Origin of the sequence: Bifidobacterium bifidum ATCC 29521 = JCM 1255 = DSM 20456 (assembly GCF_001025135.1) — a bacterium.
In the GTDB taxonomy this organism is placed as follows: domain Bacteria; phylum Actinomycetota; class Actinomycetes; order Actinomycetales; family Bifidobacteriaceae; genus Bifidobacterium; species Bifidobacterium bifidum.
On sequence record NZ_AP012323.1, the window covers coordinates 346,029 to 576,714 of the forward strand.

Annotated in this window: 166 protein-coding genes, 9 tRNA genes, 5 pseudogenes and 1 riboswitch (2 of these 181 only partly in view); of the genes and pseudogenes, 120 read left to right on the forward strand and 60 right to left on the reverse strand. The window is 63.5% G+C overall.

Annotated features, from left to right (window positions below):
* Nucleotides 1-2,494, reverse strand: the 5' portion of a protein-coding gene (locus tag BBBF_RS01360; protein ID WP_033510137.1) for a zinc ribbon domain-containing protein. The gene continues 677 nt to the left of window position 1, outside the view; the window shows 2,494 of its 3,171 coding nt (coding positions 1-2,494); its start codon is at nucleotides 2,492-2,494; its stop codon lies beyond the left edge, outside the window.
* 180 nt (nucleotides 2,495-2,674) lie between these two features.
* Entirely contained in the window at nucleotides 2,675-3,904 is a 1,230-nt protein-coding gene (locus tag BBBF_RS10205; protein WP_231855231.1) for a hypothetical protein, read from the reverse strand.
* A gap of 198 nt (nucleotides 3,905-4,102) precedes the next feature.
* On the opposite strand from BBBF_RS10205, the gene BBBF_RS09290 reads away from it, so the two are divergent.
* The 5 genes from BBBF_RS09290 (at nucleotide 4,103) to rplI (ending at nucleotide 7,369) form a co-directional block, all read left to right on the forward strand.
* Nucleotides 4,103-5,386, forward strand: coding sequence for a zinc-ribbon domain-containing protein (locus tag BBBF_RS09290; protein ID WP_065434235.1), 1,284 nt, complete (start codon nucleotides 4,103-4,105; stop codon nucleotides 5,384-5,386).
* A gap of 147 nt (nucleotides 5,387-5,533) precedes the next feature.
* The gene (gene rpsF / locus BBBF_RS01375; RefSeq protein ID WP_003811753.1) at nucleotides 5,534-5,830 is read left to right on the forward strand and encodes a 30S ribosomal protein S6; all 297 of its coding nucleotides are present in this window, start codon (nucleotides 5,534-5,536) and stop codon (nucleotides 5,828-5,830) included.
* Between the two features lie 57 nt (nucleotides 5,831-5,887).
* On the forward strand, nucleotides 5,888-6,571 hold the full coding sequence (locus tag BBBF_RS01380) for a single-stranded DNA-binding protein (RefSeq protein WP_003811755.1): 684 nt from the start codon (nucleotides 5,888-5,890) through the stop codon (nucleotides 6,569-6,571).
* Between the two features lie 85 nt (nucleotides 6,572-6,656).
* A complete protein-coding gene (gene rpsR / locus BBBF_RS01385) occupies nucleotides 6,657-6,905 on the forward strand; it encodes a 30S ribosomal protein S18 (RefSeq protein ID WP_003811758.1) in 249 nt (82 codons plus the stop codon).
* Nucleotides 6,906-6,922: 17 nt separating this feature from the next.
* Nucleotides 6,923-7,369, forward strand: a complete 447-nt coding sequence (rplI, locus tag BBBF_RS01390; protein ID WP_003820137.1) for a 50S ribosomal protein L9 — start codon at nucleotides 6,923-6,925, stop codon at nucleotides 7,367-7,369.
* A 586-nt stretch (nucleotides 7,370-7,955) separates the two neighbouring features.
* On the opposite strand, the gene BBBF_RS01395 is transcribed toward rplI, so the two are convergent.
* Nucleotides 7,956-8,270, reverse strand: a complete 315-nt coding sequence (locus tag BBBF_RS01395) for a hypothetical protein (protein WP_138267689.1) — start codon at nucleotides 8,268-8,270, stop codon at nucleotides 7,956-7,958.
* Between the two features lie 29 nt (nucleotides 8,271-8,299).
* On the opposite strand from BBBF_RS01395, the pseudogene BBBF_RS01400 reads away from it, so the two are divergent.
* Both BBBF_RS01400 and BBBF_RS01405 read left to right on the forward strand, forming a co-directional pair.
* Nucleotides 8,300-8,932, forward strand: a pseudogene (locus BBBF_RS01400) (bacterial Ig-like domain-containing protein); the annotation flags it as partial.
* 113 nt (nucleotides 8,933-9,045) lie between these two features.
* The gene (locus BBBF_RS01405) at nucleotides 9,046-9,570 is read left to right on the forward strand and encodes an immunoglobulin-like domain-containing protein (RefSeq protein ID WP_003811767.1); all 525 of its coding nucleotides are present in this window, start codon (nucleotides 9,046-9,048) and stop codon (nucleotides 9,568-9,570) included.
* A 478-nt stretch (nucleotides 9,571-10,048) separates the two neighbouring features.
* Here BBBF_RS01405 and BBBF_RS01410 read toward each other — a convergent pair.
* Nucleotides 10,049-10,122 (reverse strand) — tRNA-Lys (locus tag BBBF_RS01410).
* Nucleotides 10,123-10,452: 330 nt separating this feature from the next.
* Between BBBF_RS01410 and BBBF_RS01415 the strand changes: the two genes are divergently transcribed.
* The 11 genes from BBBF_RS01415 (at nucleotide 10,453) to clpB (ending at nucleotide 28,187) form a co-directional block, all read left to right on the forward strand.
* Nucleotides 10,453-11,184: an MIP/aquaporin family protein gene (locus BBBF_RS01415; protein WP_003811771.1), complete on the forward strand. Its 732-nt coding sequence runs from the start codon at nucleotides 10,453-10,455 to the stop codon at nucleotides 11,182-11,184.
* Nucleotides 11,185-11,384: 200 nt separating this feature from the next.
* Nucleotides 11,385-12,203, forward strand: coding sequence for a DUF3152 domain-containing protein (locus tag BBBF_RS01420; RefSeq protein ID WP_013363051.1), 819 nt, complete (start codon nucleotides 11,385-11,387; stop codon nucleotides 12,201-12,203).
* Nucleotides 12,167-13,381 carry a glutamate--tRNA ligase family protein gene (locus BBBF_RS01425; protein ID WP_230958129.1) on the forward strand — a complete coding sequence of 405 codons (1,215 nt, stop codon included), beginning with the start codon at nucleotides 12,167-12,169 and terminating at the stop codon, nucleotides 13,379-13,381. Before BBBF_RS01420 ends, BBBF_RS01425 begins: the two co-directional genes overlap by 37 nt.
* Nucleotides 13,382-13,560: 179 nt before the next feature.
* Nucleotides 13,561-14,385, forward strand: coding sequence for a YggS family pyridoxal phosphate-dependent enzyme (locus tag BBBF_RS01430; protein WP_033510141.1), 825 nt, complete (start codon nucleotides 13,561-13,563; stop codon nucleotides 14,383-14,385).
* A 140-nt stretch (nucleotides 14,386-14,525) separates the two neighbouring features.
* On the forward strand, nucleotides 14,526-14,906 hold the full coding sequence (locus BBBF_RS01435) for an acylphosphatase (protein ID WP_013363053.1): 381 nt from the start codon (nucleotides 14,526-14,528) through the stop codon (nucleotides 14,904-14,906).
* Nucleotides 14,907-15,624: 718 nt separating this feature from the next.
* Nucleotides 15,625-19,095: a DUF7604 domain-containing protein gene (locus tag BBBF_RS01440; protein ID WP_033510132.1), complete on the forward strand. Its 3,471-nt coding sequence runs from the start codon at nucleotides 15,625-15,627 to the stop codon at nucleotides 19,093-19,095.
* A gap of 161 nt (nucleotides 19,096-19,256) precedes the next feature.
* Nucleotides 19,257-20,861, forward strand: a complete 1,605-nt coding sequence (locus tag BBBF_RS01445) for a SpaA isopeptide-forming pilin-related protein (RefSeq protein WP_021648270.1) — start codon at nucleotides 19,257-19,259, stop codon at nucleotides 20,859-20,861.
* A 180-nt stretch (nucleotides 20,862-21,041) separates the two neighbouring features.
* Nucleotides 21,042-22,220: a class C sortase gene (locus BBBF_RS01450; RefSeq protein ID WP_033510131.1), complete on the forward strand. Its 1,179-nt coding sequence runs from the start codon at nucleotides 21,042-21,044 to the stop codon at nucleotides 22,218-22,220.
* A gap of 271 nt (nucleotides 22,221-22,491) precedes the next feature.
* Nucleotides 22,492-23,763, forward strand: coding sequence for a DUF4854 domain-containing protein (locus BBBF_RS01455; protein WP_021648267.1), 1,272 nt, complete (start codon nucleotides 22,492-22,494; stop codon nucleotides 23,761-23,763).
* A 114-nt stretch (nucleotides 23,764-23,877) separates the two neighbouring features.
* A complete protein-coding gene (locus BBBF_RS01460) occupies nucleotides 23,878-24,693 on the forward strand; it encodes a fumarylacetoacetate hydrolase family protein (protein WP_021648266.1) in 816 nt (271 codons plus the stop codon).
* Nucleotides 24,694-25,523: 830 nt separating this feature from the next.
* Nucleotides 25,524-28,187, forward strand: a complete 2,664-nt coding sequence (gene clpB, locus BBBF_RS01475; RefSeq protein ID WP_033510127.1) for an ATP-dependent chaperone ClpB — start codon at nucleotides 25,524-25,526, stop codon at nucleotides 28,185-28,187.
* 294 nt (nucleotides 28,188-28,481) lie between these two features.
* Here clpB and BBBF_RS01480 read toward each other — a convergent pair whose 3' ends face one another.
* From BBBF_RS01480 to BBBF_RS01490, 3 genes are all read right to left on the reverse strand, one after another.
* Nucleotides 28,482-29,255 (reverse strand): mechanosensitive ion channel family protein, encoded by a 774-nt coding sequence (locus BBBF_RS01480; protein WP_003811792.1) that lies wholly within the window; start codon nucleotides 29,253-29,255, stop codon nucleotides 28,482-28,484.
* 62 nt (nucleotides 29,256-29,317) lie between these two features.
* Nucleotides 29,318-29,968, reverse strand: a complete 651-nt coding sequence (locus BBBF_RS01485; protein WP_021648262.1) for a TetR/AcrR family transcriptional regulator — start codon at nucleotides 29,966-29,968, stop codon at nucleotides 29,318-29,320.
* Between the two features lie 162 nt (nucleotides 29,969-30,130).
* Nucleotides 30,131-31,405, reverse strand: coding sequence for a DUF2974 domain-containing protein (locus BBBF_RS01490; protein ID WP_021648261.1), 1,275 nt, complete (start codon nucleotides 31,403-31,405; stop codon nucleotides 30,131-30,133).
* Nucleotides 31,406-31,512: 107 nt separating this feature from the next.
* Between BBBF_RS01490 and BBBF_RS01495 the strand changes: the two genes are divergently transcribed.
* The 4 genes from BBBF_RS01495 to BBBF_RS01510 all read left to right on the forward strand — a co-directional run bounded on the left by BBBF_RS01495 (nucleotide 31,513) and on the right by BBBF_RS01510 (nucleotide 36,034).
* Nucleotides 31,513-32,703, forward strand: a complete 1,191-nt coding sequence (locus BBBF_RS01495; RefSeq protein WP_003819738.1) for a pyridoxal phosphate-dependent aminotransferase — start codon at nucleotides 31,513-31,515, stop codon at nucleotides 32,701-32,703.
* Nucleotides 32,704-33,007: 304 nt separating this feature from the next.
* Nucleotides 33,008-34,159 carry an autotransporter outer membrane beta-barrel domain-containing protein gene (locus BBBF_RS09780; RefSeq protein WP_021647717.1) on the forward strand — a complete coding sequence of 384 codons (1,152 nt, stop codon included), beginning with the start codon at nucleotides 33,008-33,010 and terminating at the stop codon, nucleotides 34,157-34,159.
* 66 nt (nucleotides 34,160-34,225) lie between these two features.
* Nucleotides 34,226-34,981 carry a hypothetical protein gene (locus BBBF_RS01505; RefSeq protein ID WP_021647718.1) on the forward strand — a complete coding sequence of 252 codons (756 nt, stop codon included), beginning with the start codon at nucleotides 34,226-34,228 and terminating at the stop codon, nucleotides 34,979-34,981.
* Nucleotides 34,982-35,953: 972 nt separating this feature from the next.
* Nucleotides 35,954-36,034 (forward strand) — tRNA-Trp (locus tag BBBF_RS01510).
* Nucleotide 36,035: 1 nt separating this feature from the next.
* On the opposite strand, the gene BBBF_RS01515 is transcribed toward BBBF_RS01510, so the two are convergent.
* Both BBBF_RS01515 and BBBF_RS01520 read right to left on the reverse strand, forming a co-directional pair.
* Nucleotides 36,036-36,242, reverse strand: a complete 207-nt coding sequence (locus tag BBBF_RS01515) for a hypothetical protein (RefSeq protein WP_021647722.1) — start codon at nucleotides 36,240-36,242, stop codon at nucleotides 36,036-36,038.
* 260 nt (nucleotides 36,243-36,502) lie between these two features.
* Nucleotides 36,503-38,335 (reverse strand): AMP-dependent synthetase/ligase, encoded by a 1,833-nt coding sequence (locus BBBF_RS01520; protein ID WP_033510125.1) that lies wholly within the window; start codon nucleotides 38,333-38,335, stop codon nucleotides 36,503-36,505.
* Nucleotides 38,336-38,617: 282 nt separating this feature from the next.
* Here BBBF_RS01520 and BBBF_RS01525 point away from each other — a divergent pair, with 282 nt between their 5' ends.
* The 7 genes from BBBF_RS01525 (at nucleotide 38,618) to BBBF_RS01560 (ending at nucleotide 42,102) form a co-directional block, all read left to right on the forward strand.
* The gene (locus BBBF_RS01525; protein WP_003815803.1) at nucleotides 38,618-38,767 is read left to right on the forward strand and encodes a DUF2510 domain-containing protein; all 150 of its coding nucleotides are present in this window, start codon (nucleotides 38,618-38,620) and stop codon (nucleotides 38,765-38,767) included.
* A 327-nt stretch (nucleotides 38,768-39,094) separates the two neighbouring features.
* Nucleotides 39,095-39,167: transfer RNA gene (locus BBBF_RS01535), tRNA-Gly, on the forward strand.
* Between the two features lie 48 nt (nucleotides 39,168-39,215).
* Nucleotides 39,216-39,287, forward strand: a tRNA-Val gene (locus BBBF_RS01540).
* Nucleotides 39,288-39,317: 30 nt separating this feature from the next.
* Nucleotides 39,318-39,390, forward strand: a tRNA-Val gene (locus BBBF_RS01545).
* Nucleotides 39,391-39,414: 24 nt separating this feature from the next.
* Nucleotides 39,415-39,487, forward strand: a tRNA-Ala gene (locus BBBF_RS01550).
* A complete protein-coding gene (locus BBBF_RS09225; RefSeq protein ID WP_231855255.1) occupies nucleotides 39,446-40,303 on the forward strand; it encodes a methyltransferase domain-containing protein in 858 nt (285 codons plus the stop codon). Before BBBF_RS01550 ends, BBBF_RS09225 begins: the two co-directional genes overlap by 42 nt.
* A gap of 551 nt (nucleotides 40,304-40,854) precedes the next feature.
* The gene (locus tag BBBF_RS01560) at nucleotides 40,855-42,102 is read left to right on the forward strand and encodes a helix-turn-helix transcriptional regulator (protein ID WP_021647574.1); all 1,248 of its coding nucleotides are present in this window, start codon (nucleotides 40,855-40,857) and stop codon (nucleotides 42,100-42,102) included.
* A gap of 222 nt (nucleotides 42,103-42,324) precedes the next feature.
* Here the strand turns inward: BBBF_RS01560 and BBBF_RS10055 are convergent, their stop codons facing one another.
* A complete protein-coding gene (locus BBBF_RS10055; protein ID WP_172674991.1) occupies nucleotides 42,325-42,567 on the reverse strand; it encodes a hypothetical protein in 243 nt (80 codons plus the stop codon).
* A 380-nt stretch (nucleotides 42,568-42,947) separates the two neighbouring features.
* Here BBBF_RS10055 and BBBF_RS01570 point away from each other — a divergent pair, with 380 nt between their 5' ends.
* The 3 genes and pseudogenes from BBBF_RS01570 to BBBF_RS01580 all read left to right on the forward strand — a co-directional run bounded on the left by BBBF_RS01570 (nucleotide 42,948) and on the right by BBBF_RS01580 (nucleotide 44,571).
* On the forward strand, nucleotides 42,948-43,271 hold the full coding sequence (locus BBBF_RS01570) for a type II toxin-antitoxin system RelB/DinJ family antitoxin (protein ID WP_003811820.1): 324 nt from the start codon (nucleotides 42,948-42,950) through the stop codon (nucleotides 43,269-43,271).
* Nucleotides 43,261-43,649, forward strand: a pseudogene (locus BBBF_RS10565) (hypothetical protein). The gene BBBF_RS01570 and the pseudogene BBBF_RS10565 overlap by 11 nt, the downstream one beginning before the upstream one ends.
* A 178-nt stretch (nucleotides 43,650-43,827) precedes the next feature.
* Nucleotides 43,828-44,571 carry a MerR family transcriptional regulator gene (locus tag BBBF_RS01580; protein ID WP_003815788.1) on the forward strand — a complete coding sequence of 248 codons (744 nt, stop codon included), beginning with the start codon at nucleotides 43,828-43,830 and terminating at the stop codon, nucleotides 44,569-44,571.
* A 180-nt stretch (nucleotides 44,572-44,751) separates the two neighbouring features.
* On the opposite strand, the gene BBBF_RS01585 is transcribed toward BBBF_RS01580, so the two are convergent.
* Both BBBF_RS01585 and BBBF_RS01595 read right to left on the reverse strand, forming a co-directional pair.
* A complete protein-coding gene (locus tag BBBF_RS01585; protein WP_021647579.1) occupies nucleotides 44,752-46,074 on the reverse strand; it encodes an MFS transporter in 1,323 nt (440 codons plus the stop codon).
* 971 nt (nucleotides 46,075-47,045) lie between these two features.
* Entirely contained in the window at nucleotides 47,046-48,104 is a 1,059-nt protein-coding gene (locus tag BBBF_RS01595; protein WP_003811834.1) for a PfkB family carbohydrate kinase, read from the reverse strand.
* A 259-nt stretch (nucleotides 48,105-48,363) separates the two neighbouring features.
* On the opposite strand from BBBF_RS01595, the gene rpmB reads away from it, so the two are divergent.
* The 8 genes from rpmB (at nucleotide 48,364) to BBBF_RS01635 (ending at nucleotide 59,819) form a co-directional block, all read left to right on the forward strand.
* Nucleotides 48,364-48,558 carry a 50S ribosomal protein L28 gene (rpmB, locus tag BBBF_RS01600; RefSeq protein WP_003811837.1) on the forward strand — a complete coding sequence of 65 codons (195 nt, stop codon included), beginning with the start codon at nucleotides 48,364-48,366 and terminating at the stop codon, nucleotides 48,556-48,558.
* Nucleotides 48,559-48,677: 119 nt separating this feature from the next.
* On the forward strand, nucleotides 48,678-51,374 hold the full coding sequence (locus BBBF_RS01605) for an ATP-dependent DNA helicase RecG (protein ID WP_021647582.1): 2,697 nt from the start codon (nucleotides 48,678-48,680) through the stop codon (nucleotides 51,372-51,374).
* Nucleotides 51,375-51,554: 180 nt separating this feature from the next.
* On the forward strand, nucleotides 51,555-52,862 hold the full coding sequence (locus tag BBBF_RS01610; protein ID WP_033510102.1) for an APC family permease: 1,308 nt from the start codon (nucleotides 51,555-51,557) through the stop codon (nucleotides 52,860-52,862).
* 460 nt (nucleotides 52,863-53,322) lie between these two features.
* Complete coding sequence (locus BBBF_RS01615) at nucleotides 53,323-54,411, forward strand: hypothetical protein (protein WP_014759855.1); 1,089 nt, start codon at nucleotides 53,323-53,325, stop codon at nucleotides 54,409-54,411.
* A 63-nt stretch (nucleotides 54,412-54,474) separates the two neighbouring features.
* Entirely contained in the window at nucleotides 54,475-56,385 is a 1,911-nt protein-coding gene (locus BBBF_RS01620) for a hypothetical protein (protein ID WP_021647586.1), read from the forward strand.
* A gap of 8 nt (nucleotides 56,386-56,393) precedes the next feature.
* On the forward strand, nucleotides 56,394-58,031 hold the full coding sequence (locus tag BBBF_RS01625; protein WP_021647587.1) for a dicarboxylate/amino acid:cation symporter: 1,638 nt from the start codon (nucleotides 56,394-56,396) through the stop codon (nucleotides 58,029-58,031).
* A 308-nt stretch (nucleotides 58,032-58,339) separates the two neighbouring features.
* A complete protein-coding gene (locus BBBF_RS01630; protein ID WP_003811847.1) occupies nucleotides 58,340-59,002 on the forward strand; it encodes an RsmD family RNA methyltransferase in 663 nt (220 codons plus the stop codon).
* Nucleotides 59,003-59,216: 214 nt separating this feature from the next.
* A complete protein-coding gene (locus BBBF_RS01635; RefSeq protein ID WP_033510100.1) occupies nucleotides 59,217-59,819 on the forward strand; it encodes a nitroreductase family protein in 603 nt (200 codons plus the stop codon).
* A gap of 149 nt (nucleotides 59,820-59,968) precedes the next feature.
* Here BBBF_RS01635 and BBBF_RS01640 read toward each other — a convergent pair whose 3' ends face one another.
* The 6 genes from BBBF_RS01640 to BBBF_RS01665 form a co-directional block, all read right to left on the reverse strand.
* Complete coding sequence (locus tag BBBF_RS01640) at nucleotides 59,969-60,421, reverse strand: Hsp20/alpha crystallin family protein (protein ID WP_013363085.1); 453 nt, start codon at nucleotides 60,419-60,421, stop codon at nucleotides 59,969-59,971.
* A 246-nt stretch (nucleotides 60,422-60,667) separates the two neighbouring features.
* Nucleotides 60,668-61,666, reverse strand: a complete 999-nt coding sequence (gene trmD, locus BBBF_RS01645) for a tRNA (guanosine(37)-N1)-methyltransferase TrmD (RefSeq protein WP_003811854.1) — start codon at nucleotides 61,664-61,666, stop codon at nucleotides 60,668-60,670.
* Nucleotides 61,667-61,927: 261 nt separating this feature from the next.
* The gene (gene rimM, locus BBBF_RS01650; RefSeq protein ID WP_003811857.1) at nucleotides 61,928-62,530 is read right to left on the reverse strand and encodes a ribosome maturation factor RimM; all 603 of its coding nucleotides are present in this window, start codon (nucleotides 62,528-62,530) and stop codon (nucleotides 61,928-61,930) included.
* 8 nt (nucleotides 62,531-62,538) lie between these two features.
* Nucleotides 62,539-62,772, reverse strand: coding sequence for an RNA-binding protein (locus BBBF_RS01655; RefSeq protein ID WP_033510107.1), 234 nt, complete (start codon nucleotides 62,770-62,772; stop codon nucleotides 62,539-62,541).
* 2 nt (nucleotides 62,773-62,774) lie between these two features.
* On the reverse strand, nucleotides 62,775-63,218 hold the full coding sequence (gene rpsP / locus BBBF_RS01660) for a 30S ribosomal protein S16 (protein ID WP_003819603.1): 444 nt from the start codon (nucleotides 63,216-63,218) through the stop codon (nucleotides 62,775-62,777).
* A 576-nt stretch (nucleotides 63,219-63,794) separates the two neighbouring features.
* Complete coding sequence (locus tag BBBF_RS01665; protein WP_021647592.1) at nucleotides 63,795-65,324, reverse strand: aminotransferase-like domain-containing protein; 1,530 nt, start codon at nucleotides 65,322-65,324, stop codon at nucleotides 63,795-63,797.
* Nucleotides 65,325-65,526: 202 nt separating this feature from the next.
* Between BBBF_RS01665 and BBBF_RS01670 the strand changes: the two genes are divergently transcribed.
* Entirely contained in the window at nucleotides 65,527-66,219 is a 693-nt protein-coding gene (locus tag BBBF_RS01670) for a LysE/ArgO family amino acid transporter (protein ID WP_003811866.1), read from the forward strand.
* A gap of 269 nt (nucleotides 66,220-66,488) precedes the next feature.
* On the opposite strand, the gene BBBF_RS01675 is transcribed toward BBBF_RS01670, so the two are convergent.
* Nucleotides 66,489-67,661: an endonuclease/exonuclease/phosphatase family protein gene (locus BBBF_RS01675; RefSeq protein WP_033510098.1), complete on the reverse strand. Its 1,173-nt coding sequence runs from the start codon at nucleotides 67,659-67,661 to the stop codon at nucleotides 66,489-66,491.
* Between the two features lie 175 nt (nucleotides 67,662-67,836).
* Nucleotides 67,837-69,483 (reverse strand): signal recognition particle protein, encoded by a 1,647-nt coding sequence (gene ffh, locus BBBF_RS01680; RefSeq protein ID WP_021647594.1) that lies wholly within the window; start codon nucleotides 69,481-69,483, stop codon nucleotides 67,837-67,839.
* 360 nt (nucleotides 69,484-69,843) lie between these two features.
* Here ffh and BBBF_RS01685 point away from each other — a divergent pair, with 360 nt between their 5' ends.
* A complete protein-coding gene (locus BBBF_RS01685) occupies nucleotides 69,844-70,752 on the forward strand; it encodes a cation transporter (protein WP_003819892.1) in 909 nt (302 codons plus the stop codon).
* Between the two features lie 221 nt (nucleotides 70,753-70,973).
* Here the strand turns inward: BBBF_RS01685 and cysS are convergent, their stop codons facing one another.
* Nucleotides 70,974-72,596 carry a cysteine--tRNA ligase gene (gene cysS / locus BBBF_RS01690; protein ID WP_021647595.1) on the reverse strand — a complete coding sequence of 541 codons (1,623 nt, stop codon included), beginning with the start codon at nucleotides 72,594-72,596 and terminating at the stop codon, nucleotides 70,974-70,976.
* A 146-nt stretch (nucleotides 72,597-72,742) separates the two neighbouring features.
* On the opposite strand from cysS, the gene BBBF_RS01695 reads away from it, so the two are divergent.
* Together BBBF_RS01695 and BBBF_RS01700 are read left to right on the forward strand one after the other, a co-directional pair.
* On the forward strand, nucleotides 72,743-73,468 hold the full coding sequence (locus tag BBBF_RS01695; protein WP_003811881.1) for a type 1 glutamine amidotransferase: 726 nt from the start codon (nucleotides 72,743-72,745) through the stop codon (nucleotides 73,466-73,468).
* A 110-nt stretch (nucleotides 73,469-73,578) separates the two neighbouring features.
* On the forward strand, nucleotides 73,579-75,699 hold the full coding sequence (locus tag BBBF_RS01700) for an ABC-F family ATP-binding cassette domain-containing protein (protein ID WP_014759867.1): 2,121 nt from the start codon (nucleotides 73,579-73,581) through the stop codon (nucleotides 75,697-75,699).
* Between the two features lie 22 nt (nucleotides 75,700-75,721).
* Here the strand turns inward: BBBF_RS01700 and BBBF_RS01705 are convergent, their stop codons facing one another.
* Complete coding sequence (locus BBBF_RS01705; RefSeq protein WP_003811884.1) at nucleotides 75,722-76,063, reverse strand: DUF3039 domain-containing protein; 342 nt, start codon at nucleotides 76,061-76,063, stop codon at nucleotides 75,722-75,724.
* A gap of 169 nt (nucleotides 76,064-76,232) precedes the next feature.
* Between BBBF_RS01705 and coaD the strand changes: the two genes are divergently transcribed.
* From coaD to ilvN, 7 genes are all read left to right on the forward strand, one after another.
* The gene (coaD, locus tag BBBF_RS01710; protein ID WP_013389543.1) at nucleotides 76,233-76,727 is read left to right on the forward strand and encodes a pantetheine-phosphate adenylyltransferase; all 495 of its coding nucleotides are present in this window, start codon (nucleotides 76,233-76,235) and stop codon (nucleotides 76,725-76,727) included.
* Nucleotides 76,728-76,810: 83 nt separating this feature from the next.
* Nucleotides 76,811-77,716 (forward strand): ATP synthase subunit B family protein, encoded by a 906-nt coding sequence (locus BBBF_RS01715; RefSeq protein WP_003815742.1) that lies wholly within the window; start codon nucleotides 76,811-76,813, stop codon nucleotides 77,714-77,716.
* 64 nt (nucleotides 77,717-77,780) lie between these two features.
* Nucleotides 77,781-78,395 carry a YceD family protein gene (locus BBBF_RS01720; protein WP_033510095.1) on the forward strand — a complete coding sequence of 205 codons (615 nt, stop codon included), beginning with the start codon at nucleotides 77,781-77,783 and terminating at the stop codon, nucleotides 78,393-78,395.
* A gap of 128 nt (nucleotides 78,396-78,523) precedes the next feature.
* Nucleotides 78,524-78,718: a 50S ribosomal protein L32 gene (rpmF, locus tag BBBF_RS01725; RefSeq protein ID WP_003811892.1), complete on the forward strand. Its 195-nt coding sequence runs from the start codon at nucleotides 78,524-78,526 to the stop codon at nucleotides 78,716-78,718.
* A 149-nt stretch (nucleotides 78,719-78,867) separates the two neighbouring features.
* Nucleotides 78,868-79,635 (forward strand): ribonuclease III, encoded by a 768-nt coding sequence (rnc, locus tag BBBF_RS01730; RefSeq protein ID WP_003811893.1) that lies wholly within the window; start codon nucleotides 78,868-78,870, stop codon nucleotides 79,633-79,635.
* A gap of 185 nt (nucleotides 79,636-79,820) precedes the next feature.
* A complete protein-coding gene (locus tag BBBF_RS01735) occupies nucleotides 79,821-81,713 on the forward strand; it encodes an acetolactate synthase large subunit (RefSeq protein WP_013389545.1) in 1,893 nt (630 codons plus the stop codon).
* A 35-nt stretch (nucleotides 81,714-81,748) separates the two neighbouring features.
* Complete coding sequence (gene ilvN, locus BBBF_RS01740; protein ID WP_003811897.1) at nucleotides 81,749-82,303, forward strand: acetolactate synthase small subunit; 555 nt, start codon at nucleotides 81,749-81,751, stop codon at nucleotides 82,301-82,303.
* A gap of 1,051 nt (nucleotides 82,304-83,354) precedes the next feature.
* Here ilvN and BBBF_RS01755 read toward each other — a convergent pair.
* Nucleotides 83,355-84,677, reverse strand: coding sequence for a nicotinate phosphoribosyltransferase (locus tag BBBF_RS01755; protein ID WP_013363100.1), 1,323 nt, complete (start codon nucleotides 84,675-84,677; stop codon nucleotides 83,355-83,357).
* 169 nt (nucleotides 84,678-84,846) lie between these two features.
* On the opposite strand from BBBF_RS01755, the gene rph reads away from it, so the two are divergent.
* Nucleotides 84,847-85,611 (forward strand): ribonuclease PH, encoded by a 765-nt coding sequence (rph, locus tag BBBF_RS01760; protein WP_003811904.1) that lies wholly within the window; start codon nucleotides 84,847-84,849, stop codon nucleotides 85,609-85,611.
* A 79-nt stretch (nucleotides 85,612-85,690) separates the two neighbouring features.
* On the forward strand, nucleotides 85,691-86,359 hold the full coding sequence (locus BBBF_RS01765; protein ID WP_003811906.1) for a non-canonical purine NTP pyrophosphatase: 669 nt from the start codon (nucleotides 85,691-85,693) through the stop codon (nucleotides 86,357-86,359).
* A gap of 121 nt (nucleotides 86,360-86,480) precedes the next feature.
* Here the strand turns inward: BBBF_RS01765 and BBBF_RS01770 are convergent, their stop codons facing one another.
* The 3 genes from BBBF_RS01770 to BBBF_RS01780 all read right to left on the reverse strand — a co-directional run bounded on the left by BBBF_RS01770 (nucleotide 86,481) and on the right by BBBF_RS01780 (nucleotide 87,739).
* A complete protein-coding gene (locus BBBF_RS01770; RefSeq protein ID WP_003811908.1) occupies nucleotides 86,481-87,482 on the reverse strand; it encodes an AEC family transporter in 1,002 nt (333 codons plus the stop codon).
* Between the two features lie 43 nt (nucleotides 87,483-87,525).
* Nucleotides 87,526-87,606: transfer RNA gene (locus BBBF_RS01775), tRNA-Leu, on the reverse strand.
* Nucleotides 87,607-87,663: 57 nt separating this feature from the next.
* Nucleotides 87,664-87,739: transfer RNA gene (locus BBBF_RS01780), tRNA-Thr, on the reverse strand.
* A gap of 246 nt (nucleotides 87,740-87,985) precedes the next feature.
* Here BBBF_RS01780 and pgi point away from each other — a divergent pair.
* From pgi to BBBF_RS01810, 5 genes are all read left to right on the forward strand, one after another.
* The gene (gene pgi, locus BBBF_RS01785; RefSeq protein ID WP_021647602.1) at nucleotides 87,986-89,683 is read left to right on the forward strand and encodes a glucose-6-phosphate isomerase; all 1,698 of its coding nucleotides are present in this window, start codon (nucleotides 87,986-87,988) and stop codon (nucleotides 89,681-89,683) included.
* Nucleotides 89,684-90,175: 492 nt separating this feature from the next.
* Nucleotides 90,176-91,318, forward strand: a complete 1,143-nt coding sequence (locus tag BBBF_RS01790; protein WP_013389550.1) for a hypothetical protein — start codon at nucleotides 90,176-90,178, stop codon at nucleotides 91,316-91,318.
* A gap of 5 nt (nucleotides 91,319-91,323) precedes the next feature.
* On the forward strand, nucleotides 91,324-92,322 hold the full coding sequence (locus BBBF_RS01795) for a hypothetical protein (protein ID WP_003815322.1): 999 nt from the start codon (nucleotides 91,324-91,326) through the stop codon (nucleotides 92,320-92,322).
* Nucleotides 92,323-92,333: 11 nt separating this feature from the next.
* A complete protein-coding gene (locus BBBF_RS01800) occupies nucleotides 92,334-93,452 on the forward strand; it encodes a hypothetical protein (protein WP_003811918.1) in 1,119 nt (372 codons plus the stop codon).
* 383 nt (nucleotides 93,453-93,835) lie between these two features.
* Nucleotides 93,836-94,330 carry a hypothetical protein gene (locus BBBF_RS01810; protein ID WP_003815326.1) on the forward strand — a complete coding sequence of 165 codons (495 nt, stop codon included), beginning with the start codon at nucleotides 93,836-93,838 and terminating at the stop codon, nucleotides 94,328-94,330.
* A gap of 9 nt (nucleotides 94,331-94,339) precedes the next feature.
* On the opposite strand, the gene BBBF_RS10570 is transcribed toward BBBF_RS01810, so the two are convergent.
* The 8 genes and pseudogenes from BBBF_RS10570 to BBBF_RS01840 all read right to left on the reverse strand — a co-directional run bounded on the left by BBBF_RS10570 (nucleotide 94,340) and on the right by BBBF_RS01840 (nucleotide 103,082).
* Nucleotides 94,340-94,723: a hypothetical protein gene (locus BBBF_RS10570; protein ID WP_331709032.1), complete on the reverse strand. Its 384-nt coding sequence runs from the start codon at nucleotides 94,721-94,723 to the stop codon at nucleotides 94,340-94,342.
* A pseudogene (locus tag BBBF_RS10575) lies at nucleotides 94,718-95,076 on the reverse strand (MgtC/SapB family protein); the annotation flags it as partial. The pseudogene BBBF_RS10575 and the gene BBBF_RS10570, both read right to left, overlap by 6 nt.
* Nucleotides 95,077-95,205: 129 nt before the next feature.
* Nucleotides 95,206-97,368: an HAD-IC family P-type ATPase gene (locus BBBF_RS10485; protein ID WP_021647606.1), complete on the reverse strand. Its 2,163-nt coding sequence runs from the start codon at nucleotides 97,366-97,368 to the stop codon at nucleotides 95,206-95,208.
* Entirely contained in the window at nucleotides 97,308-97,643 is a 336-nt protein-coding gene (locus BBBF_RS10490) for a P-type ATPase actuator domain-containing protein (protein WP_021647607.1), read from the reverse strand. Before BBBF_RS10490 ends, BBBF_RS10485 begins: the two co-directional genes overlap by 61 nt.
* Complete coding sequence (locus BBBF_RS10225; protein ID WP_033510092.1) at nucleotides 97,640-97,834, reverse strand: hypothetical protein; 195 nt, start codon at nucleotides 97,832-97,834, stop codon at nucleotides 97,640-97,642. Before BBBF_RS10225 ends, BBBF_RS10490 begins: the two co-directional genes overlap by 4 nt.
* 87 nt (nucleotides 97,835-97,921) lie before the next feature.
* Nucleotides 97,922-99,421 carry an ABC transporter ATP-binding protein gene (locus BBBF_RS01830; RefSeq protein ID WP_021647609.1) on the reverse strand — a complete coding sequence of 500 codons (1,500 nt, stop codon included), beginning with the start codon at nucleotides 99,419-99,421 and terminating at the stop codon, nucleotides 97,922-97,924.
* A gap of 125 nt (nucleotides 99,422-99,546) precedes the next feature.
* Nucleotides 99,547-101,259: an ABC transporter permease gene (locus tag BBBF_RS01835; RefSeq protein ID WP_230308593.1), complete on the reverse strand. Its 1,713-nt coding sequence runs from the start codon at nucleotides 101,257-101,259 to the stop codon at nucleotides 99,547-99,549.
* Between the two features lie 619 nt (nucleotides 101,260-101,878).
* A riboswitch (M-box (ykoK) riboswitch) is annotated at nucleotides 101,879-102,035 on the reverse strand.
* A gap of 99 nt (nucleotides 102,036-102,134) precedes the next feature.
* Nucleotides 102,135-103,082, reverse strand: a complete 948-nt coding sequence (locus tag BBBF_RS01840) for a sugar-binding transcriptional regulator (RefSeq protein WP_014759879.1) — start codon at nucleotides 103,080-103,082, stop codon at nucleotides 102,135-102,137.
* 369 nt (nucleotides 103,083-103,451) lie between these two features.
* Here BBBF_RS01840 and BBBF_RS01845 point away from each other — a divergent pair, with 369 nt between their 5' ends.
* From BBBF_RS01845 to BBBF_RS01880, 8 genes are all read left to right on the forward strand, one after another.
* Nucleotides 103,452-104,714: a PTS galactitol transporter subunit IIC gene (locus BBBF_RS01845; RefSeq protein ID WP_021647613.1), complete on the forward strand. Its 1,263-nt coding sequence runs from the start codon at nucleotides 103,452-103,454 to the stop codon at nucleotides 104,712-104,714.
* Nucleotides 104,715-104,756: 42 nt separating this feature from the next.
* Nucleotides 104,757-106,280, forward strand: a complete 1,524-nt coding sequence (locus BBBF_RS01850) for an FGGY-family carbohydrate kinase (RefSeq protein ID WP_021647614.1) — start codon at nucleotides 104,757-104,759, stop codon at nucleotides 106,278-106,280.
* Between the two features lies 1 nt (nucleotide 106,281).
* On the forward strand, nucleotides 106,282-107,172 hold the full coding sequence (locus tag BBBF_RS01855) for an L-ribulose-5-phosphate 3-epimerase (RefSeq protein WP_003820268.1): 891 nt from the start codon (nucleotides 106,282-106,284) through the stop codon (nucleotides 107,170-107,172).
* Between the two features lie 86 nt (nucleotides 107,173-107,258).
* On the forward strand, nucleotides 107,259-107,951 hold the full coding sequence (locus BBBF_RS01860) for an L-ribulose-5-phosphate 4-epimerase (protein WP_003811940.1): 693 nt from the start codon (nucleotides 107,259-107,261) through the stop codon (nucleotides 107,949-107,951).
* Between the two features lie 474 nt (nucleotides 107,952-108,425).
* Nucleotides 108,426-108,803 carry a 50S ribosomal protein L19 gene (rplS, locus tag BBBF_RS01865; protein WP_003811942.1) on the forward strand — a complete coding sequence of 126 codons (378 nt, stop codon included), beginning with the start codon at nucleotides 108,426-108,428 and terminating at the stop codon, nucleotides 108,801-108,803.
* A gap of 120 nt (nucleotides 108,804-108,923) precedes the next feature.
* A complete protein-coding gene (gene lepB, locus BBBF_RS01870) occupies nucleotides 108,924-109,739 on the forward strand; it encodes a signal peptidase I (protein ID WP_033510090.1) in 816 nt (271 codons plus the stop codon).
* An 18-nt stretch (nucleotides 109,740-109,757) separates the two neighbouring features.
* Nucleotides 109,758-110,459: a ribonuclease HII gene (locus BBBF_RS01875; RefSeq protein ID WP_021647617.1), complete on the forward strand. Its 702-nt coding sequence runs from the start codon at nucleotides 109,758-109,760 to the stop codon at nucleotides 110,457-110,459.
* Nucleotides 110,460-110,772: 313 nt separating this feature from the next.
* A complete protein-coding gene (locus tag BBBF_RS01880) occupies nucleotides 110,773-111,852 on the forward strand; it encodes a LacI family DNA-binding transcriptional regulator (RefSeq protein ID WP_021647618.1) in 1,080 nt (359 codons plus the stop codon).
* A 443-nt stretch (nucleotides 111,853-112,295) separates the two neighbouring features.
* Here the strand turns inward: BBBF_RS01880 and BBBF_RS01885 are convergent, their stop codons facing one another.
* Nucleotides 112,296-114,116 carry an AMP-dependent synthetase/ligase gene (locus BBBF_RS01885; protein WP_035139516.1) on the reverse strand — a complete coding sequence of 607 codons (1,821 nt, stop codon included), beginning with the start codon at nucleotides 114,114-114,116 and terminating at the stop codon, nucleotides 112,296-112,298.
* Nucleotides 114,117-114,675: 559 nt separating this feature from the next.
* On the opposite strand from BBBF_RS01885, the gene pdxS reads away from it, so the two are divergent.
* From pdxS to BBBF_RS01920, 9 genes are all read left to right on the forward strand, one after another.
* A complete protein-coding gene (gene pdxS, locus BBBF_RS01890) occupies nucleotides 114,676-115,551 on the forward strand; it encodes a pyridoxal 5'-phosphate synthase lyase subunit PdxS (protein WP_021647622.1) in 876 nt (291 codons plus the stop codon).
* 198 nt (nucleotides 115,552-115,749) lie between these two features.
* Complete coding sequence (gene pdxT / locus BBBF_RS01895) at nucleotides 115,750-116,370, forward strand: pyridoxal 5'-phosphate synthase glutaminase subunit PdxT (RefSeq protein WP_021647623.1); 621 nt, start codon at nucleotides 115,750-115,752, stop codon at nucleotides 116,368-116,370.
* 567 nt (nucleotides 116,371-116,937) lie between these two features.
* Nucleotides 116,938-117,105, forward strand: a complete 168-nt coding sequence (locus tag BBBF_RS09925) for a hypothetical protein (RefSeq protein ID WP_003823996.1) — start codon at nucleotides 116,938-116,940, stop codon at nucleotides 117,103-117,105.
* Between the two features lie 19 nt (nucleotides 117,106-117,124).
* Nucleotides 117,125-118,141 (forward strand): family 43 glycosylhydrolase, encoded by a 1,017-nt coding sequence (locus BBBF_RS10495; RefSeq protein WP_021647626.1) that lies wholly within the window; start codon nucleotides 117,125-117,127, stop codon nucleotides 118,139-118,141.
* Nucleotides 118,087-118,641 (forward strand): family 43 glycosylhydrolase, encoded by a 555-nt coding sequence (locus tag BBBF_RS10500; RefSeq protein WP_021647627.1) that lies wholly within the window; start codon nucleotides 118,087-118,089, stop codon nucleotides 118,639-118,641. Before BBBF_RS10495 ends, BBBF_RS10500 begins: the two co-directional genes overlap by 55 nt.
* Nucleotides 118,642-118,714: 73 nt before the next feature.
* Nucleotides 118,715-119,827: a LacI family DNA-binding transcriptional regulator gene (locus BBBF_RS01905; RefSeq protein ID WP_080665036.1), complete on the forward strand. Its 1,113-nt coding sequence runs from the start codon at nucleotides 118,715-118,717 to the stop codon at nucleotides 119,825-119,827.
* Nucleotides 119,828-120,495: 668 nt separating this feature from the next.
* Nucleotides 120,496-121,380, forward strand: coding sequence for an aldo/keto reductase (locus tag BBBF_RS01910; RefSeq protein WP_003815359.1), 885 nt, complete (start codon nucleotides 120,496-120,498; stop codon nucleotides 121,378-121,380).
* A 120-nt stretch (nucleotides 121,381-121,500) separates the two neighbouring features.
* Nucleotides 121,501-122,235 carry an HNH endonuclease family protein gene (locus BBBF_RS01915; RefSeq protein ID WP_014759890.1) on the forward strand — a complete coding sequence of 245 codons (735 nt, stop codon included), beginning with the start codon at nucleotides 121,501-121,503 and terminating at the stop codon, nucleotides 122,233-122,235.
* Nucleotides 122,236-122,387: 152 nt separating this feature from the next.
* Entirely contained in the window at nucleotides 122,388-123,692 is a 1,305-nt protein-coding gene (locus BBBF_RS01920) for an Nramp family divalent metal transporter (RefSeq protein ID WP_021647631.1), read from the forward strand.
* A gap of 4 nt (nucleotides 123,693-123,696) precedes the next feature.
* Here BBBF_RS01920 and BBBF_RS01925 read toward each other — a convergent pair whose 3' ends face one another.
* The 3 genes from BBBF_RS01925 to BBBF_RS01940 all read right to left on the reverse strand — a co-directional run bounded on the left by BBBF_RS01925 (nucleotide 123,697) and on the right by BBBF_RS01940 (nucleotide 128,361).
* Nucleotides 123,697-125,280 carry an MDR family MFS transporter gene (locus BBBF_RS01925; protein ID WP_033510001.1) on the reverse strand — a complete coding sequence of 528 codons (1,584 nt, stop codon included), beginning with the start codon at nucleotides 125,278-125,280 and terminating at the stop codon, nucleotides 123,697-123,699.
* Between the two features lie 457 nt (nucleotides 125,281-125,737).
* Nucleotides 125,738-127,009, reverse strand: a complete 1,272-nt coding sequence (locus BBBF_RS01935; RefSeq protein ID WP_033509983.1) for an IS30 family transposase — start codon at nucleotides 127,007-127,009, stop codon at nucleotides 125,738-125,740.
* An 83-nt stretch (nucleotides 127,010-127,092) separates the two neighbouring features.
* Nucleotides 127,093-128,361: an LCP family protein gene (locus tag BBBF_RS01940; RefSeq protein WP_021647636.1), complete on the reverse strand. Its 1,269-nt coding sequence runs from the start codon at nucleotides 128,359-128,361 to the stop codon at nucleotides 127,093-127,095.
* Between the two features lie 465 nt (nucleotides 128,362-128,826).
* On the opposite strand from BBBF_RS01940, the gene BBBF_RS01945 reads away from it, so the two are divergent.
* Nucleotides 128,827-130,380 carry a hypothetical protein gene (locus tag BBBF_RS01945; RefSeq protein ID WP_021647639.1) on the forward strand — a complete coding sequence of 518 codons (1,554 nt, stop codon included), beginning with the start codon at nucleotides 128,827-128,829 and terminating at the stop codon, nucleotides 130,378-130,380.
* Between the two features lie 351 nt (nucleotides 130,381-130,731).
* On the opposite strand, the gene BBBF_RS01950 is transcribed toward BBBF_RS01945, so the two are convergent.
* Together BBBF_RS01950 and trxA are read right to left on the reverse strand one after the other, a co-directional pair.
* Nucleotides 130,732-131,727 carry an aggregation-promoting factor C-terminal-like domain-containing protein gene (locus tag BBBF_RS01950; protein ID WP_003821174.1) on the reverse strand — a complete coding sequence of 332 codons (996 nt, stop codon included), beginning with the start codon at nucleotides 131,725-131,727 and terminating at the stop codon, nucleotides 130,732-130,734.
* 233 nt (nucleotides 131,728-131,960) lie between these two features.
* Nucleotides 131,961-132,323 (reverse strand): thioredoxin, encoded by a 363-nt coding sequence (trxA, locus tag BBBF_RS01955; RefSeq protein WP_003821172.1) that lies wholly within the window; start codon nucleotides 132,321-132,323, stop codon nucleotides 131,961-131,963.
* Between the two features lie 197 nt (nucleotides 132,324-132,520).
* On the opposite strand from trxA, the gene BBBF_RS01960 reads away from it, so the two are divergent.
* The 12 genes and pseudogenes from BBBF_RS01960 (at nucleotide 132,521) to BBBF_RS02015 (ending at nucleotide 149,522) form a co-directional block, all read left to right on the forward strand.
* Nucleotides 132,521-133,147, forward strand: coding sequence for an NUDIX hydrolase family protein (locus tag BBBF_RS01960; RefSeq protein WP_013363143.1), 627 nt, complete (start codon nucleotides 132,521-132,523; stop codon nucleotides 133,145-133,147).
* A 145-nt stretch (nucleotides 133,148-133,292) separates the two neighbouring features.
* Nucleotides 133,293-134,147 carry an alpha/beta fold hydrolase gene (locus tag BBBF_RS01965; RefSeq protein ID WP_021647642.1) on the forward strand — a complete coding sequence of 285 codons (855 nt, stop codon included), beginning with the start codon at nucleotides 133,293-133,295 and terminating at the stop codon, nucleotides 134,145-134,147.
* Between the two features lie 113 nt (nucleotides 134,148-134,260).
* Nucleotides 134,261-135,352, forward strand: a complete 1,092-nt coding sequence (nudC, locus tag BBBF_RS01970; protein ID WP_021647643.1) for an NAD(+) diphosphatase — start codon at nucleotides 134,261-134,263, stop codon at nucleotides 135,350-135,352.
* 77 nt (nucleotides 135,353-135,429) lie between these two features.
* On the forward strand, nucleotides 135,430-137,280 hold the full coding sequence (locus BBBF_RS01975) for a L,D-transpeptidase (protein WP_021647644.1): 1,851 nt from the start codon (nucleotides 135,430-135,432) through the stop codon (nucleotides 137,278-137,280).
* A gap of 147 nt (nucleotides 137,281-137,427) precedes the next feature.
* Nucleotides 137,428-137,835: a glycine cleavage system protein GcvH gene (gene gcvH / locus BBBF_RS01980; RefSeq protein WP_003811987.1), complete on the forward strand. Its 408-nt coding sequence runs from the start codon at nucleotides 137,428-137,430 to the stop codon at nucleotides 137,833-137,835.
* Between the two features lie 127 nt (nucleotides 137,836-137,962).
* A pseudogene (locus tag BBBF_RS01985) lies at nucleotides 137,963-139,312 on the forward strand (App1 family protein).
* 55 nt (nucleotides 139,313-139,367) lie between these two features.
* Nucleotides 139,368-141,830, forward strand: coding sequence for a S9 family peptidase (locus BBBF_RS01990; protein ID WP_021647648.1), 2,463 nt, complete (start codon nucleotides 139,368-139,370; stop codon nucleotides 141,828-141,830).
* A gap of 475 nt (nucleotides 141,831-142,305) precedes the next feature.
* Nucleotides 142,306-143,337, forward strand: a complete 1,032-nt coding sequence (locus BBBF_RS01995) for a 3-isopropylmalate dehydrogenase (RefSeq protein ID WP_014759901.1) — start codon at nucleotides 142,306-142,308, stop codon at nucleotides 143,335-143,337.
* Nucleotides 143,338-143,489: 152 nt separating this feature from the next.
* Nucleotides 143,490-144,734, forward strand: coding sequence for a lipoate--protein ligase family protein (locus BBBF_RS02000; protein WP_013363150.1), 1,245 nt, complete (start codon nucleotides 143,490-143,492; stop codon nucleotides 144,732-144,734).
* A gap of 163 nt (nucleotides 144,735-144,897) precedes the next feature.
* A complete protein-coding gene (locus BBBF_RS02005) occupies nucleotides 144,898-145,617 on the forward strand; it encodes a Crp/Fnr family transcriptional regulator (RefSeq protein WP_003811992.1) in 720 nt (239 codons plus the stop codon).
* A gap of 174 nt (nucleotides 145,618-145,791) precedes the next feature.
* Nucleotides 145,792-148,101 carry a transglycosylase domain-containing protein gene (locus BBBF_RS02010; RefSeq protein WP_051265181.1) on the forward strand — a complete coding sequence of 770 codons (2,310 nt, stop codon included), beginning with the start codon at nucleotides 145,792-145,794 and terminating at the stop codon, nucleotides 148,099-148,101.
* 287 nt (nucleotides 148,102-148,388) lie between these two features.
* Nucleotides 148,389-149,522: an NADH:flavin oxidoreductase/NADH oxidase gene (locus BBBF_RS02015; RefSeq protein WP_033509975.1), complete on the forward strand. Its 1,134-nt coding sequence runs from the start codon at nucleotides 148,389-148,391 to the stop codon at nucleotides 149,520-149,522.
* A 69-nt stretch (nucleotides 149,523-149,591) separates the two neighbouring features.
* Here BBBF_RS02015 and BBBF_RS02020 read toward each other — a convergent pair whose 3' ends face one another.
* Nucleotides 149,592-150,740 carry a quinone-dependent dihydroorotate dehydrogenase gene (locus BBBF_RS02020; RefSeq protein ID WP_003811998.1) on the reverse strand — a complete coding sequence of 383 codons (1,149 nt, stop codon included), beginning with the start codon at nucleotides 150,738-150,740 and terminating at the stop codon, nucleotides 149,592-149,594.
* 202 nt (nucleotides 150,741-150,942) lie between these two features.
* Here BBBF_RS02020 and BBBF_RS02025 point away from each other — a divergent pair, with 202 nt between their 5' ends.
* The 3 genes from BBBF_RS02025 (at nucleotide 150,943) to galK (ending at nucleotide 154,341) form a co-directional block, all read left to right on the forward strand.
* Nucleotides 150,943-151,746, forward strand: coding sequence for a DeoR/GlpR family DNA-binding transcription regulator (locus tag BBBF_RS02025; RefSeq protein WP_003815312.1), 804 nt, complete (start codon nucleotides 150,943-150,945; stop codon nucleotides 151,744-151,746).
* A gap of 4 nt (nucleotides 151,747-151,750) precedes the next feature.
* Entirely contained in the window at nucleotides 151,751-153,001 is a 1,251-nt protein-coding gene (gene galT, locus BBBF_RS02030) for a galactose-1-phosphate uridylyltransferase (protein ID WP_013363154.1), read from the forward strand.
* 89 nt (nucleotides 153,002-153,090) lie between these two features.
* The gene (gene galK / locus BBBF_RS02035; protein WP_003812003.1) at nucleotides 153,091-154,341 is read left to right on the forward strand and encodes a galactokinase; all 1,251 of its coding nucleotides are present in this window, start codon (nucleotides 153,091-153,093) and stop codon (nucleotides 154,339-154,341) included.
* 217 nt (nucleotides 154,342-154,558) lie between these two features.
* Here the strand turns inward: galK and BBBF_RS02040 are convergent, their stop codons facing one another.
* Nucleotides 154,559-155,884: an MFS transporter gene (locus tag BBBF_RS02040; RefSeq protein ID WP_003815310.1), complete on the reverse strand. Its 1,326-nt coding sequence runs from the start codon at nucleotides 155,882-155,884 to the stop codon at nucleotides 154,559-154,561.
* 376 nt (nucleotides 155,885-156,260) lie between these two features.
* Here BBBF_RS02040 and BBBF_RS02045 point away from each other — a divergent pair, with 376 nt between their 5' ends.
* From BBBF_RS02045 to BBBF_RS02055, 3 genes are all read left to right on the forward strand, one after another.
* Nucleotides 156,261-156,533 carry an ACT domain-containing protein gene (locus tag BBBF_RS02045; RefSeq protein ID WP_003812009.1) on the forward strand — a complete coding sequence of 91 codons (273 nt, stop codon included), beginning with the start codon at nucleotides 156,261-156,263 and terminating at the stop codon, nucleotides 156,531-156,533.
* Nucleotides 156,534-156,552: 19 nt separating this feature from the next.
* Nucleotides 156,553-157,917 carry a PFL family protein gene (locus BBBF_RS02050; protein ID WP_021647660.1) on the forward strand — a complete coding sequence of 455 codons (1,365 nt, stop codon included), beginning with the start codon at nucleotides 156,553-156,555 and terminating at the stop codon, nucleotides 157,915-157,917.
* Nucleotides 157,918-158,564: 647 nt separating this feature from the next.
* Entirely contained in the window at nucleotides 158,565-159,029 is a 465-nt protein-coding gene (locus tag BBBF_RS02055; RefSeq protein WP_021647662.1) for a hypothetical protein, read from the forward strand.
* A gap of 1,356 nt (nucleotides 159,030-160,385) precedes the next feature.
* On the opposite strand, the gene BBBF_RS02060 is transcribed toward BBBF_RS02055, so the two are convergent.
* Nucleotides 160,386-161,033: a tRNA (cytidine(34)-2'-O)-methyltransferase gene (locus BBBF_RS02060; protein ID WP_013389580.1), complete on the reverse strand. Its 648-nt coding sequence runs from the start codon at nucleotides 161,031-161,033 to the stop codon at nucleotides 160,386-160,388.
* Nucleotides 161,034-161,117: 84 nt separating this feature from the next.
* Between BBBF_RS02060 and BBBF_RS02065 the strand changes: the two genes are divergently transcribed.
* The 5 genes from BBBF_RS02065 (at nucleotide 161,118) to BBBF_RS02085 (ending at nucleotide 172,231) form a co-directional block, all read left to right on the forward strand.
* Entirely contained in the window at nucleotides 161,118-161,948 is an 831-nt protein-coding gene (locus BBBF_RS02065) for a discoidin domain-containing protein (RefSeq protein ID WP_021647665.1), read from the forward strand.
* Between the two features lie 539 nt (nucleotides 161,949-162,487).
* Nucleotides 162,488-163,504 (forward strand): HhH-GPD family protein, encoded by a 1,017-nt coding sequence (locus BBBF_RS02070; protein ID WP_033509997.1) that lies wholly within the window; start codon nucleotides 162,488-162,490, stop codon nucleotides 163,502-163,504.
* A gap of 94 nt (nucleotides 163,505-163,598) precedes the next feature.
* Nucleotides 163,599-164,255, forward strand: a complete 657-nt coding sequence (locus tag BBBF_RS02075; protein WP_033509972.1) for a hypothetical protein — start codon at nucleotides 163,599-163,601, stop codon at nucleotides 164,253-164,255.
* Nucleotides 164,256-164,523: 268 nt separating this feature from the next.
* Nucleotides 164,524-168,087, forward strand: a complete 3,564-nt coding sequence (gene rpoB / locus BBBF_RS02080; protein ID WP_033509970.1) for a DNA-directed RNA polymerase subunit beta — start codon at nucleotides 164,524-164,526, stop codon at nucleotides 168,085-168,087.
* 112 nt (nucleotides 168,088-168,199) lie between these two features.
* A complete protein-coding gene (locus BBBF_RS02085) occupies nucleotides 168,200-172,231 on the forward strand; it encodes a DNA-directed RNA polymerase subunit beta' (protein ID WP_033509968.1) in 4,032 nt (1,343 codons plus the stop codon).
* 254 nt (nucleotides 172,232-172,485) lie between these two features.
* Here the strand turns inward: BBBF_RS02085 and BBBF_RS02090 are convergent, their stop codons facing one another.
* From BBBF_RS02090 to BBBF_RS02125, 8 genes are all read right to left on the reverse strand, one after another.
* Nucleotides 172,486-173,031 (reverse strand): FHA domain-containing protein, encoded by a 546-nt coding sequence (locus BBBF_RS02090; RefSeq protein ID WP_003816172.1) that lies wholly within the window; start codon nucleotides 173,029-173,031, stop codon nucleotides 172,486-172,488.
* Nucleotides 173,032-173,045: 14 nt separating this feature from the next.
* Nucleotides 173,046-173,642, reverse strand: a complete 597-nt coding sequence (locus BBBF_RS02095) for a variant leucine-rich repeat-containing protein (protein WP_003816173.1) — start codon at nucleotides 173,640-173,642, stop codon at nucleotides 173,046-173,048.
* 21 nt (nucleotides 173,643-173,663) lie between these two features.
* Entirely contained in the window at nucleotides 173,664-174,557 is an 894-nt protein-coding gene (locus tag BBBF_RS02100; protein ID WP_021647671.1) for a PP2C family protein-serine/threonine phosphatase, read from the reverse strand.
* Nucleotides 174,554-177,250, reverse strand: a complete 2,697-nt coding sequence (locus BBBF_RS02105; protein WP_021647672.1) for a transglutaminase TgpA family protein — start codon at nucleotides 177,248-177,250, stop codon at nucleotides 174,554-174,556. The genes BBBF_RS02100 and BBBF_RS02105 overlap by 4 nt, the downstream gene beginning before the upstream one ends.
* A complete protein-coding gene (locus BBBF_RS02110) occupies nucleotides 177,247-178,566 on the reverse strand; it encodes a DUF58 domain-containing protein (protein WP_003820083.1) in 1,320 nt (439 codons plus the stop codon). Before BBBF_RS02110 ends, BBBF_RS02105 begins: the two co-directional genes overlap by 4 nt.
* Nucleotides 178,567-178,576: 10 nt before the next feature.
* Nucleotides 178,577-180,283: an AAA family ATPase gene (locus tag BBBF_RS02115; RefSeq protein WP_021647674.1), complete on the reverse strand. Its 1,707-nt coding sequence runs from the start codon at nucleotides 180,281-180,283 to the stop codon at nucleotides 178,577-178,579.
* Nucleotides 180,284-180,347: 64 nt separating this feature from the next.
* Nucleotides 180,348-186,326, reverse strand: coding sequence for an Ig-like domain-containing protein (locus BBBF_RS02120; protein ID WP_033509965.1), 5,979 nt, complete (start codon nucleotides 186,324-186,326; stop codon nucleotides 180,348-180,350).
* A 78-nt stretch (nucleotides 186,327-186,404) separates the two neighbouring features.
* Nucleotides 186,405-187,823: a serine/threonine-protein kinase gene (locus tag BBBF_RS02125; RefSeq protein WP_021647676.1), complete on the reverse strand. Its 1,419-nt coding sequence runs from the start codon at nucleotides 187,821-187,823 to the stop codon at nucleotides 186,405-186,407.
* 242 nt (nucleotides 187,824-188,065) lie between these two features.
* On the opposite strand from BBBF_RS02125, the gene BBBF_RS02130 reads away from it, so the two are divergent.
* The 4 genes from BBBF_RS02130 to BBBF_RS02145 all read left to right on the forward strand — a co-directional run bounded on the left by BBBF_RS02130 (nucleotide 188,066) and on the right by BBBF_RS02145 (nucleotide 198,930).
* On the forward strand, nucleotides 188,066-192,349 hold the full coding sequence (locus BBBF_RS02130; RefSeq protein WP_021647678.1) for a PD-(D/E)XK nuclease family protein: 4,284 nt from the start codon (nucleotides 188,066-188,068) through the stop codon (nucleotides 192,347-192,349).
* Nucleotides 192,346-196,548: an ATP-dependent DNA helicase gene (locus BBBF_RS02135; protein ID WP_021647679.1), complete on the forward strand. Its 4,203-nt coding sequence runs from the start codon at nucleotides 192,346-192,348 to the stop codon at nucleotides 196,546-196,548. The genes BBBF_RS02130 and BBBF_RS02135 overlap by 4 nt, the downstream gene beginning before the upstream one ends.
* Before the next feature lie 136 nt (nucleotides 196,549-196,684).
* The gene (locus tag BBBF_RS02140; RefSeq protein WP_021647680.1) at nucleotides 196,685-197,551 is read left to right on the forward strand and encodes a GNAT family N-acetyltransferase; all 867 of its coding nucleotides are present in this window, start codon (nucleotides 196,685-196,687) and stop codon (nucleotides 197,549-197,551) included.
* Nucleotides 197,548-198,930: an MFS transporter gene (locus tag BBBF_RS02145; RefSeq protein ID WP_021647681.1), complete on the forward strand. Its 1,383-nt coding sequence runs from the start codon at nucleotides 197,548-197,550 to the stop codon at nucleotides 198,928-198,930. The genes BBBF_RS02140 and BBBF_RS02145 overlap by 4 nt, the downstream gene beginning before the upstream one ends.
* A 388-nt stretch (nucleotides 198,931-199,318) precedes the next feature.
* Here BBBF_RS02145 and BBBF_RS02150 read toward each other — a convergent pair whose 3' ends face one another.
* The 3 genes from BBBF_RS02150 to BBBF_RS02160 all read right to left on the reverse strand — a co-directional run bounded on the left by BBBF_RS02150 (nucleotide 199,319) and on the right by BBBF_RS02160 (nucleotide 200,307).
* Complete coding sequence (locus BBBF_RS02150) at nucleotides 199,319-199,531, reverse strand: hypothetical protein (RefSeq protein WP_013389593.1); 213 nt, start codon at nucleotides 199,529-199,531, stop codon at nucleotides 199,319-199,321.
* A gap of 208 nt (nucleotides 199,532-199,739) precedes the next feature.
* Nucleotides 199,740-199,919 (reverse strand): type II toxin-antitoxin system RelB/DinJ family antitoxin, encoded by a 180-nt coding sequence (locus BBBF_RS02155; RefSeq protein ID WP_003812061.1) that lies wholly within the window; start codon nucleotides 199,917-199,919, stop codon nucleotides 199,740-199,742.
* Nucleotides 199,920-199,971: 52 nt separating this feature from the next.
* Nucleotides 199,972-200,307, reverse strand: coding sequence for a transposase (locus BBBF_RS02160; RefSeq protein WP_229029485.1), 336 nt, complete (start codon nucleotides 200,305-200,307; stop codon nucleotides 199,972-199,974).
* 238 nt (nucleotides 200,308-200,545) lie between these two features.
* On the opposite strand from BBBF_RS02160, the gene dapB reads away from it, so the two are divergent.
* The 7 genes and pseudogenes from dapB to BBBF_RS02195 all read left to right on the forward strand — a co-directional run bounded on the left by dapB (nucleotide 200,546) and on the right by BBBF_RS02195 (nucleotide 211,806).
* Nucleotides 200,546-201,298 (forward strand): 4-hydroxy-tetrahydrodipicolinate reductase, encoded by a 753-nt coding sequence (dapB, locus tag BBBF_RS02165; RefSeq protein ID WP_003812064.1) that lies wholly within the window; start codon nucleotides 200,546-200,548, stop codon nucleotides 201,296-201,298.
* 148 nt (nucleotides 201,299-201,446) lie between these two features.
* Nucleotides 201,447-202,352: pseudogene (gene dapA / locus BBBF_RS02170) on the forward strand (4-hydroxy-tetrahydrodipicolinate synthase).
* Nucleotides 202,353-202,525: 173 nt separating this feature from the next.
* A complete protein-coding gene (locus tag BBBF_RS02175) occupies nucleotides 202,526-204,367 on the forward strand; it encodes a ribonuclease J (protein ID WP_003812067.1) in 1,842 nt (613 codons plus the stop codon).
* A 165-nt stretch (nucleotides 204,368-204,532) separates the two neighbouring features.
* On the forward strand, nucleotides 204,533-207,145 hold the full coding sequence (gene pepN / locus BBBF_RS02180; protein WP_021647685.1) for an aminopeptidase N: 2,613 nt from the start codon (nucleotides 204,533-204,535) through the stop codon (nucleotides 207,143-207,145).
* 539 nt (nucleotides 207,146-207,684) lie between these two features.
* Nucleotides 207,685-209,349, forward strand: a complete 1,665-nt coding sequence (locus tag BBBF_RS02185) for a S8 family serine peptidase (RefSeq protein ID WP_021647687.1) — start codon at nucleotides 207,685-207,687, stop codon at nucleotides 209,347-209,349.
* A gap of 376 nt (nucleotides 209,350-209,725) precedes the next feature.
* On the forward strand, nucleotides 209,726-211,111 hold the full coding sequence (gene glmM, locus BBBF_RS02190; RefSeq protein WP_021647688.1) for a phosphoglucosamine mutase: 1,386 nt from the start codon (nucleotides 209,726-209,728) through the stop codon (nucleotides 211,109-211,111).
* 41 nt (nucleotides 211,112-211,152) lie between these two features.
* A complete protein-coding gene (locus tag BBBF_RS02195; RefSeq protein ID WP_003812076.1) occupies nucleotides 211,153-211,806 on the forward strand; it encodes a peptide deformylase in 654 nt (217 codons plus the stop codon).
* Nucleotides 211,807-212,141: 335 nt separating this feature from the next.
* Here BBBF_RS02195 and BBBF_RS02200 read toward each other — a convergent pair whose 3' ends face one another.
* The gene (locus BBBF_RS02200) at nucleotides 212,142-213,563 is read right to left on the reverse strand and encodes a hypothetical protein (RefSeq protein ID WP_014759931.1); all 1,422 of its coding nucleotides are present in this window, start codon (nucleotides 213,561-213,563) and stop codon (nucleotides 212,142-212,144) included.
* A gap of 288 nt (nucleotides 213,564-213,851) precedes the next feature.
* On the opposite strand from BBBF_RS02200, the gene BBBF_RS02205 reads away from it, so the two are divergent.
* The 3 genes from BBBF_RS02205 (at nucleotide 213,852) to BBBF_RS02215 (ending at nucleotide 216,677) form a co-directional block, all read left to right on the forward strand.
* Nucleotides 213,852-214,307, forward strand: coding sequence for a very short patch repair endonuclease (locus BBBF_RS02205; RefSeq protein ID WP_230094052.1), 456 nt, complete (start codon nucleotides 213,852-213,854; stop codon nucleotides 214,305-214,307).
* 126 nt (nucleotides 214,308-214,433) lie between these two features.
* Nucleotides 214,434-215,630 (forward strand): aminotransferase class I/II-fold pyridoxal phosphate-dependent enzyme, encoded by a 1,197-nt coding sequence (locus BBBF_RS02210; RefSeq protein WP_003812081.1) that lies wholly within the window; start codon nucleotides 214,434-214,436, stop codon nucleotides 215,628-215,630.
* Nucleotides 215,631-215,708: 78 nt separating this feature from the next.
* On the forward strand, nucleotides 215,709-216,677 hold the full coding sequence (locus tag BBBF_RS02215) for a Ppx/GppA phosphatase family protein (RefSeq protein WP_021647689.1): 969 nt from the start codon (nucleotides 215,709-215,711) through the stop codon (nucleotides 216,675-216,677).
* 52 nt (nucleotides 216,678-216,729) lie between these two features.
* On the opposite strand, the gene BBBF_RS02220 is transcribed toward BBBF_RS02215, so the two are convergent.
* Nucleotides 216,730-217,479, reverse strand: a complete 750-nt coding sequence (locus BBBF_RS02220) for a DUF4391 domain-containing protein (RefSeq protein ID WP_003818565.1) — start codon at nucleotides 217,477-217,479, stop codon at nucleotides 216,730-216,732.
* 215 nt (nucleotides 217,480-217,694) lie between these two features.
* Between BBBF_RS02220 and thiF the strand changes: the two genes are divergently transcribed.
* From thiF to BBBF_RS02235, 3 genes are all read left to right on the forward strand, one after another.
* Complete coding sequence (gene thiF, locus BBBF_RS02225; RefSeq protein ID WP_033509958.1) at nucleotides 217,695-218,504, forward strand: thiazole biosynthesis adenylyltransferase ThiF; 810 nt, start codon at nucleotides 217,695-217,697, stop codon at nucleotides 218,502-218,504.
* Nucleotides 218,505-218,682: 178 nt separating this feature from the next.
* Complete coding sequence (locus tag BBBF_RS02230; protein ID WP_033509956.1) at nucleotides 218,683-220,050, forward strand: DsrE/DsrF/DrsH-like family protein; 1,368 nt, start codon at nucleotides 218,683-218,685, stop codon at nucleotides 220,048-220,050.
* A gap of 73 nt (nucleotides 220,051-220,123) precedes the next feature.
* Complete coding sequence (locus BBBF_RS02235; RefSeq protein ID WP_021647693.1) at nucleotides 220,124-221,101, forward strand: nucleoside hydrolase; 978 nt, start codon at nucleotides 220,124-220,126, stop codon at nucleotides 221,099-221,101.
* Between the two features lie 150 nt (nucleotides 221,102-221,251).
* Here the strand turns inward: BBBF_RS02235 and BBBF_RS02240 are convergent, their stop codons facing one another.
* Complete coding sequence (locus BBBF_RS02240) at nucleotides 221,252-221,413, reverse strand: LacI family DNA-binding transcriptional regulator (RefSeq protein ID WP_021647694.1); 162 nt, start codon at nucleotides 221,411-221,413, stop codon at nucleotides 221,252-221,254.
* Nucleotides 221,414-221,883: 470 nt separating this feature from the next.
* Nucleotides 221,884-221,956: transfer RNA gene (locus tag BBBF_RS02245), tRNA-Arg, on the reverse strand.
* Between the two features lie 214 nt (nucleotides 221,957-222,170).
* Here BBBF_RS02245 and BBBF_RS02250 point away from each other — a divergent pair.
* On the forward strand, nucleotides 222,171-223,286 hold the full coding sequence (locus BBBF_RS02250; protein WP_033509954.1) for an endonuclease/exonuclease/phosphatase family protein: 1,116 nt from the start codon (nucleotides 222,171-222,173) through the stop codon (nucleotides 223,284-223,286).
* Between the two features lie 302 nt (nucleotides 223,287-223,588).
* On the opposite strand, the gene BBBF_RS02255 is transcribed toward BBBF_RS02250, so the two are convergent.
* Nucleotides 223,589-223,888 (reverse strand): exodeoxyribonuclease VII small subunit, encoded by a 300-nt coding sequence (locus BBBF_RS02255; RefSeq protein WP_003812098.1) that lies wholly within the window; start codon nucleotides 223,886-223,888, stop codon nucleotides 223,589-223,591.
* Between the two features lie 111 nt (nucleotides 223,889-223,999).
* Nucleotides 224,000-225,265 carry an exodeoxyribonuclease VII large subunit gene (gene xseA, locus BBBF_RS02260; RefSeq protein WP_033509995.1) on the reverse strand — a complete coding sequence of 422 codons (1,266 nt, stop codon included), beginning with the start codon at nucleotides 225,263-225,265 and terminating at the stop codon, nucleotides 224,000-224,002.
* Between the two features lie 356 nt (nucleotides 225,266-225,621).
* Here xseA and nrdD point away from each other — a divergent pair, with 356 nt between their 5' ends.
* From nrdD to BBBF_RS02280, 3 genes are all read left to right on the forward strand, one after another.
* Nucleotides 225,622-228,006, forward strand: a complete 2,385-nt coding sequence (nrdD, locus tag BBBF_RS02265) for an anaerobic ribonucleoside-triphosphate reductase (protein WP_003812105.1) — start codon at nucleotides 225,622-225,624, stop codon at nucleotides 228,004-228,006.
* Between the two features lie 154 nt (nucleotides 228,007-228,160).
* Nucleotides 228,161-228,868 carry an anaerobic ribonucleoside-triphosphate reductase activating protein gene (gene nrdG, locus BBBF_RS02270; protein ID WP_003815707.1) on the forward strand — a complete coding sequence of 236 codons (708 nt, stop codon included), beginning with the start codon at nucleotides 228,161-228,163 and terminating at the stop codon, nucleotides 228,866-228,868.
* Between the two features lie 587 nt (nucleotides 228,869-229,455).
* Nucleotides 229,456-230,686, forward strand: the 5' end (the start) of a protein-coding gene (locus BBBF_RS02280; RefSeq protein ID WP_033509952.1) for an acyl-CoA dehydratase activase-related protein. The gene runs 3,794 nt beyond the window's last position; the window shows 1,231 of its 5,025 coding nt (coding positions 1-1,231); the start codon lies at nucleotides 229,456-229,458; its stop codon lies beyond the right edge, outside the window.

The following is a 230,686-nucleotide window of genomic DNA, read 5'->3' on the forward strand; positions in this document are numbered from 1 at the left end:
TCCGCATCGTGCGGGAGCCGTCCGCGTTGTCGGTGGCGGAGATGATGCGCTGGTTGCTGATCGTGGTCTTGTCGCCCTTGGAAGCCGCATTGGTGAGCAGCGTGCGCTTGCCGTTGGCGACCTGCGGGTCGGAGATGCCGTTGGCCTTGTCATAGTCGCCGGACGCGATGGCCGACAGGTAGCTCTTCACGGTGTTATCGGCGCTGAACACGGTGGAGTTGACCACTGCGTAAGCGATACCGAGCAGGGCAAGCACGCCGACGATGGCGCTGATGATGATGGCCAGCTTCTTCTGCTGCGGGGTCATGGCCTTGGCTGCAGCCGGGGCGGCGGGAGCAGCCACCGGAACGGGGGCGACAGGTGCAGCTGCAGGAGCGCCGGCAGGAACTTGGACAGTCGGGGCACCACCTTGGGCCTGAAAGGCCGCGGCGTCGGTGCCGGCAGCGGGAACCCCCTGAACCGGAGCACCGGGAACGGGAACGCCCTGAACCGGGATGCCAGCTGCGGGCGCGGTCGGCGCTCCGGTGCCGGCGCCAGGCTGTCCGCCGAAGGACGGCTGCGGGCCGGTGTAGCCGGCGGCCGCGGCGACCTGTGACGGGAAGCGACCAAAGTGCGCTCCGCATGCCGCCGCATACGCGGTGACCTCGGCGGGCGTCGGGCGGACCGTGCCGCCGACGAACAGCTTCCATGCGCCGCCCATCGACAGCACCATGGCCGGGCCGAATGTCAGCGCCACCACCTCGATCAGGAACGACCATACGGCCGCGACGAGGAAGTACCATGCCGCGATGTTCAGCGACGCGTCAGAGGTATCGGACTGCATGGTGTAACCCAGCGTCGCGGACGTGAACAGGAACGTGACGATCAGCCAGATCACCAGCGTGGCGACCGGAGACTTCCACGAGTGCTGCCATCCCGCATATGCCGGATCATAGATGTTGCGTGCCGCGGCGCGCAACGCAATGTAGAACGTGGTGATAAGGAACGCCACGAATACCAGCCACAGCTGCCACGGTGCGCTGATGGAGCCGACGTACTGGTTCGAGATGCCGAACAGCGACAGGTTAGCGATATTACCGCTGGCCGTGATGCCGACCGCGCCGAACGAGCCGAGCGCGAACGTCAGGAACGAAAGGTACGGCAGCAGAATCGGGAACAGCATGAACATCTGGCCGTTGTGCAGGCTGCTGGACAGCATGATCAGGCAAATGAAGCCGATCACCGTGAACACGACCGCGTAGATGAACGCCGCGTCAAGCAGCGTGCGCACGAAGCCGCGCGTGCGGTGAGCCCACTTCCAGGCCGCGGTGAACACGTTGTTGGAATCCGAGGCGTACTGGGCGAGCAGATAGCCGAAGAACGCGCCGATCGCGGCGAGCAGCAGCGTCATGAAATACGTACGGGCGGAGACGCCGGTCAGGATGGCCTTGGCCTGAATGCCGCCCATGCTGCCGGCTCCCAGCGTCAGCGGGAAGATCGCGGCGAGAATCAGATAGACGAATCCCATCACGACGCCGACGATGACGCTGCTGACGATGCCGGTCCACTTGAACCGGATGGCGAACTTACGCGCGAACCAGTATGCGCCGAACGCGGTGCCGAGAACCAGCGCCACGCCGGAAAGACCGACAGGCATCCATAGATGGCCGGACACGCCGAAGGACGACATGGAGAGGTTGCCTCCGGTGATGTTGGGCGACAGTTGACCGGATACGCCCAGAACCATCACCAGAATCAGGAACTGGAAGAAGTTCGGCGTCACCGTGCCGGAACCGCTGGCGTCACTCATCATGTGGGACAGGCCGGGGACCATGCTCAGCTTGGACGCCCATGATGAGCCGGCCGACAAGAAGAAGATGGAGCCGATCAGGGCCAGCGCCATCGCGCCGATCAAGCCGAAGGCAAGGCTGATTGCGGCGGTCTGCAGCGAACGCGCGGAGAACAGCTCCTTGAACATCGGGTTGGGGACGAACTGCTGCGGAGCGCCGGGCTGAACCGGGGCGCCGGGTGCGCCGGGGGTAACGGGGACAGGTGCGCCGGGGACGGGAGCACCAGGCGCGGGCGCAGCAAAAGTGCCGGGAGCAGGTGCTGCAGCCGCAACAGGTGCGGCGGCGGGAACTTCTCCGGCCGGAGCGGCGACTGGCACTTCTGCCGCCGGGACGGGAGCTGCAGGAGCTTCTTGTGCGGGGACTGGTTCGGGAACCGCCGGGAAGGCCGGCTCGGCTGCGGGCTGTTCCGCGCCGGGGAATGCGGGTGCCGGCTCGGGCTGCGGTGCCGCGGCCTGCGGGGCCGGTACGGGTTCAGGGAATGCGGCGACGGGAGCGGGTGCTTCCGGCTGAGGCGCGGCTGCGGTGCCGTGTGGAGCGGTGCCGAGCACGGTCGAATCTTCGACGTTGTCGTTGCTGTTTGCTGCGGCGACCGCGAGCGTCTGCCCGCATTGCGTGCAGAATCGTGCGGCGCTGGACAGCGTGGCGCCGCAGTGAGGACATATCATGACAAGCCCCTTTCTTGGTTTGCTTTTCCCTCCTTATTGTATAGTCGCCACGTCATCTTCAGCAGCTTATTCGCGGTATTTGGGCGGGGCATATAAGGTATGTTTTCGCCCCCATCGGGCAGGTAATCCGATATCCGATAGGGGCGAAAACATGCCAATGCATTCTCTGTGCCTGTGGCGTCATCTGTCCATGAATACGTTGCCGTTGGCGGCGAGGCATGCCAGCACTTCCGGTTTCTTCATGTCATACGTCGTGTTGACGGTCTCTCCGGGAGCGGCATGACCCATTGCGTTCGCCTCCTTCTCGTATTGTTCGACGGTGTAGGATTTCGGCACCAGCCCGGCGCGCTTAAGGCAATCGACTGCCCCCTCCTCATGAGACGCATACAGATTGGGATTGCCGACTTGTGCCATATACAACGCGTCCACCGAATCCACGGTGGCGATTCCACACGCGTTCAAGTCCTTGGCCTTTTTCTGGATGTAGTCAAGGTCATCTGCTTTATCTGAAGGAAGTACGTCTCCCTGTGGCTGCTGGATGCCGTTGGAGTAAGTTTTCAGTGTCGGCCTCGGATAGCCCTTGTCTTGGACGCACGTGATGTATCGGCTCCATGCGGCCTTGTAATCGGACAGACTTATTTTGCCGCTTGTCGCGGCCTTGCGCAGTGTCGCTTTCTGCGCGGGGTCCATTCCGGAGTCCTGGCCGAGCAGCTGCGTCGCATAAGCCTGCAAAGATGAGGCGAGACGGTTCCCGCCCGAGCCGGAATCCGTTGCTTGGTTCGTGTTCCGTGCCGTGCCGCATCCGCACAGCATCGCAATGGAAAGCGTAATGACGGCGATGACGGCGATGGCCATCGTCACCGTACGACGGGATGCCGGAATATGCCCCATTCTTACTCCTCTTACTCCGATATGCATTATCTCAACGTATGAGAATGTCTTTTTACCGACGGGTGACACTCTTCCCCGTGACAGCACTATTGTTGCCATGCGTATCCACAAATGCGGTCCTGGTTTCGGCGAACTCATGGTCGCACCTTTGTATTGATAGATCACAAGACCATGCAGGTTCCCGGTGTAGTACGCATTTCTATACGGCCAAGTGCCGGACACAGCTCCATTTCCGGCGAATTGCATATCCCCAAGTGCGCTACCGCTTGTCCAGCATCCAGCGTTCTTGTTTGTGCATCCCCTTGTTACGGTGATGGCGTTGACATTCATGGATGAAGGAGGAATCACGTTTAGAAGTTTGCCGGTCGATGGTTCTATGGCTGCTACAGAGCCGGGCTTGGCCATGATGATTTTGCTGCCGTCTGCATCAGTGACGACTTCATATGTGGAGTCAAAGCCAGAAGCCTGCTTGGGTGACATCGATACGAACGATGCGGCGAGAGTCAGCAAAACAGCCAACAATGTTATCTGGAACCTTTGGTTGCCGACATGATAATCTCCTCTTCGAAATTTCGTCAGTCTTCAAATTACATATCTAAAAAGACATCTCGGTCAAATGGTTGCGGACGTCATTTGGGGTCCGTATCGCAGTATATTTGCAGGGGAATGCTGTCATGCAGTGTAACGTTGAGCGCAGGATAGTCATGAGGAGAGATTATGCGGTGTTCCCGTTGTGGTGCGAATGTCGTTGAGGGCGATAGATTCTGCGAGAACTGCGGGGCGCCCGTAGCCGTGCAGGCGGGTTCCGTGTGCCCGGTGTGCGGTCAGCAGTCGGAACCCGGCATGCGGTTCTGCCAGCAGTGCGGTGCCGAGCTGTCCGCCGGCCCGCAGCCCGCGCAGCCGGTGCCGACCGCCCAGCCGGTGCCTCCTGCACAGCCTTATCAGGCTGTTCAGCAGTACGCGGGACAATACGGTGCCGCCCAGCCCGGTGCCGTCTTCCCGCCGCAGGCCGTGCAGCCGCCAGCCCAACCGTCACGGCCTGGAGAGTCCGCCGGCAAGGGCAAGAAGAAGACCGCGCTGATCGTCGGCATCATCATCGCCGTACTCGTCGTGGCGCTTGCCGCCGGATTCGGCGTCTGGTGGTTCATGCTGCGTGATTCCGGCACCCAATCGGCTCAGACGCAGTCGACATCCCAGCAGAGCGGCAAGACCAAGTTCGGCGACAGCAAGGCCGCGAAAGACGACAAGCCCTGCACCGCTGCGCCCGATGCCGAGCTGAGTTCCGTCGACCACAGCGACGCCAATCTCGTCGCGCAGCTGCAGCTCACCTCCAACTGCGCGTTGACGAAGGACGGCGACACGGCGGAGTTCAAGGAATCCGACGTCAAGGTCAGCATCAAGGACGATGAAGGCAATGTCATCGCCTCGGCCGTCTTCGACTTCTCCAAGCAGCCGGTCAAGTTCAATGGCGAGACGGCCAACGTCGCGCTCGAATTCACCACGAGGCAGTACTGGCGCCCGTACGACCAGATCGAGACCGGCAGCGCCGAGGTCATCCTGCAGACCGGTCAGAGCGGCCCCGGCGAGGCGGGCAGTGCGGACGGCGACGCGTTGGCGGGCTCCGACATCGACAGCGAGGACGCCGAGCGGTACGCGCAGCTTGCGTTGAGCTGGCAGCTCAAGCATGACGAATCCGCCGCATCCCGCTTCTACACCACCTACACCACGCAGCTGTCCAGCAAGAAAAAAGACATGAAGGCCGACGGCAAGACCTGGCATTACGTGGACATCTACGAGCAGTTCCTGCAGCAGCGCATCAAGCACAAGAACGCGATCCTGATCTGGTCCGGCGATTACCCGACGTACACGAAGGCCGACGCTTCGACCGCGTATTACGTGATCCTGTCGGGTGATACGGTCGACTCGGTGAAGGCCGGCGACGCATGGTGCAAGTCGAACGGCTATGGTGCCGCGGATTGCGCGGTCGTGGATTTGCAGTAGGACGGATTACTCCCCAGTCGCTTCGCGACAGCCCCCGCAAGCTGTCGCGGGCATGGCGTAGCTTAGAGAAGTTGCTGTTTTCAGCAGCGCGTATACACACTCCTGCCATGGATAGTCCATGGCCGACTAGTCCGAAGGAGGTGGGTGATGTCTGCGCATAAGTACGAACTGATGTTCATTGCCGATCCTGAGCTGGATGAGCGCGGTCTGAAGAAGTTGACCGAGCAGTATCTGGAGCTCGTCACCAAGGAAGGTGGTTCCGTCGAGAACACCGATATTTGGGGACGTCGCAAGCTCGCTTACGAGATTGACGGCAAGACCGAAGGCAACTACGTGGTGGTCAACTACACGACCACTCCCGAGGTCAGCGCCGAGCTCGATCGTGTGCTCAACCTGAACGAATCCGTCGTCCGCACGAAGATTCTTCGTAAAGACGCCAAGTAAGCCGTATGAGTTTCTGATTGTTCGCGACTCGCTGAACCAAAGGTAAGAAGGTAAGTCATGGCAGGCGAAACCATCATCACCGTGGTGGGCAACCTCACGGCAGATCCCGAACTGAGGACCACGGGAAACGGCGCTTCCGTCGCCAGTTTCACCATCGCCTCTACCGCGCGTACCTACAATCGCAACACCGGGCAGTTCGAGGACGGCAATGCGCTGTTCATGCGCTGCTCCGCCTGGCGCGATCTCGCCGAGCATTGCGCCAGCACGCTGTCCAAAGGCATGCGTGTCATCGCGCAGGGGCGTCTCCAGCAGCGCTCGTATCAGGCGCAGGACGGCTCGAACCGCACCGTCATCGAGATGACGATTGATGAGATCGGCCCGTCGTTGCGTTACGCGACCGCGCAGGTCACGCGCACGTCCAGCGGCAACGGCCAAGGCGGATTCGCCGGCCGTGGCAATGGCGGCAATGGCGGATTCAACGCCAGTCAGGGCAATGGCGGCGGTTTCGGCGGCAACGCCGGCGGCTACCAGGGTGGCCGTGGCAATGGCGGCTTCAGCGGTGGCTATCAGGGTGGCGGCAATGGCGGCTACCAGGGTGGCGCGTCCGCTGCGGGCAACGCCGGCCAGAGCGCCGCGCCCGCGACCGATCCGTGGGGCACGTCCGGCGATGCCGGCTCGTCCTTCGGTTCGTTCGGTGGCTCGTCCGATTTCGGTGGCGATTCGCAGGAACCCGAGTTCTGATGCCCGTCCGCGGCCATATGAAGCCGCGCGACGCACGTAACAATCCAGAAGCAAGCATTCAATCGTAATTTTCAAGGAGAACATCATGTCACGTAAGAGGCCGCAACCGCCGGTCAAGCCGTTCAAGAAGAAGCCGAATCCGCTGAAGGCCGCCAAGGTCACCGAGATCGATTACAAGGACGTCGCGCTGCTGCGCAAGTTCATCTCCGATCGCGGCAAGATTCGTTCCCGCCGTATCACCGGCGTGACCGTGCAGGAACAGCGCGAGCTCTCCAAGGCGATCAAGAACGCCCGCGAGATGGCCCTGCTGCCGTACGCCACCACCGGTCGCTGAGTTAGGGAGGATAGGAAATGGCTGAATCCAAGGTTATTCTCACCCAGACCGTTGCCAACCTGGGCCACTCCGGCGATGTCGTCGCCGTCCGCTCCGGCTACGCTCGCAACTACCTGATCCCGCAGGGCCTCGCCTTCGCGTGGACCAAGGGCGCCGAAGCTCAGATCGTGCAGATGAAGCGCGCTCGCCTGGCCAAGGCCGTCGCCACCCGCGAGGATGCCGTCGCCGCCAAGGCCGCCATCGAGGGCACTACCGTCGAGATCGCTGCCAAGGTTTCCGAGTCCGGCAAGCTGTTCGGTAGCGTCACCGCCGAGCAGATCGCGCTGGCTCTCTCCGACAAGGCCGCGGTCAACCCGAAGGCCATCGAGGTCGAGCCGATCAAGACCACCGGCGACTTCCCGGCTAAGGCCGCCCTGCACCCGGAGATCACCGCCTCCTTCTTCGTGAAGGTCGTCGCCGAGTAACTCCGGCCCATCAGACAGATTATCGTCTGAGCTTAAGCATCAGCCCCTCCGCCGCTCCGTGCGGCGAGGGGCTTTTTGTATTGTTCCAAGTCGCAGCGAATGATTCTCAATAAGGAAGGTGCGAGGATTGCGAACATTTACGCACAAGTGAACAATATGAGAAAACGCTGTTTTCCAAGGATTTGCGGACATTGATGTTCATTTGGAGTTGCGGCGGGCTCGCACCTTTCTTAATGAGAATGATTTGCTGCGAGGATGGGCGTTCTCAAGACGCGGAAGCCCCACTCTGGTCTATCTTTTTGTTAATATTGTGCACCATATCGTGACCGGTTACGCGCCAGAGAGGACACGCCGGCCGAACACGGGCGAATCGCAATGACGAGATTGCGGTGCGCTCCCCGCCTCATAACGGACTCCAGCCCGGCCATGACGGCGACACATACGGGGACGTGAGGAGCAGAAGTACATGCCCACGATCAAACGAACAACGGTCGCGTATGCGGTGGCGGCAGCGACACTGTTGTCGTCCTGCATTGTCGGCATAGGTGCCGCACAGGCGGAGGAAAGCACGCCGGACCCGGCCAAATCATATTATGTCGACTGCGCGGCGACCGCCAACGGAGACGGAAGCCAAGCCAGCCCCGTTCAACTCGTTGACAGCGGCGAACGGCATCACCCTCAAAGCCGGTGAGTCCCTGCTGCTCAAGGCCGGCGCCACCTGCACCAGCGCGACCCAGACCATCGACAGCGCCTCGGTCAAGACCGGCCTGCGCGTCATCAACACCAAAGGCACCAAGGACGCGCCCATCACCATCGGAGCGTACGGCGAAGGCGCCGCGCCCATCATCGCCGGTGCGGGCGTCAGCGAGACCATCCTGCTGAAGAACTCCGAATACATCACAGTGCAGGGCTTCGAAGTCACCAACACTGATGCGAACGCGGCCGATTACGAAAAATACATGCGCCGCGGCATCGCCGTGGACGCTCGGCAACGCCGACAACACGAAGAACAACGACGCCGGTGGTGCCACTCGGCGCCCGAAGTCCGAACTAAACCAGACCGATGCCGTAGTCTCCGGCGAGTACGCGGCGAAACTCGGCGAACAGCTCACCCCGTACAAGGGCGACACCATCAACCAGCACACGCTGTCTGAGACGCCGGGCAAGACGTACCGTCTCGGCCTGTGGGCGACGCTCGGCAAGAGCAACGACGACACCCCGTCCACGCTCAAGGTGCAGGTCAAGTCCAACCTCGCGTCGCTTGGCGCCGTCAGCTCGTTCAGCCAGTACCGCAAGACCGTGCTGAGCGAGACCGTGGACGCCGAAAGCAAGGAAGGCGGCAAAATTCACTACAGCGGGTCGTTCATCGTGCCGCTCGACGTGGACCCGTATGCCGCGCTGTGGGTCGCCATCTCACAGACCGATCTGGCCTCCGGCTCGTTCGCGTACATCGACAACGTCACGCTCGTCGAGGACTCCGCGGCCGTGTCCGACGTCGCGTCGATCGCCGTGACCACTCAGCCGACCAAGACCGAATACGCCATCGGCGACGCGCTCGACCTGAGCGGCATGGCCGTCGCCGCCACGATGTCTGACGGCACGCCGCCGAGCTCGGCGAGGGCGAATACACGGTCTCCGAGTTCGACTCGTCGACCGCCGGCGAAAAGACCATCACGGTGACGTACGCCGCCGATACCTCGCTTACCGCCACGCTCAAGGTGACGGTGAAGGAGGCCGAGCCGGTCGACACCGTGCCGCCGGTGATTTCCGGTGCGGATGACGTGGCCGTGGAGTTCGGTGCGTCGTTTGATCCGATGGCGGGTGTGAAGGCGGTTGATGATGTGGACGGTGATGTGACCGGTGCCGTGAAGGTGTCCGGTGACACGGTGGACACGAGCAAGCCCGGCGCGTACACGTTGGTGTACACGGTGAGCGATGCGGCCGGTAGCGAGGCGTCCGTGACCCGTGTGGCCACCGTCAAGGAGAAGTCCGGCGAGACGCCCGTCGAGCCTGGCGACAAGGAGCCCGACAAGGAGCCGGGCAAGGATACCGACAAGGACGGTGATAAGGACGACCAAGGCAACAAGAAGCCGGGCCTGTCCGCGACTGACGCCTCGGTGTCCGTCGTTGCCATCGCCGCAATCGGCCTGCTTGCGACGGGCGCCGTGTCTGTGGCGGTTCGCCGCCGTCGCGACATCTAAGGCGCGGATTTCCTGAGTCGCGTTGGCCCTGATCGGCTCAGGGCCAACGCATGGCATTGATGCCGGTCGAACGGCTGTCCCATTCGACCGGCATCTTCGTCTATTTTGGCCTTGCCCGGCGTGATTCCACGATGTATGTGCTGCTATCTTCGTTTCGAGGGGTTGATTCCACTGCCTGGGAACATCTATCTGCGTTTCAGGGGGTGGCCAAAACACTATGCACGGAGTATATAGGGCATTTGCTCATTGAAACCATGCGGTTTGCGTGATGTTTATACTTTGCTACCAACCCCCTGAAACGCAGATAGATGTTCGTCGCGGCCTGAATCAACCCCTTGAAACGCAGATAGGGGCGGATTGCGAGGATCACCCGGGCGGGGGCATGCTTCCAGTGGCGAATTAGGGGTGATTTGACTCGGGCGCACCCTCTCGACGAAAACAAAAAAAGGCCAGAATCTTTCGATTCCGACCTTGCTTGTGCCCCCGCAGGGATTCGAACCCTGGACACGCTGATTAAGAGTCAGCTGCTCTAACCAACTGAGCTACAGGGGCGTTGGTCATTTCTTGAGCCGAGTGACAACTATACTCGGAACTCGCTGCGATGCAAATCGGCGTGTCGCGTACGGCGTGTCGCGAGTAATTCCAATGGGTTCCACATGACTGCACCCAAGTGTGCATGGCAGGGCAGGGTGTGAATCACCGGGGATTCTGCCGTCCAATCCGCCCGTATCGCCGTTCGTCAAGGGGTAAAGTGTACAATCACGTCGTTTGCTTTCGCACCCAGCGAAATTGAGTCGCCGGGAGTACGAGAGAAATCCAATCATCCAGAGACCGTGAGCAGTCAGCCATGTCTGCGATGCGGTGGAGAGAAAAGAAGAAGCCGTGGAATATTCCCTCTTTACCAAGCTGGCTGCCGAGTTCTTCGGCACCGCCATCCTGATGATCTTCGGCAATGGCTCGGTCGCCAACGTCGAACTCAAGAACACGAAGGGCCACCACGCCGGATGGCTGAACATCGCCATGGGCTACGGTTTCGGCGTCATGTTCCCGGTGCTCATGTTCGGCGGCGTGTCCGGCGCCCACATCAACCCGGCCATGACCCTCGCCCAGGCGATCAACGGGCTGTTCCCGTGGAGCGACGTGCTGCCGTACATCGTGGCGCAGCTGCTTGGCGCACTGCTGGGACAGTTCATCGTGTACCTGACGTATTACCCGCACTACAAGGAGACCGAGGACGCGGAAGCGATCCTCGGCACGTTCTGCACGACCGACGCCGACAACGACAAGATCAACTACTTCCTCAACGAGATGTTTGGCACGCTGGTGCTGGTGTTCGGTGCGCTGTGCTGCCTGATGCTGCCGTGGGGTTCGAAGGATTTGGCGGCCGCGTCGATCGTGGTTGGCTTCATCGTATGGGGCTTGGTGACCTCGATGGGTGGCCCGACCGGCCCCGGCCTGAATCCGGCCCGCGACCTGATGCCGCGTCTGCTGCACGCGATCCTGCCGATTCCGAACAAGGGCACCTCGCGTTGGGGAGAGGCGTGGATTCCGGTCGTCGCTCCGATTGTGGGCGCCATCGTCGGCGCGTGGCTGTACGTGTTCTTCTTCGCGTGATTTTTGCGCGAACCGCGTGAGCCGCGGCGGGCTCGCGTGACGCCACGCGTGTTGCGCGGCCCCACGGCTGACGGGATACAATGCAGGGAGAGACGCCTGCGAAAAGCGTGCCCTTGTGCTCGCGCTTTCGCGGGGCGGCGCGGCTTGACCTATGACGTTGCTGGGAGTGATTGAAGTTGCAGCGGTTGCGTGGTGACGATATGCGTCGGGTGTTCCGCGCCCGGCGCATTGCCGTATGTGCGGGGTTGATTTTGGCGCTCGTGTTGTTTGTTCTTGCGGTGCGGGCGAGCGTACTTCGCGTGCCGGGCATGGGCGGTGAGCGGTCGTCCATCGCGCAGCCAGGTGCAACAGCGCAGCCGCAGTCTGCGGGGGAGCAGAAGGGCGGCGATTCCGCGAAATCGTCGGCCACCGCGAAATCCACTAATTCCGAGGCACAGTCAAACGGGTATGACCCCTCGAAGCCGTTCTCGCAGGCGCAGCGGCGCGAGATTCTCGAGAAGGCGCAGCAGACCGCGGCGGCCAGCGGCAAACCCCGCCACGAATACCATTACTGCGTGTCCACCAAGGGGAGCGTCGGCGATACCGGCGAGTTCGGGCGCACGGTGTACGCGACGCTGAATGATTCGCGTGGGTGGCCCCGTGCCGGTCTCACGTTCGTGGAGAGCGGTTCCAGCAAGTGCGACATGACGTATATCCTGGCCGCGGCGGAGTATATGAAATCGTTCTCGTCGCTTTGCTCGTCGCAGTACAGCTGCCGCGTCGGCAATCAGGTGATCATCAATTATGACCGCTGGCGCGAGCCGACCGACAGCTGGCTGAAGGGCGGCGGCAATCTGGCGAATTATCGCACGATGGTCATCAACCATGAGACCGGTCACCGGCTCGACCATCGCGACAATGAGACCGTATGCCAGCAGGCAGGCAAGCCGGCGCCGCTGATGCAGCAGCAATCGATATCGTTGCGCGGCTGCACGATCAACGAATGGCCGCTCGACTCGGAGCTCTGGGCGCGGTGGTGATCGGACGATTCGCGCCGACGCCGTCCGGACGAATGCATATCGGTAACGTGTATGCGATGCTGGGTGCGTGGCTGTCGGCTCGTGCGGGTGGCCCAGAGCGTACAAGCCGGACGGGCGGTGGAGCGGGCGATGCGGATTGCCTGAATAACGTGAATCGCGTGGATGGCATGAGTGGCGCAGCCGATCCAGGCGATGCGGACGGCGGGCGAGGGCGCATGCTGCTGCGCATCGAGGACATCGACACCCCGCGCGTGCTGCCGGACGCGGACCGCTGGATCATGGACGATCTGGCATGGTTGGGACTGGACTGGGATGGAGAGCCGGTATACCAGTCGCGGCGGCTCGACATCTACGAGCAGGCGTTGCGCGCGCTTCAGGGCATTGACTTGCGAGACGCTGCCGCGTTCGGTGGCCGTGATGGCGTTGACGGCACCGAGACCACTGCGCTGATATACCCGTGTTTCTGTTCGCGCGCCGACATCCGTGCGGCCTCGGCGCCGCAGGAGGGCGACCGTTTCGTCATGTATCCCGGCACATGCCGGCGCGCGCTCGCCGAGCATCCGCGACAGGTCGAGCAACGCTTGGCGAATGGTGATCGGCATTCGCTGCGCATCGCCATGCCTGTCGCCGGCGACGCGCGTGCCGCGGTCACCGTGCATGATCGCGTGTTCGGGAACTGCCGATTCGATTTGCCGCGCGATTTGGGCGATACGGTGGTGCGACGGGCGGATGGTCTGTTCGCCTATCAGCTGGTTGTCACGGTTGACGACTTGCTGATGGGTGTGGATGACATCGTTCGCGGGCGTGACCTGTTGCGATCCGCCGCGCTGCAGCTGTACATCCGTGAGCGTCTGCTCGACGCCGGCTTCGGGGATAGCTCGGATGGCGGCGTTGCCGCGGCTCATCGCGATATCCGTTTCGCACATCTTCCGCTGATCGACAATGCGGCCGGGCGGCGGCTCGCCAAGCGTGAACGGTCGCTGGATATGGGAACGTTACGCAAACATGGCGTCACGGCGCATCGGGTGATCGGCTATTGCGCGTGGCTGCTCGGATTGCAGCAAGAGCCCGAGCCGTGCGCTGCTGCCGACCTGTTGCATGGATTTTCGTGGGATGCGCTCGCCGCGGATTCGCAGGATCGTTCCATCCCCGACGACCCGTTCAGCATCGGATTGTGAGATTCCTCCTCTATATGCTGCATGCGGAGCCGTTTCGCGCTTCGCCCCCCCCCAGTCTCGCATCGCTCGACACCCCGCCAGCGGGGGCCACACCCGAAGTTCCCGGTTTCTCTAGCCGATTCGCCCTCATCCGTGGGCATACTAATATATGGTGCAGCAAGACGGATAGGGAGCATATGATGACCGCTTACATGGATCACAAGGATCTGACCAATGAAAGCATCGACGAGACGCGGGCGACGCAGATTCGCGATGGCGTGCATCGCGTGCTTGACGCCATCGCCGAAGCCGAGTCGGCGGCCGGTTGCGCTCCCGGTTCGGTGAAGCTGCTGGCGGCGACGAAGACCCGTGACGTCGGCGAGATCATGGCGGCGATCGATGCGGGCATCCGCATGATTGGCGAGAACCGCCCGCAGGAGGTCATGGCCAAGGCCGAGGGACTGCGTCGCCTGTGCGCGGACCGGGGATTTGCGCTCGGCACAGGCGACGGCGACACCACTCGACCGTCTGACGCCGAACACATCCCGTTCCATCTCATCGGCCAGCTGCAGGCCAACAAGATCGGTAAAATCCTCCCCGACGTCAACACCATCGAATCGGTGGACGGCGTTGAACTGGCGCAGCGCATCGCCCGCCGTGCCGTCGCCCGTGGAATCACGGTCGGCGTGCTTCTGGAAGTCAACGAGTCCGGGGAGGCATCGAAATCGGGTTGCGACCCGCAGGCTGCCGTCGACATCGCCGCACAGATCGCACAGCTGGACGGCATCCGGCTCGAAGGCCTGATGACCATCGGCGCGCACGTCGATGACGAGGCCACGATTCGCGCCTGCTTTGCGCATCTGCGCGGCACGCGCGACACGATTCTCGCCTCTCGCGCGCCCGGCACCGAGCACTGCACGGAACTGTCGATGGGCATGACGCACGACATGGCGCTCGCCATCGCGGAGGGTGCGACGATTGTGCGCGTCGGAACGGCGATTTTCGGCGAACGCGCGTTCATCTGACGGATTGCGGCAGGCCTCGGCGGAAAGGGGCCGGGCTGTAGCGCCCGCGCTGCGCTGCCGGCTTCTCGACTGCCGTTTGATGGTGGGCATACGATGGGGGTATTGGTGTCGGCTGACGGCAACGTGAGGTGAGTGCGGTCATGAAACGTGATGATATGCGGGCGAGCCGCGGCGCGCGGACTGACGAGAGTGAAGAGGGTGCCGTGCCGGTGTCATCGAGTGATGATATCCGTGTCCATGCCGTGGTGGCGGGTCTGGTGCAGGGCGTCGGATTCCGGTATTTCACGGTGATGACCGCCGGCAAGCTCGGCCTGGGCGGTTGGGTGCGCAACTGCTACGACGGCTCGGTGGAGGTCGAGGCGCAGGGGGAACGCGGCAAGGTCGCCCGTCTGATTTCGGCACTGAAGCAGGGGCCGCGCTATGCCGATGTCGAACGAGTGGACGTCACCGAGATCCCGCTGCAGGAGCTGAAGCCGGCCCGTCATGGGTTCCCCTCGTTCGGCGTGTTCTACGAGCGATAGTTTCGGGTCTATTGAGACGGAACTGTTCCACCGGCAGATGATGGTAAATGACGTTAGCCGATGGTTCAGCCCACTGTCAGAAGCAATATATAACTCTGCCCCCGCTGGCTGGCTCTTGCGAAGCGGGCAGGAGCGGTTTGCGTTCCTAAGTGCGCGCTGAAACGTTCAGCCTGCGAACATAAGAACGCAAATCGCACGTTTTGCGTTCTTATGTTCGCGTACTCGTCGATACGGCGCGCACTTAGGAACGCAAAAGAGTCTGCGTAATCTCACGACGAGAGCCTCCCTCAGTCTTGTTGTGCTTTGGCGGGAGCAGACACTTCGCTGATACAGCGGTATACCGTTATGTAAGAGGCCTCAGGCCTTGATCTAAGCCGCATCTCGGTATATTTCCCAAGAATTTTCCCCGTAGGGAAGGGGGTATGGCCTGATTCCCGAGGACCTTATGCCGCAAGGGCTGTGAAAGCGGTTTTTCTGCGGGGGGGCATGTATTCGGCGTTATTTCAATGTTTCGGGGGATTGCGTCGATTTTTGGGTGCGGATACGGTCAGGAGTTAACAGGCCGATGGAAGTCGATGATTTGCGCGTGCTGCGACGGTGAGAGTCGCAATCGTGAGTCTTTGTCGAACTGCTGAACGCCGGATGAAGAGTTTTGGAAATGATGGAAGGGATGCTTATCGTGACTAAGCAGGATCGGAAACCATCGCATACGAGGGCGATGCGCTCTCGCCTGATCGCGGCCGCCGTATCCGTCGCGACCGTTCTTGGACTTGCCGTCACCGGCACTGCGATTGCGGCCAATGTGGGGACAGTCGCACCCGAAGCCGCGCAGTCGGCCACGACGCAGGCATCACAGGCCGGCACCGGCCCGATCAGCGGCGTCGCACAGGGCGACAGCGCTCAGCAGGGGGCGTCATCTGCCCTGACCGATCGCGCCGGGACTGGTGCTTCGGGGCAGACCGCCACGGTCAAAGCGTCGGCTGCGCCTCGCGCCACGGCGAACGACGGCAAAGTGAAGATAAACCTATTCGATTATTGGGACAGCAGTGATCCGAAGGGCCCGGCAAAGGCCTCTGGCAAAGAGAACGTGAACTATGCCACGGGCGGTACCAGCAGAAATGAGGCGGCTGCAGCATTCTACTTCAACTACTTCAACGGAAAAGGTAAGGATTGGAACGGCTGGACTGGCAGTGCAGAAACCTCTCCGGGCATCGTCAAGACGAACCTCACCAAGACCGGCGCTGACGCAGTTCCGCAGTTCTCTACGATGGTGACCAATAAAAATAATGCACAGACCGACATGACGTATTTGTTCACAGAAAGCGAGTGGGCCAAGGCATATACCAATGGCGGCAATGGGCTGACGGGGCTGTTCGATCCGACGGAAGAGGCCAAGGGCCACTATGTGTACGACTCCAATACGACGTACGCCGCGCTGAACAGTGCCGGTACCGGATTTGACCGGTCAGCAACATGGACCGAGAGAACTGACGCGTGGATTCCGAAATTCCTGCCGTTCAATGCGGATAAAAGTCAGCTGCGGATCGGCTTTCATTCAGTGCGCGGCGCCCGGTACGCCTTCGGTATGACCGCATACGCGAAGTTCATGCAACCGAAAGAAGGCAAACTCGTTGATGGTTCCCCGATGACGTTCAACTTCACGGGTGACGATGATCTGTGGCTGTTCGTCGACGGCATGCTTGTGTTGGATATCGGTGGCATCCATGATGCCGCCAGCGGCTCCATTGATTTCGCGACCGGTGTGGTGACGATTGTCAGCAATAAAACCACTACGACCACGTTGCAGGCGTTGTTTACTCAGGCGCTCAGGGACCAAGGCAAGTCGGATGCCGAGATCACCGCTTGGATGGAATCCAATATGGTCAAAGCCTCCAATGGCTCCTACACCACGTTCAAGAACTACACCAGTCACGAGATGAACATGTACTACTTCGAGCGTGGCCATAGTGGTTCCAACTGCAAGCTTGACTTCAATTTGGTGACTCTTGACTCCAGCCATATTCAAATCGGCAAGGAGACGGAGAACGTTCCTGAAGCTGACAAGGACAAGAACTATACGTTCAACGCTTATGTCAACTATGAGGGAACCGACAGTGACAAGGATTACACGTTGTACACGGGTAAATACGACGTGTACAACACCGCCACCGGCACCAAGGACGGTGAAACCCGGACCACGGATTCCAATGGCGTGATCACGCTCAAGGCGGGCCAGTATGCCGTGCTTTTGGGCAGCGACGCCAAGAGGATCACCGAGTCCTCGAAGTACAAGGTGACGGAAATCAACGTTGACCAGGACACGTATGCGGTGAGCGCCAATGGCGGTCAGGTCAAGGTGACGCAGGAGAAGGATTCTGCGACCACGGAGCCGGTGTCGGTCGGTGAGGTGCCACGTATCACGGTGACGAACACGGTCGTCACGGCGCCCCGGTACCGCAAGTACATCAAGGCGAACAATGATGGCACCTATGACCTGTCCCTGAACGTGACCGGCACGCAGTCCGGCTCGTCGCAGACGACCGTGTCCCCGGCCGACATCGTCGTGGTGTTCGACACCTCCGGTTCCATGAGTAACCCGATGGGACACAACTCTCGTCTTGAGGTTGCGAAGACTGCCGTCAACAGCATGGCGCAGCATCTGCTGACGTCTGAGAACCAGGGCAAGGATAGCAACATCCGGATGGCGCTGGTCCCCTTCTCGACGACGGTGGGCAATGTGTCGAACTTCACCGACAACGCAATGGACATAGTCAGTGCCGTTAATGGTCTGGGCGCCGATGGTGGCACGAATTGGGAGGCCGCGCTTAAAGCCGCCAATGCCAAGCTGATTTCCGGTCGTAAGGGCGTGAAGAAGTACATCGTGTTCATGTCAGACGGCGACCCGACGTTCCGCACGAGTTCCGTGCGGACCGGCACTGATTGGTGGGGCCGTCCGACCTATGATGACGATGATCGCAGGGGTCTTCCTGCCGGGGTTCATGGTTCTGGCAGCAGTGATCAATATGGGGCGAATCTCAGCTCCGCTGTTGCCGAGGCTAACAGGCGTGGCGATGCGACGTTGTTCTCGGTTGGCGTGTCCTCCGATCCGACCAAGATGCGTGGCTTCGCCGATCAGACGAAGGGCTCGTATTACAGCGCCACCAGCACGGATGAGCTGAACAAGGCATTTGCCGATATCATCGGTCAGATCAACAGGAAGTCTTCGTACAAGAACGTGTCCATCACCGATACGCTGTCGGACTACGCGGAGTTCGTTAATGCTGACTTCGGCTCGAATGATGTGACGGTGACGGCATCTAAAGACGGTAATAGTGTCGATCTCAACGAGAGCGATTACACGGTTACCGTTTCGGGCAAGACGGTGAAGGTCACGTTCGCGGACGGCTATGAGCTTCAGGATGGCGTGACGTATACGGTCACGTTCAAGGTCAAGCCGACGCAGAAGGCCTACAACGAGTACGCCGCCAACAAACAGAATGACGACAAGACCGGATATAAGGATGTTCTTGGTGCCGACAACACTGATGCGGATGGTCACCATACTTCGTCCAATTTGCCCGGCTTCCATTCGAATGCGGATCACGGCGCGAAGCTGGGGTACACCGTCGTCAACACGGTCGGCGACCAGACCACCGAGACACCGGGTTCCGTGGAGTACCCCCACCCCGTCCTGCAGGTAAAGACCGGCAAGATCCAGGTGACCAAGAACTGGTCCGATGGAGCGGAGAAGCATGGGAATGGCTCGGTGACCGTCACGTTGAAGCAGTGCAATGCGCAAGGTGAGGATTGCAAGGACATCAACCGGGCCGTGACCCTCAACAACCAGGGTCAGTGGGCTGGCGCGTTCGAGAACCTCGCCCCTGGCACCTACCGCGTGGAGGAGTCCAGCGTGGACGGCTACACGGCGTCCTACAACCCCGAGAACCAGTTGGTAACCGTCACTGCCGACGACCTGTGGGCGGCTCCGGATAACAACAACATGACGACCTTCGACAACGTCAAGACGTACCCGGTCACGATCACCAACACCTTCGTTGCCGTGTCCGCTCTGCCGATGACCGGCGGCGCCACGACTCGTGACTGGCTTGTGTATGGGGGCGGCTTCGGCCTGCTCGCGGCACTGGTCAGAATCGGATACTTCATCTGGCGCAAGCGTCGGCTCGTCTGACCTGCGGCGGATGCTCCGCCCTCCTCCCTCGTCGGGGAGGGCACACGGGGGCGGCGACCAGTCGCCCCCGACAACTCAAGATTTGCGGACTGCGGAAGCCTCAACGACTGCCGCTTCCGCAGTTGCAATAAACAAGACAACGAAAGGAAGATGAGTTTCTCATGAAGTTCAAGAAGCTTTTCGCGGGTGTCGCAGCTGCGGCCACCCTTCTCGCTGGCATGGCGTTCGGCACCGGTGCCGCCAACGCGGCCGAGACGACAGTGGACACTGCTGCAACAGTCACGTTCAAAGCGTCCAAAGAAAAGCAGCTGACCAGCGCCCAGCTGAGCGCATACAAGATCGCGGACTACGTGAACTATGGCACTGCCAAAACCCCGGTGTATGGTGTGAAGACCGCTGCGGGCGCCAATCGCACGAAGCTGGCTGCGGCTCTGACCACCGCCGGCTTCCAGAACGTGCCGATCGATGGCACCACTGATTTGATGGCTTGGGCTATGAATCAAAAAACGACCACGGATACGGATGGTACCGTCACGCAGGTTCAGTTCGATCAGTCCGAGACCCGTCCGTGGAATGATCCGTCCGTGACGCGTAAGTTCGCGGATGCGCTGCAGGCCGGCAACCCGTTCACCGCCGCCGCGGATCCGTTCGTGCTGAACAAGGCGACTGGCAACGACACGAATGGTTGGATCGCCACGAACAAGACCGTGCTGACTGCTGGCGTGTATCTGTTCCTGGACGGCAACGCATCGACCGATACCCTGACTCAGGCCGTCCCGATGATCGTGAGCACCGGCTCCGTTAACGATAAGGGCGTTCTGTCGCTTGGGGATAGCACCGCAGAAGTGGACATGAAGAGCACGGTGAGCGGCCCCCAGACGAAGTCCACCACCAGCAAGAGCGCGTCCGTGGGCGAAACCGTGCCGTTTGAACTGGGCTACACGATTCCGAATCCGGTCCCGACCGGCTTCACCCTGCAGTTCAGAGATGTGCCAAGCAAGGGCCTGACCGTCGACTTTGCCGGACTGACCGTTAAGGCCGGCGATAAGGTGCTGACCGGCACCGATTACACGGTGGAAAACCACCTGATTGATAACAAGGGCAACGGCACCAATACTTTCGTGGTGAAGATCACCGACCCGGCCAAGTACGCCGGCAAGCAGATCACCATCACCTACAACGCCACCGTCAATGACGAGGCCGAGACAGTCAAGGGCCAGGATTACCACGCGGTGACCAACAAGCTCGTCGACAATGATGGCACCCCCATCCCCGGCACTGAAACCCTCACCAAGATCTTCGGCTTCAAGTTCACGAAGGTCAACGCCCAGGGTGAGGCCGTCAAGGGCGCGAAGTTCACGCTGAGTGTCGCAAAAGACCAGAACGGCGTGCTGCCGAACAGCGATAAGTACCCGCTCGAAGTCACGTCCGGTGCCAACGGCGTCGTCAAGTTCGACGGACTGAAGGCCGGCAGCTACACCGTGACCGAGACCGCGGTCGCCGACGGATACCAGGACTTCAAGGCCTCGTTCACCGTGGCCATCGAGGAAAACGGCAACGTCACCTTCGCCGGCACCGACTCCTGGGGTCTCGCGCCCAAGGACAGCGCCGCCGACTACAAGGTGACCAACGTCAAGTCCGTCTTCGAACTGCCGAAGACCGGTGCTGCGGGCATCGCGCTGTTCGTGGTGATCGCCGCGCTGCTCGGCGGCGCTGCCGCCACCGTGTACGCCAAGTCTCGCCGCACCAGCCGTGCGCTGCGCTGACTGACACGATAACAGGCCAAGCCGCCGCATGACGTGCATCCCGCACGAGCATGGTGGCGGCTTCGGCTTGCTGTAACCATTCGCCCCCGGCAACACCCCTGCCGGGGGCAACACAGTACATACACGAATTCGTTTCACGGCGATTGCAGTGACGGCCGGCACAACAACAGGAGGATGCGCATGGCATCGAGGAGACACGGATCGAAACGGCCGGCCACCTCATCCGGCAACGACCCAGCCGCCAAATCCTCCCATGCGCCCGCACGGTCAACGATGACCCGCAGCCTGCCGGACAATGACGAGCGATCCTCGAATAATTCCCGCAAATCCTACCGAAACAGCCGTCACAAACCCGCCGTGCAGCCGCAGCTCCCGTACTCGATGCTGAGCTTCAATCAGGCGACCGACATCTTCGACCTTGTCGCGCAACGCAAACGACTGCGCATACAGCTCATCATCATGCGCATCGTCACGCTGATACTGGTCATAGCCGCTGTCGCCGTCGCCGGATATCCCCTAGCGCTCCAATACCAGAGCTCGCTCAAACTCGCCCAAACCTCACGCAACAGCGCACAGCAGGTCGCCGGCTGGCCATACCCGCAAGCCGAAGACGCCCTCGCCGCCGCCCGCGCATACAACGCAAAACTCGCCAGATCCGGTCAACCCGTGCTGGGCGAGGCCATCGACCCGTTCAGCGCCGCACAAGGCGGGTCGAGAGCCAAAGGCGAGGACTCCGCCGCCTCCAAAGACAAGGAATACCAGTCCCTGCTCGACTCGGGCGACGAAGTGATGGGAACCATCAAGATCCCGAAAATCTCCGTCAACCTGCCGATCTACCACGGCACGTCACAGACCGCGCTGGCCTCCGGTGCCGGTCACCTGTACGGCTCCTCGCTGCCGGTCGGCGGGGACGGCACGCACTCCGTCATCACCGGGCACCGCGGTCTCGTCAACGCGATGATGTTCACGCGGCTCGACGAGATGAAAACCGGCGACTTCTTCTACATCGAAGTGATGGGGGAGACGCTCGGCTACGAGGTCGACCGCATCACCGTCATCAACCCGGACGACACTTCGCAACTCAAGATCGTGCCCGGCGAGGACCGAGTGACGCTGATGACGTGCACGCCGTACGGCGTCAACACGCAGCGCCTGCTGATATCCGGGCATCGCGAGCCGATCCCGATGCCGGCGCCGGACCCGTCCGACCTGCATGACACGCGCACCATCGTGACGATGGTGGTGGTGTGCGGGCTGCTCGGCGGATGGCTGCTGCTCGGCGTGATCGGGCGGATTCGCCGGCTGCCGTTCAAGCCGATGCGGCACGCGTCGTCGTGGCCGCGGCGCATGCGTGGGTGAGGTGCGCCGGGTTCACGGGGGGCAACAGGGGTGTCGGCGGCGTCGCCGGTGAGGTCCTCGAAGGCGGACTTGCAAGGTTTTCGAGGGATCTCGCCGTGCGAATCGAACTTGCCGTGAGATGAACATGAACTTCCGGTCAATACCGTGCATATCACGGAAAGTGAGTGTACGCTGAGGATTAGCCGATCAGGTGCATACAGCGTTGCATGTGGCCGGTTGCGGTAACAATGATTTGACCCGGTCGACGGGACTCTCTGCAAAAGGGGGACATATGAGCAACACGTATCCAGATGGAGCGCCGCAGACTCCGTATGGTGATCCGAACAATGCTGCGGGCGCGGAAGGCGCGCCCGAACCGCAGCCAACGCAGGCTTTCCCGCCGGTGCCGGTCGTTCCTCTGCCCGGGCAGGGGGCGGGCGCGCCGACGGGAGCCCCAGCCGCCCCGTACGGGCAGGGCGGGGCTCCTTATGGTGGTGCGCCGACTGCCGCGTACGGCGAGTCGCTCGCCGGGCCGCAGGGCGGCGCCGAGCCGTATGGATACCAGGCGGCGCCGTATGGGCAGGAGCCGGGAGCGTACGGACAGTCGGGCGCTGGCTCCGCATACAACCAGGGTGGGGCTCCTTATGGTCAGCAGCCTGAAGCCGGTCCGAACCCCTTCAGCCAGCCCGATGGCGGAACTCCGTATGGTGGCGAGGCGCCTACCGCCGCGTATGGTGAGCCGCTTGCCGGCGGTGCTCCGGGAGGGTACGGTCAGCCGGCCGCACCGTACGGCGGCGAGCAGCCGACCGCCGCGTACGGACAGCCATACGGCGCCAACCAGTACGGTGGCCCGCAATACGGGAACCAGCCGCCCGCAATCGCGCCGCAAGGCTACGGCGATCCGTACCAGCAGGAACCGCCGAAGAAGAAGAGCCGCGGCCCGCTCATCGCCGGCATCACCGCCGGTGTCGTTGCCGTCATCGCCATCATCGTCGTAGTCGTGCTGTTCGCCACCGGTGTCATCGGCGGCAAGAAGGACAGCAGCGCCGACGCGAAACCCAACACGTCCACCAGCCAGACGCAGGGCGACAGCAAATCCAATGGCGACAGCTCCAGCAACGGCAACTCCGACGGATCCGGCAGCAACGATCTGAACAACCTTGACGACGCGTTGCAGAACGGGGCCGACGACACCAACAACGATCTCAACAACGACAGATCCAACGGATCCTCCAGCTCCGGCAAGCCGTCACTGGAAGAGTTCGTCAACTCCAGCGAGATCCAGTCGCAGCTCGACAGCATGACCTCGTCGTACCAGGGCATGGGCATCAGCATCAAGGCGTACGCGGAAGGCAACACGCTCGTGTACGACTACACGCTGTCCGACACGTACAGCAGCATGGGCGACATGATGACGTCGAGCCTTGACGGGATGGACAGCACGTTCAAGTCGGTGGCGCAGACGCTCAACGAAACCTGCGACACCGGCGGCAACGCCAAGGTGCGCGTGTACCTGCATACCGAAAGCGGCAAGACGCTGTTCGACAAGAGCTACACGGAGTAAGCGGGTCCAGCTCGCGAGAATCCGACAAGGCGGGACGGTCATGATTGGCCGCCCCGCTTTTCGTATGCGCGTTCTTCGTAAGGATTGCACTCGCACTGGTTTACACTGGTGAGTATGAGAATCGCACGTTTTTCACTCAACGACAAGCCGCGCTATGCCTTCGTCCAGCAGGACCCGGCCGACGGCAAGGACTACCTGATCGAACTGGACGGATACCCGTTCGGAACCGCGCCCGTCAAGCCCACAGGGGAGCGGTACGCGCTCGACGCCGATGGGCTGAGGCTGCTCGCGCCGGTGATTCCCTCCAAGGTGTACGGTCTCGCCAAGAACTACGAGGCGCACGCGCAGTTCATGCACGAGAGCGGGCACTCCGAGATTGCTCACGCGCCGGAAGACATGGTGATCTTCTCGAAGCCTTCCACGTCGGTGATCGGGCCGGACGATCCGATCGTCATCCCGTCGTATTCGAACGATATGAACTTCGAGCCCGAAGTGGCGGTGATTATGGGGCGTATCGCCAAGAACGTGCCGGTCGAGAAGGCCATGGACTACGTGCTGGGCTTCACGTGCGTCAACGACGTGACGCTGCGTGACCTGCAGGGGCTGGATCCGATGTGGACGCGGGCGAAGGGCTTCGACACGTCCTGCCCTATCGGCCCGTGGATTCAGACCGAGCTGGACTGGAAGGACGCGAAGATCTCCTTCACGCTCAACGGCGAGGACGTGCCGATGGCAAGCGGCACCACTGCGAACCTGATTCACAGCATCCCCGAGCAGATCGCCGCGATTTCCTCGTTCTCGACCCTGCTGCCCGGTGACGTCATCATGACCGGCACCCCGAACGCCTCCGGTCACCTCGATCCCGGCGACGAGCCCATCGTCCACGTAGCCGGCATCGGTTCCCTCCGCAACGTGGTCGTGCGCGGCTAGGCGACAGCACAGTGTGCTGTCGCAGCGCACGAGCCAAGCGACAGCGAGGCCGGATTGGGTCGGCCGCAGGCCGTCCGAAATTGCGGGACCGTGCGCGGCATTGCCCGTCGCCTCGACCGGGACGTTGATGATTGGCTCGGGGAATCCATACCGTTTGAGCAGCAGACGCAAGTGGGTCTCGGCCGGGGAGTCGGTGTTCTCGCGAATCTGGGTGAGTGCCCTGATGCATTGTTTTTGCCCCTGGAACGAGTCGCATGGGTGGATGAATTCTCTGAGTTCGGCCAGAGTGGTCCGTCTGCGTGCGGGGTCGCGGCATACCAGCGAGTCGCCGAATTCTATGAGGTCTTCGAGGGACAGCTCTTTGGCCATTTGGGCGAACAGCGCCTCGGGGGAGGTGCATAGGAGCCCATGCACCTCGATGGTTGCGCCCGAGGCGTTCGTATTGGGCCATACGCGGAGAATGATGTCTTTCGCGCGCGTCCGCCGCGTGGTTTTGAACGTGACAGTCGCGGCGGGGCGGTTCTTCGTTGATCTCAAACATGACCGCTTTCAGAACTCGCAGATACGAGAACTGTTTTGGCGGAAAATGGCGGTTTCGGGTTTCGTATCTGCGAGTTTTGAGAGCGTGTCGCACGGATTCGAGTTATCCACATTGCGTTCTGGCGCTTCAAAATCAGTGCAAAACTTGAGTCGCGTGCGCTCAACTTTCGGGAATAGAATGGGTGCCGAATCGGTTGTGCGTATCAGACACAGACGGAAAGCGCTGTGCGGGGCGGTTCGGATGTCGTGGGCCGCGGCCGCCAAGGCGCATGAGACATACGGAGGTTGATATGGAACAGAAGTTCACCACCATGGCCCAGGAAGTCATCGGTGATGCGATTCAGAGCGCGTCTGCCGCGGGCAACGCGCAGGTCGAGACACTGCACGTGATGGATGCGCTGCTGCGTCAGGAAAACGGCGTGATTCATGGACTGATTCAGGCGGCGGGCGGCAACCCGCAGGCGATTGGCGCCGCGGTGCGCAATGCTCTGGTTAAGATGCCGGCGGCGAGTGGGTCCACCACATCGCAGCCGCAGGCGAGCCGCCAGCTGACGGCGGCGCTGGCACAGGCCGAGAAGGAGATGCAGCAGATGGGCGACGAGTACGTCTCCACCGAGCACCTGCTCATCGGCATCGCCGCATCCGCACCGAACCAGAGCGCGGACATCCTCAAAGCGAACGGCGTGACGGCCGCGGCGCTGCGCAAGGCCGTCCCCGGCGTGCGCGGCGGCGCCAAGGTCACCAGCCCGGACGCTGAGGGCAGCTACAAGGCGTTGGAGAAGTACTCCACCGATCTGACCGCCCGCGCCAAGGAGGGTAAGCTCGACCCGGTGATCGGGCGTGATCAGGAGATCCGCCGTGTGATCCAGATCCTGAGCCGCCGCACCAAGAACAACCCGGTGCTGATCGGCGAGCCCGGCGTCGGCAAGACCGCCGTCGTGGAGGGCCTCGCCCAGCGTATCGTGGCCGGCGATGTGCCGACCACGCTGCAGAACAAGAAGCTCATCAGCCTCGATTTGGGGTCGATGGTTGCCGGCTCGAAGTACCGTGGCGAGTTCGAGGAGCGCCTCAAGAGCGTGCTCAACGAAATCAAGAACGCCGACGGCCAGATCATCACGTTCATCGACGAGATTCATACGATCGTCGGCGCTGGCGCGGCCGAAGGCTCGATGGATGCCGGCAACATGCTCAAGCCCATGCTGGCGCGCGGCGAGCTTCGCCTGATCGGCGCGACCACGCTGGACGAGTACCGCGAGAACATCGAGAAGGACCCGGCGCTTGAGCGTCGTTTCCAGCAGGTGTTCGTGGGCGAGCCGAGCGTGGAGGACACGATCGCGATTCTGCGTGGCCTGAAGCAGCGTTACGAGGCGCACCACAAGGTGACGATCGGCGACGACGCGCTGGTCGCCGCCGCGACGCTTTCGAACCGCTATATTTCCGGCCGTCAGCTGCCCGACAAGGCCATCGATCTGGTCGATGAGGCGGCCGCGCACCTGCGCATGGAGCTCGACTCCTCCCCGGAGGAGATCGACGGGCTGCAGCGCAAGGTCACGCGCTACGAGATGGAGGAGATGCAGCTCAAGAAGGCCGAGGATCCGGCCAGCAAGGAGCGCTTGGAGAAGCTGCAGAACGAGCTCGCGAACACTCGCGAGAAGCTGAGCGGCCTCAAGGCCCGCTGGGATGCGGAGAAGGCCGGCCACAACAAGGTCGGCGACCTGCGCGCCCAGCTGGACGCCAAGCGCGTCGAGGCTGACAAGTTCACCCGTGAGGGCAACCTGGCCGAGGCGTCGAAAATCCTGTACGGCGAGATTCCGGCGATTCAGAAGCAGCTGGACGCGGCCGAGAAGGCCGATGCGGAAGACGGCGCGACGGGCGAGACCAAGCCCGAGCCGATGGTGCCCGACCATGTGGACGCCGATTCGGTGGCCGGCATCGTCTCCGAGTGGACCGGCATCCCCGTCGGTCGCCTGATGCAGGGCGAGAACGAGAAGCTGCTGAGCATGGAGGACTACCTCGGCAAGCGCGTGATCGGCCAGAAGGAAGCGATCGCGGCGGTGAGCGACGCGGTGCGTCGTTCGCGCGCCGGCATCAGCGACCCGAACCGTCCGACCGGCTCGTTCCTGTTCCTCGGCCCCACCGGCGTGGGCAAGACCGAGCTCGCCAAGGCGCTCGCCGACTTCCTGTTCGACGACGAGAAGGCCATGGTCCGCATCGATATGTCGGAGTACATGGAGAAGGCGTCTGTGAGCCGTCTGATCGGCGCCGCGCCCGGCTACATCGGCTATGAGGAAGGCGGCCAGCTGACCGAGGCCGTGCGTCGTCGTCCGTACTCGGTGGTGCTGTTCGACGAAGTCGAGAAAGCTAACCCCGAAGTCTTCGACGTGCTGCTGCAGGTGCTGGACGACGGGCGTCTGACCGACGGCCAAGGCCGGACTGTGGACTTCAAGAACACGATCCTGATCATGACCTCGAACCTCGGCTCGCAGTTCCTGGTGAACCAGGACATGGACGCGGACGCCAAGAAGAAGGCCGTGATGGACGCGGTGCACATGAACTTCAAGCCGGAGTTCCTGAACCGTCTGGACGAGATCGTGATGTTCCATCCGCTGACCCGTGAGGAGCTGGGCGGCATCGTCAACATCCAGGTCGCTCAGGTGGCCTCGCGTCTGACGGATCGCCGCATCAAGCTCGACGTCACCGACGCGGCTCGCGAATGGCTCGCCAACACCGGCTATGACCCGGCGTACGGCGCTCGTCCGCTGCGCCGTCTGGTGCAGACCGAGGTCGGCGACCAGCTGGCGCGCATGCTGCTCGCCGGCAAGGTACACGACGGCGACACCGTGCTCGTCAACCAGACCGGTGGCGAGCATCTGGAACTCGGTACCATGCCCGAGGATCCGGATGCCGGCTCCGATACCGACGTCACGGTCGAAGACGTCACCGAAGACAAATGATGGCCGGGTGATGGCCGCATAATGGCCGAGTCGCGATGAGGGGAGGCCGGGCTCAATACCCGGTCTCCCCTCAATGCGTCATAAGTGCGTCACGCTGTGCGGGTCGCGTCACGCGGCGAGCGCTCGCACAGCGTGACGGTTCGTGAGAAGCCTTATTTTTCAACGTTTTTGGAGTATGCGTCACTCTGTGCGTTCGCTCTGCGTGACGTGACCCGCACAGCGTGACGCTGCATGGTGCGTGTGTAGGCGCTGTGGTGCCCGGATTCGCGCGTAAGTCCGAACGCGCCGCGACCCCTATTCGCCGACCGCGGCGCGCTGCTCCACGAACTCGCATCCAGCTATCGCGCGGGCCATGGCGTCGCGCATGGTGGACAGGAACACGCCGTCGCGCGTGAACGCCAGCGCCTGCACCTCGATGCCGTACGGCGAAAAACCGGTGAGCTTGACGAGTGGTTCGCTGCCGGGTTGCGCGAATTCGGCGGTGGCCGTGGCCACCGCGCGCTTCACTGCCTCCGTCACGTGCGCCGGGTCGCTGCCGGCCTTCGCGGTGAACGTCATCGTCACGCATCCTTCATTGGACGGCGTGAGCTTCTCCAGCGACGCGGTGTTGAGCACGGAATTGGGTATGACCATCTCGTTGCCATTGCGCTCGCGCACCACCGTCTGCCGCCACGTGATGTCCTTGACCACGCCGGCCGTCCCCGCGACCGACACCAGATCGCCCGGCTGTATCACCTTGCCGAGCATCAGCCCGAAGCCCGAGATCACGTTCGCCACGGTGTCTTTCAGACCCAGCGACACGGCGATGCCGCCGACGCCGAGCGCGGTCATCAGTGTTGTCGGGCTGATGCCGAACACCGGCTGCAGCACGATGGACGCGGCCAGTATCCACACCAGCACGCGCATGATGTTGATGAATATCGACGCGCTCGGCATGTCCGTCCGATCCAGCACCTTGCGCATCACCCGTGCCAGTCCCTTGGTGATCAACAGCGCGGCGACGATCGCCACCAGCAGGAAGATGATTTTCCCGGCGTTCGCCTCGAACCATTGCAGTATCTGATCCATGTCGCCTCCAGGGTCGCGTCCGCGTCGCGCACCCCGCGGCGGCGACTGCTCTGCAAGCCACTTTAGTGGGCGGTTTTGAAATCTCCTGGAATGTCGCCTTTGAAAATGCGGCTCCAGTAGGCCAGCATGTTCTCCTTTGACATCGACAGGTACACTCCCATGGCGAGCACGGCGACATCCTCGTTGAGCAGGTCGTCGACCGAGAGTCTCTTGCTCAGCTCCGGCCACCGCCGCAGCACCGCGAGGATACCGCCGACGGTGAAGTCGAGCATCAGGTCGGTTTTCAGATCCAGGTTGCCGGCGTCGAGCTGGAGGTCGTTGATGATCATCAGACGGCCGAAGTCCTTCAGTGACTCGATGAGCTCGGGCGAGCTATGGCTGCCGGCGAGCAGTGCCAGACGGTCGAGCCGCTGCCGCTGAACTGGGTCGTTCATCACCAGGGAGCATTGGCGCCTCCATTCGATGTCGGGATTGAGGTCGGCGCGTGGCGCCTGCACGGTCGAGTGCTCTACGGCGTGCATGATCGCCGAATCGGCCAGCTCCGGCAGGCTGGCGTAATGGTAGTAGAACGAGTTGCGGTTGACATGCGCCTCGCGTACGACTTCGGTGACGGTGATCTTGCGGTATTCGTGGTCTGCGAGCAGCTCCCAGAACGCGTTTTCGAGGCGTTCGGTCGCGGAGAGTATCTCGGAATCCTTGCGTGGGCGCGGCATGATGGTTCCCTTCCTGCGTGGCGTGCGGCTATCGTTTATTGGGCACTATGTCTATATGTGTGATATGGATTATTGTAGGGCGGATCGTGAGGCGGATGATCGGAAAATAGGCGAACTGTCCATTTTTCTCGGTTGGCGAAACAGAGTTCGGGCACGAGACGGCTACCGCGAGGAACGGGACCGGACCGCGGCCATGAGCAGCCCCATCGCCTCGATCAGATGACGGCGATCCGCCTCCGACAGACCCACGAACGTGTTGATCATCGTGGGAACGGCCTTCAGGCCGGCCGCCATGAGATCGGAAATGCTGTCGGCATGGCTCGACCGCAGCACGGAGAACAGGGCGTCCACCGCGCGCTCGCGGTCCTCGGTGCTCAACGATTCCAGCCAGCCGTTCAACGACCGGTTGAACAGCTGGGAACTCGGCGACACCTGCGGCAGATATTCGAAATCATTGCCCGAGACCTGCCAGGAGAACGTCAGATGCTGCATCACGCCCTTCTGGTCGGAGCGTACAACCCGCATCGGCTCGGGCGTCTCCAGAATCATGCCGACAATCGAGGAGTCCGGTACGATCTTCACGATGAGGGGCATGACGCTCCGATACGGATCGCTGCCGACGATCTGCGACGGGAACCCCGGCCCGTCCAGCGAATACACCGCCGTGACACGCCGCTGCACCGGCTCGGGCGCGTTCATCGCCGCATACACGGCCAGATTGCCGCCCTTGGAATGCCCCAGCAGCACCATCGGGCCGCGCCACAGGCGCGCCACGGCGCACACATACTCACACGCCGCACGCTGTGCGGGCACCGGGTAGCGAAACGCCATGTTGAAATCCTCTTTCCAACCCACGAACGAGTCGTCCGTGCCGCGGAACGCCACCGCCAGAGTGCCGCCCGGCAGCAGCATGGTCACGGCGGCGAACTGCATCTGCTGTTCCTCGCTGAAATGCTCATCGGATGCGTCCACGCGAACGCAGGCAAAGCGCGGATTGACTCCGATGGCGGCGTACAGCTCCTGCGTCAGGCGCGGGTCGGCGAGGCCGTTATGGCCGCTCTCCACATGAAAATCATCGGGGGTCAGCGCCTCCGACACCGAAGCCAGCGTTGCGTCGCCGAACTCCGGGGCGGCCAAATGGCGAATCGAGCGCACCGGATGGCGCACGTCGATGCTGCTCAGACGTCTGCGGAATGTGCCGGATCGTGCCTCGACATCGGCCAGAGTCCGCACGCATGCCGGCATGTCCTGATAGACAAGCGACGCCAGCACCAGCGCGTCGACGGCGTTGAACGGTGCGTCGACGCCGAACGGGCGGGTCTCGGAACGTGCATAATCGATGATGTTGGGCGTCGTGCGCCTCCTTTCCGCCGCGGCGGGGCTATGCTTGTCGTCCGGAGCCGCTAAGGGCCGGGCGGGTGACCGGTTACCCGTCAATATACCCGGTTCCCAACCCGCGCGAACCCAGCAACAACCGGCGACATGCCCTGTTGTGCGTGGTCGGTGGTAAAAACGAAACCAGAGTCCAACGGGGAGGTTGTGCCATGATCAACGAAACATACAAAGCCATGCTCGGCGGCAAATCGGTCATTCGAACCCTGAGTGAATACGCGACCGCAAGGGGCACCGAAATCGGATACGACAACGTGTTCGACTATTCGCTGGGCAACCCGAGCGTGCCGTGCCCGTCCAGCTTCACCAAGGCGATGATCGACATGTACGAGACCGCCGATCCGGTCGCGCTCCACGGATACAGCCCGTCGCTGGGCAACCCGGAGGCGTGCCGCACCATCGCCGAAAGCCTCAACCGGCGTTTCGGCATGGATTACACGGCCGGCCATATCTTCCCGACGACGGGTGCCGCCGGTGCGCTCGCCCACGCGCTGCGGGCCGTCACCAAGCCCGGCGACGAAGTGCTCACGTTCGCGCCATACTTCCCCGAATACCATCCGTATGTCGAAGGCGCGGGCGCGCGGCTGACCGTCGTGCCCGCCGACATCGAGAGCTTCCAGATCAACTTCGCGGCGTTCGAGGCGGCGCTGAACCCCGAGGTGACGGTCGTGCTCATCAACACGCCGAACAATCCCTCCGGCGCGGTGTATTCGGCCGAAACGCTCGACCGGCTCGCGGGTATCCTGCGGGCGAAGCAGGCCGAATACGGTCACGACATCTTCCTGATCAGCGACGAGCCCTACCGCGAGATCGTGTTTGACGGCGGCACGCAGCCGTACCCGGCCAAGTTCTACGACAACACGCTGACCTGCTACTCCTGGTCGAAGTCGCTGAGCCTGCCGGGCGAGCGCATCGGCTACGTGGCAGTCAACCCGCGGGCGACCGACGCCGAACTCATCGTGCCGATGTGCGGGCAGATCTCACGCGGCACCGGCCACAACTGCCCGAGCTCCAGCATGCAGCTCGCCGTGGCGAAGATCATCGACGAGACCAGCGACCTGAGCGTGTACGAGACGAACATGAACCTGCTGTACGATGCGCTGACCTCGATCGGCTTCGACGTGGTGCGCCCGGGCGGAACGTTCTACATCTTCCCGAAGGCGCTGGAAGCCGACGCGAACGCCTTCTGCATGAAGGCCAAGGAATACGACCTGATCCTGGTGCCGTCCGACAGCTTCGGCGTGTCCGGGTACTTCCGCATGGCCTACTGCATCGACACCGACAAGGTGAAGCGGTCGATTCCGGTGCTGGAGCGCTTCGTGCGCGAGGAATACGGATTGTAGGCGAAACCGCGCTCTCAAAACTCGCAGATACAGCCCCAAAATGTCGATTCTGGGGCTGTATCTGCGAGTTTTGAGAGCGCGGTTTCGCCTAAGAGCATCCAGAAAGCATCAGAAAACATTCGGAAACCGTTCCGCAAGGTTGCAGGACGGTTCAACGTCAGGCGCAGGGGCCGCTAGGAAAGCCGTCGTTCAATGGAGTCAATCCAAGGAAAGGACGACGACCATGCAACCCCATGACATGCAACCCCATGCGAGCCCCGGCGGCTCGCGGCGGCGTCGACCGCCGGTAATCGCGACGAGGCGGATGGTCGCCCTCACGGGTGGCCTGTGCGCGAGCCCCGGCGGCATGGTGCTGATTCGGCACCTCTCGGCCGGTTCCGCTGGCCCCGCCTCAACCATGCAGCCGCCGAGCGGCAACTTCGGTGGCGGCGCCAACACCATGCAATACGACTATTCCGGCAGCTACTCGGTGTCGCTCACCGTCGGCGAAGACTCCACCGCCGTCATCGACGGTACCGACATCACCGCCTCCAGCTCCGGGTCGAACGGCGTCTTCGCCACCGATTCCGGAACGGCGCTCGTCAACGACACATCGATTGAGACCATGGCCGACAATTCACGCGGGCTGGACGCGACCTACGGCGGCACGATATCGGCGAACAAGATCACCGCGGACACGCAGGGCGGCCACAGCGCCATCGTCGCCACCGATCGAGGCGGCGGATCGATCTCTCTCGCCGATGCGACGCTGAGCACCGCCGGCTCCGGCTCCCCGCTGCTGTATTCCACCGGCGACATTCAGGTGAACAACGTCTCCGGAACCTCATCCGGCAGCCAGATCGCCGGCATGGAAGGCCTCAATACGATCCTGATCAAGGATTCGACGTTGGAAAGCACGGTCACCGGCAAAACCGCATCCGACCCGATCGCCAATGGCACCATCATCTACCAGTCCACCTCGGGCGATGCGGAAGCCAGCACCGGCGAGCACGCCACGTTCCAGTCGGTCGATTCCACACTCAGCTCCGCCATCGGATCAGGGTCGATGTTCTACTTCACCAACACGACCGCCGATGTGGTGCTGCAGAACACTGAGCTTGATTTCGACACCGACGCGGCGACGCTCACGGACAACGCGGCGGCCGGCTCCGGCACGGGCACGGCGAGCGACGCCCCCATCACTGTGAATGTCGACGGCACGTCCACGTGGGTGGTGACGAAGGATACGACCATTTCCGCGCTCAACGTCGCTTCCGGCGGCGACGGCAACACCGTCACCATCGTGGCGAACGGCAAGACCGTGGTCTCCGGCAGCGGCGACGTGACCGTCACGGTGACCGGCTCGTATTCGACCTCGGTCTCGGCCGGGAGCGACACGGAGCTGTCGAGCGACACCATCGACCGCAGCGAGTTCGACAGCCGGTTCGGCACATCGACAGCGTGGACGATGGCATAACCATGGCGGCGTGCCAGACATCAACATCAGCAATCACTTCATCAGTCAGTTTTCAAAGGAGTCATCATGACCAGCAACAACAGCAACAATGTCAACAATGCGAATGGCGGCGAGAGCGGCAACAGCGCGGATGGTGCCATCGAGGGCGTCGCTATCGAGGTTGCGGCGAACGTCACCGGTTCGGAGCAGCATCAAGCGGCTGTAAATGACGCCGCTGTGGCTGATGGTGACCGGGCTGCGGCAGACAACGGCGGTACAGACGAGTATGCGGGGAATCGTGCGGCTGGTCTGGGAGATACCGAATGGGCTGCCGGGACCGGGGCTGCTGGATGCGGAACCGCCGGATACGGCTCGGCTGGGTATAGGCTCGCGGCAGCTCCGGGCAGTTCCGGCTATGCGCCGAACGGTCCGATGCCGGGGAGCTACGGCGAGGGATCGCGTGCGGCGTGGTACGCGCAGAATGCGCCGACGCAGGCAATGAATCCGCAGCCGGGGAATATGCAAGCGGTGAGTGGCCAGAACATGAACGCGCAGGACGCGAATATGCAGGGCGCGAATACACCAGATGCGAACGCGCAGGGCGGCCGGATGCCGTTGTATGCGGATTGGAACGGCCGGGGGCCGGTGCCTGGAGCAATGGGCGGTCAGGTCCCGACACCGAAAGGCTCGAAGGGCGGCGAACACGCGTTGAGCGGTAAGACGTGGGCATTGCTCGCCGTGGTGTCTCTGGTCTGCGGCCTCGTGGGCGGCGTCGGTGGAGCGCTCGCGGTGAACGCGCTGACCGACGACGAAGATGGCACAGGCAGCAGCCAGCAGATGTAGATGCTCGGAGGCATGGGGCAGCCGCCCAGCGGCGGCCAATTCGGCAATAGGCAGTTTCAGCAGTATGGCGGCTCAGGGAAGTCGGACAGCCAGCTCGGCAGTGGTTCCAGTGGCTCCGGCAGCAGCTCCAGCGGTTCCGGTTCCTCGTACAGCTCCGACGGCAGTGATGCGACCACAATGTAAGCCATGAGCCGGGCAAGGCTCAGCGCGAAGTGAAAGCGTCCAACCGCAATCGCTGCCCCCTATCTGCCCCCATCATCCTCGTCAAATTACGGGTTGAAATAGCCGTTCTGGGCAATTCCCCGTGCGAAATCGCCGTTTTGAGCTCGAAAAACGGCGATTTCGCACGGGGAATTGTGGATCTCGGCTATTTCAACCCGTATTTTCGCGTTCTGTTCGCCCTCCACAGCCCGTAAATGGCCCAGCCGGTCGGGCTTTACGGCTCATCCGGCCAGCGCATCGCTGACGAATCGGTCGACCGTCGACCAATGCGGCCCTTGCCTCCTCGGCTGCATCACGGCGCGCGCCCTCCAGCTTGGCGCCGGGAACCTTACCGGCCCTGACCAGTTTCATCATCGAAAGCGGCGCCTGCGTGTCAAGGACGAATCGGAACATGAACGCCGACGTGGCCAGCGTCAACGCGCCTGCGGACGCCGCGGCGATGCCGGTAATTCGGCATCCGCGCCGTACCCGGCCGGCGCGTCGCGAGCGAAATGAGTCATGCCGATGCGTGAAAGCAGCCGGCGCAAACGCAGCGCAGCTTCCCCTGCGGATACCCTGTGCCGACTGGATTCCAAGCCGGCTGCACGGCCCAAGCGCGGCCGGCATGCCCGGGAAGAGCGCGAAAGGCGAAAAATCCTCACGACCTCTAGCGAACCGCGCGAACGGTTGTTAGTGTTGATGCACAGACGATTTCGGTTGCCGCGGCAGGCGTGCCGTCGGCTGATTGACGCGGCGCGCCGAACGCCGCATATACCGCTTGGTGCGCACCAGACGTAGAGCGGCGGTCTCCAAAACCGCAGGTCGTTGGTTCGAAGCCAACCGCGTATGCCAGTCACTTGTTTTTTCGGGGTCTGCCTCCGCCGACGCCCCGACCGGGACGCTTCGTGTTCCATCCGTCTATCGTCTCCGGGAGCCAGCCGCGCGTGCGGCCTATCATGGCGTCGGGTTCGGGGAGCTTGAGGTTGAGCAGGCCGCCGCTGGTTATGCCGAGGCGTTCGGCGACCTGCTTGAAGCCGAGAGATATGCAGTCCGAGAACACGCGACACGCAGTGAATCTTAACGACCGCAGGACTAGGCAAACAACAAATGGCACTACGCAGATGCTCATACACCCACTGCCACCTGCCCGTCACCCGCGGCCAAGCATGGGACCTCGGACATAACGACCGGCGCGACGGATACAACGGACCCGAACGCGCGAGCTGCAACCGCAAAGCGGGAGCGGCCAACGGCAACCGCATGCGCGAACACTGGAACAAGCAAACAGGAAACAACGTGGCGACTGCAGGCCGGGTGAGCCTACTTCTTCTTCGGCACGTAGATCACAGTGTCGATCAGTTCTCGGTAGTGCGCGACGATCTGCGCGCGGCGGGTCTTCAGGCTGGCCGTCAGCATGCCGTTGTCTTGTGTGAACTCGTCGGGCAGAATCTCGAACTTGCGGATCGACTCGGCGCGAGACACGCCCTCATTGGCCTGATTCACCGCACGCTCGACTTCGGTGTGCACGATCGGATTGCGGGCCAGCGACGCCAGGTCGGACTCCTCCTGAGCGCCCTGCGATTTCAGCCACGCGTTCGCATCGGCGAGATCCAACGTGACCAGCGCGGCCACGAACGGCTTCCGGTCGCCGATGACCAGACACTGGTTCACAACCGGCGATGTCATCACGGCGGCCTCCAACAGGCCGGGGGAGACGTTCTTGCCGCCGGCGGTGATGATCAGATCCTTCTTGCGGCCGGTGATCGAAATGAAGCCGTCCTCGTCGATGTCGCCCAGATCGCCGGTGTGCAGCCAGCCGTCGACGATCTGCTCGGCGGTCACATCGGGATGGTTGTGGTATCCGCGGCAGACCAGATGGCCGCGTACGCACAGTTCGCCGTCGTCCGCGATACCCGCGGTGACGCCGCTCATCGGCATGCCGATCGTGCCGATCCGATTGTTCTCCGGCAGGCTCACGCACACCGGCCCGCAGGTCTCCGTCATGCCGTAGCCCTCAAGCAGCGGCATGCCGATGCCGTTGAAGAAGTGCGAAAGGTTGGCGTCCATCGGGGCGCCGCCGGTGATGGCGAAGTCGGCGTTCGGGCCGAAAATCGTGCGGATCTTCTTGTACACCACCAACTCGTAGAACCCGTGGGCGAGGCGCCCCCGCCACGGCAGTTTCTCGCCGGCCTGCTCGGCCTTCGACCAATCCCGCGCCACGTCCGCCGCACGCAGGAACATCTTGCCGGCGATGCCCTTGCCGGCGCGCTGCGACGCTGCGTTATACACCTTCTCGAACACGCGAGGCACCGCCAGCAGCAGCGTCGGGCCGAACGACTCGAAATCCTTGACGATCGTCTTCATGTCGGAACTCAGTCCCAACGTCAGCGTGCCGCAGAAGCTCAGCAGCTCCATGAACCGCGCGAACACGTGGCTCAGCGGCAGGAACAGCAGCAGACGGCGGTCGGGCCACGCGCAGGCGCGGGGCATGTACTGCATGGCCGACAGGCACAGGAACGCCAGATTGCGGTGCGACAGCTCCACGCCCTTGGGGGTGCCGGTGGAGCCGGACGTGTAGACGATCGTCGCGAGGTCGTCGCCGTGGGCGTCGTTCTTGCGCGCCCAGAACTCCTCGTCGCTCACTTCCTTGCCATACGCCTGCAAGGCTTCGAGCGCGCCGGCCTCGATCACGAACACCTTGCGCAGCGACTGCACCTCATCGTGGATGGATTCGATCTTGTCGCGCTGCCCGTCGTCCTCGGCGAACGCGATCGTGGCCTGCGAATCGTTGAAGATCCAGCTCACCTGAGCGTCGGAATTCGTCTCGTAGACCGGGACGGTGAGCGCCCCGACCGCCATGATGGCCATGTCGAGCGCGGTCCATTCCCAGCGCGTACGCGACACGATTGACACGGCGTCGCCCTTCTTCACACCCAAGCCGATCAGACCCTTGCCCAGGGCGATCACCAGGTCGCGGAACTGCGTCGCGGAGAACGACTTCCAGCCGCCGTCCGCCTTGTATTCGACGGTCGAGCCGTCCGGGTCGCGCTGGGCGCGGCGGTCAAGGAAATCAAACAGGTTGATATCGTCGTCGATCGGTTCCTTCAGCGGATTGGTGAACTCTTTGACCATGGTCGAGGAATTTACTGTCATACTCTCTTGAATACTCTCAGCGCGGTACAAAAACCGCGCGACAGGCGGCATTCGGGGGGGGCGGGGGGGGGCGAGCATGCGGCGCGATGATGTCGCATTATGTGCGTCGCGCGTGGCCGGGGCTGTACGATGGAGGCAGGTTTGCCAGTATCGCGCCTTCGGTGGCGCGGCGCGGTGATTCGTGGCCGATGAAGGTGACGGGCGGAATAGGCGAGGCGCGGGCGAGATACAGGCGAGCGGCATGAGCCGGAGCGAAGCGGCCCGAGCCGGACGGGAGCAATCATGAACATGCCGCCGGGCTGGTATCCGGACCCATCGGGCGATCCCTCGCTGATGCGTTGGTGGGATGGCGAGGAATGGACCGGTGACTTCGCGCCGGCGCAGCAGGTGACGCCGGACGGCAACCGTATTCGCCGGGCGCGTACCCGATGACGAATAGCGACCGCAACCTGCGTCTCACTGCATTCATCCTCAACATCATCTCGATGGTCGCGTTGGGATGGACGTTGCTCCCGCTGGCATGGATGATCCCGATGACGGTGATGAGTTGGGGCATCTACAAGGGCACGCGGGCCAACACCGTGGCGTTCGGTGTGTGCAACCTGCTGTTCGTGAATACCATTTTTTTGGGGGGGGGCTGCCCGTCAGCAACAAAGAGCGGTGACCGATTCCGCGGAATTTCAGGCGTGTCGCGATTTTTGTCCCGTTTGTACAGGCGGTCGGGTAATGTATTCCCCTGTTGCCTGTCAAGGTGACATTGCGGACATAGCTTAGTTGGTAAAGCGCAACCTTGCCAAGGTTGAGACCGCGGGTCCGAGTCCCGTTGTCCGCTCGCAGATTCGGCTGGCTGAAGCGATTCGGCCGGTCGGCACGCAGACCCGGGCGGTTGGCGCAGAGGTAGCGCACTTCCCTGACACGGAAGGGGTCACAAGTTCGAATCTTGTATCGCCCACGGATGCCGAAGTTCACTTCGGTGTGCACTGGGTGATTGGCGCAGCGGCTAGCGCACTTCCTTCACACGGAAGGGGTCGTAGGTTCGATTCCTACATCACCCACGGCCGCTACGGTGGTCGGTTTTCGGGGCTATGGCGCAGCTGGTAGCGCATCTCCATGGCATGGAGAGGGTCAGGGGTTCGAATCCCCTTAGCTCCACAGAACAGAACGTCCCTCCTTCCGGGAGGGGCGTTTCTTGTTTTTTCGAGCCTATACCCGCAGGCGAGGATCCTCGGCATCGACAGCTCCCCGGACATGATCACCTCGGCGCGCAAGCTCCGCCCCGACTGCGATTTCGATGTGCTGGACGCCGGGTCGCTCGACGAGCTCGACACCGATTTCGATGTAGTCTTCTCCAACGCCTGCCTGCAATGGGTGCCGAACCATGAACGGGTGCTGCCCTCCATGCTGCGACGGCTTAACGCCGGCGGCATCGCGGCGGCGCAATTCACCGAGAACATCAACCTGCCGCCGCACATCATCATGCGCGAGACCGCGTGCGAGCCGAAATGGCGGCAGTGGATCAGCGAGATACGCCGCTACTGCAATCTCGGCGGCGACAATTTCGACGTAAGCGCATACTATGATCTGCTCGCCCCGCTCTCCGCGCACGTCGACGTGTGGGAGACGAACTACTACCATGCGCTGCCTGGGTATGAGGCGATCCTCGACTGGTATCGCGGTACCGGTCTGCGCCCGTATCTGGCCCAGCTGCCCGATGACGGCCTATATCTGCGAGTTTTGAGAGCGTCGGTTGAGCGAGCCATAGATTTTTCATATGTCCGCGGTCTTGTGTCGCGCCCTGCGACGTGCTTCGATGGTGGGTGCCGGCGGCAAGGGGCTTCGCCGGTGCCATATCAATGGTTCGCACGTCAAGAAGGGGGTTGTGATGGTGTCCACCACATTGGACTTCGCCGAGAAGTACCTGCTGAAAACCGAGGTCAGGACCGTCGCGGTCATGCCCGACGACGATGATTCGGTGCGTGATGATGATTCGTACGACGCATAGTGCGGTGATCGTTCTCGATGATGTTTGTGCGAGGATGACTCATATTCCCGCACAAGTGCGCATGATGCGGATTCCCGGAATCCCGAGACTTGCTTTCGCTTGATGCCCGATTGGCCCGGTACCATACTCGCGCCTGTATCATTGAGGACGATTCGTTGCATATCTTGCCACCGGGAAGGGCCATCATGGGGCGCAGTCGGTGATGCATTTCCACGTGCACTTAATCCCGCGCAGATATGGGGACGGATTGGACACCTGGTCCAAGCTGCCGGGCCGCTCGCTCGACCTCGATACGGCATGGCGGCGGTTGTGGCGGGGAAAATCGACTTCGTGAGGATTGTGATATAGGACATCAAAACGGCGGGATTCCGCCGATGCAACCTGTGGTTGCGCACGGTTGCGGGGCATGGTCGGCGATTGCAACCGTAAGATGGTGGCGGATGGCGCGGACGGCGTGCCATAGTGGGGTCATCGGCCGAACATGACATGATGGAATCACTTGAGAAGGGATTTGACGATGAGCTTCCGCACCAACCTGCAATACCTGCGCGCCCAACGCAACATGACCCAGGAGCGACTGGCCATGCTGCTCGGCGTCTCGCGGCAGGCCATTTCGAAATGGGAATCCGAGAAGGCCTACCCCGAAATGGACAAGCTGCTCATGATCTGCGATCTGTTTGGCTGCACGCTCGACGACCTCGTGCTCGGCGACGTGAGCGTGAGCACCAGCCGGCCGGACTCGCACGGCGCATCGGCAACCGGCTGCGGCACGACTGTCGGAGGCATGACCGGTGAAGATGCCGGGAGCCCTGCACATGCGGGGAACGCGAAGGGAAGTATAGGCGACGCCGACGAGCCCGCGCATCTCGGTGCGGCCGGTGCCATCGAGCCAAGCCTCACGGGCGTGCCGACCGGCGAGACACCGTACGGAACCGGTTCGCCCCGCCCCGCCGTGCACGCCAATACGGCCACCCTGCCGCAGGACCTGACCGGCTACGACGAGCATCGCCGCCGGTTCGCGCTGCTCATCTCCGGCGGCGTTGCGGCGATCATCGCGGCGGTCGGTATCTGCAATCTGTTCGATTCAAGCAACTCCATCCTCGGCGTGACGCGGCTCAATGACTTCCTCACGTTCCTGTGCATCTGCATAGGTGTGATCGCCGGGCTGGCGATGCTGGTCCCGGGCGGCATGTCGCACGCCGAGTTCAAACGCCGCCATCCGTATATCGAGGATTTCTACACCGATGAGGATCGCAGCCGCGAGACGCGTCTGCTGGTGGTCGGCATCGTGGGCGGTATAGCGGCAATCCTGATCGGCATAGCGGTGACTGTGTACGCCGATGACGTGTTGGGCATCAGCGATGGATGGCCGAACGCGATCATGCTGATGCTGTACTCGGTCGCCGTCTTCAGTTTCGTTTACTGCGGAATACGGCACGGCATGCTCGACATCGACGGCTACAACAAGAAGGCCGATACCGATGGCAAGAAAGAGCGTGCAGCCGGGCATGATTTCTACGACAATCTGACCGGTGCGGTATGCGGCATCATCATGTCGCTGGCCACGATAACCGCCCTGTGCCTACTGTTTCTGGGGCCGTGGATGCTGCATGACGACTGGAGCTCCGTGGGCCTGTTCTGGCTGCCGTGGCCGATCGGCGGCGTGCTGTGCGGCATAGCGAGCCTCATCATCCAGCTGGTCAAGGATTATCGCAGGCGCAACGACGACGGACAAGGCGCCGGGCAGCCCGGGCGGACGAAATAGCAAGGAAAGGACGGCCGATGGATGATCTCGCCGCGTCTCGTGAGCGGTATCCGTTGCAAACCATGCGATTGCCGGATGGCGAACCCTTCGCATACCGGTATCATCGCAATCCCTCCGCCCGCGCAACGATTGTGCTCCTGCCGGGCGGAATCGGGCTGTCCGACTGTTCTGCCTGCATTTTGAACGGTTCGCCGAGGACTGCTCGGTCATCACCTTCGATTATCAGGAGCGGTTCGCGACGAACGCCGAACTGGCGCGTGCCATCGCAAGTGGAAGCGGACGCTTCGCCTGATACCGATGCCGCTGCACCGGCGTCTGATGGCGTGGGCCGTGATGCGCAAGACGCAAGACCTGTCGTCTGGCGAACGGCGGCTGATGCAGGGCCTGTGCGATGTCCTCAAGCAGTTGCTGAGCAAGCCGTATCAGCGGCATATGGCCGATTTGCTGATCGATGCTGCGTCGCACGCCGACATGGTGACGGCGGTCATCTCGCGCTGTTGGTGCGCATGGACGAGTACATGGATACCGTACGCGCCTTCAGCGGGTCGCATGCGGCCCGCTCTTAGCAGGCGTCTCTAGTCTCGCGTCGGATCCTTCTGCAGAAGCAGGAACACGAGCGCCACGACCAGCAGCACCGCGATAGACAGCACGCCGAGCGAGGCTCGTGGTCTGCGACGCATGAGTGTGACCGTGAGCTCCCCAGCTGATGAGCGCAAAGGCAGAGATTGGTTTCGCGTGGGATTGTCCCGATGTCAAGGTCATGATGCAAAAGCGTTAAGCATCCTACGGATTATATTGAGAAAAGAAGTCATTAGTAATACAATTGGCTTTAGAAAGGATTCATTATGAGCACTACCACTGTTCGCATGGATGATGATCTCAAAGCCGAAGTGAACGCCATTCTTGATTCCATGGGATTGAATTTCAATACGTTCGTGAATATGGCCAGCGTGCAGTTGGTGTCGCAGCGTCGTATTCCGTTCGAGGTGAGGGCGCCTGAACCCGTGCTGCCTCACGCGGGACATGTTGCCGCCAATGGAGTTACGTACCGTGGGGTCGACGAACAGGGATATCCGGTGGTCGAAGTGCCGAACGCCATGGTGTTGAATCCGAGCCGGGGCTCCGATGGTGTTGCCGTACTGCCCAAGGCGTGGCGCGATGGCGAATAATCATGATATTCCGGAATTGATGCCGGTTCCGGAGCAACTGCATGTCTTCGACGTGTATCGCATGCGGGTGCGGTTCGAGGATGATCCGACGAAATCACGCAACCATACGTGGCCGCCATCGTCATACAAGCCGACGACGACGGTGGAGTGGCTGTGAAACTGACCAGCAATCCAACTTGGCATGGGGCGGGCGATGTGCAACTGCCCGAGTATGAGCATGCCGGGCTTACCCATCTGACGACCGCTCGCTGCGCGCAGCTGGTGCGGTTCCGCCGGTCGGATCTACAGGGATTCGCCGGTAGATTGAGTCGGAATGATGCCATACGTGTGGCCAATGCGGTCGGCGAGGTAAAGCCTGAAGAACAGGTGTGGCTGTAATTCTGTTCTGCCGTCTAACTGGTTCGGGGTGTTCACTGTGAACCAGTGCGCAATTGCGATGGTCGGATGTCTTTCTACAGTCCGCTTATATGTGAAGGTTTTGTGGTCGACGTTGCGTCATATGTTGCTTGTGACGTTGCGTAATGCGGCATATTGCTTGGTGAAAGGAGGTTAGGCCATGTCGATGGACGATGAAACGGACAGCCGATACACCACAGGGGACATCGCCAAACTCACTGGTGTGAGTGTGCGAACCGTGCAGTACTACGACGCCAAAGGTCTGTTGATTCCCAATGAGATCAGCGACGGCGGCCGAAGGCTGTACGGGACTGCAGAGGTCGAGCGGATGCGGGTCATCCTTTTTCTCAAAGGACTCGGCTTCAAGCTGGAGCAGATTCGCTCGATTCTGTCGGACGAGCGGCCGGAACGGGTGCTGGTTGATTTGCTGGATCAGCAGACGGCATCCTTGCAGTCGGGTATCGCCGAGCAGAAGCAACGTCTTGATGACTGCTTGCAGCTGCGCAAAGCACTGACGGTCTCGGCGTCTGACTTCGTATCGTCAACATTAACCGACATGGCAACCGTTATGAACACCACAACCACTCATTCCCTGCGCACCACATATTTGGTCATGCTGGCAATCACATTGCCCGCGACTTTGTTGCAAATTGCATGCCTCGTCATTGGTGTGATGACAGACGTATGGTGGCCGCTGCCGGTCGCCGTTCTGCTGGCGATTGCGCTCACTGTTGCGGCGATGAAGTACTATCGCTCCCGCGTGCAGTACCTATGTCCGGCTTGCCATGAGACCTTCCAGCCGGGTATGCGAGAGTTCGTATTCGCCGCACACACGCCCAAGACACGCAAGCTTACCTGCCCGCATTGCGGTCACAGGGGGTATTGCATGGAACTCAGCATCTGAAAGTTTCTGATTATAGCGTTCGATTTACCAACGGTAGTTGTCGCAGAATTTGCGACAACTACCACCCTGTCAGAATATGTGCGTTGTGCAGGGCTAAATTGTTTCAGGTCGCGGCTCGGGCGGTAGGGTATGCCGTTTCATCGCTGCTTCGGCGTTCCTGTTGCTGATTGATGGGTGACATTACGCTTGCGTTGGGTCCTTCTGCAGGAGCAGGAAGATGAGCGCCAACACCAGCAGGATGGCGATGGAAAGCACGCCGAGGGAGGCGTTGCCGGTGATCGACGTGGTGGTGGCCACGAGGAACGTGCCCAGAATGCTCGCGGTCTTGCCGAAGATGTCGTAGAAGCCGTAGTACTCGTTGGCGTGGTCCTTGGGGATGATCTTGCCGTAATACGAGCGGCTCAGCGCTTGGATGCCGCCCTGGAACATGCCGACGAGGATCGCCAGGATCCAGAACTGCGCGGCCGACACGAGGAAGAACGCGGCGAAGAACACGATGCACATGTAGGCCACGACCGCCGCCACGATCATCGCCTTGCAGCCGAACCGCCCGGCCATCCGCCCGTACAGGATCGCGCATGGGAACGCCACGAACTGCGTGACCAGCAGCGCCACCACCAGCTGAGTCGAGTCGATGCCCAGCTCGGCGCCGTACGAGGTGCTCATCGAGATCACCGTGTTCACCGCATCGATGTAGAAGAAGAACGCGAGCATGAACATCCACAGCGGCTTGTTCCTCACTATCTTGCGGAAGGTGCCGCCAAGCTCGCGGAAGGTGCCGCGCACGGCCGTTCCCAGCTGGTCGCGTGTGGCGCGGTAATGCTCCTGACGGTAGCTGGAGATCAGCGGGATCGTGAACGCGACCCACCAGACGGCGGTGATGATGAACGATGCGCGGGTGCAGCCGGTCGTCGTCCAGCCGAATGGCAGCGCCGGGCCGCCGAAGATCAACGCGATGCACACGATGAACGGCACGGTCGAGCCGATGTAGCCCCAGCCGTAGCCGTGCGAGGAGACCTTGTCCATGCGTTCGTTCGGCGTGGTGTCGATCAGCATCGAATCGTAGAACGTGAGCGAGCCGTTGAGTCCGATCGTCGCGAGGATATACACGACCAGGAACGGCAGCCACGTCAGTGGAAGCGCCATCGCGCAGCACGTGACGACGCCGGTGCCGAAGAAGCCGAGGAAGAACTTGATTTTCATGCCCTGCACGTCGGCAATCGAGCCGAGCAGCGGCATGAGCAGCGCGATGACCAGCGATGCGATGGTCTGCGCGTAGCCCCAGGCCGACACGATGTTGCCGTCCGCGGGCATCAGCGATTTCGCGTAGATCGGAATCACCGCGGTGGACAGCAGCACGAACGCGGAGTTGCCCACGTCGTAGATGATCCATTTCTTCTCGCGCGGGGTGAGTTTCGCGGTGGCGGTGAGGGCCGGATCTGTGCCGGCCGCTGCACTGTCTGCCGGGCCATCGGTGGGTTTGGCTGCGATGCTGTCGTTCATGGGGACTCCTGACGTCGTGTTCATATATATCGTAAAGTGCCGTTTCCGGCATACCAAGTTTCCATATGAATTGCGGGTGAATTGTTGCGGGCCGGCGGGAGTCGGACGGGTTGGGCGGGTCAAGCGCGCAATGGGCCGCGTCGATCGTGGCGATCGTCATCGGGGTCGGCGTTCGTTATCTGGTACACCTATTATGCGTGGCGCAAGCCCGATCCCATCGAAGAGGCGCGGCGGGCGGATATGTTCGCTCGCGGTTGGACGCCGCTGGACGAGGACGTGCACTTCCCTCCGGCGTGGTTCGCCAAGATTTCCAAGCTGAGGACGGTCGGTAGCGAAATGCCGCATACGACATGGGGCAAGGACGGCTGGATCACGTTCAACTATGACGTGATGCAGTTCATATCGGACGCGAACCCCAGCTATGGCACCGATATCGTGTTCCTGGTATGCCCGTGCACGGTGCCACGAGGCCCACTCATGTGGGCGACCATCTATCAGGGTCGCAAGATGTTTCAGCGCACCAGCGAGCAGGGCGGCGTGCCCGCCGACGTGGTCGAACTGCTGAAGATGAGCCCGTACAGACCGAATCTGATCGTGATGGATGGACGAATCTACATATGGTTGCGGGTGAATTACATGCCGTTGCCGCAGCGTTTTTCTGAATTATCCGCTGGAAAGCGATCTGATTCCGTTGACGAAGGAACTGCATCGCAGGCTCGCCCGCGATATGGGGATTGTCGGCCAGACGCCGTGGGGTGGCCGCGCCTGAGCGGTCATCGGTACGGTGATTGGTCCAATAGCGTCCTTAAGTGCGCGCCGAAACGACAAGTGCGCGCACATAGGGACGCAAAACACCCGATTTGCGTCCCTATGTGCGCAGAGTCGTCCGTTCGGCGCGCACTTAAGGACGCAAACGGAACGACAGCGTTGCGCAACAATCCATATCGGCCGGGCGACGCTGCGAGGAATGGCTACTTCGCGGCCTCGGCCGGAGTCTCGTCTTCCTCGAGCTTGGCGATGACCTCGTCATAGCCGGGGCAGTCCGGAACGCCGTTGATGGAACGCTGAATGCCCAGCGAAGCGGCCGCGTTGGCGATCTTCACCGCATCGACAAGCGACCAGCCGCGGGCGATCAGTGCGCACATGGCACCGGTGTGGCACGAGCCCGCCGAACGGGTGTGCGTCGCCTTCGTCGGATACCCCTCCACATGGATGACTTCGCCGCCCGGCGTGCGCACCCACGCGCCGCGCGACCCCGCACGAACCACCAGCGGCGCGCGCAGCGTGGCGCCGAGGCTGTTGCACAGCGCCTTCATCGAGTCGTCGAATCCGCCGCCGACGGTCATCGACAGGGAATCGTCCACGAACACGCCAAGCCGGTCGGCGAGCGTGCGGGCCTCCTGACGGTTGCAGGACCAGATGGGCCGCACCAGCACCAGATCCTCCAGCAGGTGGTCGCTGACCATGTGCAGCGTGTTGGTCGGATTGAGCACGATGCTGTAGTCGCGCGTCGTCGGGTCCGAAGAGGTGCGATGCAGGAAGGCGTCGATGCCTGACGCGCTGTGATCCATCAGCGTGTTGGCGCTGATGTGCACCACATCGCCCTCGCCGGGCTCCACGCAGTCGAACGTGTTCTCGTTGCCTTGTGATTCGGCGCCATACGTGGCGACGAACGTCTTGCGCTCGCTGTCGTTGAGCACCAGACGGAAACCGGAATCGGCGTCGATGCGGTCCTGGCCGATGTGCTCGATGCCGTTGTCGTTGAGAGCCTTGCGGATCAGTGACGCCCACGGCCCGTTGCCGATGACGCCTGCGTGCTTGGTCGCCGCCCCAATCCGGCTGGCCGCCTGCATGACGCGGAAGCTGCCGCCCACCGACGGCATGGTATGGTTCGCGACGGCGAATCCGCCCGGTTGGGGAATCGCGTCGATGTCCATCATGATGTCGACCCACACCTGTCCCAACGAGATCACTGTGGGGGAGGGCACGTCGTTTTTGCGTGAAAGCAGGCCTTTAAGTGAATTGAGCATCATTCCTCCTTGACGATTGCCGCGTTGCATGTATCGTATGCCATACAGTAACCGTTTTACCGTGATTTTATGAAGAGTTGCTGGATGCGGCAATAGTCAAGACGGGTGATATTGTGTGGATGTGTAGGTGAAAGCCGCAATGATACGCGCTTGATTTGCATTTGTTTGTGTTTGGCGCTATTATTGTGAAGTTGTGTGTTCAAGCATCCGTGCTGGAACACGGAAGACTTGAACATCAAGGTTATTAAGGGAGTCCATCATGGCAGCTCGTTGTGCAGTGTGCGGCAAGGGTCCGCAGGTCGGATACACCGTTTCTCACTCGCATATCCGCAACAAGCGCACCTTCCGCCCGAACCTGCAGCCGGTTCGTACCACCGTTGACGGCCAGAACGTTCGCGTCCGCGTGTGCGTCAAGTGCCTCAAGGCCGGCAAGGTTCAGCGTGTGGTTGCGTGACATCGCGCGATAACGTTTCACTGAGGCCCCGGAAGTCGCAAGACTCCGGGGCCTCTTTATATCCGCTGGCGGAGGGGACAATGCGATGCCGTCCCGCCGGCACACCACAATAGGGACGTATGAGCATCACGTTGAACACCACCATGTCGTCGATCATGACGAACAAGCGGCGTGTCGGCGCGCTCAAAAGCCTTGGCGTCGTGACGGTGGGCGATGCGTTGACCTACTATCCGTTCCGCGTCGCCGATCCGGTGCCCCTGCGGGCACTGCGCGAGGCCCGTATCGGCGAGAGAATGGCGTTCTCCGCGTCGGTGCGCAGCATGCGGGTCGTGCCGATGAACGTTCGGCGGGGCTACCGGCTCGAGGCCGTGGTGGATGACGGGGATTTCGCGGTTTCCCGGCATATCGCGGGGGCCGCCGCCCGTTTGGTGTTCTTCTCGTACAAGAAGCAGTATGTCGATTGGCTGAGCATGCGGCTGCGTTCCGGCGCGATTGTGGTGATCGCCGGCGAGCCGAGCGAGTTCAACGGCCAACTGCAGTTCACCCATCCCGAAATAATGACGGTCGCTCCCGGCTCCGGTCCGGCTGATGGCGAATACTCCGGTGTCGTGCAGATGAGCGCTCTGAAATACGACGCCGACACCGTCGAAGCGGGCCTGCGTCGCATCAGCAGACCCCGACCGGTGTATCACGCGTCGTCTCGTATCTCCAGCGAACACATTCATGAGTCGATAGTGCAATGCATCGAGTTGCTGGCCGGAACCGGGCAGGATCTCCCGGGCGATGCGGCAACGGAAGCCCCGCAAACAATGAAACCGATGGAAGACGGCGGCATCAGCGGCGCCGGAACCGCTCCAGCGGATGCCGAGTCTCGGTCAGGAAACGCCGTGGCCGTCGGCCTGGCCCGCGCGATCCCGGACGTCCTGCCCGAATCGGTGCGCGAATCGAATCATCTGCTGCATCGCGCGGAAGCGTTCCTGGCCATCCACGACCCGCTCAGCACCGCGGATTTCAAACGGGCCATCGGCACGATGCGCTACGAGGAGGCGTTCGTCTCGCAGACGGCGCTGCTCCAGTCGCGTAGCAATGTCCGCAAGGATGCGGCCCTGCCTTGTGCGGGCGTGGCGCTGCGTGACCGGTTCATCGAATCACTGCCGTTCCCGCTGACCGGCGGCCAGCGGGAGGTCATCGATGATATCGGCGTGGACATGGCCCGCGAATATCCGATGCAGCGCCTGCTGCAGGGCGAGGTCGGTTCCGGCAAGACCGTGGTCGCGGTCGCGGCCATGCTGCAGGCGGCGGGTTCCGGCCATCAGGCGGTGCTTGTCGCGCCCACTCAGGTGCTCGCCGAGCAGCATCATGCGACCATCAGCGCCATGCTCTGCGCGATTGACGGCGTCGAGACGGGCGATGACCCGTCCCGCGATGCCCTGTCTCCCAATGACCCGGCCGACCTGATCAAGGTCGCCGAATCCGCTGCCGATGACGGAGATGCCAAGGGGCGCACGGCCGTGAAACATCCCGTGAAACACAGTGGGGCGCGCAGTGGGAAACAAGACGGCGCGGCGCACGCGCAGTCGGACGCGAACACGCGGCACGTGCCGGTCATCCTGCTGACCGGCGGCATGAAACTGGCCGCCCGCCGCCGTGCTCTCGCGCTCGCGGCCAGCGGCGACCCGTGCATCATCGTCGCCACGCACGCCGCGTTCTCCAAGACGTTCCAGGCCCCGAACCTCGCGCTCGTCGTCATCGACGAGCAACACCGGTTCGGCGTGGAGCAGCGCGAATCCCTGCGCACCAAAAACGATGTCGTGCCGCACCTGCTGGTCATGACCGCGACGCCGATCCCGCGTACGGCGGCGATGACCTGGTTCGGCGATCTGGACATCTCGTGGCTCACCGAGCTGCCGGGTGGGCGCAAGCCCATCCGCACGTTCATCGTGCCTGAAGACGACGGCCGCATGATGGGCTCCATGTTCGCCCACATCCGCGGCCGCATCGACGCGGGGGAGCGGGCGTATGTCGTCTGCCCGCGTATCGATGCCGACGATGAATCGGACGGCGATGACGATACAAGTGGGGCATCGCAGATCGGCGTGTACGACGATTCCGACGCCTACAGGCGCGAATCCGCCACCGCGGCCGCCAACACAGCCGCCAGCGCGCCATCGCAGGAGGATGGTGACGGTGCTCCGTCACGGCCGCCGCTGCATTCCGTGGCCGAGATCGAGCGCAGGCTGTCATCGCTGCCGCAGTTCCGTGGCGTCCGTTTCGCGACGCTGACCGGCCGCGACGATGACGCGACCAAGCAGCAGGTCATGGCCGATTTCGCGGATGGGGCCACGCCGGTTCTGGTGGCGACAACGGTCATCGAAGTGGGCGTGGACGTGCCGCAGGCCAGCTGCATCGTGATCTTCGACGCTGACCGGTACGGGCTTTCGCAGCTGCACCAGCTGCGCGGGCGCGTGGGGCGCGGCGGCACGGATTCATGGGCGTTCCTGATTTCGCGGGCTGAGGACGGCGGTCCCGCGCAGCAGCGGCTGCAGGTCATCCAGGGCACGCTCGACGGTGCCCAGATCGCGCAGGCCGATCTGGAGTTCCGCGGCGCCGGAGACGTGCTCGGCGACGCGCAGTCGGGCGGCAAGTCCGGTCTGAAACTGCTGCGCGTGGTCAAGGACGTCAAGATCATCGCCGACGCGCGCGAACGTGCTGGGCGGTTGCTCGCCGATGACCCCGATCTGTCGGGCGAGGTCGAGCTTGCCGGCGCGGTGCTTGATTTCACCCGCGGCAACGAGACGTTCCTGACCAGCAGCTGACGCGCGACGGGCGATATGCGCCGCGGATAGGGTCGTCGGACACGAGCCCCGGCCCCGCCATCCGCGATCGAACAATGTGGCGCTTGAACGCAGCATAGATTTTTCATATGGGAACGGCGTTCTCATCGCCGGCATGATGTGGTTCAGTTGTCATGAAGGTTTCGGCCGGGGAGGGGCATCATGGCATCATCACGTTCACTGCACACGGTTCATCTGGCCGCTTTTGGCGCGGGCAATGTCGTCGGTCTGGGGGTCATGTCGATGGCCGGCATCGGCGTCGGCATCACGGGCACCGGATTGTGGCTCGCCGCGCTGGTCGGTGGCCTGGGAGGCGCGTTCGCGCTGGTGCCGCAGCTGCTGGCCAGCTCGTCCGGCGATTACCCGGGTGGCCAGTACCAGCAGGTCGGCACGCTGCTGCCGCCCGTGTTCGGTGGCATCGTCGCCTATATCCTGTGTTTTCTGGTGTTCGACATCTCCGCGTACGCGCTGTCCGCGGCGCAGCTGCTCGGCCTGCCCACGCTGCCGACACGCCTGACCGCGGCGTTGGTCGTCGCGCTGTTCCTCGGCGTGCACATGCTGGGTGCCCGCATCGCCGCCATCGCCCAACTGGTGATGGCCGTGCTGCTCGCGGCGGCGTTGGGCACGTACGTTGCGGTGACAATGCCGCACGTGCGGCTCGCGAATCTCGCGCATTACACGTTTCTCGGCTCGCCTCTGGCGTTCCTGTTCGCATGCGTGTACATGACGTTCATGATGAACGGGGTGGCCGGCGTGGCGAACTATGCCGCGGTCGCGGACCGTCCGCGGGTGACGGTGCCCCGCGCGATGCGCGTCTCGCTGTTGCTGGTCGTCGTGACGTATGCGCTGATCTGCGTGGCCGATGCCGGCGCCTTGCCGATAGCCCAGGTCGCGAACCGGGATCTCGCCGTCAGCCTGTCTGCATTCGTCCCGGCTCCGGTGACGGTCGCGTTCGTGGTGGGCGGCTCCGCGTTCGCCCTGCTCACCACGCTCAATGCCGCAGTCGGCTGCATGGCGTATCCGGTCGCCTCGGCCTGCGCGGACGGATGGTTGCCGCGCGAACTGGGAGAGCGTTCCGCTCGGACCGGCGCTCCCGTGCGCCTGCTTTCGGTGGGCATGATCGCCGCGGAGTGCCCGCTGATCGCCGGGAATTCCGCGAAAACCGTGTCGTCGAGCGTCACGATTCTGATGATCGTGGTGCAGGCGATGGTCGCCGTCGCCGCATTGCGCCTGATACTGCGCGACGGCTCATCGCTCTGCGCATTCCGCTCGCTGCCGTTGCTCGGCCGCGTGCCGCAATCCGGGCTCGCGGCGTTGTGCATCGTCGCGCTGCTCGTCGACCTGCTGCTGATCGCATGGCTGCTGTACACGATGAACCGTCTGCTGATCATCGGCAATGTCGTGATATTCGCCATAACGGTTGTCGCCGCTGTCATCGTGAACAAATATAGGGTTGATACGAGGCCATAACAACTATGTATAACCGCGGGTTTGCCAACGCGGCGACGCGGAGCCTACGATGATGTCAACGTTCACGGGAACCCGCGAACAGGCCCGGCCCCGGATGATGGGGCGGCACCCCGGTCAGGTGTCTTATCCGAGCAAGGAGTACATTATGTGTGTCAATGAAGGCGTGAAGGCATCGGCTGTCGGCTCACTGTCGGGCGGACTGCCGATCATGCGCGAGCGGTGAGAGACCGCTCGATAGTCCGTTTCGGATGTTTGCCGGCGCGATCGCGATGATTGTGATTCGCCGTCCGGCATGATTCCTCACACTCCCGGCAGATTACGCCGACGGTTGCCGGATCATTCGCGGCGATGCGGATTCTGCCGCATCGCAGGTTTTCGTATATCGCGATTCGCCGCCACCAAACTGTACCGCCGCGCCGTATCCAAAAACGGCGCGGAAGACAAGAAGAAGGGAATATCCATGTCCACATCATCAGCTCGTCATGAAGCGCCACGCAACGGGCGGCCCGTGAAACGCCGGCTTATCCGCGTGCTCGCCGGCTCGGCCGTGATAGGCGCTATGGCGGTCGGCGGCCTGCAATTCGCGCTCGGCACGGCCTACGCGGCCGGCGACGTGTGCGACCTGTGCTCGACCAACTACAATCCGGTCGCCTGCTGTTCCAGTGGCGGTTCGGCTTACGATTCCAACCCCGGAGGCGGCATCGACGTCTCAGCGCAGAAGGCCGCGTTCGACAGCTACTGCGCGAACTACAAGAAGGAGCACGCCCAGAAGGAGGAGCCGGCGACGCCCGCCCCCGCCACGAAGCCGAGCAACCCGAAGCAATCAGCCCCGGCCCCGGCGAAGCAGTCCTCGGGCTCGCCGGCCACCCAGACGACGAAGCCCTCCACGGGCAACACCACCGCGCAACAGTCGCAGCCCGCGCAGTCGACCGGCACACAGTCCGGCCAGAGCACGACGGGCAGCACAGCCGGGATCACAGGCGACACGGCCGCGAACGCCGATGCCACCGCCACTCAGACCTCGAAGGACGCGGCCTCCCGGAAGAACAGCGATGACAACACCGCCGACACCGCTGGCGGCGAGACCACCACGACCGAATCCGGCATCACCGACAGCGGCACTGATACGGCGGAAACCACCACGCAGGCCTCTCCGGTCACCGATCGGGCCGAAACCACCAGCCCGGTGGTGCGCATCGTCGCCGGCGTGGTCATCGCGCTCGCCGTCATCGGCACGCTGGGCGCTGCGCTGATTGTGCGCAACAAGCGCCGCGCTCCCGCGCTCGCCGGAGCGAACGGCGGCCGGTCCGACGACGGATTCGACATCGCAGACGGCGCGACGCCGGCCCCCGCGACGACGGCGAACGCCATTGCCGCAACCGAAGCCCGTGCCGACGCGAGTGCGCCGACCGAAGTGCTGCAGCCCATCGCATCGCCGGCGAACGGACCATCCGCCGGGCCATCGGCGAGTCTCAACGTGGCCGACAGCGGCGGCGCTCCTACCGCACGGTATGACTTCAACCTCGTCGACGGACCATCGTCCCGCTGAGCCATCGGCGCAGCAGTACCAACGCAATTCGATACGGAAGAAATACAGAAGGGAACCACAACAATGTCCAACACCAACCACAGCCTCACGAGAGGCTCCATCGCCGCTAAAGCCGCGGCGCTGCTCACCGCGGCGGCGCTCGGTCTCACCGGATTCGCGCTGACGGGCGGGAACGCCGCGTCCGCCGCCGAAACCACGCCCACGGCGGCAACAGCCGCACAATCCCAGGAAGACACGCCATTCGACTACTACGCGGGCATCCCCAACCTGCCTTCGGATCACGTGTTCGAAAACATCACGCTGGAACGTCTCGAAGACATCCTGCGCTACGGCAAAGGCAACTTCGTGATACTCATCGGCGGCACGTGGGACTCCGCGACGACGGCCGCACTGCCCGCCATCAACACCGCCGTCAAGGCGCAGGGCATCGAGAAGATCTACAATTTCGACCCGCACCTCGACAACGCCGGAGCCGACACGCTCGTCAACATCAACGACAAGAACAACGCGGTCGACGCATTCGCCAAGCGGTTCCAGCAGACCATCGACGAATTCGGCCTGACCGACCTGCAAAGCAAGAACACAGCAAACGTCGTCGATCTGCCGACCCTGTTCACCTACAACAAGGACAACACCGGCGACAAGGTGCTCGCATCCACCGCGAACGTTGCCGACAGCGCCGAGCTGACCCGCGTGCTGGGCACCGCGAAGAACGCCGCGACCCGCGCCAACGGCCAGTTCTACACCAACTACTACCTGAACAACGTCTCGGCCGGCGCGGCCAGCGTGTTCAAGCAGGGCGAGGACAAGGACTTCTCGCTCATATCGGTGACGTACGGCGAACTGGAGAAGCTGCTGCAGTCGCCAGGCAACCATTACATCTTCTTCGGCGCGACCTGGTGCGGCAACACATACGCCACGATCCGCTACGTGAACCAGGAAGCCCGCAAATACGGCATCAAGCACGTGTACACGTTCGACACGATCCTCGACAGCACGTCCGGCAAAGGCTCGCCGTTCCACATCCGTGACAACTACAACAACGGCAGCCACCCGCTGTCGGACCTGTACACGCATCTCGTGAACACGTACCTGCCGAACCTCGTGACCGAGGACGGCAGCCACGGCGTCGTCGATTCCAAGGGCGTCGGCGCGACCCGCCTGCAGGTGCCGCTGCTGCTGCACTACAACAAGAACAACGCCGCACAGCTGCCCGGAACCGACCAGCCGGCCGGCCCCGTGACCGATGAGGTCGTGGACTACCATGGCAAGACCGCGAACGTCGACGCCAAGCCGCAGCCCACGGCGAGGGAATACATGCTCAACTGGTACGGCACCACGTACGACGACAAGGCGATCATCCAAGGCGGATTCTCCATCACCGGCGACGACCTGAGCGCGGCGAAGAACTACGGGCGCAAGGTCAACAACGATCGTGACGCATACATCGCCCAGGCCGACCACTTCTACTCCCTGCTCAACCTGCGCGGCGAAATCGCACAAGCCAAGACGGTGAGCCTGGACGGTTACTCCGCCGGCCGGGTCGCCGCATTCAAGAAGACGCTCGCCGCGGCCGAAAAGACCGTGTCCGACAAGAAGGCGACCATCAGCGCGACCGACACCGCCACGAAGAACATCGCCAATGCGGTCGCGGCGCTCGCCGGAGGCAACAACGGCGGCAGCGGCAGCGGTAACGGCAGCGGCAGCGGCGACACGGGTAACAATCCGGTCGCAGGCAACGCCGACAACGCTGGCGGCAACGATAGCACGGCCGGCAACAAGCCGTCCCGCAAAATCGTCGTCGCCGGCAACGAGCCGCTCTCCCGCACCGGTGCCGAAGCCACGGTCATCGCATCCGTCGCGCTCAGCCTCGCGCTGACCGCCGCCGGGGCGCTGGCGCTGAGCCGCAACCGTGGCGACGCCGCGGCGGCACAGGCTCTCTCCGACTCGACCCGCCCAACCTCGGCGAGGTGAGCTGACTGATGGGAGCGCTATCCAACATCGATCCCACCGCAGTGGCGGTCTGGGCGTCGGCCGTGGTGCTGTTCGCCCTGATCGCCGTGCTGCGTGCGGTCTTCAAACTCAACTTCAGCCTGCTGACGGTGCTCGCGCTTGGGCTGGGCATCGCCCTGAGCCTCGTGTTCGACGGGCAGGTCGACTCGCTCAACCTGCTGGGCAACATCTACATCAACCTGATCACCGCGCTGGTCGCGCCGCTGATCTTCGTGTCGATCATCTCCAGCATCACCTACGTCGGCAGTCTGAAAAAGCTGCGCAGCATCGGATTGCGGTCGGTCGGCTGGCTGCTGCTCACCAATCTGATCGCCATCGTGATGACGCTGGGTGTGGCCATCCCGCTGCACATCGGCTCGGGCGTCAAACTCGTCGACGACAAGTCGACCGCCGGTTTCCTCACCTCGCAGACAGCGCCGCTCGACCAGGTCATACTCAACTTCTTCCCGAAGAACATCGTCGGAGACCTGTCCGGCAACCGTGTGGTGCCTATCATCATCACGGCCACCGTGCTGGCCATCGCCATCGTGTCGGTCGGTCGGCAGAAGGACGTGAGCGTCGTCAAACGGTTCTTCGAGCAGACCAAGGACGTGATCTACAAGGCCGTCGGCTACGTGGTCGAGCTCACCCCGTACGCGGTGGTGGTGCTGGGAGCGACTTCGACGGCCGCGACCACATCCAAGGCGGACGCGCTGCTCGCGCTGCTGAGCATTCTCGTGCTGGGCTTCGTGCTCAACATCATCCAGGCGTTCGTCGTCAACGGGCTGCTGCTGAAATTCGTGGCGCACGTGCCGCCCTTGACGTTCTTCAAGGCCGTGCTGCCGGCGCAGACCACGGCGTTCGCCACGCAGTCCAGCGTGGCGACGCTTCCGCTGAGCATACGGCAGCTCGGCACGGTCGGCGTCGGCGCGGACGTGGCGAACTTCACCACCCCGATCGGGACGACCATCGGCATGCCGGGATGCGCCGGTGTGTGGCCGATGCTGTCGGCCGTGTTCACCATCAACGCGCTCGGACTGGGGTATTCGCCGGCGAGCTATGTGGCGCTCGCGGTGATCGGACTGCTGTCGTCGATCGGTACCGCGGGCGTGCCGGGCACTGCGATCGTGACCGCGACGACCGTGTTCACCGCGGTTGGTCTTCCGGTGCAGCTTCTGGTGCCGCTGGTGCCGGTCAGCAACATCGTCGGCATGCCGAGCACGATGGCGAACGTGTCCGCTGCGGTCACATGCGCGGCGATCGTATCGCGGCAGACCGGGGAGTTCGACGAGGGCGTGCTGGATTCGGCTCGTGCCGGGCGGCATCGCCATCGCGCGGGCGTGGTCGTGTCGCCGGCTGGCGGGGCGGTTGCGGCTCCTGTCGTTCCTGTTGCGGCTCCCCTCGGCGCGGTGGGTGTTGCGGCGTCCGTCGTCGCCTCGCCCGTCGCGGCTGGAGTCGGTGCGGCCCATAAGCCGGTGCAGCCGGGATTCGCGGTGACGCCTGGATTGTCATTGACGTTGCATCAGTCGACGCTGCGTGTGCAGACCGACGACGATGCCGACGACGCTCCGGTGCCCGTTGGCGCGTGCGGCATCTCCGCCCACGCCGCCACGGCAAAAGCCGCATAGGCTGGCGAGTGGGCTGGCTGGGGGGTCTCCAGTCTCGCTACGCTCGACAGCCCCCGCTGGCGGGGGGCTGTCGAGCGTAGCGACTGGGGGTGGTCGAAGGTATGTCCAGATGAAAAAAGCGACCCGCAAACGGTCAAATTACGCGGGTCGCCGTGAGTATCCGAGCAAGGGTACCCGCAAAGCATCATAGCATATGAGGCATGTGAGCAAGCTGAGTCGCGTATCGGAGCCGTCTGATATATGGCACGTACGACCCAGGACCGGTGGTGCGGTTGCGGTCGTTTCGCCGGGGCGGCCATAATGGTGTCATGCATGTGATTTCAGGACGATTCAAGGGCGTCGCGTTGACCACGCCGAAAACCGGAACCCGGCCGACCACCGACCGGACCAAAGAGGCGATATTCTCGCATCTGGATTCATGGCAGGTGCTGGACGACGCCCGCGTATTGGATCTGTTCGCCGGGACCGGGGCGCTGGGCATCGAGGCGTTGAGCCGCGGCGCGAGGGAGCTGGTGGCGGTAGAGTCCTCCGCTCCGGCGGCGGCGCTGATCGCCAAGACGTTGACCGCGCTGCAGCGGAACCGTTCGTGGGAGCGCGGCATGACGGCCCGGGTCATCAGGGCCAGAGCCGAGAAGTACGTCGCTTCGGGTGCCGCACGCTCGGCCTCGAACGCCGATGCTGCTGGCGGCTCCGCGAAGTCGGCGGCGTTCGATGTGATCTTCATCGACCCGCCGTACGCGTTCGCCACCGAGGACTGCAACCAGTTGCTCTCGGACATGGTCGCCCATGGAATCGCCGGCGGGAATACGACGATCGTGTTGGAGCGATCCGCGCGTTCCGACGAGCCCGTGCCGCCCGAGGGATGGGTCCTCGCCGAGCATCGCGATTATGGCGAGACCGCGGTGTGGTATATCGAGTCCGCGCTTGAGACATCGGAGGCCTCGGAGACCTCGGGCGCGACGGATGAGTGAGCGGCCGAGGCGAGTGTAGCCCGTTGCTGCGAGCCCGAAGCGGCCTTGGCCCAATCGCCGCCGTGCCGAATGTTACCTAGCTAATATTCTCTGACAGAGAACATCGGCATGTGGATCGCATGGCGCACGTATCGTTAATTATGGAATACCTCGAATCGAGCTATTAAAAGACAGTGAAACAACAAACGCAATGCCATCGCGAAAGGATGCCATCATGTCGAACTTCATCGAGGAACTCAAGGCCCGTCGCTCGCAGTACGCGCTGACCTCCGAATCCCCGGTCAGCGATCAGGAGATCGTCAAGACCGTCGAGGACGTCACCGTGCAGGTGCCGAGCGCGTTCAACTCCCAGCCGCAGCGCGCCGTCGTGCTGTTCGGCGACGCCAACCAGAAGCTGTGGAACATCGTCAAGGAGACGCTGCGCAAGGTCGTGAGCGATGACGAAGCGTTCAAGGGCACCGAGGCCAAGATCAACGCCTTCGCCGCCGGCCACGGCACCGTGCTGTTCTACGACGACACCGACGTGACCAAGCAGCTGCAGAAGAACTTCCCGACCTACGCTGCGAACTTCCCCGGATTCGCCCGTGATGCCGCCGGCATGCTGCAGCTCGCCGTGTGGACCGCGCTCGCCGAGAAGGGGCTTGGCGCATCCTTGCAGCACTACAACCCGCTGATCGACGAGGCGGTCTCCGCCGAATTCGGTCTGCCGCCCAGCTGGGTGTTGCAGGCGCAGATGCCGTTCGGCACCGTCGCCCAGGCCGCGGCTCCGGTTGACAAGCAGCCGGTTGACTCCCGCGTGAAGGTGTTCGGCCTGTAAGCCGAATGGTCGCTCCCGCTGACGGGGTGGGGACGAAATACCAACGAGCCAATAAAAACCGTGACCGGTTGCATGTTCCGCATGCCGGTCACGGGATTTCTGCTTGACTGTTGTTTCCGCCGCCGACCTGTACGGCCGGCCATCAGGCATCAGCCCTCAATGGCGATCTGGTGCTTGCTTTCGACCTGCGGCTGCGCCTCGATCTTCGGAACCTGAATGCACAGCGTGCCGTTCTGATAGTTGGCGTGGATGTCGTTCTCCTTCACCTGATCGCCGACGTAGAAGCTGCGCGAGCAGGTGCCGACGTAACGTTCACGACGAAGCCACTTGCCGGACTCATCCTTGTCGCCGCTGTCCTCGTCCTTATGGGCGGACACGGTCAGATAGCCGTTGTTCAGCGAGACGCTGATGTCGTCCTTCTTGAAGCCGGGCATGTCGATGTCCACGTCATAGCCCTTGTCGTTCTCGCGCACGTCCGTACTCATCATGTTCGTCGGGGTCATCGCCGCGCTGTTGTCGGCGGAGCGCCAACCCTCGAAGAACGGGTCGTCAAACAGGTCAGAGAACATCGTGTCATTCATCAAAGCCGGAAACATTGCCATAATCGGTACTCCTCGCATATCGGAGTGGAACGGGTTGGCTTGCCGCGCCGGCCGGGTGACTGGCCTTGCCGGTGTGGTCTATCGTGGCCGTTCCCGGAACCCCTCTCGGAGCTCCTCCTCTTGCCTTGCACCACTACCTACCGGTATTCCGTCCTGACATTCCCGGCTTTTACCCACAGTGAAAAAGTTGAGTGTGTGAGACTCAACTTTTGCGGGGATGGTGGCTGATGACGTGTGTCAAGCGACTTACTTCAGCTTGCGCGGACGAGCTCCGGAGACCTCCCAGCCAAGGGCGATGAGGGTCTTGCGGTCCTGCTTGTCGAGCTGCCGGCAATCGAGCTGCTCGATGAGATCCGGGCGAATGTCGTTGGTGCGGGTCAACGCTTCGTCGCGGCGGAACCGGTCGACCTTGCCGTGATCGCCGCTGGTAAGGATCGGCGGAACCGCGATGCCTCGCCACGTGGCCGGCTTGGTGTACTGATGGTGTTCCAGCAGTGCGTTGCCGCCCGTGTACGACTCCTCGACGATCGAATCGGGATTGCCCATGAAGCCCGGCAGCAGTCTGGTGATCGCCTCCAGCATCACGGAAACCGCCACCTCGCCGCCGTTCAGCACGTAGTCGCCGATCGAGTATTCGCGTACGTCGACGCCCTGCGCGCGGTAATACTCAGGGATTCGCGCGTCATAGCCCTCGTATCGGCCGCAGCCGAACAGCAGATGGTCGGCGTGCGAGAGCTCGGTCGCGTCGCGCTGCGTGAACAGCGGCGCCGAGGGATTCGGGAAGATGAGAACCGGCGCGGCGTTCCCGCCAGCTTCACTGGTGTCGCTCGTGGTATCGGAAACGATGGAAGTGACGGAAGCGGCTGCGTCGGTCGGATTACCTGCATGGCCCGAGTCGGCCGCATCGGTCGTATCGGCTGCTTCCGCCGAGTTGACTGCGCCGGACGGACTGACGGAGGCCGAATCATCGTCGTGCGCGTCGGAAGATACCGCGTCCGGCGCGATGACTGCGGGTGCCAGACCGAGCAGGTCATCCAGGCATTCCGCCCAAACCTCAGGTTTCATCACCATGCCGGCACCGCCGCCGGCCGGCGTATCGTCAACGGAATGATGCACGTCATGCGTCCAGTCGCGCAGGTTGTGCGCGGTGACGGTGACGAGACCCTTCTCCTGCGCCTTGCCGAACAGGCTCAGGTTCAGCACGTCAAAATACTCCGGAAACACGGACACGATATCGATCTTCATGTTCTCCAGCGTAGCGAATCCCGCAGTCCGACGGCATGAGCGTCGCGACACGCCTGGATGTGTGGCATGGTTCGTCGGCGCCGGCTGACTGGAATCGCATGATTCCGATGTCTTTTATAAATCGCGTCTGTCAGCCTTGCTACGCATCCGGGCGTGCCGCATTGTTGCCGGACTCGGCTCGGCGCCCGGCAACAACGCCGTCATGTATGACAGTGTCCGACAGCCGCAGCTGTCGGACACTGAAGGGTGACCGGGGCCGAATCACAGTCCCGGAATCAGCCCGCCGGGCGGGTCGATCGTCAGATACCCCTCTTCGAGGTCGATGTCGGGCACCAACTCGTCGACGAACGGCACCAGTGCGGTCGATTCCGTCACTTCGCCGGTGACGGTGTCCCGAACCGGCGAGACCAGGCGAATCTTCAACAGCGTCTGCGCGCTGTCGAGTACGTCCACGACCTTGCCTATGACCTGGCCGGCCGGCAGGCCGAGCCCGTTGCCCTCGGCGAGCCGCGCTTCAAGCCCGACCAGATCCTTCGGATACCAGGCGTCCTCTTCCAGCATGTCCTCGGGATCGTCAGCCTCGCCGTACAGCTCGATGCCATTCGCCGCCTCGGAGGCGTCGCGGTCATCAATGCCCTCGAACTTAACGATCCAACGGTTCTTGAATGTGCGCGCGTACTCGACGACGTATTCCTGCGAACCGTCGCGCGTGTACAGCACGGAGTCGGGAGCGAACCGATATTCCGGCTCGTCCGTGAAGATCTGCACGGTGACCTCGCCTTTGAGCCCCTGCGCGCGTCCGATACGACAGACCCTCAGCAACTCGCGCTGCTGAGGGTCGTCAGAGTGTTGTTGACGCTCCACGCTAGGGTTCACCTGCGCACATCCATGATGTCGACGCGCACTTTGTGGTCGGCAGGTGCCTGCACCACGGTGCGGATCGCATTGGCGGTGCGGCCGCTGCGGCCGATCACGCGGCCAATATCCTCCGGGTTCACGCGCACGCGAATGAGTTCGCCGCGCGCGTTCTCGTGGGACTTGACCGAAACGTCATCGGGGAAATCGACGATGTTCTTGATGAGGTGTTCCACAGCCTGCGCGAGCATGATCACTCAGCCTGCGCTTCCTCGGCGGGAGCTTCAGCTTCAGCGGCAGCTTCGGCTTCGGCCTTGGCCTTGGCGTCAGCGGCGGACTTCGCGGCCTTCAGCTTCTGGGCTTCGGCTTCCACGGCTTCGACGCGAGCTGCGGCGTCCGGGCCGGCTTCCACGGTCTTCAGCGTGCCTTCGGCGCCGTCGAGGCCCTTGAACTTCTGCCAGTCGCCGGTGATCTTCAGCAGCTTGAGCACAGGCTCGGACGGCTGAGCACCGACACCGAGCCAGTACTGTGCGCGCTCGGAGTCGATCTGGATGGTCGAAGGCTGGGTGTTCGGGTTGTAGGTGCCGATCTCCTCGATGGACTGACCGTCACGCTTGTTGCGGGAATCGGTGATGACCACGCGGTAGAAGGCGTAGAACTTCTTGCCCATACGCTTCAGACGAATCTTGGTTGCCAAAATGGCTCTCCTTGTAATACTAGGTTTGCGGATTTTCGATTGTGTGTGGGGCACCTCAACCGAGAACCCACGTGTTCCTCATGAAAGGCAGAATGAGAGGGCTCCACCCATCACGAATAACCGCTAAATTATAACGCATAGGGGTGGATACCCGACACGCTGGAGCTGGCGAGCGATCGTCGGGGTCGACGTGGCAAAAACATCGGCGCGCAAGGTGTCTGACGTGATGCTTGAAAGTCTGGTCGGCATTCACTGGCGGAGGATTCGGGGCTATCTGCATTTCGAGGGGTTGATTCGTGTTGTTCCGAATGCCTATCTGCGTTTCGAGGGGTTGGTCACAAAGTATAAGCGGCCCAAGAACCGCATGATTCCGTTGGTATTTCGCCGATCATACTTCGGATATCGCGTTTTGGCGCCCCCTTGAAACGCAGATAGATGTCCGGCGGAGCCGAAATCAACCCCTTGAAAACGAGATACGGCCACATGGGGTACCTTGGCCGGTCGCAGCGGGCGGTTTCGAGACGGATAACGGCGGGTTTGCTTGGACGCTGTCCAGCCCGAAGCTGCCATCGAGGCCTATACCAAAGAGGTCAGGGTTTCGGCGGCAGCCGCGAACTCCTCCGGCGTGGTGTAGGAGTAGCTCAGGCGCAGCGAGTTGTCCCCCTCGAAATCGTAGATGTCGCCGGGGTTGAGCAGTACGCCGTGCTCGATTGCGCGCTGGAACAGGCGCCCTGTGCGCACCGGCTCGTCGAACGTGAGCCAGACGTAAAAACCGCCGCGCGGCACGTTCCAGTGGGCACGGCCGGCGAACAGTCGCTCCAGCGTCTCCAGTGCGGCGTCCCGCCGCCGGCGTAGCTGCATGCGCAGCGAGACCATGTACTCGTCATACAGGCCGCTGGACAGGAACCGCGCGAACACCCACTGGCTCAGCGTGCTCGCCCCGTAGTCCATCTGCATCTTCACGTCGGCCAGCCGTTGCACGATGCGCTCGTCCGCCACGATCCAGCCGATGCGCAGTCCCGGCGCCAGCGCCTTCGACGCACTGCCCAGCGTAATCACCATGCCGGTCTCATCGAACGATTTGAGCGTGTGCGGCGTATCCCCGTCGAAGATGAGGTCCTGGTATGCGCAGTCCTCGATGATCGGCAACCGGTTCGCCACGCATGAGGCGATGAGCGCCCGACGGCGTGGCTCGCTCATCGTGACGCCCGTGGGATTGTGGTTGGTGGGGATTGTATACAGCACCGCGTCGTTCTCGCGCGTGGCCTTGGCCCGCGGCGGCAGTGAGGTCTGCGGGGCGGACGGTACCGCCGCCGTCATCCCCTCGGACTGCGACCCGCCGCCCATCAGCTTCCCCAGCGCATCCACGTCAAGGCCATGCTCGTCCATCGGTACGCCGGCGAGTTTCATGCCGGCCGATTGGAACACCTGCAGCGACTTGATGTAGCTCGGCGCCTCCGCATAGACCGTGGATCCGGCCGACAGCAGACTCACCGAAATCATCTGCAACGCCTGCAATGCGCCGGATGATACAAGGACCTGCCCGGGCGTGCAGCTGATGCCCCACGCCTCCATGTGCGCCGCTATCGCCTCGCGCAGCACGTCAAGGCCCTCCGGCGGCGGATACCCGAGCGAGCTTATCTCGGCCGCGGCTTCGCCGGCCACGCGCCGCCACATGTCACGGGGGAACAGCCGCGGGTCGAGCTCGCCGGTGCCGAGACGGGTTTTCGACCGGTCGAATTCGAGTCGGTTTATCGTCTGAATGGTGTCGTTGTTCGCCTTGAAGAACCCGGACGACACGTAATCCGCCCAGTCCGGCGCGCCCGGCAGCATCAGCGACCACGTGTTGCTGGCGATGCGTGTGCCGGCGCCGTGCCGGCCTTCGACGATGCCGTAGTCGGCGAGCTCTCCGATCGCGGCGATGATGGTGGACCGGTTCACGCCGAAGCGTTCGGCCAGTACCCGCTGGCTGGGCAGTCTTGATCCGATCGGCCAGTCGCCGCTTGAGATGCGGGCGCACATGAAACCGACGATCTGTTCGGTTATGGGCTCGCCGCTGCTGCGGTCCGGCTCCCAGTTGATGTCCAATGGTGTGCTGCGTGTCATGATGCCTGATTTTTGGTTGGGTGCATTGCTCTGTTCTTGGCTGGTTGCCAAGTGTAATCGAATCTGTAGAATATGGCAAAGGTGTTGGAATAAGGCGGATTTTGTATAACTTGCAATCCGCGTGAGGAAATCCAGCTGATGGCATATTGGCTGGTTTTGGTTGGGTGATGATGACCCAACCAAATGATTGTCGGGAGTGATGATGGGTCTGTATTTCCAGGGCTTGACGATGGGATTGGCGTATGTCGCGCCAATCGGCATGCAGAATCTGTTCGTGATCAATTCCGCGTTGACGCGTACGCGTCGCAACGCGTTGATTACTGCGGTGATCGTGATTTTCTTCGATATCGTGCTGTCGCTGGCGTGCTTTTTCGGCATCGGCGCGTTGATGCAGGCGCATCCGTGGCTGCAGACCGTGGTGCTTGGCCTGGGCGGCGCCGTCGTGGTGCGCATCGGTCTGGGACTGCTGCTACCGAAGAAGAAGTCGACTTCCGAGAACGGCGCTGGGGCCGGTGCTGTTGCTGCTGCGACTGCTTCGACGGCGAGTCCGGTCGCTGGTGCTGAAGCCCCTGCCAAGCGTCTCGGTCTGCGTGGACTGCTGAAGACCGTTGGCACCGCGTGCGTGGTCACGTGGTTCAACCCGCAGGCCATCATCGACGGCACATTGATGCTCGGTGCGTTTGCGGCTACGCTGAGCGCGCAGCAGGCCACCCCGTTCATCACGGGCGTTGAGACCGCTTCAGTGATGTGGTTCCTCGGCGTCACGCTCGTCGTCAACGCGCTCGCGCACAAGTTCAATCCGAAGATCATCGGAGTGCTCAACCGCGTGTGCGGCGGCATCATCGTCCTGTACGGCATCAAGCTGCTCGTGGATTTCGCGATGGCGGTGCTGTAGTCGGGCAATCCAAGCCTCGCCGCATGGACTTCTACGGGAGCCCATGCGGCATTGTTGTTTTGACGTGCCGGGGGCGGGCCGTCTCGGTCATTCTGCGTCACTGTGAGCGGGTTGCGTCACGCTGCGTGTGCCCGCACAGCGTGACGCAACCCGGAAACCCAGTGATTGCAAGGGTTTTGTGGGTGCGTCACTGTGAGTGTGCCCGCGCTCAGTGACGGTGGGCGCGCTCAGTGACGCATATCCGCTATGCTGTCCGTGCGGCATGCCGCTCAAATAGTCATTGTGGCGGTCAGCGCGAGGTGGTCGGTGTCTTCCACGACGAATGATTCGACGCCGCTGAACGCGGCGGCTCGTGCCGGCTCGGCGGCGGAGCCTGACGCGGATTCTCGCGTCGCGGCCATGATGTGGTCGAGCTCGATGCGCGGCCACGGCACCTGACTGGGGAAGGTATTGACATGTCCGCGAGCCTGTGCCAGTGCGGCGTCGCGGAATCCGGACCGCAGCAGCTCGCGGAAGCTGGCATGGTCGATATCGGCGTTGAGGTCGCCCATGAGCACCGCGATATCGACGTCGGGATATGCGGAACCACCGCCGCGTCCGGCTTTCGAGCCGGTGGCACGTTCCTCGCGGCCAGTGCCTGCGCTGACCGACTTGCGCGGCATCGGAACCAGCGCGCTCAGGGACCGGATGCCGTCCGACCATTCCCGACAGCCGCGCATCGGCGATTTGGTGTGCGCGGATGCGAATGCCACGGAGGTGCCGTCATCGGTTTGCAGCATGATGCCCGGCACGTCAGCCGCAGATATCGAGACAATGCCATGCGTGCCGCGTTTCGGCTTGGTGCGCGACCAGATGCCGTTGAAGCCGCCGTTGTCGGTCTTTTCGCGGGGCGTACCGAGCTGCCGATAGGGGAGGATCCTGCGCAGGCCGCCGCGCTCAAGACGCTTGATGAGATCCGTACTGAGTTCCTGAAGCGCGAGGACATCGATGTGTCGTTCCCGCACGGCCGCGATGATGGCGTCGGCGCTCGCCTTGCCATAGCGGCAGTTCAACGTCATCAGATGGTAGGTGTCGCCGCTCGCCTGCGGCGGGTTCGCGGTCGGCTCGGCGTCGGCGGATCGCGCGGTCTGGCGATGGTCGTCTGACGCTGTTTCATGGGATGTTCCACGCTGGTGGTGCCATCGTTCCCGCGGCATGTTCGTCCAATACGGAACCTGCATGGCAAGTATCGACACGATGCCGGCGACGGCGACGCCGCACTGCCACCACGAGCCGACCAGACCGGCCCATACCGCGATGACCAGGTACGGTATCCACAAAAAACGAATCAGCGCAATCATGTAAGGCATCGTCGGCATGTGCGCTTCCCGTCCGGCTGGCAGGAACCGCAACGCCGACCATAGCATGCACGCCGCCAGCAGTATCCACGACAACACGCCCACCGCCGAACTCCTTACCTAACATTCCAACGAGTGAATAATGGCTTTCAGTGTACCGGCAGCCGTTGCGAATTCGCGGCGAGTGGAAAGCTGCGAAGATATGGCAAATGATTTGGCGCCGGGCGGGGATGGCCGAAAACGTCCATCCCCGCCCGGCGCCAGAGAAAAACGGGCCGAATCAGCCGAGCAGACCGGAAAGGCCGCCGCCGAAGTTGGGCGGAAGCTCGCCACCGTTCGCGTCGAGCGCATCCTGCAGCCCGGCCGGAAGAGCCGGATTCTGCGGCTTCTTCATGAAGGCGGACCCGCCGGACTTGCCGGAACCGGAGCCCTTGCCGGCGAGCTTGTCGCGCAACGCCTTCTCCTCGGCCTCGCGCTTCATCGGATTGCCGGACTTCGAGCCCTTCTTCTTGCTCTTGCTCTTGCCCTTCTTGCCGCCGCCTACCGCGGGGCCTCCGAAACCGGGGATGCCGCCCATGGCCTTGTTGCTCATGCGCTTCATCATCTTCGCGGCCTGCTCGAACCGTTGCAGCAGCCCGTTGACCGCCGAGACGGTTACGCCGGAACCATAGGCGATGCGGGCGCGGCGAGAGCCGTCGATGATCTTCGGGTTGCGCCGCTCTTCGGGGGTCATCGACCGGATGATCGCTTCGGTGCGGTCGATCTCCTTCTCGTCGAACTGCTCCAGTTCCTTGCGGTGCTGCGCCATGCCGGGGATCATGCCGAGCAGCGACTTCATCGAGCCGAGCTTGCGCACCTGCTGCAGCTGGTCCATGAAGTCGTCGAGTCCGAACTCGCCTTCCGCCATCTTCTGGGCGGCCTTGCGGGCCTCCTCCTCGTCGAACTGCTTCTGCGCCTGTTCGATCAGGGTAAGGATATCGCCCATGTCGAGGATGCGCGAGGCCATGCGATCGGGGTGGAAGACCTCGAAGTCCTTGAGCCCTTCGCCGGTCGAGGCGAACAGGATCGGCTTGCCGGTCACGCTCGCCACCGACAGCGCCGCACCGCCGCGGGCGTCGCCGTCGAGCTTGGACAGCACCACGCCGGTGAAATCCACGCCCTCGTCGAACGCCTTGGCCGTCTGGACGGCGTCCTGGCCGATCATTGCGTCGATGACGAACAGGATCTCGTTGGGGTTCACGGCATCGCGGATGTCGCGGGCCTGCTGCATCAGCGCTTCGTCGACGCCCAGTCGGCCGGCGGTATCGATGATGACCGTGTCGTACAGCTTCTGCTTGGCTAGCGCGATCGAATCGCGGGCCACCTTCACCGGGTCGCCGGAGGTCTCGCCCGGCGCGGACACAGAGTCGCCCCCGTCGGACTGGACGCCCTTCTCGGGCGCGTACACCGGCACGCCGGCGTGTTCACCGACCACCTGCAGCTGGGTCACGGCGTTCGGACGCTGCAAGTCGGCGGCGACCAGCAGCGGCGTGTGGCCGGAATCCTTCAGCCAGTAGCCGAGTTTGCCGGCGAGCGTCGTCTTGCCGGCGCCCTGCAGGCCGGCCAGCATGATGATCGTCGGCGGGTTCTTGGCGAAGTTCAGCGGCCGGTCCACGCCCTGGCCGAGCACATCCGTCAGCTCCTCGTTGACGATCTTGACCACCTGCTGCGCCGGGTTGAGCGCTTCGGACACTTCGGTGCCGAGCGCACGTTCGCGGATGCGCGCGGTGAAGGAACGCACCACGTCGAGCGCCACATCGGCGTCGAGCAGCGCGCGGCGGATCTCACGGATCGTGCCGTCGATATCCGCCTCGGAAAGTTTGCCCTTGCTCTTCAGATGCTTGAACGCATTCGAGAGCCGGTCTGTCAAAGAACTAAAAGCAGCCATAATGCGAATCAGTCTAGCCGTTGCGGCGGAAAACCAGCGGGTTGCCGCCGAGGCGGCCCGCACGGCGACGGAGAGGTGCCGCGGGGCGCCGTTCGGCGGTCGCGGCTGCGCGTGGGACCGACGTGAGAGAGCGGCGGAAATGCGACAGAACCGTTGGCCTTGTGGGCGGCGGGGATTCCCGCACGCTCAGCGCGAACCGACACGCCCGGAATCGTTCGTTTCCGTTACCATGGAAGGGCAATAATTTCCGTGGATTATTGGATCGCTGAGCTGTTTTGATTATCCTTCGGACCCAACCTATACGCAGACTGCCGCGCTGACGCCGACGCAGACATGCCGTGCAATATGGAAGGCCCGCCTATGCCACACCAGAAAACCATCGAACGCAAAGCCCTGATCGTGGGCATCGTCATCAACATCCTGCAGGTGCTCGCAGGCATGGCCGTGTTCTTCATGACCGGTCTGAAGGCCATGTTCCTGGACTTCTCCTTCACCGCCATCTCCGTGCTGTCCGGCCTCGTCGCCGCATACCTGTCGTCGCGCACCGTGCGCACCACCGAGCGCTTCCCCAATGGCATGTTCGCTCTGGAACCGATATACGCCATCTGCAAGGCGATGCTGACGATGTCGCTGCTGCTCTTCTCTCTCGTCGATGTGACGCGCGTCGCCTATGACTATTTCGTGCTTGGGCAGGGCGGGCGCATCGAGACCGGGCCCGTGGTGATTTACGAGATCCTGACCGTGGCCGTCTGCCTAGGACTGTACCTGTATTACCGGCGCGAGAACCGGCGCATCCGCAATTCCAGCACGATGCTGACCGCGGAGTGCAAGAGCACGCTGGTCGACGGTTCGATGTCGTTCGGCATCGGTGTGGTGGCCGTGTTCCTGTGGTTCCTGCCGGCTGGTGGCCCTCTGGATTTCCTGCATTACACCGGTGATTTCTTCATCACCGTCGCACTGGTGCTGCTCACGATCAAGGAGCCGTTCGGCGTGCTCAAGGACGCGTTCGTGGAACTGGTCGGCGGAGTGCATGACGACGATGCGACGAACGCGTTCGTGGAGTCGGCGGCGCAGCGGCATCTGCCGCAGAACACCGATTACGAGCAGGTACTGGTGTTCAAGACCGGCATGAACTATACGGTTGATGTGTATCTGAGCGGTATCGGTCAGAGCATTGACGTGGAGGATCTGGTGGAGTGCAAGCGAGACTTGGAGAAGGAGCTGACCAAGCGGCTGCATATCGTGGATGTCGATTTCGTGTTCGATTAAGGAGCGGAACAGGATAGGATGATCATGACTGTCCCGCGATGATGCCGGGGCGTTCCTGCTCGGTATTTGATTGCATTTGCTGGCATAATGCCAGCGACAATGCTGGGCTGCTATCGGCGCTTTCACCGTCAAAATATGCTCCGATCGCATAACCGTAACCAGTTGAGCCCCGCTTTGGGGGCGGGGCTCAACATAACGGATCACACAGTGTCGGGGGAGGATTACTTCAAACTCCACGTGCTGCCTTGCGGGCCGTCCTCGATGGCGATGCCGGCGGCACCCAGCGCGTCGCGAATCGCGTCCGCCTTGGCGAAGTCGCGGGACTTGCGCGCTTCGGCGCGGGCGTTCAGCTGCTCCGTGATCAGGGCGTCCAGCACGTCATGCTCGTGGCTCTCGCCGTTGCCGTCCGCGCCTGCGGCACCGGCCCACGGCTCGGCCAGCGGATCCAGTCCCAGCGCATCCAGCATCGCCCGCACCGCGACCAGGGCGCTGCGCACCTCGGCGCGGGCCGCATCGCCGTCGGCACGGTCATCCAGCTTGCTCAGCAGCGTGTTGCCGTTGCGAATCGCGGTGAAGATCGCCGCCGTGGCGCCGGAGACGTTCACGTCGTCATTCATCGCGGAGACGAAATCGGCGGGAAGATCATCGGCGCTGACCCCGGCGATCTCGGCGCGCTCGGGCTGCTCGCCCAAAGCCACGCCGGCGCGCTCGATGAAGTTCATGATGCGTTCGTATGCGGCCTGGGCCTCGACCAGCGCTTGGTCGGACCATTCGAGCATCGAACGGTACTGCACGGAGCCGAGCGCATAGCGCACCACCCATGCGGAGTGCTCGGCCAGCACACTCGGCACGGACAGGCCGGTGCCCAGCGACTTCGACATCTTCTCGCCCTTGGCGGTCACCCACGCCGAATGCATCCAGCGTGCGGCCGACTCGTATCCGGCGGCACGCGTCTGCGCCATCTCGTTCTCGTGATGGGGGAAGCGCAGGTCCAGTCCGCCGCCGTGGATGTCGAACATGCCGTCCAGATACCGGTGGCTCATGGCCGAGCATTCGATGTGCCAGCCGGGGCGGCCCACGCCGAACGGCGTCGACCAGCGCGCGTCCTGCGGGTCGGTGGGCTTCGGCGCCTTCCACAGCGCGAAATCGCGCGGATCGTGCTTGTCGGGGGATGCGTCGGCGGGGTCGATCGGATTGTACTTGTCGTCGCCGGCCGCATCCACGGACGGGCCCATGCGGTCAGCCACGGCGGCGGCCTCGTCGGCCTCGGCGGCACCCTGCTTCTGATGGGTCAGCTCGCCGTAATGCGGCCAGCTCGCCACGTCGAAATACACGTTGCCGGTCGGCTTGCCATCCGCGTCATAAACTACGTAGCCGTGACCGTTGTCGATGATGCGGCGGATCAGGTCGATCATGTCGATCATGTGCCCGGTCGCGCGGGGCTCATACGTCGGCGGCAGCACGCCAAGCGTGTCATACGCCTGCGTGAACTCCCGCTCGTAGAAGTACGCGCGCGCCCACCACTGCTGGCCTGCCGCGGCCGCCTTGTCGAGGATTTTGTCGTCGATATCGGTCACGTTGCGCACGAACGTGACCTGATATCCCAGCCGCAGCATCCATCGCCGCACCACATCGAACGCGACGGCCGCTCGGATATGGCCGATGTGCGGGGAGCTCTGCACGGTGGCGCCGCACACGTAGATCCCCACCTGGCCGGGCTTGATCGGGGTGAAACGCGAGACCGTGTGCGAAGCCGTGTCATACAGCTTCAGGCCGGCCGCGGCGCGCGCCACGCCGGCGTTCTCGGAAGTGTTGGAATTCTGCGGTTCTGAGGCTTGTGTCATAATGTCGAGCGTATTCGCGTTATGCGACAAACCGCCAGACAAACCACCCGGCAAATGTGATTGCGCGGCCGCCCGGGCGCGGCTGGAAATACGAAAGATGAAGAAACGGTGTGCAAAGTTTACGTAGGTGATGCAACAATGGAGTTATGACGCAATCGCAAGTGCTTATCGTGCAGCACGTCCCGTGGGAGAAGCCGGGGCGCATCCTGGACAACCTGGACGACCTGAACATGTCGTCCACGGTGGTGAACATCGCCAAGGAAAAGAAGCCCGATCTGCCTGACTTCGCGCAGGTCGCCGGACTGGTGATTATGGGCGGTCCGATGGGTGCGCTGGATTATGACAAGTATCCCGGTCTCAAGGTCGAGGCGAAACTGGTCAAGGCGGCCATCAGCGTCGGCAAGCCGGTGCTGGGCGTGTGCCTCGGCCATCAGATCATCGCCACCGCGCTGGGCGGCAAACTCAGCCGTGGCGAGTCGCCGGAAATCGGGTTCGCGCCGATCAAGCGCGTTGACAAGCACAATTACTTCTCGATGTGGAACAAGCAGATCGACGTGCTGCACTGGCACAACGACGTGGTGGGGCTTCCCGCCGGCGCCCAGCTGCTGGCGCGGTCCGAGCACACCAAGGTGCAGGCGTTCCGCATCGGCTCGGCGCTGGGCATGCAGTTTCATCTCGAAGTGACGCCGACGTTGCTGGAGGAATGGCTGGATGAGTCCTCGATGGTCAAGGACCTCAAGGCGGTGGGCGGATCGAAGTCGCAGCTGCGCGAAGCGTTCGCCGAATATAATCCGCGCCTGCAGCCGTTGGCCGAGCAGGTGTTCGGCGGATTCGCCGCCCGCTGCAACACCTACGCCCAATCCCTGCGCTAGCGAACTGCGAGTTCGCCCCCGCCGCTGGCGGGGGGCGAACATGACGAGCCAGCGGGGGCGTATGGTGGTTCGGACGTTGATGCCCACCGCTGACGCTACATTGGTGAGTCATGCCGACTTATGACCTTGGACTGGAACACGTTTCACTCGCCTTCGCCACCAAAACCATCTTCACCGATGTGACGCAGGGCGTATTCGAGGGCGATCGCATCGGCATCGTCGGCCGCAACGGCGACGGCAAATCCACGCTGCTGCACCTGTTCAAAGGCACTCAGGAGCCGGATTCCGGGCGAGTCACCAAGCGCGGCGGACTGACGTTCGGCATGCTCGACCAGCGCGACCCGCTGGACGACGACGCCACCGTGCGCGCGGCCGCGCTGGAAGGCCGCGAGGATTACGAGTGGGCCGCCGACAACAAGTCGCGCGAGATCGTCGAGGCGCTGCTGGGCGGCATCAACCTCAACGCCCGCGTCGGCTCGCTGTCCGGAGGCCAGCGACGCCGCGCCGACCTGGCCCGGCTGCTGCTCAAGGATTGGGACATCCTCGCGCTCGACGAGCCCACCAACCATCTGGACGTCGTGACGATCCACTGGCTTGCCGAACATCTCAAGAACCGCTGGTCGAAAGGGCAGGGGGCGCTGCTGCTCGTCACCCACGACCGCTGGTTCCTCGACGAGGTGTGCGAGTCGATGTGGGAGGTCCACGACGGCGTGATCGACCCGTTCGAAGGCGGCTACTCCGCATACATGCTGCAGCGCGTGGAGCGCGACCGACAGGCCGATGTGCGAGAGACGAAGCGCCGCAACCTCGCGCGCAAGGAGCTCGCCTGGCTGTCGCGCGGCGCCCGCGCCCGCTCCACCAAGCAGAAGTTCCATGTCAAGGCCGCGCGGGAGCTCATCGCCGACGTGCCGCCCATGCGCAACGCCGTCGAACTCAAGCAGATGGCCACGTCGCGCCTGGGCAAGCAGGTCGTCGACCTGATCGACGTCACGCAGATCTTCGCGAAAAGCCAAGGCGAGCAGCCGGTCACGCCGACCGACGACACGGCGGCGGATCAAGCCCCCGCCTCCTCCTCTCAGATCGATATCGTCCCCTCCCTATACTCGGAGCCGCGCGTGACCGGTTCCGTCGAAGTCGCCGTCGACACGCTCGCCGACCCGCGTCTCGTGGACGCCGGCGTGCCGGAATCCATCCAGGCCGCAGCGGAAGCCAAGGCGAAGGCGGAGGCGCTCGCGGAACGTAAGGGTGTCACGGAGGAGTCGGTCGCGCCGCAGGTCACCTCCGCGGCGCAGAAGATCACCGTCGCCGGTCGCAAGATTCTCGACGACGTGACCTGGCTGATCGGCCCCGGTGACCGTTTCGGCATCGTCGGCGCGAACGGCGCCGGCAAATCCACGTTGCTCAAGCTCATCGACGGCACGCTCACGCCGACAGCCGGGCATGTCAACATCGGCAAGACCGTGAAGTTCGCGGTGCTTTCGCAGCGGCTCGACGAGCTGGAGAAACTCGGCAAATACAAGATCAAGGAAGTACTGTCCCGCTACAAGCCCAGCTATATCGTCGACGGCAAGGAAGTCACGCCCGGTCAGCTGATGGAACGGCTCGGCTTTGAATCCGCGCAGCTGATGACGCCGATCCGCGACCTGTCGGGCGGACAGAAGCGCCGCATGCAGCTGCTGCTGATCCTGCTGGATGAGCCGAACGTGCTCATCATGGACGAGCCCGGCAACGACCTCGACACCGATATGCTCGCCGTCATGGAGGATCTGCTCGACACGTGGCCGGGCACGCTGATCGTCGTCAGCCACGACCGGTACCTGCTGGAGCGCGTCACCGACCAGCAGTTCGCACTGATCGGCGGTAAGGTGCGGCATCTGCCCGGTGGCGTCGACGATTATCTCGACATGATCGAAAAAGCGAAGACCGCAGCGCCGGCAGGCGTATCGGCTTCGCAGAAGGAGCCGGCCGACTCCGGCGTCACTGCCACGGCGGACGACGCCCCCAAGCTCAGCGGCAAGGAATTCCGCGAGACCAGCAAGCGCATCTCCGCCATCGAGCGCAAGCTCGCAAAGCTGGAGGAGCAGAAGACCGCGCTCGAAGCGGATATGGCCGCTCATGATCCGAGCGACTATGAGGGGCTGAACAAGCTCAACGGGCAGCTTCAGGCCGTCTCCGACGAGTCCGGCGCCTTGGAGGCCGAATGGATGGAATTGTCCGAAAAACTGGAGTAATCGCGGCGCGCGGCGCGTGACCTTACTTCATCATCTCTTCATAGATGCGCTTGCAGTCCGGGCAGACGGGGTATTGCGACGGGTCGTGCTTCGGCACCCAGATCTTGCCGCACAGCGCGACCACGGGCCGGCCGGTGAGCTTCGATTCGGCGATGCGATCGCGCGACACATAGTGCGCGAACCGGTCGGCGTCGCCATTGTCGGAACGGTCGGTCTGCTCCTCGGTTTCCGGACGCTCCAGCACCGCCGTCCCTGTGCCCTGGTCCGGGGTGGACAGCGGCGACACCGGATCCGCGAGATCCGCGGCGATCCCTCCTGCGACGGCGGATGTCGGCTTTAGCTGTGTTGACGGTTCAGATGACATTTCGACTCCATTCCTTCATCCATGACGACATCATAGCGGCGAATGGCCGGCCTGTCTTCCACCGGCATGGATTCATGATAATGCTCGCATGCTACCGCTGCATGTCCGGCGTCTGAGCCCCGGCTCGCTCGTATACGGACTGTCCGGCGATTCGCGGTAGGCTATGCATATGACTATCGCAGTATGCCCAGGATCGTATGACCCCGTGACCGCGGGACATTTGGATGTCATTGAGCGGTGCGCCCGTTTTTTTGACGAAGTGCACGTGGTCGTGGCCGTGAACGCCGCGAAGACCCCGATGTTCCCGGCGCATACGCGAGTGGATATCATTCGTCAGGCGCTCGACCACGACGGATTCCCCGATGTCAAGGTCGCGTCCACGACCGGCCTGATCACCGACTACTGCAAGGAGATCGGTGCCACCGTCATCGTCAAGGGCCTGCGGCAGAACGGCGATTACGAGGCGGAGCTGGGCATGGCCCTGGTCAATCGCAAGCTCGCAGAGGTGGAGACGCTGTTCCTGCCGGCCGACCCGGTGCTTGAGCATATTTCCAGCTCCATCGTCAAGGACGTCGCCCGGCATGGCGGCGACGTGACCGGCATGGTGCCTGATGGCGTGGTGCCGATGCTGGACGAGGCGTTGAGCCATGAGCGTGGCGAGTGACGTCGCGACGCGAATCCCATATGATATTGTCTGGGTTTTCCGGTCGCTGATACGTGACCGGAATAAAAGTAAAGAGATGCAGCATGGATGAATCAACGAACGATGGCATCGTCAACGTCGGTGACGGCAACGACGGCGGCGCCGCCATGAATCCCGCGACCGGCACCGAGCCGGCCGCGCAGTCGACCGACGCCTACAGCGTCACGTATGCGGCCGCGGCGCGGCTGAACGATGCGCCGGAAAGCGCGGCACCTGCCAGCGTGTGGGACGAAATGTCGCACAAGCCGCAGCCGGCCGCCGCTGCGACGCACGAGAACAAGCCGGACATATCCGATTACGCGAAGCAGTCCAAGCCGACGTTCCCGATCAGTCAGCTCCCCGATTTGCGCGAGACGCTGGATCCGAAGGCCGACATGAACCCCGAGGAGGTGAAGTCCCGCGAGGAGTTCACCACCGTCTATGACATCATCGACTCGATGGAGGCGACGCTGGAGGCCGCGAAGACCAGCCTGTTCGCGCCCAGCATGGTGCGTGTGGACCGCGAGGAGTTCGCCGGTCAGCTGGACGAGCTCAAGCGGATGCTCCCGGTGCAGCTGGAGCGCGCGTCCGCGCTGATGCGCGAGGCCGAGCGGCGCTTGGAATCCGCGCAGACGCAGGCGAACGCCATCATCGCGTCGGCGCAGAGCCGTGCCGCCGACACGTTGGACGAGGCCAACAAGCAGGCGCAGATCCTCGTCGGCCAGGAGAACATCACCGACAAGGCGCGGCAGCGTGCGCGTGCGATTCTCGACAAGGCGCAGGCGCGTGCCGACCATCTGACCAATGGCGCCGACGAGTACTGCACGACGGTGATGACCGGCCTGCAGGAGCAGCTCGGCAAGCTCAGTCACGACGTGCAGGCAGGACTCAACGTGCTTGAGGAACGGCAGCGTGCGGCGGGCGAGCAGATGCCGCACCTGAACATCAACGATTATCCGGAAGCGCAGTAGGGGCGCGCCGGAGTGTAACGGAACGCGCAACAGCATGCGCGGCAGCAGCAGGGAGGAGATTTGTATGGCACGACCGGAGGATTCCGCATGGGCGGTCAGCGTGGCGCAGGTGACGTCTCGGCCGGGGCAGTCCAAGACGGTGGATGTGGTGTTTCCCGCGCCGAGCGGCATCGGCGATGAGGTCATCGGCGTGAAGGAGGGCGCGGACGTCAGCGTGCACGGCTCGTTCGACTCGATAGTCGACGGCCTGGTGCTGACCGCTCGCATCGAAGCGCCCGTCGCGGCCGAGTGCACACGCTGCCTCAAGCCCATCAAGCGCGATTGGGGTGTGGACGTCGTCGCGTTCTTCCCCTACGAGGAGAGCGCGAAGGCCCGCTCGCACGGCAAGCCCAAGAACGAGGACGTGGAGATCGTCGCGGGGGAGGACGAGTCCGAGGACGTGTATCCGCTGAGCCGAGACGGGGCGTTCGCCGACCTGGAGGCGCTGCTGCGTGACACGCTGGTGGAGGCGCTGCCATTGCAGCCCCTGTGCCGCGAGGACTGCCGGGGACTGTGCTCGCAGTGCGGCGTCGACCTCAACGAGCACCCGGACCATCATCATGACGTGACCGATCTGCGGTTCGCGGCTCTGGCCGGGTTGAAGGCCCAGCTGGAGGCCGAGGAGCACGGCGACAAGTAACGGTGGGCGATCGGCGTGCGGGTCTGGGAACCTGCTCGCGCGATGCCGCGACATGCCGTTGTACGGGCGATGCGTTAAGATACCGTACGCTTAAGCTCAATTGTTCGAACGAAACAGAGGAATAACAAATGGCACTGCCTAAGTACAAGACCTCGCGCGCCAACACGCACTCGCGTCGCGCGAACTGGAAGGCTACCGCCGCCCAGACCATCGCATGCCCGAACTGCGGCGCTCCGGCGCTGCCGCACATGGCTTGCCCGAGCTGCGGCTCCTACCGCGGCCGCGTGTACCGCGCAGCCATTCGCTCCGCTCACACCAAGTGATCGCAGCCGAATGCCGATAGCGAAATGAAGACCCTGCCATCGACGGGTGGCAGGGTCTTCGTATATTGTCGCATATTGCCATCCGGACACTGCGCGTATGCGTTCAGGGCGTGCGCGTGCGGCCGGATACGGTGGACAAGGAGAAAAACATGACTGAACCTGAACCGCGCGAAGAGCTGTTCTCCGCGCTGGGCGTCACCATCAGCCCGGATCTGCTGATACAGGCGCTCACCCATCGTTCGTTCTCGCACGAACACCCCGGCACATCGAACTATGAGCGGCTGGAATTCCTCGGCGACGCCGTGCTGGAACTGGTATCGACCGAGACGCTGTTCACGCTGCATCCCGACATGACCGAAGGCCAGCTGGCGAAGATGCGCGCCAAGGCCGTTTCGGAGGAGGCCCTGTCGGCGATCGCCCGGGACAAGTTGCACGTCGGACCGTTCATCCTGCTCGGGCACGGCGAGGCGGAGTCCGGCGGTGCCGAGAAAAGCTCCATTCTGTGCGACATCGTCGAATCGCTGATCGGCGCCACGTTCCTGGAGCACGGCATCGAAGGCGCGCGCAAGGTCGTGCACCGGCTCATCGACGACACGTTGGCGGAAGTGGCCACCGAAGGACCAGCCCTGGACTGGAAGACCTCGCTGACCGTGAAGGCGCACGAGCTCGGCCTGGATGAGCCGCGGTACCGCATGAGCGTGTCCGGCCCCGAATACGCGCAGGAATTCACCGCCAAGGCCACCATCGGCCCGAAAGACGACATCATCGGCAAGGGTACCGGCACCAGCAAGCGCAAGGCGCAGCTCGCCGCGGCGGAAATGGCCTGGCATGAGCTCGACCGGTACGCGCCCGCGCTCAAGGCGGCCCGCAAGAACGGCTCGTCCAAGCACCGGCGCAGCGGCTCGGCCGGCAACTGACCAACTGGTGAACGGCGATTGCGCGATGCTGTCACCTGTATGCTTAAACTGAGAAAATACGAATCACAGACGCCATAGCCACAAGCGAACGCGCATCGTGACCGTCGGCGCACGCAAGTCATGAACGCTCGCGAGGCGCGACGGGTCCAGGCATATGACCGAACGATTTGAGTTGAGAGGACATGATGGCTCTACCCACACCATTGCAGGCGTTCAGCGGCGTTCCGAAAAACACCGCATCCGCAGACAAGCAGACGATCATCGACGGTGAGAAAATGACCGGCGCGCAGGCGTTGATTCGCGCGCTGGAGGATTTGGGCGTGCAGGACGTGTTCGGCCTGCCCGGCGGCGCCATCCTGCCGGTGTTCCACGCGATCAACGACGATACGAAGTTCCGGTTTACGCTCGTACGCCACGAGCAGGCCGCCGGCCATGCCGCCGAAGGCTATGCGGTGGCGACAGGCCGCGTGGGTGTGTGCATCGTCACGTCCGGCCCGGGCGCGACGAACATGATCACCCCAATCGCCGACGCGAACATGGATTCCGTGCCGCTCGTCGTGATCACCGGTCAGGTGGGCGTGAACGCCATCGGCACCGACGCCTTCCAGGAGGCGGACATCGTTGGGGCGACCTATCCGGTCGTCAAGCACTCGTATCTTGTGACCCGCGCACAGGATATCCCCCGCGTGCTCGCCGAGGCGCACTATATCGCCCGTTCGGGCCGCCCCGGCCCGGTGGTCGTGGACCTGACCAAGACCGCGCAGACCGGCGAGATGTATTATTCGTGGCCGCAGCGCATGATTCTGCCCGGTTACAACCCCACCACGAAGGCGCACGGCCGCGTGATCTCGGATGCGGCGAAGCTGTTCGCGCAGTCGTACCGTCCCGTGCTGTACGTGGGCGGTGGCGCGGTGCGTTCCAACGCGTCCGCCGAAGTGGCCGAACTGGCCGAAGTGACCGGCGCGCCGATCGTCACCACGCTCCCGGCCCGTGGCATCGTGCCGAACTCGAACCCCAAGGCGCTTGGAATGCTCGGCATGCACGGCACCGTCGCCGCCACCGCGGCCGCGCAGCGCTGCGACCTGCTGGTCGCCATCGGCGCGCGCTTTGACGACCGTGTGACCGGCAAGCTTGACGCGTTCGCACCCGGTGCGCGGGTGATCCACATCGACATCGATCCAGCCGAAATCGGCAAGAACCGCGCTCCCGACGTGCCGATCGTCGGCGACGTGTCCACCGTGCTCAACGACCTGATTCCCGAAATCAAGCGTTCTCAGGCCATCGGCGGCAAGCCGAACCTCAAGCCGTGGTGGGACGAGCTCAACCGCCTGCGCGAGGAATATGCCATCGATTACGATCAGCCGTGCGATAAGCCGACCGATGGTTCGCTCGCGCCGCAGTGGGTCATCAAGCAGCTGTCCGACCATGCCGACCCCTCCACGATCTGGGTGTCCGACGTCGGTCAGCACCAGATGTGGTCGGCCCAGCTGATTGATTTCGAGAAGCCGCATTCGTGGATCTCCTCCGGCGGCCTCGGCACGATGGGCTTCGGCCTCCCGGCCGCCATCGGCGCTTCGGTCGGCTCCCAGCGCGACTTCAAGGGGCGCAAGCCGGTGTGGCTGATCGCGGGCGACGGCTCGTTCCAGATGACTTCCGAAGAGCTGACGACCGCGTTCCTGGATCATGCGCCGGTGAAGATCGCCATCATCAACAACTCCGTGTACGGCATGGTGCGCCAGTGGCAGACTCTGTTCTTCGGGCAGCACTACTCCCAGACCAACCTGGCTGACGGCGATTCGAAGGAAGGCGGAGAGTTCTTCGACGTGCCTGATTTCGTCAAGCTCGCCGAGGCGTACGGCTGTGTCGGCCTTCGCGCGTTCACCGAGGACGAGGCGATTGACGCGATCAACAAAGCGAACGAGATCAACGACCGTCCGGTGCTGATCGACTTCCGCGTATGGAAGGACGCCATGGTGTGGCCGATGGTGGCAGCCGGCGCGTCCAACAACGAGGTCGCGTATCGTCCGGGCACGCAGCCGCTGCTGCACAAGGGCGTCGACGATGGTGACCAGGCGTGACGGCACGGTTGCCAAGGAATAAGGAGTAAGTGATTATGGCTATGTATCCCGCTTCCCGCCTCGGTTCCGAGCGTCACACGCTGTCGGTGCTCGTCGAGAACCGTCCCGGCGTGCTGGCCCGCATCGCCGGCCTGTTCGCCCGTCGTGCGTTCAACATCAACTCGCTGTCCGTCTCGCCGACCGAGCGTCCGGACATTTCCCGCGTCACCGTGACCGCCGACGTGGAGGCCGTGCCGCTGGAGCAGATCATCAAGCAGCTCAACAAGCTGCTGCACGTGCTCAAGATTGTCGAACTCGATCCGAACACCACTGTGGAGCGTGAACTGGTGCTCATCAAGGTGGCGGCGAACGAGTCGAACCGTTCTGACGTGCTGGAGATCGTGCGCCTGTTCCGTGTGCGTGTTGTCGATGTGAACCCGGAGTCGCTGACCATCGAGGCCACCGGTGCCGAAGGCAAGATCGACGCGCTGCTGGGTCTGTTGGAGCACTACGGCGTGATCGAGCTGGTGCGTTCCGGCGCGGTCGCCGTGACGCGCGGTCCGAAGGCGCTGAGCGAAAAGGTCATCGGCTCCGAGATTAAGGGCCGCTGATGCGGTATCGGCGTGGCCGAGCATGACATTGCCGGGCGGGTTCTTTCCCGCCCGGTTTTTTTTGCGGTGATGCTCATCGGTGCAGCACATCGCGCGGATTCCCCGGAATCTTGAAGAAACGGCGTCTATCGTGAAAGCGGACATTGTGGAACATGCCGCGTGAAATATGAAATAATGGTGGGAAAGCGTTGCAGGGATCGATGCCATCGCACAGTCTGGTTCCGCACAATCAGGTTCGATACAGACCGGCACATCACCGTTCGCCATGACAGCGCAATCCAATTCATCGCAATATGAGCCACTGGAACCTTACGATACGATGACGGGCACTGCGATTGCCATCAGCGATGCCGACGAGGCCGAAGCCCTATCCGAATACCTGACGTCCCCCGACCGCCAGCATCCCGCGGTAGTGGTGACCCGTCGCTTCGGCAAGCCCCTGTTCGACGCGAAGAGCCTCGCCTCGAATCTGCATGATGTCGCCGCCGTATTCGACCTCGTCACCCCGAAAGCGACGTGGGGGCTGTCGGCAGCCCTGCCGGAAGGTGCCGCCATGACGCGCACGCAATTCGACTCGATGCAGGAGCTCGTCGAATTTATCACCGACGACGACGGCCATATCGACGAGTCCGCCGCCGACGAGGTGTTCCAGTACCTCACCCAGCTGCAGGGCGAGGCGCGGCATCTTCGCGAGGGCCTGAAGGTCTCCAACGACAGGTTGGAGAGCATGAAGCAGAAGATGATGCAGAAGCAGCGCGAGAACTCGTACAGCGACGGACGCCAGTACTACAAGTCGCCGCTGTCGCTGTTCGCCGACAAGGCGGAGGGCAAGCGGTTCGAGCGCGAGCAGATGGACATGCTGGTCCGCCGCGAATGGGCCACGCGGTTCGGTCCGGAAGAGAAGAAAAGCCATGCGCTGCCGAGGACATGGGCGTATTCCGACTGGTTCTTCGACACGCTGGCATCCACACACATCAGCGTCAGCAAGGTGGTGGCCGTGATGGTCGAGGTGCTGACCGGGCTTGACATCGAGCTCGCGGGGCGAGAGGGATTACAGTACGGTGATTTCGGTGGGGATTACCGGCTCGCCTTTCATCAGGCTTTGCGCGGTGATCGGCAGTTCGCGCAGGGCCTTGGCCCGGTATTCGTGCGCGTCGGCGATGGCGGCGTGACCCTGATAACGCGAATCGATGTCACCGTGGTCGACGTAGTCGACCAGCAGGTCTTTCCATCCCTCAGCCGGACGATACTCGGCCAGCTGGGTTTCCGATCCGGAGATCACATGTTCCGTCTCGGCCAGACCATACTCATATGAACGGTAGGCGAGCTTGCGGCCGGGAACACTGGCCTTGTCCTTCGACTTCTTCGCCACGGGCTGCATCACGCCAGCCGAATTCTCGCGCTCGGTGAGCTTGTACACCATCGCGCAGGTCGGGGCACCGGAGCCGGTGACCAGCATCGTGCCCACGCCGTACGAGTCCACCGGCGCGCTCTGCAGGGCGGCCAGCGCGTACTCGTCCAGATCGTTGGTGACGGTGATCTTCGTGTTCGTCGCGCCCAGGGCGTCCAGCTGGTTGCGCACGCGCTGCGCCATGGCGGCCAGATCGCCCGAATCGATGCGCACGCCGCCCAGCTGAGGACCGGCGACCTCCACGGCGGTCTTCACCGCCTCTTCGACGTTGTACGTGTCCACCAGAAGCGTGGTGTTGCGGCCAAGCGCCTCGACCTGCGAGGCGAAGGCGCTGCGCTCGTCATCATGTACGAGCGTGAAGCAGTGCGCGGCGGTGCCGATGGCCTTCAGTCCATACAGCTGCGCCGCAAGCAGGTTCGCTGTGCCCTGGAAACCGCCGATGACCGCGGCTCGTGCGGCTGCCACCGCGGCCCACTCGTTGGTGCGGCGCCCGCCCATGTCCATGCAGGGGCGGTCCTTCGCTGCGCTCACCATGCGCGAGGCGGCGGATGCGACCGCCGAATCATAGTTCAGCACGCTCAGCACCAGCGTCTCCAGCAGCGTGCACTCGCCGAACGTGCCCTCGACCTGCAGAATCGGCGAATTCGGGAAGAACATCTCGCCCTCGCGGTAACCCTTGATCGAACCGGAGAAATGCAGGTTCTCCAGCCACGAAATCGTCTCCTTGCTAACCACCTTGCGGTCGGACAGGAAACGCAGGTCCTCGTCGCTGAGGAGGAACCGACTCAGCTCATCCAGAATGCGGCCGATGCCCGCCACGACGCCGTAACGGCGGCCTTCGGGCAGGTGGCGCGTATACACCTCGAACACGCATTTGCGGTTCGCCGTGCCATCCTTCAGGCTGGCGTCCAGCATCGTGTACTCATACATATCCGTCATCAGTGCCGGTGAATAATCGACCATGACCGCCCTCCCGCAAGACAAGAATCGTGTGTTATTCAAAACCCTAGTGTCGCGCGGCGACTCGCGCAAGAGCCATTCGGCGTGACGGCGGTCACGATGGCTGCCGCAGCGGCGGCGGGAGACGTGCCGCGCTGCGGGCACGTTCGCCGCATGGTGCTACGTTGAAGGCATGGCTGAAATCAAAGACATGTTGGACAAGGCAATGGTGATTCGCGCGGACGGCCGCGTAGTGGACGAACTGCGCCCGGTGCGCATCACGCGGCACTTCACGGACGTGCCCGAAGGATCGGTACTCATCGAATGCGGCAACACGCGCGTGATGTGCACGGCGACGTTCACGCCGTCGGTGCCGCGCTGGCGCAAGGATTCCGGACTCGGCTGGGTGACCGCCGAATATTCGATGCTGCCGCGAGCCACCGCCGAGCGCACCGACCGCGAGTCAGTGCGCGGCAAGGTCGGCGGCCGCACCCATGAGATCAGCCGTCTGATCGGCCGCTGCCTGCGCGGCGTCGTCGACATGAAGGCGCTTGGCGAGAACCAGATCCAGATCGACTGCGATGTGCTGCAGGCTGATGGCGGCACCCGCACCGCCTCGATCACCGGCGCGTATGTGGCGCTGGTCGACGCGATGCGCTGGGCTGAGCAGAAGCGCCACATTCGTTCGGCCGACCGCGTGCTCAAAGACGCCGTTTCCGCGGTGTCGGTCGGCGTTATCAACGGCACGCCGATGCTTGACCTGCCCTACATCGAGGACAGTCAGGCGATGACCGACATGAACGTGGCGATGACCGGATCCGGTGACTTCATCGAGATCCAGGGCACCGCCGAACACCGCCCGTTCAACCGCGCCGAACTCAACACATTGCTCGACCTCGCCGAAAAGGGCAACAAGGAGCTTCAGGCCGCCCAGCGTGCCGCCCTCTCGCTCGATTGAAACGAGTCGGGCACGCCGCCGGCGGGCGATCGGCCTCACCCCGTCATGCACAACCATAGGTAAGGAATAAAGGACCCCCATGAAACTCGTCGTCGCTACGCACAACGAAGGCAAACTCGTTGAAATCCGCCGCATTCTCGAAGAGGATCTGGGCGCGGACGCCGCTCAGGTGGAGCTTGTCTCCGCCGGCAGCCTCGGCCTGCCCGACCCGGTCGAGACGGGCGTCACCTTCCAGGAGAACGCACTGCTCAAAGCGCGGTTTGTGGCCGGTCTCACCGGCCTGCCGGCCATCGCCGACGACTCCGGACTGATTGTGGACGTGATGGGCAACGCGCCTGGCATCCTGTCCGCGCGCTGGGCGGGGGAGCATGGCAATGATCCGGCGAACAACGCGTTGCTACTCGCCCAGCTCTCCGACATCCCGGACGCGGCGCGCACGGCCCGTTTCCGCTGCGCCGCCGCACTGGCCGTGCCGGATTCCGCGGCCCCTGTGGCGGGCGGGAGGCACGCCATCGTCTCCGAAACCGTCGAAATCGGCGAAATGCCGGGGCGCATCCTGCGCGCGGCGCGCGGCGAGCATGGTTTCGGCTACGACCCGCTGTTCGTGCCGGACGACCAGCCGGAGCGGGCCGCTGCGGACCATCCGCTGACCAGCGCGGAGATGGACGCGGCGGAAAAGAACGCGATTTCGCACCGCGGCAAAGCCATCAGGGCTCTCGTGCCGGCGGTCGAGGCGCTGTTGCGGTAGAATCACGCTCTCAAAACTCGCAGATACAAAAACGGGTTTTTGCGGTTTTCCGCTATTTTCCGCCGTTTCCGCGAAATCGGTGAAATCGTATCTGCGAGTTTTGAGAGCGCATGTTCGGCACTCACGCGGGAATCACGAAATTCACGATGGTCATCAGCACGATTGAGATGACCGCGGTGACGGACAGCGTGAACCCGGCGAGCTTCGCGTTACCGAGTACGCGGTCGGTGAACAGTGTCGAGAACACGGCCGTGGGCGCGAGCGACAGCATCACCGCCGTCTTTCGCACGGACGCATCGAACGGCAGAAGGAACCAGCAAGCGGCCGCGAACAGCACGCCGAGCGGCAAGCGCCAACCGAGCACCCGCAGCACGCTGCCGACATCCTTGCCGGTGCGCGGCAAATCCATCAGCATGCCCACCATGAACACCGAGCAGAACGAGTTCGCATCCGCCACCGGCTGCAGCAGCGTCGGCACGAACGCCGGGATGTGAATGCTGAAGAGCATGACCACGATCATCAGCAGATACACGTTGAACGGCACCGAAGTAAGGAATCCCTTGAGGATCTGCTTGGCCTTCGCGCGGCGGGCGAGCCTGCGGGCGTCTTTGTCCCGTGGCTTCGAATAGGGAAGTGTCGGCGCGGCTCCCGCATGCTGTTCGGTGAGCGGCCGGTCCATGTCGATGTGCAGCAGCGACGTCGTCATCACGTTTGAGCCGGCGGTCACGATCACGGAATTGCCGATGTCGAACATCGAGGCGGTGACCAGCGCCGAAGGCCCCATGAACGTCTGGATTACGGGGAAGCAGAAATTGCCGATGTTGAATCCGGAGCAGTTGAGCATCAGGAACGCGCGGTCCGCGACGGGCTTGTGCCGGGTCGCCGCATACACCAGCAGCAGCGGCAGCAGGCCGAAGACGATGGCGAACACCGAGATCAGCAGCATGCTCAGATGATGCGGGTTCGTGGCGAACGAGACGATGATGGAGGCGGGAAGCGTGAAATCGAACACCACCACCTGCATGACGCGATAGTCGCGTGGCTTGAACAGTCCCGCCCGCTTGACCAGATACGCAGCGACGATGATGAGCAGAAACGCTATGGGTTTCAGTATCGCGGTCATGCTTCTCTATTCCCTGTGGCGATTGCGGAGGTATGGTTCCGCGTGCGCGAGAAGGGACTTGAACCCTCACGTCAAAGACACAGGAACCTAAATCCTGCGCGTCTACCGATTTCGCCACTCGCGCGTGCCACCCGTCGAAACGGCTGGATATACAAAACCCTAGGCGCGGAGCCTAGGGGTATGGAGCCACTTGACAGAATCGAACTGTCGACCTGCTCATTACGAGTGAGCCGCTCTACCGACTGAGCTAAAGTGGCATGCTGCCGATTCGTTGATGAACCTGCGCACAAGAATGAGACTTTACTGTATGCCGTGGATTTATGCAAGTTCGGCTGGCATGTCGTGCGCGGGCATGTCGTGTCGGTCACGGTTGTTCATCTTGGGTATTTTTTGTTTGTTTCTGTCCGCTTTTGTGAGTATCTTGGTAAGCGAAGTAACCGGTGTGGCCCGCCAGCATTGGAGAGCCGACTCCGGCGTACAGTGATGATGAAAGGACCAATACCATGGCCATCAATCCGCCAGTTGACGCCACCAAGACCCCCGAGTGGGCCGCGCTGCAGAAGCACTATGACGAGCTGCAGGCCGAGGGCGTCAGCCTCAAGCAGTGGTTCGCCGATGACGCCGAGCGCGTCGACAAGCTGTCGTTCGACGCCGGCGACCTGCACTTCGACCTGTCCAAGAACCTGATCAAGCCGGAGACCCTCCAGCTGTTCGCCGACCTCGCCAAGGCCGTCAAGCTCGACGAGCGCACCAAGGCGATGTACACCGGCGTGCACATCAACAACACCGAGGACCGCGCCGTGCTGCACACCGTGCTGCGCCGCCCGGTCGAGGACGAGGGCAAGTACATCGTCGACGGTCAGGACACCGTCAAGGACGTGCGCGAGGTGCTTGACCGCATCTACGCCTTCGCCGACGAAGTGCGTTCCGGCAAGTGGACCGGCGTGACCGGCAAGAAGATCGAGACCGTCGTCAACATCGGCATCGGCGGCTCCGACCTGGGCCCCGTCATGGTGTACGAGGCGCTCAAGCCCTACGCGGACGCCGGCATCTCCGCCCGTTACATCTCCAACATCGACCCGAACGACCTGGCCGAGAAGACCAAGGGCCTCGACCCGGAGACCACCCTGTTCATCATCGTCTCCAAGACCTTCACCACGCTGGAGACCCTGACCAACGCCCGTGAGGCCCGCACCTGGCTGCTCGAGGAGCTCAAGGCCAAGGGTGCCATCGACGGTTCCGACGAGAAGAACGCCGAAGCCATCAAGAAGCACTTCGTCGCCGTCTCCACCAACCTGGAGAAGGTCGCCGAGTTCGGCATCGACCCGAACAACGCCTTCGGCTTCTGGAACTGGGTCGGCGGCCGTTACTCCGTCGACTCCGCCGTCGGCACCTCCCTGGCCGTGGTCTTCGGACCTGCCCGCTTCGAGGAGTTCCTGCACGGCTTCCACGAGATCGACGAATACTTCGCCAACACCCCGTTCGAGAAGAACGTCGTCGTGCTGCTCGGCATGCTGAACGTGTGGTACCGCAACTTCTTCAAGGTCGCCTCCCACGCCGTGCTGCCGTACGACCAGTACCTGCACCGCTTCCCGGCCTACCTGCAACAGCTGACCATGGAATCCAACGGCAAGTCCGTGCGCTGGGACGGCACCCCCGTCACCTCCGAGACCGGCGAAATCTTCTGGGGCGAGCCCGGCACCAACGGCCAGCACGCCTTCTACCAGCTGATCCACCAGGGCACCCAGCTCATCCCGGCCGACTTCATCGCGTTCGTGAACACCCCGAACCCGACCAAGGACGGCGACCAGGACGTGCATGAGCTGTTCCTCGGCAACTACTTCGCGCAGACCAAGGCGCTGGCATTCGGCAAGACCGCTGACGAGGTCCGCGCCGAAGGCACCCCGGAAGAGATCGTTCCGGCCCGCGTGTTCTCCGGCAACCGCCCGACCACCTCGATCTTCGGTGTGGCTCTGACCCCGTTCGCGCTTGGCGAGCTCATCGCCCTGTACGAGCACATCACCTTCGTTGAGGGTACCGTGTGGGGCCTCGACTCCTACGACCAGTGGGGCGTCGAGCTCGGCAAGCAGCTCGCCAAGCAGATCACCCCGGCCATCTCTCAGGACGACGACGCCCTCGCCGCCCAGGACGCCTCCACCCAGTCCCTGATCAAGTTCTACCGCGCCAACCGCGAGTTCTGATCTCCGCTCCTGCGTCGCTTCAATCAGAACTCGCGGTTGGCGCGCCGCGCTGTGTTGTTTGATGGTCGGTCTGGCGACCGTCCATGTCGCGAGTTCTGATTCGTCGGTTCGGCTCTAGCAGCTGACCACATGAATACATGTGCCCCGGCCTCTTCGGATGCCGGGGCACATTGCTATATATTCCGTGCGACGTTATATCTATGACCTGTGAACTGGGGTGGTGTTCCGGGTCAATGAGATCAGCCGTGGGAAACCGCTTCATTGCAGTGTTCCTTGCATTTTCATGCGCACTCTTTGGGGTAATCGATACATTTTCATGAGGACCTTGTATTTGGGGTGTCGGGATATCTGTGATTGACCCCCCCCAGTCTCGCTTCGCTCGACAGTCCCCGGGCTTAACATCGTGGGATTGGCCTAGCGGGGTTGTGTTGTGGCTGATAAGATGGCGTCGATTATGTCGGATTGGGATTCGGGCAATGGGAGATGGTGGTGATGAAGGCGCAGAAGAGTTGGGATACGCCGGTCGCCGATGAGACCCGCGATGTGAGCGATGCCTCCGAGGACATTCACGGCATCACCGATGACATCACCGACGACGCCGAATCCGCCGAGGTCGATGCCGAGGCCGTCACACTGCTGCGCAAACGGCACCGCCGGATGACGCTGCTGGTCGTCGTGGTCATCGTCGCATCGCTGGTGAGTGGATTCTGCTGGCGGCGCAGCCTCCAGACCGGCTCCCCTGTCAACTGTTCGCACCAGACCGGAGTCGCGGACGAGAAGGACTACTGTTATGGCGGGTTCAAGCCGTTGCAGCCGTCCGGCCCTCAGCTGGGCCGATCCCAGGCCGGCCCGTATTTCGCAAAGGCGGTGAAAGGCACGGCCGCGGCATACGACGCCGTGCGCCTCGCCGCGGTCGGCGGCGACAAGGATGCGGTGAACAAGTCCGCCGCCAAGGCCCGTGACCTCTCGCAACAGGCGGCGGAGACCCTCGCCGCCCGCACCTGGCCGAAATCACTGACCAAGCAGATCCGCATGGTCATCATCGAATATCAGGAGCGCGCGGCGATCTATACCAACCTCGCCGGCAACCGCAACGGCGAGGCGATCGACTGGATGGTGTTCGGCGAATTCAGGCCATCCGGAGCGCAGCAGGTAATCCGCAGCGCGCTGAAACTGCCCGACGAGCCGGAGACGGCCGTCCCGTTCGACATACGGGACATTGCCGACGGCGGAGCCTGCAAGGGACTGGAGACCACCAAGGACGGCGGTCAGCAGGAAGTCGACCGGCACTGTTTCACCGTCACCGTGACCGACCAGGTCCCGGCCGAGATAACGGGGCTGTCCATCAAATTCAATCTTCTGAGCGAAGACGGCACCATCCGCGAGACCGGCGTGAGGGCCAGCTCCGACATCCAGTTCGATGACGATGGCGACATCATCGAGCACGGCGGCATCCATAAGGGGGACACGGTGAAGCTCACCATGGAAATCGACCCGAAACTGCTGCGCGGCGGCGACCGTTTCGTGCCGTCGGCATGGTATGTGGAGGACAAGGCGGGGGAGCAGCACCTCGCATCGTTCACTGCGGTCCAATCAGGCGGCTATGACGTGCTGAACGCGTTCAAGGTCAGGTGACGGCAATGTCAGAACATGATTTCGACGGCGACGATGACATCTTCAGCAAGTCCGGCCGGTTCGGCGGGAACGCCGAGAAACGCAAGGACCCCGCCAAACCAGGCGGCTTCGGGAAATCCGGCAATGCGGGGAAGCCCAAGGACTCCACCGCATCTTCGGCCGGCGAAGGCGACGCGGAGGCGATGCGCCATCTGGAGCACGAGTTCGCCGCGATCGACCGCGAATCGCATCGCACGGTGGCCGTCGTGTTCGCGGCCATCGCGGCCGTGGTGGCGTTGATCTTCTTCGGGCTCCAGATCCGCGACAAAACCACGCTGCTGATATTCCATGACAACCCGCCGATCGGCTACCTGCCGGTCAGTGAATATTCGCTGCGACAGCCGTCCACAGGCAAGCCGATCAGCTCGGCGCGCACATGGCATTACCCCAGCCAGTACACGATTCTCAGCGACGACGCCACCAGCAGCGGCGTCAAGCGCGGCGCACGGTGCCGTATCGACAAGAGGGATTGCGATCATGCGCTGGTCACGTCCCGCGGCGTCCAGCCGGGCGACAGCTGGGGCGACTTCGTGAAGCGATACGGCGACGTGACCGCGTACGAGATAACGGTCGACGACAACGAGAGTGGCCGGGACGATTCGTACATGTCCGATGAGGACCAGGCCGCGGCGTCCGACCTGCGCGAGCAACACGGGATTACCATAGACGATTTCGACCGTGACTATATACAGACCGGCAAGGTCGACCTGTCCCGGAACCGGCTGACCGTCAGGTTCCGGGCGGTGCTCTACGACACGACCGTGCTGTACACCGAGGCCGACCAGTGGGGAGGCTATCTCGACTCCACCCAGGAACGGCATTGGCGTATCGGTGGCCGGTACGGCACGATGTTGGCGCCGAACCGGCAGAGCTTCAACCTGGAATTCGAGTTCGCCAACAGCGCGACATGGGAAGGGCTGGGCGATGGTGACCTGATCAGCATCTCCAGTTCACTGTACAACTAGCGAGGTTATGCATGGCAAGGTTACACGACAGTCGGCACGGTTCCGATGCGGACGGCATCGATGACGACGATATGCCGCTCACCCATGAGCAGGCCGTCGTCGAAGCCGACGCCGAACTCCGGCGTATGACTTACCACCCGGTGCGCAAGGCGGTGGGCATCGTCGTGGCGATGGGCGTCGCCATAGGCGCGTCGCTGGGTGTCGGGTATATGTTCGGCGGCGATCCGGGCGGCATCGTGACCGCGATCACGGGCGTGGTGTGCCCGCAGGACGCCAAATACGCCCTGGACGGCGACGCGCCGTTTGTCAACACGTCCGACACCTCGGAGCATCCCGCCAAGGGGGCCAGGCTCAGCGAGAAGGACGCGGGGCAGTACTATCTGGAAGCCGTCAAGCCGTCGATCCAGCCGTTGCGCGACGCGATGAACACCTTGTACGGCGGTGATCTGAAGGCCACGAGGGCCGCCGCGGGAAAGGCCGCCACCGTGCTGCGCGCCACCGCCAAGGCGCTGCGGTCACGCACCTGGCCCGATGAGGTCGCCAATGCGGCGGCCGTCGTCGCCAACGAATACGACGCCAAGGCCCGGCAGGCCTCGTATGTCGCCGACTCGGTCACGCCGTCCGCCAGCGACGAGCTGATCTCGCTCGATGCCTACGGCGTCAGCGAAGCGGATGTCTACCTGCGCGGCAAGCTCGGGCTGCCCGCCGCCGAGGCGCCGTCCGCGCCGCTGGAGATCACGGGCATCGAGGACCGGGGCATCCAGCAGGGGGCGGATGCCGGCGGGTCGACCGTGGACACCGGAAAGCGCATCATCGCCGTGACCGTGCGCAGCCACGTGCCCGGCACGCTCAGCGGGCTGAACCTGACGTTCGATCTCAAGAAGGGCAAGACGACGCTCGGACGCATCAGCGGAATCATGGACGACATCGCGCTCGCCGAAGGGCAATCCATCGTGGTTCCGGTCCCCGTCGATATCGGCGGGGACGACGGCGGGATTGCCGGCGCCACCATGAGCTGGGACAGCTGGTCGTTGACCGATTGGCGCGGAGAAAGCCATATTGCGGCGGCCAGCGACGACTTCGCCGAATACGCCCCGGACAAGGTGATGGGTACGTTCACATTGCGGTAGACGCCGGGGCCAGAAGCCCGCGAGCGAATTTGTGGTGAAGGATACAGGCTCCACAACATGGCGGACTCGTCCGCTATGACAGGAACACAGGAATCGCCGGTCCATGACTCATTCTCGTCATGCCGGGGATTCAAATAGCCGATGAAGGAGCAGGAAGGTTCCTATGCAATTCAAGAAACTCATCGCCGGCGTCGCGGCGGTTGCGGCTGCCTTGGGCGGCATGGCCTTGGGGACCATGACGGTCAATGCCGATACCGATACGCTCACAGTGCCCGAAACGGCCACGCCGTCAACCATTACCCTGAACAAGGCCGATGATGCCGATACATCGAAAAGCACGTATACGGCATATCGTATCGCCGCGTACATCGACCCGGTCGCGAATGCCGACGGGCAAGCTGACTTCCTTTGGCCTGAAGGCCGTGGACAGCGACAAGTGGGACGGCAACATTCGCGAGGCCATCGCCGTGGCCGGCAAGGATGGGCAGAAGCTCGTCCTGCTGTACAACGCCGTCGTCGCCAAAGCCGCCGTCGACGATCAGGTGACGAACTCCGCGACCGCCAATTACAATGGCGGCGCCGATTCCGAGGCCGCCACCACGGTCGTCAAGCTGGGATTCTTCACCATGAAGAAGATCGACAAGCAGCACAACGGCATCGGCGGCGCCCTGTTCTCTGTCAGCGACAGCGGCGGCAACGCCGTCGTCTTCGAGAAGGGCTCCGCTAACGGCAGCTGGGTCCGTGCCGCCGACCAGAGCGTCAAGGTGGACAACGTGACCTACTTCACGAGTATTCCGACCAACGCAGGCGGGCTTTCCCACTGGCGAGCCACGCGGCTGATCATTCGCGGCGGGCAGATTCATGACGCGGATTCATGACGGTCACGTTTAATCCACGGCGGTGATTTGCTCGGCATCCCATTTGACGCCGAGGACCTCGGGCGTGGTGATGACTGTTTCGATGCTGCTTTCGATGTCGATGTTGCTGCTCATGTGGGTGGCGACGACGGTGGTGATGACCACCAGATCATCGGGAAGATCCGAAGCCGCGATGGACTGGACGATGAAACCGGGCTGATGCAGGGCGTTGAACACCAGCGCGCGGATGGCCTGCTCGTCCTTACGCAGGCATTTGACCTCAAGGGTGTAACGGATGCCCTCGGCCTCATGCGATTGCGCGGTGCGCCGGGCGTCGATGGCCGCGCCGATCGGCCGGAGCATCATGTTGGCGAGCATGATGGCGGTGGCCCCGATTGCGGCGGCCGCTTCCATGCCGGAGCCGCACAACGTGCCGACCGCCGCCGACGCCCATAGCGTGGCCGCGGTGTTGAGCCCGGACACGGACACACCCTGCTTGAGGATTACGCCCGCGCCGAGGAAGCCGATGCCGGACGCCACCTGCGCGGCCACGCGCGTGGGTCTCCGGTGCCGGCCGCGAGCGTATAGACGCCAACAGTGGTGAACAGGCAGGAACCCAACGACACCAGCGCGTTCGTGCGGATGCCCGCGCTGCGTGCGCGCAGCTGCCGTTCCAATCCGATGAGCGCGCCGAGCCCGATGCTGAGCAGGATGCGCAGGGTTATGGCGAACACCTGTGATGTGACGATTGCGGTCCAGACTGTCATGATCAGTTCCTTCGTTTGAATGGATGCGGGAGACGGTGGTGGTACGGGGAGAGGATGATAACGCGGGGGTGCCCGCCCGGCGCTCCTGCGGATTCCATCGGTTCCGCAGGAGCGCCGGGCGGTCAGAAGTCACAGCAGCGGCTGCTGACGGTGCAGATACAGGGTTCTGACGGCAAGTACCGTCACGGCATAACCGGCGATGACGATGGCGAGCAGCGCGAACAGCGACACCGGAGGTACGTGGAAACCCATCCATGCGCCGACCGGCGTGAACGGCAGCGCCGTGGCGATAGTCAGCGCCGCGAGCGACGTGCAGACCAGCGGCACCGACGCGCGGCTCCCGATGAACGGGACGCGTTCGGTGCGCAGCATGTGCAGTGCCGTGATCTGGGTCCACATCGACACGACGAACCATCCCGTCTGGAACGCGGCGACGAACAGCAGACGCGACCCATCCCCGTGCAGCTCCGGGAACCTCCCGCCTGCGACGGCCGGGCAGAGCAGGGTGAGCAACACGGTGAAGGTGACCATATCGAACAGCGAGCTCACCGGCCCGAAGCGACTCATGAACCGGGCGATAGACGCCGTGTCCCACCGGGCGGGGGAGCGCAGGACATCGCCGTCGACGCGGTCCCATGGGATCGCGAGACAGGCCAGGTCGTATATGAGGTTCAGCAGCACCATCTGCACGGGTGCCATGGGCACGAACGGCAGGAACGCGCCGGCGATCATCACCGAGATGATATTGCCGAAATTCGAGCTCAGCGCCAGCTTGATGTACTTCATCATGTTGACGCAGGTGCGCCTGCTTTGCGTGATGCCGCGCAGCAGCACGTCGAGGTTCTTGTGCGTGAGCATGACATCCGCCGACTGTCGGACGGCCTCGGAGCCGGTGCTGGCGCTGATGGCGATTTCGCTGGCGTGCATGGCCGGCAGGTCGTTGACGCCGTCGCCCATGTATCCCACGCAATGCCCCTCGCGGCGCAGCAGTGAGACGATACGCGCCTTATGCTCGGGAGTGAGCTTGGCGAACACGTTCACGCGGCGCAGTTCGGTGCCGAGCGCGGTGTCCGTCATGTCGTCCAGCGTTCGGCCGGTGACCACCCGTCGAGCATTGATGCCGACTTTCCGGGCGACGGTACGGGCCACTTGTGGCTCGTCGCCGGTGAGCATGGTCACGGTGATGCCGGCATTGTGCATGTGGGCGATCGTGTCGGCGGCATCGGGCTTGGGCAGGTCCAGGAAAGTGAGGTAGCCCAGCAGGGTGAGCGCGCGGTCGTCCTGCACTGTGGTCTGGTCTGTCACAGAGCGCTGCGCCACGAGCAGGACGCGGTATCCGTGCGTCGCCTTGTCGGCCATCAGCCGCTCATATGTTCCGCGCAGTCGATCGGTCAGCGGCTCTGCGGTTCCATTGCGCATGACGGTGTCGCAGCGGGGCAGCATTTCGGAGACGGCGCCCTTGACGACCATGATGCGGCTGACGTTCCCGGACGTTCCGGCGCCGGCGCCGCTGGTCTCACTGATATCGCTGCCACCTGTGTGCTCGCGGTCCGCGCGGTGATGGCTCTTCGCGACGATGACGGTCGCCCGGCGTCGTATCGGATCGAAAGGCGTGCCTCCCTCGACCTGTACGTCGCCGGTATCGTTTGCCGAGTCACCTTCGGCTGCGACGATGGCGTCATCCCACGGATTGCTCGTCGTGTGGGGAATCAGTGTGGTCAGCCATGCCGCATGCAGCACGTAGGACGAGTTCAACCCGCTCATGCTCTGCGCCCGGTCGAGCTTGATGACGCCGCTGGTAAGTGTGCCGGTCTTGTCGACGCACAGCACGTCCATGCCGCCCAGCGTCTCGATGGCGTCGAGCCGCCTGACGATGGCCTTGCCGGAGGCCATCGTCCGCGCGCCCCGGGACAGGCAGACGGTGACGATCAGCGGCAGCATCTCCGGCGTGAGCCCCACCGCCACGGATACGCCGAACAGCAGGGCCTGCAGCCAGTCGCCGCCCGCGATGCCGGTGACCAGCATGGACACGGGCACGGTGACCGCCGTGAACGCCATCAGCATCCAGGACGTGGAGTTCATGCCGCGCTCGAAGCGCGTGCGCGGCCGCTGCCATTGGAACGCGCGTGACAGTCCGCCGAACAGTGCGCTGCGGCCTGTGGCGATGACGACTGCCAACGCGGAACCCGAAATCACCGTCGTGCCCATGAACACCAGGCACGCCGCGTCCGTCAACGCGGTGTCCCTGTCGCCGGCGGCGAGCAGGGCGGCAGCATCCTTGCGCACGGGCATGCTTTCGCCAGTGAGCGCCCCCGTGCGATGCGCAGGTCTCGGCTCTCCAGCAGCTTGCAGTCGGCCGGGACGGTGTCTCCGACGGACAACGTCACGATGTCGCCCACGACAAGCTCTTCGGACGGAATCTGCCGCTCGCCGGCACCGACCCGCCGCACCGTCGCCGTGGTACTCACCATGGTGGCCAGCGCCGTCGCAGCATGCGAGCTTCGGGAGTCGTGCACGTATCGGATCAGACCGGACACCACCATGAGCAGGATGATGCCCGCGGTCACCGGCGTGCCGGTATGGTGTTGCCGCCGTAAGCCCGACGCGCCTGGCGAACCTCGTCGGGTTCCAAGCCGGATTCGTGCGCATACACCAAGGCGAGCGTGGCCTCTGGCGTGGCATGGGCGGCGAAATTCAGTCGCTGGGTGATGCTGGCGTGGCGCTCGCCGCGCCAGCGTATCAGCCGTAGCGTGTTCATGATTCCTCCTTGGCGATTCGGGGCGGTCCGTTCCGCTGTCGGGTTGATCGTTGTTTCCATTGTGGCGGTTGGCTGAGGCGGGTCAACTCAGTCCGTTTCGCTGGCTTCCTCGGCCGCTCGGGTGGCGTTTGCCGGGTTGGCGGCGTCGACGGTGATGATGTCGTCATCGGCGTCGTAGTCGAACAGTTCTCCGTATCGACCCCACGTCATGGCGATGTTGAACTGGCGCTCCGCCTCCGCGTCCGTATGACGGGCCCTCAGCAGGTCGACGATGAGCTCGCCGCGCAGGCGGCCGTGTTCGCTGTGACGGACCGCTCGGTCGATGATGCGCACCAGCGGTGCCTTGTCTTGCAGCATGGCGGCGAACATCGTCTTGCTTGTCAGAATGTCCGCCTGCCTCCACTGGCGTCCGAGCTCGGTCAATGTCACGTGTCCGTTCTCGACGGTCAGTAATCCCAGCATGGTTCCGGCGTCGATCAGCGGGAACAGGTCGTCCACCTCGAATGACAGCTCGGCGGCCAGATCGGCCAGGTCGATGCCCTGCGCGTGATCGTATACGATCTCCACCAGTCCGGCCAGGCCTCCCGGCGTAGCGTTGGGCAGCATGTCGGAGGATGCCTGATGGTCGGCGTCGCTCGCCCGGGCCGGGGCCTGATCCGCTGCCGCGGTCTGGTTCGCCGCGCCATCTGACGTGCCATGCGCGACGCCGTCCCCGGCGGCCGTGCGCTCGTCGGCGGTATCCGCCGGCCCGCCATCACGACTCTGCCCGGTCAGGATCGCATACAGGGTGTCGACCATAGCCTCGAACTGGGCGGAATGACGGTCGCGGGGCCTCGGCAGGGTGACGGGCATGTCGGCGATGAGATGACCGGGATGCGAGCCGAGCACCACGACACGATCCGCCATCTGCACGGCCTCCTCGATGTTGTGCGTCACGATGAGCACCGACTTGATGGAACGCTGATTGCCGCTCCACATCTTGAGCACCTCGTTGCGCAGGTTCTCGGCCGTCAGCACATCCAATGCGGAGAACGGCTCGTCCATGAACAGCGCATCGGGCTGCACCACCAGGGCCCGTGCGATGCCCACGCGCTGGCGCATGCCGCCGGAGAGCTCCTTCGGGTACGCGTTCTCGAATCCGTCCAGTCCGATGGCGTCGATGGCCTGCAGTGCAGCGCGACGGCGCTCCTCGCGCGGCACGCCGCGGGCCTCCAGCCCCAGTTCCACATTCGCTTGCACCGTGAGCCACGGCATCAGCGCGAAGGTCTGGAACACGAGTCCCACTCCGGGATTAGGGCCGGTGATGTCGGTGCCGCGGTAGGTGACGGTACCGCTCGACGCGGGTACCAGGCCCGCCAGGATGCGCAGGAACGTGGATTTTCCGGCGCCGGACCGGCCCAGGATCGCCACGATCTCGCCCTCATGCAGGGTGAAGGAGATGTCGCGCAGCACGGTCAGCTCTTTACCGCGCTCGGCACGGTAGGTCTTGCCCACGTGCCGCGCCTCGATGATCGCGGTGCCGGCGGCGTTCGTCGCGGCGGTCTGCGGGAAGGTTGCGGTGTGGTCGGAAAAAGTTGCGATGGTCATGATAAATGGTCCTTGCTGTTACGTTTTTTGCGGATGATCGCGGCGGATTCGAATGACATGCGCTCGCCGCCGATGCTGTTGGATTGTTGCGGGTCGATGGGCCGGGACGGCCGGTGCGGCCTCCGTCAGGCGACGGAGAAACGGCGCTCGGCGTACGCCTGCAATGGACGCCAGAACAGCCGGTTGACGCCCACGACGAACACGCTCATCACGGCAACCCCGATGATGGTCTTGCCGGTGTCTCCCACCGCGGTCGCATTGGCGATATATGTTCCCAGTCCATTTGCCGTAAGCGTGGTGTGCCCGTAGGTCACGATCTCGGAGACGATGGAGGCGTTCCACGCGCCGCCCGCCGCGGTGATGCCGCCAGTGCACCATGAGCCGAACACCGCCGGCAGGATCAGCTTGGTCCACCGCTGCCGCGTGTCCAGATGGAACGCCCGCGTGGCCTCGCGCAGGTCATCGGGAATGGCCGAAGCGCCCGCAATCACGTTGAACAGGATGTACCACTGCGTTCCCAGCGACATGAGCAGAATGCTGCCCCAGCTGATGTCGATATGCCAGGCGATGAACCACAGTGTGACGAACGGGAACGTGAAGTTCGAGGGGAAGCTCGCCAACACCTGCACCAGCGGCTGCGCGAACCGGGAAATCCGCGGATTCATGCCGATCTTCACGCCGATCGGCACCCAGATGATGGAGCACACCACGGTCAGCAGCGTCACGCGCATGAACGTGATCAGTCCCAGGACCATCGCGTGGCCGACCTCGGCGAACCCCTCGCCGTCCGAGATGAAACGCACCAGCATCCACAGGCCGGCCAGGCAGGCCACAGCCATGAGCGCCATGAACGCGATGTCGAGCGTGCGACGCCGGGTGCCGGCGGCCGGCCAGCGTGCGCCGGTACGGCCCAGCGGGCGGGTCAGCCAGAACATCAGATCGGCGATGGGCCGGCCCACGAGAGCCAGCGCATCCGAAATGCCGGAACGCCGCAGAATCGACAGCACCAAACTCGTCTTGTCCTGCACGGACTCGTTCTGCGTGATGCGGAACTTCTCGGCCCACGCCGTCAGCGGCTTCCACAGCAGCACGTCGATGAGCAGCACCACGATGACCATGGTCACGATGGCCCACAGCACCTTGCCCAGCTGTTCGTGCTCGGACGCCACCGCCACGAAGCTGCCGAGGCCGGGCAGTGCGTACGTCCTGTTGTTCACGGAGATCATCTCCGAGGCCGTCAGGAAGAACCAGCCGCCGCCGACGCTCATCATGCAGTTCCATAGCAGCGGAATCATCGAATTCGGCACGTCGAGCTTCCAGAAACGCTGCCAGCGCGTGAGCTGCATGGAACGAGCCGCCTCATCCAACTCCTGCGGTTCGCTGAGCAGCGAATGGTAGAAGGAGAAGGTCATGTTCCATGCCTGGCTGGTGAAGATCGCGAAGATCGACGCCGCCTCCACGCCGAGAATGGAGCCGGGGAACAACACCATCCAAATGGTGACCGTGGCGGACAGGAAGCCGAGGATCGGCACCGACTGCAGGATGTCGAGCAGCGGTATCAGCACCATGCGCAGTCGCCGGCATCGGGCCGCCGCCAAACCATAGATGAAGCTGAACACCAGTGACAAAAACAGCGCGATGAACATGCGGAACACCGAACGCAGCGCGTAATACGGCAGCAGATGCAAATCGTCGCTCACCGTGCTCGGCACACCTGACGGGCCGATCGGTTCGTTGATTTGCGGCAGCAGCCAGGCGACGACGCCGAACAGAGCGAGCACGCCCGCGGCCACCACCACGTCTGCGGCGATGCGGCGCACGGCGCCGCTGCGGGACATGTCGGCGGTGTCGGCGCCGGAACGCGGACGAATGCCGGGGAACGAGGAGTAATTGAAAAAATTGGACATAACGGAACCTGTGCGCTCTCATGTCGTTATCTCGAAGGAGATAAACGGTTCCCGTTCGGTGGGCGTTCGACTCGGTATCCGTGCCGCAAATGCGCGTCATGGGCGTCGGCGGTCGCGTGCAGGCGCGCCGATATGCGGGTATGTCTGCATACAGATAGCCGATCGGCGTCGTCATATGATGATGCCGATATGCCGGGAGTCCGGAGAACGGGATGTGGATTCGCGAGTCAGGCGTTCGGCGCGTACGTCATGCGGGATGTCGCAGTCGTCGTGAGGCGGTGAAGTCGATGCGGGCCGAATCAGTCGGTGATCGGATCGCCCTCGCCGGATGCGGCGGTGTCGTGACGGACGGCCAATGCCATGGTCGCGGTACAAACGTGTGAAGAGAATGGGCCGTATGCTGCGCCCGATGGCATGTGATATTGTCCGCCATCGCGCAGCCGGCTACTATGACCTAAATCGCCGTCCATGACATTCACCTCCTCAATGGATCCAGTACGCCGTCGGACATTGACGACATGAGGAAGTGCGACTTCTCGAGAGTTGCCCCTGGTCGTGTCATCGTTCAAGCTTCAGCATCGCAGGGCGGTGGAGTTGCGTTAGTTCATGCCTTAATCCGACAAGAACTGCTGACCTGCGTGCAGTGTCTCCACTGTTAGCGGCAGCAACCCATATCCCTGCGGTAGCCTCGCCTACCGACGCTCTCAGGGTAAAACCGCCGGCAGACCATGTCAACTCCGTAGTGTCGCGCCCAAACTACGCCGGGCCATATCCTGCCCCGCCGGCGGGGCAGGATCGGATGGATGTCAGGCGAGCAGGCTTTCGGCTGTGGCTTGGTCGGTGGCGAGGGCGGAAATATAGCTGCCGACCAGGCAGGCCTTGATGGCCTTGACTTTTTCCTGCCCCCATGCCACGCCGATGACCAGCGCGATGCGCTTCAGGCGATCGAGCTCCACCGAAATGATACGGTCGGACAGCTCCGAACATACGGGCCTTCCCTGCGCGTCGATGAAGTGCCCGCATACGGTGGCGACCGCGCCCTGCGCCCGGATTTCCTTGACCATGTGTGGTGTGACATAGGCGTCGAACACCGGACTGAGGCGGTCGCCTTCGGTCGCACCGACCCCTTCCAGGGCCACGTCGGCGCCGCCGCCGAGCGCCAGCGCGGTGGCGATTTGTGGCTCCTGGCGCATGGCCGCGGCGATATGGGCGGAGGAGAGGATCATCGGTACGTGGAGTGTGGTGACGGTGCCGCCGAGGCGTTCGGCGAGCATGCGGCAGATGTCGGGCGAATCCGTCATCGGATTGCTGGGGGAGAGGGCGCCCACCATCTGCGCCACATTGGATTTCGGCCAGTCCTGGATGGCGACTTCGCGGACCGTGGCGGCGACGGCCCGTCCGTTGGAGACGGTGATGAGCGAGTCGGGCGACGACTTTTCGGTAAGCAGGGCCGCGGCATATCGGGGGACGATGGTGCTGGGATCCTGCCCGGGATTGACCTGCGCCACTCGTGCGCATTTCAACCCGTACCGTCTTACCAGCGCGTCCTCCAGCTGCATCAGACGTTCGAGTGGATGCCCGATCTCGATGCGTACCATGCCCCGGTCGCGCGATTCGCTGAGCAGCCGCGAGATGGTGGGGCGGGAGTATCCAATCTGCGCGGCAATCTGCGCCTGCGTCAGATTGTCCGTGTAATACATGCGAGCGATTTTCAGCACGAGCTCGATGTGGTTTCGCGACTCAGTTGTCGTCATTGTCAGCTTGTTTGCAACCATGGCATTATTCTATTCCATCCGGTGTGGCCGGTGAACATATGTTAGTTTTTCCAGTGCAGCAACGATGCTGAACAATTGTTCAGAGCGCGAAAGAACTCAATGAATCCTTGATATGTGAGCGCTCTCAATCGATTGCAAAAAAGAAGGTCGATTACATGTGCTCACTCAGCTCTCATGTGTTCGATGAACATGTGTTCATCGCGTGGGTGGTGTGCAAGACCTTTCCGCCGTTAGCTAGAGGCTGTCGACGCGCAGGGCTCATCGAAGACCGACGCCGACGGAAAGTGCGGGGCAACAACGCAGAGCAGCGGGCGAAGCAGCCTGCCTCGTGCACGGGAAAGGAACATTATGGAAATCATCAACACCATCATCGGCCTGGGCGCCTCGGTGATGATGCCGATCATCTTCTTCGTGGTCGGACTCATCTTCCGCATGGGAATCGGCAAATCCTTTAAGGCCGGCATGACCGTCGGCGTCGGCTTCGTCGGCGTCAATATGGTCATCAACCTGCTGCTTGACAACCTCGGCCCCGCCTCGAAGGCGATGGTCAACCGCCTCGGCCTGCACCTGACTACGGTTGACGTGGGCTGGCCCACCGCCTCGACGGTCGGCTGGGGCACGCCGATCATGGTCGCCACGGTCGTCGGCTTCCTCGTCATCAACGCCATCATGGTGTTCTGCAAGCTCACCAAGACCATCGACGTCGACATCTTCAACTACTGGATCTTCCTGCAAGTCGGAGCGCTGGTCTATGCCGTCACCGGCAACTTCTGGTTCGCCGTCATCTTCACCTGGGTCATCTTCGCCATCGTGCTGAAGGTCGCTGACCTCACCGCGCCTTACATCCAGAAGGAATACAACCTCGAAGGCATCTCGTTCCCGCACCTTGCCGGTCTGGCCTGGTCGCCGCTCGCCATCGCCGTCAACTGGATCATCGACAAGATCCCCGGCCTTAAGAACGTCGACTTCAACGCCGACAAGATCCGCAAGCGCTTCGGCGCCATCGGTGAGCCCGTGGTCATCGGTTTCATCCTCGGTCTGCTCATCGGCGTGCTCGCCGGCTACAGCCCTGACAAGTCCGTGACGCTCGCCATCAACATCGCCGCGGCCATGGTGCTGCTGCCCAAGATGATCGACGTGCTGATCGAAGGCCTGATTTCCGTGCGTGACGCCGCCGAGAAGCAGCTCAAGATCTGGTTCCCCAACCGCGAGTTCTACATCGGCATGGATACCGCGCTGCTCATCGGCGACTCCTCGGTGCTCGCCACCGGTCTGCTGCTCATCCCGATCACCATTCTGCTCGCCTTCATCCTGCCCGGCAACGAGATGCTCCCGTTCGCCGACCTCGCGTCGCTCGTGTTCATCCTCGCGCTGGTCACCCCGTTCGTGCGCCGCAACATGTTCAAGATGCTGATCGTCGGCACGTTGAGCGTCATCATCATCCTCTACGTCGGCACCGATATCGCGCCCTGGGTCACTCAATCGTTCACGCAGAGCAACATCAACCTGCCCAAGGACTTCACCGCCGTCACCAACATGACCGGCGCAGTGAGCACATGGATTGGCTGGGTCGCCGTCAAGATCGGCGAACTGTTCAACATGATCGCCTGAGCGGCTGCGATATCATCGGCACATATTCAATAAGGAATCATCATGACAAACGCAACGAAGCATTTCCTCACCATTGACAATGGCGGAACCAACACCAAGGTCATCATCGTCGACCAGGATGGCCGGCAACTGTCCGTCTCGTCGTTCCCGACCGATGCCATCGAGCGGCGTCCCGGCTTCCGCGAAGTCAACCCCGGCCAGATGTGGCGTGACATCGGCAAGGCGGTCAAGGCCGCGCTGGAATCCGCCGGACTGGATGGAAGCCAGATCGACGGCGTCGTACCGGTCGGCCACGGCAAGGGGCTGTACGTGCTCGGCAAGGACGGCAAGCCGTTCATGGACGGCATCCTCTCCTCCGACAGCCGCGCCGCGGACCTGGCCAACGAATTCGAGAGCCGCGTCGCCGAAATCTACCCGATCAGTCACCAGCACGTCATGGTCATGCAGTTCCCGGTACTGCTGCGCTGGCTGAAGGACAACGAGCCGGAACAGTACGCGCGGATCGGGCATGTGCTGTCCAACAAGGACTTCATCCGGTACTTCCTGACCGGCGAGATCCTCGAGGAGCGTGGCGACGCCTCCGGCAACAATCTGGTCAACCTCGAAACCGGTGAATATGACGGCCGGCTGTTCGACTTCTTCGGCATCCCGGAAATGCTGGAATGCATGCCGAAGCTCGTCAGCGCGACCGACCGCTGCGGATCCATCACCGCCGAAGCGGCGGCGAACACCGGCCTCGCCGAAGGCACTCCCGTGTATGCCGGACTGTTCGACATCGACGCCTGCGCGCTCGCCACCGGCGTGCTGAGCGACGATATCTTCAGCATCACCGCTGGAACGTGGAACATCAACGTGTTCCCCAGCAAGACCATGGCGCCGCTCGACGGCGGCTGCATGAACTCCGTGTTCCCCACCGGTGGCACCTTGGTCGAGGCGTCCAGCCCGACCTCCGCCGGCAACCTCGACTACGTGTTGCGCATGATGACGGCAGACGGCTCCAAAGCCGCCAGCTACGACGAACTCGGAGCGATGCTGGAACGTACCGGCGCCAAGTACACCGACGTGCCGTTCTTCCCGTTCCTCTACGGCAGCAACGTGAACCTGGGCGCGGAAGGCGCGTTCATCGGACTGCGCAGCTCCAGCGAGCGCGACCAGCTGTTGCGGGCCGTGTACGAGGGCGTAGTATTCGCCCACCGCCACCATGTCGAGCAGCTGCTGCGCGTGCTCGGGCACAAGCCGAAGGCCATCCGCATCTCCGGTGGCGTATGCAATTCTGATCCTTGGGTGCAGATGTTCGCCGACGTGCTCAACCTGCCGGTCGAGACCGTGGCCGTAACCGAACTGGGCGGTCTTGGCGGTGCCATGTGCGCGGCGGTCGGATCAGGCCTGTACGGGTCGTTCCAGGAGGCGTTCGGCAACATGTCGAAGCTCGCCAAGCGGTTCGAGCCGCACGCGGACCAGACCGCGGTGTACGACCGCAAGTTCGAGGCGTATGAGGCGCTGCTGACCGCACTCGACGGCGGATGGGCCGCGCTGCGTGACATGCAGAACTCGCTGGAGCGCTGACATGGTCACCAACGCGCTGGGAATATATGAAAAGGCGCTGCCGCGCGGCCTGAGCTGGGAGCAGACGTTCGATCTGGTGCATGAGCTGGGATACAACTTCCTTGAATTCTCGGTCGACGAAAGCGACGAGCGACTGGCCCGTCTCGACTGGACCGAGCACGACCGGGCACGGTTCCGCGACGCCATGTGGCGCACCCACAGCCGCATCAACACCATGATGCTCTCCGGTCACAGGCGGTTCCCGCTCGGGTCAAAAGACCCCGAGGTGCGCGAGAAGGCGCTCGACATGATGCGCAAGGCGATCGACCTCGCCGTCGATCTGGGCATCCGCAACATCCAACTCGCCGGATACGACGTGTATTACGAGCCGAAAACCCTGCTGTCTCGCGAATACTTCGTCGAGAACCTGCGCAAATGCGTCGACATGGCCGCGAAGAAACTGGTGATGCTCTCCATCGAGACGATGGACGACCCGTTCATCAACTCGCTGGACAAGGTCACCTATTACAAGTCGCAAGTGCGCAGTCCATGGCTGCAGGCGTACCCGGATGTGGGCAACCTCACGGCTTGGCCCACCAACGATGTGGGGCGCGAGATCGAATCCAACATCGACAACATTGTCGCCGTGCACCTCAAGGACACCAAGCCGGTGGGCGAGACCTCGAAAGGCGTGTTCAAACGGGTGCCCTTCGGTGAGGGGACGGTCGACTTCGAGGCGTGCCTGCGTATCTTCAAACGACTGGGATACCAGGGCAGCTACACGGTCGAGATGTGGACCGATGAGTCGCCGGATCCGGTGGCCGAGGTGACTCGGGCCAAAAAGATGTTCGACGGGCTGTTCGACGTGGTGGGCATCGAACAGGAGCCGATCGCCGGCATCGGAGAATACTGAGCCCGCTCGTGGGTGCCGGCGCGCCGGCACCGCCTTTGATGAACGTCCCGATATATAAGTGCGAATAAGAAAAGTGAGTGGTGATTATGGTTTCGTTGGCTGATTTTGGTCCTGAGGTTCGTGCTGAGGTCAAGCAGGTGCGTGAGGTCGTGGCGGCCTTGCATCAGCAGCTGATCAAGTGGAACCTGGTGGTGTGGACGGCGGGTAATGTGTCGCAGCGTCTGCATTCGGCGGATCTGATGGTGATCAAGCCGTCGGGTCTGCGCTACGAGTACCTGACGCCGTCGAGCATGGTGGTGTGCGATCTGGACGGAAACGTGGTGGATGGGGCGGAGGCGCCTTCGTCGGATACGGCGTCGCACGCGTACATCTACCGCAACATGCCGGACGTGTACGGCGTGGTGCACACGCATTCGACGTACGCGACGGCGTGGGCGGCGACGGGTCAGAACATCCCGTGCGGCCTGACGATGATGGGTGACGAGTTCGGTGGTCCGGTGCCGGTGGGCCCGTTCCGTCTGATCGGCTCGGAGGCGATCGGCAAGGGCGTGGTGGAGACCCTGAAGAAGTATCCGAAGTCGCAGGCGGTGCTGATGCAGAACCACGGTCCGTTCACGATCGGCAAGGATGCGGAGGCCGCGGTGAAGGCCGCGGCGATGACGGAGGAGGTGGCTCATACGATGTGGGCCGCCCGTCAGCTGGGTGACATCATCGAGATTCCGCAGGCGGACATCGACAAGCTGAACGACCGTTACCAGAACGTGTACGGCCAGCACTGACGACGGGGCACATGAGGGGATTGTGATTTGGTTTCGGCTGCGAGCGAGGTATGGGGGTCTGTGCTTGTGACATGCCCGGAGTGCGTAGCACAATCGTCGCGGTTCAATATCGCGATTGGCTTTATCGCGCCATTCGCATGGCGATACCCAACAATTGTGCTGCACACTCCGGGCGTGTCGGCTCGTTCCGTCGGCCGAACGGGAGGCTTCCGTTACGGAGCCCGGCCGAAGTTGATGTCAATTCCGTCTCGTCCATATGAATCAATAAAATGTCGTTTTGCTGTGTCGAGGGTCGGCCGCCGCATAAGCCGCCTCTTCATGAGTCCAGACCGAACGGGCGCAAAGCCGCTGTTTCGGCGGATTGACAGGCTTCCTGAGGGCAGACCCGAGGGAGTTACAGACGTGTTCGTGATGCCAGTCATCACCGAACCCCAAACCAATGCGCTGATATGCGGCAGCGACTAAGGAATAGCAATGGTTAACGCTGTTGAGGCATTTGACGCCAAGCACATGAAGCCCGCCGAGGAGATCCCGGCGTTCCGTCCCGGCGACACCGTCGACGTCAACGTCAAGATCAAGGAAGGCAACAACTCCCGTATCCAGACCTTCACCGGTGTGGTGATCGCTCGTCAGGGCTCCGGCCTGCGCGAGACCTTCCTGGTCCGCAAGATCAGCTTCGGCACCGGCGTGGAGCGTCGCTTCCCGCTGCACTCCCCGTCCATCGACTCCATCAAGCTGGTGCGCAAGGGCCGCGTGCGTCGCGCGAAGCTGTACTACCTGCGCAAGCTGCGCGGCAAGGCGGCTCGCATCGTCGAGCGTCGCGACAACTCCGCCAAGGCGACTCAGGCCTGAGTTTTGCCAAGTGAGGCGACAGTACCGTGAAATTCAGCCCGGAGCCGATTGGTTCCGGGCTGAATTTATAGGAACGCCGCTAGTATAGTTGGGGTTTCATGTATGCGTGATGGAGGAACTATGCGGCCAGACGACCATCGGACGGATCGGGCCATGCCCGGTTCCGGCACCGAATTCAGCCGGGACGAATGGATCGTCGCCATAGCCGATCATGGCGTGGACCCCACCGATATGCCGGGGCGTGTAGTGGGCACCGACGGCCGAGACTCGTTGGTCCGCCGCAGGAAAGGCGCCCATCGCAAGACCTCGCCTAAGCACAACAATGATTCGTTCTCGTTCCGCGACCTGCTGATCTGGTGCGTCGTCCCCTTCGTGGCGGTACTGCTGGTACGCATCTTCCTGATCGGCTTTTACGTGATTCCGTCCGGATCGATGCGCGATACCATCGAGATCGGCGACCGGGTCATCACGTCGAAGCTCACGCCGAAATATTTCGATCTCAAACGCGGCGATATCGTCGTGTTCCACGACCCCGCGAACTGGCTGAACCAGGAGACCACCAGAGGCAAAGGCGATTATCTCATCAAACGCCTGATCGGCTTGCCGGGCGACGTGGTCGAGTGCGGCGGTGCCGGGCAGCCGGTCAAGATCAACGGCGTCGCGATTGACGAGACGTCATACATCAAATCCGGCGTCGACCCGAGCAGTTTCTCGTTCCGCGTCGAGGTGACCGCCGGGCATATTTTCGTCATGGGGGATAACCGCGCCAGCTCAGCCGACTCCCGATACCATCAGGACGACGGTGATCATGGCTTGGTGCCCATCGACAATGTGGTCGGAGTGGGACTGATGCGGTATTGGCCGCTGAACCGGATGAGTTTCCTGAGCTCCCATCATGATGTGTTCAAGGACGTGCCCGCCGGCAAGGCGCAGTGACATCAGACGGATGGTGATATGGCGATGATCGAACATCCGACGCTTGATATGGAGCGGCAGCTTGCCACCCAAGGCTGCGATGTGGTGATCGGCTGCGATGAGGTCGGGCGCGGGGCGCTGGCCGGTCCGGTCATGGTCGGGGCGGCCGCCATGTGGTCACGTGACCTCGCCGCCGCGCAAGTGCCGGCCGGTGTCGCCGATTCCAAATTGCTGACCGAGCACAGGCGCGAAGGAATCGTCGACGAGTTGCGTTCGTGGTGCGCCGCTTACGCGGTAGGTCAGGCGAGTAACGCCGAAATCGACGAGTGGGGCATATCGCATGCGTTGGGCATCGCCGCCTTGCGGGCGCTCAACGATGTGGAGCGGCAGCTCGGCATGGACGGGCCGGCCGGTTCGGGTCGTCGCGTGGACGTCATCCTGGACGGTCCGAACGATTACATCACCAAGACGATGAACACGTTTGACGCGCCGGCGTTGCCGATTCCGGTACAGGTGTCGTGCAAGGTCAAGGGCGACCGTCATTGTGCGACCGTCTCCTGCGCGGCGGTCATCGCGAAGGTGACGAGGGACCACCTGATGGTTGACATCGCGCAGGGCAATCCGCGGTACGCGCCGTACGGCTGGGCGCACAACAAGGGATACGGCTCGGCGGCTCACCGCGACGCCATCGCCCGTCTGGGAGTCACGCCGCTGCATCGGGTCACGTGGCATCTGACCTGATTGCGGCGTTGCGGCTGATTCCGGTCCTGCGCCGCGCGGCTCGGCATGGCGCGGCTTAATTTGGCTCGGCCCGGTTACCTGACTCGGTGCTTTGTCTCAGGTGCGGGCGCTGTAGTGCCACAGTTCTTTGTGAGAAGAAGTCCGGGGCGTGAATCCGAACAGCGCAGTGGTGAATCTGTTACCTGCGCATGATTTGTGAGCGCTCACGTGTGTTATTTAAGCGTTACCGGGTAGACTTGCCCATATTGTGTTGTTATGCAGCGGGAGGTTTGACAGCGTGACGGCCAAGCGAAGCGGGCGGAAACGCCCATCCATGTTCGAAGTCGCGAAGCTCGCCGGAGTCAGTCATCAGACGGTGTCCCGGGTCATCAACGATTCTCCCGATGTCTCCGACGCCACCCGCACCAAAGTGCAGGATGCCATCAAGGCGCTCGATTATCGTCCCAGCAACTCGGCGCGAGCGCTCGCATCGCACCGTTCCCGCACGATCGGCCTGATCGCAGGCGGCATGAAGTTCTACGGCCCTATTTCGGCGATTTCCGCGATCGAGATGATGGCGCGCAAGCACGGCCTGTTCATGTCGGTGATGATGGTGCATGAGGCGCTGTGCACGCGGGCGGAGTTCGAGAATCTGTGCGGCACGTTCAACGAGCAGAACGTCGACGCGTTCATCATGCTCACGCCCACCGATGTCATGTTCGAAGCGGCCTGCTACACGCAGCTGACGCAGCCTCGCGTGATGATCACCTCCACGCACGGCGAACTCAGCGTGAGCGAAGGGCTGCGCCTGATTCACTCGCGCGAGCGCGACCGCGTGTCGATCGTCGGTATCGACCAGTGGGGTGCGATGGACGATGTGGTGCGCATGCTGACCGAATACGGTCACAAGCGGGCGTTGTACTTCGCCGGTCCGTTGGGGTGGCGCGGTGCGATGACGCGACTGGATGCCTGGGTGAAACTGACCCGCGCCCGCTCCATCAGTTCCGTCACGGTGCGTTGCAAGACCTGGGAGTCGACCGAGGCGTACGCCAGGATGAACCATATTCTCGATTCCATCGGCAATCAGGGCGGCAAGTTGCCGACGGTCGTGGTCACGGCGAACGACAATCAGGCGGTGGGCGTCGCGCGTGCCCTGTATGAGCACGGTGTTCGCATTCCACGTGACGTCAGTCTGGTCGGGTTCGATGACATGCCGGCGATGGACAACATGATTCCGCCTCTGACCACGATTCGGCCTGATTTTGAGGCGTTGGGCGTCGCTGCGATGCGGCAGGTGCTGCATCTGCTGGGGGAAGGTGACGAAGTGGCGTTGCCCGCGTCCGCACATGGTGTCGGTCTGCTCCCCGCAGAGGTCGTGAAGCGTTCGTCGCTCGGTCCCGCCGCCAACCGCTGACCGAGGATCGCGCGTTTTTCTTGGGTCTGTTAGACCAACGTGTTGGTTTTGATTTGTAAAGTAGCTACATGGTACGTGCAATGAAGCTATGGGTAGGCGTAGCAAGGCAGTGAAACTGGTCGGCGGAGTCCGGGGCGGACTCGCGCTGCTGGATGATGACGAGCGTCGTCGGGTGATTGAGGCGGGCGAACGAGATATTGACGACGGCGTCGGCTTTTTTCGCGGCACGGCTCGGCCTCGTGGAACGCGGGTTCGAGGCGGGGGCGCCGAACCGGCCACACCGGTCCTCGGGCTGCAGGACACCGGAACGGACCGAAACCGGGTATTACGCGAACCAAGCGGCGCAAGCCGCCTCACTATAAGAGCGGAACAAAAAACAGGCCATATCAATGTGCCAGACGGCACGTTCGCACCACCCCTCGTTCGGTTATGCGGCCCGGTGGTCAGCGCTTGCCGGCGTACAGCTCCTGGTCGATCGCGCCGGAGAACACGCGGTTCACAGCCGGACGCACGACCTTCAGCGACGGCGTCAGGCAGGAGTTCTCCTGGGTGAACTGCGCATCCAGCACCACGAACTTGCGCACCGATTCGGCCCGCGAGACCGTCGCGTTCGCGCGGTCGACGAACGGCTGGATCTCCTCGCGCACCTGCGGGAGCGTGGCCGCGTCGGCTAGCGACAAGTCGGCCGGCTGACCGATGGTCGGCAGCCACGACGCCAGACCTTCCGGGTCAAGCGTCACCAAGGCGCCGATGAACGGACGCCCGTCACCCACGACCACGGCGTGCTCGACGATCGGGCACTTGGCGATCTCCTCCTCCATCGGGATGGGGGAGACGTTCTTGCCGCCGGCGGTGATGATGATGTCCTTCTTGCGGCCGGTTATCATAAGCCGGCCGTCCTCGTCGAGCGAGCCGAGGTCGCCGGTCTTGAGCCAGCCGTCGGCGGTGAACGTTTCGGCGGTCTTCTCGGGGAGATTGTGATAGCCGCGGAACACGTTCGCGCCGCGCACCTGCACCTCGCCGTCGTCCGCGATGCGCACCGACGAGCCGGGGGCGGGCTGGCCGACCGTGCCGATCTTGTTGTCGTTCACGCGTGTCACCGTAAACGGTGCCGCGGTCTCCGTCATACCGTATCCCTGGATCATCGGCAGACCGATGCCGGCGAAGAAGTGCGCCAGATCGGCGCTCAGCGGAGCCCCGCCGCACGCCACATACCGGATGTTCGGGCCGAGTGCGCCGCGAACCGCGCGGTACACCGATGTCTCGAACATCGCGTGCCGGGCGCGCTGGCTGGCGGAATGCTTGCCTCCGTCCTGCTCGGTGCGCGACCATTCGCGGGCGCACTGGGCGGCCTGCGCGAATATGCGCCCCTTGAAACCGGTGCCGGCCTTGCGTGACGCGGCGTTGTACACCTTCTCGAACACGCGCGGCACGCCGAGCAGATAGGTCGGCTTGAATGAGCGCAGGTCGGGAAGCAGCGACTTCGTATCCGGCAGATAGCCGACCACGCCATCGTCGGAGCCAATCGAGCAGTACTGGATGAACCGTGCGAAGCAGTGGGCGAGGGGCAGGAACAGCAGCAGCCGTGGATGGTTGTCGCACAGCACCTCGCCGAGGCACTCGTATCCGGCTCGAACCACCGACAGGAAATTGCGGTGCGTAAGCTCCACGCCTTTCGGGGCGCCGGTCGAGCCGGACGTATACACGATAGTGGCGAGGTCGTCGGCATGGGTGTCGGCGATGCGCGCCTCCAGCTCCTCGTCGGAGACCGACACGCCCAATCCCTCCAAAGCGCCCAGCGCGTTGCCGTCCATCATGAGGATGCGCTGCAGGCCGGGGCATCGGTCGTTGATCGAATCGAGACGGTCATAGCGTTCGCGGTTATCGGTGACGGCGAGCTTCACGCCGGAGTCGTTGATGATGCGCTCCGCCTGTGCCGCGGAATCGGTGTCGTAGACCGGCACGTTCACCGCGCCGATCGCGGCGAGCGCGAAATCCAGCACGCCCCACTCGAAGCGGGTGGCGGAGAACAGCGTCACCGCGTCTCCCTTGCCGACGCCGAACGCGATGAGGCCCTTCGCTGCGGCGAGCACCAGACGGTGGAACTCGCCGGTGGTGATGCTCGACCACGCGCCCGGGCCGGTCTTGCGCGCCGCGATGGTGGTCGCATTGCCGGTGCGGTCGATGCGTTCGGTGAGTAGCGAGTACAGTGTCTCGTCGTCGTTCACGGTGACGTCGCCGGGGGAGGTGTATTCGCTGATGATGGTCGGAATGGCAGCGGTGCCGACCGGCCGCGCGGCCGGTGCCGTCATGCTGGGTGCCGGTTCATCCGCCGGCTTGGCGGCTTGGGCCGCGTTCGACTGATCCTGTGCCTGATTCTGTGGCATCGTGGATTTCCTTTGCAGATGTCCTGATACGTATTCCATCGTCAAGGGTACGTTGCCGTAGGTTCCTGCGGTGTTGTGCATGGGCACGAAAAGCGGCGTCGGGTTTTGTCGTCGCGCACAACCGCGCGGCGTAGACCGGCGGCGGCGCCACGGTGGCGGACGTCGGGCGGACGGTGTTCCCGCGCGGCGGTGCAGCATGGCCGGCTGATAACGGATTATAGGTTTTCCTTATCGCCGGAAATGAGCCGCTGCGCGTGTTCGCGGCGGGAACGCCTCTAGCATGGTGCCTTGTGCGCCGCCGACACATCCCGGGGATGTGCGGGCGGTCGAGGCAACGACAACAATGGCAATATAGACAATACAGTAGCGGCAACAATGACGGCGATGGCAGTCGTCGCGACGGCCATCGCCGCAGCATATGGAAGGAGAACCCTCAATGGCTGAAAACCGATCGGAACTGAACAAGAACCTGGCGCAGATGCTCAAGGGCGGCGTGATCATGGACGTGACGACTCCCGAGCAGGCTCGGGTCGCCGAGGACGCCGGCGCGTGCGCGGTCATGGCGTTGGAGCGCATCCCCGCTGATATCCGTGCCGCCGGCGGCGTCTCGCGTATGAGCGACCCGGCCATGATCAAGGGCATTCAGGAGGCCGTCTCCATTCCGGTCATGGCGAAGGTGCGCATCGGGCACATCGCTGAAGCCCGCATCCTGCAGGCCATCGACATCGACTACATCGACGAGTCCGAAGTGCTTTCGCCGGCCGATGACGTCTATCACATCGACAAGACACAGTTCGACGTACCGTTCGTGTGCGGTGCGAAGAACCTGGGTGAGGCGCTGCGCCGCATCGCCGAGGGGGCCGCGATGATTCGCACCAAGGGCGAGCCCGGCACCGGTGACGTGATCCAGGCCGTGCGTCACATGCGCACGATGAACAAGCAGATTCGCGAGCTCGTCGGCCTGCGTGACGACGAGGTGTTCGAGGCCGCCAAGCAGCTGGCCGTGCCGGTCGAGCTGGCGCGTTACGTGCACGACAACGGCCGACTGCCGGTCGTGAACTTCGCCGCCGGTGGCGTGGCCACTCCGGCCGACGCGGCGCTGATGATGGAGCTCGGTGCCGAAGGCGTGTTCGTCGGTTCCGGCATCTTCAAGTCCGGCGACCCGGCCAAGCGCGCCGCCGCCATCGTCAAGGCCACCGCCAACTGGCAGGATGCCGATCTGCTGGCACGACTCTCCGAGAACCTCGGCGAGGCCATGGTCGGCATCAACGAGGACGAAATCCAGACCATCATGGCCGCCCGCGGCGAGTGATCATAGCCCGCTAGCGGCGGGACGATCGAGCCGCCCCTCCCGCTGGCGAAGGCGGTCAACTTGGCGGGGGTGATTCCGCATGAATCCGCTTCCGCTGGCTGGGCTGCCGCGGAGCGACTGGGGTGGTAGAGGTGCATCCTCAGCCACCCCACCCCACCGCATTCGACGGCTCCCCTCATCGGGAGCCAAGGAGTAATCATGGTTGTAGCTGTTGAATATATTTCGAAGGAAGAGTCGGCCGATGCCGAGACGGCAAAGCACGGCGTGACCGGCATCCTGGCCGTACAGGGCGCGTTCGCAGAGCACGCTGCGATGCTCGACAAGCTCGGCGCCCAGTGGAAGCTGCTGCGTGCCGCCGAGGATTTCGACGATTCCATCGACCGCGTGATTCTGCCCGGCGGCGAGTCGACCACACAGGGCAAGCTGCTGCGCTCCACAGGTCTGTTCGAGCCGATCGCCGCGCACATCGCCGCCGGCAAGCCGGTGTTCGGCACGTGCGCCGGAATGATTCTGCTCGCGAAGCGACTGGAAAACGACGACAACGTGTACTTCGGCGCCCTCGACGCCACGGTTCGCCGCAATGCTTACGGTCGGCAGCTCGGTTCGTTCGCCTCCACGGCCGATTTCGGTGACATCAAGGACTTTCCGCTCGTGTTCATCCGTGGGCCGTTCGTCTCCGATGTCGGGGCGGACGCCACGATCGAGACCGAGGTTGATGGGCGTGTGGTCGGTCTGCGACAGGGCAACATTCTCGCCACGGCCTTCCACCCCGAACTCACCGACGACACCCGCATTCACGAGTTATTTTTGAGCCTGTAGGCTCCCGCTAGCGGATCGGGCTGCTTGTCGGCGGGGAACGGCAGTGAGACCAGCGGGCTGGTCATGCATGGCATGTCCGTAACTGCAGGGTCGAGGGCTGTTCGCGAAGGTGACTGGGGTGGCTGAGCACTTTCGGGGTATCATCCGCAGCTCGGCGTCTCGAATTTTGGCCGAGACAGCAGGTCGCCGCGTCCCTTCGTTTCGTAGTTGTGCCACACCAGCGTGATTTTGCCCGATTTGGCCGTGGTGTGGCCACACCGATGGCCACACCAGCTCGTGCAAACGTTTACATGATCTGGTGTGGTACATGATGTCATTCGTTTTCCTTGAAATATCAAGGAAATGGGATTCGACTCCAAACCGGTATCGGGCGCGTGTGCCACAGAAGGCCGAAAAGAGGCAAAAAAGCCCTGGTGTGGTACAGACTTTGCGATGTCGTGTGCGTCGTATGACCCACAAATCGCCGGATGGCGCCATCTGTCGACACGATAAGCTTATGTCAACGTTGTCATGCCATATCGTTCGTCGCTTCCGAATGGGTCTTTAGCGGGGTGAAAGATGCGGACGGTGGATCGGGGGTTTGACTTCTACTTCAACCGCGCGAAGAACGAGGCTGTCGTGCGCGAGCCGGCAGGCGAGACCCTGCTCGTCTACCGCGGATGCGGCAATGCCGATGATGGCAGAGCCGTCACGCTGAAACGCAACGGTGTGCTCATCACGGTGTCGCAACGTTGACGGATCGCCGGCTCCAGACATGGGGCCGGCGATTCGAGGAGAGTCGGGCCGCGGCGAAGTCCGCGACGACGTCGACGTGGACTTCGTCGCAATGCTGCTGCGCGGGGAGACGTGGGTTCATGACGGTGACCGGGCTTCCGGCGCGGAAGCAACGCCGGCCGCAGGGCCACGGGCCGATTACCGGCTACGGCTGACGCTGGACCAATGGACGCCGGACGGTGCGGTCAGCGGCGAAATCACTGACATCACTCGGCTGCGACTGCGGTTCCGCAGCGATTACGGAACCGTGACGGCCCTCGACGGATCCGCCGTACCGCAGACCCAGGATCTGTTCCGTCCGCTCCTGCTCGCGGTGCACCGCGATGACGGGTCGGGCATTGACGGCTCGACTGCCGGTACCTCGCGCGTGGTCATCTCCGTCGTCGCGGAACGACTCGACACCCCCGTGCGCATCCCCGACACGCCTGACGCGACCGGCAGGCGGGGCATGCGTTTCTTCGCCGACCCTGAACTCGCATACGAACGCGGGACGTTCTACCTGTTCGCCACCACCGACGGACACAGCGAGTGGAGCGGCTGGCAGATCCACTGCCTCGCCTCCGAAGACCTGACGCATTGGCAGGACCGCGGCGTCGTCATCGACCTGCATGACCAGCATCTCGACGGCAGCGGCCGAACCAACATCCTGCCCGGCCGGACCGCCCACGCCTGGGTGCCGGCGCTCACCGTTCGCGACGGCCGCTATTACCTGTATTTCTGCGGCGACGGGCAGACCAACGTGGCGGTATCCGACCATATCGATGGAGGATACGCTCTGCAGGGCGACTTGGCGCGAACCGGCTCGCACGCCGCGCGGCACGGCTTCGGAACCGGCATCGTCGCGCCCGGCATCGATCCCGCGGCGTTCCGCGACCCGCAGACCGGCCGATGGTACCTAGCCTGGGGCAGAACCGGGCGCGCTACTCCCGCCTGTCCGACGACATGCTGCGCATCATCCCCGAAGCCACGCCCGACATCCGGGAGGCCGCATATCTGAACGTGAGAGAGCATGCCGGAACGTGGACGTACTATCTCACGTACTCGATCGGCGACACCAACGACCCCGACTATCGAGTCGCCTATGCGGCCGCGTCGACCATGGAAGGCGACGGTTCGCAGTGGACCTATCGCGGCGAAATCCTGGTCGCCAACGAACGCCTCGGCATACTCGGCACCGGGCATCACTGCATACTTCGGGTCCCCGGCACCGACGAATGGGTCATCGCCTACCACCGCTTTCTGCCGGACGCCATGCGCCCGCGCGGCGTGGACCGGTACACGGGCGAGCGCATCCGCACCGGCAACAAGCGCGAAATCCGGTTCGCCAGACTCGAATTCGACGAACGGGACGGATGGCGTGCCGCTCATCAGACCGGTGATGGTATCGATGAGCAGCCTGGCGTGGTCATGAACAGCGGCGACATGCGTGGTGGCGATCACGTCATCGGATGGCAACGATGTCGCGAAGACGACAAAACCGTAGCAGACATGCGGTAAGGAGGCCCGTATGACAACTTCGGCGAAGACGATTACCATAGGGGGAGTTTCCTCTACGAGTAAGGTTGACGCGATGGGCAAGACCGAAAACGGCAAGACCGGCAAGAGCGAGATCGCGCAGAACCTGCCAGGCTCGCCGACGACGGCCGCACGTCGGCGCGTCACGTTGCGCGACGTCGCCACCGCGGCCGGCGTGTCGCTGAAAACGGCATCCAATGTCATCAACGGCACCGGACGCATGACCGACGCCACCCGCGCCAAAGTCGAAGCCGTCATCGAGCAGACCGGATACCGGGTCAACGTCGCCGCGCGCAACCTCAACCGGGACCGCACCGGCTTCATCACGCTCGCTGTGCCGACGCTGACCGCGCCGTACCTGTCCGAGCTCGCGAACCGCGTGATCGACGCCGCCCGGCAGCGCGGGTATCTCGTGTACGTCACCACATACGCGGAAGGGTCGGCGACGGGCGCCCGCGAGTTGTTGCGCAACTTCAACACCACGGTGTCGGACGGCATGATTCTGTCGATGAGCGAAGTCGAGGACATCAACCCGGAGGACCTGGAGGTCGATTTCCCGCTGGTGGTGGTCGGCGCGCGAACCACGTGGGGCAAGGCCGATCATGCGACGCCCAACGACGTGCAGGCGGCGGCATCGGCCGCCGGATACATGTTCGACTGCGGCGTGAAGTCGCTGGCGGTGGTCGGCGGACGTGGCGCATATGACGAGGCGAAGCTGCTCGGCGCGGTGGAAGGCAACGCGCAGCTGCGTTTGCGCGGCATCATCGAAGAATGCCGGCGACGCGGCATGACGCTGGATGCGCGGCTGGTCGGCAATGTCGAGCAGGAATGGACGATTGGCGCGGGCGCCCATGCCACGCAGGAGCTCATCGACAAGGGCGTGCCGTTCGATGGCGTCATCGGCCTGAACGACCAGCTGGCCATCGGCGCGTTGACCGTGATGCGCGCGAACGGCATCGAGATTCCCCGGCAGGTTCAGGTGATCGGGTTCGACAACATCGAGGAGTCGCAATACCTGCAGATTCCGCTCACCACCATGGATTCGCGTCTGGAGTGGACCGCGCCTACCGCCGTCGAGCGGATTCTAGGGCGCATCCGCGGTGAGATCGCTAAGCCCGAGTTGTTGATGACCGATTGCAATGTGATTGTGCGCGACAGCACGCGGTGAATCTCGGGGATTACGGGAACCACGCTCTCAAAACTCGCAGATACAGGCCATTTTTAGTGAATTTGACCCTGTGAGTTTTGAGAGCGTATAACGCCGCGTTTCCCTATTTGAGGTCGGTGGCGGCATGTGCTCCGTCCCGCGAAAGTCCCGTTTCACTGGCCTTGGATGGGACTTTTGCCGGATGGGGGGCGCTGACAATCGACATAATGGCGGCCTGGTGGGCGTTGGCGGGGGTTGTCGGTCGGAGGCCGGCTGGGGTGGTCGAGGGATGCTTCGGCCATGGGTCTTGCGTAGAACCGTGGTGTGCGTCGGGTCTGATTTGTCGCGACATGCCCGGAGTGGTGGCACAATTGCGAGGCTGGTTATTGCGGATCGGAGGAATTGAGCGGTTCGTCACGACTGCATATGACGGTTGTGCTGCGCACTCCGGGCGTGTCGCAGCTGATGGCGGCGGCGTCGTTGACGGGCTGGTGAACGGATGGCCGCTATGACGGCTGATCGATCGGCGCAGGGGCCGGCGGCGTTGTCTGCCGGCCCTGCACCGATGCCGCCAATCGCGAATCGTATGCCGATCATCCGATATGATGGCATACTGGTGTAGGGAGGCTCGGCATATCGCCATGGCATATGCTCCGAACCGGATGTAGTGTGAAGACAAGGAGACGACCATGCTGGGAACCAGCGATCTCGCCGTTGCGGCGGCTGCTGCGAGCGTGCCGGGAATCAAACTCAATGACGGCAACGTGATTCCGCAAATCGGGTTGGGGCTGCTGCGAATCGAGAACGATGATGTCGCTCCCGTGGTCAAATCGGCGTTGGCGGCGGGGTACCGGCATATCGACGGAGCCGCGGGCTACAACAACGAGGGCGGCGTCGGCCGCGCCCTCGCCGAAACCGGCTTCAACAAGGGGCGCAAGCGCAGTCATCTGTGGGTCACGACCAAGCTGCGCGACTCCGAGCAGGGGTACGACATGGCACTTGCAGCCTTCGACCGACAGCTGGGACTGTTGCAGCTGGAATACGTCGACATGTACATGATTCATTGGCCGACTCCGTTCAATTGGCGTTCCGGAGCGACCTGGAAGGCGTTCACCAAGCTGCGCGACGAAGGCCGTGTGAAGACGCTGGGCGTGTGCAACTTCCTGCCGGAGCATCTGACCCGTCTGTACGAGGAGACCGGCGAATGGCCGGCGGTCAACCAGATCGAGCTGCACCCGACCTGGCAGCAGCGCGAAGTCGTCGCATTCTGCAAGGAGCACGGCATCGCGGTCGAAGCATACTCCCCGATGGCTCGCGGCGCCGACCTGAAGGCCGGCAACGGCACGATCGCGCGAATCGCCGAGGCGCACGAGGTGTCGCCTGCCCAGGTGATCCTGCGCTGGCACATCGAAAACGGCACGATCATCATCCCCAAGTCGGTGCACTCCGAACGTCAGCGGCAGAACCTCGACCTGTTCGGCTTCGCGCTCACGCTCGATGAACATGCCGCCATCGACGCGCTCGACGGTCCGGAACGCGCGGGGCACGACCCTCGCACGTTCTCCTACGCCTGATCCGGCGGGGAGAAAGGTACGCGGCGTGAGTCCGGGCTTATGCCGCGCGCCTGAGCCGACGACGATACCGCCGCGCAGCCCACGAGACTGACCGCAGAACCAACGACAGGCCGATTGACCATGCGCACGCATTTTCGCAAACGCCGATTCCGCGGATCATCCCCGCTGGAACGTCTTATGATACTGGTGGTGATCGCCGCCCTGCTCGGCGTCGTCATCGGTCTGGCGTTGCCCAAAATCAGCCCCTCCATCGGCGAGATCACCGGCGAATACATTGCCTCCGGCCCGGCGGCGGACGCGCTGAACGGGCTGCAGGTCGACGACCGGCCCGACTCCACCGGCTACGACCGCGACTCCTTCGGATTCCGCGCCACCGACGATGATGGCGACGGCTGCGACGTGCGCGACGATGTGCTCGCCCGCGACCTGACTGATGTCATATTCAGCGCAGCCAAGCGCTGCCAAGTCTCCTCGGGTACGCTCGCCGACCCCTACACCGGGAAGACCATCCTGTTCGTGCGCGGCCGAAACACCAGCGCCGCCGTGCAGATCGACCACGTCGTGGCGCTCGCAAACGCCTGGCAATCCGGTGCCAGGGACTGGACCACCGCCCAGCGCTACCGCTTCGGCAATGACCCTTACAATCTGCTCGCCGTGGATGGCCCCGCCAACCAGGACAAGGGATCCGCCTCCGCCGCTTACTGGCTTCCCACCAACGGCGAGTATCGTTGCGAATACGTCGCGCGGCAGATCGGCGTCAAACGGCATTACGGTCTGACCGTCACCACCAGCGAGAAGCGTTCGATGCTCGCCGTGCTGCGCGCATGCCCCGCGCAACAGATCCCCAGTCAGTGAGCGGAATAGAGCCCATCGCTCGACAAATGCCGCAGTCCGCCCAGCGGGGGAGTCGTGTGGCGGGAAATTCGACGGTCTGTTACAAACGCGGTGTATACCATTAGGCGGATCGAGTAGCGCCCAGGGGTCGGGCGCATGAGAGGAATGAGGGAATGAAAGAGCATCGTCAGATGATCGATGACAAAACCGATTCAGAGATCGACATCGAACGCAGTCATGCCGAGGAAGCGTCCGGGCGCCAGCATCACGAGCATGCGCTCGCCAGCATCTTGGGGCCGGCGTTCGTGGCCGCGGTCGCCTATGTCGATCCGGGCAATGTGGCGGCGAACATCACGTCCGGCGCACGATACGGCTACCTGCTGGTATGGGTGCTGGTGCTGGCGAACGCGATGAGCGTGCTGATTCAATACCAGTCGGCGAAGCTCGGCATCGTCACCGGCAAGAGCCTGCCGGAACTGCTGGGGGAGCGTATGGGCAACGCGGGACGGTTCATGTTTTTCATGCAGGCGGAGGTCATCGCCATCGCCACGGATCTGGCCGAGGTGATCGGCGGCGCTATCGCCCTTAATCTGCTGTTTGGCTTGCCTCTGTTCGTTGGCGGCCTGGTGATCGGCGCGGCCTCCACGGTGATGCTGTGGTTCCAGGGCGGCAGGACGCAGACCACGTTCGAACGGATCATCATCGTGTTGCTGCTGGTCATCACCTTCGGGTTCATCGCGGGCCTGTTCGTGGCCCCGCCGGATCCCGCAGCGGTGGTGCGGGGCCTGATCCCACGCTTCCAAGGCACCGATTCGGTGCTGATGGCCGCCTCGATTCTGGGCGCCACCGTGATGCCGCATGCCATCTACCTGCATTCCACGTTGGTCAACGACCATTACTACACGCACAGCGATAAGCCGTCGATTGCCATGCAGCTCAAAGGTTCGAAGATCGATGTGACGTGGGCGCTGCTGCTGGCCGGCACGGTGAATCTGGCGATGCTGGTGCTTGCCGCGAACTCGTTGCACGGCATGTCCGGCACGGATTCCATAGACGGCGCGCAACGGGCGATCACGCAGGTGCTTGGCCCGGTGATCGGCACGATATTCTCCATCGGCCTGCTGGCCTCGTCGTTGAGTTCCACGTCGGTCGGCACGTATGCCGGTTCCGAGATCATGCGTGGTCTTCTGCATGTCAACGTCCCGATGTGGGCGTGCCGTGTGGTCACGCTGGTGCCCGCGCTAATCGTGCTGTGGTTCGCCAAAGACCCCACTCAGGCGCTGGTCATCGGCCAGGTGGTGCTGTCGATTGGTATTCCGTTCGCCGTGATTCCGCTGATGCGTTATACGCACACCAAGGAGCTTATGGGCGAATGGGTCGACGGGACGGTCAAACACGTGATCTTCATGATCGTGGTGGCGTTGATCGTGGCGCTGAACGTGTTGCTGATTGTGCTGACGCTGATGGGCAAGGCGTAAACGGTCAGCGGGCCCTGTCTCGGCGGCGTTCGCGCAGCGTCCGCAGCGAGATGATGTCCCTCGTGCGTCCGGCGCCGTCGCCCTTCACGCCGAAGAGCACCATCAGCACCATCGCCACGCATAGGAGCGTGGAGATGCGCAGCGCCCACTGGATGCCGAAGACCGAGGCGGCGACGGCGGAGGCGCCGTTTCGTTCGTGCAGGGCGGCGAACGTCTCCATCAGGATCACCATCACGGGGGCGCCCACCGCGCCGGCGATCTGCCGGGCGGTGTTCGTCACCGATGAACCGGCGGACACCTCGTCCGGTCCGTCCAGACAATTTAGCGACCATGTGGTGATCGGCATCAGCAGGAAGCCCATGCCGATCTGACGGATGAACTGGCAGATCGACACCCACCAGATCCACGTGTCCATTGACACCAGCGACATGCCCAGGGTGCCGAGGGCCAGCACGATAGAGCCGAACAAGGCCACCGGCCGCGCTCCGAAGCGGTCCATCGCGCGTCCGCCGAAGAATTGGGAGACGCATTGGCCGATGGCCCCCGGCAGCATGATCAGGCCGCTCATCGTGGCCGAATAGCCGCGGTCGGTCTGGATATAGAGCGGCATGATGACCAGGATCGAACTGAAGGCGAAGAACGCCAGCGACGCCGTGATGGTGCCGATGGTGAACGAACGGTTCCTGAGCACGTCCAGATCCAGCAGTGGCGGCTGGGGGCGCGGCGATCCGTCGCCGCCCGCGGCCGCCCGATAGCGTCTGCCGGCACGGAGGTTGCGCAGGACGAACCATGCGATGCCGATCAGACCCACGGTCATGGGCCCCCATGTCACCGGGGCGGCGAATCCGTAGGCCTGCGAGTTGGTGAATCCGAACATGAGCCCGCCGAAGCCGATGACCGACAGGCAGGCCGAGAAGAGGTCCGCGCGGGCCGAGGGGTCGTGGGAGCCGAAATTGTGCAGTCCGAACATGGCCGCCAGCAGCGAGATCACGCCGATGATGGTCATGGTGAGGAAAATCGACCGCCAGCCATTGGCGTCGGTCTGCCAGCCGCCCAGCGTGGGGCCGATCGCCGGGGCCACGCTCATGGCCATGCCCACGGTGCCCATGGCGAACCCGCGGCGGGAGAGCGGGTAGATCGAGAAGACGGTGATCTGCAGCACCGGCCACATCACGCCTGTGCCGGCGGCCTCCAGCACCCGTCCGAGCAGCACGACCGCGAACGTCGGTCCCAGCCAGGACAACAGCGAGCCGATGGTGAACACCGCCATCGAACAGACCACGATCTGACGGGTGGAGAAGCGGCGGGTGAGGAACGCGGTCAACGGCACCATGACGCCCATGACCAGCTGGAACACGGAAGTTAGCCATTGGCCGGTGGTCACGGAGATGTGGAATTCCGAGACGATGACCGGCAGCGCCGAGCTCAATTGCAGCTGCGTGAAGTTGCCGACGAACGTGATGAAGGTCAGGATCGCGATCGAGATGAACGCGGCATGGCTCAGCCTGTTGTCGACGTATGATTCCTTCTGGCTCAGCACCCGTTGCAGTTCGCCGCGACGGTTCCTGACTCCGTTTGCTCCGGCCACGCGCACACCCCACTTCCGTTAGCCCGGCCCGATGGCCCCGACGGCGGCCCTCGCCTCGGGTATTTGGCCGGTCAGACTCCAAAAATCAACTCCAATACGATATACCCGAGGGTGGTCCGAAGGTCGCGAGGATTCGTGCGCGGCGGCCGTCGTGACGCCCGCCATGTGTGTTATGGCGACGGGGGGGGGGTGTTTCTTTGCTATGATGCGTATCAGAGTACAAGCGATTCGGTGTGACGATTCCGGGGATGGGCGCGGGGTCGCGGCCATCGGGCCGGGAGGAGAGAGAGGTGTTCAGTTGGTGTCGCAGGATGACAGCATCGCGGGGAAGGGCGCGTCGTCCGCGCGTATGGACGATCGTGCGGCATCCGCTGATGGCACTGATGAGCGGCTTGGCGGATTCTAGTGGTGGTTGCAACACCTGGTGTTTTTGGTGTTGTTGTCTTGGTTTTCTAGGTTAGCTTGCGGTGTCGAGGAGTTCGAGGATTTTCTCGCTTGGTTTCATGTAGCCGAGGGTCTTGCGTGGCCGGTCGTTGAGTTCCTCGGCGACCGCGTCGAGGTAGTCCTCGGGGTATTTGGATAGGTCGGTGCCCTTGGGGAAGTATTGGCGCAACAGGCCGTTGGTGTTCTCGTTGGTGCCGCGCTGCCACGGGGAGTGCGGGTCGCAGAAATAGACCCGCATGTCCAGGCTCGCGCCGATCTGCTTGTGCAGGGCGAGTTCCGAACCCTGGTCCCAGGTCAGCGAGTTGCGCAGGAGCCTGGGCAGGTTCCGCATCTTGCGGACGATGGCCTGCTGGACCTGGCCTGCGTCGTGCCCGTCGGGCAGGTGCAGCAGGATCGTGAACCTGGTGGCGCGTTCGACCAGGGTGCCGATGGCGCTCCTGTTCGCCGAACCGGTGATCAGATCACCCTCCCAATGGCCGGGGACGGCCCGGTCCTCGACCTCGGCGGGCCGGTCCGAGATCATGACCATGGGATCCCGGAACCGGGGTCTGCGACCCGCGCCGCCACGGGGTTTGCGTTGGGCGCGGCCCTGGCGCATGGCCCGTTTCAGCTCGGCTTTCAGCTCGCCCTTGCCCTGGACGTAGATGGCCTGGTAGATCGTCTCGACGCTTGCGTGCATGTCCTCATTATCGGGGAAGTCATGCCTGAGCCGGTTGCCGATCTGCTCGGGACTCCAATGCCGTCCAAGGCCGGCGAGTATCTCCCGCCACAGGCGCGTGCCCGGCCCGGCTTTCCTGGGCCTGGGGCGTTTGAGCCGGTCGGCGCTCGATTGCTGGGCGTGGTACGGCTCGTAGCATCCGGTCAGGGGGTTCGTGTTGCGTCGTATCTCGCGGCTCACGGTGGCCGGGTTCCGGTCAAGGAGGCGGGCGATGGCGCGTATGCCGTCGCCCAGGCGCAGCCGGTCGGCGATCAGGATGCGTTCCTCCTGGCCCAGATAGCGGGCGTGTATCTTCCTGGGCTTGTCCATGGTGGAACGATACCAGTCCACCGATGGTCTCTCGTTCCTGCCGGTGGCCCGGGCGCGTCCGTTCCTCCAGGCCTTGCCGGTGCGTTTCGACACCCCGACCGCATGGGCGGCCTGGGTGAAGTTCACGCCCTCCTCGGCCAGCAGGCGCACGTACTCGGCCCGCCTGGCCTCGCACATCGCCTTCCTCGTCGGATAACCGTGCCCCTGGAACACCCAGCGGCCGGTCCCTGTCCCGTCGTCATGGTGGCTCGCGGTCACCTGATCCTCCCTGCGGTAGGCCAGGTGTTGCAACGATCACTAGAACTCGCCGAGGGGCTGATTTCTTCGGAGGGGGGGCGTCGTCACTCGTTGCCGATGACACTGTTTGAGTTCAGCGACTTGTTCACCAGCTCCTTGTAGTCCTTCGGCGACTCGGCGTTGGACGCGGCACCCAGTTTCTTGTTGGATGCCTGCGGCTCGGGAATGTCGATGGTGCTCTTCGGGCCGAGGCCGGCGTCCGTGCGGCGCATCATGTCCTGCCACTCCTCGTATTCCACGCCGACGTAGCTCACGCCGTCCTGCTCGAATGCGTACGAGGGGCAGCCGGCGGTGTTCAGCGTCACGCTCTTGCCATAGAACTTCTGCCCGATGGACAGGAAGTCCGTTACGGACATATCGGTCGACAGGTCCTTCGAGAACTGACGTACCAAATCAGGCCACTTGGTGACCGGCTGATCCAGGATTTTGTTGATGATGGCCGTCAGCACGATGCGCTGCGCCTGGGCTCTCGAGAAATCGCCGCCCTGGACCCTGTAGCGTTCACGCGTGAAGACGAGTGTCTGCTCGCCGTTCAGCGTCTGCGTACCGGCCTTCAGGGACCCGCCGCCGTTGCCGCCGGAGAACGATTCCGGCACGTTCACCGTGATGCCGCCCAACTCGTCCACCAGTGCCACCATCTGACTGAAATCGACCTCCATGTAGTGCGTGATCGGCACTCCCGCAAACTTAGATACCGCGCGGATGGCGCCAGCCGCGCCGTCATATGAGTATGCGGCGTTGATCTTGCTGACACCACCGCCGATGTTGACCATCATGTCTCGCGGAATAGAGATGACATCGGCCTGCGCACGTTTCGGGTCGACGCGGACCAGCATGATGCTGTCGCTGCGGCCGTTCTCCTTGTTGCTGCGCCTGTCGGAGCCCATGAGCAGCGCGTAGAACGCGCCGTCCGAGTTCGGCTCGGGCCCGGACAGTGCCGCTTCGGCCTCCGCGTTGCGCATCGCGATGTTCTCGTCGACCATGTGCGCGTACCACCAGATTGCGATCACGGGGAAGACGACCAGGACCAGCACCAGGGCGAGGACGACCAGAAGCACTGCCAGGCGACGGCGCTTCTTCTTTCGGCTGCCGCTGCGCGAACCGCGCGAATGGGAACGGGAGGATCCACCGCTGTGGCCACTGCCGCCGCTGCGATGCGCTTCGCCGCCCTCGTGGCCTTCCTGACCCAGAATCGGACCGGCCGCGGGGGCCGGATCCGCCACGTTCGCGAGCATATCCGCGTCATTGTCCGTGGACTCCCCGGCAGTGTCGCCGTCGGCCGATTCCCCGGCTTCCGCCTCTTCCTCGGCCATCTTGCGGAAAAATGCTGAAGATCGTCGGTCATCTTGTCAACAGGTGTATTTGGCCTGTTCGCAGTCATCTGCTCTTCCATCTAGGCCCTCGCCACGCAAGCCTGCGCCCGCGGCGGAACACGTTTGTTCCAACTCGCGGGAAGACTGAATACCATCCCCCGCGAATCTCCTCCACCATCATAAACTTACGCAATGATTGGACAGTTTATGCAGGTTGCGCGGCTCTCGCCAGCGACCGTGCGTTTTGTGGCCCTTCCATGGCGACAACGCGGTTGTGATGGTGACGCGGTGACGATGCTCATGGCCTGTGGAAGCGATGACATGCTACCTGGGCGTATCGGCGCATGACATGGTCAGGACGGTACCGTATATAATGGCGTGAACGTTGAATATGCCGGTGAAACGGCCATAATAGGGAACAGAAGGCCGGGCGAATCCCGGAAAGCGGACATGAATCGGGGGCGGATGATGAACGAGCATGAAGCGCATGAGCGTGATATGCAATGGGACGATGCCGGCGACGGCGCGGGACTGCCCGAAACAGGGGAGCGTGACGCTGTGCAGGGCATTGAACCGGGCGCCGAGCGGCATGCGGCCGAATATAAGGCCGTAGCGCTGGGCGATGCCGTGATCGGTTCTGCCGCCGGTGCCAGTGGCGATGTTCCCGGCACTGACGTTGCTGACGATGCCGTGGCTGCTGATGCCGCCGGCGCTGCCGGACAGCAGGCCGCAGATGATGAGGGCATGCAGTTCCTCGACAATCCCGCGTGGGACATCCCCGACGTGATGTTCCCCTCGACGGGCGGCGTCAAGGACGCTTCATCGGGGAGGGGCCCATCGTATGGTGCTTCCAGTCCCCACGTTCCCCTGCCTGAACCGGAGGACACCGTGCGGCCGGTGCATGTCTCTGCCTCCGATCCGCTGGGGCTGGAGGACGTGTCCGATATCCCCACCGTGCCGGAGGAGGAAGAGCCGCAAGGCAACAACGACGTCACTATGGTGATACAGCCGTTGAGTGCTTTCCCTACGCCCACGCAGAGCGTGCCACCTACAGCCGGAGTGACGCCGCAGACCGTGCCACTGCCGCCTGAGGCGGGCGCGGCGGTGCCTCCTCATGGGAGCGGAGAGCCGGGCGGCAAGGCGGACGGCAGTTCTCGAAAGCAACATGGCCACCGCCGCGCTATCATCATCGCCGTCGTCGCGGTCGTTGTCGTGGCGCTCGCCGCTACGGGCGGATTCCTGTGGTGGCGCCACGTGCAGAACCAGAACGAGCTCGATCAGGCGGCGAGCCTGTGCAAGACCTCGAAGACCAAGGCCGACAAGGCGTTTTCCGAATTGCAGTCCGCGCTCAGCGAAGCCAAGCCTGCGCAGCAGATTCCGCAAGGCGATGTGTCCGATCCGACCGTCCTGGAGACGCTGAACAGCGCGGTCACAAAGGCGTCCTCGGCCAGCGAGCCGGTCTCGTGCGACGTGGCGTTGGGCACCGAGACGCTGAACGCCAATGCCAGCAAGAACAAGCAGATCGCGCGCGCCAGCACCAAGGCGAAGACGAACGTCGCCAAGGCCACCAAGGCTGTGAACGACGGAAAGGCGGAGAAGGTCGAGTTTATCAAGCATGAACTGCAGACGGCCGTCACCGGCGCGCAGAAGATTTACGATGACAGCAAGGGCGTTGTGCTGGACGACTCGACCAGGACCACGCTGCAGTCCGCCATCGATCAGGCGAACGCGTTGCTGCAGCAGGATGACGCCGATCTGAACGAGATGCAGCAGTCTATCACCGATGTGAAGGACGCCGGAGACGCGGTGACCGTGTCGATGAACGAGTACACCGCCCAGCAGAAGTATCTGGAGCAGCAGCGCCAGCAGGAGCAGCAGCGCCAGCAACAGCAACAACAGCAACAACAGGACGACCAGAACGACAATAGCAACGACCTGAACGGCGGCACGAATTCGCAGATCGGTGATTCGCGGGGTCACGAGACCCAGCCGACCCACCCGCAAGGTAGCGACGACTGATAGATGGTGATTGGCAGTCGGCCATCCTGTTTGACCACCCCCAGTCGCTTCGCGACAGCCCCCCCCGATGGCGGGGGCGAGAGTAATGCCCCCGCTGGCGGGGGCTGTCGCGAAGCGACTGGGGGTGGTTCATATAGACTGCCCACTCTTGTCGGCTCTGCCGTGAACGGCAGGTTATTTTGCGTCGTTATGTGCGCGTACTCGTCGTTTCGGCGCGCACATAACGACGCAATTGCGGCCAATTCGTAGTTGTCAGGCCTTCTCGCATTGCGATCGGCTTTATAGGTGAGTCTTGCGACAACAAAAACCGGCCCCGCAGGAGCCGGTTGAAGAAACGATAGCGCGCCGCCGTCAGTAGTTGCTGTTGGCCTTCCAGTAGGCGTAGGCGCCGGTGATGGAGCCGTAGCGCTGGTTGCAGTAGTTCACGAACCACTTGAACTGCGTCTGGTAGTTGGTGCGCCAATCCGCACCCGCGGATGCCATCTTGTTGCCGGGGAGCGCCTGCGGCAGGCCGTATGCGCCTGAGCTCGGGTTCGTGGCGTTCGTCTGCCAGCCGGACTCATGATTGATGATGAAGTTGGCGGCGGTGAAGTCGGCCTCGGTGTAACCGTTCGCCAGCAGCCAGTCATGCGCCCACTTCTGCTTCTCGCCGGAGGGGACGGTGTCACCGAGCGTGTTCGCGGCCGCCTCTTCGGCGGAACCGGTGCCGACCAAGATCACCTTGTCGACAGGGGCTTTCTTGACGTACTTGGCGAAGACGGTGGACGAGATGACCTTGCCCGCGGAGCGAGTGACCATGCTGGTGGTCTGCAGCACGCCTTCCTGACCTTCGGTCTGCACCTTCTGCTGACCCTGCGGCAGGCTGGTGGTCTCCTTCTTGACCGTGTTGAACGCGATGGCGGTCTCCGAGGTCTCGGCCTGCGTGTCGGCACGCGAGATGGAGATGACCGTGGACTCGTCCACCTTCGTGGTCAGGGCCGGCGTGACGCTGTCTTCCGGCTCCAACGTGATGTTGCCCGCGTCCAGTACGGATTTGACGTCGGTGAAATTGTCGCCCAGCACGAAGCGGGACTTGCCGTTGATCTTCACCGTCACATAGCTGGTGTTGGCGTCGGCGCCACGCAGATCCGCGCGGTTGTTGCTTCGCGAGACGCTGCTTCCGGCGAGGTCGGTGGCCGAGTATTCGTTGACCGTGGTTCCGCGGCCACGGCCGATGTAGAAGTTTCGGGAGACGATGCCGGCCGCAACCACCATGACGATCGCCGCGGCGATCGCTACGATGCGGATCCACTGGCGTTTGCTCAGCGACAGCAGCGTTGGTGCATTGGTTTTGCGATGGCTGGCCATTATGCTCCTTGATTGACGGACAATCCTCGGCGAATCCGGCCGTCAATCACGACGGGCGGGTGATGCGTCGACGCTGGTGGGCGCCGCACCGGAATACACACCAAATCCAAGTTTAGACCACTATGACGATCTTGTGAAATCTTGGAGCCGGCGGATTCCGCGTTCCGCCCGCGCCCGTGGCACCTTCGCCTGGCCGCCGGCGCACGAACGCGGAATCCGCCGGGAATCGTCGGTTATTCGGCGGAAGCGGCCGAATCCTGCGCGGCGGCGGAAACGTCCAGCGCCTTCGCCTGCGCGATCAGGTCGTCAAGGTCTTCGGCGCGCAGCGCGCCGGCCTGCTTGAAGATGATCTGGCCCTGCTTCGCGATCATCAGCGTGGGCACTGCCTGGATGCCGGCCGCGCTGGCCAGATCCTGGTTCGCGTCGATGTCGACCTTGCCGAAGACGATGTCGGGGTTCTCCTCACTCGCGGCCTCGAACGTGGGGCCGAACGCGCGGCACGGGCCGCACCATGTGGCCCAGAAATCCACGAACACCAGGTTGTTGTCGGTGATGGTCTTCTCGAAGTCCTGCGCATTGAGCTGAACGGTTGCCATGATCGTTTCCTCCCTCGTTGTCATGGTGATGTTCCCATCCGTTGTCGTCCCCCAGCATCCCAGCACCACTCAACAAACTACGCCGACGGACGAATGCGGACGCCCGCATCGCGCGTTTTCCGTGATTCACATCGCATTCGGGAATCCTTGTCGAAATCGACACGTTGTCGTCACGCGAGTTGGGCGATAATAAGACCATGCCAGTTTTGAATGACGAAGTACCTGACGAGGGCGATTTCGACGCCGGCCGCCGGCGCGGCGAATTCGATGACATCACGCCCGAGGATTTCATCCGCGGGTCCGGTCACGGCAATCCGCCCGGCTGGCTCGGTCCGGCCGACATCAGTCGTGCCCGTCGGCAGCTGCCGATCGCCTATGTGGAGATCGTCCCGATTCGCACTGACGACCTGGGCAGGGTCTCCCGGATCGGCTCCTTGCTGCACGTTTCGGACGACGGGTCCATAGAGCGCACGCTGATCACCGGCCGCGTGCTGTTCCATGAGAGCATCCGCGAGGCCATCGCGCGCAACGTCGCCAAGGATCTGGGCGACATAGCGCTGCCGATGCTGCCGCAGAGCCTGCAGCCGTTCACCGTAGCCGAGTTCTTCCCGACGCCGGGACTAAGCGAGTATTACGATCCGCGGCAGCATGCGATAACGCTGTGCTATGTGGTGCCGATCGCCGGTGACTGCAAGCCGCAGGACGAGACACTGGACGTCGAGTGGGTCGATCCGCGCGGTGAGATGATGGAGACGTTCATCCGGCAGATGACGAACGGACATGGCCGTATAGTCCGTCAGGCGTTGGCCTGGCTGGATTTGTGACGTGCCGTCTCTCCGTCCGGCCGGTCCGCGAGAGGACGCGGGCCGGCCGGACGGCGGCATGATCGGTGGGAATGGGGCGCGGACGGCGGCCGACGACAGTGGCCGACACCGGGCGATGAAACGATGACGATATAGGAGCGCAACGATGATGACGCTGAGCAATACGGTATACGCGACGGGGGAAGGGACACCGCTGGTGCTGGTGCACGCATTCCCCGTTGACCACCGCATGTGGGACGACTGCGCGGAGCAGATTGCCCGGCAGGCGCGGGAGACGGGCGACCCGTCGGTGACGGTGTGGGCGCCGGACATGCCGGGCGCCGGGACCGGTCCGATTCCCGAGCCGGCCGACAGCGGGCGGGTGGCGGCCGACGGGGCGCTCACGGACGCGCTCGACCTGATGGCCGACGCCTATGTCGATCTGGTGCGTGCCGCCGGCTACGACAAGGCCGTATGGGCCGGACTGTCGATGGGCGGATACGTGGTGCTGGACATCCAGCGCCGCCATCCGGACATGGTCGCGGGACTCGCGCTGTGCGACACGAAAGCGGGCGCCGATGGCCCCGAGGCCCGCGCGAACCGGCTGGCGTGCGCGAGCGAATGCGAGGCGACGCAAACCGTGAAGCCGGTCATGCATTTCGCCGATGCGACGCCGTCCGATTCAAGCTTCAAGCAGTCCGATGAGGGCAGGGCGCTGTTCGCCCGCTGGATTGGCGAGCAGACGCCGCAGGGCGTGGGTTGGCGTCAGCGCATGGCCGCCGGCAGGCCTGACCTCAGCGATCAGCTGCCGCTCGTCACCGCTCCCGCGGCGGTGCTGTGCGGCGACAAGGACCCGTTCAGCCCCAGGCCGGCGATGCGGGCGCTCGCCGATGCGATGACCGGCACGTCGCCGAGTTTCACGGTCATCGAGGATTGCGGGCATTTCAGCGCGGTCGAGCATCCCGATCAGGTGGCGAGCGCGTTGCTCGATCTGGTGCGACGCGTGCATCTGCGCGACTGATCGCGGGCGCAGTCGGCCGGACACGGCATCCGCGGTGCGGTGGTGCCGGTGGCGCCGGCGGTGTGACCTGCCGCGACGATGATTGACGATGGATACATGAGGAGTGTGAAGTGATGTTTTCACCATTGGCATTGACCCAGACGTTGCCGTTCCTGCCGCTGGCGCAGGGCGACATCGATTATCAGGTCGCCCGGCGCGGAGATCCGGACCTGTTCGACACGCTGTTCGCCGACCCCGTCACCAAGGTCATCCTGGTGCGGGGCGGCCTGCTGGCCGTGCCGCGCGGTCAGGGCAATGCCGTCAACTATGCCTCCGCGAACATGAGGCTGAGCACGCTGCCGGGCGCGTACGCGGGTTCCGCCCTGGCCGTCCACCCCGAAGTGGTGCCGATATTCCTGGGATCGTATGGCGCGCTGCGCAACGAGCATGTGGTGGCGCTCGACATCACTCGGATGTCGGCTCCCGGCGCGGCCTCGGCGATTCCGTCGCCGTCGCTCGGTGCCGACGCGGCGTTTGATGCCGACGGCAATGCTCCCGGTGCGGTCGCGCCTGACAGGCTGGACATGCTGGAACAGGCCGTGGAACGGTTCGACTGGGTGGATCTGCGCGGGTTCGCCGCGCACGCCAACGCCCGCGAGGCCGGACAGGCCACGACCGCGGTGACCCTGAGCATATGGTACGCCGGGCAGCGGTTCTGCCCCTCCTGCGGGGCTCCGGTCAAGGCGGCGATGGGTGGATGGTCGCAGCGGTGCACGAACGCGGGTGACGGGAACCGTCTTCTGTTCCCCCGCATCGAGCCCGCTGTCATCACTGCGATCGTGGACAGTCAGGACCGGCTGCTCTTGCAGCACAACAGCGCCTGGCGCAATCCGCTGCTGTACTCCGTGTCGGCGGGATTCGTCGAGGCGGGGGAGAACCTTGAGCACGCGGCACGGCGCGAGGCCAAGGAGGAGACCGGCATCGACCTGGGCGAGGTGCGCTACCTCGGCTCCCAGCCGTGGCCGTTCCCCGCGTCCCTGATGATGGCGTTCAAGGCGCAGGCGCTGAGCACCGACATCCTGGTGGACGGCGAGGAGACGGAGACCGCGCGCTGGGTGACCCGTGACGAATACACCATCGAATTGTCGGAGGGCCGTATGGAAGCTCCCGGCAAATCCACAATCGCCCGGTACATGATTGAGGAGTGGTACGGCCGCGAACTGTGACATGCGCCGCGCGACAATGATTCGTATGGCTGCCGGGTGTTATAGTGAAGCCAGAGAGTCGAAGTAAAGGAACAGGAATGGCTAACGAATACACGGGAGACGATAATCAGGAAGACGAGCGCACGCAGGCAGTCTTCCCGCTGGATGATCAGATGGACATCCCGCCTCTGAACATGCCCGTCCTTCATGACGGGTCGACGTTTGACGCTGAGCCTTCCGGTCTGGCGGGTCTGGTCCAGGAGACTCAGGCGAAGCGGCAGGCGGATGCGGCCTCCGCACAGACGCAGGAGTCGCAGGAGACTCAGGCTTTCGACCCGTTGGCCGAGCTGGACGATGAGGCCGCTCCTGAGCCGCAGCCCGCCACACCTGCGACTTCATCCTTTGCCCCGCAGCGTCCCGCCGCGGACGACGTCGCGACCGTCGCCTTCGCCGCGGTCGCCATGAACCCGGCCGATGACGCCGCGCTGGGCAAGGGCGTGTCCGCGGCCAAGACGAAGAACCCGAAGCGCGGCATGATCATCGCGTTCAGCATCATCGGCGCACTGCTGGTGCTGCTGGTGGCCGCATTCTTCGGCACGAACTGGTATTTCCAGGACCGCGTCGCCCCGGGCGTCCGATTCGGCAACGTCAGCGTCATGGGCAAGACCGAAAGCGAGCTCACCGGCATCGTCAACCGGGCCGTGTCCGATTCGGCCATCACCGTCACCGATTCCGAGGGCAACAACGTCAAGGCGGGCCTCGACAAACTCGGCGTGACCGTCAACGTCAAGCAGACCGTGCGCAATCTGCTGGACGCGAAATCCGGCAACATGTTCACCCGCATCAACCCGTTCGCCAAGCAGGACGTCCGGCTGTCCGCCACGACCGACAACTACAAGCTGAGCACCTACCTGACCGAGCAGCTCGTCAAGGAGCAGGATCGCGCGGTCGCCTCGAACATCAGCTACGACGCCAACTCCAAGAAGTTCATCGTCACGGAAGGCAACGAGGGCAAGGAAGCCGACCCGTCGGACGTGATCGCGGCCGTCAAGAAGGCGGTCTCCCAGCCCGGCGAAGCACAAAAACTGAGCGTCATGTACTCCGACGTCGCCATGCCCATCACCGTCGAAACCGCCACGAGCGCGGCGAACGACGCCAACAAGCGACTGACGTCGTCGCTGGTCATCGGCAACTCCAAGGGCAAGACGTTCACGCTTCCCGCCGATGAGATAGCCAAGTGGATCCAGGTCAAGCCCGACATCCAGAAGGGCACCATCACGCTGGCATACGATCAGGACGCCATCAAGACATACCTGTCGCAGAACCTCGCCAAGAAACTCGACCAGGACATGGTCGTCGAGAAGAACATCACCAACACCGACGGTACCGTGCTGACCGTGACGCAGAAGGGCGTCGACGGCGTGGCCGTCCAAAGCACCGACGAGACCGCCGCGCAGGTGCTCGACGCGCTGAACGCCGGCAGGGGCGCGGAGCTCACAGCCACGGTGAAGGTGACCGGCCACAAGACCGAAAGCCGCAAGGTGGACTACACGTCGCCCAACGGCGACCCTCACATGGTCATCAATCTCAGCGAGCAGAAAGTGTACGCCTACAAGGGCTCGACCCTGGTGAAGACTTTCATCGTCTCCACCGGCAAGCCATCCACGCCGACCGACAACGGCACGTTCTTCGTGCACACCAAGTACCAGTCGCAGACCATGCGTGGCGAAGGCTACGTCACGCCGAACGTGCCATGGGTCACATACTACAACCAGGGCGAAGGCTTCCACGGCGCACCGTGGAACACCGCGGGCATCGCCAGCGGCACTCCGAAGTCGCACGGATGCACCAACATGCGCGTCGAGGACGCCAAGTGGGTGTATGACTTCCTGCCGATCGGTGCCATGGTGCAGATCGTGGGGACCACGCCGACCTCCGCCGTGCGCTGATTTTCAGGCGATTGCGCTGACTATACCGCTGACGCCGGCCCCGCCGATCATTGTTTCCGATCGGCGGGGCCGGCTGCGTTTTCGGGGCCTCGCCGTCCGGCTCAGTGTCAGCCCCATCGATAAGCGCTGTGCGGTACACTGGGGGGCATGAGTGACGAGAACGCAATCGACAACCCGTTGAACCTTGACATCCCCGATCACCTGCAGTATTCGGAAGAGCACGTGTGGGTGGACGATTCGGTGTCCCCGGCCATCGTCGGCATCACCGCGTACGCCGAGCAGCAGCTTGGCGAGCTGGTCTTCATCGACCTGCCGGACGAGGGCACGCGCGTGGAGGCCGGCGACGAGGTCCTTGAGCTCGAATCGGCCAAGGCCGTCGAACCGCTGGTCTGCCCGGTCGCCGGTACCATCCGCTATGTCAACCATGACGCCGCGGACGACCCCTCCGTCGTCAACAACGACCCGTACGGCGAAGGATGGCTGCTGAAGATCGAGCTGGACGATGACGAGCCGGAACTGCTCGACGCCGAATCCTACGCGAAGATCGCCCAGTGACCGGCACCGCCGTCGGCGACCGACAACGCAAGCCGGCGATGGCCGACGGTGACGAAGGTACATGACGACGACATATCCGACGGATATATTTGACATACAGCTAACGTGATAACGGATGGCGGAACCCATGAGCATCGCACACGACAACACACCACGCCGGGGCGGAGCGCGCCCTCTCGGCGGGCGGGATGACGGGCTGCGGCATGACGGCCCGATACATGACGGATCGGATCCGGACAACGCGGCTCACGACCCGTCCGGGCAGACCGGCTCCCCGCAGGACGACATGCTCACCGTGCCGATTCCCGCACGCCCGGTCGTCACCACGTTCGACGCCGCGTCGCGGCACGAGCGCATCGAGGTGCAGCCGGTACTGGTGCGCCGCATGCGTCGGGCCGTCACCGGCACGTTCGGATTGTGGGTGCGACTGTCCACCGCCGTCGCGCGCAAGCTCGACTGGTTCCCGCGCGTGGACCCGTACGTCGGCTATGGCACCGAGGTCTACTCTAGGCTGATCTGCCGCACCGTGTACGCGCCCAAGCACAGCAACGCCGGCACACTGACGCGCGGCATCAAAGGCATGCTGGCGATTCCCGCGTCCCGCGTGCAGGTGCGTATCAGCATAGACGGGACACCGCTGGAAACCGTGCAGATCGGCGAATCCGAGCGATATGACGAATTCAATCCCGTGCGAGATCTCGGCAGCGAATACGCGGTGTCCGACGAAAGCGGATACCTCGATCTGGTGGCCGAGCATCAGCTGGAGACCGGCGTTCACCGCGTCACCTATCGCGTGAAGGGGCGGCCGGAGGTCTCGGCGAACCTGTTCACCATCCCCTCCAGCGCGAAGGTCGGCATCATCTCCGACGTGGACGACACCGTTATGGTCACGCAGGCGCCGATATTGTGGAAGGCCGCATACAACCTGCTGTTCCTGAACCCCAAGAAGCGCAACTCCGTGCCGGGCATGAGCGTGCTGTTCACCAAACTGCAGGACATGTTCCCCGACGCGCCGTTCTTCTACCTGTCGACGTCCCCCTGGAACGTGGAAGGATCGATCCGGCATTTCATCTCGTATCACGGCTTCCCCGAAGGACCGCTGCTGTTGCGCGACCTCGACCCGCGCCCGAAGACGTTCGTGCCGTCCGGTCCGCAGCACAAGCTGGAGTTCGCCGAACAGCTCATGGCGGACTTCCCCGACATGCGGTTCATCCTGATCGGCGATGACGGGCAGAAGGACCCGACCACGTATGCGACCATCGCTCGGTGATACCCCGGCCGTGTGCTGGCGATCGGCATACGGCAGCTGTCGCCCCGCGAGGCCACGGGTCTGTCGTCGATGATGGGCATGACCTCGACGCAGCCGATGCCCGTCACCGACGTGCCGGTGTTCACCGGCACCACTGGTTCGAACATCATGAAGACCATGCTGCCGTACCTCAAGCAGAAACTCGGACGAACGGACTTGGCGGAGTGACTTCCCGAAGAGCGAAGTTCGCCGCTGTCTCAAGTCGGGCCGTATAATCACGAGCATGACAGACGAAACGAACGGCGGCGTCGCCGCTTGCCGACCTCCCATCGCCCGGCGTGAACCGGTGAAGCGCGTGTTCCACGGGGACGCCGTGATTGACCCGTATGAATGGATGCGAGACAAGCAGTCACCCGAGGTGCGCGACTATGTGGCCGCGCAGAACGCGTACTGCGACGCCCGCATGGCGGGTCTGGCGGGGCTGCGCGGCACGCTGTTCGACGAGTTGAAGGCGCATGTGCAGGAGACCGACATGTCGGTGCCGGTGCGCATGGACGGATACTGGTATTTCGCGCGTACCCGCGAAGGCAGCCAGTACGCCGTGCAGTGCCGGGTGCCGGTGCGCGGCGAGGACGATTGGACGCCTCCGGAAGTCGGGGGAGCCGGCGATGAGGGCGGGAGCGCCGTCGGAGCCGGTTCGCTGCCGGGCGAGCAGGTGGTGTTTGATGCGAACCGCGAGGCCGAGGGGCATGATTTCTTCGCGCTGGGCGGCCTGTCCGTCAGCAAGGACGGCCGATGGATGCTGTACGGCGTCGATACGCGAGGTGACGAGCGGTACGACTTCCGCATTCGTGATCTTGACACGGGCGATGAGCTGCCAGAGCGCCTTGAGGGCATCGGCGCGGCATGCTTCACGCCGGACGCGCGGTGGGTGTTCTACGTGACGCTTGATGATGCCTGGCGGCCGTGCGAGGTGCGCCGGCACCGCGTCGGCTCGCCGGTCGAGCAGGACGAAGTCGTCTTCCACGAGGACGACGAGCGGTTCTGGGTCGGGGTCGGCATGAGTTTCGACGAGCACAGCATCGTGATCTGCTCCGCGTCCAAAACTTCGTCCGAAGTGTGGATGCTGTCGACCGCGACGCCGGAAGGCGAGTTCTCGGTGTTCATCGCGCGCAAGGACGACGTGGAATATGACGTGAGCTTCGCATGCTTCGAAGGTGCCGGGGCTGACGGGGCCGATATTCCGGTTGCCGTGGTGTACCACAATGCTCAGGATCCGAACTTCGAGATCGACGTGATCGACATGCGAACCCATCAGCCGCCGTATACGCTGGGAGAAGGCGTGCGCGTGGCGGTCGGCTCGCCATACGGGTGCGCGCGCGGCGACGACATGGAGGCGGGCGCGGGCGCGAAGCCGGCCGGGACGGCCTACTCGAATCCCGCCAACCCCCGGATATTGCAGGGGGCGCACGGGCTGGCCATCGAGGGCATCGCCATCCACCGGCATTTCGTGACGCTCGCATACCGCACGGACGGGTTGCCGCACGTGGCGGCGATGACCAAGACGCAGGCGGCCGAAGACTTCCTCGCCGGGCGTCCATGGTCGTTCCGCGAGCTGATGCCGCCGGCGCTGGACGGCGACTGGGACGTGCCCGGGCGGGCCGATGACGGTGCAGCCGAGGCCGCGGGCGGAACGCTGCCGGGAGCCACCCATCGTCTGTACTCCATCGGAACGGGCGGAAACCCCTCGTATGATGCGCCGCGCATGCGGTACACGTTCTCCAGCTACACGCGGCCGGGCGAACTGCATGAGTATGATCCGGCGACCGGGCATGACGAGCTGCTCAAGCGGGCGCGGGTGCTGGGCGACTTCGATCCGCGCGAGTACATGGAGCGTCGGGTGTGGGTCACCGCTCGTGACGGCGAGCGCATACCCGTGTCACTGGTGTGGCGGCGCGGCCATGAGCCGGCCGCTGACAGCGCGATGTTCATCACCGGGTACGGTGCTTATGAGATCAGTTCGGACCCCGGCTTCTCAGTCGCTCGCCTGAGCCTGCTCGACCGCGGCGTGCTGTACGCCGTGCCGCATGTGCGCGGCGGCGGCGAGATGGGACGCGCCTGGTATGAGCAGGGGCGGCGCCTGAACAAGCGGCACACGTTCGAGGACTTCATCGACGTGACCGCCGCGCTGCAGGACGCGGGGTTGGCCGATGCGCATCGGACGGTGGCGTACGGCGGTTCCGCCGGCGGTCTGCTGATGGGTGCGATTGCGAACATGGCGCCGCAACTGTATGCGGGCATCGAGGCGGATGTGCCGTTCGTGGATGCGCTGACGTCGATCCTCGATCCGTCGCTGCCGCTGACCGTCACCGAGTGGGACGAGTGGGGCGATCCGCTGCACGACGCGGACGTCTACCGGTACATGAAATCGTATTCGCCATACGAAAACGCGCCGGAGGGCGCGGACGGCGAGGCCGGTGCGGGCGCGGCGTCCACGCGGTCTTTGCAGAGGCAATCGCTGCGGCCATTCCCGCGTATCTTCGCCACCACGTCGATGAACGATACGCGCGTGCTGTACGTCGAGCCGCTCAAGTGGGTGTCCCGACTGCAAGCCGCCGGCATCGATGCGATCATCAAGATCGAAGTCGAGGCCGGTCATGGCGGGACCTCGGGCCGCTACAAGCAGTGGCGCGAAGTCAGCTACGAAAACGCCTGGTGCCTCTCCGTCATGGGCCTGACCCGCTAGCCGCGGCCGACGTCCGCCCCTGATTGCGGGGCTTCCATATCGCGCCCCCACCTGCAAGGGGATGTGATTTTGGGGCCCGCGGGTGGGGATCATATGGTTGTTCCGGCATTCGGACTTTGCTGTGCCGGATAGTGGAATGAATGGTGGTTCCTGTGCCATACCACGTCAAAAACACCGTTTTTTCGCGTGGTGTGGTACAGGACCTTGCCACAGAATCGGTTTTAATCGGTTACATGCGCTGTTGGGGTACAAGAAGAATATCAAAGATCCTTGCAAAATGGCCGATTTCGCTGTGAAGCCCGGAATCGGCCATATCGGGCGTGTACCACACCACGGTCAAAATAGCGTTTTTCGGCATTCTGTGGCACAGACCATGCCGCACAGACCATGCGCGAAGATCACGTCGCCTCCACCGTCTGTCCACTAGACGGACTGGGCGCATTGTTTTCGAGCACGGCCACATACCCTGTTGGCTATGGCAAAGAAGTATACAATCGCCGTTATCCCCGGCGATGGCATTGGCAAGGAAGTCACCCCCTGGGCTCAGAAGGCGCTGGAAAAGGCCGCTGAGGGAGTGGCTGATTTCGAATACGAGAATTTCGACCTGGGTGCGGAGCGTTATCTGTGTGATGGCGCGATCCTGCCGGACGAGGAGCTGGAGCGCATCAAGAAGACCGATGCGATCCTGCTCGGTGCTGTCGGTGACCCGCGCATCAAGGCCGGCATCCTGGAGCGTGGTCTGCTGCTGAAGCTGCGTTTCGCGCTCGACCAGTACGTGAACCTGCGTCCGTCCAAGCTGTACAAGGGCGTCACCTCGCCGCTCGCAAACCCCGGCGACATCGATTTCGTCGTGGTGCGTGAGGGTACCGAGGGACTGTACTGCGGTGCCGGCGGAGCGGTTCGTCGCGACACTCCTGCCGAGGTCGCCACCGAGGTCTCTATCAACACCGCGTACGGCGTGGAGCGCGTGGTGCGGTACGCCTATGAGCTGGCGATGAAGCGTCGCAGGCACATCACGCTGGTGCACAAGAAGAACGTGCTCGTCAACGCCGGCGACATGTGGCAGCGCATCGTCGACCGTGTCGGCGAAGAGTACCCGGAGGTCACGCACGACTACCAGCACATCGATGCGGCCACGATTTTCCTCGTGTCCGATCCGTCGCGCTTCGACGTGATCCTGACCGACAACCTCTTCGGTGACATCCTCACCGACGAGGCAGGTGCCGTTGTCGGCGGCGTCGGCTATTCCGCGTCCGGCTGCATCAACGCGAGCAACGAGTATCCGTCGATGTTCGAGCCGATTCACGGTTCCGCGCCCGACATCGCCGGTCAGGGCAAGGCGAATCCGACCGCGGCCATCCTGTCGGCCGCGATGCTGCTGCGCCATCTTGGCTTCGACGATGCCGCGGCCCGCATCGACACGGCGGTCGAGGCTGATATCGAGGAGCTGGGCTCCACCGTTCGCTCCACCGATCAGGTCGGCGAGGATATTCTCGCTCGCTTGTAACGCGGCGGTGGCGTGAACCACCCCAGTCTCGCTTTGCTCGACAGCCCGCCAGCGGGACCGAGATATAGGCCACCGCTGGCGGGCTGTCGAGCAAAGCGAGACTTCGTGTATCGGGGTTTGAGACGACCACGCGGACAGATTCGGCGTGTAACGTGTATCGGGTGAATATCGAAAGTCGTGGGGAATGCAAGCGCCCGGGCGGCAAGCTGGTCGGGGTGACAGTGGCGTGCGCGCCGGATAACGGCCACGTCGTCGGCTGTCGCGTGGACGGTGATTTTTTCGTTGAAGGTGACGATGCCGCGGTCGACAGGTATCTGCGCCGTCTGAATGCGGCGCTTCTCGATATAGTGCAGCGTGATATAACACAGTGCGATACGCCGCCCGATGATCCGGATACCGTCTCCTATCTTGAACGCATCGCACGCGATGAGCATGTATCCGTTACCGGCGCGAATGCGGAAACGATACTGACCGCGTTGCGCCGCGCGCTGTCGGCTTGCGGCCGGGACGCCGCGCGACCGGCATCCTCGCGCCTCGCTTCGCCCGCCTCCGTGACGGCGCATGACGCGCGCAGGCGTGCAACGCCGTCCGCCGCATCGGCTGTTCCGACCTCGTCTGTCACAATTACGCCGGCGGCCTCGGCGCCTCAAGCGTCCCGCGGTCTCACACCGCCGACATTCCCCGGCGAGTGGCACGACCGCTGGCATCGGCTCGCGCCGAAAATCGTCGTGGACAAGCCCCGCAGGCCGCAGGAACAGATGGATGTCGACGTGCAATGGTCCCGTGAGGTGGCCGCGGGGGAGCGCCCTGCCACTATCCGGTTCTGGCAGTGGGCGTCCCCGGCCGTGGTGGTCGGCCGGTTCCAGTCGATTCCGGACGAAGTGCACGAAGATGTCGCCGCGAAGGAGGGTTTCACGGTCGTACGGCGCTGCACGGGCGGCGGCGCGATGTTCATCGAGCCCGGCAACACGATCACGTACTCGCTGTACGCGCCGCGCTGGTTCGCCGCGGACCTGGACATCGAGGAATCGTACCGTCTGTGCGACATGTGGCTGATCGCCGCGCTGCGTGGCCTCGGCCTCGACGTCGGCTTCTCCGGTCTCAACGACATCGCCTCCAGCCATGGCAAGATCGGCGGCGCGGCCCAGCGCAGGTTCCCGCCCATCGGCTCCGGCCCCGGTTCGATACTCCACCACGTGACGCTCGCCTACGATATCGATGCCGTGAAGATGACCCGCGTGCTGAACATCTCCGGAGAGAAGATGTCCGACAAGGCCGTGAAATCGGCCGTGAAGCGAGTGGACCCGATGCGGGCCCAGACCGGTCTGAGCCGCGACGGGCTGATTGCGCGTCTGGCGGACTGTCTGACGCAACCGGACGGTCCCGGTGCAAACTAGGCTACAATATGACAGAACCGACCGAAGACAGAGACGCGACGGGTTGGATTCCGTCGCGAGGACGCCGATGCGGATGCGGTGGCGGATGGTGCGCCGTCGTCGCGATATCGCAGGGGCTCCGTGTCGAGGTGCCGGCATGTCGGAAACGTGACCAGGAGGCGTCATGAGGGCAATCGGGCCGAATTCGTTCCCCGAAGAGGACAACGAGCTGTTGCATACGCCGTTGTTCAAACAGGTGTCGCCGGAGCAGGCCAATGAGCTGATTCCCTACCTGCACGAGGCCGTATTCGACAAGGGCGACTATATCTTCCGCGAGGGCGACAGGGACCACCGCATGTATCTGCTGGAGCGCGGCCGCGTCAAGCTGATCCGCGAATCCAAGGACAGGCGCGTGCAGCTGCTGTCGATCCACGCGCACGGCGAACTGCTCGGCGAGATTCCCGTATTCGACCCGTCCGGCGGCCCCCGTACCGCCACGGCCGTGGCGATGACCCACGGCACGCACGTGGCATGGCTGGAGCATGACGCGTTGTTCGCGTGGCTCAACGAGCACCCGCGCGTCGCCATCGACATGCTGCAGGTGCTGGCGAATCGCATGCGCGGCAACAACGAGCGCATATCCGACCTTGTGTTCATGGATGTGCCCGCCCGCCTGGCGAAGACACTGCTCAACCTCGGCGCGCGGTTCGGCGAGCCGGTGGAAGCCGGGCTGAAGGTGCCGCATGACCTGACGCAGGAGGAGCTCGCCCAGTTGGTCGGTTCTTCGCGCGAGACGGTGAACAAGGCGCTGATGGATTTCGCGAACCGTCGGTGGATCGCGCGCGAGGGCCGGTCGATCATCATCTACCAGCCGGGCATGCTGATTCGGCGCTCGCAACGGTGACGGCTGCGCCGAGCGCGGTGAACGCCCGGCGTTCCAGCGGCCGTTGGGGGATGATTCGGCTTGTTTCCGGTCGTTTTACAGTCTTCTGACCGGTTTGTGAGTACCCTGTGAGGGATTGGGAATCAGTCGTTCGGATGACGTGCCCGGTAGAGACGCCCCTCTAGAATGGCAACCATGCCCAAGAAGAAATCCCTGACCGCAAAATGTGTGTTGTCGCTGTTCCTCGCGTATGTGCTGCTCTGTCTCGCCGGAGGCGTCGTCACCAGCGCGTTCTTCCTTCCCGCCGTGTTCGCATCGAACAACGTGGTGCGTGCCATCGTGCCGTCGCTGCAGGTGGAGGGCATCGATTTCAACGTGACCGACCTGCCGCAGCAGTCGCGTCTGTATGCGTCGGACGGTACGACGCAGATCGGTACGTTCTATGCGCAGAACCGTATCGTCGTGCCATTGAAGAAGATTTCCAAGCCGATGCGCCAGGCGGTGGTCTCGCGTGAGGACCGTCGTTTCTTCCGGCATGCCGGCGTGGATATCCAGGGCGTGATGCGTGCGTTCGTGGCGACCTACGTGAAGAAGGGCGCCACTCAGGGCGGTTCCTCGCTGACCCAGCAGTACGTCAAGAACGTGCTGCTGCTGCAGGCGCAGGAGGACAACGATCCGATCGCCGAATACCATGCATCCGAGGAGACCGTGGCGCGTAAGCTGCGCGAAATGCTCATCGCCGTGCAGATGGAGAAGACGTATTCGAAACTGGAGATTCTGCAGGGCTATCTCAACATCGCGCAGTTCGGCCGTGGCATTTACGGCGTGGAAATGGCCGCGCGACGATACTTCAGCACCACGGCTGACAAGCTTGACATCGTGCAGGCGGCCACCATCGCCGCAATCACGAAGAACCCGGCGGCCTTCGACCCTTCGGTGGAGAGCAACCAGAAGGCCTCCCAGAGGGAGCGCAACATCGTGCTTGACCTGATGTATCAGGAAGAGTACATCAGCCAAAAGCAGCGTGACGAGGCCAAGGCGAAGCCGCTGAAGGACACGCTGAAACTGCAGGATGCGCAGGCGGGGTGCAGCGCGTCCGGCGACGCGGCGTTCTTCTGCGACTACGTCACCAAGAAGATCCTCAACTCGAAGGAGTTCGGCAAGACCATCGAAGAGCGCAAGAAGCTGCTGTATGAGGGCGGCCTCGACATCTACACGACGATGGACGTCAATGCGAACTCTGCGGCGATGAAGGCCGCGCGTGCGGCCATCCCGGCGGACGACGCGAGCAAGATGGAAGTGATGATGGCGGCCATCAAGCCCGGCACCGGCGAGGTGCTTGGCTTCGGCATCAACAAGATATACGACACGTCGCCGGAAGCGAACAACGATCCGGCCAGAACCGCCATGAACTTCGCCGTGGACCAGATAGACGGCGGCGGTAGCGGCTTCCCGGTCGGCTCCACATGGAAGCCGATCAACCTGGTGGCCTGGATGCGCAAGGGGCACTCGATCAACGAGGTGCTGCCGGCTCCGGGCGTCGTGAACCTATACCGTGACATTCCCGGCTTCCGCGGCGTCAATACCTGGGACGTGAAGAACTCCGGCGGCACGCCCGGATACGCGGAATCCCCGCTCGACGGTCTGGTCAACTCGCACAACACCACGCAGGCCGCCATGGCGAAGGTCATCGGCCTCGAACCCATCGCGCAGGCCGCCGAGGACATAGGCTTCCATCAGGCGTCCAAGCAGAAGATGAACATGCATCTGAAGGACGACACCGCGAACGGCGGCGCCTATCAGGCCCCGCTGATCATCGGTGGTACGGTGTCCGCCGCGCCGCTGACCATGGCGAACGTGTACGCGACCATCGCCGCGAAGGGAGTCGAATGCACGCCCATCGCCATCAAGAAGGTCACCGACGCCACCGGTGCCGAGCTTGACGTGCCCAAGGCGAACTGCCATCAGGCCGTCGACCCGGATATCGCCGAAACCGTCGCCTACGCGATGAACCAGGGTGTCGTGCGCCCCAACGGCCAGGCGAGGACCGCCCAGCTCGCCAACAACCGCAAGACGTTCGCCAAGACCGGTACCAACGAGAACACGTACATGCTGACAGGCGGATTCGTGCCGCAGATCGCCGCGTTCGTCGCCGTGGGCAACGCCGACGGCAACAGCGACTTCGACAACAAGACCATTAACGGCGTATACCACCGCACATGGTTCGGTTCCTATATCGCGACCCCGACGTGGAAGAACTTCATGGACACGTATCTCACCGCGATCAATGCGCCCAACGTCGATTACGGCACGCCGTCAAGCAAGTACGCGGCGACCTCGAATTCGACCTCGAAATCGTCAAGGTCGAGTACCAGCACGACAGACGGGACGACCAGCGGAACCGGCGGAACGGGCGATACCAGCGGCCAGTACACGCAGACGCAGAACGACACGACCACCGGCGGCAATCAGACCGAGGGCGGCCAGACCACCGGCGGGCAGTGACGGGCGGTGGTTCGGCAGCTGAGCCGGTGAGCTGAGCCGGCGGGCCGATGCGCCGAAAGCGGCGGTTCTCCGCGTGAGGCAGGGGCCGTATGAGCATGAACGCTCATACGGCCCCTGCCTGATTTCCGACGCATTGCGCAGGCGGAGAACATCGGTGCACGAGTCGTGCTTGAGTCTGTGCGCGGTGAGATGATTAGACCGGTGGTTGCCTCGCCGTGGTTTGGAAGCATCCCGACTTCCCGGCTCGCGGATTGGGAGCCATGCGAATTGTCGAGGAAAGGACGACCATGAACGCTGAGGGGAAGAAGAAGGCCAAGGGCGGCAAAGGGGGAGTGCAGCTGTTCCAGCCGATGACGTTGCGCGGCGTTACCATGCGCAACCGCATCTGGCTGCCGCCGATGGACACGTATTCAGCGGTGGCGCAGGACGGCAAGCCCACGCCGTTCCATTACCAGCATTATGTGTCCCGCGCGATGGGCGGATTCGGCATGATCATCGCCGAGGCCACCGCGGTGACGGCCGACGGGCGTATCTCGCCGCGCGATGTGGGACTGTGGAACGACGATCAGGTCGCCGCCTGGCATTGGATCGTCGACGGCATCAAGCAGGCCGGCGCGGTGGCGGCCGTGCAGCTCAACCATGCCGGACGCAAGGGGTCGACCGGCTGCTTCGGCGTCGGTTTCGAGGGGAAGAGTGTGCCCGAGGATGCCGGCGGATGGCGTACGGTCGCGCCGAGCCCGATCGCGTACCGTGGGCTCACCGATCCGCGCGCGTTGAGCGTCGAGGAGATTCACGGTCTGGTTTCGGCGTTCCGGGATGCCGCGCAGCGTGCGGTGTGGGCCGGTTTCGAGGCGATTGAGATTCATGCGGCGCATGGGTATCTGATCTCGCAGTTCCTTGACCCGCTGTGCAACGAGCGCGCGGACGAGTACGGCGGCGATATCCACGGCCGCATGCGGTTCCTGCTGGAGGTCGCCGATGCGATTCGCGAGGTGATTCCCGACACGGTGCCGCTGCTGGTGCGCATTTCGGCCACGGACTGGGCCGCGGGCGGCTGGGATCTCGATCAGACGGTCGATACCGCGTGCGTGCTGAAGCAGCACGGCGTGGACCTGATGGATGTGTCCACCGGCGGCATCATCGCCGACGTGAGCATTCCGGTCAAGGCCAACTACCAGGTGCCGTTCTCCGATCAGGTGCGCGAACGCGCCGCAATACCGACCACCGCCGTCGGCCTGATCACCAAGCCGAAGCAGGCGGAGAAGATTCTGCGTGCGGGGCAGGCCGATGCGGTCGAGATCGGCCGTGCCGCGCTGCGTGACCCGTACTGGCCGCTGCGCGCCGCCGCCAAGCTCGGCGTGCCCGTCTCCAAGACACCCTACCAGCCGCAGTACATCCGCGGCGCCTTCCCTGAGGACTGAGCGGCAGATAAACGTAGACCACCTCCAGTCATGCTACGCATGACTGGAGGTGGTCTACGGCTGCGTCGATCAGGCGTCGATGCCGACGGCGTCGCTGATGTGTTCGAAGCCGTCGCGCTTGAGGAGCGCCGCGAGGCCGCGCTTGAGTACGGTGATCTGCTGCGGTCCGCGGTACATCAGTGCGCTGATGAACATGACCAGGCTGGCGCCGTTGCGAATCTTGCGATATGCCTGCTGCGGGGTGAACACGCCGCCGATGCCGGCGATGGCGAAACGCTCGCCGTATTCACGGTAGACCTGCGCGATGCGCTCCTCGCTGGCCACCGTGCACGGGCCGCCGGACAGGCCGCCCTCCCACTGCTGCGGAATCTCCAGGCCGGTGCGGTCCTTCTGGAGGTTGGCGATGCTCAGCCCCTGCACGTTGTGCTCGGCAAGCACGTCGAGCAGGTCCTTGAACTCGGGCCACGTCTTGTTGAGCGGCATCTTGACCAGCGTCGGCTGCGGGCGTTCGATCTTGTCGAGCTCGGTGAACAGGCGGTCGAGCGCGTCCGGGTCGGCGGTGAACGGCTCGCCGGCATGGGTGTTCGGGCATGACACGTTGACCTCGACCATGGCGCTGCGTCCGGCCGCGCGGCGCATGGAGATGCAGTAGTCCTCGATGCCTTCGTCCAGGTCGCCGCACTTGTCGTCGTTGGTGCGTGCGATGGAGACGGACACCTGCATCGTCTTCGCGTTTGTCCACGCCTGCTCCGCGCGGTCGATCACCTTGTCGGACCCGTCGTTGGCAAGGCCCACGTGCACCATCATCGAATCGTATTCCGGAAGACGGTGGAACCACGGCTTCGGATTGCCGGCGCTGGCGCGGGAGGTCGTGGAGCCGACCGTCTCGAAGCCGAAGCCGACGTTGTCCATGAGCACCGGCATGTCGCAGTTCTTGTCGAGGCCGGCGGACAGGCCGAACGGGTTGGCGAAGTCGACGCCCATCACTGTGGTCTCCAGCACGGGGTCGGTGTAGTCGAGCATCTCGCGAAGCAGCCACATGAGCGGCGGGATGCGTTTGGTGACGTTGCAGAACTCGATCATCTGGTCGTGCGCCACATCGGGGGTGTGGTTGAAGACGAAATTGGGTTTGATGATGTTCTTGTAACCGAAAGTGAACAGGTCGGTGGTTGCTTTGTTCACCGCGTCGTGCCAGAAGTTTTCCGAAACATAAGCCATGCCCTCCATTGTGTCACGCACGCGAAAAAACGGCAACGATGCGGTTGCGTGGGTGCGGTCGGATCCGGCGGGTGGGGGAGAGTGCGGTAAAAGTGATGTTTTGTTCGTTTTTATGGAAGTAATGTGCGCAACACGCATGTCAAACATTACGAAATGCACATATTGGTTTGGTTTATGCGCGAACATGTGCGATAATGTTCACATGATATCCTCACAACGTCAACATCTGATACTGAGCCGTCTGCGTACGCGCGGCGCAGTGCGCATCACGGCGTTGTCTAAGGAGCTCGGCGTTTCCGCGATGACCATTCGACGTGACATCGCCGATCTCTCTGACAAAGGTCTGCTGAAACGCGTGCATGGCGGTGCCGTCAGCACCAGCGCATTGCTCAGCGAGCCGCTGTTCTCTGTAAAGTCGCAGATGGACATTGGTCTCAAGGACGCCATCGCACGTGAAGCGGTGCAATATGTGGCCCCCGGCGATGTGATCGCCATAGGAGGCGGCACCACGGCCTACGTGTTCGCGCAGCATCTGCTGGAAAGCCAGCAGGCGTCGGGCATCACCATCCTCACCAACTCGATTCCGGTCGCCGAGCTCGTGCAGGCGTTGGAATCCAAGGATGTGGAGGTGATCGTAACGGGCGGCGTCACCACGCGGTCGAACTCGCTGGTCGGGCCGATCGCCGACAAGGTCATCGCGTCGCTGCGCGTCAACACCGTGTTTCTCGGCACCCATTCCGTGTCGATTCCCCGTGGCTTCCTCATGCCGAACTCGCTGGAGGCGGCCACCGACATGGCGATGATGGGCATCGCCGACCGTACGGTCATCCTGACCGACCACACCAAGTGGAGCTGTACATCACTATCGTTGTTCGCCCGGTTCGACCAGGTGGACACGGTCATCACCGACGATGGCCTCGACCACGAGTCCATCGCCAAGACAAGGGATTTGGTAAAGGAACTCGTTCTGGCGCACCAGAGCGAACACACCGAAGAAAGTGAGTGACACCATGGCAGAAATCACCAACTACACCCCGGGAGAGTATGCGAAGGAGCATATCCGCATCACACCGACCACGCTGGCCGACGGACGCGACTTCTTCTATCTCGACGACGATCCGGAATACGTCTCCGGCGCCAAGACCCGCGAGCTCAAGGACCCGCGCCCGCTGGACTACCGCTTCGCCCCGCACCTGGACGCCGACGGCAACGAAGTGCCGTACGCCGCCCCGCAGATGCGCCGCGACCCGCTGACCGGCGACTGGATCCCGATGGCCACCGCCCGCATGAACCGCCCGATCACCGCCGGCCCCGGCGCCACCGCCAAGGGCAACCCGCTGGCCGCGCGCAAGCCCGGCGACCCGTACCAGGACGGCGAGGTGCCGGACACCGACTACAACGTCGTCGTGTTCGAGAACCGTTTCCCGTCGATGGTGCGTGTGCCCGGTGTCTCCGAAGACGTCACCTACGTCGACGGCAACCCGCTGTGGGAGAAGAAGCTCGCCGCCGGCCGCTGCGAGGTCATCTGCTTCGACCCGAACGAGGACGGCCTGCCGGCCGACCTGCCGGTGTCCCGCCTGCGCACGGTTGTTGAGGCATGGGCCTTCCGTACCGCCGAGATCTCCAAGATGGAAGGCATCGAGCAGATCTTCCCGTTCGAGAACCACGGTGCCGAGATTGGCGTCTCCCTCGCCCACCCGCACGGACAGGTCTACTGCTACCCGTTCATCGCCCCGAAGATGGAGAAGGAACTCCAGCACACCGAGGCCTACCACGAGAAGACCGGCGGCAACCTGCTCAAGGACATCATGAACGCCGAGCTCGAAGCCGAGGAGCGCGTCGTGATGCGCAACCACAGCTGGGTCGCCTACGTGCCGGCCGCCGCCCGCTGGCCCCTTGAGGTTCATGTGGCTCCGGTGCGCGACGTGCTCACCCTCGACCAGCTCAACGACCAGGAGCGCTGGGACCTCGCCTCGATGTACTCGCACCTTCTGAAGCGCGGCAACGCGTTCTTCGACAAGGGCGACGGCAAGGGCATGGACCTGCCGTACATCGCCGCCTGGCATCAGGCCCCGATCCACGACGCGCGTCGCGAGAACTACCGCCTGAACCTGCAGTTCTTCTCGTTCCGCCGCGCCGCCAACAAGATCAAGTACCTCGCCGGCTCCGAGTCCGGCATGGCCGCCTGGATCTCCGACACCACCCCGGAGCTCATCGCCAAGCGCTTCCATGAGCTTGGACAGATCGACATCTCCGACTGACAACGTTCTATGGGGGAGTCTGGCCGAACCGGGCTCCCCCTAGCAATATCCACTGCATATATAGCCATCACACAGAAGAAAGAACACCAATGACTGCTGTTGAATTCATTGAGCCGTTGTCCCGCGAGGATGGTGTCTCACGGGCGACGAAGCTGTTCGTCGATATGTATGCCACCGCGCCCGAGGGCGTGTGGGCCGCTCCCGGCCGCGTGAACCTGATCGGCGAGCACACCGACTACAACGCGGGCCTGTGCCTGCCGATCGCGCTGCCGCACCGCACGTTCATCGCGCTCAAGCCGCGCGAGGACACCAAAGTCCGCGTCGTCTCCGACGTGGCGCCCGACAAGGTTGCCGAGGCCGACCTCGACGGCCTCAAAGCCCGTGGCGTGGACGGCTGGTCCGCCTACCCGACCGGCGTGGCCTGGGCCCTTCGCGAGGCCGGTTTCTCGCAGGTCAAGGGCTTCGACGCCGCGTTCGTGTCCTGCGTGCCGCTGGGATCGGGCCTGAGCTCGTCCGCCGCCATGACCTGCTCGACCGCGCTGGCCCTGGACGACGTGTATGGTCTCGGCTACGGCTCCTCCGACGCGGGCCGCGTGACGCTGATCAACGCCGCGATCAAGTCCGAGAACGACATGGCCGGCGCCTCCACCGGCGGCCTCGACCAGAACGCCTCGATGCGTTGCACCGAAGGCCACGCGCTGCTGCTTGACTGCCGTCCGGAGCTCACTCCGCTGGAGAACGTCTCCCAGCAGGCCTTCGACCTCGACAAGTACGGTCTGGAGCTGCTGGTGGTCGACACCCAGGCACCGCACCAGCTCAACGACGGCCAGTACGCCCAGCGTCGCGCCACCTGCGAGGAGGCCGCCCGCATTCTCGGCGTCGCCAATCTGCGCGTCGCCGCCGATGGCATCTCCAAGGCCGACGACCAGTTCCAGGCGCTCAAGGAGACGCTGGATGCCCTGCCCGACGTGACGATGAAGAAGCGCGTGCGCCACGTCGTCACCGAGATCGAGCGCGTGCGCTCCTTCGTGCGTGCGTTCGCCCAGGGTGACATCGAGGCCGCCGGCCGTCTGTTCAACGCCTCTCATGATTCGCTCGCCGCGGATTACGAGGTCACCGTGCCCGAGCTGGATGTCGCGGTGGATGTGGCCCGCAAGAATGGCGCCTACGGTGCGCGCATGACCGGCGGCGGCTTCGGCGGCTCCATCATCGCGCTCGTCGACAAGGGTCGCAGCCAGGAAGTCGCGCAGAAGATCGCCGACGAGTTCGAGGCTCGTGGCTTCCATGCGCCGCGCGCCCTGCCGGCGGTTGCCGCGCCCAGCGCCAGTCGCGAGGCCTGATTATCGCAGCGAACGGTTCTCAATAAGAAACGTGCGAGGATTCCTCACAAAAGCGCACATATGAACAATCGGCGGAAGCCCGGAATTCCGGACTTCCGCCGATTGTTTTGTTCGTTTCGCGCGCGATGAGGCTCGCACCTTTCTTATTGAGAACCGTTCGCTGCGACAACCAAAAAAGGGAGCGGATTTCGCCGCTCCCTTTTTTATCTATCTCAGATCACTTCTCGTAATCCTCGTCCTTGCTTTCCTTGATCAGGAACAGGGCGATCAGGGCGAGCAAGGACATCACGGCGAGGTACCAGCCGACGGACTCGACGGCGCCGGTCGACTTGACCAGTGCGGTGGAGATGGCCGGGGCGAACGCGCCGCCGAGGATGGCGGCGAGGTTGTAGCTCAGGCCGGCGCCGGAGTAACGCACGTGAGTCGGGAACAGCTCGGGCAGATAGGCGCCGCAGGGGCCGAACAGGCCGCCCATCAGCGCGAAGCCGACGCACAGGAACAGCATCACGGTCAGGACGTTGTGCTGCAGGGACTGCATGGCGAACAGACTGAACACCAGCGTCGCGAGCGTGGTGGAGATCAGCACGGTCTTGCGGCCGAGCTTGTCGGAGTAGATGCAGGTCACGAAGATGAAGATCGCGAAGAACACCACGGAAACCATCTGCATGGCCAGGTATTCGTTCTGGCTGAAGGGTGGCTTCATGACCTTGACGGCGTAGCTCAGCGACCACGTGCCCAGCACGTAGAACAGCGAGTATGTGATGCCCATGGCGAAGGTGCCGAGAAGCACTTCCTTCCAGTACGGCAGCAGCGAGCGCAGCGGGTGCTTCACCACGCGGTCCTGCTCGACTGCCTTGCGGAAGATCGGGGTCTCGGTCATGCGCAGACGCACGTACAGGCCGATGATGACGAGCACTGCGGAGCACAGGAACGGGATACGCCAGCCCCAGGCCTGCATGGCCGTGGATCCGAGCGTGGAGTCGAGCAGCAGGTTCAGGCCGTAGGCGCAGAAGAAGCCGATCGGGGCGCCGAGGTTCGGGAAGGAGCCGTACAGGGCGCGCTTGTTGGCCGGGGCGTTCTCGGTAGCGACCAGCGCGGCACCGGACCATTCGCCGGCGAGACCCACGCCCTGGCAGGCGCGGCAGATGCACAGGATGACGATGGACAAGGCGCCCAGCTGCTCATAGCCTGGCAGCAGGCCGACGACGAACGTGGAGATACCCATCGTCATCAGGGCGACGACCAGCGTGGTCTTGCGGCCGATCTTGTCGCCGAAGTGGCCGAACAGCATGGAGCCGAACGGGCGGGCGAGGAACGAGACGGCGAACGTCAGGAACGCGTACATCGTGCCCAGCGCCGGATTGGCCTTCGACGCGGCCGGGAAGAAAATAGTGCCGAAATAGCTGGCGGCTGCGATGGAATAGCAGTAGTTGTCGTAGAACTCGATGGCGGTGCCGACCATGGAGGCGGCGATGATCTCGGGAACCGAGTCCTTCTTCACCGCACCGGCCTTGGACACGGCCGCGGTAGCAGTAGCAGACATGAAAGTCTAACCCCTCTAATTCATTCAATCTCTGATACGAGCCGACGCCGCGACCGATTGTGCGGTGCGTGGTCGATATGCTCGCGGGTAGCGGGGTGCGTGGGCGTCGTCGCCCGAGCTTGTGGCCCCAGCGATGCGCTCACACACCGCTGTGCTTGATGTAAAGGTGTAGTCGACTTATGAAAGCGATGGTAATACTGCTCACATTGTGGACGATTGTCCGTTTGCGCCTGGATGATCCCCGCGTGAACAATGCCGACGTCGGATTCGGCCGATGGCCTGCGGACACGCCCAAATGGACGGTTCGGCAGTATTTCACGCCCGCTCCATATACTTGACACTACTTGCAGTAATCGGTTTCGAGCGGGGGAGTCCCATGAACAAGGCAATCATCACCGTCGTCGGCCAGGACACGGTCGGCATCATCGCGCGCGTGTGCACGTACCTGTCCGATCACAAGGTCAACGTGCTGGATATCTCACAGACCATCATCGACGGCTTCTTCAACATGATGATGATCGTCGACTACTCCGGCGCGGACAACGAGTTCGGCGTGATCGTCGAGGACCTGGACAAGCTCGGCGAGCAGATCGGCGTGCGCATCCGCTGCCAGCGCGAGGAGATCTTCACGAAGATGCACCGCGTCTGAGTCTCGAAAGGAACGAATCATGCTGAATATCATGGAGGTCCGTGAGACCAACCAGATGATCGAGCAGGAGAAGCTTGACGTGCGCACCATCACGATGGGCATCTCGCTGCTTGACTGCGCGGCGGACAGCGTCGACAAGGTGTGCGACAGCATCTACGACAAGATCACTACCTACGCCAAGGACCTGGTCGCCACCGGCGAGGCGATCGAGCGGGACTACGGCATCCCGATCGTCAACAAGCGCATCACCGTCACCCCGATCTCGCTGGTCGGCGCGAGCTCATGCAAGAGCGAGGACGATTTCGTCAAGATCGCGCACGCGCTCGATCGTGCCGCCAAGAAAGTCGGCGTCGACCTGATCGGCGGCTATTCCGCACTGGTGTCGAAGTCCATGACCCCCGCCGAGGAGCTGCTGATCCGCTCGCTGCCCAAGGCGCTGAGCGAGACCGACATCGTCTGCTCGTCCGTCAACGTCGGCTCCACCAAGACCGGCATCGACATGAACGCCGTCGAACTGCTCGGCCACATCATCAAGGACATCGCCGCGCGCACCGCCGACAACGACTCCTACGGATGCGTCAAGTTCGTCGCCTTCTGCAACGTGCCCGACGACAACCCGTTCATGGCGGGCGGTTTCCACGGCGTGACCGAAGGCGATGCGGTCATCAACGTCGGCGTGTCTGGCCCCGGCGTGGTGTCTCGCGCGCTCGACGCGGCGGTCGGCCGTGATTTCGAGTTCCTGTGCGAGACAATCAAGCGCACCGCGTTCAAGATCACGCGCGTCGGCCAGCTCGTGGCGCAGGAGGCCTCGCGCCGCCTCGGCATCCCGTTCGGCATCATCGACCTGTCGTTGGCTCCGACGCCCGCGGTCGGCGATTCGGTCGGCGAAGTGCTGGAGAAGATCGGCCTGGAGCAGGTCGGCGCTCCCGGCACCACGGCGGCGTTGGCAATGCTCAACGACCAGGTCAAGAAGGGCGGCATCATGGCGTCGAGCTACGTCGGCGGTCTGTCCGGCGCGTTCATCCCCGTCTCCGAGGACAAGAACATGATCGACGCGGCGGCATCCGGCTGCCTGACGCTGGAGAAGCTGGAGGCCATGACCTGCGTGTGCTCGGTCGGCCTTGACATGATCGCCATCCCCGGCGACACCAGCGCCGCCACGATCTCCGGCATGATCGCCGACGAGGCCGCCATCGGCATGGTAAACCAGAAGACCACCGCCGTGCGCGTGATCCCCGTGGCGGGCAAGGGCGTTGGCGAGATGGCCAACTTCGGCGGTCTGATGGGCTACGCTCCGATCATGCCGGTGAACCAGACGAGCTGCGAGGCGTTCGTGACCCGCGGCGGCCGTATCCCGGCCCCGATCCACAGCTTCAAGAACTGACGAGGTGCGCGGCGCTCCTCGGTGAGCCGGTGTCGCAGCGATATCGCTGAGCTGATAGTGCCGATATCTCAAGCGGCCGTTTCCGCATGTGCGCGGGAACGGCCGCTTTCATTATTATCCCCATCCAAGCCGCCTGACGTTTTCTTCCCCTCCCCGTCACCGATTCCAGCAGTGAAGTACTGATGAATATCGGCGGGGAATTTGCTGGGCATCAGGTTACTGTGCATACACTTGCAGCGTAGGGGAATAGAGAAAAACGACGTTGAATTTATGATGTCGGCAGAAGGCGCATGACATGCATCAGACACAAGCATCATCCGATTTGTCCTCATCCGGCATAGGGCATCCGTCTCGTTCTCCGCTGCCGTGCCGTCCGTGTCGCCGTGTCGCCTGCGCCGTCTGCTGACGGGTAGTGTGGTTCCGTTGCTGGCCGTCGGTTGTGCGTACCTACTGATTCCCGCGTTCGGCCACGCGATTTGGTATGACGAGAGCTATTCGGTGGCGCTCACCTCGCACGGGTGGAGCGGCATATGGAATCTGGGCTCGCTTGACGTGCATCCGATCGGCTACTACATGCTGCTCAATCTGGTGCGGCTCGTGTTCGGCGAACATGTGGTGGCGTACCGTCTGATGTCGGCGGCGGCATCATGTGCACTGGTCGTCGCCGGATACACGATGAGCGCTGGGACTGGGGAGCGCGCGCCGCACGGCTGTTCGCGGCGTTGGCGTGCTTCGCCCCGCCGTTCATGCGCATGGCGTTCCAGATTCGCATGTACTCATGGGCGGTGCTGGCCGTCGCGATGTGCTTCCTGTTCGCGATGCGCATCTGCATCAAGGCGCGCGGCAGTGGGCCCGTGCGCGTGAACGAGTGGATCGGATTCGCGCTGTTCTCCCTCGCCGGCGCGTACCTGCATTACTATGCGGTGCTCGTCGTGACCATCATCAATGCGATCGTGCTCGCCGTCGTATGCGCACGCGCCGTGGATCGCGCAGATGCTGTCGCAGGTGCGCAGTGTGTCGTCGGGGTATTGGATTCATTTCGAGTTCCCAATGACGTTGATCCGGCTGATCGATTATCCGCTGATGGGCGAGGGTGCGCGGAACATCTATGATCCGGCGACGATATGCCTGCCGACTATATCGTGAAGGCCGTCGGCGGGAACGTGCACCGCAATGCCGTCATCGTCTCAGACAGTCCCCGCATACTTGGCGTGCTCGCCGCATCCGGGCGCCGGGATATTCCGCTGCGCTACGCGTTGTGGACTGAAGACGCATGGTGGGATCAGCGGGCTTTGCCGGCGTATCTGGACCGGGTTCGCGTCTGCCACAGCTGGGATATGGCCGTGCAGTCTGATACCAGGCAAGTCGTTGTGATTCGCTCGTTGCCGGCCGGCCCTGCGGGAGAGGCCAGACCGGGCAATGGCGAGGTCAAATTGGGTGGATTCATGAGAGGCCTTTCCGGCCGCAAGAGCCTGCGCGAACATCGTGTGTTCGTGCGGCCGTATGACCAAGACGTGGGCCGTGTGGGTCTTCGACGTGCGTCGGTAGATGTTGTTGTTGCGCCGTCTTGCCGACTTTGCCCTGTGCCAGGCGCGGTTCTGACATGGTCGTGGGCTCGGCTGGGGTTCGCAGATGGCCGGGCGTGATTCTGGAGCGGTCTCGTCCTCGATTGTGTGCCACACCAGGGCGAAAATGGGTGTTTTGAGCCTAGTGTGGCACAATTTGTGCCACAGAATGAAATGTAAGCGCTTAGAATCCATGTCGTGGCAGTTGGTTGTTTCACGATATCATTGGAAAATGGCCGAAACTGTCTGTTGTAGATAATCGATGTCGAAACCACCTGTGCCATACCAGGGCAAAAATAGGTGTTTTTGCCCTGGTATGGCACGCAATCCGCAACTTGTCTCATGGATCGAGATAAGAGATATCGGATACTGATTCAAGCGGTGAGTGGAATGGTCGCGCTGTTTGAACCGCGCCTCTGAGGGCTTCATGCCGACCGGGAAATGCATCGTGACGCGGAAATCGTCATGGACTGCGAGGTATAAGGATCTCGGCCGGATGGGACCACACATACGTTAACAACGCGTCACTGTGCGTGTGCCCACGCACAGTGACGCACTTCGTGCTCAACGCACTGCCTGCAATTGTGGTCTCGCTGCGCGAGTCTCAATGTTTTCCTCTCTCGTCCCTGTCGGGACTCGCTCGGCGTCGCTACTCGGAAGCCCACTGGGCTTCCTCCCTACGCTCCGTCCTGCAATTGTGGTCTCGCTGCGCGAGTCTCAGTGTTTTCCTCTCTCGTCCCTGTCGGGACTCGCTCGGCGTCGCTACTCGGAAGCCCACTGGGCTTCCTCCCTACGCTCCGTCCTGCAATTGTGGTCTCGCTGCGCGAGTCTCAGTGTTTTCCTCGCTCGCGCCTGTCGGCGTTCGCTCGGCGTCGCTACTCGGAAGCCCACTGGGCTTCCTCCCTACGCTCCGCCCTTGAACCCTAGTTGGCGCCAGGCTTCGTAGATGGCGATGGAGGCGCAGTTGGTGAGGTTCAGGCTGCGCAGGCTCGGGCGCATCGGCAGCCGCACCTGTTCGGCCACGTGCGGGCCGGCCATGATGTCCATCGGGTCGGGAATGTCGCCCGGCTCCGGCCCGAACAGCAGAATGTCGGTCGGCTTGTACTCGACCTCGGTATACAGTTTCGTCGCATGCGCGGTGAACGCGATGATGCGCGAATTCGGCATCGACTCGACCAGATTGTCGAAGTTCGGATGCAACACCACGTGAGCCATGTCATGATAGTCAAGCCCGGCACGACGCAGCTTGGTATCGCGAAGATTGAACCCCAGCGGCTCCACCAGATGCAGGATGGTGCCGGTCACCGCACACAGGCGAATCGCCGACCCGGTATTGCCGGGGATGCGCGGACTGTAATAGCACAGATGCGGCGTGACCGTCTCCGTCGCGGCAGCCTTCTCGGCCGACAGCATCGCGTCCACAACGCTGATCGGATTGCCGTGCGCGTCGGTCACCAGCTCGTCGGGACCATAATTCGACTTGCGGTAGCCGTACTCGAACATCTTCTCGACCTTCGCCTCGGCCTCTTCCGCACCCTTGGTTTCGCTCATCATCCCGCCTTGTCTCTGCCGGTTGTCTTCGACCTTCGAGCTTAAAACAGCCCATACCCGTAACAGCTGCTCGAAGGAGAGACCATGAGACAATTATTCCGCCGTATCACGACCATATCCGCCACATGCGCGTTGGCCGTTTCGGTTGCAGCCGCAGTCGCGGTGGCCGCCGAACCCACCACAGGCAACATACTTACCGGCAAACTGCCCACGACCAACAGCACGCATCTGATCGGCGACGGCGACACCGGATTCGACCCGACCGACAGCAACATCACCAAAATCATCGCCGGAGAAGAGAACGGCAGCGCGGAAAACAACGGATACGCCAGCTGGGACGACGTATACCTGCAATATGATTTCGGCGAGCCGAGAGAGATACACTCCATCAACCTGTACCGCAATGGGTATGAGAACGCGCTGAACACGTTCAAGCGCATCAAGGTCGAAGTGTCCTCCAACGAGGACTTCTCCGACGCGAACGTGCTGTTCGGCACCGCCGACGTCGAGGAAACCGCCGCGACCAAGCTCGCCGCGCAGACCATCAACCTGACCACGCCCGTCACCGCGCGGTACGTGCGCATCTGGCAGAAGGGCCATTGCATCCAGAACACGAACTCCTCATGGAAGGGATACGGCAACGGCGTGGGCTTGCGCGAAATCGAGGTCATCGCCAAGCTCAAGGACGGCGAGACCCTGCCGGACGCGCAGGAGACGCGCAACATCGCGCTCGGCAAGTTGCCGTATGTGTACGGCCTCGACCCGACCAACATCGCGGCGATCAGCGACGGCAAGCAGGACGACAACTACGCCGTGCACAACAGCACCGGCGAGCGGTGGCTGCAGTTCGAATACAAGAACCGCTACCGCATCCACGAGGGCTCAAGCCGGGCACCTATCCGCTGGTCCGCATAGGCGTGTCGTCGACGCCCACGTCGGCCGGCAAGGACGTCGACGGCATGCATTCGCGACCGATGTTCCCGATTCCGGAGACGCAGGTCGGCGACGGCTGGGTCGGCGACGTCGACTACACGAAGCAGGCCACGAAGCAGGACAGCAATTTCCTCGTCGACTGGGTGCGCGTGTACCAATCCGAGGGGCAGCCGGTGACGCGTTTCGACGACCTGTACGGCGCCGAGAGCGGCGCGTACCGGATCGCCCCCGCCTCACGGACCGAGGGGCTGACCGCAGTGAGCAACGGTGACGCCGCCTGGCAGAACAAGAACAACTTCTACTACGGCGGACAGCCGCGGTATGAGACCAGCCGTTCCCATGCCGTGCCCCTGATGCAGGGCCGATTCGCCCTGCGCTTGCGGGCCCACAAACACTCTGCCGAATCCGGGCGAATGCTTTTACCCGCAGCGAGCGACCCGTTGCAGGTAAGGTTGTGCCACCGAATCGGCGAAATCGCGCGGCGCCGTGATGATGTAGCGGTCGCCGTGCACAATGGAGCGATGCCAGAGATACGGAACGATACGCCGGCCGAACCTGTGGGCGAGTGCGCTGTGCCTCGCGTGCGGGCGCTGCTGTCCGCATGGTGGGAGGCCAACGCCCGCGACCTGCCGTGGCGATTCGGGCGCGCGACGCCTTGGGGCGTGCTGGTGAGCGAGGTGATGAGCCAGCAGACCCAGATGAGTCGGGTGGTGCCATACTGGACTGACTGGATGCGCGTGTGGCCGGACGTCACCGCGCTCGCGGGAGCCTCCACGGCGGAGGTCATCACCGCGTGGGGGCGGCTCGGCTACCCGCGCCGGGCGTTGCGGCTGCAGGAGTGCGCCCGCGTGGTGTTCGAGCAATACCACGGCCGGCTTCCGCAAACCTACGACGAGCTGACCGCGTTGCCGGGCATCGGCGACTACACCGCCTCGGCGGTGCTGAGCTTCGCCTTCGGCGTGCGCATCGCGGTGGTGGACACCAACATCCGCCGGGTGCTGTCGCGCGTATTCCTCGGAGTCGAATCGCGCGGGGGAGCGGCCAGTCCGGCCGAGCGGGCGCTCGCCGGCAGGGTCCTTCCGCAGGATGATGAGACGGATGTTCGTGATGCCATCGAAGCCGCGAATGCCCGCGAGACGGTGAATGCCCCCGAATCCGCAATCCGCGAGATGACGCAGCGCAACACCCGTCCGTCGGTCATATGGAACCAGTCCGTGATGGAGCTCGGCGCGCTGGTGTGCACGGCCAAGAACCCGCTGTGTGACCAGTGCCCGATCGGTGAGCATTGCGCGTTCCTCGCGGCGGGCCGCCCCGGGCTGGGAGAGCGACGCACCCGCCCGCGCCAGCGTTTCCAAGGCACCGACCGTCAGGTGCGCGGCATCATCCTCGACGCGCTGCGCGCTGAGCCAATCCTCGCCCGCGAACGCCTGGAATCCCTGTGGCCGGATCACGTCCAGCTCGACAAATGCATCGCCTCCCTCGACGACGATGGCCTGGTCGACATGCTCCCGGATGGTTCGTTGCGGTTACCCCAATAAGTGCGCTCTCAAAACTCGCAGATAGAGGGGGTTTATCCCCGAAAACCCCTCTATCTGCGAGTTTTGAGAGCGTGCCTGAGGTAGACTGGACGGCATGCCCACTCAGCCCACCCGTCAGCCGCGACCCGGTTCGCGGCAAAAGCCGCGCAAGCGCGTCGTCAGCCCGCAACGACGGGCGATGTACCGTCGCCGCCGTGCGGTCGCGCTGGTCATTGTACTGGCCGCGGTCTCGCTGGTGGTGTTCTGCGTGTACAGTCTCGGCCGCGGCGTGGTGGATGGCATGAGCCTGCTGCGTCCCACACCGATCGCGCGTGAATCGGTGCCGGCGCCGAAGAAGACCAGCGGCGTCAATGATTGTGGCGCGTCCGATGTGAAGCTGTCGCTGACGGCGGCTTCCCAAGGCGTTCCGGTGGGAGGTTCCCTGGACTTCACGGCGAGCATCAGCTATGAAGGCACGTCGAGCTGCCTGCTGGATCTGTCGGATGTGGTGCTGACGGTGTCGTCCGGCGACCAGACGATATACAGTTCGGACTCCTGCCCCGCTGACCCGAACCGTCAGCTGCTGGCGAAGACCAGCGACATGAACAGGACGTCGCAGAAGATGACATGGGGCGCCTCCCGCACGGGGGACCAGTGCGTGGAGGATCAGAGCAAACTGCCGAAGGTGGACCGTGGCACATATACCGCGCAGTTGAGTCTGAAGAACGCGCCCAAGGCGGTCAGCGATCCGGTCACCATCCAGGTGCAGTGACGGTCAGGTGCGGCGACGGCCCTGAGCGGGCCGCTCGCCGCGGGCTCGGCGGTTGCCGCGTCCGGCCGCAGCGTGCGGCGTGTCGCGCATGTGATGTATGTTGCGCCGACGGCTGATTTGTGCTAAAATTTGGAATTTGCGTAAGTGCATGTCATATAGCGGGCATGTCGACAAAGATGAAACGCCCGCGATTCGGCATATGGTGGCCATCTGCGGCGTTTCCGGGAACATATCGATAACGACATTAGCGAGCGATAAGGAACGTCCATTGGCTGACACTCAAGCTACGACGAATACCACCACCATCATCGCACGCGCCGACCAGCATGACATTGATCTGCACAAGGCGTCGGACCGTGTGAATTTCGGCTCCATCCGCGAGCCCATCCCCGTGCCCTACCTGCTGGGCGTGCAGACCGACAGCTTCGACTGGCTGATCGGCAACGAGCGTTGGAAGAAGCGCGTCGAGGAGGACGAGGCGAACGGCACCGACACCGTTCCCCACATGTCCGGCCTTGACGAGGTCTTCAACGAGATCTCCCCGATCGAGAACTTCGCGCAGACCATGAGCCTGACGTTCTCCGAGCCGTACTTCGAGGAGCCCCGCCACACCGTGCAGGAATGCAAGGAGAAGGATTACACCTACTCGGCGCCGCTGTACGTCAACGCCGAATTCGAGAACGGCGACACCGGCGAGATCAAGTCCCAGACCGTGTTCATGGGCGACTTTCCGCTGCAGACCCCGCACGGCACCTTCATCATCGGCGGCACCGAGCGAGTGATCGTCTCCCAGCTCGTGCGCTCCCCGGGCGTCTACTTCGACCGCAGCCGGGACCGCGCCACCGGCAAGGAGATCTTCGGCGCGAAGATCATCCCGAGCCGCGGCGCATGGCTGGAGTTCGAGATCGACAAGCGTGACGTGCTCGGCGTGCGTGTCGACCGCAAGCGCAAGCAGTCCGCGATCGTCTTCCTGATGGCCATCGGCATGACCAAGCCCGAGATCCGCGATGCGTTCGAAGGCTACTCGCTCGTGCTCGACGCGCTGGAGAAGGAGACCATCGAGACGCAGGACGAGGCCCTGACCGACCTGTACCGCAAGATCCGCCCGTCCGACACCGCCACCCCGGAGGCCGGACGCAACCTGCTCGACTCCTTCTACTTCAACACCAAGCGCTACGACCTGGCCCGCGTCGGCCGCTACAAGATCGACCGCAAGCTTGGCCTGGAGCACGAGATCAACGACCGCTCCCTGAGCCGCGACGACATCATCGCCACCCTGAAGTACCTGGTCACCCTGCACGACGGCGGCAAGACCTTCCCGGGCAAGCGCAACGGCGAGGATGTCGACCTGCACGTGGACGTGGATGATATCGATCACTTCGGAAACCGTCGTATCCGCCAGGTCGGCGAGCTGATCCAGAACCAGCTGCGCACCGGCCTGAGCCGTATGGAGCGCGTCGTGCGCGAGCGCATGACCACGCAGGACGCCGAGGCCATCACCCCGCAGTCCCTGATCAACATCCGCCCCGTGAATGCGACCATCAAGGAGTTCTTCGGAACCTCCCAGCTGTCCCAGTTCATGGACCAGAACAACCCGCTGGCCGGCGTGACCAACAAGCGCCGTCTGTCCGCCCTGGGCCCCGGCGGCCTGTCGCGCGACCGCGCATCGATGGAAGTGCGAGACGTGCACGCCTCCCACTTCGGCCGTATGTGCCCGATCGAGTCCCCTGAAGGCCCGAACATCGGTCTGATCGGCTCGCTGGCGACGTTCGGCCGCGTGAACCCGTTCGGTTTCATCGAAACGCCGTATCGCAAGGTCGTCGACGGCCAGATCACCGATGAAGTGGTGCACATGACCGCTGATCAGGAAGTCGGCCACGTCATCGCCCAGGTGAACCAGGAGATCGACGAGAACGGTCGGTTTGTCAACAGCCAGGCCCTTGCCCGTAAGGACGAGGAAGAGGCGGTCGATGTCCCGGTCAGCGAAGTCGACCTGATGGACGTGTCGCCGCGTCAGATGGTCTCGATCGGCTCCTCCCTGATCCCGTTCCTGGAGCACGACGAGGGCCACCGAGCGCTGATGGGTACCAACATGCAGCGTCAGGCCGTGCCGCTGATCGAGTCCGAGCGCCCGCTGGTGGGCACCGGCTCCGAATGGCGCGTCGCCTACGATTCCGGTGACGTCATCATCGCCGACAAGCCGGGCGTGGTCACCTACGTGTCCGCCGACATCATCCGCGTGATGAACGACGACGGCACCATCAGCTCCTACAAGCTGTCCAAGTTCCAGCGTTCCAACCAGACCACCTGCTACAACCAGCGCCCGATCATCAAGGACGGCGAGCGCGTCGAGGCCGGCACCGTGCTGGCTGACGGCCCCGCCATCCAGAAGGGCGACCTGGCCCTCGGCAAGAACCTGCTCATCGCGTTCATGCCGTGGAACGGCTACAACTACGAGGACGCCGTGATCATCTCGCAGCGCCTCGTGCAGGACGACACCCTGAGCTCCATCCACATCGAGGAGTACGAGATCGATGCCCGCGAGACCAAGCTGGGCGCCGAGGAGATCACCCGCGATCTGCCGAACGTCGGCGAGGACGCGGTGGCCAACCTCGACGAGCGAGGCATCATCCGCATCGGCGCTGAGGTCGAGGCCGGCGACATCCTCGTCGGCAAGGTCACTCCGAAGGGCGAGACCGAGCTGACCCCGGAGGAGCGCCTGCTGCGCGCCATCTTCGGAGAGAAGTCCCGCGAGGTGCGCGACACGTCGCTGCGCGTGCCCCACGGCGAGACCGGTACCGTCATCGCGGTCAAGGAGATCACCCGCGAGGACGCCGAGGAGGACGGCGACGAGCTGCCCAACGGCGTCAACCAGATGATCCGCGTGTACATCGCGCAACACCGCAAGATCACCGTGGGCGACAAGCTGTCCGGCCGCCACGGCAACAAGGGCTGCATCTCGCGCATCCTGCCCGAGGAGGACATGCCGTTCCTGGCGGACGGCACCCCGGTCGACATCATGCTCAACCCGCTGGGCGTGCCTTCGCGAATGAACCTCGGCCAGGTGCTGGAACTGCACCTCGGCTGGATCGCGCACTCCGGCTGGGACATCAGCCTCGACCCCGATCTGGAGGCCGAGTGGAAGAAGTACGTGCCCAAGGGCGCCGAAAAGGGCGCTCCGAACACGCCGGTCGCCACGCCCGTCTTCGACGGCGTGCGCCCCGACGTCATCAAGGGCCTGCTCAAGTCCACCCTGCCGAACCGCGACGGCGACCAGATGGTCGGCGAGGACGGCAAGGCGCGCCTGTTCGACGGCCGCACCGGCGAACCGTTCCCGAAGCCGATCTCCGTGGGCTACATGTACATGCTGAAGCTGCACCACTTGGTCGACGACAAGATCCACGCCCGTTCCACCGGCCCGTACTCGATGATCACCCAGCAGCCGCTGGGCGGTAAGGCTCAGTTCGGTGGCCAGCGCTTCGGCGAGATGGAGGTGTGGGCCCTTGAGGCCTACGGTGCCGCCTACACGCTGCACGAGATGATGACCACCAAGTCCGACGACGTGGACGGCCGCGTGCGCGTCTACGGTGCCATCGTCAAGGGCGAGAACCTCCCGCCGGCAGGCATCCCCGAATCGTTCAAGGTGCTCCTGAAGGAAATGCAGTCCCTGTCCCTGAACGTCGAAGTGCTCAACGCCGAAGGCGTCGCCATCGACATGAAGGACGAGGACGACGATCCCTCCTCCAGCGCTGACCTGGGCTTCAACATCGGCGCACGCCCCGACGCCGCCGCCAAGGAAGACCAGAAGGCCCCGGAACCCGAATACCAGTGATTCCCCACGGGTCGTCCGGCCCGCGGCCGCGCAGCGAACGCGCGGCGCGGCGGGCCGGACGACCCGGACGAAACGTGATTGAACATCAATTTCAAAGACAGGACAATACAGAGTGCTGGACGTCAACGCATTTGACAAACTGAGGATCGGCCTGGCCACCGCCGACGACATCCGCAATTGGAGCCACGGCGAGGTCAAGAAGCCGGAAACCATTAACTACCGTACCCTGAAGCCCGAGAAGGACGGTCTGTTCGGCGAGCAGATCTTCGGACCCACCCGCGACTGGGAGTGCGCCTGCGGCAAGTACAAGCGCGTGCGCTTCAAGGGCATCATCTGCGAACGGTGCGGCGTGGAGGTCACCAAGTCCCGCGTGCGCCGCGAGCGCATGGGCCACATCGAGCTGGCCGCCCCCGTCACCCACATCTGGTTCTTCAAGGGCGTGCCGAGCCGTCTCGGCTACCTGCTGGACATAGCTCCGAAGGACCTGGAGAAGGTCATCTACTTCGCGGCCTACATGGTCACGAGCGTGGATGAGGAGCAGCGCCACAACGACCTGCCCGACCTGCAGGACGAGTTCGATACCGAGATCGGCAACATGGCCAAGCGCCGTGACAACGAGATCGAGAACCGCGCCCGCAAGGTCGAGGAGGATCTTGCCCAGCTTGAGGCCGAAGGCGAGGGCAGGGGCCCCGCACGCACCAAGCTGCGCAACGGCGCCGAGCGCGACATGGCCGCCATCCGCCAGCGTTACGACGATCAGATCCAGCGTCTGAACGCCGTGTTCGACCGTTTCAAGAGCCTGAAGCCGGGCGACTTGGAAGGCGACGTGGACCTGTGGCGCGAGATGCAGGACCGCTACGGCGACTACTTCGAGGGTTGTATGGGTGCAGAAGCCATCCAGAAGCGCCTGCAGGACTTCGACCTGGAGGCCGCCTCCAAGCAGTTGCGCGAGGAGATCGACTCCGGCTCCGGCCAGCGCAAGGCCCGCGCCCTCAAGCGCCTGAAGGTCGTCAACGCCTGCCTGAAGGCCGGCAACAAACCGGAGGCCATGGTGCTGACCGTCATCCCGGTCATCCCGCCGGACCTGCGCCCGATGGTGCAGCTCGACGGTGGCCGCTTCGCGACCTCCGATCTCAACGACCTCTACCGTCGCGTGATCAACCGCAACAACCGTCTGAAGCGCCTGATCGAGCTCAACGCGCCCGAGATCATGCTGAACAACGAGAAGCGCATGCTGCAGGAAGCCGTTGACTCCCTGTTCGACAACGGCCGCCGCGGCCGTCCCGTCACCGGCGCCTCGAACCGCCCGCTCAAGTCCCTTTCGGACATGCTCAAGGGCAAGCAGGGCCGCTTCCGTCAGAACCTGCTGGGTAAGCGAGTCGACTACTCCGGCCGTTCCGTGATCGTCGTCGGCCCGTCGCTGCGCATGCACCAGTGCGGTCTGCCGAAACCGATGGCGCTGGAGCTGTTCAAGCCGTTCGTCATCAAGCGTCTGGTCGACATGAACTTCGCGCAGAACATGAAGAGCGCCAAGCGTCTCGTCGACCGCGGCGACTCCGAGGTGTGGGGCGTACTCGAAGAGGTCATATCCGAGCATCCCGTGCTGCTCAACCGTGCGCCTACGCTGCACCGTCTGGGCATCCAGGCGTTCGAGCCGATCCTGGTCGAAGGCAAGGCCATCCACCTGCCGCCGCTCGCCTGCGCCGCGTTCAACGCCGACTTCGACGGCGACCAGATGGCTGTCCACCTCCCGCTGAGCGCCGAGGCACAGGCCGAGGCCCGCTCGCTGATGCTCGCTTCCGACAACATCCTCAAGCCCGCCGACGGCCACGTCGTTTCCATGCCTAGCCAGGACATGATCCTCGGCCTGTACTACCTGACGACCGTCATGGACGGCGCCAAGGGTCAGGGCCGCGTGTTCTCCTCATACGCTGAGGCGCAGATGGCGCTCGACCTGCACGAGATCGACATGCAGGCCGAAGTGCTGATCCGCCTGCCGAAGGACTTCGTGCTGCCGACCGGCTGGGAGCCCCGCGAGATCACCGTCGTGGATCCGGAACCGGGCAGCCCCGACGTCGTCAAGGAAGAGCGCTTCCACGACGGCAGCGTGCTGTTCGCTACCTCCATGGGCCGCATCCTCTTCAACGAGACGCTGCCCGTCGACTACCCGTTCGTCAACGAGCAGGCCAAGAAGAAGAAGCTGGCCAAGATCGTCGACGACATCTCCACCCGGTACTCCACCGCCCAGGTGGCCGCCTCGCTGGATGCGCTCAAGGATCTCGGCTTCACCCGCGCACCTTGGTCCGGCGTGACCTTCGCGTTCTCCGACGTCGTCGAGCCGCCGGAGCGTAACGAGCTGGTCGCCCAGTCCGAGGAGGAGGTCGCCAAGATCAACGAGCAGTACGACCTCGGTTTCTACACCGAAGAGGACCGCCGCCAGGCGATCATCGACGTGTGGACCAAGTGCGGTGAGGAAGTCTCCAAGGCCATCGAGAAGAACTTCGACCCGAAGAACAACCTCTCGATCATCGTCGAGTCCGGTGCACGAGGCAACATGACCCAGATCAACCAGATTTCCGGCGTGCGTGGTCTGGTGAACAACCCGAAGGGCGAGATCATTCCGCGACCGGTCGAGTCGAACTACCGCCGCGGCCTGTCCGTGCTGGAGTACTTCATCTCCGAGCACGGCGCTCGTAAGGGTCTGGCCGATACCGCACTGCGTACCGCAGAGTCTGGCTACCTGACCCGTCGTCTGGTGGACGTCTCGCAGGACGTGATTGTGCGCGAGGAGGACTGCGGCACCAAGCGCGGTCTGACCATGCGCGTCGCCGACCGCGACGAGAACGGCAACCTGACGCTCGTCAAGGCCGCCGACGGTGGCCCCTACTCCCGTCTGCTTGCGGCCGACGTCATCGACCCGGCCGACGGCACGACCGTGCTGTACAAGCGCGACGACGCCCTGTCGATGGACGTGCTCAACGACCTGGTCGCGCACGGCGTCGAAGAGGTGCAGGCGCGTTCCGTCCTGACCTGCGAGTCCAAGCGCGGTGTGTGCGCCAAGTGCTACGGCTGGTCGCTGGCCACCAACACGCTGGTGGACGTCGGCGAGGCCGTTGGCATCGTCGCTGCCCAGTCCATCGGCGAGCCTGGTACTCAGCTGACGCTGCGTTCCTTCCACTCCGGTGGTGTGGCCGCCGCGTCCGATATCACCCAGGGTCTTCCCCGTGTCACCGAGCTTTTCGAAGCCCGTACCCCGAAGGGTGAGGCGCCGATCGCCGAGTTCGCCGGCGTGGTCAAGGTGGAGAACACCGATCACGGCCGTCAGATCACGCTGACGCCGGACGACACGAGCGTCGAACCGATCGTCTACACCGACACCCGTCGCGCGCCGATGCTGGTCAAGAACGGCGATCACGTGGCCGCCGGCGACCAGCTGGTCGAAGGTTCCGTCGATCCGAAGAAGATCCTGCGCATCCTCGGCCCGCGTGCCGCCCAGGTCAACATCGTGAACGAAGTGCACACCGTGTACCGTTCCCAGGGTGTGGATATCCACGACAAGCACATCGAGGTCATCGTGCACCAGATGCTGCGCCGCGTCACCGTGATCGATTCCGGTGACACCCCGCTGCTGCCTGGCGAGCTCGTCGACCAGGCGCGCTTCAAGGCTGCCAACAAGGAGACCATCAAGAACGGTGGCAAGCCGGCCGCCGCTCGTCCGGAGCTCATGGGCATCACCAAGGCCTCGCTGGCAACCGACTCGTGGCTGTCCGCCGCCTCCTTCCAGGAGACGACGCGCGTGCTCACCGAAGCCGCCCTGAGCCAGAAGGTCGATGACCTCAAGGGCCTCAAGGAGAACGTCATCATCGGTAAGCTCATCCCGGCCGGTACTGGCCTCGCCCGCTACCAAAACGCCGTGGTGGAGCCCGACAAGGCCATCCGCGACACGATCTACCCGAACTTCGGGCTGGGCGCGGACATGGACGGCTCGCAGACCGACTTCTCCGATGCCGACCTGTCCGATGTGGACTTCTCCAACATCGACTTCGGTGACCTGAAGCTCGGCGACGACTTCAATCCTGACGATTTCATCGATGATCAGGGCGGGAACGACTTCGGCGCCGACTCCGGCAACGATCTCGTCTGAGTCCTAGCTCTGTCCTAGCTCTGTGAAAGCGGGGCCCGGAACCATTGCGGTGGTTCCGGGCCCCGCTTTGTCATATGCGAAGCGCGGGAATGTCTACGGGAGAATGCATAGACGCGAAATACTCCGTGAAACATCCCGTGAAACATTCTGGGTGCGCATCGTCGAATCGATTGCATCCGGTCAGAGTCCCGTTTTCCGTCGTTGGATGGGACTCTCGCCGGATGGTATTTCACATGATGGATAGTGCAATGCCGCTACTGGCGCTCGGTGAGTTGGAAGAACTGGTCTCCGATACGCAGCGTGGCGGGGGCGTCGAGTTCGCGCGGCTTGCCCTTGAGCACCTGCGCTTCCTGCCCGTCGCGGATGATGTAGGTGCCGTTGAGGGAACCGTAGTCCTCGATCCACAGCGTGCCGTTCTGATCGATGCTGATCGCGGCATGATTGCGCGATGTGGTACGCGTCGGATCCTCGACCTTCTCGGCCTTGGCGCCTTCGGGCACGTCCATGGACGGCTTGCGTCCGAGCAGCGTGCTCTTGTCGATGACGATGGTCTGGCCGGTGGCGTCGTTGTGCAGGATGTATATCTTCCGCGGCGCCTTGGCGGTGAAGGACGACGACAGCACCGTGCTGTCCCAGTCCTCGATATCGCCGTCGGACGAGCCCTTGGCCGCATGGCTGGCGGTGGAGGATGAGACGGGGGATGGTTCCGCCGCTGCGGAAGAGACTGCGGCAGGCTTGTCTACCGGATCGTCTGCGTACCTGCCCAGCTCGGGTGCCGGGGGATAGGGAATCGTTGCCATGTCAGCGGCTCCTTTCACTGACGTGTGGCGAGGGCGGCGTTGACCGCGGGGTCGTTCAGCTGGGCGAGCCAGTCGACCAGTGCCGGGTAGGTGCTGGGGTTACGCGCGATGCAGGGGCGCAATTCCGGCGCGTACTGCGCGATCTTGGCGATGAGCTCCTGATCTGTGGTCTCCAGCGCCATCTGAGCCGTGTACCCGTATGGATTGGTGGCTTGGGGCTCCTGCTGCGCCGCGTACTGCGCCGCCGTGTACTGGTCCTGTGCCGGCTGCTGCTGCGCGGCCGATGCCGCATACGAATCTGCGGAATATTGGTCCGCGCTGTACGAATCTGCGGAATACTGATCCGCAGCGGCGGAGTCGGCGGCGACATCCTGCGCCGGCTGCGCGTCGGCCACGGGGCCGTCCTCGGCGGTGACGCCCATCTGCGCAAGCGTCTGCCGCGCGCGCTCATCGCCGAACGTTGCCAGCCAACGCTTCAATCCCGGATAGCAGCGCGGGTTCACTGCCACATTGGCGCCGAATTCCGGGTTTTCATAGGCGATTTTCGCCAGCAAGACCGGATCGGCATTGGGATCCTGCACTGTTGCGACGGCCTTGTCATAATCAACCATCGTGACCTCTTTCCTTGATGTTCAGATTTGGTTGGCCGGTTTCTGGATGCGTATGGTGTCAAGCGTCTCGTCACTGACCGTTTCGAGATCCTCCTGCTGCGCGAGCCTACTGGCATGCCACACCTTCTGCCCAGCATACTCGCCCGTTATGTCCAGAACAATTACGGTGACATTATCCGTACCGCCCGCTTCCAGAGCGATGCGGATCAGTTCGTCGACGGCGGTCTGCGGGTCCGCGCATGCCGCAGCAGTGGCGGCGATGGCGGCGTCATCGACTTCGCCGTGCAGGCCGTCCGAGCAGATGATGAACCTGCCGGTCGGTCGGACCGCGAAGAAGTCCGGGTTGATGCCGTCCGGGTCGCCGATGCACTGGGTGATGATGTTGCGCGGGATGATGACGGCATCTTCCGGCAGCATCTCACCGGAGTCGATGGCCTCCTGACGGCGGGAGTGGTCGCGCGTGATGCGACACAGCGTGGAGGCGTCCCACTGGCCGTCGCTGTCGGCATCCATGTGATATGTGCGCGAGTCGCCGATATTGATGACGTACCAGTCCATGTCGGGGTTGATTTCGAGCGCCACATCGCCGGGCGCGTCCCGTTCGATTCGCCCTGGCGCGATCAGTCCGGTCACCGTGGTGCCGGACACGCCGCCGAGCTCCTGGCCGATGGCGAGCACGTCGGCTTGGGCGAGGTCGATCGTACGCCCGATGGTCGTGCGGCTCCGGCTGAAACGTGACGCCAGTGTCTCGAAACGATCCACCGCGGCGCTGCTGGCCCGTTGCCCGCCGACGCCGCCGCCCATGCCGTCACAGACGAGGAACACGCCGTCGTCGATGATGAACGAATCCTGATTGGCGCGTCGCCTCAGGCCGATGTTGCTGTCCGCTGCCACGTGAATTTGCATGTCGTTCATGACTGTCGGCCTTTCTGTGAGGAGGGTTGCCGTGCGGATGGTTGTTGCGTGGCGGGCTTCTGGCCAGCGGGCTGTTTCGTGGAGGATTTCCGCTTGACGGGCCGCTGTTTGGCGGGTTGCCGCCCGTCTGGCTTCCTCTTGTCTCCGTGCCGCCATGTACGAATACTTGACAGTATACGAACGTTATGGAAAACTCCGCGCAATGACAGGCGGGTTCGCAGCCTGCGCATGAAGGACTGCGAGGCGAGCATGAGCTTGCGGGTCGTCAGTACGGAACGCCAGTAGGCGCCTGCCTGTTCGGGCGTGACCGGCTGGCCGGAGAACGCCGCGTAATCGGCTTGTCGTCCCAACGCAATCAGTGGGGCACCGTCGATGTTGAGCTGCCGTGCGATGGCCTGCGCCTGGTCGCGGCGCGTGCCGGTGACGGGTATGCCGCTCTGCCCGGCGAGCGCGTGCACGGCCTGCCAGCCGGAGGTGATGCGCTGCCGCGCGTCGCCGCGCCGGCGCAGGCGGGCCAGGGCGACGGTCTTGAGTGCGAGGATCAGCAGACAGATCAGCAGCGGTATCCATACCGGGCTGCCGTAGATGGCGACTTTCGCCGCGATGCGTCCGATGGTGCTCCAGATGGATGCCGCCGGCTCATCGGTGGCATCCTCGCCGGCCAGCGCCGATTTGCCGTGTGCCTGCTCCTCGTCGCGCAGCGGGTCGGTGAGCGGCACGGGAGGCTGTCGGACCAGCGTCTGCGGGTTGGGTGGGGTGAGGTTCTGGTTGTCGTCGGGTATCTTCGTCTCTTTAGGCGTCGGATAGAACGCGACCCAGCCGTAGCCTTCGAGATTGATCTCCACCCATGCTTCGATGTCGTTGCCGGTGAATTTGACGGTCGAGGTGCCGTTGACCGTTTCGGTGCGGTCGTTGCTGATGTCGCCGTCGTCGTTCTTGGGCAGGAAGCCCATGACCACGCGGGATGGCAGGCCGAGTTCGCGGGCCATCAGCGCCATGGCGGAGGCATACTGCTCGCTGTCGCCGACCATCGCGGATCCAGCGAGCAGCGCGTTGATGCGATAGCTGCCATGTCCGGGCAGTGACGGATAGTCGCCGGTCAGGCCGTGTGAGAACCAACCAGAATCCTTGAGCTGCGCGACCAGTGCCTGCGCCTGCGCGCCGGCCGTGTCCTCGCCGCCCGCCACCGACGAGGCGAACTTGCCCACCGAGTCAGGCACGTCCTTGGTGCCCGGCTGGTTGGTGACCGCCGCGTTGGCCTTGGCGATCTCCTTGTCGGTGGGTGTGGGGGCGATGATGCCGCTTTCCGTATAGGTCATGCCGGTGGACAGCCCGGCCGGGATGATGGCCGACTGCGTGCTCTCGTTGTAGTAGAAGAGCGTGTGGCCGGCGGAGGATCGGGATTCGCCGCCGCCATTTCCGTTGGCGCCTCCGGTCTTTCCCGCTGACGTGACGTCGACGCTGCTCGCCGCTCCTGCCAGCGGCAGCCATTTGTCGCTCAGACCCTTGTCGATGGTGAACGTGGCGGTGAACTTCTTGCCGTCCACCGTATTGGGGATGCGGGTGCCGACGCGTCGGTAGTCGGATGAGTCCGAGGCTTCGGTGGAGTCGGACAGGTTCCACACGTTGCCGTCGAACTGGTCCATCACCGCGAGCCTGACCGGCGTGCCCTCGGGCAGATTCGTGACCGTGAGCAGCGTGTCATCCTTGTGGTCCTTGACGTAGGAGCGCAGGCCGCTGAGCGGGCTTGCGTAATCGTACGGGCTGAGCGGCGGATCGTAGTAGTCGCGCAGGATCAGACGTGACTGCCCGATGACCATGCATGCGCCCACGCCCAGGCCGGCCGCCAGCAGCAGGATGATCGTGGCGCTGATCCAGCGTCCCAGTTCCAGAAGTTGCCATCGCCACGACAGCCAGACGATCATGATGAGGCCGATGAGAACGCCGGAGGCTATGGGCTGGAAACCGGTCTGCGTGCCCAACAGGGCGCAGACCACCAGTTCGATGGCGATCGGCAGCAGGCTCAGCACACTGAGCTGCCGTTTGTCGCCGATGGCGAACACGCCGGCGAGGAATGACAGCCACAGGCATATCGTCCATGCCGCCATCAGGCTGCCATCGCCGGAACCGGTCGGCGGCGGTACGGCGATAAGGTATTTGAACGCGCCGAAGGTGCTGACGAACCCCTGTGACAGTGTTTCCACAGAGGGAATCACATGGCTGATGGCGGTGTCGTTCAGCGCGATGACCGGGCCGATGACGCCCTGCGCAACGATCAGGAACACGATCTGCCACCACAGGCGCAGCGCGGGTGCGGTCCCTGCATAGGCGATGAGGGCGCCGAGCAGGGTGGCCGGTACAGCGGCGACGGCCCACATGGCGGCTGATCCGTACACGTCGAGAAGATTGGATGCGGCAATCAGCGACGTCAGCGCGATGACGGCCACGCTGATGAGGTTCGTGCCCCAGGAGCGGCGTCCGACGCGGGCGAGCGGCAGACGGTTGCCGCCGCGTGTCAGCCAGATCACTGAATGGGTGGATTCCGCCCATGAGCCGGTGGTGGTGCCCGTGCCGGTCACGGTCGAGCCGAGACCAGAGAACGGACGCCGGGTCTGCCCGACCTGGCCGGGCAGGGCGTCCACGGCCGACGTGGCGGAGTCCGAGCCGAGTGAGCTGTCGATCACATCGTTCATGCGAGCACCTCCATGATGAGCGGCAGGTCGTCAAGCGAGCCGACGGTGGCCAGCGTGAAGTCCGTGAAATGCTTGATTGCGCGCACGTCGCCCGGCGAGGTCTGCAGCACGAGGCACGTGGCGGATTTCGGCAGCGCGAGCACCATGCGCTTGATATGGTCGAGCTGCTTGAGCGAGCCGACGGTGAAGAAGTAGAACGAGCTGTCGGGCGAGTGTCGCAGCGTGCTCTCCACCAGATTCGGGTTGTCGTCGGTCCGCGGGGTGATGGCGCTGCAATCGTCCAGGAACCCCATCGGGAATTTCGGCGTGTCATGCGCGCTGCCGGCATGCGTCTGCAGCGGACGGTCCTGTTTGAGGCACTGCACGCCCAGCGAGGCGTGCACGCTCACGGCCATCTCGAACTCCTCTTGACTGACGTAATCCTGCGGGTTCACGTCGAGCGTCATACTCGTGTCGGTCCGCCGCGTCGCCTCGTACTGGCGGATCATCAGCGTGCCGGTCTTCGCCGAGCTGAGCCAGTGCACGTTGCGCACGTCGTCGCCCGGCTCGTATTCGCGCAGCCCGTAAAAGTCGAGGTCGTCGTCGACGATCTGACCGCTGGGCTGGCCTTCCAGATCCCGTGCGACGCCGGCGTTGAGCGTGTTGAGCCGCGCGATGTTCGGATGGATATAGACGGTGATGCGTTCGGCCAGCGCCTTCTCGTGGCGCACCAGCCCGAACGGGTCTCCCTTGCGGATGTTCAACGGTCCGACGGTCAGGACGGCGCGGGAGACGGTGGTGAACTCGATATCGGTCTGCTTGGACTGGCCCGGCGCCAGCATGGGGATGCCGAACCGCTCGTGAGCCTCGCCCAACGGCAGGTCGCCGCGTGCGGTCGTGGTGGGGGTGCGCCCGGGATTGTCGATGTCCACGGTCACATGGACGTCGTCGCCGACGGTGACGCGGCGACGCGACACGGCGATGGACGCCTTGAACCCGGTATTGCCAAGCGAGAGCACGATGGCGCAGAGGATCATCATCAGCGCCACCGCGGCGATGGCGAGCAGCTCATGCCAGCGAACCAACGGGAATCCGGCCGCGCATACGATGCCGATGACGACCACGGTCCAGCCCAGTGGGGATATGAACGAGGTGAAGAATCGCCTGACCGCGCGCTTGCAGCGGCGCCACAGGCGTGCCGAGCTAAGCCGTCGCCTGTGGCGCGCCGACTTGCCCGATGCCTGTTGGCCTCGCTCGTTCCGTGGTTTCGGCTTGCGCGGTTTCCGCGGCTTCTGCGGCCTTGCTTCGAATGATGAACTGTCGTTGTGCCTGCGCATGGAACGCCTTTCACGCGCCGAGCGACGGCGCCGGCACGGTCTCCAGCATCCGGCTGATGGCCTCGTCCGTCGTCAGACCGGCGAAGGTGGCTTCGGCGGTGAGCTTGATGCGGTGCGACAGCACGGCGACCGCCAGATCCTTGACATCGTCCGGCACCACGTATCCGCGCCCGTCGGAGGCCGCCCAGATGCGCGCGCAGCGGGTCAGCGCCAACGCGCCTCGCATGGACGAGCCGATGGCGATGTTCTCGTCATGACGGGTCGCCTCGACGATGCGCACGATGTATTCGAGGATGTTGTCGTCGATGTGGATGCGCTCTCCGATGCCGCGCAGCGCGAGGATGTCATCGCCGGCGAGCACGGGGGAGACGGTCTGCGCGCGGTCGCGGATGTTGACCTGCCGCAGGAGGTCGACGCTTACCTGATGGCCGGGGTACCCGACCGACGTCTTGATGAGGAAACGGTCCATCTGGGCTTCGGGCAGCTTGTATGTGCCGAGCTGTTCGATCGGGTTCTGCGTGGCGATCACGATGAACGGCTGCGGCACGTCGTGTGTGACGCCGTCCACGGTGACTTTCTGTTCCTCCATGACCTCCAGCAGTGCGGACTGGGTCTTCGGCGAGGCTCGGTTGATCTCGTCGGCGAGCACGATGGACGCGAATACCGGGCCCTCGCGGAACTCGAACTCGCCGTGCTTCTGGTCGTAGAAGGTGATGCCGACCACGTCGGACGGCAGCAGGTCGGGCGTGAACTGGATGCGCTTGAACGACGCGCTGATCGAGCTCGCGATGCCTCGTGCCAGCTGAGTCTTGCCGGTGCCTGGGTTGTCTTCGAGCAGGACATGGCCACCGACGAGCAGGGCGGTCAGGCATAGACGGATCGGATGTGCCTTGCCGACCACGACGGTGGAGACGTTCGCGAGCAGCGCGTCGAACGCCTGCTTGAAGTAGGCGATGTCGTCGGCGCTGGCCGGGGTCTGCGGGTTGGTGTTCGCGACGGCCGGGTTCGCGGTCACTGGGCGCGCGGCTGCCGCCACGGGAGTGTTCGCGGTTCTGGCTTTGGGAAAGGCGACGTTCGGAATCTTGGCCGCGGGTGCGGTGGTCGGGTGCTGTATGGAGCTCAGCTGCGTCGCATCGAGATCGACGCCGGTCTTGGCCGGGCCGTTGTTCGTGGTGTTGTCGCCGGTGTCACTGACGGGCGAGACGGCCTCGCCGTTCGTCTTGTTCTGCACCGGGGACTGCGCCGACTTGTTCTGTACACTCTTGGCTTGTGACGGCTTGGCTTGTGCCGACTTTTTGCCTCGGATTGCCTTGCCGGCAGCAGCACCTCCGCGGCGCTTCGGCAACGTAGGAATGGCCACGGTCGGTGCCCCCTTCGACTTGTCGGCCTCACCAACCGCGGCACCGCCCCTGGCATGCGGTGTCTCGGAAATCACGGTGCCGTCGGACAACACCGTTTCATCGGAGACCTCAGTCCCATCGCCGCTCGCTGATGAGATGGACCGCGCTACTGTGCTCTTTTCCGCGTTGCCTTCCGCGGTGTCGTTTTTCTCGGCTGCGTTTTCCCCGGCACTGTTTTTCGCTGTGCTCGGTGCGGCTGCATTCGTCGTGGCCTCGGCGGACTGAGCCGTGTTGCCGGACGACAGGACGGTCTTGTCCGACAACACCGTCCTGTCGGACAGTTGCGTGGCGTCGTCGAGTTCGTTGCTCTCGCTCATCGTGATACTCCTTGATGTGTGTGGTGGACGGTGTTGTCGTATCGGTTGATGGATGGTTGATAAATCATGGTCGGTTTGAGGCCAGTGTGCTGATGGATGGCATGGAACCGAACGACCGGCGTCGGATGCGGCTCGGGTCTACGCCTTCCGTGACCGTTCCGGATCCCTCGGCCGGTTTGCGCATTCCTTGGACTTCCCTGATGTCGTCGGCGGTGTTCAGCGCGGAGTCGGCACCGGTCACGCTGATGTACCAATACAGCTTTTCCGTGTCGATCCTGAACGATGAGATATCGATGTACCCTTGCTTCGAAGCTGTGCTCCATGTGACGTTCCAATCACTTTCACCGGTCGGCTTGCCGCTGGTAGTGGAGAACGCGACAAGGACCGTTGCCGGCTGACCGTAGAGGTTCACACTGCCGCCGGACACCGTGATGCGGTTACGGTCTGTCGTGCTCCACGCCAGCGTAGGCGGTTCGATCTTCGCTGGGGTCTTGTATACAAGGCCCTTACCGTCAAATATGATGGCTTCGCTGGAGTGCCCCTTGAACGACTGCGTAGCTGATACAGTGCCGCAGGTTTCCCACGGGTTGATGCGGTAAGTTGCGGCGGCTGAATCGCCGTTGCCTCTGTACTCCTGACCGTTGGCGAAAATGGAGAGTCCGTCATGCTCGCCATTACCGCCAACTGACACGGAGCACTCGTTACCTTTGAGCGTCACCTGCAGGTTTTTCGGAGGCTGTATCTTGTACTGCGGCGTCACCTTGTTCGAGTCAGCCGAAGCTGGTTTGGCGCCGCTTTGCTGCGGGTTCACGGTCGCCTTGACACTGAGCTCCTCATACCACTGATCGCGGCTGATCGTATCGGTGAAGGTGTGGGTGCCGCAGGGGGCCGACACGGAGATTGCGCCGCTCAGTTCCACGCTGGAACATCCCGCGTTGTGCATGTTGCCGAGCGTCAACGTGGCCTTCAATGTATTGCCCTTTATTACCGATAGGCTGACCGTCGGCGCGTCCGGGTCGCCCCAGGGCGTCGCCGCGTTGCTGGCGGCACTGGGCTGGCCTTCGCCGGCACGGTTCTTTCCTTTGACGGTGGCGGTGTATGAGGTGCCATCGCCGGTGGCGCTGTTGTCGATTGGGAACACTAGGGAATTGCCGGAGGTCTCCTTGGTGACGGAGCCGCCGCCCGAACCGGTCAGCGTCACCGTGTAGCTGTCCGGCTTCGTACCGACATAATCCGGAACATCCCACTTGACCGTCACACGCTGGTAGCCGGCCTCGGTGGTGACCTTCTTCGGTGGATCGGGCACCTTGTCGGGCATGGCTTTGACCGAGGTAGACGGCTTCGACCAGCCGACCTCGTTCTTCGCCTTGACGGTGAACGAGTATTCCTTGCCGTTGGTCAGCCCGGTGATCTGGCAGGTGGTGACCGCGCCGCACGACTTGCTGCCGCCGTCCCAATCGACCTCGTAGTCGGTGATCGGGCTGCCGTTGGCCGCGCCTGCGGTCCACGAGAGGTTCACCGAACCGTCAGCCGGCTGCCCGGAGACAGGGGAGAGCAGCGGCGCGCCGGGCTTGTCCACCACGGAGACGGTGATGGTGGCGGTCACCTGTCGGTCGCGCGAACGGGTGCCGTCCTGCACGGTGACGAGCACGGTGTTCGAGGATGCGCCGATATCGGTTCCGGCGGTGATGCTGATGTTGCCGTTCGAAGAGCAGTTCACGGTCAGCTTCGCCGAATCGTCGGACTTGCAGCTGACGGCGGTCAGCGACGAATCCGGGAACGGATTGTAGGCGTCGGAGAACAGGTCCACCCGTTCGGTCGAACCGGCCTTGAGCTTCACCGTCTTCGCGCCGATACGGGCAAGCGGGCGGTTCGACTGCACCACGCGGGCGGTCATGCCGGCCTTGACCGTGCCGCCCGAATAGATGATGGTCACGGGGATGCTGGCCAGCGATCCCACGGTAGCATCCTTGGGGGCGCTGACGGTCAACTGGCCGGAGGCGCTGACGCGCGCGGTGATGCCGCCCGATTCGCTGCCGCCGGAATATGTGTACTGCTTCTCATCTTCGTATGTGCCGGCGGGGGAGTGGGTCAGCGCGGTCAGGTCGATGATCTTCGCATCCTCACCTGCCACCACGTCGATCGTGGACGACGAGAAGGTCGGCGGTGGCACTTCGCGGCCGATGACCGTGATCGGCAGGGTCAGCACTGCGGAGTTGATGATCTGCGTCTTGTCGTTGCCCTTGCCGTCCACCGCGGTGAACGTGATCGAGGCGGGACCGCCGTAATCCTTCGGCGCGGTGAATTTCAGCGTCGTGTCGTTCACGTAGAGGTCGCCGCCATCCGATTTGGTGGCGCTGACCGATTCGGGGGACTGCACGTAAGCGGTCTTGCCGGCGCCCACACGCACATAGTCGGCGATGTTGATGGTGATGGTCTCGCGCGAGTTCACCTTCAGCGGCGGAGCCTTCGGACGCAGCGTCGGCGGGAACACGCCGTATGCGGGCACTTGGATGAACGCGGTGGAGGTGATGCCGTACGTCGTGTTCGTTACCGTGTACGGCACCGAACGGGCCTCGTCGGTCAGATCCACGGAGATGACGGTCGACTTCTCGCCGCCCTTGACCTTCGCGTGGTCGGTGGCGGACGGGTCGACGCCGACCTTCAGTTCGTTCGCGGTGCCGGACGGGTTGGCGATCCACTGCGAGACATCGACCTCGACGGTCCGCTTGTCGATGGTCGCGGCGGACGGTACGCGGTAGTCATAGGCGGTGGGCGGCTCGATGGTCGCATTCGGGTCGACGTTGACCGTCAACGTCGCGGTGTCGCTCAGGCCGGCCTTATCGGCGACTGTGTGCATGATGTAGAACGTTCCCGCCTGGTCGGGCGTGGTGAACGAGATCATGTTGTCCTTCACGCTCGCCCCGGAGATACCCTGTGACTCCAGTTTCTTCGAAACGGTCAGATCGGTGTTGTCCCCGGAAATGTCGTTGAGCGTCACCGGCACCGTGGCCGCCGTGTGCGGGCGCAGCGTGATCTCGTCGTCCCGCGCGTACACGCCGGAGTCGGACGCGCCCTGGAACACGCCCACCCTGACCTGTGCCTGTGCGCGCTGGCCGGTCCAATCCTCCACCGCGTAGGAGAACGTGTCGGTGCCCGATGAGTCCTCGTACGCCTCGTAGATCATGTAGTTCGCGCCGACTTCGGTGATGCGTCCCAGTTGCGGGGCCTTGTTGCCCAGGCCGAGCAGCTGGTCGTCGTCGCCGTCCACGTCGATGCCGGTCAGTGTGATCGGTATGCGCACTTTCTGACCCGCGGCCACCTGCGCCTCGACGTCCTGCGGAGTGGGGGCGGCCTTGTTCTTGGCGTCCTTCTGATGCACGGTGATGGTGATTGTGCCGGAGGCCGAGTTGCCGAGATTGTCCTTGACGGTGTAGGTCACCGGGAACACGCCCGTCTGTTTGGAAGCCTGATAACGCACGGTGTCGCCGGAAACGAACACCAGTCCCTTGAACGTGTCCTTGTCGTACTGCAGCTTCTGCTGCAGCGTCACCGTGGTGCCGTCGGAATGCGAGACATGGTCGAGCACGTTCACCGACACGATGCCGTCGGTGCGCACCTGCGTGTTGACGTTCGACGCCTTGGGCGCGGAGTTGCCGGCGGTCAGTGCCGGCGGCTGCAGCACTATCGTGCCGGTGGATGAGCCGGCCGCGTTGGCGACGGTGTACGTGATCTCCACGGGCTTGGTCGGCACCTGCCGTGCGGTCAGATACACGCGCTTGTGGCTCACCAGGCCGGTCTTGATGCCCAGCGACGGGTCGGCATCGACCGACGTGACCGACAGCACGCCGCCCATTGGATCCACGTCGTTGGCGAGCGGTTCGACGATGGCGGTGTTGTTCGAACCGAGCAGCGCCACATCGTTGGCTACGACTGGCTTGGCGGATTTGCCCGCGGCCGGCTGCACCTCAAGACGTGCGAGGCCGGTGGACGGGATGGAGCCTTGGGTGACGGTGTAAGGCACGTAATACGTGCCCGTGGCGGTGGCCTTGAATGTGAAGGACAGGTCCGCCGCGTTCATGGTCGCGCTGGTTTTCGCGGGCGGTTCCACGGTGGACAGCTGCGCGGGCTGCGCCGATGTGCCATGCACGTACGGCTTGAGGTTGACCGTGGTCTCGGTGTTCGGTGTGGTCTGCTTGACCACGGCGTCGATGGTCGCCGGCAGCGTGTTTGCCGGGCGGATGGAGAAGTACACGAGTCCGGTGCCGGTGTTCTGCCCGTCGGAGACGGTGACCTGCACGCCCACTCGCCCCGAGGTGGCGGAACCGGTGTTGAACACGAGCTGCCCGTCTGCGCGGGTGGAGACGACGACCTGGTCGCTGTTCTGCGGGACCGCCGACACCAATGTCATCGGATCGCCGTCTGGATCCTGGAAACTGCCGAGTGCGTTCGTCGTGTACGTGGCACCCTGCTCCACGTCGTATTCGGGCGGCGTGTCGGCCTGCTTGGGAGCGTGATTGGCGGACGAGCCGGTCAGCGTGACCGTCACCTTGGCCGTTGAGGTCTGGCCGCGCCCGTCGCTGATGTCATAGGTGAACGTCACCGTGCCGGCCGAGGCCGCCGAGGCGTCCAGCTGCAGGTACCGGCCGTCGTACACCGGCGATACGGTCATATCGCCGCCCGCCGGGGCCCCGACTTTGGTGATCTGCAGCACGGAGCAGTCTGTCTGCTCGTCGTTGCGCAGCACGTCGAGGATCTGTTGTCCGCCCGCGCGGGCGCCGATCTCGTCGTCCTGCGCCTTGATCTGCCCGGATTGCGCGGAACAGGTCTTGTTGAAGTTGCGCTGGTTGTTGGCGGACTGGTCGTTCTGCTTCTGCTGGGCGGTCTGCTCGGTCTGGATGGTGTTCCACTGTATCTTGATGACCTTGGTGGAGTCCGAAGGGTTCCACACGTTGCCGTCGACCACGTCGTTGAGTACGGTCAGGCGGTGGTTGGTGCGGAACACCAAATCCGACGTGGCGCTGACCGATTGCAGCGAGCCGAATTCCGGGTTGCTGACGTTCGGCGAGCATACACGCACGTAATTGTTCGCGCTTTGCGCCCACGCGGCCGACACGCAGCCGTCGGTGGAGACCGGTTTGGCTGCGTCTCCGGCACCGCCGGAGGTGAGCGTGTTGACTTTCTTCTCTCCCTTGCCCAGTTCGACCAGGTACAGGCCGTTCTTGCCGGCGGCCGCGACCCAGGACTCCTGACGGCCGTCCGTGTCGGGGTATTGCAGCGTCAACGGGCTGTTGGCGCCGGTGTCGGCGCTGCCCTTGTGCCAGTACAGTCTGCCCTCGGATGTGACGACCGCGGTGCCGTCCACCACGGTGAAATCGTCGGCGGATACGGTCTTCCCTTCGGTGAGGGAGCCACCCTGCACGGCCTTGCCTGTCGGATCCTGCATCGTGAGCACGGTACCGTCGGAGGGCCGGTATCCGTACACGGTGCCGTCATGGGTGACCGCGATCTTGCCTCCGGTGCCCAGCCGCATGGACGGGTCGCTGGTGGCGGGGTTGACGGAGTTGAGGTCGGAGCTGCGGCCGACCCACACGTTGCCGTTTTTCGTGTTCAGGAAGGCGATGGTGCCGCCGCCGGTCACCGCGGTCGTGTCTCCCTTGGTCTCCGTCCTGCCGGTGGTACCCAGCGTGGCGGAGGAGATGCCGGTGGCCTTCGCGCCTTCGGTGAGCACCGTGTCGCTGTCGTGCTGGACGATGTCGAAACGGGCTGCAGACGAGGCCACCGCCGAATCCGGTTCCTTGAGCTTGACGTTGAAGCGGGCCGCCTTGCGGTTCTTGAGCGAGGTGACCCAAACGGTGCCGTCGTCGAGATGCACGTGTTGGCGGGTGATGGAGCTCACCCAGATGGCGCCGGCGATGATGCCGATCAGCATGACGAGCGCGATGACGGGCATCGCCCAACGGTGCGCGTCAGGCGAGACCAGGCGGCGCATGGAGGAGCGGAACGCCCGCTCGCGTTGGCGCTGGTTAGGCTGCTTGCTCATGGCATCCTCTTCTCTCTCGTTCGCTCGCTTCTCGTGCAATGCCGTGCCGCATGGTGCAGTCCTTCATATAGTGCGTTCCTATTGCCTCACCGCGCATGCGATGGCCGGATTCTGGGACATCTGCTTGTCACTGCGCACGATCTTCACTTCGATGCAGGTCTGTTTGTCGGTCACGTCATGCAGCTCGACTTTGCGGTCGGCCACGATGTTGGTGCTGGTACTGGGGACGGAAGTGGCAGAATTGCCCTGTACCGGCGACCATGCGTACATGTCGCCGTCCTTGGGCTGCGGGTTCGTCCAGGTGAACGTGACGGTGGTGCCGTCGTAGGTTCCGTTCAGGTTTTCGGGCGTCGGCACCACTTCGGCTCCCGTGATGTCGTCGGGATTGCCGTCCGTTCCGTTGGAGTCGCCGGTGGCGCCCGGCGTGGAGACCGATGTGCGGTTGCGCGTCGCGGTGTCATCCATGTGCGGCATTACGACGAAGACGAACGTCAGGACGACCGCCGTCAGCGCAGCCACGACCACGGCCGTGATGGCCAGCGGCTTCTTCCACGCACCGGTGGGAGCGTCCATTCGCGTCACGTTCGCGGGGCCGGGCGCGACGCGGCGCTTGCCGGTCATGCTGCTGGGATATTCGGGGACGCCTTCCACGGTGACGGGCGTGGCATGGCCGTAGTAAGCCTGTTGCACCTGCTGCATCGCGCGGGCGAATTCCAGCGCCGTGCCGTAACGGTTGTCCGGGTTCTTGTCGAGCCCCCTGACGAGTACACGTTCGACGTCCGCGGGCACATCAGGGCGGCCGATTGGCGGCAGGCGGCGACTGACGATGACCTGCGCGAGTTCCTGCTGCGTATGCGCCTGATAACCGTGCTCATACGGCGAACGGCCGGTCAGTGTGGCGTACAGGGTCGCCGCCAAGGAGTAGATGTCGGCGGCTTCGGTGCCGCCGCTGCGTCCGGTCAGCACTTCCGGCGCGGCCCATGGCACGGAGAAACCGGTCTGGGTTCCCGCCTGATACACGTTCGTGGAGATGCCGAAATCGGCGAGCACCGGCAGTCCCTGCGGGGTGATGAGGATGTTCGCGGGCTTGATGTCGCGGTGCAGGATGCCTTTGCAGTGCGCGGTGAACAGGGCGCTGCAAAGTTTGATGCCCAGGTCGAGCATCTGGTCGGCGGTGAGTGGTCGCTTGCGGATCAGCTCCTTATAGGAGCCGCCGGGCGCGTATTCCAGCACGATGTAGCCAAGTCCGGTGCTGGTCACGCCGGCGTCGTGGATGGAAAGGATGTAGGGGTGCGCGGAAAGCTCCGCCATGTAGTTCGCCTCATTGCGGAATCGGGCGGCTGCGCGGGGGTCGAGGGTGGCGCTGCTGACCTTGATGGCGACGTCGCGGCTGGGGACGCGCTGATGGTACCGGTATACGCTGGCTGTGGCGCCGGTGCCGAGTGGCTGGATGAAATCATAGCCGGATATCCGCGGCGGTGTTGGCTGTGCCGGCATTTGGCTATCCCCCCTTACGACATCTCTTCTTCTTACTCTATTCCGAGGTGTTCCCACGCACAACCCTTGATGGGGAGCGCTGAGGAGTGCTCGCCGCAGGCAGGAGCTGCCGTGCGATGACGCAGTTAGTCCAGAATAAAACTGATATAAAAACGGAACATATGGTTCGGTTTTCGATTGTTGGCATATGATGGAGGAACTGTCTGACGGACGACGGGGCCGGCGACGGGAATGGAGGTGCCATGAAGGCGGTTGAAGCACTGCTTGAGGGGGAATCCGGCAAGGCGCTGCTGGTGGTTGGTGCTCCTTGCGTGGGCAAGAGCACGCTGGCCCGTGATGCCTTGATGGCCGGGCTGCGACGGTTCGGCGAATCCGGAGCGATAATGACGGTATCCGGGCGTCAGATCGCCGATGTGATAGGCGATCAGGTGATTCGCGAGCTGGGGGCGACCTCCCAGGCGCGACCGGTCACGACGCTGTCGGCCATCGCGTTCCGGCTGATCACCGTCATGCGTTCGAGGTCGGGCGAGCCGCTGCCGAGGTTGCTGAACGGCGCCGAGCAGGATGCGCTGCTGCGTTCGGTGTGCTCCGTCCATGTGGCTCATGTGCGGGCGGGGGATCCATGCGGCACGTGTTCGTTGCTGCGCGAATACTTCGCCAGGGATGATTGGGACGGCGTGCTGGCCGATGCCGTGGCCGGGAACGACGGCGAGGGTGGTGATGCGGATTCCGGCGTAGGCGTCAATGCCGCCTTCGTCATGCAGCTGCGCGACATGTTGGCCCGCATGGATGAGCTGGGCGTCTCCGAGGATCGTGAAGGAACGGCCCTGTCGGCGTTGAGGCATTGGTCGCCGCGCGTCGAGCGTTTGCATGTGCAGTGGCGTCTCGCGTTCGCGTTGCGCCGCGAATACGAGACCGCGGTGAGTCGTATGTACTCGGGCGAGTACCGGTTGGACTCGTCGCGTCTGCTGGTCGAGGGGGCCAAGGCGGTCGGGATGGTCGGCGATGACGATCTGCCGCGTCTGCTGGTCGTCGACGACTGTCAGGACCTCACCTTCGCCGGGTTCACGTTCCTGAAGGCGCTGCGCGGTGCGGGGACGCGGCTGCTGCTGGTCGGCAATCCGGACGAGGCCGTGCAGACCTTCCGCGGGTCATATCCGGAATACCTGTTCGACCAGATTCGTCGTCAGCTTGGCGCCGACATGGTTCGTCTGTCGGCTGGCGGTGCCGGAAATGGCCGAGTTGAGGAGCGTGCGGTGGACCACGTCGACGGTTATACGTATCGCGATCTGGTCGCATCCCGTATCTCCCTGTCCATCCGATCCACGCAGGACGAGACGGTTCCTCTGCCGCAGAGGCCGGGCAAATTGCCGCAGCTGCCGGCGAGCCTGCCGATTGTCGCATTGCCCCAGGCCGATCCGCTGCCGGGCGATGGCAGTCTGAAAACCGCGCTGTACCGCTCGGCCGACGAAGAGACGGAAGACGTCGTATGGCGCATCAAGCAAGCCCACATCCTTGAAGGACGCAACTGGAACGACATGGCTGTCATCGCGCACGACAACGCCACCGTGCGCACGATCGGCGAACGGCTGCGTCATGACGGCGTGCCTGTACGGTATTCATCGGTCACACGACCGTTGAAGGACGAGCCGTTCGTGCAGGGATTGTTCGCGCTGCTCGAATTGGCGATGCTCAGGAACCAGACGGTGCCCGCGCTGGGCATGAATCTGCAGCAGACCGCACTGTATGTGCGCTCTCGGGTTGCCACGGTGATGGGATGCCCGCTGGTCAGCGTCGGCGGCGGACGGGATCATGAGGGATACCCGGCCAGGCTGGAGCCGGTGGACGCCGCCATGAACGCGTTGGCATCACTCGGCAAGATCGTCACGTGCGAGGACATATGCAAGGGGGATGCGTCCGACGATGTGCCTGGCGGTGCCGCCGACGATGCGGGGAAGACCGGGGACGCTGGAATTGCTGGTGACACCGCTCGAATGCATGCCTTGGGCAGGCTCATGCACGGATGGGAGCAATGGCGCGAATGGGTCGTCTCCGGGCGCGATCGGAAGACCATCACCGACGACACGATCATCGATGTCAAAGCACCGCAAGGCGACGAACTCCAGTTCGGCGTCGATGCCATGTACCTGTTGCTGGAATTCGCGGATGACGCGCATGCGATGCATGGCGGTGTCGCCGGTCTAGGCGGTACAGGTGACGTTGTCGACGATGCCGGTTCCGCTGTCGGGGCAGGCACGAAGGGCGCGTCCGGTATAACCGCCGATGACGTGCTCGCCGCCGTTCAGGAGGTGTGCGGGCGGGGAGACCCGCATTCCCGCGTGTTTGCCCACCTGTGGAATCTAGTGGGGACGGTGGCCCAAGGCCTGAGACAACTGCCGGCGAAGGAACCACAGTATGCGTTGTCCGTGGCTTGGAACGCGTGCGACGTCGCCTCCCGTTGGCAGCGCGAGGCCCTGAACAACACGGATGCCGGACGTGCCGCCAACGACCGTCTGGATACGGCCATGCGGCTGTTCGATTATGCATCCGGCTCGGCCGCAAGCCGGGATCTGCCCGAATTCTTTGCGCAGGTGAGGGCGATGCGCATCGAAGCGGATTCCCTGGCCAAAGTGGCCCCCATCGACGATGCCGTGACGCTGACCACACCGGCGGGCTCATCGGGGAGACACTGGCCGTTGGTGTGGATTCCGGCCATCCAGCAAGGCATATGGCCGAACCTGGCAGCCCGAAACACGATGTTCGGTGGTGAGGATCTGGCTGATGTCATGCTGTATGGAGGGCTGTCCGATGATTCCGGAGAGCATGGCGACAACAAACTGGAATCCGTGCTGTATGCGGAGCAGAAAAGCCTGCTGGTCGCGCTGACCCGCGCATCGGAGCAGGTCACGGCAAGTGCGGTGTACAACGACGATCTGACCCCGTCTGACTTCCTGTACGGATACATACCGGAACGATTCAACCGCGAACGGCATGCGTCGGCCGAAGGGCGGGAATATACCCAGGTCGGTGAAGCCGGACGGCTCCAAGGTCTGGACGCCGATCCTCGCGGCCTGGTCGCCGCCGCCCGCGTGGCGCTCGCCGTACACCCACGAGGTTCCAAGGAATCTCAAGATGCCGTGGATGCGCTGCGACTGCTGGCAAACAATGGTGTCGAAGCCGCTGACATCACGCGTTGGCCGTTCCTCGACGAGGTCGAGGATGCGTCTTCCGGCTCCCGCACGGTGGGATCGCGGGCGGCGGCTCCGGAACCGGACAAGGCCGCGGAGGGAACCGGCCAATCATCGGTGCCGCGGATCGCAACATTGTCGCCATCCGCCGTGGACAGCATCTGGGGATGTCCCGTCTGTTGGATGATGGAAAACCGGTTCACTGGTCCGCGCGCCGGCAGTGTGGCGACCTCGTTCGGCTCGCTGATCCACGCCGTCGCCGAAACCGCCAGCAACGAGGGCCTGGACGCGGCGGACTGGCGCGATGACCTGCCGATTCCGGAACGCGTCAGCACGGTGCGGGACCGTATGATCGCCATCTATGAGGAGCTGCGCGACGATCCGACGGCCAACACCAACCCGGCCGATCAATACAACGCGACGCGCAAGGACAATACCGCGCATGACGTACTGGGCCACATCGCCAGCTACTTCGTCATGTCCAACACCGACGAATACCCGGTAAACAACGTCAAGAACTTCCAGATCGGTACATTGGAAAGCGCACAATGCGAGCGTTCGTTCATCGCGGTATTCGGCTTGGACGACATTCTTGCCGCCTATAACGCGATGGACGGCGTCGACCCGATCGGCCGCGATGAACTCGCCGCCATCATGGGATCGCTGGTTGGCGGGTGGCCCGAAGCCATGAACGACCGGCTGACCGTGCGTCTGTCCGGGCGCATCGACCGTATGGAGACCAGAATCATGCCCGACGGGAAGCGTCACGTTCGCCTGATCGACTACAAGACCGGGAAGGTGCCTTCGACCAAGGCCATATTCAACGATCTTCAGCTGGTCTGCTACCAACTGGGACTCGCATTCCCGGAAAACGGTCCGCGCGGAGCCGAAGCGTTGCAAGTCATGCCGGACATCGCGCAAAGTGGTCTGTTCCATGTCGCACAGAAGGATGCACCTGCGACGTCCGGAACCAGCAACGCGCAGGAGGGAATGTACCAGCCGGCGCTGTTCGCCGATGGCAGTCTGAACACGTCATCGTTCATGCCGCGGAACCGCTACAAGACCCTCGATAAGCTTTCGGATGCTCCCGATTTGATTGAAGAGCCTCCGACCGGTGTAAGCGCAGCGGCATGGCGACAGTTCCTCGGCATGCGCGGCACGCAGGCCGTATGGTCGCTCTCCATGATCGCGAGAGTGTTCTACGCCGCCGCGGCGAGTCGGTCGACCCATATACAGGCAAGGCCGAAACCGGATCATCTCCAGTATTGCCGCATGAAAGCGGCCTGCCCGGCATGCGCCGGCGAAATCAACACCGTCTTCGAAACGAGGCAGTCATGAACGCACCACGATTTACCGACAGCCCCGAGCAGGCAAAAGTCGTCAACGCGCCCACCGGCGATGACGTGCTCGTCGTGGCCGGAGCGGGCAGCGGCAAGACCTATACGATGACCCGCCGCATCATCAACCTCATCGCACAGGGCGTGCCGGCCGAGCGCATCCTCGGCCTCACATTCACGCGCAAGGCCGCGTCGGAACTGCTGTCGCGCGTGTCCGCCGCCGTGCTGGCGGACGGGGGAGACGAGCGCTTTGCGAACCGGGCGTTCCTCAAGCCGGAGGTGTCGACGTACGATGCGTTCTTCCAGACCATCGTGCGGCAATACGGCCTGCTTGTCGGCTTCGACCAGAACACGCAGCCGCTCAGCCAGGCCGGTGCCATACAGCTGGCGACCACCGTGGTCGGCCGTCACATGGACATCCTCTTCGAGCAGGATCTCGGGGCGTTCAAGACCGTGGTGAATGGTGTACTGGGGTTGTCGCATGCCATAGGCAACGCCATGATCGGTGGCAGCACAACAACGATGGACGAGGCCATCGGCCGTGTGCGGGCTTGGGACCAGGCATTCCTCGCGCAACTCGATATCGCCATTGGCGATACGCCGGTTCCTGACGAAGAGCCGAAGGCCAAGGCTCCGACAAAAAACAAGAAGGACACGGAGGAGACCTTCGCGGCCAAACAGGAGGAATACCGGGCGCAACTTCGTGACATATGCGTGTACAAGTGTGCACAGCTGCGCGACGTGACCCGGCGTCGGGAGACGCTGCTGACGCTCGTCGAGGAATACGAGCGGGAAAAGCGGGTTCAGAACATGGCGGAATTCAGCGATTTCACCATTGCCGCCTACCAGCTCGTCGCGCGATTCCCCTCCATCGGGGAGCGGTACCGTCGCCGTTACACGCACGTGCTGCTTGACGAATACCAGGACACCTCCACCACGCAGGCGATGCTCCTCGCCACCCTGTTCCACCCCCAGTCGGCTGATGCCGATGCTGATAGGTCTTCCTCCCGCTGGCGGGAGGCGGCGCGCAGCGCCGGAGGGTGGTCCAAGGATGGCGTCGGGCTGTCGCGATCCGCGGTGAACGCGGTGGGCGACCCGTTCCAGTCGATTTATGCGTGGCGTGGTGCCAGTCCCGGAGCGTTCCGCATGTTCCAAAAGGACTTCGGCATGCCCGCCGACGCGAAACCATACCCGCTCAGCGTCACGCGACGCAACACCTGCATCGTGCTCAGAGCCGCCAACAACCTCACCGAGCCGCTGCGCATACCGCCACGGCGGGCCGGCAGCTCCCTGATGCGCGAAGTGGACGTCGCGAACCTGTCCGCGATGGACAACGCCGCGGAAGGTACGATCGGCGTGCTGGGATTTGCCACCTTCGGCCAGGAAGCCGATGCCGTGGCACGCTTCGCCAAACAGGCCATCGCACGGTACCGGAAGGACGCCGCCACGGCCGCCTCCGATACCCCGCATGTGGCGGTGCTGTTCCGAGGCAAGACGCACATGGCGCAATTCGCCCAAGAACTCGAACGGGCGGGCCTGACGACGTTGGTCGTCGGCTACTCCGCGCTGCTGGAGAGGCCGGAGGTCCAGGATCTGATCGCATTGCTGCATGCGGCCGCCGACCACACCGATTCAGCGTCGTTGATGAGGCTGCTGGCTACGCCGCGATTCGGTTTGGGATCCGAATCGCTCACCCGCCTCGCCGGCATGGCCGAAGATCTCGACAGCCAATGCCGCTACCGTGCACTGGTCGAATCCGGCATCATAGGTTCAGGCTCCGATGGCGCTCGTGCCGATGATGGTCATGATGAGGCAATAGTCTCCACGTCCATTGATTCCGGTCTCGTTTCGGAAGCGGATGGCGGCTCCGACATCGCGACGTTCGCCGACCCGCAGGTGAAGGCCATCGTTAAGCAATACCGGGATCGAGTGCCGCATGCGGTGTTCCTCATCGACATGATGATGCGGGATGACCTGCCGTCGCTGCTGTCGCGTCGCGGCGGATTCGACGAGACGACATCACGCCGTATCATACAGGCGGGCGAAGTACTGCAGCGTGTGCATGCCGTGACTAATCACCCGCTGAAGGAAGTGATTGACGCCGCGGTGCGGGCCTTGAACCTCGACATCGACACAATCGTCGCCCAGGCGGTCAAAAACCCCTCCCAGCCGGTGAACCCCACGCAGGCGCGTTCGCCTCTGCAGTCGGTCGCCGCACTGGTCGACACCTATACGCAGGAAATCGTCGAAGGCGTGAATCCGACTTTGCGTGGATTCATGTCATGGGTTGACTCGCTTGGTCAGATAGAGGAGGGTACCGCGGCGGTGCCCGACACTCCTGCGGACGTGGTGCTGATGACCATCCATCAGGCCAAGGGATTGGAATGGGACGCCGTCGCCGTGGTGTCCATGCAATCAGGAGTGTTCCCCAGCAATCAGGGCGGTTTGCATGTCGAGCTGGACGCGGAGCATCCCGGCGGCGGTGCCGGCGAATCGTGGACTCCCCCGGAATACAAGGCGACGGTTCGTTCATGGGCGGACGACCCGGCCGCGGTACCTGCGCCCGTGCGCGTCGACGCCGGTATCCTGCCACGTTTCCCGCACGACGCGAATCCGGATGACGCCCCGGTCGAAACACTGCGTGCCCTGGACGATGTCGAAGTCATCGACGACGAGTTTTACGGAGACCTGCGCAGCAAGGACATCGGAGACGATATGGATGTCGCCGACCCGTCCAGCTGGTATCTCACCCAGGAAGAGGAATATGGCCGACGTCTGCTGGCTGACGAACGGCGACTCGCATATGTGGCGCTGACCCGGGCCAAGAAAGACGCGCTGCTCACCTACAGCCAGTATTCGATTCTGGATCGAGACCCGAGCCAGTACCTGAACCGTCCCGGCAAAAGACCGAGCGCCTCGAAGCCGTCGGTATTCTGGACGGAGATGCAGGACTCGCTATGCCATGAGAGCGGTCTGGTATCCGCGTGCAAGAGCGGGAGCGCGGGATACTCCGAAAATGCGGATGCCATTGCCGACAGTAGCCCTGACTTGGCGGTGGCCGGTGCGGCATCAGGTGCGTCTGCGCACCCATCGCTGGACCAGCTGGGTGTGGACAGGCCGCAGGGGTTCTTCGTCGGCGACCACGCCACCGAATATGAGCGGGATGTCGTCGAAGAGGCATGGAACGCCCCATTGGAGGAACGCGAACAGGCCGGCGGCCCGACATGGCCGGCCAAGTTGTCCGAGGAAACCCTGTCGAAGCTCACCGGCGGGCTGTCCGGCGATTCCGGGCTTGTGACCGACGATCCGGACTCCCTGCTGGCGCGCGCCCGAATGCTCGTTGAAGACCCCGATCTGATGCCATGGTCCTTCGGCCGAGGCGAGCGCGAGATCGACCGCTATGTCCGCCGTCAGGCGGAGCACCTGCTGGAGCACGGACGGCAGAACGTCACCGCGTTGCAGGCGAGGGCGGGACATATGACCCAGCGCGAGGAACGCGGCTATTGGCGTGGCCTGATCCGGCCCATCCCGCGCGTCGCATCCCCCGCCGCTGAGGCGGGCACCCTGTTCCACGCATGGGCGGAACAATTCATCAACGCCTACGGCGACGGCCAATCAATAGATGCAGACGGCATCGGCGCATACGATTCCAGCAGCATCGAAACCGGTACGGCCGGCACCTGCCGCGAGCCGGTGACCCGCGAATCCCTGCTGCACGATCTGTCCGAACTGGAAATGAAATCCGACACGCTGACGGCGAAGGAACGACAGCTCACCGTATGGCAGCGTCGACTCGCCGAATCGACGTGGTCGGAGCGTCGCCCGGCGTGGGCGGAACGTCAGATCGTCGTGTCGATTCCCCAGCTCGGTGACGTCATCGTCAACGGCAAACTCGATGCGGTGTTCCACGGCGGACTGGACGCGAACGATCCGACGAAGCAATACACCATCGTCGACTGGAAGACCGGGCGCAAGCCACGCAAGCCGCAGGACATCGAACACAAGCTCGTGCAGCTCGACTGGTATCGGCTGCTGCTGTCGTACATCGAGCACGTGCCGCTGGACAGAATCGACGCCACCCTCTACTATCTGAGTGAGCCTGATGAAGGCGCGCGCGAGCTGCACGCCCGCGCGAAAACCGAACAAGAGATCCTAGCCGAGTTGAGCTCCGGCATTCCCGAAGGATCCGACAATGACTAGGTGACCGCCAAGGGGGCGGCACACGCTGCGGATGGAACGCGCCGCAGCCGTCATGCCGGGAGGGATGCCGCGACCCTTGGCGCACCGTGTGGGCGGGCACACGTGCCGGACGCAACAACCACAAAGGAGCAGAACCATGGTTGCGCACGACAACACCGTCATGAATGCCACCATCACCAATGCCACGCCATCCGCCGATGACGAGAGCACCCTCTCGGAGAGCACGCCGATCGGGACGGACCCACAGCGTGACGTCATGTCTGACGTCGTGCCTGACGTCACGCCGGAGGAGGTGCCGGGCGTCACAATCGCATCTACGCCGGCAACGGCAACAGTGCCCGCCGAGGAGATGAAACCATCGCAATCGGTGACCTACCGGCCCATGCGTTGGAATGATCTGGACGACATCGTCCGGGAGTTCGACCGCACATGGGGTCAGTGCAGCGCGGCCGCCGGCACGCCGGTGTCCATGCAGATATCCCGGCACTTCGTGCTGCACTACCTCGAACCGACCACCCGCGCCATCGTCGCCGAACTCGACGGCCGCTTCATGGGCGTCACACTGTCGCGCGTCGCCGGCGAGCCATTGGCCTTCCCGCAAGCCAAGCAGGAACTCGCCGCGATCAACGGCGAACTGAACCGGTCGACGCTCGGCACGAAAACCCTGTCCGAGACCGAGCAATGGCATGAGATGGAACTGCGCATGGAACGCGAAATCGACATCAACGACGTCGCGCGCGGCGAGATCGAGCTGTTCCTCGTCGCGAAAAGCGCTCGCGGACACGGCGTCGGCGGTTCGCTCTGGCGGCAGGCGATGGACTATTTCGCGAATTGCCAGGTCGCCCGGTTCTACCTGCACACCGACTCCAGTTGCGACGTGAGCTTCTACGACCACAAGGGGCTGAACTGCATCGCCGCCCGATACGCGGCGGACCATCCCGAGGATGGCGCAGACATGGACGACATCTTCATCTACGCCGGAACCCCGGAGAACACTCGATGAGCGGGGCTCAACAGCAGAGCCGATCCGTCGCATCGCAGTCGCCGTACGCGCAACTGTTCCGCATTCCCGGCGCCAAGGCGTTCTGCATCTCCGGAGCGGTGGCCCGATTGCCGATCTCGATGATGTCGCTGGGCATCGTGCTCGCGCTCAACCACATGTACGACAACTGGACGGTCGCCGGGTCGATGAGCGCCATGTACATCCTCGCCGTCGCCGCGGTCACGCCGTTCTACGCGCGCCTGTTCGACCGGTTCGGGCAGCGGCGTGTCGGACCGGTGGCGCTTGGTGTGCAGATAGTGGCGATGCTTGCGTTCGCACTGGCGGCGCTCGCCCGAGTGCCCATCCCGGTGCTGTTCGCGCTGGCCATATGCATGGGGCTGACCCAGTTCTCGTTCGGCGCCCTCGTGCGCACCCGCTGGGCGTATGCGCTGCGCGGTTCGCAGCACGAGTCGCTGCTCAACACCGCGTATGCGCTGGAAGCGGCCATCGATGAGATCGTATTCATCTTCGGCCCGATTCTGGCGGCGTTCCTCGCCACCTCGGTGCACCCGGTGTCGCAGTTGTTCGTGCCCACGCTGGCCTGCGGCATCGGGGGAGCGGTGTTCTTCTCGCTGAAGAACACCGTCCCGCCCGTGTTGGAGCCGATTGACGTCGTCGCCGCCGAAATACCGGACGCGCAGTCGAACGCCGTCACCGGTCAGCCGGCTCCCGCACTCCAGACGGCCGGAGACCATGCCGCACCGACGCCCTCCCCCGAAGACAACGGTTTCCGGCTGCGTCGTCTGCACCGGCCCTATTCCGCCAAGCCGCGCAATGTACTGACGTACCGGGGCATTCTGCCGCTGCTGGTCGTGTTCGTGGTGTTCAACATGAGCTTCACCGCATTCGACGTGTCCATGACGGCCACGATGAAGGCCGCCGGCGCGGAGCGGTTCCTCGGCCTGCAGCTCGCCATGTTCGCGGTCGGCTCCTGCATCGGGGCGGTCATCTTCGGTTCCCGGGAGATGAAAGGCTCGCACTGGCGGCATATGGTCATGTTCCTGACGCTGCTCACCGTCGGCTATGTGGTGTTCCGCATGGTGATGGGCAATTTCCTGATCCTCGGCGTCATGGAGATCCTGACCGGCCTGTGCGTCTCCCCGCTGTTCGCTACCGGCAACCTGATCGTCAAGGACATCGTGCCCGTGCGCTCGCTCACCGAAGGACTGTCGTGGGTGACCACCGCAGGCTCGGTCGGCACCTCGTTCGGGTCGACCATCGCCGGTGCCGTGCTGGACGCATCCAGTCCGCACATGAGCATGATGATTCCGTGGATCGTCACCCTGTGCGCGGTGCCGCTCGCCCTGCTCGGCTGGTTCCTCGCCCGAAAACGGCGCTGACGTCCGTCAGCCATGTACCCGCCGTGGAACGCGGCGACGCAGAAGCGCGTCGCCGTCACCCTCGCCCGCGCTCCTGCGCGGATCTCCAGTATCTGCGCGACCCTGTCGTTCACGTCCGCCTTCGTGGCGAGCCGGTGTTCGAGCAACGGCTCGCCGATGGCCCGCCCGATGACCGGTCGGGTCTTGAGCAGCCCGGCCGTGTACGGGTGCGCTGGATGGTCGAACACGTCATACACGTCGCCGGTTTCCAGCAGACGCCCGGCATACATGACCGCCACCTTGTCGGCGATCTGCGCGACCACGCCGAAATCATGGGTGATGAACAGCGCGGAAAGCCCGTATTCGTCCTTCAGCGACATCAGCAGGTCGAGGATCTGTGCCTGTATCGTCACGTCGAGCCGGTGGTCGGTCCGTTGGCATGGTTCCATACGGCACGTAGCCATTGCTGCACTCCGAGAACTCCGCCATCCTCTGTGGGAAGCGTCAGCCTGCGACGGTGCAGGGCGGAGACCTCGGTGACCACGGGGAAGTGTCGAATGGTGTTGCCGTTCACGTTGCCTGCGATATGCGACAGCCCCTTGTCCCAAGTGACCAGTTGCACGTATTCCCGGCCGTTCGCCTCCGACAGCGGATGCACCGTGGCCCAGCCGACCTCGGTGTTCCAGAACCACAGCGAGGTTGAAGGTTTCGCTCGTTTCGATCATTGGGCCACATGAGGCGCATACCAGTCCACGAGCCCATCTGCACTCACGGTGTCACCTCGGAATCCGCGCACGTCTTGAGGACGGAGGTCTTTGATGCGGATGACCTTATCTGCCATTCGACGTTTCCTTCTTGACCTCGAACGGGAGTCCCTGTTCCCTGACGACGGCCTTCAGGAAGATCGTGACCGCGCCGGAGAGGGTGAGCCCGAGGTCTTCGAGCACGCGGCTGGATTCCTCCTTGAGCTGCGGGTCTATCCTCATGGTCGTGGTGGGTATGCTCGCCATATGCGCCTCCTATGCTTGTCGGTTGTTCCGACTGTACATCGTATGCACGGTGTCATGCGGCTTTCCGCCAATAATCCATGTACGGTGGTGTCATGCGCTGGCAGTCACGGCGGCGGATGCGATACAGGCCTTTGCCGAGCTGGCGGGCGAGCAGCCCATCATCGTCGGTTTCGCCGAATCCGTCGGTGAACGCGACGAGCCATTGGAACCAGTCCAGGTAGGCTTGCAGGTATTTCGTTGACACGCCGTGGAAGCCGAACATGAAAGCCTCCAATCGCGCATGCAGCGTGTTCACGCGGTTGATGGCGAGATCGCGCTCCTGTGGCGTCAGTTCGCCAACTTCCTTCCTGACCCTATCGGCTATACGCGCCACCTTGCCTGTTCTCATACCTACCATCATTGTAGCTACCCAGTAACCACACTGCAAGGCAAAAAGTCAACCTTGGTCTAACGAGCCAGAATTTATGAAGCCGTATCAGTGCGTTGTGGAACGGTGCGCCGAACCGGTCGGAGCCGGGATGTGACCCAGCTTACGGACAGGTGGCCGGACCATGGGCCGGCATGCCTATATATTGGTAGGGAATTTTGGAAAAGTTACGGACGGTTTCGCTCGGAAAGGTCGTGTGATGGTCAGGGTTTCAGTGGTCGGCGCCAAAGGGCGCATGGGATCTCATGTGGTGGATGCGGTGAACGGTGCGCAGGACATGCAGCTCGCCTTCGCACTCGACGCGGGCGATGACCTGATGCGGATCACGCCGGAGAACACCGATGTCGTGGTGGAGTTCACCGTGCCGTCCGTTTCGCTCGACAATGTGCTCGCGCTTGTGAAGCGGGGGGTCGACGTGGTGGTCGGCACCACCGGTTGGACCGATGAGAGACTCGCCAAGGTCACGGCGGCACTCGCCGAGGCTCCCCGTGACGATCAGGCCGTGTTCATCGCGCCCAACTTCGCGATTTCCGCCGTGCTGGCCGATTATTTCGCCAAGGTCGCCGCGCCGTACTTCGAGTCCGCAGAGGTCATCGAGCTGCATCATCCCACCAAGGTGGATGCGCCCTCCGGAACCGCTATCCACACTGCCCGCGCCATCGCGGATGCGCGCAAGGCGGCCGGCCTCGGCGCCATGCCGGATGCCACCGAGACGGATGGCGGCTCTCGCGGGCAGGTCGTCGACGGCGTGCACGTGCATGCCGTGCGTCTGCGCGGGCTCAACGCGCATGAGGAGGTATTGCTCGGCAATGCGGGCGAGCAGCTGACCATCCGCGCCGACAGCTTCGACCGCATCAGCTTCATGCCTGGCGTGCTGCTCGCCGTGCGCAAGGTCGCCGACGGCGGTCATGCCGGCCTGACCGTCGGCCTCGACAAGTTCCTCGACCTGTAAAGCGTTGGCCTGGCATCCCCCATCCGGCGATAATCCCGTTTGGTGGGGTCTGGATGGGACTTTGGTGGGATGAAGGAGGTCCGGGACGCGTTCATATTATGTACGGGTGACGGCGATGCGTCCTTGCTGCCAAGTACGGTAAAGAGATATGAGTGACGGTACTATGCATCTTCTCAACCCGGCTCCGTTCGGACGCATCCTCCCCGCAATGGTCACCCCCATGAAAGCAGACGGGACGGTTGATTTCGAGGCCGCGCAGTCTCTGGCGAAGCAATTGGTCGCCGACGGCGCCGACGGGTTGGTGGTGAACGGCACGACCGGCGAATCCCCCGTGACCCACATGGAGGAGAAGGTCGAGCTGGTGAGGGCCGTCAAGGAAGTCGTGGACGTCCCGGTGATCTCCGGTGCCGGCTCGAACGATACCGCGCACACCGTGCGCATGGTCGAGTAGACGCAGGAGGCGGGAGCCGACGCGGTGCTCGTGGTTATGCCGTACTACTCGCGCCCCAGCCAGGACGGCGTGGTCGGCCATTACAAGGCCGTCGATTCCGTGGCCGAGAGGCCGATCATCGTATATGACGTGCCCGGCCGTACCGGGCTGAAAGTCCGCGTCGAAACATATGACCGTCTTGCCGAGCTTGAGCATGTCAAAGCCGTCAAGGACGCGACCGGCGACCTCGCCGCCGCCGTCGAAAAGCAGCAGCGCACCGGCCTCGCCTGGTATTCGGGTGATGATGGCCTGTTCCTGCCGTTCCTGTCGATCGGCGCCGTGGGCATCATCTCGGTGATCGCGCACGTCGCCTCCTCGCCGATGCGCCAGCTGGTCGAGGCGTTCGACCACGGCGACATCCATCAGGCGCAGCGCCTCGCCAACCAGCTCGCCCCGCTCGTCCACGCGCTCAACGGCGACGGCTACCAGGCCGTCATGGCCAAGGCCTCGCTGAGAATCAAGGGCTATCTTTCCTCCACGGCCATGCGCCTGCCGAACATCGGCCCGGACGCCGATCAACTGGCCAAGGCCGAAGAGGGCATGAAAGCAGCGGGACTGCTCTGACCGGGCCACACCGGCCTCGCTCGGGATGCACCCGGATTACGGCATCGTCCGACTCCGGGAACGGCCGTCCCGGTCGCGGATGCGACCGGCCTCGGCGGACACGGGCGAGCGGTTGCAGATAACGTCGTTTCCGTGACACAGACGGAAGCAAAGAAACAGAAAACCAATAGAGAATGGCACAAGAACAACAAAAGAAGAACAATTCACGCAGGTCCCGTTCCGGTGGCGCGTCGCGCCGCCGCGGATCCGCGAATCGCAACACCAGCAACGCCGGCTCGTTCAAGGGCCAGGCCACCGCTCCCCAGCAGGACGACGTCCTGATCGCCCCGCCGAAGTACCGCAAGGGTTCGATGCGCATCACGCCGCTCGGCGGTCTGGGCGAAATCGGCCGCAACATGAACGTAATCGAATACAACGGTCACCTGCTGCTCATCGACTGCGGCGTGCTCTTCCCCGAAGAGGAGCAGCCGGGCGTCGACCTGATTCTTCCCGATTTCAGCTACATCAAGAACCGTCTCGACAAGGTCGACGCGCTCGTGCTCACTCATGGCCATGAGGACCATATCGGCGGCGTGCCCTACCTGCTCAAGCTGCGCCCGGACATCCCGCTGATCGGCTCCAAGCTGACCCTCGCCTTCGTTGAGGCGAAATGCCAGGAGCACAACCAGCATCCCACCATGGTGGAGGTCAAGGGACGCGACAAGCTCAAGGTCGGCCCGTTCAACCTCGAATTCGTCACCGTCACCCACTCGATCCCCGACGCGCTCGCCGTGTACGTCAAGACGCCCGCCGGCTCCCTGATTGACACCGGCGACATCAAGCTCGACCAGCTGCCGCTCGACCACAAGATCACCGATCTGGTGGAATTCGGCAAGATCGGCGAGCAGGGCGTGGATCTGCTGATGATGGACTCCACCAACGCCGAGGTGCCAGGCTTCGTCAAGCCGGAGACCTCCATCGGACCCGCGCTCGACCAGGCGTTCGCGCAGGCGAGCCGCAAGATCATCGTCGCCAGCTTCTCCTCGCACGTGCACCGCGTCCAGCAGGTCGTCGACGTCGCCCACAAGTACGGGCGCAAGGTCGTCTTCGTCGGCCGCTCGATGGTGCGCAACATGTCCATCGCCGCCGACCTCGGCTACCTGCACATCCCCGAAGGCACCGTCATCGACCTCAAGAAGGCGCACGATGTGCAGGACGACAAGCTCGTCTTCATGTGCACCGGTTCGCAGGGTGAGCCGATGGCCGCCCTCGGACGCATCGCCGACGGCAACCACCGCGACATCACCATCAACGAGTTCGACACGGTGATACTCGCCAGCTCCCTGATTCCAGGCAACGAGCATGGCGTGTACAAGGTCATCAACAAGCTCGTGCAGCTCGGCGCGCGCGTCGTCAACCGCGACAACGCGGCCGTGCACGTGTCCGGTCACTGCAACGAGGGCGAGCTGCTGTACATGTACAACATCGTCAAGCCCAAGTGCGCGATGCCCATCCACGGCGAGAACCGCCACTTGGTCGCCAACGGCCTGATCGCCGTCAAGACCGGCGTCGATCCGAAGAACGTGGTGCTGGCGGAGGATGGCGACGTCGTCGACCTGTACCACGGTCAGGCCGCGGTCGTCGGCTCCGTGCCGTGCGGCTACGTGTACGTGGACGGCGATTCGGTCGGCGAGATCACCGACGAGGAGCTTGAGAAGCGCCGCATCCTCGGCACCGAAGGCTTCGTGTCCAGCTTCGTCGTGGTCGATACCGAGGCCTCCGAAGTCGTCACCGGCCCGAAGATCTTCCTCAACGCTGTCGCCGAAGACGAAAGCGAGTTCGACAAGATCCGCCATCAGATCGTCGAGCAGCTGCAGGACGCGATGATGCAGGGGACGAAGGACACGCACAGACTGCAGCAGATCATGCGCCGCACGCTCGGCGGATGGATCGCCCGACAGCTGCACCGCAAGCCGATGATCGTTCCGGTCGTCGCCGACATCGCCCAGGACATCATCGAAGAACCCAGCAAGTAAACCGCTTCGGCTCACGCAAGTGACGCCGGCATACGTCCAGAAGCAAGCCTGAACGTCAACGTCTCAGCGAGGAGTAGGGAACCGCGTGAACGGTTCCTTGTTCCTTTTTCTGTCGCGACGGTCCCGGCTTCTTTCGGGAAGACATATCAGAAGGAGTTAGAAAATATGCCAGGTGCAAACCTTACCCGCGTGGAAGCCGAGGAACGCAAGTCCATCGTCTCCGCCCCCATCAGCTACCATGTCCAGCTTGATCTGACCCGGGACGCGCGCACGTTCGGCTCGACCACGACGATCTGCTTCGGCGCCGAGCCGGGCAGCGAGACGTTCCTCGACCTGATCGCCGACAACGTGACCGAGATCATCCTGAACGACGAGGCGCTCGACCCCGCGCAGGTGTTCGAGGACAACCGCATCGCGCTCACCGGCCTGCGCCGCCGCAACGAGGTCACCGTCAAGGCCGACTGCGTGTACTCCAACACCGGCGAGGGCCTGCACCGCAGCGTGGACCCGTCCGACGGCAACATCTACCTGTACTCCCAGTTCGAGGTGCCGGACGCGCGCCGCGTGTACGCGGTGTTCGACCAGCCCGACCTGAAGGCCACGTTCGACTTCACCGTGCTCGCGCCGAAGTCGTGGATCGTCACGTCGAACATGCCGGTCAAGTCCAAGGAGGACGTCGACGACGTCATCACCGCAGACGGGGTGCTCGGCGACCACGAGCCCGAATCCGCCCGCAGCTGGACGTTCGAGACCACGCCTATCATGAGCTCGTACCTGACCGCCATCTGCGCCGGTCCGTACGCCGAATGGCACACCACCTACCTCAACGAGGACGGCCGCACCGTGCCTATGGCCCAGTACTGCCGCCAGGCGCTCGCCCCCGCGTTCGCCAAGGACGTCGACTACCTGTTCGACATCACTAAGAAGGGCTTCGCGTTCTACGCCAAGACGTGGGGCGTGCCCTACCCGTACGCCAAGTTCGACCAGATCTACGTGCCCGAGTACAACGCGGGCGCGATGGAGAACATCGGCATGGTCACGATCCGCGACCAGTACGTGTTCGAGTCGAAGGTCACCGACGCGCTCGCCGAGCGCCGCGTGGTGACCGTACTGCACGAGCTCGCCCACATGTGGTTCGGCGACTACGTGACGATGAAATGGTGGAACGACCTGTGGCTCAACGAGTCCTTCGCCGAGTTCACCTCCACGCTCGCCACCGCCGAGGCCACCGAATGGCATGACGCCTGGGCCACGTTCTGCTCCGGCGAGAAGAGCTGGGCGCTGAACCAGGACCAGCTGAGCACCACGCACCCGATCGTCGCCCCGATCAACGACCTCAACGACACGTACGTCAACTTCGACGGCATCACCTACGCGAAGGGCGCCTCCGTGCTCAAGCAGCTCGTGTACTACGTCGGCCGCGAGAAGTTCTTCCAGGGCATCAACCAGTACCTCAACAAGTACGCATACTCCAACGCCACGCTCGCCGACCTGCTGCACGAGCTGGAGAAGGCGTCCGGCCGCGATCTCAAGGCGTGGAGCGCCAAGTGGCTGGAGGAGTCCGGCATCAACACGATCGCCACCGAGGTCGAGGAGAACGCGGACGGCACCATCGCCTCGCTCACGCTCAACCAGACCGCCCCCGCCGAGCACCCGGTGTTGCGCCCGCATCGCCTCGCGGTCGGCTTCTATGACGAGGATCCGGCCACCGGCAAGATCGTGCGCACCGACCGCTTCGAGCTTGACGTGGACGGCGAATCCACCGTGGTCGCCGCCGCGGCCGGCAAGAAGCGCCCCGCGTTCATCCTGGTGAACGACGATGATCTGACATACACGAAGCTGCGTTTCGACGCCGATTCGCTCTCGTTCGCCCTGGCGAACCTGCAGCGTTTCGATGATGCGCTCGCCCGCGCGGTCGTGTGGCTGTCGCTGTGGGACATGACCCGTGACGGCGATCTCGCCGCCGAGAAGTTCATCGACACGACGCTGGCGCTGCTCGCCACCGAGACCGAGTCCACCACGTTCCGTTACGCGCTGAGCTGCATGAGCACCACCGCGTGGCACTACACCGCGCCGGATCGCCGCGCGGACGTGGTCAAGCACGTCGCCAAGGAGCTGTGGAAGCTCGTCATCGCCGCTCCCGGCGGATCCGACCAGCAGTTCCAGCTCGTCACGGCGTACCTCGGCTACGGCGAGGAGGGCGACGCCGAGTTCGCCGAGCACGCGCAGGGCCTCTTCGACGGCTCGCTGATCGTGGCCGGACTGGAGATCGACAACAACTTCACGTGGACGATCATCAACGCGCTCTCCTCGGTGAAGCTGATCGACCAGGCCGGCATCGACGCGCAGCTCGCCAAGCGCGACACCACCGAGAACCGCGAGTTCGCGCTCGGCGCCCACGCGGTGCGTGGCGACGCCGCCGCGAAGGAATGGGCCTGGATCGAGGCGCTCAACAACGCCGACCTGACCAACATGCAGCTGGAGGCCGTGGCCCGCGGGTTCGGCGCCACGCCGCGCCCCGACCTGGCCGAGCCGTACGCCGCCAAGTACTACGACGTGGTCGACTGGGTGTGGAAGAACAAGAGCTTCCACATGGCCGAGGCGCTGCTTGAGGGCCTGTACCCGTACTACGCCGACCCGGCCACGCTGGTCGAACTCGGTCATCGGTGGCTCGCCGACCATGAGGATGCCGACAACGCCCTGAAGCGCATCGTGCGCGGCAATGTGGAATCCTCCCAGCGCACGCTCAAGGTGCGCGACTTCAACGCCGCGCTGTAAGGCGGCGCGACCGACCCATACGAAACGCCCTTCGCGTAACGTGCGCCTGCAAGGCCGCCGTTCGCGCGAAGGGCGTTTCGCGTGCATGAGTATGTACCGGCGGTGCGGCAGAGTCGTCGTGTTGCCGTATCGCCGTGTTGCCGTGATTCGTTGTACAACTCCCGCATATCAGCGAAACGCAGATGTTGTGCACCTACGGCGCTGTACAACTCCCGCAAACGGGCAAAATATACGTGTTGTACAGTGACTTGAGCCGCGAAATCGTTGATTTCAAGCCATTCTCTTATCGCGCCTAAATATCTGCCGTCGTACAACTCCTGCATAATGCGTAATCGCGGACGTTGTCCAGCGTGATGTACCGTGCCGTCACATGCCGCGCCCCTGCGACTGCGCCGTTCACTGCCCGTATACCGAAATGTTATGGGAAAGGGGTATTGCTGAAAGCTTCATGAGAGTACACTTTCGGATTGTAGGGGGTTCATCATGAAACTCCTCGGCGATATCATCCAAAGACGGCGTGAGCCGGGAAGGGCAGGTTCATGGTTTCTCGTTGGTCGAGGGTGAAGGCCGGGTGCGCGTTCGCGCTGGCGTGTGTGTTGCCTTGCGCGTGGACGCCCGGCGCGTTCGCGGCGGATGACGGGCGTTGGCCGGTGGCGAACGATGTGGTGGCTGCCGCGTGGAAGCAGGGCATTGATGGTTCCGGTGTGAAGGTGGCAGTGCTGGATTCGCAGGCGGTGGAGGATTATCCCGCGTTGAAGCATGCCTCGATCACATACAAGCTGGGACGATTCCATAACGTGGATGACAAGACGGTCGAGTGCAAGGTGGACGGCAAGCCGTTGACCGCGACGATCAAGTCCGGTGAAGGCGGCTACTACTCCTCGCACGGCACCGACATGCTGGCATGGATCGTGGGTGATGGAAGCAACTACACTTCGAAGTGGCCCGGAATCATGGGGGCGGCGCCCAAAGCGGACGTGTTGCATATTACGGATGGGGCGGTTAATGCGGGGCCTGCTGTGACACCTTGCGATCAGAAACTCGCGGGTGATGCGACAAGCGACAGTGGTGCAGATGTCAAGACGGCGGTGGACTGGGACGCTCGCATCCTCAACCGTTCCCAGGGAGGTGATCTCGTCAGCGCGGATTATGCCGGGTATGTGGATGCCCTGCGTCATGGGGTCGTCATGGTCGGAGGACGTGCGAATGACATGAATCCCGGCTTGGATGATCTGACCGGCGACCCGCGCAGCATGGAGACCTTCCCCGGTGTGGTGATGGTGAACAGCGTGGACGAGTCCGGGAACCTGGCTTCCACCTCGGATGTCATGGACGGTAATGTGGCGGTGCTGTCCTATGGCATGAACGTATTAGGCCCGGTCAATCCTCTTTCGAATGTATACAATATCGCGGGCAATGGCGGCACGTCGACCGCGGCCGCGGTGTTGTCGTCGTACCTGGCGTTGGCCATGCAGAAGTGGCTCGACGCGACGGGCAACCAGATCATCCAGTCTTTGATACGCAACACGAAGAGCGGCAAGGGCAAGCCGGTCATTGACCCGGAACGCAAGCGGGGGTTCGGCGAGGTGGACCTGAATGCGCTGCTGACGGTCGGCCCGACCCAGTACAAGGATGTGAACCCGATTCTGGAGTACCAGATGAAGGCGGCCGCCCAATACCCGGATCTGAAGGACTGGTACACGCAGGATTGCAAGACGAACCCGGACGGCGTTGGCACCGCGGCGGATAATGTCCCGTGTGAGGCCGGGCTCATCGGGCGGGAGTACGAGCGTCAGCAGGCGGCGTGGAAGAAGGTGGAGCAGTGCCGTTCCGATGGCGGCTCCGACTGCATGCAATACTCCGCGACGAACACCGCCGATGGTTCGACCAATAACACCACGACACCGAACGGGCAGGCCAAGCCCGAAGGAGACCCGTCGCAGAGCGCTTCGTCCGGCATGCCGGTGTGGCTGTGGGGCGTGATCGGCGCAGGCGTGGCCGCTATAGCCGCGGGCGTGATAATCGCCCTGGTGGTGTCTCGGCGGCGTAGGACGCGCGCGCGGATTCCCGTATCCGGTGTGGCATATGGCAGTGTTCGATCATACCCAAACGGACCCGTGCCATCCCGCCCATATCCTGGTGGATCACAGGGGAGTGGGGGCCAGGCTCCGCCTGCCGAACCGGGTGCCGGAACAGCCACCTAGCCAGCCGCAGCAGCCATATCCTCAGCAGATCCCCCGGCAAGGATTCGCTCCGCCGCAACCATACCCGCCGACTGAACCGGCTCCCGGAGTTCCAGCCCCTGACAACCATGGTGGCAATGGAAACTCCGGCGGACATGGACGGCATTCAGGGTAATGACCACAGCAGAGAAAGCCCCAATCGGCCCCTTCTCTCATTGGCAAATGACTCGCGAATCTGCTTGTATTCTCTCACATGTCTTTCTCCGAAACTGGCAATTGCGCGTGATTTGGGCAGTATTCATGGATATGGGATGCAATCGCTTCGCCGGCCGGTTACGATGGTGCTCGGTATGTCGAAGAGACGGCGGAAGCCGTCGAAGCAAAGGAATCGCAGATTATGCCGAGATTGTTTGGAACCGATGGCGTTCGTGGATTGGCGAACAGGGATTTGACCGCGCGTCTGGCGCTTGATCTGGGGGATGCCGCCGTGCGCGTGCTGGGCAACAGTGCCGTCAGGGAAGGCCTGCCGGAGGGCCGCCGTCGTGCGCTGATCGGCCGTGATACGCGCGTGTCCGGTGATTTTCTGGCGTCCGCGCTGTGCGCCGGCATGTCTGCTGGCGGCTTCGACGTGATCGATGCGGGCATCATCCCCACGCCGGGCGTCGCGTTCCTGACCTCCGTGCTCAACGTCGAGATGGGCGCGGTGATCTCCGCGTCGCACAACCTCATGCCCGACAACGGCATCAAGTTCTTCGCGCGCGGCGGTTTCAAGCTGCCCGACAGCAAGGAGGACGACATCGAGGCCGTGCTCGGTCAGGACTGGGACCGTCCGACCGGCGCGGGCGTCGGCCGCGTCTCGCATGAGACGGTGACCGCCACGAACCTGTACATCGACCATCTGGTGTCGACCATCGCCCCGCTCAACCCGGACAAGACCCAGCCCAAGCCGTTGCGCGGCCTGAAGATCGTGGCGGACTGCGCGAACGGCGCCACATCGGTGGTCGCTCCGGAGGCGCTGCGCCGCGCCGGCGCGGAAGTGCTGGTCATCAACGCCTCCCCGGACGGATACAACATCAACAAGAACGCCGGTTCCACGCACCCCGAGCAGCTGCAGGCCATGGTCAAGGCCACCGACGCGGTGATGGGCGTCGCGTTCGACGGCGACGCCGACCGATGCCTCGCCGTGGATGAGGACGGCAACATGGTCAACGGCGATCAGATCATGGGCATCCTGGCCCGCGCCAAGAAGGAGGCCGGCAAGCTCGCCGACAACACGCTCGTCGTCACCGTGATGAGCAACCTCGGACTCAAGCTCGCCCTCAAGGACATGGGCATCAAGACCGTGCAGACCGCGGTCGGCGACCGCTACGTGCTGGAGGAGATGCTCCGCGGCGGCTACACGCTCGGCGGCGAGCAGTCCGGCCACGTCATCAACCGCGAGTTCGCCACCACCGGTGACGGCACTCTGACCGCGCTCACCCTGTGCAACGAGGTCGTCAAATCCGGCAAGAGCCTCAAGCAGCTCGCCGCGGACTTCCCGCAGCTGCCGCAGCAGCTCGTCAACGTGCCGAACGTCGACAAGATGGCCGCCACCACCAACGCGGCGGTGCAGGCCGCCGTCGACAAGGAGTCGAAGCTGCTCGGCGACACCGGTCGCGTGCTGCTGCGACCGTCCGGCACCGAGCCGCTCGTGCGCGTGATGGCCGAAGCCGCCACGCAGCAGCAGGCCGACGAGGTGTGCGACCGGCTCGCCAAGGTCGTGGCCGACGAGCTCGCGCTGTAGAACGAATAACGGCAATACCGCAATACCAAGGAATCACTCGTATGTTCGGAAAAAACACGAAAGTCGACCTCGAACTCAACCGTGAGGTCGAACAGCTCCTCAAAACCGGCGGCAAGGAGCGAATCCTGCCGATCGTGCAGGCCGGCGAACCGGTGCTGCGCCAGCAGACCGTGCAATACTCCGGCCAGCTGAGCAAGGGCACGCTGAACAAGCTCATCGACACGATGCACACGACGATGCTGGAAGCGCCGGGAGTCGGCCTGGCCGCCACACAGATCGGCCTGGGGCTCGCGCTCGCGGTGGTCGAGGACCATGTGCGCGACGACGAGGACGATCCGCGCGAGATCGCCGAATTCCCGTTCCACGCCATCATCAACCCCAGTTATGAGCCGATCGGCGACGCGACCCGCAGCTTCTACGAAGGCTGCCTGAGCTTCGACGGATATCAGGCCGTGCGTAGGCGCTGGCTCGACATCACCGCACGCTGGACCGACGAGAACGGCAAGCAGCATGAGGAGCGTCTGCACGGTTGGCCGGCGCGCATCTTCCAGCATGAGACCGACCATCTGAGTGGCGAACTGTACATCGACAAGGCCGAGATTCGCAGTCTGACCACCTACGAGAACCTTGAGGATTTCTGGTGCGACGACCCCGTGCCGACCGACGCCGCCGAGGAACTCGGCTTCGAGCTGTAAGCCGGGGCTGGGCCGACTCTGGTCGCGGCTGGTTACGGCTAACTGCTGTACAACTTCCGCATTATCGATATTTGCGCGTGTTGTCCCGCGAAATCAGGACGCCACACGCGCAAAACGCTATTATTTCGCAGAATAATCGCGGAAAAACGTTGCAGTTAAGCCGTTTTTGCTAAATCGTGCCGATGTGGGTCATCGCTGCCGGCTGGACAACTGCCGCAAAAGTCGATAATGCGGGAGTTGTCCAGCCGGCGAACGCGAAGACCCCTCACGAGCCGATTGCACACGAACCGTATACGTGCTTTAGGCTCGGCGATCCATCGCGGCGGACGAGCGCGTCACAATACCGCCGCGAGATCGGCGCGGGCGTCGGGGAACGTGTGGCAGTAGCGTTCTGCCTCGGCACTCAGCCGCTCGTCGACGAGCAGCCGCTCGTAAATCGGATTGCGGGCGTAGCGTCCGGATCCGTCATCGTACGCCGTGACGATGCTCCGCACCTGCCCGGCCCAATCCCGGCCGCTGATCGCGCGCAGCTGGGCGATGGTGTGCAGGTCGGAGGGGTCGTACGCCTCGACGATGCGCTCGCGGTACATCGCCCTGAGCTCGTCCCAACGTCCCAGCGCCTCGAATGCGGCCTCGCGCAGGGATTCCCACTCATACGCAACCAGATCCTCCGGGAACATCACTGTGTACTGGTTCGGCCGGTCGCGCTCCACCATGTCGATGAAGCCGATGAGCTCATCCCAGCGCTCCGCCGCGATAAGGCGCGCCGCGTAGGCATCCGCCATGGCTTCCGATTCGTGGTGGCTCACCAAGAAGCGGTCGGCGTCGGCCGCATCACCGCTCACGCGCATCAGATCATGGCGCAGGAACATGATCGATTCCTCGAACTGCTGGTGCGCCGACAGCGCCACCGTGCGCTTGATGAGTTCCGAAGCGTCGGCCGTCGAGCCGGTCGCGGCCTCGGCGGCGATGACGCCATCGTCGTGTGCCGTTTCGCCGTCGCATCGCCCGTCCTCGTCGATTTTCGCCTCCTTGGCGAAACGATCCATCGTGTCAAGGGCGCTGTTCAGCGCATCATAGGCGAACATGCGCGTATCGTCCCATTGCGCGAACGACAGGCCGCACGACAGCAGCTCCACCATCTGCGTCGCGTTCAGCTGGAAATCCTCGTTGCAGGCCACCCGCGTGATCAGTCGCAGCGCCTTCTCCCCGTCCTGCGGGTCGGCGTTGCGCGCCACGGAATCCATGTACACGCGCACGTTCTGGATGAGCTCCTTGAGATAGTCGAAGCCCTCGCCGTCCCGGTCCGCCGCGTTGCCCACGAATCGCGCGGTCATCTCGACCGACTTCGCCAGATTCGTGGTGGCGTCGACCCAGCGCGTGCTCATCAGCGCGTTGCCGACCACGGCATCCACTCCCGACAGCGCCTGCGAATCGATGCGGAACGTGGGCATGTCGTTGCGCGGCATGGACACGCCGTCCTCGGTGCGTTCGGCGGTCGGCACGGTGGATGAGATGGAGTCGAAGTACCATTGCATCGTCAACCCGATCACGTCGGCGACCTCGTTGGGAGCGGCGACGGGCACATTGTTGCGGTTGTCGTCGTCCTGGGCGGACGCGTCGGAGATCATATGGTTCCACAGGAACGTAGGGCCGTCGAAATCCGTTGATGCCAGCCAGCTGTCATTGACGAAATCCACGATGTCGTCGAGCTGTTGCCGCGGATCCACGCTGATCGAGGTGGTTGAGCCATCCATGATTCTGCCTCCCTGGTTCCGCTCCGTGGTTGCAAGCGTACGTGTAGTCTATCGCGATTGACGCTCCGATGTCGGCAATGGCGGATAATGGAGACCGTGAGCGAACAAAGCGTAAACCATGACGAGCGGCGGCAGGCGGCGAAAGGCGCCGGCGATGAGATGACGGCTGCGGGGAAGGCCGAGGGAAAGGCCGCGAGGAAGGCCGCGAGGAAGACCGGTGGATCCGGCAAATCGGGCGCGAAGGCCAAGCCCGGCGAACGGTATGAGCGGGGCACGCGCAGCTACACGATGTCGCATATCCGCGGGAAGGACACCCGCATCGAAGTGCTCGTGCGCCGGTACCTGTTCTCGCGGGGGCTTCGGTTCCGCAAAAACGACAGGCGCTATCCCGGCCATCCCGACGTGGTTCTGCCCAAATGGCATACGATCGTGTTCATCAACGGATGCTTCTGGCATGCGCATCAGGGATGTTCCAAGTATTCCATTCCCAAATCCAATGTGGAATTCTGGACCGCGAAACTGACCCGCAACCATGACCGCGACATCGCGCAGCACGCCGCGCTCGAATCCGCCGGATGGCATGTCATCGTCGTCTGGGAGTGCGAGCTCGCCAAGCCCGTGCGCGAGGCGCGTCTGGAACGGCTCTACACCGAGATCACCGTGCCTGGTTCCATGGCGTCCAATGAGCTTGCTGACCTCGCCAATGCGGCCGGTTCCGTCAATGCAGGCGGTTCCATCGTATAATTCCCCGATTACCGGCTCCACATCCGGCCATAGTCCCGTGAACGCCCGGTGAAACGGGACTTTGCCGGGAGGGTGGTAGGCAATTACAATCGGTGGCAGTACCGAATGGACGGCAAAGGGTGATGCATGATGAGCGAGACGAAACAGCCGACGATGTCGCGACGCGCACGCGAGGCGCAGCCGTTCCGGGCAATGGTGTTCGGCGAGAGGGCCGACGAGATGATCGCCCGCAGCATCAGCGTCATCAAGCTGAGTCTGGGGGAGCCGGATTTCGGAGCGCCGCCCGCCGTGCGCGACGCGATGCGAGAGCAATATGATGGCCGCGCGCTGCCGTACACCGCTGCGCTGGGCCTGCCCGAGCTGCGACGCGCCATCGCCGATTTCTACCATGAACGCCATCATGTCGACATCGACCCCCGCCGCATCGTCATCACCGCAGGCGGGTCTGCCGCACTGTTGCTGGCCACCGCGCTCACTGTCGACCCCGGCGACGAGGTGATCGTCGCTGACCCGTCCTACCCGTGCAACCGCGAACTGATCCGCTCCTTCGAAGGCGTGGTGGTGGACGTGCCGACCAGCGCGGCCACCCGCTTCCATCTCAACGCCGAACTGGTCGACCGCGCGTGGAGCGAGCGCACCAAGGCGGTGATGGTCACGTCGCCGTCCAACCCCACCGGCACGACCATCGACTTCGACGTGCTCAAAGGCGTGTGCGATCTGGCGCGATTCCGCGGCGCGTGGCGCATCATCGACGAGACATACCTCGACCTCGCCGACCGGGAGCCCGATGGCAGCGAGGTCAGGTCCGCGCTGCTCGCCGACCCGGACGCGATCATCTGCAACAGCTTCTCCAAGTTCTTCGGCATGACCGGCTGGCGTCTCGGCTGGGCGGTGGTGCCCGAATACACGATCGAGGCGGTCGACGATCTGGCGACCAACTATTATCTATGCGCGCACACGCCCACCCAGCATGCTGCGCTCGCCTGCTTCACGCCCGAATCGTTGGCGGTGTGCGAGGAACGCAGACAGGAGCTGCTCGCCCGCCGCCGCATCGTCGTAAGTGGTCTGGAGCGCATCGGCCTGCCGCTCGAAGTGGTTCCGAACGGCGCGTTCTACGCGTATTTCAGCGTCGCGGGAACCGGTTTGGACGCGTGGACGTTCTGCGAGCGTGCGCTGGAAGAGGCGCATGTGGCGCTGACTCCGGGACGGGATTTCGGCCCGGCGACCGCGGACACGCATGTGCGGCTGTCCTACGCGGCGTCGCGCGAGGCGTTGACGGAGGGGCTGTCCCGGCTCGGAAAGTTCGTCGCCTCGCTGCGATGATTCTCCGATAACCGCGGCCGGCCTTGGGTGGAACACCGCGCGCATGCTGCGGCCGCGCCGGTGATACAGTGAGATGCTATGGTGAATTTGCGTTCGCGCGTCACTCGATTGGGCGTGCTTGACATCGGCTCCAACACGATTCATATGCTGATCGTCGACGCTGCGCCCGGTGCGCGACCCGATCCCGAGGCCAGCACCAAATCCACGGTGCGGCTGATGCAGTATGTCAAGGATGACGGGTCGATCAAGAAGTCCGGCATCGAGGCGATTCTGACCGCCGTGGATCAGTGCATGGAACTTGCCGAGGAATACGACATCACGCAATTGCTCGCGATGGCCACGTCGGCCATCAAGGAGGCTCCCAACAGCAACAAGATCCTGCGCAAGATTGAAGAGCGCATCGGCCAGAGCGTGACCGTGCTGTCGGGAACGGACGAGGCCCGCCTGACGTTCCTCGCCGCCCGACGCTGGTATGGGTGGGATGCCGGGCGCCTGCTGATGCTCGATATCGGCGGCAGCTCCCTGGAGGTCGCCATGGGCTCCGACGAGGAGCCGACCGTGGCGCTCAGCGCCGCCGCGGGCGCCTGCCGCATCACACGCGAGTATCTGCCCGAAGGCACGGCGAGCGTTGACGAGCTGGAGGTCGTGCGCAAGAAAGTGCGCAGGATTCTGGAGCCGATGGTCGACGCGTTCCCCAAATCCAAGCATCCGGCGCATGCCGTGGGCACGTCAAAGACGTTCCGCTCATTGGCACGTCTGGCGGGTGCGGTGCTGCGCCAGTCCGGGCGCGAGGACACGTGGATCATGACGCGCGAGCAGCTGGAGGACTGGATTCCCCGGCTTGCGGCCATCGAGCCGGAGCAGCGCGTGGCGTTGCCGGGCATCACGCCGGAGCGCGCGATGCAGATCGTCGGCGGCGGCATCGTGGCCGACGAGATCATGAGGTCCCTGAACGTGCATGAGGTCGAGATCTGCCCGTGGGCGTTACGCGAGGGCGCGATTCTGCGCTGGCTCGATCAGTTCGGCCGCACGCGGCTGGGTTTCTGACCGTTGCGGTTTCTGCGCGCAGCATCTATATGCCGCGCCGGTGACGGGGCATCTACTGCTCCAATTGTGCCAGCTGCGTGCGAATCTTATGCAGTTTGGCGTAAATCTCGTTGCGCTGGGCGGGGTTCTTGGCACGCTGATGATCACGCGACAGCTTCTCTTCGGCGGCTTTCAGCGTGACGATCTGGTCCCGGCGGGCGATTCGCGCGTCCAGATTGGCTCCGTCCGCGGAATCGAGAATCGCCTGCGCGCACAGCGAATCCCACAGGTCGTCCATCGTCTTCGCGCCGCCGTCGGCGTTCCCTTCCGGTAGTTCCAGCGTGACCTCGCCGGCCGGCCTCCATTCGCCGGAGAACACTTTCGTGATCGGCACATGACCGGCACGGACCGGCACGTTGCGGCGCACGGCCAGCGCACACTCCTCGCGTACCGTGCCTTCGAACTCGCCTTCGTGCACGCAGACGAACACGATGCCGGATTTACGCTGTCCGGCGATCAGATCGATCACCTCGACGGGGATGCCGGGCGTGTTCACGCGCAGGCCAATCACCAGCACCTCGGGCATCTTGCCGCTGCCGGCGCCCATCGCCGTGTTCGCGGGCCGCAGCAGCGCGAGCATCGTGATCGAGGCGATGTCGTTGACCAGTCGCTGCTTGAGTTTGGACGATACCGGCGCCTTCGCCACGAACAATCCCTTCGGCAGCGTGCCCTTCTGCTCGGGAATCGCCGCCGAGGCCGGCAGTCCCAGCGTCAGGGCGGATACCTCGCCGCAGTGTGCGACGGTCAGGTGTGCAGCAGTCATCATCGGCCTCCTTGTGTTCGCCTCCGGCGGCAGGCCCGCCTGTGCGCATTGCTCCAATCCTAACCCCATCCGGGCGCCCGCCGGGGATGATCGTCACAAAACGGCCGTCCGTGTGCTCCCCGCGCGAAATACCGTTCCTCCGTTACGCTATGCTGTGCATACATCGACGAGTCGGGCGACGTCGCGGACGGGTGCCGCTGACAGGGGAGAAGGACATGGCTTTCACGGATGACCAGCTGGAGAGATATTCGCGGCATCTGATTCTGAAGGAGATCGGCGTACGCGGACAGAAGAAGCTGCTCGCCGCACGAGTGCTGGTCATCGGCGCGGGCGGTCTGGGATCGCCGGCCGCGATGTATCTGGCGGCCGCCGGCGTCGGCACGATCGGCATCGTCGATGATGATGTGGTGGACCTGTCGAACCTGCAACGTCAGATCATTCACGGCACCGGCAACGTCGGCATGCCGAAGGTCGAATCGGCGGCCGAAACCGTCACCTCCATCAACCCAGACGTGACGGTGAAGCCGTATCACATACGCGTATCTGCCGGCAATATCGCCGAGCTGATTGCCGGCTACGATGTCATCGTCGACGCCGCGGACAATTTCTCGACGAAATTCCTCATCAACGACGCCTGCGTTCTTGCCGGGAAGCCGTATATATATGGTGGCGCGCTGCGGTTCGAGGGCCAGCTCATGACGTATGTGCCCGGGCGAGGCCCCTGCTACCGCTGCATTTTCCGCGATATGCCCGCGGCCGGCGAGGTGCCCAGCTGCAAGGAGACCGGCGTGCTCGGCGCAGTGGTCGGAGTGATCGGCAGCATGCAAGCGGTGGAGGCGGTGAAGCTGATACTCGGCGTCGGCAAGCCGCTGACCGCCCGTCTGATGACGTTCGACGCGCTGGCGATGACGTGCCGCGCCGTGCCGTTGCCGGAGCGCGAACCCGATTGCCCGGTGTGCGGCGAGCATCCGACCATAACCACGCTGGATCCGGCGCGATACATCCAGCCGGCGTGCGGCGTGTGAATGACGGCGATTCCGCCGTTTAATAACGCGCCATCACCGGCGTCTATCACCACGCTGCAACGGGAGACAGACATCTGGCATAGGCTCATGAACGGATACCGTGCGCCTCGGCGGCCAAAGGCGCAGGGCGCGCGCAGGCGCTGGCATGAGCCACGAACATATGAGGGGAGCATCTGACATGACGGACAAGCACATCGATTCACCGCTGGCGGACGACGACGGCGATGCCATCAAGCGCATCACGCCGGCACGATTCGCTGAGCTCGACAAATCCACGGTGACGCTGCTGGACCTGCGCGAGCCCGACGAGGTGTTGGTCCATGGCCTTGATGGCGCGATCAATATCCCGTTCAACCAGATCGGCACGAGGCTGAGCCAGGTGCCGAACGACAAGCCGGTCGTCGTGTTCTGCCGGGTGGGGGATTGGAGCGAGCAGGTCACCGAGATCCTTGCCGATCGCGGCTATGACGCCATCAACCTTGACGGCGGATTCCAGGCGTATCGGGAGTATCTCGCCTCTCTGCCGCAACAGCGGGAGAACGACGTCGACGATGGTGATGCCCGGCCCGAAAAGCAGGCGAAGGGAAGCGCCGCGACGCTCTCCATCCCGGCCGCGGCGCAGCAGATATCCCTGCGCGGCCCTGAGCATGAGAGCAAGTCGACGGGGGCTGCCGACTCGGCCGCCTCGCACGGCAGCGATGGAGATACGGACGGCGCGCAGCCTCACGCGGTATTCGTCGACGCCAAAGGGCTCAAGTGCCCCGGTCCGATCGTGAAGGTCGCCGACACGCTGCGCCCGCTGCCGATCGGAACCCGATTGACCGCCGAGGCGACCGAAGACGCCTTCCTGTCAGACATCGCGGTGTGGTGCGAACGCACCGGCAACCATCTCGTCTCGCTCGAACGCGACGAAAACGGCGTGATTCATGTCGTCATCGACAAGACCGCGCACATGCCGGCCCCCGGCGCTCCGGCCGCCGCATGCCCGTCGTCGCCGGCCGGTCGGACGGTATCGGCCGAGACTCCCGCCGCCGCACCGCAGCAGACCGGCTTCAACCCGGATGGCGGCGACGTTCGCCATGACAAGACCTTCGTCGTGTTCAGCGGTGACCTCGACAAGACCATCGCCGTGTTCATCATGGCGAACGGCGCCGCCGCGATGGGCCGCAAGGTCACGATCTTCTTCACGTTCTGGGGGCTCAACATCCTGCGCAAGCCCAAGCGCGTGCGTGTCAGGAAGACGCTCATCGAGCGCATGTTCGGCATGATGATGCCGCGCGGCACGCGCAAGCTCGGCCTCTCGCGCATGAACATGGGCGGCATCGGCGCGAAGATGATCCGCTGGATCATGAAATCCAAGAACGTGGAATCACTCGAATCGCTGATGAAGCAGGCGACCGATCACGGCGTGCGCCTGGTCGCATGCCAGATGTCGATGGACATCATGGGCATCCATCAGGAGGAGCTCATCGACGGAGTGGAGCTCGGCGGCGTCTCAACGTTCCTCGGCTCCGGCGAGACCAGCGACATGAGCCTGTTCGTCTGACGGGACGCGGCGAGGCCGGTTGACAGTCGCCATAGGTGTGCGGCGTAGAATACGGAAGGCAAAGGAGACCCGCATGACACGCAAACTCATTCTCGATTTGGATACCGGCATCGACGACACACTGGCAATCGCGTATGCGCTCGCAAGCGAACAGGCCGATGACGTCCGGCTGATCGGCATCACCGGCACCTATGGCAACGTCACCGTCGAGACCGGCATGCGCAACGCGCTCGCCGTCACCGACCTGCTTGGGCATCCCGAAGTGTCGGTGTATCCCGGTCTCGACCGCCCGTCGACCGCACCGGAAAACTTCCGCTATTCGCCGTCGGCAGGAACGCGGCGCATCCACGGCGACAACGGCATCGGCGACATGACGATCCCCGATTCGCGGCGCTCGCCGGAAACGACGGCCGCGGCGGATTTCATCATCGACGCGGCGCACACGTACGGCAAGGACTTGGTCATCGTGCCCACCGGCGCGATGACCACGATCGCCGAAGTCTGCCGTCGTGAGCCGCGCATCGGCGAGCTCGTCGGTTCCATCACGTTCATGGGCGGTGCGCTGACCGTGCCGGGCAATGTGACACCCGGTGCTGAAGCGAACATCATGCAGGACCCGGAGGCCGCCGACGCCATCCTGCGCAGCGGCGTGGAAACCACGATGATCGGCCTTGACGTCACGCATCAGGCGGTGCTCACGCGGCGCGACATCGAGCGATGGCGGCGGCTGGGCACCGCGGCGGGTGATTTCCTGGCGGGCATGACGGATTTCTACATCGACGCGTATTCGGCGACGCAGCCCGAGCTGGAGGGGTGCGGCATGCACGATCCGCTTGCCGTGGCCGCGGCGCTCGACCCGACGCTGGTCACCACGCTGGGCATGAACCTGCAGGTCGACTTGGAGGGCGCGTATCGCGGTAGGACCATCGGCGACCGCGCTCACGACCGGCTCACTTACTCGCACAAGACCACGCAGGTGGCCGTGCGCGTCGACATCGCGCGATTCAAGAGCCAGTTCCTTGACCGGATCACGGCGCTGGCCTCCCACTGATCACCGCGAGACGGGCTGCTGCTGATTGCCGCGCGGCGCTTGACCATTCCCCGCCCTCTTCCCGCGAAAGTCCCATGTACATTGGTCGTGATGGGACTTTCGCGGGATGGCGGCGGAGCCGAGCCGAGGCGAGCCGGGTGAAGGGGGCGGTCAGTGCAGGATGTCGACCGGCGTGGTGTTCTTGTTGCGCTCGATGATCGCGCAGACCTGCCCCGGGGTCTCCTGCGACACGTAGGCGCCGCCGCGAAGCGTGTACGACACGGTGCTCGGCGATGCCCCCGCCGCCTTCGCCACGTCTTTCAGCGTTGCCATGCGTCACCGTCCCATCCATCATCGTGAGAGATCATCCATTTCCCCGGTGGCCGGTTGGAATCATCATCCCCGCTGCGCTGCCGCCCTCCTCATGCCGCCTTGGCCCGTCCTGTCGGCGGCGGTGCTGGAGGTGACGCGCACGGGGATGTCATGCATGATGCCGGTCGGTCACTGTTCTGCACGCATGCTATCGGGTGTCACTGGAAGGCCTGTGACGACGATGTCGAAAAATGGCGCTCTCAAAACTCGCAGAGTGACGGCACCCTTCAAAACCATTGGAAAATAAGGGATTTCAACAACCGTCACTGTGCGTGTGCACACGCACAGTGACGGTACCCTCGCACAGTGACGGTATATTCCCGAAATGTCTCGTATGGTATGGATGCGCGGGGATTGGGATCCGGGCGATAGACTCGATAGTTATTCAAGGATGACCGAATCGTTCTGCTCGGGTCTTCCAGTCGAATGGGTGCCCCGGATGCGATTCGAACGCACGACACCCGCTTTAGGAGAGCGGTGCTCTATCCCCTGAGCTACCGGGGCAACGAATGACCATTATACATGTCGGGCGGATATGCGCGTATCGTGCGCAGTGTGAAGCCCGCAGGCCGCCGCGCATACGTGCCGGAATGGGGAATGATTCTCGGGAACGATGGCGTCCGCGGTTCCGGGGCGTTATCGTATGAGCTTGTATGCGCGACGGCTGGAAGAATACATGTCGTTGCGTACCGGTTGACGGACGACAGGGGAGTGGCGAATGGCAAACGCGCGAGGATCATCACGGAACGCCTACGGCTCAGCGGCTCGGCGGTCCGGCGCGTCGTCCGGCACTGCGAAAAGGCCCGCCGCGAAAACAAGCGCCCCACGCGGCCGACGCCACCGTCTCCTTGGCGTCTTGTCGGTCATATTCGCCGCTCTCGCATTGGTGTGCAGCGTCCTGCGCATGCTCCCCGAGGACCTGCAGGCGCTGCCGTACATCCCCGTGATCGTATCCGCGACGCCGTGGTTCGTGATTCTCGCCGTGCTCGCGCTGATACTGTCGGTCATCTCGCGCCGCTGGATCGCCATGCTGATGGCGCTCGCCTGCATCGGCCTCCAGGTGTGGTGGCAGTGGCCGTTCTTCAGCGCGTCCACGAAGCTGCCGGCGGCCGTCGACGCGGCCATGGCATCGACCCGGGCGGACACCGGCGACATGATCGCCCGCGTGATGACCTTCAACGTCTACAAAGGCCATGCGGACGCGAAGGCCATCGTCGACATCGTGCGGGATCAGCGCGTCGAAGTGCTCGCGTTGCAGGAGACGACGAACGATTTCGTCAAGAAGCTCGACGAGGCGGGCATCCACAGCTATCTGCCGTATTCGCAGGTTTCGTCGTCGGACGGTGTCTACGGCAACGGCATCTGGTCCGCGACCGAGCTCAGGCGTCCGGTCGATGACGAGGTCGGGTCGAGCGCGTCGTTCATGCCGGGCGGCACCGTGACGTTCGGCGGCGGCAAGGCCCAGCTGCGATTCGTCTCCGTGCATACCACCGCGCCGATTCCCGGCTACTGGAGCCGGTGGAAGCGCTCGTTGGACGAGCTGGCATCCATGCGCTCGCGCGAAGGTTCGCGCTACGTGTTCATGGGCGATTTCAACGCCACGACCGACCACACGCCGTTCCGCAACATCCTGGGGAACCGGTTCTCGGACGCCGCGCGGCAGTCGGGGCACGGGTTCACGTTCACCTGGCCGTCCAACAAGCTGCCGCTGCCGCGGTTCGCCGGCATCGACCATATCGTGCTGGACAAGGACATCATCGCCGGTCAGATGCAGGTCAAGTCGGTCGCCGGCTCGGATCACGCCGCGCTGCTCGCCACCATCGTCGTGCGGTGACGGCGGTGACGGCCGGCTGATCGGGGCGGTACCTTACGGCGACGTTGTCATGTTGTGGTAGGCGTCGGACGATGACGGATGCCGCGTAGTGCGACTACGGTGCGTGGCACTACGGCGGTGTGTCACCACGCATATGGGAACATAGATGGTCTCGGCACGCCATCGTTGCGTCCATAAGTGCTCGCCCAAACGACGGCTGCGCGCACATATGGGCGCAAACCTCGTGTTTTCCGTCCATAAGTTCGCGCGGGCTTCGCCGTGGCGCGTGCTTATGGACGCAACGTCCCGCGTAGGGTGCCCCGTCAGTCCAGGTTGGACTGGGTGCCGGCGGTGTCGGCGCTGTTGGCCTGCTCGGCCTGGGCGGCATCGAGCTTGGCCTTGACCTCGTTCAGCAGGCTCTGCGCACGCTTGGCAAGCGCTTCGCCGATCTCCCACTGGCGCATGGACTGGTCGAGGTTCAATCCGCCGGCCTCCAGCGCCTGCACGGCCTGGATGAGCTTGTCGCGGGCCTCCTCGTACGGCATCTGCGCGATGGCCTCGCGCTCCTTGTCGGTCAGGCTGGTCGCCGGCTCGCTCGCCGCCGATGCGTTCTTGCTGGTCATGATGGTCTCCTTCTGTCGTGTATGCGTGTCGTATTCGATTGGATAACGGTCATATATATATGGTTATGCGGCTGATATCTGCCCCGCACTCTGCTGCCGTGCGGCACTCCGCTACTGGGCGGTGGCGGTGATGACCCCCTTGCGCAGCGTCAGCGTGAGATGGTCTCCCGCGCTCACCTTTCCGGCGTCGTCGATGACGTGCCCGTCGGCGTTCTGGACGACGGCGTATCCGCGGTCGAGCGTGGATTGCGGGCTGAGCGCGGTCAGGCTGGCATGCAGCTTCTCCACGGTCAGGCTGGCGTCGTCCACGATGCGCGTCAGGCCGATGTCCATGCGGCGGCGCGCGTCGTCGACGAACCGTTGGTACGGCTCCAGCATGGTCAGCGGCTGCGTCAGGCTGGGCCGGTTCGCGTACCCTTCGACCAGCCGTATCTCGTTGCCGACGCGCGCGTCGATGCGCATGCGCATGCGGTCGATGGCATTGCCGATCAGCTGCCACTGCTCGTGCACGTCGGGCACGACCTTCTTCGCCGCGTCGGTCGGCGTCGAGGCCCGCAGGTCCGCCGCCAGGTCGATCAGCGTCCAGTCGTCCTCATGCCCGATGGCGGAGACGATCGGCGTCTCGCATCCCGCCGTGGCGCGCACCACCGCCTCGTCCGAGAATCCGATGAGGTCCTCGAACGAGCCGCCGCCTCGCGCCACGATGATCACGTCGACGTCCGGGTCGGCGTCTAGCCGGTGAATCGCCTCGACGATGGATTGCGGGCACTGCGGCCCTTGTACGAAGGCATGGACGATGTTGAACCGCACCGTCGGCCAGCGCAGCCGCACGTTGGTGATGACATCGCCTTCGGCCCGTGCGTGCGGGGCGCATATCAGTCCGATGCAGGAGGGGAATTCCGGCAGCGGCAGCTTGCGGTCCGCGTCGAACAGGCCCTCGCCCTTGAGCTTCATGCGCAACTGGTCGATCTGCTCCTTCAGTCCGCCGCCGGAGCCGATCTTGCGGATGTCGTCGCCGATGAAGCTCAACCGCGTCTGCTTGACCCAGATGTCGGCCTTGCCATGCACGACCACGCGGTCGCCCTGCTTGAATGAGGCGGCCTTCGAGGCGAACGCCCGCCAGCCGGACACGGATATGGCGATGTCCTCCACGTCATCGCGCACCGTAAGATACGCCGAGCCGGCGCGGCGCGTGTTGATCTCCGTGATCTGCCCGGCGATCCACGCGGCGGGCCAGCGCTCCACCGCGGTATGGAATTTCTGGCTCAGTACGCTGACTGGCCAGGGGTTGTCCGCGGTGGTCTCGGCTGCCAGGCGCGGCAGTTGGTCGAAGGGCTTGGGGATGCGCTCCCCGCCGCCCTCCGATGGCCGCTGCATCGCGATTGCAAGGTCCTGTTCCTGATTCATGTCTTCAAGGTTTACGTACAGAAAGGACAAGTTTTTCTGCCTGCGAGAGCGTCGCCGTCGGACGGTATCATTGTTGGCCGGCTTTTCGGTGATGGTCTCGCCGCGACACGCTGACGACATACCGTGAAGTAAATCACACGGATGTTCTTTTCGGCTCTATTTCGCCGAAATGTGCATATCTAGGATTGTTTTCGGCGTTTCCCCACTATATCTAGGGGTGGCATGTCGTATAGTCATCAGAGAACAAACAACTTACACACGTGTGATTTCGGATCGGCGACCGCCGCAAGACATGCCGGGAATCACGAAAGGACAGGGATTAGGACATGGATGCTCTGCTGATGAACGCCAGTACCGCCACCTCCTCCAAGGTGCTGGTGGAGAAGCGTGACGGTCGCGTCGTCGACTTCGACCCGATAAACATCATCAGCGCCGTGAAGTCCGCCTTCGCCGACCTTGACAAGCAGGTCGGCCCGGAGGAGGAGAAGCTGATCCGCGGCTTCGCCGACCAGATCGAAGGCGAGATCACGGAGCGCTACAACGGTCCCGCCAAGATCGAGGACATCCAGAACCTCGTCGAGCACGCCCTGATCGACGCCCACCTGTACGACGTGGCCCGCGCCTACACCAACTACCGTCTCGACAAGGACATCCAGCGCGCCAAGGCCACGGACGTCAACGAGGCCGTCTCCCGCTTCATCAACCAGGATCCGACGCTGATCCACGAGAACGCGAACAAGGATGCCAACGTCTACGCCACTCAGCGCGACCTGCTCGCCGGCGCCGTCTCCAAGGCCGCCGCGTTCAACATGCTGCCCCCGGCCGTCGCGAACGCGCACATGAAGGGCGACATCCACTTCCACGACGCCGACTACTCGCCGTTCACCGCGCAGTCCAACTGCTCGCTGCCCAACTTCTGGGACATGCTCGCCAACGGCTTCACGCTCGGCAACGCGCCGATGGCCTCCCCGAAGTCCATCGCCATCGCCGCCACGCAGATCACCCAGATCATGAAGGACGTGGCCTCCAGCCAGTACGGCGGCCAGACCGCCAACCGTGCCGACGAGCACCTCGCCGCCTACGCGAAGAAGGACTACGAGAAGTTCCTCGAAGAGGCCCGCGAGACCATCCCCGACGGCATGCCGGTGGAGTTCGCCCGTCGTCAGGTCGAGAACGCCAAGGCCAACGAGCCCGCCAAGCTGCACTTCGGCTCCCGCGAGCCGCTGCCCATGGACACGCCGTTCCACACCGACGTCGACGAGCTGGAGCAGGAGCGTGAGATCCTCGCCAAGGTCCGCACGCGCAAGTCCATCTACGACGCCATGCAAACGATGGAGTACCAGATCAACTCCAACCGCGTCTCCAACGGCCAGACCCCGTTCGTCACCGTCGGCTTCGGCCTGGGCACCGACTGGTTCGCCCGCGAGGTGCAGCGCGCGATCCTGCTCAACCGCATCCGCGGCCTCGGCAAGGACCACCACACCGCAATCTTCCCGAAGCTCGTGTTCACCGTGCGCCACGGCGTGAACGCCGACCCCGGCGACCCGAACTACGACCTGAAGCAGCTCGCCCTGGAATGCGCCACCAAGCGCATGTACCCGGACGTCGTGTTCTACGAGAACATCGTCAAGATCACCGGCTCCTTCAAGGCGCCGATGGGCTGCCGCTCCTTCCTGCAGGGCTGGATCAACCCCGAGACCGGCAAGGACGAGGAGGATGGCCGCATGAACCTCGGCGTCGTTTCCGTGAACGTGCCGCGCATCGCCATCGAATCCCACGGCAGCAAGGAACGTTTCTGGAAGCTGTTCAACGAGCGCATGGAGGTCGCCCACCAGGCGCTGCAGTTCCGCATCATGCGCTGCAAGCAGGCCACCCCGGTCAACGCGCCCACCCTGTTCCGCTTCGGCGCCTTCGGTCGCCTCGGCGCGAGCGGCAACGTCGACACGCTGTTCAAGAACGAGCGCGCCACCGTGTCGCTCGGCTACATCGGCCTGGCCGAGGCCACCGCCGTCTTCTACGGCAAGGACTGGATCCGCGACCACGGCTGGGACCCGCAGGGCAAAGAGTTCGCGCTGTCGATCGTCAAGCGCATGAGCGAACTGTGCAAGCAGTGGAGCAAGGCCGAAGGCTACCATTACTCCGTGTACTCCACACCGGCCGAATCCCTCACCGACCGCTTCAACCGCATGGACCGCGAGAAGTTCGGCCGCATCGAGGGCGTCACCGACCACGACTTCTACACCAACTCCTTCCACTACCCGGTGTGGCTGCAGCCCACCCCGATGGAGAAGCTCAACTACGAGAAGGACTTCCCGTACTTCGCGTCCGGCGGCTTCATCAACTACTGCGAGTACCCGTGCCTGCAGGACAACCCGAAGGCGTTGGAGGCCGTGTGGGATTACGCCTACAACATCGGCATCGGCTACCTCGGCACCAACACGCCGATCGACCACTGCTTCGTGTGCGGCTTCCAGGGCGACTTCGAGCCGACCGACGAGGGCTTCAAGTGCCCCGAGTGCGGCAACTGCGACCCTGACAAGTGCAACGTCACCAAGCGCACCTGCGGCTACCTCGGCAACCCGGTGCAGCGCCCGATGGTGCATGGCCGTCACGAGGAGATCTCCCACCGCGTCAAGCACATGAGCGGCGAGACCGGTCACGTGACGCTGGCGGACGGCTCCGAGCGCGAGTGGTTCGAAGAGGCCAAGTAACTGCCGGTACCGCGCGTTGTGCTGTCCGCGAGGGTCGCCGGTATATGTTGTCTGACACACTCAAGGCCGTTCGGCCGAGCTTACGGTCAGACAACATATACCGGCGACCCTCGCTCGTTGCGCGCAACGTTACGGTTGGACAGGGAGGATGATGATGGACAGGAAGTCGACGCTGCATGATTTCGCGGCCGGCGAGACCGGCCGCGGACCCGGAGTGCCGTCATCACTGACCAACAACCCCCGTTCCGGCCAGTGGGACGGGCGGCGCATGTCCAAGCGCATGATCGCCGACTACAAGACCTTCATCGTCACCGACGGCGAAGGCGTACGCAATTCGCTGTACGTCTCCGGCTGCCCGTTCCACTGCGTCGAATGCTTCAACTCGTCGATCTGGGATTTCCAGGCCGGCCACGAATACACGCAGAAGCTTGAAGACAAGATCGTCGACGACCTCAAGGCGCCGTGGATCCAGGGCATCACGTTCCTCGGTGGCGAACCCATGCTGAATACGCCCGTCCTGTTGCCGCTCGCCCGGCGCATCCGCGGCGAGTTCGGCCACGACAAAGACATCTGGTGCTGGACCGGCTACACGTGGGAGGAGCTGATGCGCCCCGGTGAGACGCCGGACAAGCTCGAACTGTTGCAGCTCATCGACATCCTCGTCGACGGCCGCTACCTCAAGGACCAGCACGACTCCCTCCTGCAGTTCCGCGGATCCAGAAACCAGCGCATCCTCGACGTGCCGCGTTCGCTGGCCGCCGGCAGGCCTGTCGTCTGGGCCAAGCTCCACGACCAGGAGCGCGACATCCCCGAAATGTACCTCAAGGATCGCGAGGCCGGCGAGGGCGCACAGGCGTCGTGACGGCGCCGCCGGCCTTGCCATCCATCCAGTGGATTCGATGCCGTCGGCCTGATCGCGGCCATCCTGACAGTCTCGCCCGCCATCGGCATGGCCTTGCTTCTCCCCGCATTCATCTGGCCTCGCGTGAGTCCGCTGTTCCATGTGATGATGCTCTGTTTCCGGGAAAGGTGCTCGCGCATGCTGGGCACCGGATTGGGGAGGACGACTCTGTATATGCGCGGCGTGCGGGACGACGTGGTCGACGTTTTCGCGGGCAGCGGCGTGCCCGGTCCGCTGGAGGTCTCGGATACTGCGGCCGGGGTATGGCCCTCCGTCGTCGCCGGCGTGTCCGCCATATCAGGGATTTGGGCGGGACTGGGGTGGTCAATAGCGCTGGTCCATAAGACCACCAGCCTGCTGGCATGCTCGGCTCACCCCCCCCGAATGCGCGATAATGGGGGTAACGCCGCAATCGTGGGGAAACCGTCGAGTTTCCGTTTTGCGTTTGTTAGCGAAATCACGCCATACGACGGCTCGTTAGGAGGGGTCTCGGACTACATTACATAAGGAAGTAGCGGGAAGTCCCGAATCGAAGACAGAGGTAACAGATGGTGGATACAGCGAATACCGCGGCCGAAAGCCACGATAGTAAGCCGTTGCGCGTGGGTCTGGATATCGGATCGACCACGGTCAAGGCCGTGGTGCTCGATCAGACCAATGCGCTCAATGACGTGCTGTTCTCCGACTACCGACGTCACCACGCCAACGTCCGCGCCACGGTGGCTGGACTGCTCAAGGACATCCATCAGACGCTCGTCGACCTCGGCCGCGGCGACGAGCCCATTCGTCTCGCCATCACCGGTTCCGGCGGCCTGACGCTCGCCGACAACCTGCACGTGCCGTTCATCCAGGAGGTCATCGCCGAGACCCGCGCGATCGACGAGGAATACCCGCAGGCCGACGTCATCATCGAGCTCGGCGGCGAGGACGCCAAGATCACGTACCTGAAGCCCACTCCCGAACAGCGCATGAACGGTTCGTGCGCGGGCGGCACCGGCGCATTCATCGACCAGATGGCCACGCTGCTCGACACCGACGCCTCCGGCCTCAACGATTACGCCAAGGACTACAAGACCCTGTACCCGATCGCGTCGCGTTGCGGTGTGTTCGCGAAGACCGACCTGCAGCCGCTGATCAACGACGGCGCCGCCAAGCCCGATCTGGCCGCGTCGATCTTCACCGCGGTGGCCACGCAGACCATCGCCGGCCTGGCTTCCGGACGCCCGATCCACGGTACGGTCATCTTCCTCGGCGGCCCGCTGTTCTTCATGTCCGAGCTGCGCGAGGCGTTCCACCGCGCGCTCGCCGGCAAGGTCGACGAGTTCATCGTGCCGACCGACGCCCACCTGTACGTCGCATACGGCTCCGCGCTGATCGCTGGGGAGCCGGACGGCATCGACGTCGACGGCGTGCATTTCGAGCCGCGCACCTGTGACGACATCATCGCCGCCCTCGACGACCTGAAGAACCTGCCGGCGAACACGCCGACCATGCCCCCGCTGTTCTCCTCCGACCAGGAGCGCGAGGCGTTCAACGAGCGCCATCATCGCGAACACATCCACATCGGCACGCTCGAAGGCGCGAAAGGCCCGCACTTCCTCGGTATCGACGCGGGTTCGACCACCATCAAGGCGACGCTCGTCAACGACGACCGCGAGATCGTATGGTCCAGCTACGCCACCAACGAAGGCAGCCCGTTGACCGCCGCCATCAACATCGTCAAGAAGATCCAGTCCGAGCTGCCCGAAGGCGCGTGGATCGCCCGATCCTGCGCGACCG

What these genes read in the sequence shown, in the direction of transcription:
- BBBF_RS09290 (WP_065434235.1), top strand. Translation starts at nt 4,103, where the DNA reads ATGCGGTGTTCCCGTTGTGGTGCGAATGTCGTTGAGGGCGATAGATTC.
- rpsF (WP_003811753.1), top strand. Translation starts at nt 5,534, where the DNA reads ATGTCTGCGCATAAGTACGAACTGATGTTCATTGCCGATCCTGAGCTG.
- BBBF_RS01380 (WP_003811755.1), top strand. Translation starts at nt 5,888, where the DNA reads ATGGCAGGCGAAACCATCATCACCGTGGTGGGCAACCTCACGGCAGAT.
- rpsR (WP_003811758.1), top strand. Translation starts at nt 6,657, where the DNA reads ATGTCACGTAAGAGGCCGCAACCGCCGGTCAAGCCGTTCAAGAAGAAG.
- rplI (WP_003820137.1), top strand. Translation starts at nt 6,923, where the DNA reads ATGGCTGAATCCAAGGTTATTCTCACCCAGACCGTTGCCAACCTGGGC.
- BBBF_RS01420 (WP_013363051.1), top strand. Translation starts at nt 11,385, where the DNA reads ATGCGTCGGGTGTTCCGCGCCCGGCGCATTGCCGTATGTGCGGGGTTG.
- BBBF_RS01425 (WP_230958129.1), top strand. Translation starts at nt 12,167, where the DNA reads ATGGCCGCTCGACTCGGAGCTCTGGGCGCGGTGGTGATCGGACGATTC.
- BBBF_RS01430 (WP_033510141.1), top strand. Translation starts at nt 13,561, where the DNA reads ATGACCGCTTACATGGATCACAAGGATCTGACCAATGAAAGCATCGAC.
- BBBF_RS01435 (WP_013363053.1), top strand. Translation starts at nt 14,526, where the DNA reads ATGAAACGTGATGATATGCGGGCGAGCCGCGGCGCGCGGACTGACGAG.
- BBBF_RS01440 (WP_033510132.1), top strand. Translation starts at nt 15,625, where the DNA reads ATGCGCTCTCGCCTGATCGCGGCCGCCGTATCCGTCGCGACCGTTCTT.
- BBBF_RS01445 (WP_021648270.1), top strand. Translation starts at nt 19,257, where the DNA reads ATGAAGTTCAAGAAGCTTTTCGCGGGTGTCGCAGCTGCGGCCACCCTT.
- BBBF_RS01450 (WP_033510131.1), top strand. Translation starts at nt 21,042, where the DNA reads ATGGCATCGAGGAGACACGGATCGAAACGGCCGGCCACCTCATCCGGC.
- BBBF_RS01455 (WP_021648267.1), top strand. Translation starts at nt 22,492, where the DNA reads ATGAGCAACACGTATCCAGATGGAGCGCCGCAGACTCCGTATGGTGAT.
- BBBF_RS01460 (WP_021648266.1), top strand. Translation starts at nt 23,878, where the DNA reads ATGAGAATCGCACGTTTTTCACTCAACGACAAGCCGCGCTATGCCTTC.
- clpB (WP_033510127.1), top strand. Translation starts at nt 25,524, where the DNA reads ATGGAACAGAAGTTCACCACCATGGCCCAGGAAGTCATCGGTGATGCG.
- BBBF_RS01480 (WP_003811792.1), bottom strand. Translation starts at nt 29,255, where the DNA reads ATGGATCAGATACTGCAATGGTTCGAGGCGAACGCCGGGAAAATCATC.
- BBBF_RS01485 (WP_021648262.1), bottom strand. Translation starts at nt 29,968, where the DNA reads ATGCCGCGCCCACGCAAGGATTCCGAGATACTCTCCGCGACCGAACGC.
- BBBF_RS01495 (WP_003819738.1), top strand. Translation starts at nt 31,513, where the DNA reads ATGATCAACGAAACATACAAAGCCATGCTCGGCGGCAAATCGGTCATT.
- BBBF_RS09780 (WP_021647717.1), top strand. Translation starts at nt 33,008, where the DNA reads ATGGTCGCCCTCACGGGTGGCCTGTGCGCGAGCCCCGGCGGCATGGTG.
- BBBF_RS01505 (WP_021647718.1), top strand. Translation starts at nt 34,226, where the DNA reads ATGACCAGCAACAACAGCAACAATGTCAACAATGCGAATGGCGGCGAG.
- BBBF_RS01520 (WP_033510125.1), bottom strand. Translation starts at nt 38,335, where the DNA reads ATGACAGTAAATTCCTCGACCATGGTCAAAGAGTTCACCAATCCGCTG.
- BBBF_RS01525 (WP_003815803.1), top strand. Translation starts at nt 38,618, where the DNA reads ATGAACATGCCGCCGGGCTGGTATCCGGACCCATCGGGCGATCCCTCG.
- BBBF_RS09225 (WP_231855255.1), top strand. Translation starts at nt 39,446, where the DNA reads ATGGCATGGAGAGGGTCAGGGGTTCGAATCCCCTTAGCTCCACAGAAC.
- BBBF_RS01560 (WP_021647574.1), top strand. Translation starts at nt 40,855, where the DNA reads ATGAGCTTCCGCACCAACCTGCAATACCTGCGCGCCCAACGCAACATG.
- BBBF_RS01570 (WP_003811820.1), top strand. Translation starts at nt 42,948, where the DNA reads ATGAGCACTACCACTGTTCGCATGGATGATGATCTCAAAGCCGAAGTG.
- BBBF_RS01580 (WP_003815788.1), top strand. Translation starts at nt 43,828, where the DNA reads ATGTCGATGGACGATGAAACGGACAGCCGATACACCACAGGGGACATC.
- BBBF_RS01585 (WP_021647579.1), bottom strand. Translation starts at nt 46,074, where the DNA reads ATGAACGACAGCATCGCAGCCAAACCCACCGATGGCCCGGCAGACAGT.
- BBBF_RS01595 (WP_003811834.1), bottom strand. Translation starts at nt 48,104, where the DNA reads ATGCTCAATTCACTTAAAGGCCTGCTTTCACGCAAAAACGACGTGCCC.
- rpmB (WP_003811837.1), top strand. Translation starts at nt 48,364, where the DNA reads ATGGCAGCTCGTTGTGCAGTGTGCGGCAAGGGTCCGCAGGTCGGATAC.
- BBBF_RS01605 (WP_021647582.1), top strand. Translation starts at nt 48,678, where the DNA reads ATGAGCATCACGTTGAACACCACCATGTCGTCGATCATGACGAACAAG.
- BBBF_RS01610 (WP_033510102.1), top strand. Translation starts at nt 51,555, where the DNA reads ATGGCATCATCACGTTCACTGCACACGGTTCATCTGGCCGCTTTTGGC.
- BBBF_RS01615 (WP_014759855.1), top strand. Translation starts at nt 53,323, where the DNA reads ATGTCCACATCATCAGCTCGTCATGAAGCGCCACGCAACGGGCGGCCC.
- BBBF_RS01620 (WP_021647586.1), top strand. Translation starts at nt 54,475, where the DNA reads ATGTCCAACACCAACCACAGCCTCACGAGAGGCTCCATCGCCGCTAAA.
- BBBF_RS01625 (WP_021647587.1), top strand. Translation starts at nt 56,394, where the DNA reads ATGGGAGCGCTATCCAACATCGATCCCACCGCAGTGGCGGTCTGGGCG.
- BBBF_RS01630 (WP_003811847.1), top strand. Translation starts at nt 58,340, where the DNA reads ATGCATGTGATTTCAGGACGATTCAAGGGCGTCGCGTTGACCACGCCG.
- BBBF_RS01635 (WP_033510100.1), top strand. Translation starts at nt 59,217, where the DNA reads ATGTCGAACTTCATCGAGGAACTCAAGGCCCGTCGCTCGCAGTACGCG.
- BBBF_RS01640 (WP_013363085.1), bottom strand. Translation starts at nt 60,421, where the DNA reads ATGGCAATGTTTCCGGCTTTGATGAATGACACGATGTTCTCTGACCTG.
- trmD (WP_003811854.1), bottom strand. Translation starts at nt 61,666, where the DNA reads ATGAAGATCGATATCGTGTCCGTGTTTCCGGAGTATTTTGACGTGCTG.
- BBBF_RS01655 (WP_033510107.1), bottom strand. Translation starts at nt 62,772, where the DNA reads ATGCTCGCGCAGGCTGTGGAACACCTCATCAAGAACATCGTCGATTTC.
- BBBF_RS01665 (WP_021647592.1), bottom strand. Translation starts at nt 65,324, where the DNA reads ATGACACGCAGCACACCATTGGACATCAACTGGGAGCCGGACCGCAGC.
- BBBF_RS01670 (WP_003811866.1), top strand. Translation starts at nt 65,527, where the DNA reads ATGGGTCTGTATTTCCAGGGCTTGACGATGGGATTGGCGTATGTCGCG.
- ffh (WP_021647594.1), bottom strand. Translation starts at nt 69,483, where the DNA reads ATGGCTGCTTTTAGTTCTTTGACAGACCGGCTCTCGAATGCGTTCAAG.
- BBBF_RS01685 (WP_003819892.1), top strand. Translation starts at nt 69,844, where the DNA reads ATGCCACACCAGAAAACCATCGAACGCAAAGCCCTGATCGTGGGCATC.
- cysS (WP_021647595.1), bottom strand. Translation starts at nt 72,596, where the DNA reads ATGACACAAGCCTCAGAACCGCAGAATTCCAACACTTCCGAGAACGCC.
- BBBF_RS01695 (WP_003811881.1), top strand. Translation starts at nt 72,743, where the DNA reads ATGACGCAATCGCAAGTGCTTATCGTGCAGCACGTCCCGTGGGAGAAG.
- BBBF_RS01700 (WP_014759867.1), top strand. Translation starts at nt 73,579, where the DNA reads ATGCCGACTTATGACCTTGGACTGGAACACGTTTCACTCGCCTTCGCC.
- BBBF_RS01705 (WP_003811884.1), bottom strand. Translation starts at nt 76,063, where the DNA reads ATGTCATCTGAACCGTCAACACAGCTAAAGCCGACATCCGCCGTCGCA.
- coaD (WP_013389543.1), top strand. Translation starts at nt 76,233, where the DNA reads ATGACTATCGCAGTATGCCCAGGATCGTATGACCCCGTGACCGCGGGA.
- BBBF_RS01715 (WP_003815742.1), top strand. Translation starts at nt 76,811, where the DNA reads ATGGATGAATCAACGAACGATGGCATCGTCAACGTCGGTGACGGCAAC.
- BBBF_RS01720 (WP_033510095.1), top strand. Translation starts at nt 77,781, where the DNA reads ATGGCACGACCGGAGGATTCCGCATGGGCGGTCAGCGTGGCGCAGGTG.
- rpmF (WP_003811892.1), top strand. Translation starts at nt 78,524, where the DNA reads ATGGCACTGCCTAAGTACAAGACCTCGCGCGCCAACACGCACTCGCGT.
- rnc (WP_003811893.1), top strand. Translation starts at nt 78,868, where the DNA reads ATGACTGAACCTGAACCGCGCGAAGAGCTGTTCTCCGCGCTGGGCGTC.
- BBBF_RS01735 (WP_013389545.1), top strand. Translation starts at nt 79,821, where the DNA reads ATGGCTCTACCCACACCATTGCAGGCGTTCAGCGGCGTTCCGAAAAAC.
- ilvN (WP_003811897.1), top strand. Translation starts at nt 81,749, where the DNA reads ATGGCTATGTATCCCGCTTCCCGCCTCGGTTCCGAGCGTCACACGCTG.
- BBBF_RS01755 (WP_013363100.1), bottom strand. Translation starts at nt 84,677, where the DNA reads ATGGTCGATTATTCACCGGCACTGATGACGGATATGTATGAGTACACG.
- rph (WP_003811904.1), top strand. Translation starts at nt 84,847, where the DNA reads ATGGCTGAAATCAAAGACATGTTGGACAAGGCAATGGTGATTCGCGCG.
- BBBF_RS01765 (WP_003811906.1), top strand. Translation starts at nt 85,691, where the DNA reads ATGAAACTCGTCGTCGCTACGCACAACGAAGGCAAACTCGTTGAAATC.
- BBBF_RS01770 (WP_003811908.1), bottom strand. Translation starts at nt 87,482, where the DNA reads ATGACCGCGATACTGAAACCCATAGCGTTTCTGCTCATCATCGTCGCT.
- pgi (WP_021647602.1), top strand. Translation starts at nt 87,986, where the DNA reads ATGGCCATCAATCCGCCAGTTGACGCCACCAAGACCCCCGAGTGGGCC.
- BBBF_RS01790 (WP_013389550.1), top strand. Translation starts at nt 90,176, where the DNA reads ATGAAGGCGCAGAAGAGTTGGGATACGCCGGTCGCCGATGAGACCCGC.
- BBBF_RS01795 (WP_003815322.1), top strand. Translation starts at nt 91,324, where the DNA reads ATGTCAGAACATGATTTCGACGGCGACGATGACATCTTCAGCAAGTCC.
- BBBF_RS01800 (WP_003811918.1), top strand. Translation starts at nt 92,334, where the DNA reads ATGGCAAGGTTACACGACAGTCGGCACGGTTCCGATGCGGACGGCATC.
- BBBF_RS01810 (WP_003815326.1), top strand. Translation starts at nt 93,836, where the DNA reads ATGCCGACGGGCAAGCTGACTTCCTTTGGCCTGAAGGCCGTGGACAGC.
- BBBF_RS10570 (WP_331709032.1), bottom strand. Translation starts at nt 94,723, where the DNA reads ATGGAAGCGGCCGCCGCAATCGGGGCCACCGCCATCATGCTCGCCAAC.
- BBBF_RS10485 (WP_021647606.1), bottom strand. Translation starts at nt 97,368, where the DNA reads ATGCCCGTGCGCAAGGATGCTGCCGCCCTGCTCGCCGCCGGCGACAGG.
- BBBF_RS10225 (WP_033510092.1), bottom strand. Translation starts at nt 97,834, where the DNA reads ATGAACACGCTACGGCTGATACGCTGGCGCGGCGAGCGCCACGCCAGC.
- BBBF_RS01830 (WP_021647609.1), bottom strand. Translation starts at nt 99,421, where the DNA reads ATGACCATCGCAACTTTTTCCGACCACACCGCAACCTTCCCGCAGACC.
- BBBF_RS01835 (WP_230308593.1), bottom strand. Translation starts at nt 101,259, where the DNA reads ATGTCCCGCAGCGGCGCCGTGCGCCGCATCGCCGCAGACGTGGTGGTG.
- BBBF_RS01840 (WP_014759879.1), bottom strand. Translation starts at nt 103,082, where the DNA reads ATGACGACAACTGAGTCGCGAAACCACATCGAGCTCGTGCTGAAAATC.
- BBBF_RS01845 (WP_021647613.1), top strand. Translation starts at nt 103,452, where the DNA reads ATGGAAATCATCAACACCATCATCGGCCTGGGCGCCTCGGTGATGATG.
- BBBF_RS01850 (WP_021647614.1), top strand. Translation starts at nt 104,757, where the DNA reads ATGACAAACGCAACGAAGCATTTCCTCACCATTGACAATGGCGGAACC.
- BBBF_RS01855 (WP_003820268.1), top strand. Translation starts at nt 106,282, where the DNA reads ATGGTCACCAACGCGCTGGGAATATATGAAAAGGCGCTGCCGCGCGGC.
- BBBF_RS01860 (WP_003811940.1), top strand. Translation starts at nt 107,259, where the DNA reads ATGGTTTCGTTGGCTGATTTTGGTCCTGAGGTTCGTGCTGAGGTCAAG.
- rplS (WP_003811942.1), top strand. Translation starts at nt 108,426, where the DNA reads ATGGTTAACGCTGTTGAGGCATTTGACGCCAAGCACATGAAGCCCGCC.
- lepB (WP_033510090.1), top strand. Translation starts at nt 108,924, where the DNA reads ATGCGGCCAGACGACCATCGGACGGATCGGGCCATGCCCGGTTCCGGC.
- BBBF_RS01875 (WP_021647617.1), top strand. Translation starts at nt 109,758, where the DNA reads ATGGCGATGATCGAACATCCGACGCTTGATATGGAGCGGCAGCTTGCC.
- BBBF_RS01880 (WP_021647618.1), top strand. Translation starts at nt 110,773, where the DNA reads ATGTTCGAAGTCGCGAAGCTCGCCGGAGTCAGTCATCAGACGGTGTCC.
- pdxS (WP_021647622.1), top strand. Translation starts at nt 114,676, where the DNA reads ATGGCTGAAAACCGATCGGAACTGAACAAGAACCTGGCGCAGATGCTC.
- pdxT (WP_021647623.1), top strand. Translation starts at nt 115,750, where the DNA reads ATGGTTGTAGCTGTTGAATATATTTCGAAGGAAGAGTCGGCCGATGCC.
- BBBF_RS10495 (WP_021647626.1), top strand. Translation starts at nt 117,125, where the DNA reads ATGGGGCCGGCGATTCGAGGAGAGTCGGGCCGCGGCGAAGTCCGCGAC.
- BBBF_RS10500 (WP_021647627.1), top strand. Translation starts at nt 118,087, where the DNA reads ATGCTGCGCATCATCCCCGAAGCCACGCCCGACATCCGGGAGGCCGCA.
- BBBF_RS01905 (WP_080665036.1), top strand. Translation starts at nt 118,715, where the DNA reads ATGGGCAAGACCGAAAACGGCAAGACCGGCAAGAGCGAGATCGCGCAG.
- BBBF_RS01910 (WP_003815359.1), top strand. Translation starts at nt 120,496, where the DNA reads ATGCTGGGAACCAGCGATCTCGCCGTTGCGGCGGCTGCTGCGAGCGTG.
- BBBF_RS01915 (WP_014759890.1), top strand. Translation starts at nt 121,501, where the DNA reads ATGCGCACGCATTTTCGCAAACGCCGATTCCGCGGATCATCCCCGCTG.
- BBBF_RS01920 (WP_021647631.1), top strand. Translation starts at nt 122,388, where the DNA reads ATGAAAGAGCATCGTCAGATGATCGATGACAAAACCGATTCAGAGATC.
- BBBF_RS01940 (WP_021647636.1), bottom strand. Translation starts at nt 128,361, where the DNA reads ATGGCCGAGGAAGAGGCGGAAGCCGGGGAATCGGCCGACGGCGACACT.
- BBBF_RS01945 (WP_021647639.1), top strand. Translation starts at nt 128,827, where the DNA reads ATGATGAACGAGCATGAAGCGCATGAGCGTGATATGCAATGGGACGAT.
- BBBF_RS01950 (WP_003821174.1), bottom strand. Translation starts at nt 131,727, where the DNA reads ATGGCCAGCCATCGCAAAACCAATGCACCAACGCTGCTGTCGCTGAGC.
- trxA (WP_003821172.1), bottom strand. Translation starts at nt 132,323, where the DNA reads ATGGCAACCGTTCAGCTCAATGCGCAGGACTTCGAGAAGACCATCACC.
- BBBF_RS01960 (WP_013363143.1), top strand. Translation starts at nt 132,521, where the DNA reads ATGCCAGTTTTGAATGACGAAGTACCTGACGAGGGCGATTTCGACGCC.
- BBBF_RS01965 (WP_021647642.1), top strand. Translation starts at nt 133,293, where the DNA reads ATGATGACGCTGAGCAATACGGTATACGCGACGGGGGAAGGGACACCG.
- nudC (WP_021647643.1), top strand. Translation starts at nt 134,261, where the DNA reads ATGTTTTCACCATTGGCATTGACCCAGACGTTGCCGTTCCTGCCGCTG.
- BBBF_RS01975 (WP_021647644.1), top strand. Translation starts at nt 135,430, where the DNA reads ATGGCTAACGAATACACGGGAGACGATAATCAGGAAGACGAGCGCACG.
- gcvH (WP_003811987.1), top strand. Translation starts at nt 137,428, where the DNA reads ATGAGTGACGAGAACGCAATCGACAACCCGTTGAACCTTGACATCCCC.
- BBBF_RS01990 (WP_021647648.1), top strand. Translation starts at nt 139,368, where the DNA reads ATGACAGACGAAACGAACGGCGGCGTCGCCGCTTGCCGACCTCCCATC.
- BBBF_RS01995 (WP_014759901.1), top strand. Translation starts at nt 142,306, where the DNA reads ATGGCAAAGAAGTATACAATCGCCGTTATCCCCGGCGATGGCATTGGC.
- BBBF_RS02005 (WP_003811992.1), top strand. Translation starts at nt 144,898, where the DNA reads ATGAGGGCAATCGGGCCGAATTCGTTCCCCGAAGAGGACAACGAGCTG.
- BBBF_RS02010 (WP_051265181.1), top strand. Translation starts at nt 145,792, where the DNA reads ATGCCCAAGAAGAAATCCCTGACCGCAAAATGTGTGTTGTCGCTGTTC.
- BBBF_RS02015 (WP_033509975.1), top strand. Translation starts at nt 148,389, where the DNA reads ATGAACGCTGAGGGGAAGAAGAAGGCCAAGGGCGGCAAAGGGGGAGTG.
- BBBF_RS02020 (WP_003811998.1), bottom strand. Translation starts at nt 150,740, where the DNA reads ATGGCTTATGTTTCGGAAAACTTCTGGCACGACGCGGTGAACAAAGCA.
- BBBF_RS02025 (WP_003815312.1), top strand. Translation starts at nt 150,943, where the DNA reads ATGATATCCTCACAACGTCAACATCTGATACTGAGCCGTCTGCGTACG.
- galT (WP_013363154.1), top strand. Translation starts at nt 151,751, where the DNA reads ATGGCAGAAATCACCAACTACACCCCGGGAGAGTATGCGAAGGAGCAT.
- galK (WP_003812003.1), top strand. Translation starts at nt 153,091, where the DNA reads ATGACTGCTGTTGAATTCATTGAGCCGTTGTCCCGCGAGGATGGTGTC.
- BBBF_RS02040 (WP_003815310.1), bottom strand. Translation starts at nt 155,884, where the DNA reads ATGTCTGCTACTGCTACCGCGGCCGTGTCCAAGGCCGGTGCGGTGAAG.
- BBBF_RS02045 (WP_003812009.1), top strand. Translation starts at nt 156,261, where the DNA reads ATGAACAAGGCAATCATCACCGTCGTCGGCCAGGACACGGTCGGCATC.
- BBBF_RS02050 (WP_021647660.1), top strand. Translation starts at nt 156,553, where the DNA reads ATGCTGAATATCATGGAGGTCCGTGAGACCAACCAGATGATCGAGCAG.
- BBBF_RS02055 (WP_021647662.1), top strand. Translation starts at nt 158,565, where the DNA reads ATGTGCACTGGTCGTCGCCGGATACACGATGAGCGCTGGGACTGGGGA.
- BBBF_RS02060 (WP_013389580.1), bottom strand. Translation starts at nt 161,033, where the DNA reads ATGAGCGAAACCAAGGGTGCGGAAGAGGCCGAGGCGAAGGTCGAGAAG.
- BBBF_RS02065 (WP_021647665.1), top strand. Translation starts at nt 161,118, where the DNA reads ATGAGACAATTATTCCGCCGTATCACGACCATATCCGCCACATGCGCG.
- BBBF_RS02070 (WP_033509997.1), top strand. Translation starts at nt 162,488, where the DNA reads ATGCCAGAGATACGGAACGATACGCCGGCCGAACCTGTGGGCGAGTGC.
- BBBF_RS02075 (WP_033509972.1), top strand. Translation starts at nt 163,599, where the DNA reads ATGCCCACTCAGCCCACCCGTCAGCCGCGACCCGGTTCGCGGCAAAAG.
- BBBF_RS02090 (WP_003816172.1), bottom strand. Translation starts at nt 173,031, where the DNA reads ATGGCAACGATTCCCTATCCCCCGGCACCCGAGCTGGGCAGGTACGCA.
- BBBF_RS02095 (WP_003816173.1), bottom strand. Translation starts at nt 173,642, where the DNA reads ATGGTTGATTATGACAAGGCCGTCGCAACAGTGCAGGATCCCAATGCC.
- BBBF_RS02100 (WP_021647671.1), bottom strand. Translation starts at nt 174,557, where the DNA reads ATGAACGACATGCAAATTCACGTGGCAGCGGACAGCAACATCGGCCTG.
- BBBF_RS02105 (WP_021647672.1), bottom strand. Translation starts at nt 177,250, where the DNA reads ATGAACGATGTGATCGACAGCTCACTCGGCTCGGACTCCGCCACGTCG.
- BBBF_RS02110 (WP_003820083.1), bottom strand. Translation starts at nt 178,566, where the DNA reads ATGCGCAGGCACAACGACAGTTCATCATTCGAAGCAAGGCCGCAGAAG.
- BBBF_RS02115 (WP_021647674.1), bottom strand. Translation starts at nt 180,283, where the DNA reads ATGAGCGAGAGCAACGAACTCGACGACGCCACGCAACTGTCCGACAGG.
- BBBF_RS02120 (WP_033509965.1), bottom strand. Translation starts at nt 186,326, where the DNA reads ATGAGCAAGCAGCCTAACCAGCGCCAACGCGAGCGGGCGTTCCGCTCC.
- BBBF_RS02125 (WP_021647676.1), bottom strand. Translation starts at nt 187,823, where the DNA reads ATGCCGGCACAGCCAACACCGCCGCGGATATCCGGCTATGATTTCATC.
- BBBF_RS02130 (WP_021647678.1), top strand. Translation starts at nt 188,066, where the DNA reads ATGAAGGCGGTTGAAGCACTGCTTGAGGGGGAATCCGGCAAGGCGCTG.
- BBBF_RS02135 (WP_021647679.1), top strand. Translation starts at nt 192,346, where the DNA reads ATGAACGCACCACGATTTACCGACAGCCCCGAGCAGGCAAAAGTCGTC.
- BBBF_RS02140 (WP_021647680.1), top strand. Translation starts at nt 196,685, where the DNA reads ATGGTTGCGCACGACAACACCGTCATGAATGCCACCATCACCAATGCC.
- BBBF_RS02145 (WP_021647681.1), top strand. Translation starts at nt 197,548, where the DNA reads ATGAGCGGGGCTCAACAGCAGAGCCGATCCGTCGCATCGCAGTCGCCG.
- BBBF_RS02155 (WP_003812061.1), bottom strand. Translation starts at nt 199,919, where the DNA reads ATGGCGAGCATACCCACCACGACCATGAGGATAGACCCGCAGCTCAAG.
- BBBF_RS02160 (WP_229029485.1), bottom strand. Translation starts at nt 200,307, where the DNA reads ATGAGAACAGGCAAGGTGGCGCGTATAGCCGATAGGGTCAGGAAGGAA.
- dapB (WP_003812064.1), top strand. Translation starts at nt 200,546, where the DNA reads ATGGTCAGGGTTTCAGTGGTCGGCGCCAAAGGGCGCATGGGATCTCAT.
- BBBF_RS02175 (WP_003812067.1), top strand. Translation starts at nt 202,526, where the DNA reads ATGGCACAAGAACAACAAAAGAAGAACAATTCACGCAGGTCCCGTTCC.
- pepN (WP_021647685.1), top strand. Translation starts at nt 204,533, where the DNA reads ATGCCAGGTGCAAACCTTACCCGCGTGGAAGCCGAGGAACGCAAGTCC.
- BBBF_RS02185 (WP_021647687.1), top strand. Translation starts at nt 207,685, where the DNA reads ATGGTTTCTCGTTGGTCGAGGGTGAAGGCCGGGTGCGCGTTCGCGCTG.
- glmM (WP_021647688.1), top strand. Translation starts at nt 209,726, where the DNA reads ATGCCGAGATTGTTTGGAACCGATGGCGTTCGTGGATTGGCGAACAGG.
- BBBF_RS02195 (WP_003812076.1), top strand. Translation starts at nt 211,153, where the DNA reads ATGTTCGGAAAAAACACGAAAGTCGACCTCGAACTCAACCGTGAGGTC.
- BBBF_RS02200 (WP_014759931.1), bottom strand. Translation starts at nt 213,563, where the DNA reads ATGGATGGCTCAACCACCTCGATCAGCGTGGATCCGCGGCAACAGCTC.
- BBBF_RS02205 (WP_230094052.1), top strand. Translation starts at nt 213,852, where the DNA reads ATGTCGCATATCCGCGGGAAGGACACCCGCATCGAAGTGCTCGTGCGC.
- BBBF_RS02210 (WP_003812081.1), top strand. Translation starts at nt 214,434, where the DNA reads ATGATGAGCGAGACGAAACAGCCGACGATGTCGCGACGCGCACGCGAG.
- BBBF_RS02215 (WP_021647689.1), top strand. Translation starts at nt 215,709, where the DNA reads ATGGTGAATTTGCGTTCGCGCGTCACTCGATTGGGCGTGCTTGACATC.
- BBBF_RS02220 (WP_003818565.1), bottom strand. Translation starts at nt 217,479, where the DNA reads ATGACTGCTGCACACCTGACCGTCGCACACTGCGGCGAGGTATCCGCC.
- thiF (WP_033509958.1), top strand. Translation starts at nt 217,695, where the DNA reads ATGGCTTTCACGGATGACCAGCTGGAGAGATATTCGCGGCATCTGATT.
- BBBF_RS02230 (WP_033509956.1), top strand. Translation starts at nt 218,683, where the DNA reads ATGACGGACAAGCACATCGATTCACCGCTGGCGGACGACGACGGCGAT.
- BBBF_RS02235 (WP_021647693.1), top strand. Translation starts at nt 220,124, where the DNA reads ATGACACGCAAACTCATTCTCGATTTGGATACCGGCATCGACGACACA.
- BBBF_RS02240 (WP_021647694.1), bottom strand. Translation starts at nt 221,413, where the DNA reads ATGGCAACGCTGAAAGACGTGGCGAAGGCGGCGGGGGCATCGCCGAGC.
- BBBF_RS02250 (WP_033509954.1), top strand. Translation starts at nt 222,171, where the DNA reads ATGGCAAACGCGCGAGGATCATCACGGAACGCCTACGGCTCAGCGGCT.
- BBBF_RS02255 (WP_003812098.1), bottom strand. Translation starts at nt 223,888, where the DNA reads ATGACCAGCAAGAACGCATCGGCGGCGAGCGAGCCGGCGACCAGCCTG.
- xseA (WP_033509995.1), bottom strand. Translation starts at nt 225,265, where the DNA reads ATGCAGCGGCCATCGGAGGGCGGCGGGGAGCGCATCCCCAAGCCCTTC.
- nrdD (WP_003812105.1), top strand. Translation starts at nt 225,622, where the DNA reads ATGGATGCTCTGCTGATGAACGCCAGTACCGCCACCTCCTCCAAGGTG.
- nrdG (WP_003815707.1), top strand. Translation starts at nt 228,161, where the DNA reads ATGGACAGGAAGTCGACGCTGCATGATTTCGCGGCCGGCGAGACCGGC.